The organism is Caballeronia cordobensis (assembly GCF_001544575.2).
In the GTDB taxonomy this organism is placed as follows: Bacteria; Pseudomonadota; Gammaproteobacteria; order Burkholderiales; family Burkholderiaceae; genus Caballeronia; species Caballeronia cordobensis.
The window spans coordinates 111,108-341,793 of record NZ_FCNY02000010.1 but is presented as its reverse complement, the minus strand read 5'-3'; the positions used below and the strand labels follow the sequence as shown (position 1 = coordinate 341,793).

Below are 230,686 nucleotides of genomic sequence, written 5' to 3'. Positions count from 1 at the left end.
CTCTCAAACGCGGATGATATTCCTCTTCGTCGGGTCTTGTCGCCCAGCCCTCGACGAGCGCATCGCATTTCCCGGTTCCGCGTGAGGGCAACGGCGTTGGCAGAGGGGCGGACGACACCGTGCTAGTGCCTTACTTCGCCTTGCAACTCGATGGCCAATTCCGCAGCCAACGCAGCTTGCACGTTTCCATGCTTTTCGCGGATTGCTTCGGCACCGGCTAGAAGTTCCGGATGGTCATTGAGGAACGAAGCCAGTTCCGCATCTCTCGCCGAACTGAGCGCGGCCACGTTCGCGGGTTCTAGCGCGCGCTCCAACGTTTCGGCGTCGATGCCGAAATGCTCGCTGATAGCAGCGACCGCGTGCAAAATCGGGAACGCCACATCCTCGTGTGCGTCTTTGCCGCCCTCGACGAAGAAGTAGCCTGCGCAGAGCAGGTCGCCCTTGACCTCCGCTGCGACGCGCGAGGCAAGATCGTCCTCAATTGCTCGCCTGTCGTTGCTCGCGGATTCGAACATGCGCAGCGCCTCTTCCTTCGTCGCTTCGCGCGAGTAAATTTCAACGCGGCCAGTTCCGGCGCGTTCCAGTTCGACGTAAACAATTGCCCCATCGAGTTTCGACATATGTTCCTCTGTATTAAGAAATCAGTAGATCGTCGCCCCCCGACGTCAGCTTGTACGTTCGCAATTGGGGCAGACTTCGAGATCGTTAGTTGGCGCCCGGGCGGACGCGCGTGTGTTAGATCGCTTTTCGTGACGTCAGTACCGAAGTGCCCCGTCAAGCTGCTGGGCGGGTCTTCAGTAGCTGTTTGATCCCGTCCCGAGTAAGACTGAGGTTTGCTGCCTTCGCCGACACGATCTCCGTCAGTTCGTCGTCCGAGTAGGCAGCGAGAACCGCGAGCTCCCCCGCATTGAAAAGTGCCTCCATCTCGGACCGATGCCGGGAGTCGACGAAGCGCTGGTAGACGCGCAGGTATTGGGCTGTGGTGGCCTCAGAGAACCCGTAGCACGTTTTGGCGAAGGCAAAAAACAGCCCCGCCCCCTTTTTCTCGGCCCCGGTCAAGCTCGAGCCTTCAGACTTAGCGTTCTCAACGCACTGGTCGACCACTTTCTTCTTGGCCGCCAATAAGGCTTCGCCAGCGATAAAAACATCTACTTTTCGCTTCAACACGGCTTTCGTTTTCCTCTCTTGTTGCCGTTGTGGGACGGGTGTGGGCTTTCATATAAAAGGCAGCCCTCACCAACTCTATCGATGTTTAACGGCACGCAAGGCGGTTTCTTATATTGTCCGGGGGGTAAAGATCTGGGCGACGCAAAGGACCCGAAAGGATGTGGCCGACGACGCGTCGAAACCGTAACCGCTGCACGCGAGCCTGCAAAGGCGAATGCTGTTGCAACTCGCTTTTCCTGCTAATCGTGTTCACAGAAGCGCTAATGTGACCATTAATTCTGCTAGCGTAGCCTGGGAGGGTTGGCGACGCTTGTCGGGGTTTCGATAACGGCCAATCGCGCGACGAGCGTCGGCGAAGTTGCCGGCCTTGCGGAAAATGCTTACTGGTACGGTCTCCAGCAGACTTGATGCACGCGGCAACGATCCGCAGTGGGGTCGAGCCATTCACGTTTCCAACGGGGCGCGGACACGTCGGCGCCGTTCAGTACGCGGCACGGTGGCAGGCGCATTAGCAAAATTAGCGTGCATCAATTCGCTCGACTGCCGCGCTGACGCAACACAGAAAGGGATTCTCCAAACTCGCTCCCAGCCTTTCCTCGCGCGGGTCTCGGGCAGGTTGGCCATTAGCGGTATCTCTGGACATCATTAGCAAGAACAAAGAACACCAACAGCATTCGTCGGTGCAGCGCGCGCAAGTGAACCACTGCAACGTAGGCCTTCGTGGCTGCTAACGGTGTCAAACCGACCTGGGTCTCAATAAGTGGCGTTTAAGGGGGCTTTAAGTGTTTACCCTCGACAATCCCTCCCATCCGGCGAATGCTGGTTTTCTGGAGGAAGTCAGCCGTGAAGCCCGACACTCTGCTACCCGATCCGGCCGTTTTTAGCTCGCCAGGTGAACGTCTCGCCCACTCGCCGGAAGAAGTCTCGAGGCAGGGCAGTAGCCTTCCACCCACGGGGACTCAAGCGACGGCGCCAAAACTCGATGACCTGCTGAACGACTTGTATCGCTGGCTGGTTCGCGCGCTTGGACAGAAGGCTGCACGACGCTTGATGCTGGGAGCACTGCTGCTCGTCGCAGCAACTTCGCTTGGTTTTAATAACCGCGATTTTGTGATCACGTTGCCTGGCGTTTCGACGGTTGTAACGACGATCCGAGAGCCAAGGTTGCCGGTTCTGAACGCTAACGATCGAGCAGTCCTTGTGGCGGATCTTGATGGCGATCCGAACAAGGAAGTGCGTGACTCGTACATTTCGTGGCTGAGGCAGCATGGCATTCGCAGCGTGCCGCTTGGTCGCGCTATCCACGTGCCGATCACGATGACCGATGAGGAGAAGAAGGCAAATACGCTTGCGGCCATTCGGTTCCTTAAGCAGACGAACGCGAAACTCATCATCTGGGGCCGCATGCATCACGTTGGAAATCGTCTCGTTCCCGAGCTTTACTTCGTCATGGTTGGCTCGACCGAGTCTGCAGCGGCCTACGACCTTAAGGACTGGGACTCGGACGGTATGCAAGTCATCAGCCCGCGATTGCGACAGCAAATCGCCCGCGCCTTGAAATTGATCCTTGACGCGGAACTGGCGCAGTTGGCGCGGCAAGAACAGGCCATTCAACAGTTTAGCGGGCGTCTGGCGGAAATGGCGCCGGGGCCGGCCGTAACCTCATCTCTGCCCATCGGAACGGCCACGCGTTGACTGGCAGTTCAAGTTCATCCGGATAGGTTCCGGAGACTGCGAACGGAACGTCCGACGAAGTGAAATTACGCGCGCTTTGCAAGTGAATGTCTGGACAGCGGCAGCGTTCCGCGCATTCGGCGATCCCCATCGATTTCCGTTGCGCTTCAGCGATCGCGAATCCATGCCGTAATGAAGACATGGACACCTGTGAGACTAACCGCCTGTCAAATATATTGTGTAATCCGAATTACGGCGTTTGATCGTAAGCGACGCGCTCGGCAGCGTCTTCGGCGCGGACGGCGTGCGATCGAGCATCGAGCCCGCCACCGAGGCGAACAGCAACCTGCTTCCGGCTATCGACGGAATACAGCCGAACGAAATCGCGCCCATCACCAGTCTGCATTACATCTACGGCCTCATGCTCTGAGACGTTGCGTCACCGCGCCGCGCGCGCCACGTGCCCGAGCCGACCCGTCAGCTTGTCCGAGGCTGACGGGTTTTTCTTTTGGTGGATCGCGGACGCGAGAGGAAAGGTGCACTGGGCAGTCCGTGGCAACGCCCGGATCACCCCAACTTTCGTTCAGACAAATGGCGTGACCGAAGGCCCGAAGCGCATTCGTCAATATTTTCACGCTCTGATTTTTCATCTCCTATGCTTTGAAAACAGGTTGCGACTGCCAAGGCGTCCTCAAACGGCGGCCGGCATCAGCAAGGAGACTTCGGATGCGATTCGTATCGATTCTCGCGCTGGTATTTTTGATGGGAGTTGCCTTCGGCGGATACGACACATGGGAGAAAACTCGATCGAGATGGGCGATACTTAACTACGCGATGGAGCACATGGACGTCTCTTGCAAAGAAGGCGACCACTGCGTTCTTTATTACCCGATCGACGCGACAAAAGGCTTTACTTACGGGCTTGAGAAAGGCGATCTGGCTGTGAGCCCCTTGACCGACGAGCTTCTTCATCATCTGGACGAAACACGAGAAAGCCGTGAATTCTGGACCACGAAAAGCGCCCTGGCACTGACGTTCACAGGCGGCGGGTTGGTGACGAAGGTTGTGAGCGCAGTTTTCGACGTCGGCGCGGGGTGGGCGGCGTTAAAAAGTGAAGGCGCCCTGGCAATTGCTTACGCCGCCAAGAATCCGGTCTCGGCCGCGTTGAAAGCGGTCGCGACGATCGTAGGGTCCGCGTGCGGCTACTACGTCGGTCAAAGCGTGACCGCTCATTTCCTTCGCTTAAGCCCTGACTCCCCAGTGGTGCTCACCTTATTGCGCGACCCGAAAGAGTGGAAGGATTTGCGCCAAATTTTCTTCAGTCGCCGGGTCACGGCTTTAGCCGAATGGAACGCGCATGAGCGAGTCGCCGTCATTTTCGAAGATAGGAAGATCGATTTCTCCGCAGTCGCCAAAGACAATTCGATGATCTCGACACTTCAAGCCCGAACCTCCAATCCCACGGAGCTAACGGTGGCGGACTATGCGCTGCTAGATCGTGCCGAAACAGCGCTAACACACGATTTTGCAGTATCTCGCAACCAGCTAAAAGTAGCACCTCGCAAAAACGCTTTCCCTGCATGGGTGGGCCTGAGCTTTTTCATCGGCCTAGTTTTGCTGATGCTTTGCGCATCAACCGGTGCCGCTATATGGCTTTATCGCGCCTTCCGACGGAAGCCGCCGCAAACGGTGGACGTTTGATGCTTCGGCTTGCAAATAGTGCCGGCCACCCGGCATCCTCAGCTACGTCACGAAGCAGTCGCTATCTCCACACGTAGCTCGGGCCGACCATCACGAGATTCTGCTTCGTCGTCGACGCCGGCTCGTACCACTCGCCCTGCATGCCCTGGTACTTGCCAGTCGTGAGTGCGGACTTGCCGTATTTGAAGCTCGCATACTGGTACGTCGCGTTGATGTGCCAGCGATCCGAGTAAGCGTTGTTTGATCTTCGTACGTCTTTTATGGTTCGCAGCTACGCGAATGCGCGGAACTGCGCGAAATGACTTGCCGAATTCACTTTGGAACCGGCGCCACCTTCAAGAAATGGATGCCTCCGCTTCGGTCGCCCGTTACGAGAGCCCCTGCACGAGGCGCGAACGCGAGCGCCTTTCAAGGCGCGGGCGATTTGCTGTCGCAATCGCGGGCTGATGACTTGCATACCCACCAACAAATGCCGAACAAAGCGCCGGGGCTCCCGGCGCTTTCTTTCGGACCGGGGTGGGTCGACAGCCAAATGCGGGCCAGTTGAACTGCGCGCGTCGCGACTCACGCGGCCCGCAGCGCGACCGCTTGTCGGTTCATTAGCGCTGCACCGAGAAAGTCGGCGCCCTCGCCGCATCTTTCAATGGTGATAATTCGTATTATCACCATTGCAACCATTGCGATGCAGAATATTCGACGAAATTGGGCAAACGTCGCCTCTAGTTGCGCAAAAAGAGTTGGTCCTCGGCCAGGATTACCATCGGGCAACTGTCGAAGGCGGACCTCAACCGTGGCCCGTAGCGGCGGCTACCACGTGGTAGATATAAGATGATTGCCAAACCGCTGCAGGCAACGAGAAGGGCGCGCCTGTCGATAGAACAGAGAAGGTTCGGACATTTCTCAGGATGAAGCGGTGGCTTGACTGCGCGCACGACTGGAAGTCGAGCAAAATGTAAAATCGGGGCGGACCCTTAATAGTTTCACGGGAAACCGGGTTATAAGCGGTTGAAACGACAAGCTAGCTAGCCGCTTACATAAAAATGATAAATAGATTTATGTCAAATTGTTGTGCCATCGCAGAGTGCTCCGCCGGTCAACGCGGTTGACCGTGACGGTTCCTCGCTATCGTCACCCGAGAAATCAAGCGGCCACCGAAGCGTCCGCGCACGTCCGCTAACGCAGCGGTGCGCGCAGTGACGGCGCTGCAACGACTTCCCGCGCGCCTTTCCGCGCAGTCCCGCACCGAAGGTGCCTCTCAAGCTTGGGATTCTTAAGGACGTGCTTGCCCGAGCGGCGTCGCTCGAACTGAGCGAGCGAGACGCTCGTAATGGCATCAAGCTCTGGTGCCGCGGCCAACGCTACTGGACCTGTCTCATTGAAGGCAATGTGCGCGTAGACCTTACCGGTGCGAATGCTAGCGCCGTTACCGCGGTCGAAGCCGTTTCCTGACTGGTCCCGATACTCTGCGTCCAACTTGTGATGACGTCGAGTATGAAGCAACCGTTTTGCTGCGTTCGCCCCGGTTCAGCTGCCCTTTGAGCAGCGAGCTGTGCGAATCCCATCGTGCGTGCCATGTTACCAGTCGCCTTTATCACCGTCGCCAAGCCCAATGTGCAATCGGTTCGCTGCGTGACCGGGAAGCCCAACCAAAGGCGACAAAGTTGACAAACGCGACAAATGCGTTCAATGTGTTGGTATTGTGTCTCGCACGAGGCCGAACCATGTCCAAACCAATGCCCGCCATGGATTTCCCTGAAATCACCGCTGAAGACGCTCATCGTTTCGAACGCGCCGTACGCATCGATGACGAGGATGCCTTCATCGCCGAGCTGAACGCGTTGATTCGAGAGAAATTTGCTGAGGCTGCACCCTCGCCGCTCCAGACCACCGCGGACTTGAGAGCGAAAGCGCGCGCGCTTCGTGCAGAGTCCCCTTGGCAGCCGTCGGCGACCGATGTGCAGCGCGGACGCGCAGCGCTGTTGCGCGCATACGATGCACCCGGGAACATTCCGCTGACGGAGTTTGCCCGGTTCGCACACAAGTCGCGCCAACAGATTTATAAAGATCTGTCAGCACAGCCTCGGCGCCTTCTCTCATTAGACGTGGGTCGTCGGGGTCAGCGATTGCCCGACTGGCAGCTTGATCCGCTGAAGCTTAAATTCACGCGCGAGGCGCTCACCCGAGCGGCGTCAGTTGACTCATGGACGCTCTATCGTGCGCTGTCGTCTCGAAATGACGCGCTCGGTGGTCACTCACCTATCGAAGCCGTGACGCCGGGCAACTTCGACCAACTTGTCGAAGTTGTGCTGAACGCGGTCGGTGTTCACGGCGAGGAAGCGGTTTGACTTTGTCGATTCCAAGCCGAGTCGTTGCGGCCGGAGAACTGCTCCAACACATCAGCCGAGTCGAATACGCCGCCACGCCGCTCTATTTTGGTACACGCTCCACAAATCGATACGACGATCCGACGGGTAGCTATGGGGTTCTGTACCTGGGCTTCGACCTTCCGACAGCATTGATGGAGTCGGTTTTTCATCAGCACCAGTGGCACCGAAGCCGTTCGCGGACCATTACGCTAAGCGAGATACGTGGACGCATTGTGCGTGCTGTCGGTGTAGTCGATCGACTGAACTTGGCCGACATGACCGCACCAGGCGTAATGGCGCGGGAGTTCGGCCTCAATCTCGGCCAACTCGCGAGCCGACGTTACATCCACACGCAGCGTCTCTCTCGGCAGATTCACGAGGCGCTCGACAACACCGGCACCCCAGCCTTCGACGGCCTGCTCTATCCCTCGCGGAACAATTTTCCCGCGACATGCATCGCTCTCTTCCACCGGGCACAAGCGAAAGTCGTGGTGGTCGACGATCTCCCGCTGGCGCAGCACGTCGACTGGCCCGCTTTCGTAGGTCAGTATCGCATTGGGGTGGCCAAAGTTTGAAGCCGTTGACCGCCCCGAGCTCGCAGACGTCCATTTTCCAGTCTATCATCAAATAAAGGTAGAATTCCTAAATAAACATCGATCACTTTCCTTATGTCAAATGGTCTCGATCATAGTCGCGAAAGGCCCTAACGCAGATGCCGCAAGCAGATGATGCAACATGCGATTTTCAGGAAGGCGCCGCGGACCGCGAGCCGCTCGACTCGCGTGCGCAGGCGGCGAAAGTCGTTCGAAGAGGGAATCCGCGCCTCGCGGCGGGTGCACACACCGGCTAGACGCCCTGCTCGCCAATCTTGAAGGACCGATCGCGACTCTCGGACGAGTTAGCGCATGATTCTACGCGCTGCTCGCATCTACTCGCGAGATGCGGCTAGAGGGGATCGCGGCGAAAGCGCGCTGACGCGCCGGACAGGTCTGGCCGCGTAATGATTGGCTTAAACTTAAGTGCAATGTTCGCCAAGAGTTCGACAAGCCGCTGTGCACTGCGTGGTCTGCGCGCGTCGGTGTTTGGGTGCGCGTCAGGCAGCTGTGCCCGCGCTATCGATCGCTTCGTTGAGCTGGGCGACATCAACTGGCTTCGTAAAATGGAAGTCAAATCCGGCTTCGGCGGTCCGCGCACGGTCGTCGGGCTGCCCCCATCCAGTGATGGCAATCATCGTCACTTCCCTTGTTGCAGGCATCGTTCGTATGCGACGCGCGACATCAAGTCCGCTCATCCCCGGCAAACCGAGGTCGAGCAGAACTACTTCGGGGTCGTAGTGACGGAGAATATCGATTGCTTCCTCACCCGAATAGACCGTGCGCACCTCGTGTCTCTCAAGCTCAAGGAGCGCCGTGAGCGCATCCGCTGCATCCACATTGTCGTCAACGACCAGTATGCGACGCCTCACAAGCGCCGACACAACGGCTGGCGCGTCACGCGCTGGTGCCGGCGAGGCCACCACCCGAATTTCGGCCGGGAGATGAATCGAGAAACAACTTCCTCGATCTTTCCCGGCGCTCGACGCCGTCAGACGGCCCCCATGCAGCTCAACCAGCGACTTCGAAAGCGCAAGGCCGATCCCAAGGCCTCCTTCGCGATGGTGATCGCGATTCACCTGCGAAAACATCCGGAAAATCGCCGACAGCTTGTCGGGCTCGATCCCGATCCCATTGTCGGCGACCGACAGCACGATCTCTGCGTCTTCTGCCGTCGTTGCCAGTTCGATGTGCCCACCCGGTGGGGTGTACTTCGCGGCGTTCGTCAGCAGGTTGCCCAGCACCTGAGCGAGTCGGAGGCGGTCTGCTTCGACGTGCAATGGCCGCGGGGGCGGTTTCACAACGAGCTCGTGCGCTTTAGCTCCGAGAATCGGCCTTGCGATCTCGACTGCCTCGTCGACAACTTCCCGGAGGGACACGACCTCCTTGCGCAATGTCAGCGCTCCGCGCGTAATCCGTGACACGTCAAGCAAGTCGTCCAATAAGAGCGCCATCGCTGCAGACTGGCGACGCAGCACTGTGACGCACCACTTCCTGCCCTCATCCGTCAGTCGTGGTTGCGCAAGTATCTCCGCCACCTGTCTGATCGGCGCAAGGGGGTTGCGCAGCTCGTGGGCGAGCGTGGCGAGGAACTCGTCCTTGCGCCGGTCTGCTTCCTCGAGCGCCCATTCCGCCCGTACCCGGGCCGTCACGTCACCAAACCAAGCGACCACCGACCCGCTCAGTGACGCGGCAACGACGTGGAACCATTGATCACCCTCTGCTTTATCCACGCGCACGTCAAAGGCGTCGCGCCCGTCGCGTTCCGCAAGTGGCGCAAGGCGGCTAAGCAGCAGGTCCGCATCCCACCCAGCTGGACTTACATACAACGTCGAACTGCCGACTATAACCCCTGCGGCGGGGTTGAAGAGCCGTGCGGCAGCCTCGTTGAGGTAGTCCCACCGAAGCTCCGCGATGTGGCCGTCCCGCAGCACGGGAGTAACGATGAAAAACGGCACCCCGGCAGTGTTCAACGCAACGTCGAACCGATGGCGCGAATCGCGCTCGACCTGCAACACGCGCGCCGCCGCATCACGGGTCGCTGCTTCGGCTCGCCCGGCACGTTGTGCCATCTTGGCGAGTTGCTGACCCGCAACGACGAGGAATGTGCCCACAACCGTGTACGCCAGCATCACAATCTGGTCGGCATGACCCGGAACAACCAATTGGCCAATCGGGTCCATCCACAGCGCACCAAACAAGATCCCAGTTAGCAAAAGCAGCGCTCCGGAGGATGCGCCGAATAACACGGTGATGAAAGGTAGCGAGGCACTAATGAGGAGGAACGTCAGCCTTCCGTGCGCAAACATGGTCAACGATTGCTGCGCGAGCAAGATAGCGATTGTTGAACCAACGCCGAAAACGAGTCGCTTCCTGAGAGAATATTGTGCGATTCGGACGATCATCGAGCCTTCTCCCTCTGTGAAGGATCTGTTCTTACGCATTAAGCATTCCCCATACGGAAACGTATTGGGTGCATCGAAAAAAATGCCGGGCTTTCAGGCCCGGAGAGTCGAAAGTAGATGAGCAGCTAGGCCGCTGTACGGACCTGGAGCAGCATACCCGGATCGAACTAGTCAATCCGGCCGTCATGCAGATGGATGAGGTGACGCAGCAAGATGCGGCGCTCGTTGAAGAAGCGTCCGCAGCGTCGCAGTCTATAGCCTTGCAGTCAAGCACGCTTCGTGAGCTGGTTTCGACTTTCCGCCTGCCCGATCCTCTAGCTGGATCTGTAAGTATTTCGGCTCGTCCTGCCGTCGGAAACCAGCGTCCGGTCGCGAAGCGAAAGTTCGTTATTCCGCGCAAAGCGCCTGTCACAACAGCCAGCAATGCAGGCAATGCAAACCGGCAGAGCATTTAGCTCGTGGCATTCCAACCCGGGATAAGAGGCCCGATGCCTTAAGCGGCAGTTGCTCGCAGCGAGTCGAACTATCTGTCGATAATTTCGCAAAACTCGCGCCCTCGACCGACACCAGATCGCCTGCCGTGAGAAGATCGACGGCGACTTAACCGGCCTTGCTGTTCATGACGCAGTCACTGGAGCCCAAGGATCTCGCACAAGGTTCAACGTTCCGCTGCATCCGATCGAATTTCATCGGCGGGGGCTTAGGAAAGTCGCTCCAGTGCCGATAAGATGAAGCATGGAACAACACCATCTGTCGCCCTCAGCCGCTTATGAACTGTTGCTGATCGACGCGGATCTTGAGCATCTGCACCGCGCCGTCGCATTGGAAGTCGCGGCCGCATGACCGGTTCTGCCACTTACTTACTGGCGGCGTCGTGTCACGCGAATTCTCGAAGCGCGGCACCTCTTACCGGCACAGTTGGCCGTCGCGTGCGCATTGATGGACTTAATCGAGTCAACCGACACGCGTAATCAGACAATCGCCAAGGCCTGCTGATTGACGGCCTCAGTACGGCTGGAAAGGCGATACTCGAGCTTTCATGCTTCAGGAATGCAGCTGTGCACCGATGAATACGACTGCCTGTGCGGGCCCGTCCGCCGCCGCGACGGTGACGCCCTCCTCTTTCCGCGGTCCACGAACTACGGGAATCGCGGGTCCTTCGGCGGCGAAGCGCCGACCAAGACAAGCGATTGCGCCGCTGATCACCAAGACGAACAACGTCTGACCGGTTGCGGTAGTCAAAAGTGGAATGCGGATCTCAGCCCCTGCCGCGAGCGAAACGTCGAGGACCGTCACTGGCGTTGGCGGACTTATCGGCGAACGAACTCCGTCGAAGTTGCCGACGGGAATCCTGATGATCGCTCCCCCTCGCTGGACGACCGGAACGTCCTCGGGCTCGACGATCAACGCGAACGGATCGAGGCTCTTTTTCCCATCCGACAGGTCGACGAAAATCTGCAGTGAGTGAACGGTCTTTCCCGACTCGGCCGGCACTTCCTCATGAACGATCCCTGAACCGGCAGTCATCCAGTGCAGCCCGCCGGGCCTGATTAGGTTGCGTGTGCCGATCGAATCGCGGTTAAGCACACCGGTTTCGGAATCGGCAAAGAGATAGGAGACCGCGCACATCCCGGCGTGACGATGAGGCGGGAACGTCGGGCCACCCATCCACGCATGATCAACACCGAGAAACGGATTTAGGATGCGTTCCGAATCGCGCACCGAGAGCGCTCGGAAGTCATCGCCGTGCGTGAACGCTTCCAGTGGTGTAAGCGAGAACATAATATTCCTTACGCAACCAACGTTTCGTTATGCGAAGGGTAGTCCGTGTACCCTACATCCGTTCCGCCGTAGTACGTGGCCGGGTCCGGCTTGTTCATCGGCACATTGAGCTTGAGCCGCTCGGGAAAGTCGGGGTTCGCCAGCACGAGTTGCCCGAAGGACTCGAGATCGGCCAGGCCCGATGCGACATCGCTTCCTGCCTCGGCCGCTGTGCGACCGGGCCGGTTCAGCATCAGTAGGTTCGACCACCGCTGTCGAAGCTCCGCCAGCAAGGCGTCGTTGTCCTTGATCGTAATGTGCAAATACGCTAGCCCGATCTTATCGAGTTCGGAGACGAGATAGCGATACAAATCCGGTCCCTCGTCACCCTCGTCGATACCCCAGATCGACAGGCCCGGCGACAATCGCATAGCCGTTCTGTCAGCTCCAATCTCTTGGGCAACCGCGCGAGCGACTTCGAGTGCGAACCTGCTGCGGTTCTGGATCGACCCGCCATACTGATCCGTGCGTGTATTGGCGCTCTGCGCCAGAAATTGGTGGACGAGATAGGCATTCGCACCGTGGATTTCGACGCCGTCCGCACCGGCCTCGATGGCGCGACGGGCCGCGATACGAAATTCCTCTACCACTCCGGCGATCTCATCCGTCTGCAACGCTCGCGGCACCGGAATATCCTGCATACCGGTGGCGGTGAACATTCCGGTTGCCGGAGCAATGGCGGACGGGGCTACGCCTTGACGATGGTGGGGCGTATTATCAGGATGCGACATGCGACCGACGTGCATCAGTTGAATGAACATGCGGCTGCCTTTTGCATGTACAGCTTCGATGACAGTTCGCCAGCCTGCTACATGCCGATCGGTATAGATGCCGGGTGTCGCCAGATAGCCCTGACCGTCGTCGGACGGCTGAGTGCCCTCCGCCACGATCAGACCGACGCCCGCGCGCTGTGCGTAGTATTGCGCTGCAAGCGGGCCGGGCGTTCCATCGCCAAGTGCTCGCGAGCGCGTCATCGGTGCCATGACCATTCGATTCGACAGTTGATTCCGGCCGATGCGCACCGGGCAAAACAATTGATTCATGATGGGTACTCCAGGATTGCTTTAAGCGTCCGCGGACGATGCAGTGAGGCGTGCCGGTAAGACGGTTGTTTAGTGGTAGTTCAGAATGGCGACAAGTTGCTGGCCGACAGGAGTAGTCCAATCGACAGCAAGTTCAGCGATGATCTGGTCGACCGTCGTAATGACAGCGCCGGCCCTTTCCATGCGGCGCAGCGCGATCTCATTACCAAATTTGGTGTTCGATGCCGATGCGTCCGCCGACACCTGGACTTCATAGCCTTCATCGAGCATCTGAAGGACCGGAAAGTTGACACAGATGTCCGTCGTGACACCTGCGACAATTAGGTTCGTACGTCCAGTAGCGGCAACCGCTTCATTGAACCCGTCGTGGTGCATAGCGTTCACAATGCCCGGCCGCTTAATACGGGCAGCGAAGGCTTCCGGGAGTATCTCCTGTAGCTCAGGGAGCAAAGGCCCCTGAGCACGGTCCTCCATGCTTGATGTGAGCACCACAGGGATCTTGGCCGCTTTTGCGATCCGCGCCAGCTTGAAGGTATTTTCCCGCACCAGATTCAAGTCGTGCGAATGCGTCCAGGCAAGAGTCCCAACTTGGTGATCGATCAACAGAATTGCGGCATTTTCCGGGGTAAAGGCTTTCTTATGCATGGCTAACTCCTATCTTTTGAGATTTTTGCCAAGGCGCTTCTCGCCTGGGCACGCTTCAAATTTAACCTTGATCGCGTTTTCGAAATAGCCGTAAAATGCCGTTCTTGTTGTTCAAAAATTTTGAATACGATGATCGTAGGCACGCCCACGTTTGACCAGCTTCGCGTCTTCATAACCGTGGTGGACGAGGGTAGTTTCGCTGCCGCGGGGCGGCGACTGAGACGCGCTACCTCGGCAATTAGCTACTCGGTAGCGGCACTTGAAGAGCAACTTGGGATCGAACTGTTTGATCGAAGCAATTCAAGACGACTGACTCTGAGCCATAATGGGAAAATCGTGCTTGCACAGGCGCGCAATCTTGCGGGGGGACTCAACGACTTAAAAGCACGCGTCGCCGGCATTCTTGAAGGCTTAGAGCCCGAATTAACGCTGGTCGTTGATGTCATGCTCCCGGTTGAAAGGCTGATTGACGCCATCCGGGCCTTTGAAGAAGAATTCCCCACCGTCACGATAAGGCTCAATGTCGAAGCCCTAAGCGCGGTGTCGCGGCTAGTTCAGCAAGGGGTGGCGCGGTTAGGTATTGGAGGACTGCTGCATAGCGACGAAACTGATCTTGAGCGCGTGGCGATTGGCGCCGTCGAGATGATGCCGGTCGCCGTTCCATCTCATCCTTTAGCCGGGCCCGAACGAGGTGTTGTGGGCGCATCGAAGCATCATCGGCAAATACTACTTACCGTGCGGAGCGCCTTTGAAGACAAGACGACAATGGCTGTGTTCGCTCCGGAGACGTGGTCGCTTTCCGATCTCGGAGCGAAGCGAGCATTGTTGAACGCCGGCCTGGGGTGGGGTTATATGCCCGAACATTCGGTGCGCGACGACCTTGCATCAGGTCGTTTGGTTCGCCTCAACATTCCCGAGCTTCCCGGCGGCATGTATCCATTACAGATCATGTACCGCACGGATGCGCCGCCGGGGCCGGCCGGTTCGTGGCTGATTAAGCGGCTCACCGCGCAACAGTGATTTGCTCAGATCGACCGAGCCTACTAAGAAGTGACGCTTTGGCTGTCGTCTGAGTTCGACATCTCTTTAACACGAGCGCTGCTGCTATCATCCTCACGACTTGCACGTCGGCATTGCGGGGGGAAATGTATATTCCGGCTACGCTTCAATAACCTTACTCCGCTGTTCGGAAGAGCGCCGTTGCTTATCGGGGAGTCACCAAGGTAGGGCGAGCCGGGGCGCAGCTCGTCGCTGTCTCGAAGAGATGCGTCTTGAGTAATGCCCGAGCGTCGCTAGGAATGCCACGAAATTCAACGGCGATTGTACTAGTTGAGAACGACCCCTCATTCGCCGGTTACTTCTAAAACTGATATGTGGCGTCGTGTTTTTCGGGGTGGCGCGCGCCGGTTCCACACGAAGATGCCCCGTGCGTTGCGTCTGCGAGCAGAGGCTCATTGCTTTGACGTCGGTGCTGGCTGGTGTGTCTGGAGCCACGTACGCATGAAATTGAGCTGCGCCTGCTGCGAATACACCATGCTCTGAGCCAGCTTGCGTAGCTCAGGATCCTTTCCATACTGGAGCTCCACTTTTGCTACATCTACGGCTCCTTGGTAAAGCGGCGTCATTTGAGCCACGAAATCGTAGTCGGCATCTCCGGTGTATGGCAAATTCGTCTTGCCTTGAATCATGGCTTGGTTGGCAGTTCTGTAAGCGTCGGTCGACGGAACGTCCGATGCTCGCGCAGCAGGTCCTGGGTTGATCGGAGGCTGCTGCGCCCAACCATTTCCGGTTACTGCAGAGGCGAGAACTACTGCTGACAAGAGAAGCGCTCTGAAATTGGGCATTGTGTCCTCAAAAAGTCTGCGCTGAGTGCCGGCGTGGGCTCGTGAACGAGGAACCGGCATTCCGCGATGCATAGATCTTGGGTAAGAGCAAGAGATACCTGCTCGCCTGGACCCACTTGGCGCAGACCAGGAGGTGCGTTCAACGCAGCTTCAACGTCCCTATGCGATTAGCAGCTGAACCGGTCACCGAATCGGCTCCCTTGTCACATTGAATTGCTCGTTGTGGGTCTGCGCCCCTTTTCCGGTTGCTTCAATCTTCGCGCGGGCACTCTGAAGGTTCTCTGAAAAATGCATCCAGTCGGCTGGGTTATACCCAGCTTTTTCGTACTGAGCGAGCTCTGCGCGCACTTCAGCGCGGGTCCGTTCCCCCGCAGCTTGAGCCGAAGCACCGAGCGCGAAAGAGAAAAAAGAAACAGCTATAACGATTCGGGCGAGCGCCTTCATGAAACCTCCGTGATTCGAGTGGCAGCAATTCATCTTCTAAGTGCTGCCCCCGAATTCTATGAGCTAGTCTCATGAGGGTAAATACCGATTTGCGAGACAGTTTGTCGCTAGAAATGGGAAAATCGCTCGCCATGCCACGAGCGCTTCGGCACGGCGGGAGGGTGTAACCCGGCGCTCGCACCGCCTTACTCAAGCTTCGCTACGTATGCGCGACGGCCGCCCCATCCAACTCGGCCGTCACCGGCGCGCCGGTCAGTGCTGCTCAATCGCGAGGCTAGCGCACCCTGCACGCAACTTCTGATTGCGCTGCAACCTGAGCCTGCGGTGCGCGAACCGGTAGCCAAGGTAACGATCGCCCAAATCATCGAGTAAGCAATCAGCGTCGTTCGGTTCCATCGTTCGAGCGATGCGATTCGAGCGGCACTTCGTGATGGTCCATCCAGTCCCACTGAAACGTGGCGGGGGACCAAGACCAGCGAAAGCGGTTCCAGCGCTCCGCACGTTCGTTCAACGTCGAGGCCCGTGAAGCCGCAGTTTGAGAGCTGACATTCATTATGTATCTCCAAGTCTGGGGGGATTTCAACGATGGCGCTTGTCCGGTCTGAAAGCTCCGTCCTCGGAAGTCCGGCTCTCCCTTGCCCTCAGACTCGTGAGCGCCGGACGCCTGATCTTCAAAAGAGCTGTCGAAGCCCCATCATGACGCCGGTCTGATTCGCCCCCGGCGGCGGCGTCGTTCCCGGGCCACCGGCGCTCAGCGTATATCTCGCCCTCGCGCTATTGCCAAGAAAGCCAACCTGCGCGTAGACGGCCGTTCGTTTCGATAGGGAATAGATGCCGCGAATCGTACTGAGCGTCGCTCTAGTGTCGTGATCGTGATTGAGAATCCGGTAGACCGCTCCATCGACATAGAGAGAAGGCGTGATGACGTAGCTGGCGCCCAGATAGAAAATGTTCGACTTGACGCTCGCGGCTGCTTGCGCCGCCGGATCGACCCAGCGTCCAAGCCATCCGCCCGAGATCGTCGCGCCGAAGAATTTGACGTACGCATTGGCCTGAGCCCGTGTGTCCTTGTCGCCGCTGCTGGGAATCGGTGTCGTCGCCACGCCATCAAAGAAGTTGGCGGCTGCGTTCGTACCACCCCGTTGCTGGTCATAGCTGACCACCGCGCCAAAATTGCGCGTGTCGTACTTGGCCATCACGGACCACTGGTGACATTGCTGGAAGTCGCCTGGCACCGATCCGGCGCACGTGCCCTGTCCGGGCGAATTGCCGGTTCCTGCCGCGTCGCGCCCGAATGAATAGGTTGCGCCGAGCGTGAATCCCGCGAATGTTCCCTTGTAGGCGATGGTGTTGTCGCTTCGGGCATTCGGAATGTAGCTGTCCAGCGATCCGAGACTGTAGATGGCCGGACCCATCACGTCGTTCTCGAGCAGCGCGTAGAACGTCATCGTGTACTGACGGCCGAACGTCAGCGTGCCGTATTCCGAACCGAGGCCTACCCAGGCTTGCCGTCCGAAAAGACGGCCGCCTTGACCCGCATCGCCCGCGCGCACGTTGAAGCCGTTTTCGAGAACAAATAGCGCGCGATATCCCCCGCCAAGATCCTCGCTGCCGCGAAGGCCCCATCGCGAAGGCAGTGAGCCGGTGATGGCGGGCATGCGAATAACGCGGTCGCCCGACGCATTCGCATGGGAAACATATTCGAGCCCTGTGTCGATGATGCCGTAAAGCGTGACGGAGCTTTGCGCGTGTGCGGCTCCCGCAAGCAAGCAGACGGCTCCCGCCGCAACCAGGCAAGTCCTTTTCATGTGATTTCCAAACAAAGTGGTGAATCGATAAGCGGATTGCGCCGTTCTCGTATGGGAATTAGACGGCTTCGACTGCATCGGAATGACGCCAGTGCTTCTGTCGCTTCATGAAGAAGAAGATGGCCGCTACAGGGATAACTGCCAGCAGAAATGGCGCTGCGAACAGGTAGTAAAGGTTATGGACCTGCCAGCCGTGGTCGATCAGCATGCCGACGAGGAGCGGTGCCGCGATCGCGCCGAGTCTGCCCATGCCGACTGCCCAACCCACGCCGGTGGCGCGAGTTTTCGGCGGATAGAGAAGCGGCGTCAGCGAATAAAGGCCGCCGACGCATGCGGTAATCGCGGCGCCCAGTGCGATCGCTGCCGGCATGGCGAACTGGAGTTGCGAAGCGTTCGCACCGAACATCAAGAGCAGCACGCCGCTGACCACCAGAGCCGTGGTCAGCAGCGTTCTAAGTTTCCCGCGGCCCGAGACCAGGCTGAACAACGTGCACCCGATAATGCCGCCCGCATTCAGCAGGACACCGCCGGTCACGCCTTGCGAAGCGGACATGCCCGCCTGGACCAGAAGCCTCGGCGTCCAGCTCATGACGAAATAGAATCCGGCCATCACAAGCGCGAAGGCAAGCCAGATCAGGAGCGTCCGCAACACGATCAGCGACGGCGCCATGGTCAGTTCGTCCGACCCAGCGCTTGCTTCCCGAGAGTCCTCGATGCGCGGCAGTTCATCGATCGTGTCCTGCTTCATGCGCCGCAAGATGGCGTTCACCTTGTCCAGCGCACGTTGTGGTCGCCGTGCAATCAGGTCCAGGGACTCGGGAAGGCCGTACCATGCAAGCGGAATCACCAGCGCCGTGCTGATGCCGCCAAACAGGAAGGCGCTTCGCCAGCCATAGCGTGCCAACAGCAGTGCGCTCACAGCGCCGCCCAGCGTCGCGCCGAGCGTATAGCCGGCCGACTGCATGCTGATCGCTGCGCTTCTCCACTTGTCGGACGCGTACTCCGAGGCGATGACCGCGACGCTCACCATCATGCCGCCGATGCCGAGTCCCGTCATGACGCGCAATGCCACAAGTTGTTCCAACGTCTGAGCACATGCGGAAGCCAGCATGCCCGCGACGATCGCAAGCAGGCACAGCAGCACGAGCGGCCGGCGCCCGATGCGATCGGCGCACGGTGCAACGATGAAGCCTCCGGCCGCCATGCCGAACAGGCCGGCGCTGAGCAACGCGCCGAGCTGGCTACCATTGAGATGCCAGTCCGATGCCAAGTGCGATGCCGAAAACGCGACGGCCAGCACATCGAAGCCATCCAGCATGCTCAGCGCGACGCATACGACGAGCACCATCTTCTGGAACGAGCTCATTCGGCCCTCGTTCGTGGCCTTCGTCAGCTTGTGTTTCATTTGTCTTCCTCCAGTATTGCTGCCCCGACGGACTCCGTGGAGCAGTCGTCCTCTTGTGGGATGCCTGTTTTTGAGCCGGGTCGGTCTCTTCAATGGTGTTGTTCGGTACACGCTAGTTGCTGTCGAAGATGCAGGGCTCGAGCGCCCGCCACCACGGTCATGCTGGGCAGCGTCGCGCCCTACGCCGGACCGGTCACATGAATGGCGCCTTGCCGCGCATCAGCAACGCCGGAGCCGTAATCCGGTCCACGCACGACGTGACGACGCCGGAGCGTCTCGACCAGGATCGTTCCGCCGCCGGCACCCACCTGTGAGATGTCTCCGGGCTCATGACCGCGCCATCCGGATCGTCAAGTCGCCAAGGCCTTCGACGCGCGCCTTGACGACGTCGCCGGGCGTCACGGGGCCGACGCCCGCCGGCGTGCCGGTCATGATGACGTCGCCCGGATGCAGCGTGTACATCGCCGATGCGTATTCGATGAGCCGCTGAACGTTGTAGATCAGGTACTGCGTATTGGACTTCTGGCGCGGCGCGTCATTGACCGTAAGTTCCAGGTCGAGCGTGTTGGGATCCTCGATCTCGTCGACGGTCGTGATCCACGGACCGATAACCGCGAACGTATCCGCCGACTTGCGGAAGCCCGCGAATTCGGGACCGCGCACCGTCATGTCCAGCGCCACGCAGTAACCGAACACGTAATCGAGCGCCTTCTCTCTCGAGACTTTCTTGGCCCGCCTGCCGATGACCACGCCGAGTTCCACCTCGTGATCGGTGCGGCGGTCCGGAAACGGAAACTCGACGATACCTTCGGGTCCGTTCAGCGACGTCGGTGCCTTGATGAACAAACCAAACTGTTCGAGCGTGGTGAAGGTCTTACCGTGTGCGATCTGCTGATCCGCATTGGCCTCGTCGATATGATCGCGGTAATTGATCGGCGCCCCGATGATCTTGCCCGGATTGGCGACCGGCGCGAGCAGCTTGGCCGCCGACAGCCGCACCGTATCCGCGTGGCGAAGAAACGTTTCGATCTGGTCCTCGATACGAGGAAAGTTTCCGATGATCCAGTCGTAAGGCGGATATGGCCAGCCCGGCTCACCCAGAGCGTGGAACAGCGGCGTGATGTCGTGAATCCTGTCCCCACGGACAACGCCAATACGGTTATCGTTGAAGCGGCAAATCTTCATGGCTTATCCTGCGTCAGGGTGAGTCAACCGCGCGTTTCGCGGTAAAGGCCGAGCTTCTCGTACACGGGACGATCGGAGTAAGTGAACATCACGGCGTCGCTGATGTCGCCGGCACTCATGCGCCAGCGGCTCCATCCCGGCACGATGAAGACGTCGTTCTCGGCGATATCTAAGCGCCCGGCACCTTCTATCTCGACGGCAGGCGAACCCTCGACGCCGACGATGACCGTACCCTCCACCGATCGGAAGAACTCCGTGGTAAGGCCACGCGGAATCAGGCGCATCGACGCGGCAATGGTCGGGATGGCCCAGCCGCCGGTGAGCGGGTTGGCGTAGCGAACGTTGACGCCGTGACAGGCATCGACGTCCGAGTAGCGCGCGAGCCGGTCGAGCACCTCGCGCGTGCGCGCATAGGGATAGTTGAAGATCGGCGATGTCGGCCCAGCGTGGCTGCTATCGATCGGCAGCAATGCGTCGGAGTAACGTGTCAGCACCTGATCGGATTCGCCAGTGCGGGGAAACTGATTCGATTCCTCGTATTCCTCGCGAAATCCGGCCCGCAGGAAACTGACGAGCGGAACGTCGAGTCCGTCCAGCCAGACGACAGGTCCATCGCCGTCGTTGCCGTGGTCGTGCCACGTCCACGCGGGCGTCACGATGAAATCGCCGCGCAGCATTTCAGTGCGAACGCCGTCAACCGACGTATAGCCGCCCGTGCCTTCGAGCACGAAGCGCAACGCAGACTGGCTATGACGATGTGCCCGCGCTATCTCACCCGGAAGAATCAGTTGGAGGCCGGCATAGATCGTATCGGTCGCATTAGGCAAACCTTCCAACCCGGGATTCATCAGCATCAGAACGCGCCGCTCCGCTTCTTCCGCGCTCACCACAGCGCCGGATTCGATTAGCCGGTCGCGCATCACGGCCCACTTCCACGCATGCGGCCTGGCCTTCGGTCGCGGCTCATTGGGGACAAGCCCTTTCAGGACGTCCCACAGCGGTGCGACGTTGAGTGCTGCGAGTCGTTCCCGATATGAAACCGAACGGTCTGATTCCTGCGCTCTTACGGCGCTGTCTGCGTGCGCGCTCATGGCGAACTCCCTCTGTAACGTGGGGCGGCGATAGGTGAAAGGGCTTTCACTGTGACGATGGATGAAGCGCCGTGCCCTATCTATCGCGATATATTGGATAGGCATCCGAAAAAATAAATGGAATGTCCTGACACACTGTTCTTCCATTTTTCCCAAGCAAGGATCAGGCGTCTTCCAGTTCGATGTAGACCTGGCCCTCCTCTATCCGCACGGGGTAGGTCCGGATATCCACGGAGAGCGGCGCGCACATGGCCTTACCGTTGCGCACATCGAACCTTCCCTGATGCAGCGGACATTCGATCTCGTGGCCATCGAGAAAGCCGTCGCATAACCGCGCGTGGCCGTGCGTGCAGATATTGTCGGTCGCGTAGACCGAGCCGTCGACGCTATAGAGTGCAATCTCCCGGCCCTCTGAGGTAACCGCGGTCACGTCATCGGCGGGCACCGCAGCAAGCTCGATCACTTTCGCCCAGGTCTTTGTCATCGAGCACCTCAAATCGGATAGATGAGCGAGTTCGCGACCATTTCGCTGTCGAACACGCAGGTTCGGCTTTTCAACCTGAGGCCTTGCGGCGTGCGCTGAATGACATCGATATAGCGGCCGACGTTGAATACGGTGGTCAACTCGTCCTGCTTCGTACGAAACACGGCGTAGTTCGCTTCCGACCGGATATGACGGCTGTCGACTTCCCGGACGATGGGTGCGCCGACGACATGCCTCTGGTAGTACGGGTCATGGAAGATCGTTTCTGTCATGCCATACACCCGGTCTTTCAACATGCCCTTGCTTTCGAAGGACATCGTTGCGAGCGGAAGGCCTCGATCGAAGTTCTCGCGAGGCTGAACGCGGTACAGGCACTCGTCGGTAAAGAATTCAGGCCAGCGATCCCAGTCGGCGCTGTCCAGCACGGCCGCATACTCGGCGTAAAGCCCGATAAGTTCCTGATAGGTCTCGAAATCGAGCATGTCAAATCTCCATCACCTTGCGCCAGTACTCGAACATGCCCCGAATCAGGGTCTCGCTGACGTTGTGATCGGCATCGGCGATATCCCGTCCGCCGAGTTGTGCGAGCGCCCGATAGAACGGCTTTTGTTCGACGCCTTCCTGCGAGAACTCGATGACCTCACCGTCGTCGGCCGACACGAATCCCGCCGGGCCGAAGAGATTCGCCTGGCGCAAACGCCGGCGCGTCATCTCCTCGCTGTCGTCCTCGAAGCCGAAGTGCGTCCAGACGAAATCGAACGATCCGACGCCGTTCGGCACGATCTGGCGCGTCGACACCGAATTGATCTGCTGCTGGATGATGAGGCTCGGGAAGATCGTCAGCATGGCGACGGTCAGATCGCCCCACCACGGTTCGTGAACGATGTCGAGAAAGCGGTCGTCGTTCAGTTTCATTTCTTCCTTGAAGCTCGACACGCCCTTGGTCACTTCGCTCTTTCCCTGTGCACCGCGCACGCCGATCATTGCAGCGTGGCGAAACTTCTCGTCCATCTTTAGCGCTGCCTTGCTGTCAGCGCGCCACAGTCCGAACGTGAGGAACCAGGTATGCAGCAAGCCCGCGTGATACGGATCCTTGATGTTCTCCTGCATGAACTTCCAATTTGCCGGAATTCGCTGCCGGTTGTAGCCTAGAATCTTCAGCTTCCGTCCGTCGAATACGCGGTCAAATAGCGCAAGGATCGACGGTCCGAGGAATGCTTCGAGCGGCTCGACATCGTGGTCGAAGGAAGCGAAGATCACACCGTTGCGGGTCGCCACTTTCAGTTGCGTCAGACCATGCTGTTTCGGATCAAAGTCCGCAGGCATGCCGCCGTTGACCCTGCCGTCCGCCTTCACGCCTCGCCGGAACGGCACACCGATCAGATTGCCCTTAAGGTCATAGTTCCACTGGTGATATGGACACGTCAGGTCTTTTCGATTGCCGAACTTGTCCCGGCAGAAGCGCACGCCGCGATGCGCGCACACGTTTTCCACCACAGCTACTTCGCCATCCTGAGAGCGCGTCACGATCACCGAGCGCTCGCCGATGGACGTGCGCTTGAAGTCACCGGCGTTGGGAATCTCCGCTTCCAGACCCACGTAGCACCAGTGACCGGAATAGAAGAAACGATCGAGCTCCTTCCGGTAGATCGCTTCCTGGCTATACGCCCAGAACGGAATATGGCTGGTATCGTCCCCCTTCCAGACAGGCCGGATAAAGTCGATCGGGCTCTCATTCATGATGACGTCTCCTCTGGTGCGGCAACTGGGAACTGCTTGATCGAGACTCGCTTGCATGAAAAGCATCGGCGTAAATCCGGCCGGGGTCGACGCCCTTCCTGCGCAGCAGCGCGGACGAAGCGTCGACCATCGCCGGCGCGCCCGCCACATACGCGCGCCATCCGTCGAGCGTGTCCCAGTCGCCGTCGACAGCATCGGTCACCATGCCCGTGCGATACGGAACGCGCTGTTCGCCGGAAGCCAGCACGACATGGACACGCAGGCCGGGCAGGCATTCGCGCAACGCGTCGAGCCAGTGGGTGCCATAGACGTCCGCTTTGGAACGCACGCCGAAATACAGATGGATCGGCCGGCTTGTCTGCGACTCGGCCATGCCGCGAACAATTGACAGGATCGGCGCAAGCCCGGTACCACCGGCAATGCACAGAACCGGGTCATCCGACTTTCTGCGAAGGTAGGCGGTACCCAGAGGTCCGCTAATGCGAACTGCGTCGCCCGGCTTGAGATCGGCCGCAACGAAGGACGTCACGCGCCCATTGGGCACCAGCCGTATATGAAACTCCACTTCCTGGCCGTTCGCCGTGCCCGCCATCGAGTAAGGACGGACGTGTTCCGGCGTGAACTGCACGTTCGCGTACTGACCGGGAGAGAAGTTGAATGGTTTGGACAATGCCAGCCGCACCCGTTTGATATCGTGCGTCAGGTCTTCTATGTCGATGACCGTCGCCTTGAGTATCTTCGGCGGATGAACCACGATCTCGTCGACCTCAGGAATCTCGATCACGCAATCCTCGATGAGCGTCGTGCAGCATGCGAGCACGGACTGGCCGCCCGTGACGCGCGAACCGCCTGCTTCGGTGCCGAGCGTCACGGCTGAGCCGGCGACCACGGTGCAACGACATGTGCCGCAACGGCCTGCCATGCAGCTGTACGAAATCGGGATCGCATGAGCGCGCAGTGCGTCAAGCAGATTGGCGCCGCTCGTCGCCTCGATATCGCGCTCTAGCGGCAGGACAGAAACCTTCATGACTTCCGTGTCTCCATGCTTGCGTTTGATGCATGATGCACGGAGCCGAGAAATCGATAAATAGAATCTCCTTGATACGCAAAATCACTCAGATTGATAATGCTTTTGCCAAATGGGGCAGCCGATGGAACTTCACGATATCGATCTCAACCTGCTTGTCGTCTTTCAGGAGCTATTGCAGCAGCGACGTGTTTCGGCCGTCGCCACCGCGCTCGGCACGTCTCAGCCGGCCATCAGCAATGCGCTGGCGAGGCTGAGAAAGGTGCTTGGCGACGAACTGTTTCTGCGAACCTCGAAAGGCATGGTTCCGACGCCGTTCGCTGAGGCGCTGGCCGAGCCGATCGCCAATGCACTGGGCGCGATTCACCATACGTTGAATCAGATGTCGGTTTTCGATCCGGCATCGAGCACGCGAGCATTCACAGTCGCGATGACAGACATCGGCGAGATCTCGTTCCTGCCGGTCCTGATGCGCAAGCTCGCGTTGATCGCACCGGGTGTGACGATTAGCACGGTGCGCAACCAGTCCGACACACTCCGCGCGGACATGGAGCATGGCCAGGTAGACCTTGCCATCGGCTTTCTACCAGATCTGAAGGGGGGATTTTTTCAGCGCCGCTTGTTCCGTCAGCGTTACGTCTGTCTGTTTCGCGCCGATCATCCGCTGGCCGGCGCGGGCATGACGAGCAAGACGTTCTCGGACGCCGAGCATGTGTCGATCGTGGCCGAGGGGACCGGACACGGCATGGTCGATACCGTCATTCAGCGGGCCGGCATACGCCGTAACGTCCGCTTGCGCGTGCCGCATTTCGTTGCAGTTGGGCATATTCTGCAAACGACCGATCTGATCGCCGTGGTGCCGCACGCCTATGCGATGAGTACGCTCGCGCCTTTCGGACTCATCAGCGCCCCGTGCCCGATCAAGATTCCCGACATCACCATCACCGTGCTATGGCACGCGCGAAACCATCGTGATCCGGGCAATCAATGGCTCAGGCAGACGATGTTTGAAACCTTCGCGCCCTGATGTCGTCGCCACGCGTACTGCACGTGGTCCGCGAGTTCAGCGCGAACCTGAACACGCGTCTCTCATGAGACAGAATCGAGGGCCCAGCTTCAAGACGTTGAACTGCGGCCGTGCGCTCCGGTATCGGCCCGGAGCGTCTGCCTGACGCGCGCAGCGGCCTACCTGAGCCCCGCTACGTATTGGGCGACGGCCTGAACATCCGACTCGCTCAGAACTTCCGGGAAAAGCTTTGGCATGGCACCTGACGGATTGCGCACGAATGACTCGATGCCCGGAACACCACGACGTTTCGCGACATCGACGAGCGACGGCCCGACCGCACCGCCTCCCGATGCGCCATGACAGGACGCGCATCGTGCGACATATACCTGCTGTCCGCGTTCGGAGTCGTCTTTAGACGACGATGCCGTAGAGGCTCCGCCGAGCAGTGCAATACTGTCCGCGTCCGGGGACGCCGGAACCGCCGCGAGATACGCTTGAATCTGCGCCAGATCGCGATCAGGCAGGATTTTGCTGCTGTAGAGAGGCATTTGCCCCTTCGGCGAGCGGACGTAGTCCGTCATCGCCTCTACCGGCAACGGGGACGGTGCGAGGGCGGGCCCGGACATGATGCTGCCCTGCCCCACGGGCCCATGGCATTCGTAACAGCCCTTTTTCATGTACAGCGCCTGTCCGGCTTGAACGTCCGCCTGTCCAGCCATCGCAGGCGGCGAGGTCATATCGATCCAGCAGGCAAGCGCACTCACGGCCAGCGCGATCATGCGTATCGGCTTCATGTGCGCTCCTAGCGAGGTTGCGTGAGGACGTCGAGAAAGGCCGGTTCGCCCGCCTTCACTCGCTGCATCGCGCGCGCGAGAGCCGGTCCGAGATCGGCCGGGTTCGAGATCGGTCCCTCGGCCCACATGCCCATGCTTCTGGCGAGCCCGGCATAGTCGATCGGCGGATCGTTGATGAGCGTGCCCGCCGTGCCGTTTTCAGGTTTTCGGTCGCGCCAGTTGGCCATGCGCTGAATGTGCATCGATTCCTGGTGGTAGGCGCGGTTGTTATGCATCACGGTGAGCAAGGGAATCTTGTGATGCGCAGCGGTCCACAACACACCGGGCAGCACCATTAGATCGCCGTCGGTCTGGATATTGACCGGAATGCGTCCCGCATCCCGATGCGCGATCGCCGCGCCAACGGCGGCCGGCGCGCCGTAACCGACGCCGTAGCCGCCTTCGCCGCCGATGTACTGCCAGGTCTTGTCGAAATCCCACAACCGCTGCGGCCACTGGCTGATGAACAACGACGACGACACCAGTGCCCAATTTTCATGTCGGATCACGTTCCAGACTTCTTGCGAGAGTCTTGCCGTGCTGATCGGACTCGCATCCCAGGCGCGCGTCGCGTCGTGTCGCGCGGTCTCGCGCATCAGCGTATGAGCCTGACGTAGTGCGGGTGCACGCTTTCTCATCGTCTCGCGCTGGGGATCCGTACACACCGCGTTCACCGCTTCGAGCAACGGCGCGAGCGAGGCCTGCGCATCTCCGCCGATTGCAAGCGTGGGCGCGATGAACCGCTCCGCGTCCTGCATGTTCGACTTCGAATAGAGATAGGACGTCGACACACTCACGAGATCGACATCGGGTTTCGTAAACTTTTTGGTCGGTCGCCCGATGACGTCCGCTACCGTTCCCGTCAACCCCCAAAGATCCGATACTTCGAGGGCAAGAATGACATCGGCGCGCGATATCAATTCGGTCTTGAGATAGGTTTGATTTAGGAAATGCCCGGTCGGGAAATTCAGCCGTCCGAGCAGGTCGACGACCGGCGCGTTCACCGCTTCCGCAAGCGCCACCAACGCATCCATGCCAGCCTGCGAACGGATCGCGCGGTCCGCGACGATGACCGGATTCGTCGCGCCGCAAAGCATGCGTGCGGTCTCTTCCAGCGCAGCCCGGCCCGCAACGGGCGGCGAGACCGGACGAAACGGCGGCACCGAAATCTCCCTCGGGTTCTCGATCGGGCGCTCCTGCAGCTCGCCGTCCGCGACAAGAAGCACCGGCTCCATCGGCGGCGTAATAGAAAGCGTGTAAGCGCGGACGAACGACTCCGCATAGTGCTGAAGCGAAACAGGCGCGTCGTCGTACTTGGTGAAGTCGCGCACCAGCGCGCCAAGATCCAGCGCGGTGTGATACCACTCGACGCCGGGACGGCGCTTCGTCGCATCCGCGATGTTTCCCGCGATGACGATCATCGGCACGCGGTCGCACCAGGCGTTGAAGATCGCCATCGAGGCGTGTTGAAGCCCCACGGTGCTGTGGACGAGACAGGCCATCGGCTTGCCTGCGACCTTCGCATAGCCATGCGCGATCGCCGCCGACGCCTCTTCGTGCGTGCAGACGACGAGCGCCGGGTGCTGGTCTCCCGCATAACTCACGATCGACTCATGGATGCCGCGAAACGTGGAGCCTGGCATGGCGGCGACATAGTCGATGCCTGCCATGCGCAGCAGATCCACCATGAAGTCGGAGCCCGGATTGCCGATGTGTGCCGCGTCTGCTGAAGGCGCTTCCTGAAGCGACGGCACCTGCGTCTCGGCGGCAATCAGACGCGCGCCGGGCTTAGCGACCGACTGCGCCTTGTTGACAGGCTGCGCCACGCCTGCATTCGGCTTCAAGAGCGCGGTAGATGCTCCGGCGGCGATCGCTTCCTTGAGGAAGGTTCTTCGAGCCGTCATGGTGTCTCCTCCTGGTCAGTCTCTGTTGTTGTGGCCGACGCCAAGGATGGATCGCGGGCCCCATGCGGAGCCAAAGGTAAGGTTTTCAGTTCCATTGATCAAGATTGATTGTTAGATCAACGCGCGATGCGCAATCCCACCGAACTGATGGACACGACGACGGCTTCGCCGTAGAGTTCTATTGATCAATATCGACAGCCAATCAACATGTCCGACGTCATCACGAACGGTCCCGCACGGCGGGCAACTAAAGACGAACACGCGGCGGCGAAGTCCGACCACACGGACTACGTGACCGCTGCCGAAGCAATGAAGATCCTGAACGTCCGGCAACAGACGCTGTATGCCTACGTGAGCCGCGGTTTGATCCGCAGCATCGGACAAGCGGGACACAAGGGCCGCCTCTACTGGCGCGATGACCTCAGGCGTCTCGAATCGCGTTCGCTCGCGCGGCATGGGCACGGCGCGGTCGCTGCATCCGCTATGAATTTTGGCGAGCCGATCATCCCAACCTCGGTGACCGAGATCACGCCTGACGGACCACGCTATCGAGGCAGGCTCGCGACCGACCTTGCGCGTGCACGCCTTCCATTCGAGGCCGTCGCGCAGTTGCTATGGACCGGAATGCTCAACGACACTAACGTCGAACTCGAATGGCCGAAGCGCAAACCATGGCATGAACTCAACACGCTCATTGAAGCATCGTGGCGCATGCAGCCCGGCAATTTGCTCGACGTTTTCTCCATCGTTACGCTGCACCTCGGCATGCAGCCGTCACAGCGCCGTGGAAGGACGGCGACGGCCGAGCCGGCCGACCTCGACATGGCGTCCGCCGGGATCGATATCATCCAGATGCTGGTCGGATGTTGCGGACTGATGTCGCCACGCAGCCACTTCAAGTCGATGGAGACTGGTCAGTCGGTGGCACAGGGCATCCTGTCCTCGCTTGCCGTCGAATCAACCGAAATTAATCGCGAGTCGATGGAAGCTTTGCTGATCCTGCTCGCCGATCACGAACTCTCGCCCGCGACGGTCGCCGCCCGCGTGTCGGCATCGACGGGCTGCACGCTGCATCGTTGTGTCGTATCCGGTATCGCTGCGAGCACGGGTTCGCTGACCGGCCAGTTGTACGACCGCGTCGAGGAATTCTTTGACAGCGCTAGCACGATGCAGGCATTGATGCGCCGCGCCAATACACTGCTTGAACGCGGCGTCGCGGTTCCCGGTTTCGGGCATCCAATCTATCCGAGGGGCGATCCGCGAGCCCGCTACATGCTCGATCTCGCCCGCCGACGGAGCGACAACAGCCGCCAGATGAACGCGATCTATCAGTTCGTCGATCAAATAGCGAAGGAGCACGGCTTACTTCCGCGTCAGGAGCTCGGAACCGTGGTGCTTACGCGCGCCATAGGTCTGCCGCGACGCACGAGCGGCGCGATTTCCGCGCTCGCGCGCGTGGCCGGATGGCTCGCCCATGTGCAGGAACAGCGCATGTATGGAAGCGTTCTCCGTCCGCGTGCGCAGTTCATCGGCTCATCTGCTTCCAAAGGCAAGTGAGCCGGCCGTGAACGTCTTGGTCAGAACAGGTGTCGAATACCGAACGACACTTCCACCTGGGACTTCGTGCTCGACGGCTGCATGAAGAAGATGGCAGCGTTGCTGGCCGAACCGACCGCACGTTGATAGATCGCGAAGGCATACAGGTCAGTGCGCTTCGATAGCAGATAGTCGATGCCCAGATCGACCTGATGCCACTTCGGTGACTGATTCAATTCCTCATAGCGACCGAAAGTGAACATGTAGCCCAGGCCGGTGTAAAAATCCGGCGTGATGTGCCAGGTACCGTTCAATTCAGCATTGTCGAGCCGTAGATGGCTACCGTCGAAATAGCGGTATTTGGCGTGCGAGTACACGAGATTGTCCTGCGTCGGCCCGATGGCATACGACGCCGTCGCGGCGATCACCTGCTGCTCATCCACCAGCGCGGTTCGCGGGCCCAGTGCGCTGGTCTTGAACAGACTGAACGGTGCGGGATAATCGCTGCCGGCGGCGCCGTTGGGATTGTCAGCCGCATTCGGATGGTTCATCTGCAGATAGCCGACCGCGAGCTTCAGACTGCCGTTGCGGTATGCCGCCGTCGCGCTGTAGGCGCGATTATTTGCGAAGTCGCCGGCAGCGTTGCTCATCGCGTACATGGCAGCGAAGCTAAAGCCGCCCCAGCTCGGGCTCGTGTACTTGACTGAGTTCTGGAAGCGCACGGTGCCGAACAGGTTGTCATTATCTGATACATGCGCGCCATTGCCGCCGAAGAGTTTGGCCGCGCCCGTATCGGCCATGAAATCGTAATTGGTGTCGTACTGGCGACCCAGGGTCAGTGTCCCGTATCGTCTGGTCGCAAGACCCACGAACGCCTGCCGTCCGAACATGCGCCCGCCTTGCCCCAGCGCGCCGGTGTTGCCGTCGAAGCCATTCTCCAAGGTGAAGATGGCCGACATGCCTCCGCCGAGATCTTCGCGCCCCTTCAGACCGAAACGATTACCCTGAATGAGGCCGCTTGCGGATTCGAACAAATGACTGCCCTTTACGTTGTTCACATACGCGGGGCCTGTACCGATGAGGCCGTAGAGCGTCACGCTGCTGTCCGCGTGTGCGGCGCCGGCGCCGAGCGCGAGCATGCCGAGGAGAAGCCTGTTCTTCTTCATGATGTGTTGTTCGAGATGTTGGAGACGAACGAAAGCAGCGTCCGGTGCGCCTCCAGCGAGGCGCACGACGCTCGTCCAATGGATACGTGAGAACTGAGGGGTTGCTAGACGGTGATGTCGTCGTGCCGCGTTTCGCGCACGCGCAGCACCACACACAGCGCGACGAAGGCGAGGCACAGATAGTAGAGACCGATACCGGAGGGGTCGCCGTGATTGCGCGCCGCGAGCGAGGCCGCGATCATAGGCGCGACTCCGCCGCCGAGCACCGTGCCGAACGCCTTGCCCATCGAGAAGCCGGTGAAGCGCACTCGCGTGGGAAACAGTTCGCCGTAGAAGCTGCCGAACATGGCGTACATCGGTGCATGAATCACGCCGACGGCGGCCACGACCGCCAGCACTACGACCATTGGCGAGCGGCCGTCGAGCATCGTAAAGAAGAAGTTCAGGTAGATCGCCGACGCCACGATGCCCAGCAAATACACGCCCTTGCGCCCGAGGCGGTCCGACAGCGCGCCGTAGAGCGGCACCGATACCAAGGCGAAAGCGTTCGCGCAGGCGATCGCGCCGATCGCGACGGAGCCGGGCATATGGAGCGTCTTCGTTACGTACGAGATAGAATAGACACCCGTCAAATAGTAGAACGTGCTCTCCATGATGCTGACCACGAGCACGACGAAAACAGGCCACTTGTAGCTGCGCAAGGTCTCCCACGCCGGGATGCGGGTGAGGTCGTGCTGACTCTGCTGCTTGCGGAACGCGACTGTTTCCTCGACTCGCAGACGAATATACAGGCCGATTACCACCAGTACGGCGCTCACCAGGAACGGCACCCGCCAGCCCCAGGCAAGCAAGGCTTCGTGCGGCAGACGCGATACGACGAATACCGCGAGCGAGGCCAGCAGCACGCCCAGCGGTCCTGCCGCCTGAAGCGCTGCCCCAAGCAGGCCCCGGCGACGCTGTTGCGCGCTCTCCAGCACCATCAGGCTGGCAGCCGCCGACTCACCCCCGAGTGCAAAGCCCTGGACGAAACGCAGCGCGACGAGCAGACAGGTCGCGGTCATGCCGATTTGCGCGACGCTTGGCAAGAGCCCGATGGCCGCCGTACCGATACCCATCATCAGCAGGGTTACCAGCATCATCGACTTGCGGCCGATCTTGTCGCCGAAGTGACCGAACACAAGTCCGCCGAGAGGCCGACTTGCATAGCCGACGGCGAACGTCGCGTACACGGCGATAGTGCCGCTGAGCGCGTTCAACTTTGGGAAGAACAACTCTTCGAAGACGAGCGGCGCGATGAAGCCGTAGAGAAAAAAGTCGTACCACTCGACCATCGTGCCGAGAAAGCTGGCAAAGAATAGTCGTCGTGATCCCGATTCCGTTGCGCTCGCGCCGGGAGCTGATCCCGTGCTCGCGACTGCGTCGTGCCACTCCTGCGAGCTTTCAAAAGCTTTCACGCCTGTCTCCTTTTTCGGCATGGACGGTCAGCCGGACCCCGGTACCACCACGCTCTGATGTGCTCTGTCGATGTAAATGCAAAAGCCCGATGCCTGAGGCGCCTCTAATTATTCGCACCTCCATTCTTTGCCCCGCCGACCGTCCGCTGCAGAAGGCTTTTGAGACTTACGTCCTTCGCGGCGAGCGTCTCTCGATCGACACGCACGCCCTTCTGCCATATGCGGCGCAGTACCGGCATGTCTGCCGCAGCGTTGATGCAGACCGCCGCGACAATTCGCGCGGGTTCGTCGGTTGCGCACTCCTCCAGCCAGACCAGCGTCACCTTGCCGTCGCCTTCTCTTACGACCGGTGTGGCGGTCGCATTCGGGAACCCGAGGATCTGCACATTCACGTCGCCCTGATCGGACCAGAACCAGGGCAGCGAATGCGCCACCGCCTGCTTGCCGAGGATGGCCCTGGCACATGCCGCGCCCTGTTGCTCCGCGTTGTCCCACGATTCCAGGCGCCGCATTCCGACCGGTCCGAACGGATGCTCGAACGACGCCACATCCCCGCACGCGAAGACATATGGATCGACCGTGCGGCCTTCGACGTCGCACAGCACGCCGCCCGCGCAAGGGAGGCCTGCTTCAGCCGCGAGTTCGTCGTTCGCTACCATGCCCACGCCCGCGACAACGAGGTCGAATTCCTCGCGAACGCCCGATAGCGAAGCGGCATAACGTTCGCCGGGCAGCTTCGACAGTCGCTCGATGCCGGCACCCAGGCGCACGTCGACGCCAAGCGAGCGGTGAATCTTGAGCAGATGCTGACCCACGATCGCCGGCACGGTCCGTTCGCATAACCGCTCGGCCGCTTCGACCAGGACCACGTCGACGCCGAGCTTTCGGGCGCTACATGCGGTTTCGAGTCCGATCCATCCACCTCCGATCACCAGCAGCCGCTTGCCTGCTATCAACCCGCGGCGGATATGCAAAGCGTCGTCGATGGTGCGCAGATAGGCGATATCGGCACTCGCGTCGCCAGGCACCGCGAGCCGCCGCGCGCGGCCCCCGGTTGCGATCACGAGGCGATCGAAGTGAATCTGCGTTCCATCGTCGACGTGCACGGTACGCGACGGACGGTCGATGCGGGTCACGTGCGTACCGGTGCGTAAATCGACGTCAAACTGCTCCGGTTGCGACCGATCAAGCAGAGCCGCAACTTCCGGCGCGTTCTCGGCGCTCAGCCATGCTTTTGACAAGGGTGGCCGCTCGTACGGCCCTACGCGCTCCTCGCCTAGCATGATGATCCCGCCCTGATGTCCTTCCGCACGCAGTGTCCTAGCGACCGCGGCAGCGGCTTGCCCCGCTCCGACGATCACCACGCGCGAGTACAGCGGATCGGTTTGGTGGTTCGTCATATCGGCGACTCGTCATTGTTCGTTGAGGAAGCCACGCTTAGCGGCAAGCGCCGCCGCGGTCCTCAATGCCGCGGCCATGCTGCGATGCTGCGCCAGATTCTTTCCCGCGATATCCATGGCGGTCCCATGAGGGACGGTCGCGCGCACATAAGGAACCCCCAGATAAAGCGTGCACGCCCCTTCGAAAGCCGCCGATTTGAGCGCGATCTGCCCTTGATCGTGATACATGCTGACAACCACGTCATAGCGCCCGTCCAGTCCGTGGCGAAATACGGAGTCGGGCGAAACAGGACCCCGCACATCGATGCCCTGCGCTCTGGCCTGCTCGACCGCAGGGCCGATGATCCGCTCCTCCTCCTCAAACATGGCGTGCGGATTGAGTCCCGCAACCGCGATGCGCGGCATCTCGATTCCCCAGTTCTTCAGACGCTCATTCACCAGCGTGACCAGGTTCAATACCGCATCGAAAGTTACCGTGGCAGGCACGTCGCGCAGCGGGATGTGCTCCGTCAGTGGCACCACGCGCAGTTTGCCGCTCATGCGAAACATGAAGGTATGGTCTGGCTGGAGATCGTCGATGCTCGCAACTTCGCCCGCGAGCTTGAGCGACATCGAATCGACTGGCCCCATGATCCATCCGCCGATGAGTCCGTTATGCGCGATCCGGTCGGCGAGCGTCATCCAGCGGACGACGGCTCGGCCCGCCGCGGCGGAAGGCTGGCCCGTTGCATACTCATGCGGCGCAAGATCGAGCGGATCCAGCACGACGATGCGCCCCGACGCGAAGGCGCGCTCCTCGAACGACTGAATTACTTCCGTTTCGTCGCCAAGAGGCACCGCTCGCGCGGCAGCCGTGATCGACCCGATATCGCCGATCAGCATCGGCCGACACACCGCGCGCACCGACGCGTCCACCGCTGCCTTGACCGCCACCTCCGGACCGATACCTGCCGGGTCGCCGACCATCACCGCGATGATCGGCAGCGAAGTCCCAGGCGTTGTCGTCTCGTTCATTTCTGCGCCCTTTCAGTCATCGTCATTCGGCGAGTCGCGCGAGCACAACGCCCTCGCGCACCGTGGCCGCATAACTGCGTATCGGTTTGCTGCACGGTGCCGCGCGGACTTCGCCCGTGCGAATATCGAACTCGCCTTGATGCAGGCCGCAAACGATCGAGAAACCGTCGAGCATGCCGGTCAGTACGAGTGATGCATCGCCGTGCGTGCAGGTGTCGTCCGTCACGAAGGCGAGATCGTCCACACGCCATACCGCGAGCATCCTCTCGCCGATCTTTATTTGAAGACCGTCGCCATCTGTCACGTCGTCGAGCTGGCAGAGCGGCGTCCATTCGCTTGCGTCGGTCGATGTTCCACTTTCCATCGCGTGTGCGTCCATGTCGGCTTCAAATCAGGAACGTGAGGTTGCTCATCGGCGTGTCGTTGTTCAGCAGAAAGACCTTTTTCTCGCGAATCAGCATCGCGCCTTCGTCGAGTGCCAACACATGGCGGCAGCGTCCGAACAGGGTCTCCTGACGATCGCTGCGTACCTCGCCAAGCACGAAGTTTGAATGCACGATCAACGCCTCCTTGTTCGCGCTTTCGATGGTCACGTTCGACACGACGCGCAGCAACCTCGAACGCGGACTCTGCGCGTGAGCATGACGGCCCTTGAGCCGATAGACGCGATCGTCGAGCTGCCGTCGGCTTTCGTAGATGAGCGAGATCGATTTGTCCGGTTCGAGGTCTTCGGTATTGCACGGGACCCAATAGAATCCGTCCGCGTGCCACAGTGCGAGCCACTCATCAAAGCGGTGCGCGTCCATCAAGGCGGCCTCGTGATAGAGGAACTGCGAAGCCTGCTCGATCGGCGAAACACCCGCCTCCGATGACAGCCATTGAGGATGAACGGCGTTATTCAAGTTCGGCTCCCTCGGTCATGAGTTCCAGCCAGTAGCGCATCTGGCCGCGTTGCGGTACTTCATCTGAGATGTGCCCGGTGATGGTTCCGTCGGGATGGGCCTGCTCGCGAGTCATGCCGCGGGAAATGTCGATCCACGGATTGACCTGCGCGTTCATCCCGCGCTGCGCCCGCTCGAAGATTTCAGCGTCGTCAGGCGAGCCTGCGCCCGCCGGGCCGTAGAAGGACTCGTGCTGCCGCAGGCGCATTGTGTTGATGGCGTCGTCCACGCCGTCGAACAGCACGGGGAACATCAGCACCTCGGTGCGTCCCGGTTCCAACGGCACCATGATGCGGACCTGGTTATTGATGATCTGCATGTTCGGAAACACGCCGATATGCGGATCGCCGGCGATCGCAACAAGCAGCTTCGATTGCTCGGCACCGTCGCGCGCTGCAAGCGCCTCGATATATTCCGCACCGCCCTGTACGCCCTTGAGGTACGTTTCATAGTCGGCGTAGTGCTCGACGCGGTGTTCGCGCATGTCGAGCATGGCGTGGCCGTGCCCCAGATCGCGCGTGTAGGTTTTCGCCTTTCCGTCGAACGGGTCGGCACGATGCGTGGCGCCGATGCCGCTGTCCGCCTGACGCTGCCACATCGACACGACCGACGCGTGCACGTAATGCGGGTGATACCCGTCCATGCCGACCATCTTCCAGTTGCCGTTGTAGACAGTCTTGTGGACGCCCGCCGACAGCTTGATACGGCGCGTCGGCGACGCGTCGACCAACAGGTCGATCATCTGCGCAGCAGGGCCGAGATACTCCGCAAGCGAGCCGACCTTAGGCGACAGCGACGCGAACACGAAGTCCCGATAAATCTCGACGCGCGGCGCGCTGGTAAGCGAATACTCTTCCATCCGGAAGTCGTCGCCGTAGCCGGCCGGGTCCGTCACATTGATGAGCTTGCCGGTATTGTCGTAGGTCCAGCCGTGGAACCAGCAGCGAAAAAACTTTTCGCGTCCCGCTTCCTGCTCACACACTGCCGCGCCGCGATGCCGACAGCGGTTCATCAGCACACGTACGACGTCGTCATGACCGCGCACCATGATGACCGGCTGGCGTCCGAGACGGCGTACCCGATAGTCGCCTTTCTGCGGCACTTCGCTGGCGTGACCCACGTAGAGCCACGAACCATGAAAGATGCGCTCGATTTCCGCCTCGAAGATATCGGGCGAGGTATAGACGGCCGAGTGAACGCGACCGGGCTGCACCAGTTGGCGCAGCGTCGCGGCAACGACCGATTGCGCGTTACGCACGAAACGCACGGGGCTTCCGGCACTGCCGCCCTCGAAATGCGTACATCCTTGTTCCATGTTGCCTCCGGCTGATTCTTTAATCGGCGTTAATGGGTGCTCGCGTCGACGGCGGACTTCGACAGCAGATCGAGCGCTGCATCGACGATCATGTCCTCCTGACCACCGACCATTCGGCGCCGGCCCAACTCGACGAGAATGTCCACCGTCTTCAGGCCGTAGTGCTGCGCCGCGCGTTCCGCGTGCCGCAGGAAGCTCGAATAGACGCCTGCGTAACCGAGCGCTAGGGTTTCTCGATCCACGCGCACCGGCCGCTCCTGCAAGGGCCGCACGATGTCGTCGGCGGCATCCATCAGTCGATACAGGTCACAGTCATGCAGCCAGCCCAGCCGGTTCGCCGCTGCGATGAAGACTTCGAGCGGCGCGTTGCCCGCGCCAGCACCCATTCCCGCGAGACTGGCATCGACCCGGTTGCATCCCTCCTCGACGGCCACGATCGAGTTCGCGACACCGAGGCTCAGGTTGTGATGCGCGTGGATGCCGGTTTCGGTATTGGCGTGCAGCGCGTCCTTGAGCGCGCGAACGCGATCGCGCGTGTCGTTCATCGTCAGTGCGCCGCCAGAATCCACGACGTAGACGCAGGTTGCCCCGTAGCCTTCCATCAGGCGCGCCTGCTCCGCGAGTACCTGCGGCGACGCCATGTGGCTCATCATCAGAAAACCGACCGTATCCATGCCGAGGTTGCGAGCCGCCTCGATATGCTGTTTCGACACGTCCGCCTCCGTGCAATGCGTGGCGACGCGCACCACGCGCGCACCCGCATCGTAGGCCTCGCGTAAATCATGCACAGTGCCGATCCCTGGAAGCAGCAGGGTCGCCACACGCGCATGTTGGACGACTTCGGCGACAGCGGCGATCCATTCGGCATCGGTGTGCGCGCCGAAGCCATAGTTGAAGGAGGAGCCTTGCAGGCCGTCGCCGTGAGCCACCTCAATCGAATCGACGCGTGCTTCGTCGAGCGCGCGCGCGATGCGCCGCACCTGATCCAGGCTGTAGCGATGTCTAATCGCGTGCGCGCCGTCGCGCAATGTGACATCCGAGATATAGAGCTTCTGCTTCATTGGATCCCCGCGAAGGTGTCGTCGAACGCGCCTTGCCCCGAAGCGGTCTGCCGCGCCGCGATGGCCTCGGCCGCCGCGAGCGCCGCCGACGTCATAATGTCCAGATTGCCCGCGTAGGCGGGGAGATAGTGGGCCGCGCCTTCCACCTCCAGAAATACCGAGGTCTTGAGCCCGCTGCGCAGACCGAGCCCCGGCACTTCGACCGGACGGCTAGAAGGAATCCGCTCGAACTGCACGCGTTGCTTGAGCCTGTAGCCGGGCACGTATGCACGAACGGACTCGACCATGTCCACGATCGCCGTTTCGACGGCGCTTTCGTCAGCGTCTTCGGAAAGCGTGAAGACCGTATCGCGCATGAGCAAGGGTGGCTCGGCTGGGTTGAGCACGATGATCGCCTTGCCGCGTGCAGCGCCGCCCACCGTTTCCAGCGCACGCGACGTGGTTTCGGTGAACTCGTCGATGTTAGCGCGCGTTCCAGGTCCCGCCGAACGGCTCGAAATCGACGCGACGATCTCGGCGTAGTGAACATGCGCGACGCTCGACACCGCTGCGACGACCGGAATGGTCGCCTGACCGCCGCACGTCACCATGTTGAGGTTGTGGACGTCGCGATGCATGTCCAGGTTCACCACGGGCACACAATACGGTCCAATGGCGGCGGGCGTGAGATCGATCAAGCGAATGCTAGGTTTTGCAGCGCGCAGTAACGCGTCGTTGCGTACGTGCGCCGCCGCGGACGTGGCATCGAACACCATGTCGATATGGGCAAACTCCGGCATCGACAACAAGCCGTCCACGCCACTGTCGCAAGTTTGCAGGCCAAGCCGCCGTGCTCTCGCAAGGCCATCAGAAGCTGCATCGATTCCGACCATGATCGCGGCTTCCACATTGCGCCCATGACGCAATATCTTCACCAGCAGATCGGTACCGATGTTCCCGGAACCGATGATCGCCGCCTTGAGTGGCCTATTTGCCTCTTTCGAATCCATTGTCGTTTCCTCTGGTCCTGTTTGATTCGAACGCGTGAAGAGCACGCGTCATGCGAAAGCGACGTCGGCGTGACCCAGACCGTCGAACTCGACACGCATGTGGTCTCCCACGCGCGCCGGCACCATCGCCGAAAGCGCACCGGACAAGATGATCTCGCCCGCCCGCAACGGCATCCCGAACTCGCCGAGCTGATTGGCGAGCCAGACGACCGCATTGATCGGATGCCCCAAGGCGGCAGAACCTTGGCCGGTGCCGACGGTTTCGCCGTTGCGCGAGAATCTCATCGTGATTCCCGCGAGGTCGAGAGCGCGCGGATCGGCCCGCCCCTCGCCGATCACGAAGGCACCCGACGAGGCGTTGTCGGCGACCGTGTCCTGAATGCGGATCTTCCAGTCGCGGATGCGCGAGTCGACGATCTCGAAGCAAGGCATGACCCACTCGGTTGCGTCCAGCACGTCATGCGCGGTGAGCCCCGGCCCACTCAAATCCTTTGCCAGCAGAAACGCAATTTCCCCTTCGGCGCGCGGCGCAATGAATTGCGACAGCGGAATCGTCGCGCCGTTGGCGAACTGCATCCCCGAGGTGAGCTGCCCGAAATCCGGCTGCCGTACATCGAGCATGTTCATTACGGCTTCGCTCGTGATTCCGATCTTCTTGCCGACGATGCGCTCGCCTCGCTTCGCGAGTCGCGTGGCGATCATGCGGCGTTGAATCTCGTAGGCATCGGCTATGGTCATGCCAGGCTCTGTCATCGTGAGCGGCGCGATCGGCTCACAACCCTCAAGGGCATCGAACAGCGCGTGCGCAACCGTGCCGATCTGCATCGACTCCATGTCTTCTCCTGATCTTGATTGTCGGTTAGGCATGCGAACTGTTGAGCTCGAGGTCACCGGCGCTGAGGTAGTCCCACATTCGCTCGATGACGCGTCCCGCTGTCGTCGCACGTCGCGCCGCGTCTTCCGCACTCATCGCGGACGCGTTTTCAAGGCGCATTGCACGAATAGCGCATTCGACCCGCGCAGCATCTTCGAGGAACCAAGTAAAGGCAACCGCCTCTTCCAGGGTGGCGCCCACGACGACTGCACCGTTGCCGCGCATAACGACTGCCCGCGCGTGGCCAAGGGTTTCGGCCACGCCTTCGGCCTGCGGCGTGGAGCGGACCAGCTGCACGTCGTCCCAAAGCGGCGCAGACGGCGCGAAATAGGTGCCCGGCCCATGACGCGGAACCGGCGTGATGCCGGCGGTCGAGAGACTCATAACTGAAGGAGGCATGCTGCGCGCGACGGCGCCCACGTCATTCCTTCTCGCATAGATTTGTTGATGGATCCGGACTTCGCCCAGCACGCCATCGGGCAATTCGCCGCGGATCGGCACGACCACGCCGGCCTCGCGTTGGATTAATCCCGGCGGCATCGGCGCGCACACCAGCAGATAGTCGTGATTCAGACGTAGACTGCAGTGCCCGTAGGCATGGACCAGTCCCGCGCGCCCTAATGCGCGTGCCGCCATTCGCACGGTCGCCTGCTGCGCAGGAGACGCTTCGATCGCGCTCATGAGCCGAACTCCAGCACTTCGGGCTTCGAACCCCACATGCAGAAGGAACTTGGCTCGAACGGGAACTGTCGCGGAAGATGCGTGAGATGCTCTTCCTCGCTGAACACGCGAACGCCGCTCGAATACTCGTAGACCATGCCGTCGGGTCCCTCGAAGTACAGGAACATCGCGCCGGAGGTCGGATGTCGCCCCGGCCCGAAGCGAATTCGAATGTTCTTCTCCTTCAGGATGTACCAGGCCCGCATGATGTCGTCGATGCTCTCCACCTGGTGATTAATGTGCTGCACGCCTGCGTGCGGCGATGGCAACAGCGCGACCTTGTGATGCACAGGATCGATGCGCAGCAGGGCTGCATCGCCGATTCGATCGCTCACGCGGGCGCCGAGTACCTCGGTCCAGAACTTCTCGTCGCGCTTCGCGTCCGTGGTGCACAGGCCGATATGGCTGAAACCGGTGATACCCGCGTCGCGCGTACCGTAGTAGCGCTGTCCACGTTGATGCGGCGACACCACCAGATCAATATGGTTGCCACTGGGATCCGCAAAGCTGATGAAGTCACGCACGCAACGCTGCTCCGCCTCGTCCGCGCTGCCGCGCTTGAACGCGATACGCGCGTCGTCGAGCACTTTAGCCGCATGATCGAGCGCTTCAGGTGTTGGGACCTCGAAGCCACTGACCTGTCGAGCCGGATCCCCTTCCGAGAACACCAGTGTGTGGTCCCGGTCATCCGAGCGCAGATAGACGTTCCTCTCTCCACGCCGTGCAATCTGAAGACCCAAGACCTCGGTTGCGTAACGGGTCGCGCCTTCAAGATCGCGCGTGCCAAGACGCACGTATGACACATCCTTCAATTCGATCACGATGTCTCCTTTCGTCGGCTTGCTCATGTCCCGGCCGCGATCGCGGCGCGGAGCCGGTCATTTATAAGGGGTCACGAATCTTTCGATTCGTTGAAGAGAAACTCGACGACAAGCCGGTTGAAGCGCTCCGCCTGCTCGATCTGGGTCCAGTGACCGCAGCGGCCGAACATGTGCAGTTGCGAGTTTTCAATGTGCTCGTGTAACGCGAGGGAGGTGGCGGGCGGGATGACCTGATCGTCGCGGCCATGCACGATAAGCGTTTCATGTGGAAGCGCCTGGATGTCCGCAACGGGCGTCGCCATCGCTTCGACCCAGCGCTGGCGAGGGGCCGGGAACATCTGGGCGAAGGCTTCGCTGCAGCCGGGGCGAATGCTCGCCTCGTATCGCATGCTGGCGAGCGCCGGGGTGAGGCGGGACTGATCGAACGCGAAATACCGCATGATGCGTTGCATATTTTCGAGCGAGGGCGTGTAGCCCCAGACGGCGTCGAGACCTTCGGTGATCGGAAACGAGACACCAACGCTTCCCATGAGTACGAGCCGTTCGACCTGATCTGGCCGGCGCGCGGCCATGGCGAGCGCCAGCGCGCCGCCGAACGAATTGCCGATGACGCTGACCGACACTATGTCGAGTGCATCGAGGAAACCGAATACATGGTCGATCCATCGATCGAGTCCGTAAATGCCGTCATCGAACCGATCGGTGTAGCCGAAGCCGGCCATGTCAGGCGCAAGCACCCGGCCATACTGGGCGAGCGCCGGGATGGTGCCTCGCCAGTTGGCCCACGCGGTTACGCCGGGTCCGGAGCCATGGATCAGTAGAACCGGTTTGCCGCTTCCAATGTCATGATAATTCGTCCGGATTCCTCGCGCGAGGATGGACTGTCCGATTTCAGGGTTGTCGCTCACGTTCTCGTCTCCACTGGCTCAGTCTTTTATAGTGCTGTTGAGACGACTATATGGCGCTTCTCGGCGTTGATCAATCTTGAATGTCTGATCAACATGCGGCGCTGGGAGTGCGATATCTTGATGGTGAAGGACGCGCACGGATGACTATTAACGGTGGGAATGGACAGCATATGCTCGTGATGCGTGCGTTCCACGCGGTCGTGCCGCGATTGACGGCGAGTTCGGCGGGGGTCACTCATCGGCTCCATCGTTTGCGAGGTACATAGTGCCGAACGCATATCGCCAGACGTTGCGAAGCGACTGCTCGCCGTGCCTGCGACCTACAGGTCGTCCTTTCTGTTCTGTAGTTCGATCGGGACCTGCTGCGCTGCCGGGATCATCGGGACAACGGCCCACAGCAACGCGTCGGCACGAGTACGCGACTACATGTTCCGATAAGCCTTGCGCGCTCGTCGCGCCGTCAACGGCGTCCCGACACGTGCCTTCACGACCGAGCTCGTCGACGACCACGCTTTCAAGCGACGATCGCACGCCTCACGCTTAAAACTCTGAAACTGATGGCGGCGTTAAGGCTTTGAATTGACCTTTCGACGCCTCTTTTTCAGCGGCGGGCGCGTTCGGTTTGCGTCGGCATATTCGCGGATCATGTCCGTCAATGCGCGCAAGCCCGCCGGCACATGACGACGGCCCGGATAGTAGAGGCATAGTCCGTCGAGCGGCGGCGTCCAGTCTTCGAGCACGCGCACGAGGGCGCCTGCTTCGAGATCCGCGGCGACATTCCATTCGGTCAGGTAAGCGAGACCGATCCCCGCGCGCGCGGCGGTCAGCATCACGCCCGGTTCGTCGAGCGTCAGCGCGCCGTCGCCATCGATGCGTATGGATTCGCCATGCCGCTCGAATTCCCATTGATAGATCGACCCGCTCGGCATGCGGCTGCGAATGCAGCGATGCGTCGCGAGGTCGGCAGGCGTGCGTGGCGGCTTGTGCTGTTCGAAGTACGCGGGACTGCCGACGACGGCGAAGCGCTGGCGATCGCCGAACGGCACCGCGATCATGTCTTGCGGTACGGTTTCCAGCAGACGAATGCCCGCATCGAGACCTTCGACGACGATATCGATGAACCGGCCTTCGGTGACGATATCGAGCTTCATGTCCGGATAGCGCTTCAGGAACGCGATGAAAAGCGGCATCGCCTGATGCGCCGCGCCCACCGATGTATTGATACGCAACGTACCCGATGGCGTGTCGCGAAAGCTGCCGGCCTGTTCGAGCGCGTCGCGAATCGTCGAAAGCGCGGGCGCGATGTTCTGCACGAATTGCGCGCCGGCCTCGGAAAGCGACACGCTTCGGGTCGTGCGATTGAAGAGCCGCACGCCGATGCGAGCCTCCAACGCGGCGATCGCATGACTCAGCGCGGACGTCGATACGCTCAGTTCATTCGCCGCCGCGCGAAAACTGCGATGCCGCGCGACGGAAAGAACCGCTTCGAGTTCGGTAAGCCCCGATGTTTTCATTATGCTAAATCGCTCAATAGGTCATGCCGAATTGTACGGCTAGTCGAATCAATGCAAACGCCTTATCTTTGTGCTCAATACATCGACCGAACGAATTCATCATGCATGACATCGACCAGATTTACATCGACGGCGCGTTTGTCACGCCGCACGGCAACGAGCTTTTCGAACTCTTTAATCCCGCGACGGAAAAAGTTATCGGCCGCGTGCGCCTCGCTGACAAGGAGGATGCGCGCAGTGCAATTGCGGCGGCGAAGCGCGCATTTCCCGCATTCTCGCGGACGGACAAGCGCGAACGTATCGACATGCTGAAGCGCATGCACGCCGCCGTCATCGCGAAAGAGGATGAGCTTTTCGAGGCCATCGTCGAAGAATACGGCGCACCGGTTTCGCGCGGCCGCTGGATGGCGCGACATGCGAGCAACGTGCTGCTGGAAGCGGCAAAGGTGCTCGAAGACTATGCGTTCGTGCGTGACGCGGGTACGGCAAAAGTGGTGATGCAACCGCTCGGCGTTGCCGGGCTGATCACGCCGTGGAATAGCGACGCCGGCTTTATCTGCGGCAAGCTGGCGGCGGCGCTCGCGTCTGGTTGCACGGCGGTCATCAAACCGAGCGAAATGAGCGCGATGCAAACGCGCGTCGTCACCGAAGCGCTGCATGAGGCGGGACTTCCGGCAGGCGTGTTCAACATCGTCACGGGCCGAGGCGATATTGTGGGCGCGGAGATCAGCGCGCATCCCGATATCGCGAAGCTGTCGTTCACGGGATCGACGGTCGTCGGCAAGACGATCCTGCGCACAGCCGCCGATACGCTCAAGCGCGTGACGCTCGAACTCGGCGGCAAGTCGCCGACGATCGTGCTCGACGATGCGAACTTCGACGAAGCCGTGCCGCTCGCACTCGATGCGGGCTTCATGAACAGCGGTCAGGCATGCATCGCGGGCACGCGCATTCTGGTGCCGCGTGCACGGCTCGCGGAGTTCGAAGAGAAAATCGTGAGCGCCATCGAAAAGATTCGCTCGGGCGATCCGCGCGATCCGCATACGAGCATCGGCCCGATGGTGAGCCGCAAGCAATGGGAGCGCGTGCAGCGTTATATTCGTATTGGCATCGATGAGGGCGCGCGACTGATCGCGGGCGGCGAGGGGCGTCCGGATCACGTCGGCGCGGGCTGGTTCGTGCGTCCGACGCTCTTCAGCGACGTGACTAACGACATGACCATTGCGCGAGAGGAAATCTTCGGGCCTGTGCTGTCGATCATCGCGTACGGAGATATCGAAGATGCCATCGCGATCGCCAACGATACGCCTTATGGTTTGCAGGCGTACATCGCTTCATCGGACGACGCGCGCGCGAACGCAGTGGCGTCGCGCATCGACGCGGGGCGCGTGCTCGTCAACACGCTCGCGCATGAACCTGCTGCGCCGTTCGGTGGATTCAAGCAATCGGGCATCGGCCGCGAATACGGCACGTTCGGCATCGAAGCGTTCCTCGAACCGAAGTCACTGCTGGGCGTCCGTTAAGCCCGCGATTCAAGCCCACCCACTTCTCCGTGCGATTTCGCCGGGCTGCGGTGGCCGGCCTGTTAGCGCGACGCAGACGAATATGTGATCAGCGTCGAAATGTATGCACTCAATGCAGCATAGAATCAAATTGTTTGCATTATTCTGCGAACGCAAGTAATGTAAGTATCAACCGGACGTTGATCGCCGCCGGTCTTCGGCCGCGGCTTGTCTGGACGATGCGTTCGCTGCAATCATCGAGCGAGCCAGGCGGCATTGATTCGCTGAAAGCTTGGCTCCTCGGACTTCGGGTGGCACTTCCAGTCCTGGCCATCGTCGCCGACTGACGTTGTGGTTCGCAGGGAATCAATCCGGCTCTCGCCGGAATAGTCCGCAAGTGCCGATTGAAACATTGCTTCAGCTACTACGCGCTCGATGGTGACTACGACTGATCCTGTGTTGGTTGACCGTGCTGCCGCTTATGATTTTCTTTCGCCCCACTTCGAATTGCCCGTCCTGATCAAGGAGGTTTCGTGGAGATCCATCGCAGCGTCGATGGATAACCGCGGCGATCGAATAAACATTGCTTACTGGAAAGACGAGGCGCACGTCGAACGTCGGTATTCCGCCCCGACTCAGAGCTCGCACTACATCATTGAAGTGCTGCTGCGGGCAACCACCATTACGTGTTCCAAAAACGGAAGAAACCTGCGTAATGGCCCCGTTGCCTTTGGCGCCACGCAAGTAACCGCGCCGGAGGATCAGCTAGAGGCAAGCTTCACCCGGAGTGCCGAAGCTATTCACGTGTTTGTGCCTCGGTCGGTGGTTGCTTCGGTGCATCTCCAGTTGCACGGAAAGGCAGCTGCGCCGGATTATCGGCTTGTGGATCCGGGTTTTGCGGCCGATACGATGATGGGCAAGCTCGCGTGCATGCTGCTTGAGACCGAGGCTCTCAGGAACCCGTACGCACACGCTTTTTCTAACAGTCTCGCGATGGCCATTCTCACCCGCGCGATGGAGAATGGGTCGCAGCTTGACGAGAAGCCGAGGCAAGCGCTGCCTCCGTGGTGGCTCGAACGGACGATCGCGTATATGGAGAGCCGATTAGGCGAGCGGGTGACGCTCAGTGACATCGCTGACCTCGCCGGCCTCAGCCGAATGCATTTTGCGTCGCAGTTCAAGCGCTTGACAGGACTAAGCCCTCACACATACCTCACTGTCATGCGACTGGAAACCGCCAAGGGCCTGCTGGCGGAAAATCGTATGCCCATCGCTCAAATCGCGATATCTGTCGGCTTCAATTCGCAAGCACACTTCACGACCGTGTTTCGGAAAGTGACGGGCATGACGCCGCAACGATGGCGACTGAGCGCCGCTTCCACTGCCCAAGTCGAAGCTCCGTGACCAGCCGGTCGGTCCCCTCGACTGATGTTCGGTTTGCCCACGATGTGGAAACGACGCTTGTAGATCTCCGCGGCCGTTCTTCTTTTTTTGAAATTCATGCCCCACGCAGCGCGCGGGATTGAAAGACCGACAGCTTTTGTGTGTGAAAACATGCGAGGAGCGGCTCTTTCCAAACGCTGACCAGTCGCCACAGAGGGATGTCAGGAATGAATGATCGAGAAAACGACTTTCTTGTCTGGCAGGACACGCTCGAGCGGTTAAGACGGCTTCCCGAATGCGCGGGATTGAACGTGGTGACACCGCGCTATAAGTCACGGACCACTCAAGCGACAAGACGGTGGAAAGAGGCGGTCGCGCCAACGGCCGAGGGTCAGGCGAGGAATGACTGCGTTCGAATCCGCATCGCCGAGCTCAGCGCCCGAACGGCGACCCTGTCGTGGCATGACTCTACCGCTTGTCATTACGAGGATCAGAAATGGCGCAGAGGCAAAGCGCGGCGCGCCGGAATATGCTCTCTGTCGGGCAAGTCCGTCACGCGCGGCGCGGATGTCTTCCGCCCATCTCGGAGGGGCGTTGGCGGCCCGGTCAACTCCGACGCGATGATCTTGGCGAGCGCCCTCGCCGACCACGTTGAAGCAGGCGCATACAATGTCTTCGATTGGGCCGCCGCACCACGTGCCGGTCGGTGACTGCACAGACCAGCATGGATTGCGCACTTGTTGCCCCGAGCTGGCACTTGGCCACATGGCATCGCTGTACTTGCTTTAGCGCCGAATGACTCTGTGACAGTGAAGCCTGCCCTATCCGCCTTTCGTCGGCCGTCCGCCGTTCTGAACGTTCGGCTCACAGGACGGATTAACGACTTCCGGATCAAGGAAGCGATCGGAATTTTTCTGACCGTACGGACGCATCCGGACAACCACCGCCAGTCTCGGCGAACTTGGGCTCTGACAAGATACGGCCAGAAAGTCCAAGCCACTTCATCGTTAATAGGAGCCTACGCACACAGATCAAAAAGCATGGCGCATGAACGGACTGAAGCTCGGCGCGTCGGGCTTCAGTTGACCCAGCGCATCCCAGTCTTGCCAGCCGTTGAACCGAAGCGGCGTCATATGGTCGATCTTCGCAATATGCGCCCGCAAATCCGCCTTGTAGCGCTCGAGACGCGGCGCATCGGCTGTTATACCCGCGTAGCGTATAGACGCTGAGATCCCGAAGGTCGCAAAATATGGCAGCACTGTGTACCCCATGTAGTGCAATGTGAAGTGCAGCGGCCAGAGAATAAGATCGAGGTCGCCGTTGCGTCCGTTGTGGCTGAAGGTCGACTCCGGGCCGCCCGCGGTCACGGATACCAGCGCGCGGCGTCCGACAAAGAAGCCCTCGTCGTAGCGTCGCCTGCTCGTGAAAAGCCCATACACGAATACGCGATCCAGCCATCCCTTAAGCATCGCTGGCATCGAGAACCACCAGATCGGAAACTGGAAGACGACGAGGTCCGCTTCCAGCAGCTTGGCGATTTCCGCGCGTATGTCCTCACTCATCAGTTGCTCGTCGAAGGCATGGCGCTGTTCTGTCTGCACATCGAAGACATCCGGCCGCGCGCGATGCTCGAAATGTGTGGGTCCTTCGACCGGATCGAAGCCCATCGCGTACAGATCGGAAACATGAACGTCGGCTCCTTGTTCGCGAAGCGCCGCGACGATAGTTTCCTTAAGTTGCCCGTTGAACGATTGTGCTTCCGGGTGGGCGAAAACGACCAGGGCTTTCATCTGTTCCCCTCGATATCAATTCTTTTATGACGCTCGGCTGTCGCCCCGACGCCGCCGCGATTTGCCGGAACGTCTGCCGCGGTAATCAGCGCGCGGCGCGATGAGGAAGCAGTTGCGATTCGATATCATCGTCCGCTTCGGGCGTCGTCAGGTGCGCGCCGTGCGTCAGATCGAGCGGCATTGTCGGCGGAGCATTCTGCCGGTCATGCGCTAGTGCAACTCGATACACTCTCGAGCCATAGGTCGACAGATCGCGTGCCAGCGCTTGCGCGATGTCCACCTTGCTGTGGGTTCTCGGCGATACAAGGAAGATCCGCGTCGTGCAGACCATCAAAGACGCGGCCTCGAGACCTGCATCCTCCAGCCAGGGAAGATCAATGCGCTCAGCGGTCGACAGAAGCAAGCGTTCGTAACGTTGCACCGCCTTGTCGAGATTGAGCACCTGAACCGAAACGCTGCGAATTCCTAGCGTGCCATTCGAATGAATACGACAGTCTCCCTCAGGGACGCGAAGGTGTCTCGCAGTCACATCGGCGCAGAGGAATGGAAGCGCCTCGTCTGTCGGCCAGCCAAGTAGCCAGTGCATCTCCGCGCCGTCCGCCTGAACGCGCGAGCCTGCAGAAGCGTTCTTGTAGAAGTCGTAGCGCCTGTCCGACCGTTGCGTTTCGATCGAGAAATCCGCAGGGCAGAGCGCGAAGTCGATGACGCCTTCGCCTCGTCTCGTCAGACGCTCGTACCATTTCTCGCCGTGCGCGGGGTTGACCCATTCGATCAACTCGATATAAGCGCCGTCGTGAAAATAAATGAGCGCATTGCGCGTCGGCGCATGGGTGTGCCGTCCACCGGCAGAAACGTTGAAGCCCAGTCGCCGATAGTCCAACACAGCCGCCTCTAAGGAATGCACTGCCACGACGAGGTGGTCAAACCGGAATGGCGTCTTCATTTACCTAACGATCCCTGGTCAAAAGAACTCACCATTGGATTAGTCCGTCCACGGTCTTATCGACGATCCCCGTACCCGACGAAAGCACCGAATTACGCCAGACATAGGACGTGGGAACAAATGAGTCGAGAAGGTCTGCGCGCACTTGTACGACCGCCTCTCGCGGATAGCGATCGCCGAACCGGCGTAGCCATAGGTCCTGCCGGATGGCCAGCTCGCCCGACTCGCGGCCGCGCGTGCCCCACTCGATGACGCCGCCTGCCACTTCCGCATGCGGCAGAAGCTTCCGGATGCCGTCAAAAACCAGACCCTGGTAGCGGGGGCAGCTGCGTCCATGCGGACGCGCAGCAGGCAAGCCATCCTTCTCCCACCATTGCGTGGTTTGCCGGTATGCATCGGATTCGGCGTCAGCGAACGGCAGGAAAAATGCCTCGCCGTAATCGCCGATGCCGGTGTGCCAGTCGATTACCGCCACCTTCTCCGCCGGTAGAAGATGCGCCTGCACAATTCTTTGCAGCGTATGGTTTTCCCATGTCCGCCGCGTGCCTCCGAAGAACACGCCGTCCGGGTGCGCGTACTGGCCGCGTGCGATCGCGTCAAAAAGCGCGTCCTCTCCGAGACGGTTGCGCGCGGCGCTGAGCCCTGCTTCGGCGTGGGAACACCGATCCGCGTCGGCAATGTCCGCGTTCAGGAAGCGATGCACTTCGTCGTAGATCCGGTTTTCCGGCCTGCCCCTCGAGAAGTCCACGAAATTACGATTGAGGTCGATGCCGTCTTCGTTGGTCCGAACGCCATACGAGAAGCCATAGGGATTAAGTGCGTGGACGAGAATCACGCCAATGTGGTCGAGCTCTCGCCTCGAGGCACAGAGCCGAAGCCACGCGGTCTGGAGCGCGGAGCCGGCGTAGCCTTCAGCTCCATGCGTTCCGCTGATGACCACAAGTTTGTGCCGGCTCGTTGCGCTTCCTAAACACGCGACGTCGATGCTCAGACGCTCCTCCTCGATCCCGGGCGAGCGATCGTAATCGTAGACGTGTAGATCCGCCCCCGCGCCGCTTGCCGCGGCGCGAAACTTATCGCGTGCGACAGCATATGTCGGAGAAAAGTAATCGGTGTTTGCGAAGAACATGAGTGCGCCCCGTCCGCCTTAATGAACCGCGTCGATCAGCGGTGGGCTACTGATTTCGCGAAGGTGCGTAACTGCCGTCATCTCGATGCGTTTCATCACCGACGAGAGGCGGATTGAAAACGCAGACCAAACGAAGATCGCCTTTGACTGCGCGCACTTTATGACGGTCGTGCTTATCGAGGACGTAGATGGATCCGGCCTGAATGGTGTGCGTGTCGCCGGTGGCGAGGTTGACGACTTCTCCTTCTCCTGCGAAGCAGTAGTTAGCCTCGATGTGATGCTTGTACTCCAGTTCCAGCTCAGTTCCTTCGAGGACCGTGGTGTCATGAACCGAAAATCCCACGTCATCGCTCGCGACGATGAGCCGCTTGCTCTCCCACCCTTTTCCGGAGGCGTGCCGTGCCGTTCCAACGATCGATGCAACGTCTCTGACGATCATTTCTGTTTCCTCTTCGATGGATCTCGCATTAAGGTTTCGACAGCGCCGCCTCGACTCGGCGCGCCACGGAGAGCAGATCGATGTCGCGATGGCGGCGTCCAGTGAGCATCAGCCCGAACGGTCGCGGCCTGGCCGGATCGAACTGCATGGCGATGCTCGGCGCGTCAAGGCGATTCGCCAGCTCGGTGAGACTGAAAGATAGCGCGTTCACACGCAGATACTCGATCTCGTCCGCGGTCACGTCTGCGATCCGAGGCGGAACAATGGGCACTGTCGGGGTCAACAGAGCATCGTAGCGCGCCATTTCTGCGTCAAACACATTGGCTTCGTGCTTGAGCGCTGCCGCGCCCTTCAGGTATCGATAAGCCGGAATCGATTCACCGCGCAATATCCTGGGCCCGACGAGCGGGTCGTAACGCGCCAGTCGCGTACGAATCCACGGTTCGTGCCATGCGAAGGCGTCCGCCACAATGATCCCGCTTTCGGCGGCAATACGCGACGGCGCTCTAAGGTCCATGAAGTCGGTCTCGACGATCGAAGCACCAAGGCTGGCAAGGCGATTGACACACGCTTCAAACGCTGCGACGACAGTCGGATCGCAACCAGTCAGTGCGAAATCCACGGGCAGAGCCAGCCGGATCCCTTCAAGCTGCCTCGTCGGCCGAACCCGCACGACGGGTGTCCTGTAAAGTTTCAACGCCTCTACCACCCTGACAATGGTGCTTACATCGCGGGCAATGAAGCCTGGCGCATCGAAGGTGGTCGACAGCGGAATGCACCCTTGCGTTGAGATAACATTCGTCGAAGGCTTGAAGCCTACGATCCCGCAAAACGCCGCCGGAATCCTGATCGAACCGCTCGTGTCGGTACCGAGCGCAATGTCCGCAAAACCTCTTGCAACTGCAACGGCGCCGCCGGAAGTCGATCCGCCGGCAACACGTTCTCCATGCGCATCGAGCGGAGTAACCGGCGTGCCCGTGGTGTTGTTGATGCCAAGAGCGCCGAAGGCGAATTCGGTCATGTTAGTGTGCGCCACCAGTGTTGCACCGGCGGCGCGCAGCCCAGCAACGACCGGAGCATCGCGCGTCGCTTCGGGCTGGTCCGATAGAACGGCCGAAGCCGCGTCGGTGACCCATCCGGCGACATCGAAGCACGCCTTCACGGCCAGAATCAGTCCGTTCAGCGGGAGGCTTGCGCCGGATGCGACTGCCTGGTCAGTCGCGATGGCATCGGCTGCAGCGGCATCGAATCGCGTGCGCAGGAACACTTTGTCCAGCCCACTGAATGCCAACGAAACCGCTCGGCTTTGCTCGACCCTCGATTCGCCCGACATCTGTCTCAGCCCTCCCGCGTGCGAGACCTTACTTCGCTTGCCAACGCATTAAGCCTGCATGTCATTGCTTCGCCCGGATCACGTCGATGTCGCGCCAGTCTTTTCCTTCTAGCTTGTAGAGCGTGTATGGAGCGCTGGCCAGATCGCCGCGTGCATCGAATGCGATAGGTCCGGTGGCGCCTTTGATGCTGCTGTCGGCGACAGCAGCCAGCACTTTGGCCGGATCCTTCGACTGAGCCTTAAGCACCGCTTCGATGATCACCGACGCGGCGTCGTAGGCATACGGCCCCTGGAAGCCTTTCAGACTCGTACCGAAGCGCGTGCGATAACGATTGACGAAGTCCAGTCCGGGCATCTGCGAAAACGGTATACCGGGCTGAACGGCCAGCGAACCCTCTCCCTCGCCTTTGGCAAGGTCAAGAAAGATCTCGTTGTTGAACCCCTCGCCGACGAGCGTCGCCGTCAGACCCAAACTGCGCATCCGTCTTACCACCTGAGCCGCCTGCGCGTCGAAGCCGCCGAAGACAATGACATCGGGGTTCTTGGCGCGCAGCTTAGTGAGCACGGCGCTAAAGTCGATGGTCTTATCGGTCACATATTCATGCGCCACAACGTTCGCGTGGCGCTCGCGCAGGGTCGCCTCGACCCGGTCGGCGAGGCCTCGCCCGAAGTCAGTCTGATCGTCGATGATCGCGATTCGCTTGGCCTTCAGCTGATCGACCAGATAGTTGCCGAGCGTCGCGCCGGCTACGGCATCGTGACCCACCACCCTGAAGGTCGTCTTGTAGCCCTGCTGCGTATAAGACGCGCTAGTCGAACTTGGACTGACCTGGGCAATGTTGGCTGCCGAGTACGTTCTCGCAGCGGCGATGCTACAGGTGGAATTGAAGTGCCCTACAACGCCCGACACTCCGATGTCGGCGAATCGCTGGGCAATCTGCGAAGCGATGCGAGGATCGCCTTGATCGTCTTGCGGTTCGAGTTCGAATCGAACCGCCTTTCCCTTGAGCGTCGGATGGCGTGAATTCGCATCTTCGACCGCCAGCCGCGCGGCGTTTTCCATTTCCTTGCCGTCGGCCGCGGACGGCCCGGTAAGCGGCGCCGCAAAGCCGATCTTGACGATCGCATCGTCGGCCCGCCCCGCAATCGGCGCGAGCGCCAGCGTCAGCGACAACGCACCGCCAATAAAACCCGTTATAGCCCTCATTGCTCGCTCCCATCCATCCAGCGTCGGTTGTTTGGTTAACTGGCACTTGTACGCATACAAAGATACATACAATGGCATGACGTGATGATGCTGGCAAAGCTTCGGCTAGGCAACCATTTTCATAATAGTTAGAAAGCACACCCGGCGATATGGACAAGAGGACGCCTGTCTCTTGCAGATTGCGAGATGCAGACATTGAAACGATTGTATGCAGCCACGCTGGGAACGAACGCTATGAGAAACGTGTTCGCAGAATCTAGGGATCGGTGTACCGGGCGCTCCTCCGGATATGCGTCTTAGATTCTTAGGTCGCATCGCCCATGATGAGTGCAATCCGCTGAGGGATAGCAATCCTTCAAAGGGTGCGGGCCAGTGGTTACAAACACTGAGGGCGGTCGGCTTCAAACTAACGTGAGAAGACGTCCATTGCCGTGCCAGCATGCAACGGGTCGGAACTGAATCGGGGGGCGATACGGCGGCAGTGTCGGCCGTATCGCAGCGGGTCGAACGGTCGAACAAAGGCGTATCGGTCTCGCTTCGACCGCTCGGCATCTTCGTCTCAAAAGGACGACTGCAGCCGAACTGCTTCGGTAACGACTGGCGCATCCGGCGAGGCCGGCGAGGCCGGCGTACTCGCAGCACGCAGAGCTCACACGATCACGCTGGGCTCAGATAGGTCAGAGCGGAGCAGCGATGCGATCTTTTCGAGCCCGAACTTCAGGTCGCCGATGGTGGGCGGCCCACCCAATGAGAGGCGCACGGCCTCCTCTGCTACGCCGACGCAAAAAGCATCGCTCAAGGCGATGTTGATGCCGTCAGCTCGAAGCCGCTCGGCGAAAGCCGCTCGGGTCCAGATTTTCGGCAGTACCAACCAGGTGTGGAATGCTCGCAAGTCCGTGTGTTTCGTCTGTTCGGGCAAAATGTCCCGCGCCAACGACTGCCGCGCTGCGACCTCTTGGCATATTGCGGCAAGTAAGGTTGACGCGGTGCCATCTTCGATCCATCGGGTTGCTAACGCAGCGCTCAGAGGTGACGCCATCGACGCGGTCGCGCGCAAAATGACAGCAGCACGCTCGGCGAAAGACTTTTCCGGCGTCGCCAGATAGGCAATTCGCAGCGCCGGCGTGAGACATTTGGAGAGCCCCGAAAGATAGAAAGACTGGTCGGGCAAGAAACTCGAAAGCGGCGGCAACTCGTTGCCGCTCTCAGCGAGAAGCGGCCAATAGTTGTCATCCTCGATCAGCGAAACGCGATGGCGTGACAGCACGCTCGCAATCGCCATCCTGCGTTTCAGCGACATGCTCCGCGTGGTGGGATTGTGCAAGGTCGGCATACAATAGAACGCCTTCACCCGATGTTCCTTGCACACCTTGTCCACAGATTCCGGAATAGCGCCCTGATCGTCCATTTCGACACCTACCAGGCGGATCCCAAGATAGCGCGCGATGAGAATGATGCCAGGATAAGTGAGGTTTTCGACGCACAGGACGTCGTCCTTTGCAGCAAGCATCATGATGACCACGAGCAATGCGGATTGCGTTCCTGGACAGACGAGTACCTGCTCCGCCGAGACCGCGCTCAGGCGCTGGCGCAGCCATTGCGCGCCCACGTCGCGGTCGTGGATCGTTCCCGCCGGTGGCTGATACCGCATGAATGCCTTGGCATCGAGTGCGACCGTTGCCCTTGACACCTCGTTCCAGAGAGTATTGCCCGCCTCGCCCTCGAACACATTGGGCGGCGAGTTCACCATGAAATCCGTCGATGCACTGGACGACGGCGTGGGCGCTCGGTCGCGCAAATGACGGACAAATGTGCCCCTGCCGACTCGCGCATCGATAAGGCCGCGCCGCTGCGCCTCTGCATAGGCGCGGCTGATGGTCGAAAAGTCGACCCCGATCGCCGCGGCCAGAGCTCGTTGAGGTGGAAGCCGGTCGCCCCGATTTAGCGTTCCATGCGAGATGTCGGCGGCCATCGCATCAGCAATGCGCTGATAGATTGGACCCTTACGCGCTTTGATATCCGGAACCCACCGCTTGATCATCATCGCTCTCAATACATACATTCGGAAGATTGTATGCGAAAAGCAGTTTGCTTAAAGCATTTGTTAATCGTCGGCGTTCGAATCCGCCTGACACCTTCGTCGCATTGTCGCCAAACGTCGAACCAACCGCCAGAAGATGCAAGACCTCACTCGGTGGTAGGACGTTTGCTCCGCTTGACCCGCTTCCCAGCGGCACGCTCGGCATCGCTTTGCAGCAGCGATAAAGCCACGAAAGCCCGTGTCGCCGCGCTCCTGTACCCACTCTTGCGAAGCAGCTGCGCGGCCGTCCGCTGCGGCAGTGCCGGCTCAAGCTGGACGCTGCACAGCCCTCGATGCTCACGCGTGATTGCGGCTGGACGCGGCGTCGCAAGCGCACTGCGGCTGACGACTTCAATCGCGGCGCTGATCGAATTGACTTCCATTGCAAGCCGCGGTGCCACCCCGTTCTCGTGGAAATAACGGTCGATGTATCGGCGCGTCGCGAATTCTCCGTTCAACAAGATCAGCGGCTCCTCCTTGAGTTCGTTGAGCGTCATGCGAAGCTGCCGTCTTGCTCGGGGATGCGCCTTGCCGATCATCAGCGCAAGTTCCTCGACGAAAAGTACCTGCGGCTCGATTTCCTCATTCGAGACCGTGTCGAATGCGATTCCGACGTCGAGCGGGTCGTCGGAAAGCAGGGCCTCCATCCGATCTTGTGGCATCTCCGTGAAGCTCAACATGATTTTCGGATGCAGACGGTTGAATGCCTCAATCAACGGTCCGACGAAGTAAGCGGTGAAGGTTGGGGTTGCCGCGATGCGCAGAACGCCGCGGCTGAGGTCCTGAACATCGGAAATGGCGCGCTTGCCGAACTCAAGTTGCTGCAGCGCACGCCGCGCATGGCTGACATAGGCCTCCCCTGCGTCGGTCAGGCGAATAGGACGCACAGTCCGATCCAGCAAGAGAGCGCCGAGGGCTTCTTCGAGTTGTCGGATCTGCTGCGAGAGCGTGGGCTGAGATACGTGCAGGGCCTGCGCGGCGCGCGTGAAATTGCGATGCTCCGCTACGGCTAGCAGATACCGGATATGTCGTAGCAGCATGGTTGCGACTCCTTCGGTATTTCTTCCCAATAGATCGGATAAGAAGCCGGTCTTGGACACTACAGCCGAAACCGTCGAGCATTCGCCTCATCGAGCCACCGTTCACAATCGCAGAGTGAAGATGAAACATCATCGACGGATTTCTCAGATTTCAGCGGGAAGCCTTCTCGCAGCGCACCAACCTCTTTAGGAGGCTTGCAACGAGCCAAAATCCCCGCGCGCTGTTTATCTCGTGTTCAAACAGCCGGCTCGTGCCCGAACTCGTGACGCAGCGTGAACCGGGCGACCTGTTCGTCATCCGTGATGCCGGCAACATCGTTCCTTCTTGGTCCGGAACCGGGCGGCTTGACCGCGACCGTCGAATATGCCGTCGCGGGACTCGGCGTGACCGACATCGTCATTTGCGGCCATTCGGACTGCGGCGCCATGAATGTAATCGCGACATGCGCCTGCATGGATCACATTCCGTCGGTCCGGAGCTGGCTCAAGTATGCGGATTCAGCGCGTGTGGTGAACGAAGCACGCAAGCATTCAAGCGAACGCGACCGCATCGACTCGATGATTCGCGAAAACCGTTTCGTCTCACTTTCGAAGCATCCGAACGCGTGTGCAGAACCGGCCCGTGCGAGCTTGCCGCCTGACCGGCACCTTAACTTCCCATCCGGAGATTCATCATGAGTCAGTCCCAGTATCGTCAGAACGCGCGTGCAACGCTGTCCGACGCAATCATCGACGCCAAGATCGCGAAGAACCTAACCTTCAGGCAACTCACGGAAGGCACCGGACTCAGCATTGCCTTCGTGACCGCCGCGCTTTTCGGACAGCATCCCCTGCCGGCGGATGCGGCAAGAGTCGTGGCCGACAGGCTCGGTCTCGACTCGGACGCGGCGCGCGCCCTGCAGACGATTCCGATGCGTGGCAGCATTCCGGGCGGCGCACCCACCGACCCGACGATCTACCGCTTCTACGAAATGGTGCAGGTCTATGGCTCGACGCTAAAGGCTCTGGTACATGAAGAATTCGGCGACGGCATCATCAGTGCGATCAACTTCAAGCTCGACATCAAGAAGGTTGACGATTCGGAAGGCGGCCACCGGGCGGTGATCACACTGGACGGGAAATATCTTACGAAGCCGTTCCGAGCTCACGAATACTTGGCCACGAAGCGCGAGCTAGCCGCACGCCGTTTGCGATATCGGGTTCGACCTAATGCGGCACGAGAACGTGAGGCTTTTAGGAATGCGTTGGCTCTCTCGACTATGACATCGAAACGGGATCCCCCGTCGAGACCCAGCCATGGATCGCGAGGCCGCCTTGCTCTGTCCCGAGCCGCACGGAGGGATGAGTCTTGACGTTGGCAATCTGGGCGATGACGTCGATGGCTGGCACCATCGAGCGCGTCGTGCTGATGGTCATACTCAGACTGCCGACGATTGTGCCTCCGTTGGTTAAGCCTTCGCTCACCGTCCAGCGCGCCTGCCGCATCGGGGCGAGTGGTGGGCACGTCGACGATCGTGCTGCCGAGGCAAGCGCTCAAGACGTCTTGTCGTGTTAGGCACAAAGGCGCGGGACGGCGCGCGGCAGCATGTGAACCAAGATGATCCGCTTATAGGGATAGTTGATCGCATACGTGACACGGTCCGTGCCACTCATGCCGTGGGTGGCTTTGATGGCCGCTTGATCTGCCACACGGTCGACGAACTCAGCAAGCTCGACGGCGTGTCAATCACGGCGGGTAACAAGAAGCGCTTCTATCAGACCACCGCCACGGCCCGCTGGATGAAGTCGACGGCCGCCCGCAGCGAATGCGGGCGGATTGCCGACAGATGACACGAGACTGCGCCGTCCAGCAAGACGCCCGCTCGCTGCGCGTCCAGAGCAGCTCATCAGCGCGGCGCCGCCGCCGCATGACTCTTCTCAAGCGACCGGCACATTCAGCGGATCGTTCCGTTACAGCCGCTTGAATGCGGACGCGGCGACGTCCCGTTCGTTAAAGGCGTCGCGAATCGTGTCCCGATAGAAGATGTGATACCGCGAGTCAGCACCGCGGCGATTTTCGATCTTCGATCGCGATCGCCGCTTCGGACCGCACACCGGATCGCAGGGCGACAACCGTAAGAAGGATGCGACGGGCGGCACATCACCATGCAGTAGTACCGCCGTCGATAGCGAAGTCGGCGCCCGTGACCCAGCCGGCTTCGTCGCTGGCGAGGTACAGCGCGCAATACGCGACGTCCTCCGGCGTTCCGACACGTCCATTCAACATCAGCTTGCGTTTCATGGGCTCGAACCATGCAGGGTTTTCCATGAGTGCAGCGGTAGCCGCGGTTCTCACGAGCCCAGGTGAAATACTGTTTACCCGAATGCCATGTTTGCCGCCTTCCATGGCCAGGTGACGCGTCATTGCAATGACCCCGCCCTTGCCCGCGGAGTGTGCAAGGGCGGGAAGCACCTCATAGGCCATTTTCCCGGATACCGATCCACAATTGATGATCGACCCGCCCCGCTCCTTGAGGTGTCCCCACGCGGCCTTGCACACGTTGAACACTATATCGAGTTCGCCCTTCATCGTGCCACGCCACATCTCGATAGTCATCTCTTCGATGGGCGCGAAGTGCACCTTTGCAGCGTTGTTGTAGACGATGTCGATGGCACCATAACTTGCCACGGCGGAGTCAATCAGCGCCTGAGCCTGATCCGCTTCGGATGGGTCGCAGGGAGCAAGCGCCACAGCGATCCCTCCAGCTTCGCGAATCGAATCGATCGTCGCACTGCCGCTCTCCTCGTCGATGTCGCATCCCACCACTTTCGCCCCTTCTGCAGCGAATAGAATCGCCGCAGCGCGTCCCATGCCGCTGCCAATTCCGGTTATGACAGCCACCTTCCCTTCGAGTCGTCCCGCCATCTCAATCTCCTCCGTGTGTATCTGCTATGACACGGCGTGTGCCGCCGCGTGAACTGAAAACGCAGCACCGATCACTCTTCAAGCACAAGGAACGGTGTCCTAAGAAATGAAAAAGCTCAAGGGCATGCGCCTTCCGACATGGTTTCGAACCTCCGGAAACTATCTCGGACCGCCATAATCCTGTTGACGGCAGCCCCATCAAAAATTTAGCATACGTCTGTCATTCTAGGAAGACAAACATGAGATTGATTAGCTTTGAACACCAGGGTACGGCGTCTTGGGGCTTGCTCGATGGCGCGCGCGTCATCGACGCCGGACCGCTCGCATCGCGATTCGGCGCAACTTTGAAAGAAGCGCTGCAGAAGGACACGTTGTCCGACCTCGGTGGTTGGGCTGCAACCGCCGACGCTGCGCTTCAGCTTGCAAATGTCAACCTCCTGCCGGTGATTCCGGACCCGCAAAAGATCCTATGCGTAGGGATCAACTATCTGTCGCACGTGCAGGAGACAGGGCGCGAAGTGCCAAAGCATCCTATGATCTTCACGCGGTGGGCCGACTCCCAAACCGGTCACGAGGGGCACATCGTGCGCCCTAACGTCTCGGAGAAGCTCGACTTCGAAGGCGAGCTGGCCGTCGTCATCGGGAAGCGGGCGCGGCATGTAAAGCAGGCCGACGCCCTGCAACACGTTGCAGGATATGCGTGCTACAACGACGGCACCGTGCGCGACTGGCAGAAACATACGATCCAGTTCACGCCGGGCAAGAACTTCCCCGCCACGGGCGGCTTCGGGCCTTGCCTTGTCACGCCCGACGAAGTGGGCGACCCTTCGTCCCTCAAGCTCATCACCCGCCTGAACGGCGCGATCGTCCAAGAAGCGTTCACGAATGACCTAATTTTCGACGTCGCACGGCTGATCGAGTACTGCTCCGTATTCACCGAGCTCTTGCCGGGCGACGTGATCATCACAGGCACGACCGGCGGCGTCGGAGCGTTTCGCGATCCGCCGCTGTGGATGAAGCCGGGCGATGTTGTGGAGGTCGAGATCTCGCGCGTCGGCACGCTGAGAAACATCGTCGTCGACGAACTGCTATGACCGACAGATCGGCTTGGAACGCTTCAGGGACATAAACAGGAGGGTCATTTGACTTTTTCGCTTCAGCAAAGCACGCCCGCGCGCCTGCATCACCTCCACGTCGTGTCGGACAACCCCGGGCGGCTCGCCGAGTTCTATACATCGCAGATGCAGATGACCTCTGTGGGTGGAACAGACCATGATCGGGTTGTCCTGGTCGGTCGGGACCGCGCGGTGGAGATCACCGCGCGTTCGAGCGGGCGCGGGCCGCATTTCGGCTACGCGATGCGAAATCAGGAGGAACTCAACGCGCTGCGTAAGCGACTGCAGAATCATGGGCTAGCCTGCCAGGCTCTGACCGCCTCGCTGTTTCAACCCGGCGCATTCGTGATTGGCGATCCGCAAGGTCGCCGGATGGCTTTCGGACTTGAGATGTCCGACGCGGCATCGGTCGCTAGTCGCGACGGTCTTCCGGCCCGCCTGCAGCACACCGTTTTTCAAACGACCGAACTCGAACGCGTTGTGAACTTCTACACCGATATCGTCGGTTTCTCCATTTCCGACGAAGTAGTGGATGATAACGGCCGTGTCGCAGTGGTATTCCTCCGCTCGGACGACGAGCATCACAGCCTCGCGTTCTTCCAGGGCTCGCGAAACGAATGGGATCACCATTGCTACGAAACCGATAAATGGAACGACATCCGCGATTGGGGCGACCGGTTCGCGGCAATTGATGTGCCGATCTTCTTCGGGCCGGGACGTCATGGACCGGGTAACAACCTCTTCTTCATGGTCACCGACCCCGATGGAAATCGACTCGAATTTTCGGCGGAACTCGCACGCGTCGCGGTCGGCGCCAAGCCCGGTGTTTGGCCTCACGGCGAACGCACGCTAAATAGCTGGGGCCGCGCTTGGATGAGAAGTTGAGGCTACAGTTGGCAACTCCCTCGCACGCGCCGACGACTCAGTGTCGTCGGCGCCGCAGGCCACCGTTCCCTCCGTCGGGGAATAACTGGATGCCACAATTTAGCGTATGGCGGGGTCCCGCACTTCTGCGACGAAACGAAAAGTTGCTCAGCCCCCGCATGGGAGTTTGCGAACAGGCGTCGAGCTGACCTTTGGTGCCCCGGGCTCAATAGACTTCCTGTCCGAATCGTAAATTCCATTCAAGCCACACAAAAAAAGCCGACGCCAGAGCGTCTGCAAAAAGGCTCCGAGCGGAGCCCCTGAGAGAGGCTTACGACGGTCGACTATTTCGTCCGGCTCGCTACGTACAATTGGCTTGCGCACGACCCTTGTAAGTCGGTTACTCTTGAACGAACTAGAGTCACGGCTTCACGTTATGGCGGAATTGCTCGCTTGCGCCCTCACCCCACTGCGTGACCATGCCTTCCTTGGCCTCCCATACTCCGGTGGTTGCAGTCGCCGAAAGACGGTCCGAGTCGGCCCAATGCTCGTGTGCATAGCCTAGCGGGTCGTTCCAGTAATCGAAGAGTTGGCTGCCAAGCAAGTGGCGACCAATACCCCACAGGTGCTCATAGCCCATCGACTTCAGATAATGGTGGTCGGCCATCACGGCATCGATATCCTGCGATTCGAACGAAACGTGCTGGAAGCCGGCGGTATCCGAACGCATCGGCAGAAACGCGTGATGATCGACATGCTCGGCGCCTTTATCGACGCGCAGGAACGACGCAATCTGTTCACCGCCGGCCGTGCGAAAGACTTCGTCCGAGGGCAGCATGCCGAGCGTTTCGCGAAACCATGCAGCAGTTTCTTCGACGAGCGGCGTCCCCAGGACCACATGCGCGATCCGCTTGACCGGCGTTGCCTGGCCGCGAGGCAAGCGCAGCGGTTCGTCGGCACGAAGCGTCGGCTCGCGGCCGGTGTTGACGGCCTGACGCTCCACGTTGATCGGCTCGGGCACGGCGATGCCGTAGACGATATCCACGTCATAGCCGTTCGGCTCTTTCAGGCGCACTCGCAGACCGCCGCCCGGCTCGGTGATCTCTTCCACGTCACGGCCGGTGCCCGCCGCCAGCGTTCTTAGATCCGCCTCGCATTTGGCCAAGAAGGCGAATCCCAACAGGCGGGCCGGACCCTGTTCTAGGATATAGCAGTGGTGAACGGGATCGGTGGCGCGCAAGTACACGGATTCGCCCTGCTTTGCGCAGGTGATTAGACCGAAGCGATTGAGGAATGTCTCGACTTGCGTGACGTCCGGCACGCTGCGCCGGATGTAGAGCAGCTCGTTACATTTGATGATACTCATGCTATTGGATCCATGAAAAAATGATGCCGTTAGAGCGACAGCCTTCCACCGTTCACGTGCAGGGTCTGTCCAGTGACGAACCGAGAACCCGTCCCCAGGAGAAAGAGCATCGGCGCGACAACGTCGTCCGGAACGGCAATCCGCTTCAGCGGAATGGTCTCCAAGATCGCGCGAGCCCGCTCGGGTCCGAACCAGTCCTCGACGGTTCCATCGACAGCCTTGCCTTGCCCGCTCCCACCGCCCAGGAAGGCGGTACTGACGAGGCCTGGAGCGACGGAATTTACACGTACCGGCGCCCACTCTTTTGCAAGCGTTTTCGCAAGCGCAAGCAGGCCCGCCTTGGACGCGCTGTAGGCGGCGAAACCGGGATCCGCCTGAACCGCGAGACCCGACGAGACGAAAACAACCGAAGCGTCAGGCTTCAGCAATGGCCGTGCGCTTACCGCAGTCAGAAATGCGCCGCGGAGGTTCACCTCCATCGTCTTGTCCCACTGCCCGATCTGATGATCCACCGCAGGCGTAGGCGGAATGCCGATCCCGGTGACATAGGCAAGCCCATCGATCCGACCATGCAACTCGCCGACCTGTTTAAAGGCCGCCGCGATCGACACTTCGTCGCGCACGTCCACGGCGATGGCTGGTCCAGCCAACGCGGCCGGCTTGTCGCGGATCGCCTGTTCCGTATCCAGTCCCACGACCTGCATGCCGTTTGCCTCGGCGGCTCGGCACAGCGCCGAACCGATGCCGCCGTGACTGCCCACGACAACGAGCCTGTACCCGTCGGCCGGGGTGAGCGCAGGAAATTCGAGGTTCGCGAGGCCGTGTTCCTTTTCCAATGACATCAGCGGTTCTCCGTGAAGTTGACGATACCCGCCGGCTGACGATAGCGCTTCATCGTCCTTAGGGCGATGACGGACGAAGCAAGCGCGGCAACGGCACTGACGAGCGCAATTGAATGACCGATCGCATTGGGGCCGCCCCCGAATACGTGACCGGCAACCCAGGCGACGATGACCGAGGCACCACCCAGGCCAACCAGATTCATGACGAGGAACAGAATGCCCGAGTTGATCGCGCGAATTCGGTTCGGCGTGACGGACTGGGCCGACGCGGTTATTGCGCCAAAGTACGAGTTCTGCACGAGGTAGTACAAGAAGGCTGCGAACAGGGCTGCATAACGGTTGTCCAAAAGCGGCCCCATCACAGGCACGATGATGACGAGCGAAGCGATGAGCACCGTGCGCATATGTGCGTCCTGATGACCGCGGCGCAGCAGCATGCCAGTAAGCGACGGGCCGAAATATGCGCCGATCACGCATCCGGCCATGAGTGCGATCCCCAGGCCCATTCCGGTCTGGCTGGCCGTCATGTGGAAGACGCGGATGAAGTGCGTCGGCAGCCAGCCGAGATTCGCGAACATGACGATCGACAACAAGGTCGCGCATGTGTAGAGCGGCACCAGATGACCGCGCAGGGCCCACAGTTGACCGCAAGCTTCACGGATGGAGGGAACCGGCGTGTCGTCCAGACGCTTGGGCTCCTTCACGAGCGCGAGCAACACGCCTGTGAGCAGGATCCCGGGCAGACCAACCGCGATGAACACCAGTTGCCATGCTTGGAACTGCCCGCCGAACAATACTCCCGCGAACTTCGCCGCGTAGTCGAGCGCCGTACCCCCGACCACGAGCGCAAGGCCGCCACCCAGCATCGCGCCCATCGAGAAAAGCGCGTTGGCGCGGATCAGCCGCTTCGGCGGGAACAGATCGGCGAGTAGGGAATAGGCGGCCGGCGCGAGCGCAGCTTCTCCGATGCCGACGCACATGCGCGCGACGAACAATTCCGTGAAGCTGTGGGCGAAGGCGCAAGCGATCGTTGCGGCACTCCAAAACGCCATCCCTGCGGCGATCAGAATGCGCCGGCTGCTGCGATCTGCAATCCGCCCGAGTGGCAGACCCAGGATGCAGTAAAAAAGCGCAAACGAAAATCCCTGGAGAAGACCGATCTCAACATCGTTGATATGAAGCGTCTGCTTGATCGGCGCGACCATCAACGACATGACTTGGCGGTCGACCAGCGAAATGATGTACGCGACGATGAGAACCGCGAGCGTGGTGTAACCCCTGGACAGCGGCGGCATCGATGCCGCGGCTTTCGATTCCGTCGACGCCGCGCGATGTGCCATGCCGTTCTCTTCGTTCGAAGCCGCCGCTTCTAAACCTTCCCTGGATGCGTCCTGACCGCTGATCGGCCTGACTTGCTGCCCCCACCGCGGGCTGTCGCTCGTTGCCATGCTGTCTTCCTCCGGTTCGTTATGAAATTATTTTGTGCACAAAGGCTGTTTTGTGCAAGTAGAGATGTTCCCTATAACAAACGGAGACCGGAAGGCAGAGAGCTGAGCCAGCGTTGTCGACTAGTCTACCGACAACTTTGTGCACAAAAATGGGAAGAGCGAGCCGCTTGCGGGAGCGCTCGGTCTAAAAGCGAAAGAATAGAATTGATGGAGCGCGAGTGGCTCGATGGCGAGGGCGGCCGTGATGCCGCGGCGTTCGTGATGAACGCAGGGAGTCAAACGCGTGCATCCTAGACGCTTACGCGTCCTGGACGCTTTTGATCAGCATGACATTTCGGGCGGTTTGCGCGATATGGTCCCGAAGGATCGCGCAGGCAAGCTCCGACTTCCGGTCAAGAACCGCTTCCATCATACGGCGATGCTCTTCGTCCGTATTGCGCGGCTCTTTCCGGTTCATAACAGAAAAACGCCGATAGCGTTCCGACTGATCGAATAGGCTCGAACACAGCGCGAGCAGGCGCGGCGACTCCGCAGCTGAGAGCATGGCCATATGGAAGAGCTTGTGACGCTCGGTCCATTCTTCGTCGGGCCAGTCGCCTCCTGAAGCCACACGCTTTCGCAGGCGCTCGAGCTGATGGAACTCTGCGACGATGCGCCCCTCCCACTCGCCGTCTCCGTTGGCGATGGATTGCGCCAGCGCGGCTGGCTCAACCAGCAGCCTGAAATTGGTGATGTCCTTGAGGTCTTCGGCGGACACGGCGGCCGCGCGGAATCCCTTGTTGTCGTCCGCCGTCACAAGTCCTTCCGCTACGAGCCGGTTCAGGGCTTCGCGAAGCGGGCTGCTCGACAGCGAATGCTCCTGTTGCAAAACCTCGATGCGCAACTTGGTACCCGGCGCGATTTCGCCGCGCAGGATGCGGCGCCGCAGCGTGTTGAATGCCTGCTCTGAAAGCGGCCGGCTCTTGCCGCCAGCATGCGGCAAGGCTGACTGAATGGTGATGGGCTCGTCGCGTTTCATGATGTCGATATTATGGCGCACTAGCTCGATAGAGGAACTTCTATATGCTGCGGCAGCAGTACGATTTTTCCAGTGATTCGCCCTTCTTCCAAGTCCTCATGCGCCCGGGCGGCGCTCGACAGCGGAAACGTGTCGGCGATCTCGGCTTGAAGAAGACCATCCGCTGCCAGCGCGAGGGCCCGGTCGAGGTCGCCGCTCGTCTGTCCTGTCGATCCATACAGCGTGAGTTGCTTCTGATACAACTCCGTCACGTTGAGCGTGACCTTTCCGCCGCCATGAGACCCTGCGGTGACCAGACGCCCGCCCCGCGCAAGACTCGACACCGCTTGCGGAAAGAGATCCGGATCGCCGATGTTCTCGAACACGACATCCACGCCGCGTCCGCCCGTCAGCACCATGACCTCCTGCACAAGGTCGGAGCGCCGGTAGTCGATGCCATAATCCGCACCTGCGGCGACCGCACGTGCGACGCGCTCGGGTGCACCGGCCCCCGCGATGACCGTTGCCCCCAGTGATTTCGCCACCTGCACGCCTACAGAACCCAGTCCTCCGCTCGCACCCATCACTAAAACCGTCTCGCCAGGGCATACTCTCGCTTTTGTCTCCAGCAGATGCAGCGCAAGCGGAGCGTGACGCGCGACGACGGCTGCATCTGCAAAATCCAGTTTCGCAGGAACGAGATGCGTGATGCGCGCCGGAACCGCGACGAATTCGGCATAGCCGCCCCATGCTGAAACGCCGAGCAGCACCGGAGGCGCGGATCCGGTCGCGGCCTTGACGAACGGCAAGGTCGCCACACGATCGCCGATCTTACGATCGACCACGTCATCGCCGATTTCGACGATCTCGCCGACCGGGTCGGCGCCGAGCACATGCGGGAGCGTTACTGGCCGGCCGTACCGCCCGGCTCTCACAGCGAGATCGAGCGTTCGATTCACTGTGACCGCGTGCACCCGAATCAAGACTTCGTCCGCTTGCGGCACGGGGCGCGGCACCTCGGCCAGTTCCAACGTTTCCGGACCGCCGAAACGGCGCATCACGATGGCTTTCATGGTGCTTTTCATGGTGCAATCGCGTGGGTCAAGCAGAAATTTTCACGCGCAGGACGCCGAGTCCGGAGACCGCTGCATCCACCACATCGCCATTACGCAAGAATTCCCCGCGGCTGCTGCCCACGCCTGCCGGCGTGCCGGTCAGTACGAGGTCGCCCGGCCAAAGCGTGATGCGCGTCGACAAATCGCGGATCTGTTCGGCAAGCGAGAAGATCATTTTGCCGGTGTTCGAGTTCTGCTTTACGACCTCGTTGACCGACAACTGCAGCCCGAGGTCCTGAGGATCTGGCACGCGGAAGGCGGGAACGAGCCAAGGCCCGATCGGACAAGCGCCGTCAAAACTCTTGTGCGAGAGCCAGTCCATACGGAAGGGGGAACGCTCCGACAGATCGGTGCGGCGGCTCCAGTCTCGCGCCGAAAAGTCGATAGCGACGGTGTACGCGGCGACGTGATTCAGCGCATCTTCCAATGCGATGTTCTTGCCTTGACGTCCGATTACCGCCGCCAGCTCCACTTCCCAATCGATTGATGTTGCGCCCTCCGGCAGTCTCACGGTCGCTTCCGGGCCGACGATCGAATGCGAACTCTTAAGAAAGTGCCACGAGCGATCGCCGCGGGCCGCCGGCGTGGCCGAGCCCGTGATTTTGGCCATCTCTTCGGCATGGTCGGTGTAGTTCGCACCGGCGCCGTAGATGCCGCCGGGGTTTGCAATCGGCGGCAGCAACCGGACAGAACTTTGGGCCAGCGACTCGCCTGCCCGCGCGGCGTCGAAGCTGGCAAGCCACGGCTCAACGTCGGCCCAGCTCTCGAGCACCGCCTTCATCTCGGCGTATTCTTCTTTGCCGGACACGCCCGCAAGGTCGTGAACCCGGTCGTTCACCAGCACACCGGTTCGCGCGCCACGGCTCGACTCATACGAGACGAGCACCGGATACGCAGGAACGTTTGCGAAAGTATCTCTGTTCATCGTCGGGTCTTGTGATCAGATCTCACCGGCCTGCACGCGGCGGCGCGTCTCCGCGATGGTTGCCGAAATCGCTTCAACATAACTCTCGCGCACTTCTTCACCCTTGCGCTTTTCGTCCTCCGACCCGGCCGCGATGCCGTCGAACACCAGCGCGAATGTGAACGTCAGCGTGAGACCGCGCTCAGAATCGCTCAGCACATTCGTGATCCAGCCGTTGTCTGCCGATTCGATGCGCTGAAAGTGCACCTGCACCTCGGGCGTGAACGTGATGCGCTCGCGGACCGTCTTGCCGCGCAGCGAAATCTGGCGAATGAACCCGTCCTCGAACCTCTCGATGACCTCGCACTCTTTCATCGCGGGCACGAACGGAACCGCGTATTCAGCCTTCTGAACCAGGCCCTTCCACATCTGGGCGCGTGTTAGTTGAACGGGCTCGTTGGCCGGATTTACTTGGAAAGCTGCAGAAATGGCGTACATCGGCTGATTCTCCTTAACGATTGAAGATGGCGGGACTCAAGATTTATCGGACGACGCGGCACGGGCAGCCCGGCGCCGCTCGACTTCCTTCATAGTCAGACTCTGACCGCCTACTGACCAAAGTCCGTCCGCAACTTCGGTAATCGTGACGATCGTTGCGGGGCGGATGCCCTCGCCGCCCTGTCGCACGACGGCCGCAACGATGTCTTCCATGATTGCCAGTTGTTGCTCTCGGGTGAACGCACCCGCCAGATGCTGGACGTTTACGAACGGCACGGTTGTCTCCTCGGATGACTCGCCCCAAGTATGCATGTTTTCATGCATTCTGCAAACAAAGGGTTTGTCCCTAGCCGGGTATCAAACTGCTCGTGCGCCCGGCCTACATTGCCGCTCCGCGCGTTTTATTGAAGCGCCGCCACTGGTCGGGGATTAGCCTTACTTGCACAAAAATTCTTTTATGCACAAACTCGTCGGGTGACGATCGGCGACCGGTGCGGGTGCTGCGTCTGCCATACCTCCTCGCGAAGTGTTGCGACCGTCACATAAAAACCCGTTCGACGTCATGAAACCATCGCGCCGTCGTTTCCTGCCAAGCGCGCATAAAAAAATAGGAATACGGAATGGAGACGAAGCACTTGTTTTGCGCCGCCCTGATCGCTTGCGCCTCGCAAGCCCATGCACAGAGCGTCACGCTTTATGGTTTGCTGGATAACAGCATAGAAGTAGCGAACACTGGTGGTGGGACGACTGCGCGCATGGATCCGGGCATGTATCTAGGATCGCGATTCGGCATGCTTGGCAAGGAAGATATTGGCGGCGGCTACTCCATTAATTTCGTCTTGGAGCAAGGCATCCTCACCACAACAGGGGCGGCAAGTATTCCGAACTCGGCCTTCGGCCGCCAAGCTTGGGTCGGACTCGCTAGTCCCTATGGCGAGTTTCGCTTCGGCAGACAGAACTCGCCTGTATATATTCCGGTCTCCGGCGCGCTCGACGCGTTCAACGGCCTGACAATCGGTTCCGGTCTAATCAGTTTTCTTGCAATCGTCCCCCGCGTGAGCAATGCCATCTCCTACCAGTCGCCCGAGATAGCTGGTACCAAGGCGCAGTTGATGATCAGTCTTCGCGATGCGAGCAATTCGTCGCAGAACGGGATCGCGAGTTATCACATCGGCATCCAATACGCGAAAGGGCCGGTAGGTGCGGTAGTCGGCTATCAGCGCGTCGAAGACCCGGTGGGAGTTGTGTGGCCAGGTTCAAGTGCCGGCACAGTCTTGAAAGCGCTTTATGCCGGCGCCTCGTACAATTTTGGCAATATCACCTTCTATCTCGGCTACAACAACAACCGGCAATCGGACACGCCGCTAAACCGTGACGTGTTCACGGCATCGGTGCGCTACATGTTCGATCCGGCGACGTTCTTCTCCTTCGGAGCGGCACATTTGCACGACAAGTCGAACCTAGACAGTAACGCTGATCAGGTCGGCGTGATGCTTAACTATTTCCTTTCCAAGCGGACCAACGTGTACGCTGCCGCATCTTGGATCGAGAACCACAACCGCGCTACCTTCGCCATGAACGGCGCGACGACCGCGGGCATTCCCGTCGCCTATCCGGGCGCCCCCGCACGCGGCGTGCAACTCGGGATGGTGCATACGTTCTGACCTGCCGATTCATGAATCGAGGTTGGGGCCACCGCGTCAATCAGGGAGAATCCCTCTGCTGACCGACCAACGAAAAAAGGCAGATCCAGTCATGGATCTGCCCTGAACCATTCATCCACGAGCTTCTGTCAGGCCACGAAATCCGGCTGGCGCGCCGGCGCCGCGCGTACGAACGCCGGATGATCCGCGGCAAATTCATACACCGCTAGGCTCCGCGCGTAGGGACGGAGATCGCAGCCCATCCGCAAGGCGTTCGAGATTTGCGGCACGAGGCACACATCCGCGAGCGTCGGCTGGTTGCCGAAGCACCACGGTCCGGAATTCTCGCGAGCGAGCATTCGCTCCACACTTTCCATGCCCTCCGCGATCCAGTGACGGTACCAGTCGCTCTTTTGCTGCGCCGTCACGCCCAGTTCCGTCTCCAGGTACCGCAGCACTCGGAGGTTGTTCACCGGATGAATGTCGCAGGCGATCAGCGAAGCGAACTCGAGCACGCGCGCGCGGCTGTGCGTTTGTAACGGAATCAACCGTGGCTCAGGATGAACCTGGTCGAGATAGTCGATGATCGCGATGGACTGACCCAGTGTGAAGCCGTCGTCGACAATAGCCGGCACCGCGGCGGATGGATTTACGTTCGCGATGTAGTCGACGGCGCGGTGCTCGCCCTTGCGTATGTTGACCGGCAGGGTATCGAAAGCGACACCCTTGAGCGCCAGCGCGATGCGCACGCGATATGACGTCGAGCTGTTGAAGAAGCTATGTAATTGCACGGCGGATCCCATGGTCGATGATGACGGATGTCGCGCTACACGACGCGTACGGTCAGTTCGCCGAGGCGTTCCACGCCGACTTTCATCGTGTTGCCCGGCTTGACGGCGCCGACACCTTCCGGCGTGCCAGTGAAGATCACGTCGCCCGGTTCCAGTCGGAAGAATTTCGACAGATATGCGACCGTCTCCGCGACCGACCAGATCAAATGCGACACATCGCTCTTCTGCTTTGTGACGCCGTCGACATCGAGCCAGAGCCCGGCTTGTTCAAAGTGGCCGACGTCGCTCACCGGATGAATCGGGCCGAGCGGCGCAGAACGGTCAAACGCCTTGCCAATTTCCCAGGGACGGCCCATCTCGCGCATCTTCATTTGTAGGTCGCGGCGGGTCATGTCGAGACCGACCGCGTAGCCCCATACGTGACTCAACGAGTTCTCGAGCGTGATGTCTGAGCCGCCCTTGCCGATCACTGCAACCAGTTCGGCTTCGTAGTGATAGTTCCGGGTTTCCGACGGGTACGCAAGTTCGAGGGTCTCGTCATAGCCAACGGGCACGATGGCGTCGGCGGGCTTGCAGAAGAAGAACGGCGGCTCGCGATCGGGATCGAAACCCATTTCGCGCGCATGCGCGGCATAGTTGCGGCCCACGCAATAAACGCGGCGTACGGCAAATTGGGCATCGCGGCCCGCGACAGGAACCGCGACCGGTGCTTCGGGAGGGAAAACGAATGCCATGATGGTATCGACTCGAATGGAAAGAATGGAAGCGCAGTACGCTCGTTGATATGAAGTTCAGTGACGCTCTTCGCGAAGGAGATTGAGTGCGGACAGCACCGGGCGATCCGAGTAGCTGAACAACACGCTCTCCGCGGAGGCATTCAGCCGAACCGGTGCCCACGACGGTGCCACGAACACATCATGCGGTGCGAAGCTGAACACGCGCTCGCCGATGGCCACCTCGCCGTTACCTTCGACGACGCAATACACCGTAGCGTCGGTACTGCGGTAGGTGCGTCCGTTGAAGCCCGCCGGCAGGTACTGCATAAAGGTGGCGATCGTCGGCATCGGCCAACCGCCGGTCGTCGGGTTGACGTAGCGCAGCTTCACGCCATCCCACTCGTCGACTGCTCCGTTGCGATACAGAGTGTCGAGCGCTTCGCGGCTGCGTGCGTAGGGGTAACTAAAGATCGGCGAGGTCGGATCGCTTACGCGATGCCGCACCGGAGCCATGTTGTGCCCGAAGCGCGCAAAGCTCTCGCCTTCCGCGCGTGACACAGGCTGCGTCTTCTCCGGATAGTTCTCGGCGAAGCCTGCGTCAATCTGCGCGAGCAAGGGAATGTCCAGACCGTCGAGCCAAACGACTGGCTCGCCGCCTTCGTCGACCGAGGGATTGCCGTGGTCGTGCCAGGTCCATGACGGCGTGATGATGAAGTCGCCTGGATGCATCGTGGTGCGCTCACCATCAACCGCCGTCCACGCCCCCTTGCCCTCGACGATGAATCGCAGCGCCGACTGCGTGTGGCGATGACTCGGTGCAATCTCGCCGGGTAAAATCAGTTGCAGCCCGGCGTATAGGTTCGGCGTCATGCTCGACTTTCCCGGCAGCCCCGGGTTTTCGAGCACCAGCACGCGCCGCACGGCTTCCTCGGCGCTGATGACGTCGCCCGCCTGCATGACCAGCTCGCGCACTTCGGAATACTTCCAGATGGCGGGCTCGGCCTTCGGCTGCGGCGTCTTCGGCACCAAGTTGTGCAGTGATTCCCACAACGGTGCCATGCGTTGCTGTGCAATCTTTGTGTAGTACGCCGCGCGCGACGCGCGGATCTGTTCCGTGGACATTGCATGTCTCCTTCTGACGTTGGTCGATCGAATGCGACGCGTAGGAACGCCCTGTTCTGCGTCGTGCTCCGCGAAGAATCAGCGACAGTTTCAGTTGTTTAGCCGGCATCAGGCACCGCCCTGCTCCAGCGCCGTGACCGCGTTGCCCTCGACCCGGCGCGCGTGAAGTGCCCATGCGGCGCCAGCGGACACGAGCGCGGGAACGCAGCCGAGCATGAACAGATGCGCGGGATCCCATCGCATTTCGAGCAAAGCGCCGCCAATGAGCGGTCCCATGATGGAGCCGATGCGCCCGACGCCGAACGCCCAGCCGACGCCGGTCGCGCGAATCGCAGTCGGATAGCTGCGCGCCACCAGCGCGTTCGCAGCAATCTGACCACCGACGATGCAGAAACCCGCCGCGAGAATGGCGCAGACCATCACAGAAAAAGCGCCGTGCACATTTAAGCCGAGCAGCAGCACGGCGGCCGACGCCCCCGCATAGACGAGCGACAGCAGCGCGAACGGCCAGCGACGGTCAATAAAGCGCCCGAGCAGCAAGGTGCCCGCCACGCCTCCAACTTGGAATAGGCTGCTGGTCGTCACCGCGCGATCGACAGACAGCCCGCTTTCGCTGAGCAAAATAGGCAGCCAACTCGAAAACAGATACACCTCGAGCAGACTCATGAAGAAGATCAGCCAAAACAGCACTGTCGTGCGCGCACGATCCTTCGAGAACAACTCGGCCACCGATGACCGGGCCGCATCACGCGCATGGCGGATGAACCGGTCGTCGGGATCGATGTCGACGGTTGGCGCGATGCGCGCCAACGCCGCTACGATCCGCTCCCGCGCCATGCCCTTCGCCACCATGTAGTCGAGCGATTCCGGCAGATAGCGCATTAGCACAGGTGTAAGCAACAACGGTGCGATTCCCCCGGCTATCAGCACGCTGCGCCATCCGAAATGGCCGATCAGCGATGCCGCCACCACTCCACCCAGCGCCGCGCCGAGCGAGAACCCGCAGAACATGACCATCACGACCGTGCTGCGAATTCGTGCTGGGGCGTATTCGGACGTCAGCGCGATCGCGTTCGGCATCACGCCGCCAAGACCGAGGCCGGTCAGGAATCGCATGACGAGAAGCGCGCCGACCGAATCGACGCTTGCGGTCAGAAGTGAAAACGCGCCGAACACGACCACGCTCAGGATTAGCCCGATTTTGCGACCACGCCTGTCGGACAGCGAACCGAACAATAGAGCGCCGACCATCAGACCGGCGAGGCTCGCGGCGAACACAGGGCCGAAGGCCGATTTGCTCACATGCCATTCCGCGGCGAGCGCCGGCGCGATGTACGCGATGGCTTGGGTGTCGAAGCCATCGCAGAACACAGCTAGACAGCACAGCAGTGCCACGAGAAAGCGTGTCTTGCCGAATGGGCCTTCGTCGACGAGCCGGGTGATATCGATATGTTGCATACAGTCTCCTGCTCCGCCACGAGCATTGTTTTGACGAGGTGTCGCGACGGCCCGCATCGACTCTTCGACAGCACGCTCTCTCGCAATCACGAACCGATAGTCACATTTCGGCAGACGTCTGTCAATATGGGAATGCGACGATGCATGACTGCATGCATCGTCGCAGACCGATTGAGCCGGGGCTTTAGACTGAGTGAGTTATGCGTCGATGGATCCGACGATACTCACGCGCGTATTCTCGTTATGGTGCGTTACAAACTTCGCGAGTAATCGGAGAAAAGTGGACGCTTCCTCCGCGCTGAACGGCGCAAGCAGCGACTTACGCTCCCGTTCGGCAAACTTTGCGGCCTGGCGCAACGCGTGTTTGCCGTCCGCCGTGATCAGTATTTCGACCTTGCGCGCGTCGAGCGGACTGGGCGATTTCATCGTTAAGCCGCGTTCGGTGAGCAGCTTGATGACGAGCGCAGTGGTCGACCGGTCAAGACCGATCAGGCGCGCGACGCCGATCTGACTCATCGGCCCAGCTACGTTGAGAATATAGAGCACGCCATACTGACTTGGCGTCAGATCGATCGGCGCGCACGCCTCGATGAACATGTCCATCGCAATCTGGTGCGCCCGGCGAATCAAAAAGCCCGGGCGCCGATAGAGTTCATCGAGCGCCGGGTCGGAAGTGGTGGGCGATTGGGCGGTTCTCTTTGTCATTCCGCGTAACGGTTATAAGCTCTGTGCGGAGCAAGTTTAACCTAGCGCTTGCAGCAAGCTCGTCAAGTCTTTCGAACGTTGTTGACACGGCGCCCGGCTCTCACTAATATTCGGCAGACGTCTGTCAATTATCGCCGATGCCAAGAACTGGTGTCGTTCGTGAATCGCACGATTGTGCACGGAGGAGATATGTCAAAGGAATGTGAAGTCGCGGTGATCGGTGCGGGCATTGGCGGATTGACGCTCGCGCTTGCGCTGCACGATGCGGGAATCAGTTGCCGCGTGTATGAAGCGGTGCCAGAGCTTCGTCCGCTCGGCGTAGGCATTAACGTGTTGCCGCATGCCACGAAGGTGCTGGGGCGTCTCGGCCTTAACGAACGGCTGGCTCAAGTCGCAGTGGCAACGAAGGAAGCTGCCTTTTTTAACAGACACGGCCAACTGATTTATCGTGAGCCGTCGGGCGTTGCTGCCGGCTATGCGACACCACAGTTCTCGATTCATCGCGGAGATCTGCAAACCACGCTCTTGGAAGCGGTACGCGAACGCCTCGGTGACGATGCCGTCGTGCTCGATCGCAAGTGCGTTGGTGCATCGAGTTCGGATGACGAAGCCATCGTCAACTTCGTGGATTCGAACGATCGCGCTTACGCCATTAGAGCTTCGGTTGCCGTCGCATGTGACGGCCTGCATTCGGCGCTGCGCAAGCAGTTCTATCCAGATGAAGGGGCACCGCGTTACTCGGGCGTGAACATGTGGCGCGGCGCGGTTCACTGGAAGCCCTTTCTCAGTGGCGCTACGATGGTGCGCGCCGGCGCGCTGGTGCCAGGCGTCGGCAAGATGGTCATTTACCCGATTCGCGACAATGTCGACGAACAGGGCCGTCAGCTCGTGAACTGGGTGGCGGAGATCAATGCGCCACAGCCTGCGCGTCGCGACTGGAATGGTGCGGGCCGCCTCGAGGATTTCTTCCCAGCGTTCGCCGACTGGCACTTCGACTGGCTCGACGTGGCGGCCATGATCGAATCAACGGAAGGCATTTTGCAGTTCCCGATGGTGGATCAAGACCCGCTGCCGCGGTGGACGTTCGGTCGTCTCACGCTGCTTGGCGACGCGGCTCATCCGATGGTGCCGCGTGGTTCCAACGGCGCGGGTCAAGCGATCGTCGATGCGGACGTGCTCAGCGCATATCTCGTTGACATCGGCGTCGGTCCGGAGGCACTTATGGCTTACGACAGGGAACGCGTGAAGGCGACGGGCGAGGTGGTGCTTACCAATCGCAAGGCGCCGCCTGACAAGATCCTGCAAGTGGTGCATGAAAGGACGAATGGGCAGCCGTTCACGTCGCTTGCAGGAATTATCGACGAGGCCGAACTTCAGAGCATTACTGCGAGCTACAAGCAAGTTGCCGGTTATACAGTGAAAGGACTGGAGGCTTCGTCCGGCGCCTAAGGTAAAGCACGACAGGTCCCTCGCTATACGCGAGGGACGCTGCCTTCACTGCCCAGCTGCCTTTACTCGCAGTGCGTTATTGACCGCCTCCACGCCGGGTGTATCACGCGCGGCAGCGACCACGAGCTCTATCTGACCGGCCTCCGGTACCGAACCCCCAAGCGTGATCGTACCGTTTTTCGCGACCACAACGATATTGAGCACGTCGATGCCCTTCACCTTCGCAAGTCGGCTTCGCACGGTTTTCGCGAGCCGTCGATTGGCAAGTCTTGCTTCTCTTGCCGACGGGACCGCGCTGGACGGGGCAACATCCGACGCAACCGCTTCATTACCCTGAGCGCTCACGCCCCCGGTTCCCGCCAGCGAAAGCAGGACAGCCAAGCCGGCGCTCATGTGCTTTCTGTTCATGCGTTATCTCCGACCAAATTAAAACATGTGCCGTACGCCGATTGCGCCGCCCACCGAGGTACCGGCTCCCTCTTTCAGCGCGCCATTGACGGACAGCCCGGTAGTCATCGCGCCGTGATTGTTGACGACGGCTACCTGACCGTACAAGGTGGTGGCCTTTGACAAGTAGTAGTTAATCCCCGCGGATCCGAGCAATGAATGGTTGGCCGTGTTATTGCGGTCGCTAGCGTACCAGACGCCAGCGTTCACATCGATTTCAGGAGTAGCCAGAAAATCGGCGCCTCCGCCCCAGACGTTATTGCTCATTGCGCCAGCGACCTTGTAGCTTGTGTAGGAAGCTTTGACCGTAAGTTTCCCGAAGCGATAGCCTGCGCCGATCATCCGGCCGGCGAATTCAACGGTCGTAGGCACCGGAGTCGAGGCCGCAGTGCCGCCTGCATTACCGTTGTAAATCGAAGCGGCGAGCAGCAGGCTTCCGTTGTCGTATTTCACGCTGGCTGAGTACTGCTGGCCGGCTTGGAAATCGCCTGGCGAGCCACCAAATGCATACATGACGCTCGCCTGCAGACCAGCTATGACTGGGCTGGTGTAAGAGATCGCGTTGGCGTTGGCCAAGCCTGTCCCCACCACGTTGTCAATGTAATGGACGACGCTGGTGCCGAACGGTGCGAGGCCACGTGGATCAAGATCATAGAGAGTCAGAAAGAAGGGGGAGAATTGCAGGCCCATCTTCAAGTTGCCTATATCGCTGCGCAACTGCATCCAGGCTTGCCGACCGAAAAAATTGCCATTGGAGCTGTTGTACCCCCCGTTGGTCATGTTAATGCCGCTTTCCAGATCGAAATCGAGCTTTAATCCCCCGCCAAGATCCTCGGTGCCCTTCAAGCCGAATTGCGAAGGGGAAAGACCGCTATCAATCAACGCAAATTTCTTTCCTGTACTATTCCCCGATGAATCAATCGATTTACTAGAGTAGAAAAATCCGCTATCCACAATCCCATACAGCGTGACATTGCTTTGTGCTTCAGCATGCGTACTGCACACGCAAACACCTAAGGCGGTCGCCACGTGCGCCGCCGATTTCCTCTTTAACATCGACCGTCTCCTCCTGTATATGCGTTACAAGATTGGTCTTATCTTTTTCACTTGATTAAGGCAGGCTTGGTTGATTTCCGAAGTGGATGGATGGCTTGCTCCACCTGTCCAGCGAGACAGACGGCGATTCGATTCTATGGGTGCGCGCGTTGATAAACCATTCGCTACGCTCTAAGGTTCGATACAAATCCGGTCTATATCGCGAGCCTTCGAAGGCCAAAAAACGCTTCCGGGACTCACGTTGCAACGTGAGCCAGGAAGCGTCGAATGGTGACCGGATGAATGTCTATTGGCTACAGCGCGAGATATCCGCCGTCGACGGCGATTTCCGCCCCAGTAACGAATGAAGACTGATTGGAGAGCAACCAAACCACGGCGTCTCCGACCTCGTGGGGCGACCCGAGACGGCCGATCGGATGTCGCGATTCGAGCTGCGGCAACAGGTCCGAGAACTGCGGCTGACTAATGAGCGACTCAATCATCGGCGTGCGGATAATTCCCGGTAAGACCGCATTCACACGAATCCCGCGAGCACCGTATTCGACCGCCGCGCTTTTCGTCACGCCGAGAACCGCAGCCTTAGATGCGCAGTATTCCGCCGCGTTCGGAATCGCCACACGGCCGAGACCCGACGACGTATTGACAATTGCGCCGCCGCCGGACTTCAGCATCGCCGCGATCTCATGCTTGAGGCAGAGGAAGACGCCCTTCAGGTTAACGTCCATCACGACGTCCCACTGCTCCTCGGTCATCTCATGCAGCGCCGCATTGCGCTGTTCGACGCCCGCGTTGTTGAACGCCCCGTGAATGCGTCCGAACTTGGTCACGGCACGCTCGACCAGCGCCGCAACGTCGGTTTCCCGCGCCACGTTCGTCTTGACGGCCATTACCTGCACGCCAGAGCGCTTCAGGTACTCCGCGGTTTCCTGCAGGCCCTCTTCATCGAGATCGGCCAGCGCGAGTGAAGCGCCCGCCTCGCCCAATGCGTACGCCGCCGCACGCCCGATCCCACGCGCGGCGCCCGTGACGATGATGGCCTTGCCATCCAATGGATGTTGCATTTCATCCTCCGGGTTAACGGGCTAGTGCATCTGAGGAGCAAAGACAGGGGAGAGGTCGGTATAAATGCGGTAATCGTCGATGCGGCCGTCCTCGGCATGATGCAAGATCACGGAGCACGGCACTTCGATAGCACCGCCATCGTGCCGGGTGTAGACCGTTCTGAAGCGCAATACGGTCGTTTCTTCGATTTCCCATTTGCCCGTCATTTCGTGGTTCAGTCCGGCAATGCTCGCGTAGAAGCCGCTGACACCCTCCTCCACCTCACGCTTTCCCTTCAACGGCGTGGCATTGGCGAACTGGAATACCACGTCATCTGCGAGATTCGAGAGGAAGCCTTGCACGTTCTTCGCGTCGATATCGGTGAACATTGCTTCGATATTGCAGCGCATATCTGTCTCCTTTCTTGTAATTGCTTGCCGCGGTCGGGCGATCGTTCAAACCTGCGTTGTAGCATCCTCGCGAATGCGTCGCAGCGTGGTGCGAACGGCGTCTAGGTAGGCTTGCTCCATGCCTGCTGCGAATTCCGCTTCCTTCTTACTACCCGGCTCCTCGCCCTCGAGCACAATATCGAACGTGAAGCGCAGCGATAGCGTGCCGTCAGCATCTTCCTCAATGATGTTCTTGATCTGTCCTTTCGCATGTCCCGAGAGGCGCACGAACTCGACGCGCTCCTGCGGGAAGAACAGGATCAGCTCGCGCAGGGTTTCCCCATGGAGCACGACTTCACGAATTAAACGGTCCGGCTTCTGTTCGACGATGTCGCACTTCTCGATGGCTTCAACGTACGGCACGGCGTTCTCCGCCTTGCGGACCAGACCTTCCCACACTTGCTGACGATTGAGACGAACCTTTTCGGAACCGTCTGCAGGATTGACTTCCAGCTTGCGGCTGACGCTGATCATTACTGTCTCCTTTGAGTGAAATATGGTTCTGCAGCGATGGACACGTTCCATGCACTGGATTTGATTCTAGGTGGGCCATGCTGGAACAACCATTGGCATGGCCAATATTCAGCTATCGATCTCATTTATTCGCGACTTGTGTGGTTATTCGGCTCCGCGGCACCATCCCGGCTTGCATCTTCGGCTCGTATAAATGGCATCGAACGTGCGCTATCAACCTCGTTATATGGACTCGTCAATCAAGCGCTTCGACAATCATTACATCGCCGCATCGCAAGACTGCTACTTCGAGTGCGACCGGCCGATACGGACATAGAACGAAATAGATCAGAGACACATCATCAAAGCGAAGCTGGAAAAGAAAGCTCAGCCACTTCGCTTCTGAAACAGGAGAAACACATGTCAGCGTCCCAATCCGGGCAGCTGAAGACGGTTGCGATCACCGGCGCCGCGTCCGGTATCGGTGCGCACACCGCTCGCCTGCTTATCGCACAGGATATCGAGGTCATTGCACTCGATCGTCACGCACCCGACTTCGACGTCACCCGTTTCATCCAGATCGATCTTGCCGACCCTCTATCGATCGACGCCGCCGCCGCTCAATTGCCCGGCACGCTCGACGGGTTGTGTAATGTCGCGGGCGTTCCCGGCAACGCGGGAGGCGACATCGTTGCCCGTGTGAACTATCTCGGCCTGCGCCGGCTCACTGAAGCCGTATTGCCAAAGCTCCGCGCAGACGGCTCCATCGTCAATGTGGCTTCTACGGCCGGCCAAAACTGGCAGGCGCGGCGCGCGCTTCACGTCGAGCTCGCGGCCACCCGCGACTTCACCGAAGGTCTGCAGTGGCTCGAACAGCATCCGGTCCCGGACGCGGGTGCCTATGCGTACTTCAAGGAAGCGCTGATCGTCTGGACCATGGCGCGCGCCACGACCCTGCGCAGTGCCACTGGCATCCGCATGAACTGCATCAGCCCGGGGCCGACCGACACGCCGATCCTGAAGGACTTCCGTGCATCACTCGGTGCTGCGAACGTCGACGACGCGATTCGCCGTGCAGGCGGGGTCGGCACGCCGGAAGCGATGGCGCCCGCAATTGTCTTCCTGCTGCAGGCGCAAAGCGCCTGGATCAATGGCGTGAATCTGCCGGTCGACGGGGGCTTGGTCGCCTCCCGCATTCTCGACCCCGTCTGAGCTTGCTCGCTCCTGTCGCCTAATCACTCTAATCAAGGTTGAAAAGAATGTTCCTCAAGAATTCATGGTATGTGGCTGGCTGGAGCAACGAGATCCAGCGCTCTCTGACGCAACGCTGGATTATCGGCGAGCCGCTTGTGCTGTATCGCACTCAGGCAGGCAAGGTTGTCGCGTTGACGGACCGCTGTCCGCACCGGCGCGCGGCGCTCTCCAAGGGCAATCTGATTGGCGATACCGTGCAATGCGGCTATCACGGCGTCACGCTCGATTGCAGCGGCGCGTGCGTGGCCATTCCGGGCCAGCAGCAGATTCCTCCTTCCATGAAGGTCCGCACTTATCCGGTGGTCGAAAAGTGGCAATGGATCTGGGTCTGGATGGGCGACCCCGAGGCCGCAGATGAATCGCTGATTCCTGATTTCCGCTACAACAGCGAGCCGGGCTGGGTCTCAACCGGCGGTTGCATCGACGTGAAGGCGAACTATCAGCTTCTCACCGACAACCTGCTGGACCTCACCCACGAGACGTATGTGCATACGCGAACCATCGGTACCAACGAGATCGTCGAAACGCCGATGACACAGCGTGTCGAGGGCAACGAAGTGCATGTGCAACGAATCATCAAGAACGCCCCGCCGCCGCCCCTGTTCTCGCGCGTTCGCAAGCTCGAGGGCAACATCGACCGCTGGCAGGTCATTCGCTTCCAGCCGCCGGCCAGCGTGACCATCGATGCGCGCGCCTATCCGGCAGGCACCGACGATCTCGAACGCGGCTTGCGCTGGTTCTCCGTCAACACGATCACGCCCGTCGACGCGCGCACGAGCAAGTACTACTGGACCATTACGCGCTGCTTCGCCCAGGACGACGCGGAGGTCACGAAGACGATTCATGACTCGATCTACACCACGTTCATGGAAGACGTCGAGGTTCTGGAAGCTCAGCAGATCATGATCGACACCGACGATTCGATGAAGGCCGAAGTTGGCGTGCGCGCGGACGGCGGCTCGGTTGCGGCACGCCGGATCGTCGAAAAGCTGGTTAAGCAACAATCGACCGCGCTGGCGTCGTGAGTGGGCCGCGTCAGTCAGGCGGCGGTTAGGTGATACCCGGGAGTAAAGCGTATGAAAGACAGTCAACAGCTAGTCGTCTCCGAAGTGCTGCAGGCGACGGCTCGCATCCGCCGCTTTGTTCTGCGCCATCCGCAGGGCGATGCGTTGCCCGCCTTCGAGGCAGGCGCGCATCTCGATGTATCGATTCCCCTCGCGACCGGCGACCTGGCGGTGCGATCGTATTCCATCGCGAGTTCGCCCGCGGACTGCAGCCACTATCTGCTTGGCGTCTTACGCGAGGACGCGGGAAAGGGCGGGTCCGCTGCAATGCACGGACGCGTGCAGGCCGGGCAGCTGTTGACATGCAGCCTTCCGAAGAATCACTTTCCGCTCGTGCCGGAATCGCCCCATTACCTTTTGGTAGCAGGGGGCATAGGCATTACGCCGATCCTTTCAATGGTACGTGTCCTTGCCGCTCAGGCGCGCACGTTCAGCATCCACTATTGCGTGCGCAGCGCAGATGACGCGGCGTTTGTCGACGAATTGAAGGCCCTTGCCGGCGACAAGCTGACACTCCATTGCGACGGCGGTGACCCCACCCGTGGCGTGGACCTTGACCTCCTGCTGCGCAATGCGCCTGCGGGCGCGGACGTCTATGTATGCGGTCCCCGAGGACTGAACGAAGCCGTAATCGGCGCGGCACGGCGTGCGCATTGGCCGGACGAACGAATCCACTTCGAGTTCTTCGGCGCAGCGGCCCCCGCCGACGGTGACGCCGCCTTTCGAGTCGTCCTTCAGCAAAGCGGGCAGACGGTCGAGGTAGCAAGCGACGAGTCGATTCTCGATGCGCTAATCCGCCAGGGGGTCGAACCGATTTACGACTGCAAGCGCGGCGAGTGCGGCCTATGCGCGACTACGGTCATCGAAGGCGAGGTCGACCATCGCGATTACGTGCTTTCTCCCGATGACAAAACCAGCCGCAAGCAAATGTGCGTGTGCGTGTCCCGGGCACGGTGCGGCGACCTGACACTGGACTTGTAATCAAGGAAACAATGAAATCGAACCATCAAACCCTGTTGCGCGACCGCGCTTATGTTGGTGGCGAATGGGTCGCCTCCCTGAGCGGCGAGACCTTCGAGGTCCGCAACCCAGCCACCGGCGAACTCGTCGGCACCGTGCCACACATGTCGGCCGAGGATGTCGAGCACGCCATCACGAGCGCGCAACGTGCATTCGACGAGTGGAGCGAGCGCACGGCCACAGAGCGTGCCGGGCCGCTTAGAAAGTGGGCGCGTCTCATTGTTGACCATGCGGACGAACTCGCAGCGATCCTGACGAGCGAACAGGGCAAGCCGTTGTCGGATGCGAAGAACGAGGTGATTTTCGCAGCGTCCTTCGTCGAATGGTTCGCGGAAGAAGCGCGTCGGACCTACGGCGACACTATTCCTGCTGCGCGCCGCAACATGAGTTTTACGACGGTGAAGGAGCCGATCGGCGTGACCGCGGGCATCACGCCGTGGAACCTGCCCTCTGCGATGGTTACCCGCAAGGCCGCGCCCGCGCTCGCCGCTGGCTGCACGATGGTGCTCAAACCCGCCGAGCACACGCCGCTGTCCGCACTCGCGCTGTGCGCACTCGCTGAACGCGCGGGGATTCCGCCAGGCGTGCTCAACGTCGTCACTGCTGACCGCAGCGCGGCCGAGGCGATCGGACGGACGCTGACCTCCAGCGAGGCAGTTGGCAAATTGAGCTTCACGGGATCGACCTCAGTTGGCAAGATCCTCTCCGCGCAATGCGCGGCGACGATGAAACGGGTATCGCTCGAACTCGGCGGCAATTCGCCGTTCATCGTTTTTGCCGATGCCGACCTCGACGTCGCCGTGTCCAGCGCACTGTTCGCCAAGTTCCGCAATGCTGGCCAGACGTGCATCGCGCCGAATCGCTTTCTGGTCGAAGCTTCTGTGCACGACGAGTTCGTCGCGCGCATGCTCAAGGCGATGGAATCGCTCAAACTTGGCGACGGCACAGAGGCTGGCGTTACGCTCGGCCCGGTCATCAGCGAGGAGGCGCTTCGCAAGATCGAGCGGCATGTCGAAAACGCGCTGGAACTCGGTGCATCTCTTCTTGCCGGCGGCAAGCGTGCGCAGCGCAAGGGAAACTTTTTCGAGCCCACCCTGATGAGCGGCATCACCGAGTCCATGGCGATGTCGTGCGAGGAGACCTTCGGGCCAGTGCTGGCACTCGCCACTTTCAGCGACGAGCGCGAATTGATCGCACGCGCCAACGCCACGCGCATGGGCCTCGCATCCTACCTGTTCAGCCGTGACGCTTCGCGCATCTACCGCGTGTCGCGTGCATTGCACGCGGGCATCGTCGGCATCAATACTGGCATGATCGCAACCGAAGTCGCACCGTTCGGCGGTTACAAGGAATCAGGGGTTGGCCGGGAAGGTGCGCGTGAAGGCATCGACGAGTTCATGGAGACAAAGTTCCTCTGCCAGGCATTCTCCGCCTGACGTCATTCGATAACCCGCAGCAAGACGCATCGCTAAGCACTTCTAGCTCGTTGAACATTCATGCCATGGGTGCACTGCACCCATTGGCTTAGGCCTGGTAGCGAGGTTCGTCACCCATGTCTGACGGCTGGAAGGGCTTGGCAAGAACTTCGAGGTCGCGGTCGCCTGACATCTCTCGGCCACCTGACATCGGTTTTGAGATTTCCTTGCGAAAGAGGTCGACAATCAACGACCGGAACCAACGATTTGCTGGGTCGTGATGGTAACGGTCGTGCCAGTACAGCGCGATCTCAAACGCTTCGAGTCCGAGAGGCTCGGGCCGGTACGTCAATGGAAAATGACGGCTCAACGTGGCGGCGAGGATTTCGGGCGCTACCCAAATGAGATCCGAACTCAGTAGGCAATGTGGCGCGGCAAGGTACTGCGGGATGCGCACTTTTATGCGGTTCTTGGCCCCTGCTTCAAACAATGCCCGTTCGAGCAACAGATGCCCGCTGCCGCCGTATTCGACCAGCAAATGATCAAGCTGACCGAATGCATGCGCGTCCAGCGTTCCGTGTGCGAGCGGATGACCCTTTCGCATCACGCAGACATAACGTTGCTTGAAAAGCGGCTTACGGTGAATGTCCTGCTCTAGCGTTGGCAGATAACCCACCGCCACATCAATCCGCCCGTTACCGAGCGCTGGAATCGTGTCTTCGATGCGCGTGAACATCGTATGCAGTTTGATGTCGGGCGCTGTGCGTTGGAGCTCTCGATAGAGCATCGGCAACAGGACGACCTCGCCGATGTCACGTGTCCTAATGGTGAACGTTCGCTCTGATTTCTCGGGCCGAAAGGGCTGTGGCACGCCTGTCGTGCCGCGCACAAGGTTGAGCGATTCGATCAATGGCCCGGCTAGCTCCAGCGCCACTGCGGTCGGCTCCATCCGCCTTCCGACAAGCACAAAAAGCTTGTCTCCGTACGTTTCCCGTAACCGTTTGAGCGACGCACTGACGGCAGCCTGCGTCAGCCCGAGATTCTCGGCCGCTGCCGTGACGGACCGATCACGCCACATGGCCTCGAAAACGTAAAGCAAATTGAGGTCTTTCATTTCTGCCAGCCGTCTCTCACTTGAAATGCTCGACTCGTTGCAGCTATTAATCCAGTTTATAGACGACCGGCGGCAGGCATGCACTGGGGTTTACACGTCTGCGCCGAAGTTTCCGCTCAGACCGGCCTTCGGCGGACTATAAATCACATTTATCCAATTGAATAAGCGCCGCTTCCTCGACGGCGTTCAACCTCACGATCAGAATTTCGTCAAACGCATCAGATCGATAAAGAAGGAGACAACGGCATGAAGACAGTGGGAATGATCGGCCTAGGGCAACTCGGCCTCCCCGTAGCGTCCAATCTTGTCCAGGCCGGAGCGCGTGTATTGGGCGTTGCACGGGGCAGCATGCAGGAATTCCGCAATATAGGCGGCTTTGCCATTGCCGATCCGGCGACCCTTCTGCGCGAGGCAGACATCGTGCTGCTCTGTCTGCCTGGTGAGAAGGCACAGCTCGAGGTACTCGACGGCGAGCACGGACTCCTGCAAGCGGGCGTGCGAGGCAAGATTGTCGTTGAACTCGGCACGTACGGCCTTGCATTCAAGCTCGAGATGGAACAGCGCCTGCGGGACGCCGGCCTTGATTTGCTCGAATGCGAAGTGAGCGGCTCACCGCCGATGGTGCTGCAGAAGAAGGCGGCACTCTTCGTCGGCGGATCAAAGGATCTCTACGCTCGCTGCAAGGACGTGCTCGATCTGATCGCGCCGACCCAGTTCCACCTCGGACCGATCGGCGCCGCGCTGAGCATGAAGCTGATCGCGAATGCGCTCCTCGCAGTGCATACCCTCGCGGCGGCTGAAGCGATGAATCTCGGCGTGCGCGCGGGCATCGATCCGCATGTGCTGGTGGAGGCGATCGGCAAAAGCGCGGGCGCCTCGACCATGTTCAACATCCGCGCTCCGATGATGGCGGACCGGCGCTTTGAGCCCGCGCCAGGCCCCTTCACGGCGTTGGAGAAGTATTTACATCTTGCCTCTGAAATGGCGGGCGAGACCGGCAGCGCCATGCCGCTCTTTTCAGCCGCTGCACCGTACTTTCGCCGTGCCGTCGACCAGGGCATCGGGCAGAAGGACATCTCAGCGGTCATCACATTACTCGAGCAAGAGTCCAGAAACGCGTGAGGATATTTCATGATCATCGAGCAACGAACCTACACCCTTAAGCCCGGAACCGTGCAACCGTTCCTCGCGCTCTATCAGTCCGACGGACTTGACGTGCAAGCCGAAGCGCTCGGCAACTTGGTCGGGTATTTCGTCACAGAAACCGGCGAGCTTAACCGTGTCGTACAGCTGTGGGGCTTCGAGACCTTCGAGGACCGCCTTCAACGCCGCCGGGCGCTGTCGCAGTCCGAGGCGTGGCGGGCTTTTCTCACAAAAGCCGGGTCATATGTAATCGAACAGCGCAGCGAACTGCTGATGCCTGCGCCCTTCTCTCCTATCCGCTGAGGCCGACATGATCCACAGCCTGAACCACATAGGACTGATCGTCCCTTCGCTCGAAATCGGTCGAGCTTTCTATGAATGCGCCGGCCTCGAGACCCACATGTCCGAAGGCCATCTGGTTTGTCGTTGCGAAGGTCGCGACCAGGACCAAGTCCGTCTCATTCAAGGTCCGAAGAAGCGCCTCGCTTATGTATCGTTCGGCACGCCAAAGGGTGGCCTTGCGGAACTCCGCGCGCGGCTCGAAGCGGCTGACGTTCAACTGCACGATGCGCCTTTTGCCGTGCCCTTCGACGGCATCTGGTTCAAGGATCCGGACGGCGACTGGATCAACGTGCAGGAGGCCGACGATGTGCCCTCGACGTTGCCCGCCCCGGTAGAAGTGAATTCACCGCAGCGCTACCGTCGCCTCGGCGTGCGGGCATGTGATGCAACGTCGTCGCAAAAGCGCACGCGTCCGCGCCGTCTCGGGCACCTCATCAAGTTCTCGCCGGACGTCGACCGTGCCGTACGTTTCTATACCGACGTGCTCGGCCTGCTGATTTCCGACCGTGCTTTGGACATCATCGCGTTCATGCGCTCGCCATTCGGTGGGGATCATCATATGCTCGGCATCGCCAAATCGTCGCATACCGGCTTACATCACATGAGCTTCGAGGTGAGCGACATCGACGAGATCGAAATGGGCGCTCAGCACTTGCTCGCCTCCGGATACCGCGACGGATATGGCCTCGGACGGCACGGCGCCGGATCGAACTACTTTCACTACATTCGCGACCCGTGGAACAGCATGATCGAATACTTTTGGGATATCGACGTGATTCCCGAAGGCGCGGACTGGACACCGATGGGTTCGACGGAGAATGAAGTACGGGCCGTACTCGAAGCAGTCTGGTCGGGCATGCCGGCGCCCAAGGAATTCATCATGAACTTTGAAGAACCCGATTGATCGCGCTGTCTTGCGTCCCCCACGACTGTCACCTGAATCTTCGAAGCGACCATGAGCGACCTTCAGACCGTTCTGCGAAACATGCTCAACAAGACGTTCTACGTTGCGTTGCGCAAGCCACTCGATCTTAAGCGCGTGGCCGATGTGCTACCGCGCCATATCGAGTGGATGCTTGAGGCCGAGCGTACCGGCGAAGTCTTCCTCTCGGGGCCGTTCACCGGCGACGGCCCGCCCGGTTCGCAAGGGGGCATGAGCATACTGCGCGCGCCCTCGATCGAGGAAGCGCAGCGCCTTATTGCACAAGATCCCTTCATCGCCGAAGGCGTGTTCGAAGCGGAGTTGAGGCCGTGGCTTTTGATGGAAGGAAGCCTCAACTGCACGATCACCCTGTCAAACCAGAGAGCCAGCATCGACTGAGAGCATGTGATGACTTATCAGCTTTTCACCTACATCGACTCGTCAGGCGCCACCTGTCCGGGTCTCCTGCATCGCGGACAACACTTCAGCCTCCGGGCCCTCAACTCTGCATGGGCGGGTCCTGCGCTTTTCGATCGCTCGGACGCCGGTATCGATGAACTGATCGGAAACTGGGCGGGCGCTCGCGCGCAACTGGAGGCCCTGGTCCAGGCGTTGGACAACGCCGCCTTTGACAGTGCGCCCGCGCGGCTTCAGGCGGACGCCCTCTCGTTCGACGCACCGGTCACCCGCCCCGGTGTCATTTACGCATGCGGCGCAAACTATCGGGACCACGTGGAGGCCATGGCGCGCGCATTCAACATGCGCATCACGCTCGACCCACGCGGGGACGGCATTCCGCCCTGGCATTTCATCAAAGCCGGACGCGGCACGCTAGCGGGTCACCGCCAGAAAGTCAGGTATCCGGGCCACACGCAGTTGCTGGACTGGGAAGCGGAGCTCGCAGTGATCATCGGCAAGCGCGCGGACAACGTCGCGGTCGAAAACGCCCTAGACTACGTGGCGGGCTACAGCATCGCGAACGATCTATCGGCGCGGGATAACCTTAAGCGCGACAAGGTGGACGAATCGTCGCCGTTCCGTTTCGACTGGATCGGCCACAAGTGCTTTACCGGCGCATGTCCTCTCGGACCTTACTTCACGCCAGCCCAGTTCGTGGCATCGCCGGAAAAGCTCGGCATCAAGCTCTGGCTCAACGATGCGATCAAGCAGGACTCGAATACATCAAATCATCTCTACTCCGTGGCCGACCAGATTGCTTACCTGAGCCAGCGGATGACGTTGTTTCCCGGCGATATTCTGTTGACCGGCACCCCGGCCGGCGTTGGCATGGAAACTGGGACGTTCCTCAAGCGCGGCGACGTCATGAAGGTATGGATCGAGGCGCTCGGCGAACTCGAGACGACAATCGTCTGATAATACTACGCGGACTGCGTCAATCTGGCGCCTCCGCATTTATGTGGCCGACATTTCGTGCCTGCGCCGTAAATCGAACATCCGATCCGTGCGGCGAACCTCGCATCACGAGCGGCAGCTGCCGCGATATGGAGAGATCGATGAACGACTGGAAACATTCCCTGCGAAAGACGGTTGAGTATTGGCTTTCGCCGTCCCCTGCTGCGCTCGTGCGCATACTGCGGTTTAAGAATCGTGGACGCACGAACGAGTGCTTCGTGAAGGTCATAACCTCGGAAAGCGGCAGGGCTGCGGAAATGTACTTCTTTCGGCACGATGACGGCACCTGGCGCGTCTTCCCACCGCGCCGCTCATTCCCATCTCTGACCTATCCCAGATTCGCGTAGCGCCGGATCCGCGGACGCCTCGCCCGGTACAGCATGCTCGTTTTACAGGGATTCCATATGGATTTCCTGGTCAAGCCGACCACAGTCGATTTGGCCGCTTCATGTTGTACCCCGCTTTTCTTTGAGGTCTGGTGTGTAGAGCGCTATAACCGCCTGCGACTCTTGGTCTGAAGGAGCCGGAGCGTCGATGTGAGCGCGGTCGAATCAATACTGTATCGTCGCGGGTCGTTACGGGCTTCCATCCGGGCGCCGATATTTGGGTGCGCAATCGGAAGTCGATAACTCATCGAGGCCTTTCCGCCGTAGCAGCCTTTCCACGGCTTGCGTCTGTTCGCCTTTCAGAGTTGAACAGGCTCAATGAGACCGCTGCGGCGACGAGTTCACAGGCGGCGAAGAGGCCCAAGGCCATCTCAAATCCATGGGCGAGGATCACGCCGAAGAGCAGACTACCGAGGCCGAATCCGACGAACAACGTGAAGACGTTGAGCCCCATTGCTTGTCCCGGGCGTTGACCGCCAAGAGAAGTAACAATGCCGCCGAAAAGCGGCTGCGTCATGTCATATCCGAGCGAAAGGATCATCGCGACGAGCGGAATGGCCTGCACTGGCACGCTCATGCAAAGGGCAGCCGCTCCCAGCGCGCTCAGGGCCAGACCGAGCGGAACGATTCGCGCGCGGCCATACCGGTCCGCCAGCCGTCCGATAAACGGCCCCAGCAGGAAACCGGGAACCCCGTATCCGAGCAAGGCGAGGCCGACATGCACGGCATCAAGCCGATAGCGCTGTTCCAGATATACCGCGAGCCAAGTAAAGACGCCGGAGTGAAACATCGAGTTCACCAGCACATAGCCGTAGGTGCGTCGAGCGCGAGCATTGCGGAGCAGCTGCCTGTATCCAGAAAAAACGTCGGGAAGCTTTATGGTTTGTGGTGGTGTCGCCGCTGCAAGGAATCTGCGATAAGGAAGCAGCACAAGCAGAAGCATGGCACCGACAAGTCCCACCATGACGAACAGTCCGCGCCAGCCAATGAGCGGCATGAGCAAGGCACCGCAGGGGGAACCGAACGCCATGCCACCTGCCATCGCGCCAAAAAGCCAGCCTAGCGGCCGCCCACGCTGTTCGTAGGGAAAGGCGCGGCCGACTAGGACGAGTGCAAGAGGCACGACGCCGCCTGCGCCGAGGCCCGTCGCGATTCGCCAGGCCGCAAGCTGATCGACACTCGTTGCGCTCGCGCTCAGGAGCGTGAGTCCTGCGAATGCGGCGAGCGACCCGTACAACACGCGATGGATGCCGGCCCAATCCGCAACCAATCCGTAGATCAACGTCGCGACACCGTACGGAATAAGATAGGCCGGCACGATGTGAGCGACAGCTGTTTGTGGTGCCGCGAAGATGTGCGAAAGCGCTGGCACGATAGGGGCAACCATGTAAGCCTGGAAGAAGATCACGAACGTGACACCGGCCAGCCTTCGTAGCAAAGCTTCACGTTCGACGGGAGATCCTACATAGGAGGCAGTGTTCATGACGATGAGACTCCTGCATGGTTGCGGCGGGGGCAGGCTCTTACAGACCCAGATCGCTCAGTCCGGGGTGGTCGTCGGGTCTGCGCCCTAGCGGCCAGAAGAACTTCCGTTCACTCTCCTTGATGGGCAGGTCGTTAATGCAGGCATAGCGGTGATGCATAAGCCCGTCGGCGCCGAATTCCCAGTTTTCGTTGCCGTAAGAGCGATACCAGTTCTGCGCGTCGTCGTGCCACTCGTATGCAAAGCGAACGGCAATGCGTGCGCCCTCATATGCCCACAATTCCTTGATAAGACGGTAGTCGAACTCGCGTTGCCATTTGCGCGTAAGCAGTGCCACGATCGCAGTGCGACCCGTAGCGAACTCTGCTCGATTGCGCCACACGCTGTCCGCGCTGTACGCAAGCGATACCTTCTCAGGATTGCGCGAATTCCATCCGTCCTCTGCAAGACGCACCTTCTCAATGGCGGTTTCCAGCGAAAAGGGCGGAAACGGCGGCCGCGCTGCGTCGACATCTTTCATGATCGATTCCTTTCTAAGGGTGAGGACTTGAGCCTAGTCGCTAAGGGACGAGCAGTATTGTCAAACGTCGAGCAGCAGACGATCCCCACCGCCCGAGCTGGGATGTGCAGGCACGGCGCAGCAGATCAACGCCTCGTCCTCCGGCACCTTGAATTCTGGACTTGCAGTGTAGGCCACTGCGCCTTCAACAATGCGCGTCCGGCAGCTTCCGCAACTGCCGCTCCGGCAACCATAGTCTGGTGCCAAGCCACGTGCTTCGGCCAGTTCAAGCAGAGATCCGGAGTCCGGCTGCCAGCGCGCTTCCTTTCCGGTCCTCACGAACGCGACGGGCGTCGGCTTATCTGCCGGCGCGCGCAAGGATACGCTCAACGTCGCATCGGTGCGCCGTTTAACGCCGGACGGACCGAAGGCTTCCACGTGGATGCGGGCGTCTGCGACGTTGAGGTCGCGCAGCCCGTCATAAATCGACCGCATGAAACCCGCTGGCCCGCACAGATAAAAGTCGTAGTCGTCAAAGGGAAGCGTCGCACGCAGCAAATTCATATCAACACGTCCCGCAACGTCAAAGTCTTCGCCCTCGCGCGCGTCGCTCGGGTCTGACAGCGCGCGTACGACCTTCACTGCACCATCGGCGGAAGCCACTAGACGGCTGATCTCCTCGCTGAACGCACGGTCCTTGATTGAACGCGCCGAGTGTATGAACCACGTCTTGCGAATTCCGCGCTTGCGTAGGCCTTCGTAGACGATGTGACGTAACATGGCGAGCATCGGCGTTACACCAACACCGGCGGCAAGCAACACTGCGGGCCGGCGTTCGAGTGCATCGACCGTGAATTGGCCCGCCGGGGCACGCGCCTCAATCACGTCGCCATTGCGCAAGGTGTCGTGCAGATATGATGAGACGCTTCCTTCTCGCTTCACGCTTATTCGGTAAAAGCCGTCCGACGGCGCACTCGACAATGTGTAATTGCGCGGAATCGGCGTGCCATCGCTCACGATACTGACACGAATCGGCAGATGCTGACCCGCTAGGTGCGGAATCAGCCCAGCACCGTCGATCGGTTCCAAATGAAAGGACCGGATCACTGCGCTTTCGTCGACGATCTTCGCAACCCTGAAAGGGCGCCATGAACGCGCGAGGTCTGAGGCCCTTAGTCGGCTCGCTGCATCATCCCAACTCCCTGTCATAAGCGAGTTGGGCGACCAACCGCTCGTCTGGAACTTCCAGCGCAACGGCAACGCGCCGCGGCGGTGAATCACTCTGCGCGGCTTGAATCGCCACAGCCTTTCGGCGCCCTGAAAAGCAGCGATCTCTGGCGACTCGAGATCGACCTCTGCGTCACCTGCCATTTGCAGGACATCGCCGGTTTCGAAGTCGGTGAATAGCAAGCCGGCGCGGGGATTGACCAGAAAATTGCCAAGCGTCGCGAAGAACAGATTGCCAGCGAAGTCGGGAATAGTCAGCACACCGTCATCGCCGATGCGCACAAACCCCGCCTTCCCGCCTCGATGCGAAACATCGACCTGGCGCGCGTCGCCATCGCCTTGATACGAGGCGACAAACAACGTGTCGGCGCTTGATATCATCTCGTGGGCGCGGTCGTCGATGCGATCGTATTCTATCGGCGCCGTCTCCGAGAAGACATCCGGATCCCGCACGAACTCAAAGTCGCGCAACTGGATGTATTGCGGACAATTGCCGAAACTTTGCACGACTTCAAGATCGAATGCGCGCGCGGCCCGCTGGCGGATCACGCCATTCAGCCGATTGCGTCGGCGAGTGTGCAGCTCGATACCGAGCAGCCCGAGCGCCGCGCCGTCACCGATGCCACCGGCGGCTGGATCATTAGGATCGAACGCGGCATCGATAGAAAGGATCCGATCGGTAGGCGAACGCATGAAGCCCGGTCGCCCGCACCCGTAGGACGCCCACACGTCACCATCGTTTGCTACTGCGCCGACGACGATGAAGGGAAGTTGGGAAAAGAAGCTTCGGTGCTGTTCGGGCATGTGATCCCGGACGAAACGCCGGCCCACGCTGTCCATCTTCTGCATTACACCGACCTTCTCTTGTAGTTGTAGTTCGCCCGGATGCCAGGGCGAGCCGATTCGGCTCGATACAGAACTCACGATCTATCTCCTCGATCGAAAATGCGCGTTCGATGTTGCAAGAACCCGTCTCCGCGGCGGGAGCAGTCATGCAGCGGCGGCAAGTCCGACCGGCGTCTTGGCAAATTCGACGAAGCCCGGCAGTGCTTCGATGCGTCGAAGCCACGCATTGACGTTTGGATAGCTGGACAGGTCCACGTTGCCCTCGGGCGCACGCGCGATGTACCCATACAACGCGACGTCAGCGATAGTCGGTTTGGACGTGACGAGGAAGTCACGACCGCTGAGTTCTTCATCGATCAGTTTGAGGATACGATGCGCGCGCGCGATGACCTCGTCGGCATTGAATTTGGCACCAAACACGGTGATGAGCCGCGCGGCCGCCGGCCCAAAAGCGATTTCGCCCGCTGCTACCGACAGCCAGCGCTGTACGGCGGCTTCTTCGACCGGATTCTGCGGAAGGAAATCAGTCCTGCCGGACTTGCGCGCGAGATACACCAGGATCGCGTTCGAATCGGCGATCGCCACGTCTCCGTCGACGAGCACCGGAACTTGACCGAAACGGTTCAACTTCAGGAAGTCCGGGGACTTGTGTGCGCCGGCGGCAAGATCGACTTCGACGAGTTCATGGGTAATAGCAAGGAGCGAAATCAGCAGTCGGGCACGGTGAGAATGACCAGACAGCGGATGAACGTACAGTTTCATGGTCGTTTCCTTGAGTTGGCCGCAGTGGGCAGGTGAGCACCGTATCGCGCGTAGTAAAAGCCCCGCGTGTGATAGGCAGAGTGAATCTTTGCCGGTCGCACGGAGCGCCCGGGTCCAAGGGGTGTTGCTTGGTAGCCGCCGAGGCATAGAACCGCTTTACACGCGGACCTGTACGCAGATGCGACACGTCGAGTGCTCTGACTTAGTGCCTCGACTCTCTCTTCCCTTTTTGCATCGGAAACCGCTTGGGTGAAAGGAGGCTATGCTCAATCACCATGTGCTTTTCGGCCGCCTGTTCGCGTCCAGATCCTCAATCGTTGGGGTGAAAGAAGCCAGTCTTTTGCTTCTTTCGGTAGGCGCGCGTCGCGCCATGACATAAACACGATCGCTTGATCTCAGAGCATCGAGAAGTCGACAACATTTGAATTCATGCACGTCAACGACGGCGCCGGCGGCCGATCCATTTTGTGCAGGAGCACCCCGCCCGCGCTCGGTGACCGCGAAACCGACATTGGGATAACACATCCCCCCGCTCTTCGGATGAAAAAACGCGGATTATTTAGGCTCGTGAGTCTGATGAATTTTGTGCCCAACCATCAGCGATAGTCTTTCAAGAACGCACGCTAAACGAGGGGTCGGATTTCAGAATCCCTCTGGACTACGCCGCGCTTGTGAGCGGAGCGCGTCGAGGTAGACCCCTCCCCGTGCGGAATCTCAAGTCGCGGAGTGACGTAAGCTCGATCTCGCGATGCGCAAGCCCCTCGCACGTCGCCACCTTGAGGGGGACGATCTCAGCACCGCTCGCATCCGAGTATCAAGGTGCGGACGCTTCATTCGTTCCTTGATCGTCAGGTACATCGACAACATCAAAAGTACGTGCCAGGTGTCGTTCCTCCTTTGCAGACGTCGGTGTTAGGCACCGGAATGCAAGTGACGGCGCAACGCCAGTGCAGTCAGCCGACCCTGCCATCGTCGTGCCGGAGCTTCAGCACGTTTCTGCATCGCTCTCGGCTCGGCAAGACACTCGCTGATTCCAGGCGAAGCCAGCGACCTGTTCCCCGACCGCCCGAAGCAGTTTTTCCTGCTCCGTCAAGGGGTCGCGTACTTCACTGCCCGGCGGAATGATCGTGTTGATTCCTACGCCGAGCGGCGTCGGCCATCCGCGCAACGCATGCACGATCGATCGCAGAGAAGTAAGAGTCAATCCGACTCCTTGCCAACCGCCCGCGCAAACGATGCATCCAACTGGCCGCGCGTCGAGATAGGGACGGCTGTCGTCTCGCAAGTCTTCGAGATAGTCCAGCGCATTCTTCACCAGTCCAGAAAGTCCGCCATGATAAGACGGTGTCGAGACGATGATTCCGTCGCATCGACGGATGAGTTCGACGAGGCGGCGCGCACCGGGATGTGTGGCCGTTACGCCGGGCGCATACATTGGTAATACGAGGTCGTCGCCTGACACCACCTCGACTTCACAGTCTCTGGACCGGGCTTCGTCGACGCTGATTCGCAAGGCTCTCTCCGAGGTCGAGCCGTCACGCAGGGTTCCACCAATACCCAAAATAAAAGGACGTGCCATTTTGAACTCCGTTTTTTCACTGTCTACAGGTTTCGATTTCAATTACAGCCGTCAAACTCCAAGACATGCCTGTGCTCGTTTGCCCTTCTGTGCGGTTCTTTAGCGCACGATTCGATCTTCTGAAAGGTTCGTCGCGGAGACCATCAGGGGTATGGAAAGCACGTCAGAATCTGTGGGCGATCATCGCTCTGATGGCTAGCTGCGTAGCGTTGCTGGAAGCCGTCAGACCAGTAATGTTCGCCACTGCTTTCTGTCCCGTCGAATCGATCCCTTCAGCGCGTTGCCACACGCCGACCAAAGTGAGATCGGTTCTCTTCGACAGCGAATAGATCGCGCCGAGATCGACCTGGTGATATCGCGCCGTGTCCGCATCGGTAAAATCGTACGATCCGGCCAACGCCAGCGATGGAGTCAGTCGATACAACGAGTTGATTTCGTAGCTGTCGAACCGTACCTGCGGTTCCCGATACGGGATACCGGCGATCGGACGGATATCGACGAAGCGTGTGTTCGTGTAGACAAGTCCGACCTTTCCGTCACCTATCTTGTATGTGAATGCAGCGCCGAAGATCTGCAAGGATGCAGCTGACGCATAGCCTCGGTAAACCGGACTCGTTACCGGTGAGCTGTAACCAGGCGAGCCGGGAGACACGCTGCCGTCGAACGCGGTGACCGACGGATTGTTCAAATTGGCGAAGGCAACCGCCGCTTTAACCGGGCCTGTTTGATAGTCAACTCCGAAGCTGTACACGCGGTTGTTGCCAAAGTTTCCTGGCGTTCCGCCGGGAGCAAACACGCCTTCGACCGCGACGCCGCCCAACCGGGGACTTGCGTACTTTATTGCGTTGTTTATCCGGGCCGTGGCGTTCATGTTGTCGAAGTCGCCGGGATGCGATCCAAAGAATCCCCACTGCGCCGTCGCACTCGATAGCCCGATATACTCGAACACCGGCTCATACTGACGGCCGAGCGTCAATCCACCAAAGGGCCCAGTCAAGCCAACATAAGCCTGACGACCGAACATTCGCCCCCCTTGAGAGAGCTTCCCGTTGTTCGGGTCAAATCCATTCTCCAGCGTGAAGACAGCCTTGATTCCTGCACCGAGCTCTTCCTCACCGCGCAAGCCCCATCGGCTGGGATTCGTCAACGCCGTAGCGGTTTGAAATACCGACGATCCCTTCTGATTACTCGTATAGACAAAGCCCTCGAAGACCAGACCGTACAAAGTTACGGCGCTTTGCGCATGTGCCGAGCTTGCCAACAAGGAACACGTTATCAGGGTTAGGGCTTTCCTCACCGACTGTCTCCATATTTTCTGTAGCGAGTCGCTCGTAAGGGACTTGTCTTGAGTACCCTTCGATGCCCAGCTGTTTGAATTCACGATAGAAGGAACGTCAGCACCCTTTCGTTGAACACGTCGGGCACGTCGATTTGCGGGCAATGTCCGCCGTCGAGCATCAGGAGCTCGGAACCGCCGATTTGCTTCTGCAACTGCCGCGCGTAGCCGGGCTCACGAAGCGTGTCCTGATGTCCCGCCACGATCAGCGTCGGAATATCGATGCGAGAATAGTCTGGATGCTTGTCCACCAGAGGCCGCGCCGCGCGCACTGGCGCCTTGAATCGAGCGGCCGCCACGCACTCCCAGGCGCCCTTCTCGATTGACAAGGCGTGACGCCGCTTGATATATCCGAGGTCGTTGCGCAGCGAAGGACGCTTGATGAGCACGTCGACCATGCGGTGCATTGCTTCCTCCGAACCGTCATAGTCGGTCAGCACTTTGCGATCGTCGTTCTCCGGGACGTGCCCTCCGCCGCTGACCAGGATCATGCGATCGATCGGCCAACGCTTGTCATCGCTCGCGGCAACATTGACGAGGACAGTGCCGCCCATGGAATTGCCCATGAAATGAGCGCGCTCTACCCCGATCTGCCGCAGAAAGGCGCTCATGTGGTTCACCCTGGCGTTCCACATGTCTTCGAAGAAAAATACCTTTTCGCTTTGACCAAAGCCGAGCCAATCGGGCGCGATCACGCGGAAATGTTCTGCCAGCCTGTCGAAGTTCCATTCCCAGCTCAACGCGCCACAGGCACCGAACTCCCCGCTATGAAGAAGAACCAAGGCCGGTCCCTTGCCCCCTTCGAGGTAGTGCGTCTTGAGCCCATTGACCGTCTCGAAGCGGCTTTGGGCACTTTGCATTGGAGACATGTATTGCAAATCCGTAGATTGGTAAGAAGCGACCATGAACAGCTCTAGACGAGCGGCGGCGAACCATTGAGCAGGCACTCGGACCCAACAGGTTCACCACCAACACCGTTGCTGCTTACGTGCCTGCCTGTTCGAGCTCACGAGAGACAGTGATGCGCGACGCCGAGCGCTGCTTGAGGCGAGGCAATACTTCCTTGCCAAACAGAGTCAGGTTGTCCACCGTGTCGGCATGCGAGAGCGACGCGGCATGGCCCATCATGAGAAGGTTGCCGAGGCCGCCTACGTCGTCATCGAAAGCGGCGATCTGCTCATACACCTCATCCGGTGTGCCGACGAACATCGCACCGGCATCGATGAGTTCTTCGATCGAGCCGCTATGAACATCGACCGCTTTGCCGGATGCTGACTTCGCGGTGCGCTTTCCATTCGCCCGCATCATGCGCGCACTGTCGGCCGCTGACATATAGCCGGGCGGATTGTCGAATGGCTCGGCAACCAGCGCCGAGGTTCGCAGGTAATTCACGAGGATCCGTGCGCGCTGCATGGCTTTCTCATGCGTATCAGCGACGGCGACGATCCCGAGGTAGGCGAAGCGATCCGCAGAAGGCGTGGCATGTCCGAGCTCGGCCGCAACCTCGCGGTAGTAGTCGAACATGCCTGCCGTCTGCTTTCCGCTCAGGAACGTCGCGAAGACGTGTCCGCGCGACGCAATATCGCGGATATTGCTTCGGCTTCGTCCGGAGATCCAGACCGGCGGGTGCGGATCCTGGTAAGGTCGAGGCCAGACGTTGACATTGCGCGCCTGGAAATGCTTTCCCTGCCAGTTGAAGGGGCCGTCCCGCGTGCTCAGCGCCTTCAAGATCAAGTCGTGCGCTTCCCAGAAACGGTCGGTCATGCCGACAGCGGATTTCTGCGTGACGCCGAGTTCGTAAGGGACACCTCTGACGAAGCCCATTTCCAGCCGGCCGTGGGAGATCACGTCGATCATCGCGAGTTCCTCCGCGATTCGTACCGGATCCAGCCGATTGGCGATCGGATAACCGAGCGTGAGCAGGCGGGCGCGTTTCGTTTGTCTTGCTAGAATCGATAACGTGACGCCAGCGACGGATGACAAGCAGGTGGCCGTGGCGTGATGCTCGTTGACCATAAGGTCGAAGCCGAGTTCATCCGCGAGCATCCATTCGTCGAAGTAGCGAGCATATAAGTCGGCCATCACCGAAGGATCGCACTCGCTATTCGGCAGCGTCACACGCAGCGACGTTGCCTCGGGATTCCAAGCATCGGGGTAAGGCTGCTCGGTGAAATAGAAGACATTCATTATTAACCTCCTTGACGTTTCACTGCTCGATCGACACGGCTGCTTCTTGTTGCGACGCGACTCGCTGGACGAAGCTGACGATCTCCCGCGCAACCACGGCAGGCTGTTCGATATGTGGAAAGTGGCCCGCGTCGACGATCTCGCGGTACTCGGCGCACGGCAGCGCTGCAGCAAGCTCACGACCATATGAAGGCGCGGTTATTGCATCATTCGCACCTTGGATAACCAACGTAGGTCTGTCCGCGCGACCCAGTCGCTGCCTGAGCTTAGGGCTGTAAAGGCACGGTAGCCATGCGAATCGCGCGGAAGCCTCGCGGTTCGTGGCAACGGTCAACAGCTCCTCGTCAGTGAGCCGATCCCTCGGCGGAGGCGCGAAGCGACGATCGAAATAGGCATGTTCGGCGAAGGCCGCTTCCGACATTGAAAAAACGTCGGCGATCTCGTTATCTGTCGGGTGTCCGAACTTGACGCCTACTGAGTCGATCAGAACGACCTGACCGATGCGCTCGACGGACTTCACCGCCATCTCCAACGCGACCCAGCCTCCGAATGAGCTTCCGACCAAAACGACATCTTTTAGATCGAGCTCCTCCAACAGATCGAGATAGAAGTACGCGAGGTCGTCGACCGAATCGAAATCGTCATTGATGGACGACTGATCAAAGCCTGGATGGGACGGTGCGATTACATCGAATGACTCGCTTAGAGCAGTCAGCACGTCCACTGAACTGGCGCGCCCGAGATGCGGATGCAGAAAGAGCAGCGCACGGCCATGACCGGCGCGAAGGACATCGATATCAAGTTTGTTGACGGTAAGCCTGCTATTAGCCATATCTCTCCCTGACAGTATGTGAAATGCCTTTCACTTTATTCAGAATATGAGCTGCCTGGGATCGACGTCAATGCTCCAAATCCTTAGATTTTGGTTACCAAGAGTTCAATCGCAGGCATCGCCAGGGCCCTGTCCAATGAGGCGGAATAGATTAGTTGACAACGGACGCCACCACACCCTAGGATGAATATATGTGAAATGCCATTTCACATAGTGTTTGTTCGCAACGTAGATCTCACCTCGCACTGCGAACCCGCCAGCGGCATGACACGCCCCCATGCCACTTCAAGCGCGGTGATCGATGAGGGTTCCTATATGAAAACAAGGAGACGATTGTGACGGGACGCACCTTATGTATCGAAGATTTAATCGATGAAGGGAAGATGGGAAAGCGGCATTACCTCATCATTCTTCTCTGCGGTCTTGTCCTCTTCGTCGATGGTTTCGACACGCAGTGCATCAGTTATGCGGTTCCTCACATGGCCGCCCAATGGCAGCTCAAGCGCGCGGAACTCGGTCCGTTATTTTCCGCCGCGCTGATCGGACTGATGGTGGGATTTCTCGTCGTATCGCCACTTTCCCCGCGCATCGGTCATAAGCGACTGATGATCGGCTCTTGGGTCGTGTTCTCGCTGTTCACGCTTGCGACAGCCCTCGCCACCAACGTGTCGGAGGTCATCGCGTTCCGGTTTCTGGCAGGCATCGGCCTCGGTGGTGCCATTCCGAGCGCGATCGCATTAACTTCGGAATACAGTCCGAAAAGGTTTCGTGCTACGGCGGTGATGTTGATTTACTGCTGCTATTCGCTCGGTTTTGTCGCGTCAGGATTCGTTGCTGGCGCCTTGCTGTCGCGATACCACTGGGGGTCGGTGTTTCTCGTTGGCGGAGTAACACCGCTCGCCCTGACGTATCTTCTTTGGAAATTTCTGCCGGAATCGATCTACTTTGCACTGCGCAAAGGGCGAACCGACACAGTCGAGAAACTTCTGCGCCGCCACTACCCCACCCTGCCCAATATTCGAGGCGCGCGCTTCGTCAACTCGACGACCGAATCTGATCGTATCGGCGTGCTGGGCTTGCTTGGATCGGCCGAGCGCAGAGGCACCATCTGTCTCTGGATACTCGTTTTCCTGAATCTGGGCGTGTTCTACTTCATTCAAAGTTGGCTGCCGACTATGCTTCACTCTTTGAAGTACGCGACAGATTCCATCGTATGGGTAACGACCTTGACTACGATAGGCGGCTTCTGCGCCGCGTTTGTCATCGGGCCGTTGATGGATCGGACTGGGCCCTACCTGACACTCGCCGCGCTTTATCTCGGCGGCGCTGCGTCAATGTTATGGATGGCATCGTCTATCTCGGCAGAACCAAAGGTACTGATGTGCGCAGCGTTTGCAGTTGGCTTTTGCGTAAGCGGCGGACAAAAGGGAACAATCGCGCTTGCGATCCACTTTTATCCCACGGGCTTAAGAGCGACCGGAACAGGCTGGGCCCTTGGCATGGGGCGGCTGGGCGGAATTCTCGGGCCCTTGCTCGCTGGCGTGCTATACAGCGCCCAACTGTCAATCGACGAGATCTTTCGAATCGCGGCGGCTCCAGTGCTCCTCGGCGCCGCGGTGACGTTCGTGATGCGTTGGATTTACAGCGAGAGCAAGCGTACAGAGGCCGCGGTAATGTAATCGCAGTCTATCGACACAGACGATGAATAATCCTGCGCCTTTCGAGGCGCAACCCACTCAAGGTGATAAGCGAATGCCGGTCAGTCATCTGGATCGATCGGCACGCGACTACAGCACTGGCTACCGGACTTGCGTAACCGGCAAGCTGATAGTGTCGGGATCGATGTGAGCATACGGATTCTCGAACAATGCCGGCTGGTCCGCGATTCTGGTCTCAATCGACGTCACGATCTGACGCCAGTCGCGGATCTTCTTATCGTCGGCACGCTGATTCTGAGAATCAAGCACAGGGCCTTCGATGGCGAGGACGCCTAGCGTGCGGCTACTCAAGCGGATTGGCAGCGCAATCGACGCTCGTCCTTCCGCAAACTTGAATGCCTCGCATCCATATCCGTTGGAGCGTATGGCGTCCAGTTCGCGAGGCAGATCGTTCTTGAGCGTTACTCCTTCCTTCCTAGCCCATGCGACAAAGCGCTGATATTCTTGTCCGTCCAACGAAGCCAAGAGCACTTTCGATGGAAGGTCGCGCGATAATTCGCCGATGGAACCCACCGCAGAGGCCGTCCTAATTGGATTGGTCCCTGCAACGGTCGCAACCGTGACACCATACCAACCGACAGGCATAGTCAGCGTCACCGACTCTCCAGTCGCAAACGCAATCTGTCTCATGTACGGCAGAGCGACATCGCGAAGAAAAAAACGCGCGAATCCCGTCTGACGCAATCGTTTTGTCGTATCACCGGCAACGAAGTCAGTGGAAGACTGGAACCGAGCGACATAACCTAGGCGCTCAAGCGCATCTAGACTGCGAAATACTGTCGCAACAGAAAGGCCAAGCTGATTGGCGAGAGCCGTGACGCCGATGGGTGCTTCAGCGGTGCATATGATCTCAAGGAGCGTCAGAGCTCGAAGCGCGGAACTGCTCATGAGTGTTCACGTGTCACAAAGATCGGCGATGCCGGTATCAATCGGGCTCGCTCTTGAAGCGGGCGCAGGATCGTCCGTATTTGCGGAAGTAATTCTTCTGCCCGCGCTTGACTGAACCTTTCACGCGGACCGCCAATGGTGATAGCCGCGTGAGGACGGTTAGCCCGGTCAAGTAATGGGAATGCGAGGTAAAGCGCCCCAAACTGTTCTGCGCCGTGCCACATGATTGATCCGTCTCTTCGAACGGTTTGGATGTCTTTCCAGACGTCATCCACGGTTTCGTACTTGGACGCGGTGGAGAAATCGACATATTCATCGATTGGCGCAGCAGCGCGCAAGAAGTCTTCAATGTCTTGGTCATCGAGAAATGCAAGCAGCGTCCTGGACGTCTTGCCGACATGCAAAGGCACGGAAAGCCCTCGCTGACTATGCGCGACGCGCGGCCCCTTCGCTTCGATCACCTCGACCGGCACTCGGTTGTCCCCGGCAATAATCGAGAGAAAGACGCTCTCGCCGGTAAGTTCGTGCAAGGCAATGAGATACGGATGGCAAAGTGCCCGTATGTCGAAGTCGTCGACCTTGCCGTTGCTCAGTCCAAGAACGCGGTAACCCAACGAAACCGTTTTCTTGTCACCGGAAGAGATCACGAAGCCCGCTGACTCTAGCGTATCCAAGGCCCTGGAAATGGTAATGCGGCTGAGAGACAGCTCGGCTTCCAACCGCGAGACACTCGTGCTGCCCTCTTCGTCGATCAGAAAGCTCAGAACCGACAGGACTCGTTGCGCCGCTTGATTGCGATACGCGACTTCTTCTGTCGACTTCTCTGAATTCATCGCGGACGCCCCCCGTAAGTACGCTCAGTTTACCATTTCACCAAGCTCGCTCAGCCTGTCGGACGAAGGCAGCACCGGGCCATCGGACTTTGACGTTGGATCGCTCGATAAACCGTCACGCCTCGATGCAACCTAAACCCCCGGGCCGATCATAGCCATCCCATGAAGGCTAGCTCCCGACTTTCACAAGAATCTTCCCTACCACCGTCCCGCTCTCCTGCGCGAGATGCGCATCCACGACTTTTTCGAGCGGGAACTGCTGCCCTATGGTCGGCGAGTATGCCCTGGCGCTGATGCACGCTGATATATCCCGCACTGCGTCTTGAATCGACCTCTCGGACATCGAATAAAGGTACACGAATCGAAAAACATGACCGCCAAACATCGCTGGACGGAAGGGTATTTCAAGCGTCGCATCGGAACGACTACTGGAATAAGCAGTCACGACGCCGTCCGTTGCAAGACAGGCAAGATCGATGTGCACATTCGCGACTATGTCGACGTCAACGATACGGTCGACGCCTACACCCCCTGTGGCCGTCAGGACACGCTGCGCAACATCCTCTGAATGGCGAAAAATTACGACATCGGCACCTGCGTTTCTGGCCGCATCGGCCTGGGTCTCGTTACTCACCGTCGCGGCGACCCATGCGCCTGCCCACTTCGCAAGGAGAATCGCGGCCGTACCTACTCCGCCGCCGCCGCCATGCACTAGCACACGCCCTCCACGCAAACCGCCATCGGCGAACAGGCAGCGGTGAGCGGTAATCGCGGGAATCCCAATAGACGCCCCCGTCTCGAGCGATGCATCGTTGCCGAGCGGGACCGCCAGGCGGGACGGGAGGACTACATATTCTGCCGCAGTGCCGAAAGGCCGTTCTGTTTGTGCCTTGAACACCCATACCCTTTCTCCGATCCGTTCCTCTGATACACCGGAGCCGACCGCGTCTATGGTTCCACTGCCATCCTGGTGGGGAATCACCCGTGGGAAACGCATCGGAGCACCTGTGAAGCCGGTACGGGCCTTGATGTCGGACGGATTCAGACCGGAGACCGCGACCTTGACCCGTACTTCGCCACGCGCCGGTAATGGGTCAGGGAAGTCGCCGATCCTGAGGACATCGACGGCATCACCTTGTCTTTCGTAGAACGCGGCTTTCATGAATGATCTTTTCGAAAAATCGTGGGAGGCCCGCTTTCTTCGGGTCGAAGTCAGCATTATAAAATGACATCAGAATGCATGGCAGACGTCTTTGATTTAAACGATTTTCAGAGACGAATGCCATGTCGATCGTAGTTAAGCCGCTTCGAGTCCAAGGGTTTAGCAAGGTACGATTCCAGAGCAACAAGGTCGCATCGAGCCGCGCACACCGAACCTATAGTGCGAAGAAACACAGCGGTATTCGATTGATCTTCTCCTCGCTTGGGCGTAGCCACAAGTATCCACGGCCAATCGAACCTCACGATGCTTCAGTTTCGAGCATGTCCGTTTGGACGAAAGCATCGCAGAAAAACTCCTCTTCCGGCAAACCAGCGCGCATGAGCTCCTCCCGTGCAGCACGCGTCATTGCCGGATTGCCGCATGCGTAGACCTGATACGCAGCAAGCGAGGAATGGTCTGCGACTACCGCGCGGTGAACAAATCCTGTGCGGCCAGCCCATGTCGCGCCAGGATTTGACAACACAGGTACGAACTCGACGTGACCTTCGTCTTGCCACTTACGCGCCAGATCTAAGAAATATAGGTCACGCTCGCTGCGAGCGCCGCCATAAAGCTTCAGTGGACGGGCAAGCTTGCGCTTGAGCGCATCTTCGATGATGGACTTCACCGGCGCGAAGCCCGTTCCCGTGGCAACGAGAATCACCGGCTTTGTAGACTCGTCGCGGAAAAAGAACTCGCCGAAAGGCAGCTCTATTCGCACCTTGCTTCCCACCCCGAGCTCCTTCAGCACCCCGTCTGAGAAACGGCCACCTGGCACATGGCGCACGTGGAGATGTACGCTATCATTCAAGCACGTCCCGCCATCTCTCTGGCTGACTGACCGTCGTACGCTGTTATGACTTCGTGACCCTCGATGCGAAGCACTTCGCTCAGAGCGTCGGCGGCGTCCATATTGTCATCAGCAACGAGAATCAATGCGCGGCGTGTCGCCACTGAAGACGTCGGCTGTTTGTCCGCATCGATCGCCGCGTCGGGATTAATCGGCAGCTCGATAGTAATTCGGGTACCGCGCCCAGGACCGTCGCTGTATGCGCTCACTGCTCCACCGTGCCGGCTAACGAAATCGCGCACAACTGCAAGACCGATTCCGAGGCCGCTCACTCCGCCGCCCGTCTTGGGTTCGCCTTGGTAAAACATCTCGAATATACGCTCCAGCTTTTCCGTCTCGATTCCTATCCCGTTATCCGAAATCTCGACGATCGCCGAATTTGCGCTTTTCCGTGACTGATGGGCAGGTTGAGTTAGGCCGGCGATCTTTTCCTAAGGAGAGAAAGAGAACCACTGCCGACATCCTCGGCCTTTCGAACATCCAAGATCTTCTCAACGGGGCACAAGCTGAGAAGGAGCCTTGGATTGCGGCACGTAACCCGAAAGCGGCTGACGCGGAGTGGGTCAAGCTCGCTAAGTGGGAGCGTCCACAGGAAGGCTTCCCATGTTTGTTGGTCGACAAGCGTGAGGTTAGATGTCACGATCGGGAGTCACTCGAAGAAGCGATTGCGGAATTGTTATCGAACGCCTGGATCGGGGAGCAGCTTCGAGAATTACTAGCTCGCCCGCTCAATCAAGGAGATGTGGAAAGCGATAGCAAGTCGGACTCTCGTTGAACCTTTCGATGAGGCTGCATGAACCGCACTGGGAATTGCGTTTAGCAGGCTGTTGAAATATCCCTTTGTGAACGCGCGCTCGATTATTCGGAAGAGCTAGCGCGATGCAGTGTTCCAAATGAATTGACGCCGACTTTCCTTGATTCAGGTGCTGCGATGCCGCTTTCCTTCTCGCTTACTCTTTCAAGCTGTCCGAGCGGCAAGAGTTCGCATGCGGGTCAAGTTGTACGCTGCCTGAGTCAGCACAAAGAGCTGGTCGATTCGCTTCAGACCTCGATACATCGCCTGCCGAATCCTGCCGACGGTCTTGCCCCACCCAAACACCTGCTCGATGCGTTTGCGTTTGCACTGACTGATTGCGTAGCCGGGCCATCGCGTCGTTCGAGCGTCAATCGCGGAACCGCCCGCGCGTGCATCGTTTTGCGCTACATGCGGTGTCACATTGTTCGCGCGGCACGTGGCCACGAAGCCGGCCGTGTCGTAGTTCTTGTCAGCACCGACCGTAATGGACGCACCAGCAAATCGCGCAGCATCTGCAAGCATCTCTGCGGCCGCATCCCGCTCGGCGGTGCCGTTGGCCTGTGTGACCTGTGCATTCACTACGAGGCCATGCCGGTTATCGGTCAGCACGTGACCCATGTAGCAAAGCACCGCGCCGGTGCCACGACTCTTGCGGAACAGTCGCGCCTGATTGTCCGTGCTGGATTCATGGGTGTCGTTGCTGCGCTTCTCGCCGCGCCAGTTTTCCTGAGAGCCGGCGCCGCCGTCAGGCGGCGAGTCGTCATCCGGCTTCGTCTTAGGCACAAAGCTCTTGTGTCCCGCCCAAGCCTGAATGAGCGTGCCGTCGACGCTGAAATGCTCGCCCGACAAGTGCCCGCGCACGCGCGCCGTCTCGACAGTCTCGTTGAACAGACTGACAATGACATCATGGACTATCAGCCGGTCGCGGTTCTTGCTGAAGGTGGAGTGGTCCCAAACCGCGTCGTCCATTGCCAGTCCGACGAACCATCGAAACAACATGTTGTAGGAGATTTGCTCCATCAACATGCGTTCGCTTCGAATCGAATACAGCACTTGCAACAGCAAGGCGCGAATCAGCTTCTCTGGCGCAATGCTCGGACGACCGCCCCTCGCATCGCTCTCGTACATGCGCGAAAAGACCGTATCCATGCGGGCGAGCGCCTCGTTCAGCCACAGGCGAATCGGTCGCAGCGGATGATTGGCCGGAACGAAGTCGTCCAGCTTGGACATCGTAAACATCGATTCGGTGTAGCCGTCCGCTCCGCGCATCGTTTCGGTCTCAGTGTCGTTCGATTCCTTAAATCAACGTTTCTCCCTTCTGCGCGGATGACCCGCGCAGAAGGTATTTCAACAGCCTGTTAGGGCGCGGCTTTTCGAGGGGCAGCATTCAGTACAACGAACGGTTGGCCGAGGCTGGCATGTGGCCTTCCTTCAGCAGCTGTTGCAACTCGCTTTTCCTGCTAATCGTGTTCACAGAAGCGCTAATGTGACCATTAATTCTGCTAGCGTAGCCGCGGGAGGGATGGCGACGCTTGTCCATTTCGATAACGGCCAATCGCGCGACGAGCGTCGGCGAAGTTGCCGGCCTTGGGAAAAATGCTTGCTGGTACGGTCTCTAGCAGACTGTGATGCTCGCGGCAACGATCCGCACTGGGGCGGAGCCATTCACGTTTCCAACGGGGCGCGGACACGTCGGCGTCGTTCAGTACGCGGCACGGTGGCAGGCGCATTAGCAAAATTAACGTGCATCAATTCGCTCGGCTGTCGCGCTGATGCAACACAGAAAAGGGACTCTGCAAACTCCCTCCCAGCCTTTCCTCGCCGGGTCTCGGGCAGGCTGGCCATTAGCGGTATCTCTGGACATCATTAGCAAGAACAAAGAACACCAACAGCTGGTGATCATCAACGTTTGCACCCGGATGGTTTTAGGCCAGAGCTAACGTCAAGAGTGGTGTATGAGCAGCATCGTGACGGTCGATTTCAAGCGGCGAGTTTCTGCTGAACCGGTCGATCGTCTTGCACCGGTTCGCCGTCCCTGAAGGGGACGCCTTCGAGCAACAGCTTGATCTTTTCCGGTCCGTTGATGCGGCGCCAGGTTTTCTCCGCCTCCTCGATCAGCTTGAATGCCAGACCGAGGAAGGTAGGCCGCGACACGCAGTTACGCGTACGTGTCGTTCGATGACGTACCGTCGCGAACGTCGACTCGATCGCGTTGGTCGTCCGCAAATGCTGCCAGTGCTCAGCGGGGAAGTCGTAGAACGCCAACAGGCTCTCGCGATCCTTTTTCAGCGTCTCGGTTGCCTTCGGATATTTCGCCGAATGGATCGACACGAAACGGTCGAAAGCGGCGTACGCGTCGGCTCGTGTGGCAGCCATCCAGATCGCCTGCATGTCCGCCTTTGCGCGTGCTTGTTGCGACTTGGGTAGCGCATTGAGCACATTGCCCATCTTGTGAAACCAGCAGCGCTGGCCGCGCGTCGCTGGAAACACCTCTTGCAGAGCCGCCCAGAAGCCCATTGCACCATCGCCGACGGCCAGCCGTGGACCCGCTTGCAAGCCCCGCGCTTTCAGATCAAGCAGCAGCTCAAGCCACGATGCCTTTGTTTCCCGATACCCGTCACCGATTGCCACGCGCTCTTTGCTCCCATCCGGCTTCACGCCGATGATCACCAGCAGGCATTGGCCATCGGAGTTCTCGCTGCGCAGCCCGGTGTGTATGCCGTCGACCCACCAATAGACGTAGTACGACTTCGACAGGTCACGCCGGCTCCACGCGGCATGCTCTTCGGCCCACTGCGCCTTCAACCGACTCACGACATTCGCCGACAAGCCCTTCGCGTCTTCGCCGAGCAGCACACGCAGCGCTTCGCCCATATCGCCCGTCGAGATGCCCTTCAGATACAGCCACGGCAGCGCCGCGCTAACACGGGGCGATTTCCTGACGTACGGCGGGACGATCGATGAATTGAACTTCACCCCTGATCCTGATCGATCGCGTACCTTCGGCACCCTCACGGGGACCGGCCCGGCCGCGGTCAATACCTCGCGTTCGGGCAAGTAGCCGTTGCGCACCACCGCACGTTGCCCTTGCAGTGTCTTCACGTTCGTGAAGCGTTCAAGCAGCTCTGCCAGCTCCGCTTCAATCGCTTGCTGAACTACTTGCCGCGCCCCTTGACGGATCAGGTCGTCCAGCCCGAGGCCGGCTTCCAATAGACCAATGACCGCTTTTTTCGTATCCTTGCTCATGGTGGATGGTTTTGTTGTTCGCTGGTTTCCGACTTCGACAATCAGATTCTCAGCTGAAACCACCACCGCCTTCAATTTCCCGCCTCAACTCCCCCGTACACCACTTCCGACTTTAGCTCTTTAGGCCACCACATCGGCCTCGCGCGCGAATACAGCCGTTATGTTGTGATCAAGACAGTACAGAATGCACTTGAACCAACAGGTGAGCGGCGCGGTAACGCCGCGAAGGCCCTAGTGGCCAGTTTGCACCCTGCTGCAAGGTCCTAATCGCGATGTCCGCAGGAAAGGATTCGAATGGCAGATGTGCGAAGAGATATCCTGCGGCTTTCTGGCCAGCGCGACCGCAGATTTGCCGGAAGTCTTCTACAAGCGGCCCGCAACGCCGTTGGTGGGAATTGAGGAGTCACCGGTTCCCGGAGTGACAACCAAGAATGTCCGCACCGGCAACGCTGGATCAAAATCTCCTCCCGGATTTTTCATCGCATCAGTCTTCAGATAGCCGCGCTCGTGCCGATAACCCGGATTTGCACGAATGGACCGTCAGATATGAAAATCGATTTCCTTCCGGGTAATTGGCTCGGCCGCGGCCTCAGGTGCTGCATTTCACACAAGCATTACGGATGCTGGTTCACCGCAGAGCAGACTGAGCGGTGCTCCGTGACCCCTCATTTCCCCACGTTCTTATCCGGCCGAGGGTGAACGAGTTGAGATCAACAATTAGATTGTTCGCCTTTGCTCCTCAGAACGATAGGCGAAGAATACGAATCACGTTGCTTTCGATCTTGGCTATCAGTGCTTGGTGCGCCCTCGCTTGGCTGTGGCTTTGGCCGCAGCTTGAAGGGCACTACGTGGCAGACCATGGAAAGATCACCGTAGACGTAACCCGTCATCGCGGAGAGACACAGGTGAGTCTGTCGCGCGAGCGTGGAGACGGAGACTTCAAGATCACCCATTTCCATTCCAACGCTGAATTTTCGAAAGTCCAGTTTGGCGATGGTTTAGAAACACAAGATCTTGTGTTCCGGCCTCTCGAGACAAGTCACTACACGCTGACCAGCGGATGCGGCTCGATTCCACTTGACAAACAAACAACGATCAGCGCTCTGGTACGTGCGCATCCATACACGGCAGTCGTGTTCGCGGCGCTCTGTATGATCGCGTTCATGCTCCACGTCGTGAACGAAAAGGCGAAAGCAGAGCCTGAAGTGATCTACCCAATGTGGGCGGCATATTTCGGCGCATTGTTTGGAAGTTCGTTTGTTCTCTTCGCTGCCGGCGAGTCCGGCATATTCGGTTTCGACGGCGAACCGCGAAACGCACTTGCGCGCGGGATATTGGCCGCCATCGAATATAGCTTGGATTTGCAGCAGGAAGTTTTTCTTCTCCTCGGCCTTCTAGCCTTCGTCTCGCTAACGCAATGGTGTGCGTATTTGATGGCAGGGTTAAGTGGCGCCGCGCGACGACCACACTTCATCTGGACTACTTGGAAATGGGTTGCGCTTCTAACTGCCAAAGCGTTAATCAGCGCATCTGCCGTTGCATTGAGCGTTGTTCTCGTCGGCGGTCACTTTGGCTGGCTGAGCGCTGAGCCGCTTAGCATCGTCGGGAATGCCTTGACCTCCCTGCTTCTACTAATCCCAGGGCTCGTAGTCTTCTGCATGGTCCCGCTCAATAGGAAGAAGGGGCGGCCGGTACCGAAAGGCACCCGGAGTGTTCATCGTTGGATGATTCGTCGGATGCGCAAACAACCGGGTGAGCTCGCGCCGAAGCCGGAATAAGAGCCACTTTGTCGCTACGCGAGCGCGGTGTGGAGTATCCCGCCGTGCCAGTTGGGGACGGCGATCTTATCGCATCGTTCGATAATGGTCTTGATCTTAGGCTCCCGAGACGGCCCCTCGCTTGCGTTTCAGCAGTTTGGATCACCCGTGGGGTCATTACGTGGTCACCATTGCCGACGTCCAGTTCCGGTTTCTAATGGGACCGCGCCGCAATCGCCGGGCGCGTCGGAAGCACATCGTTCGCCTACCGAAGAACCAAGGATCCAAGCGCGCTTTCGAGGCAGATTCCGCTGGCACGAGTCCGGATCGTCCCGGTCGGGCACCAAGCATCCGGCAGTCAAACTTGAGGCGCGGGTGCTTAGCCGCACTCTCGAGCAAAAAACACGCCGACGGCTCACACACTGGTGCAGCCATAAACTTGCGGCGAAATTCGGCGACGTGTCGGTCTCGGCCGTACAGCGTGTTTGCCGCAAACAGGGCATCAAACTGCCACAGCTTGAGCGGCATATGGTCTCTAACGATCCGGACTTCGAGGCTAAAGCAGTCGACGTGATCGGGCTTTACCTAACCCCGCCAGCACGACTTGCTACAGCCACGACGAGTTAGAAAACTGGTTACCGCGCATCCAGCATGATGTGAGTGCACGCGGCATCTGTTGCAACTCGCTTTTCCTGCTAAAGGTGTTCACAGAAGCGCTAATGTGACCATTAATTCTGCTAGCGTAGCCGGGAGGGATGGCGACGCTTGTCCGGGTTTCGATAACGGCCAATCGCGCGACGAGCGTCGGCGAAGTTGCCGGCCTTGGGAAAAATGCTTGCTGGTACGGTCTCTCGCAGACTGTTGCACGCGGCAACGATCCGCAGTGGGGTCGAGCCATTCACGTTTCCAACGGGGCACGGACGCGTCGGCGTCGTTCAGTACGCGGCACGGTGGCAGGCGCATTAGCAAAATTAGCGTGCATCAATTCGCTAGACTGTCGCGCTGACGCAACACAGAAAAGGGACTCTGCAAACTCCCTCCCAGCCTTTCCTCGCGCGGGTCTCGGGCAGGTTGGCCATTAGCGGTATCTCTGGACATCATTAGCAAGAACAAAGAACACCAACAACATCAAGCAAGGACCCAAAGGCAAGCAGGCGGCAAATATTCAGCCGCAGTGAGCTATTGGCGGGTCGGACGACGGCGCGGATACGGTGTCCGCGTTTTGGCCGGCGGCACGACCGGATGTTGTTCGGGGCACCGTCGCAAGATGAACCTGAGAGATCTAATAAAAATATGACTCTGGCAATAGGCCAACTTATAAACTCAACGCCAAGAAGCCTCGATGTTGAAATCGAGCACCTCGAGCGCGTCCTCGCGGGAGACGCGGCTGATTCGATCTTTGGTCGAACCTATTGGCGCGCTCGCGTCGTCAAGGCAAGGGCGACAGCTGGACTGGTGCCGCTACAGCAAAAGCGACTGGAGCGACTAATGTCGCGTTTGACGAATATCGCCGGTCTCGCCGAATAGAGACGAAAGCCTGCTTGGCTTTTGTGCGGACAACCGGTCCAATCAGCTCAGTTCCCTGCCTTCGCAACGGCGCTCATATCGCCTACCCGGCTCCGCTGATAGGCCGATGCTTGGGATTGAGCATAATCTCAAAAGGCCGTCGATCTGCCTGCCGTCGGCACGCAGCAACTCGCCGGTGATGCTGGTCCTGAGGCCGTCGAACGGGCCGGGCTCGACCATCATGACCTTCCCCGGATAAAAAGGGCCGGTCATGATCGGCGCAGAAGGATTGGGCTTGTGGTCCGAATCGGCGAGATGGCGGTTGAGCGACGTGCTGCCGCGCTAAAACGCCGGATCTTCTCCGCGCCCGGCGTCGCGATTGTAGCCCGAGACCGTCTTCTCGAGCGCGTCTGGAGGAATCTCGCAATTGCGCGCTAGGGGCCAGCGTCTCCCCCTTGACGAAATAGCCTTTGTGCAGCAACGTCGACAGGCTTCGTGAAGTGGAAGTCGGGTCCAGCATCTGCCGTGTGCGCCCGGTCTTGAGGCTGTTCCCATCTTGTGTTCGCGAGAAGGATGATATTCCTGGTGGATCGCGTCGCGTAGACGGTTATGTCTCGCGCTGCCGTCGAGAGGGCGAGAGAGAGCACCGAGTTGCGGTCCAACAGCATGAAACCTTCAGCCATCGTATCGAAAATGTCGCCGAAGGCATCTACAGCGCCTTCTCATACATATAGCGACGCGACCACGGCAGCGTTCGCGCACTGCGGCCCGCCTTGCGGCAGATCACCTGATAGATCGACACATCGTCGTTTTCGAACGCGTACGCGCAGCCCGCCAGGTACACGCGCCAGATGCGGAAGTGTTCGTCGTCGACGAGCTTCTTCGCTTCCTCCGCGTTCGCTTCGAAGCGGTCAGCCCAGATATCGAGCGTATGCGCGTAGTGACGGCGCAGGCTTTCGACATCGATCGCTTCCAGCCCGCCCTCCTGCATGCACTGCAAGGCCAGGCTGATATGCGATAGCTCGCCGTCGGGGAACACGTAGCGGTCGATAAATTCCCCACCACCGAAAGAGGTCTCGCCGCTGTCGGCGTCCGATGAGGTGATGCCGTGATTCATCGCGACGCCGTCATCGACAAGCAAGTCGCGAATCTTCGCGAAGTAGCGCGGCAGATTTGTGCGCCCGACATGCTCGAACATGCCGACGCTCGTGATGCGGTCGAACTGCCCCGGAATGTCGCGATAGTCCTGCAGGCGAATCTCGATCCTGTCTTCGAGGCCGGCGGCCTTCACGCGCTCGGTCGCGAGCTTGAACTGGTTCTCGGAGAGCGTGACGCCCACGCACTTCGCGCCGAACTTCTGCGCGGCGCGAATCACGAGCGCGCCCCAGCCGCAGCCGATATCGAGCAGCGTGTGCCCCGGCTGAACCTGGATCTTCGTGAGAATGTGGTCGATCTTCTTGAGCTGCGCGGTGTCGATGTCTTCATCGCCGTTTTCGAAGTACGCGCACGAGTAGACCATGTTCTTGTCGAGCCAGAGCTGGTAGAACTCGTTCGACACATCGTAATGGTACTGGATGGCTTTCTTGTCCGACGCCTTCGAGTGGTTAAAGTAGTGTCGCACGCGGGTGAGCTTGCTCGCGCTCGTGACTGTGCTTTTCGCGAGCGAATTGCCGATGTTGATGATGTCGGCGAGCTTGCCTTCGATATCGATCTTGCCCTTGACGTATGCTTCGCCGAGATTGTCGAGAGTCGGTTCGAGCAGATAGGGCAGCGCGGTCGCGCTCTTCACGTGCAGTGTGACCTGAGGCGTGGCGAAGTGGCCGAAGTCGTGTTGCTGGCCATCCCACAATACCAGGCGCGCGGACAGATTCGCCCGGTCACGCACCTTCTCGACCCACTGCGTCAGCTTCTTCTCCCAGAACATGCTTGCTTCTCCGCGTTAAGAAATCAGATTGAAGGCGCGTGGTTCGTTAATTGTCTATTGCTATGCTGCGTCTTTACCTTACAAGGCGGTCGCGTTTGAAGCTCGCTCCAGCGGGCCGAGCAGCTAACGCTTACCGTCCGATTTTCCGCACTACCCGTTCGTGATGGTCAAGTTTTTATGGAGGTACGAGCGTGCGGCGCGCGGTGCGTCCTCGTCGCCGTCAGACCATCAAAGAATCCGCACCGGAATCGACTTGGCCCCAGGGACCTTGCTTTCCTTCGCGTAGTGCCAAAGCGGAAGAAGCACGTTGCACTCGGGGTAGTAGCCGCCAATGCAACCCTCGGGCACTTCGTAAGCCTTGATCTCAAGACCTTCGAGGCGGCGGTCGATGCCGTCGTCAGCGATCGTCTGCAACGTTACTTTCTGACCCTCGCGAAGGTGACGTTTCTCGATGTCTGCCTTGTTCATCAAGATGACCATGCGCGTTCCCTTGACGCCCCGGAACCGATCGTCGATGTTATAGATGGTGGTATTGAACTGACTGTCGCTGCGCAGAGTCATCAGGCGCAGCGCATCGGGTGTCGTTCCCGGCATGTCGGGATCTTCACCGAGTGAATACGGGACCATGAACTCAGCCTTCCCCGACTTCGTCTTCCATTGTCGATGCCGTGCCGGAAGCGGCCGATGAAAGCCGCCAGGCTCCCACATGCGGGCATTGAAGTCGTGAAATATGTCAGGATAGGTCTTGGCGATCTCGTCGCGCACCAGCGAGAAGTCATTGCGCCAGGCATCCCAGTCGACGGTGGATCGTCCACCAAGCGTAGCGGCTGCGATGCCGCTCACAATGAATTGCTCGGAGCGTGCCTTGTCGCTTGCAGGCTCCGTAACGCCCTTTGAGCCGTGCATACAGCCGGTGCTGTCTTCCATCGATACGGCCTGTTCGCCCATCGCTGTGCGGTGAAATTCGATGCGGCTGAGACAAGGCAATACGAACGACACTTCTCCGTGTACTAGGTGACTGCGATTCAACTTTGTTGCGACGTTGACGGTCAGCCGCAGCCGCGCCCATGCAGGCTCCGTCTGAAGGCGGTCCGGCACCGAGCGTACGAGATTGCCGCCCAAATTGATCACGGCTTTGACCTCACCCTTGACGATGGCTTCGAATGCCTCGATGGTATTAAAGCCCTTTTTTCGTGGTGGCTCGAATGAAAACTGCTTTGCGAGTTGGTCGAGCGGTGCGAGCTCCGGCTTCTCGGTGATGCCCACGGTACGCTGGCCCTGAACGTTGGAATGCCCACGTATTGGCGAGGGACCCGCTCCAGGTTTGCCGACATTTCCTCGCAGCAGCAGCAAGTTACAAAGCATGCGAACGTTCTGCACGCCCAGCCGATGCTGCGTCAACCCCATGCCGTAGTGGGCCATGACAGCGTTCGCGCGCATGTATTCGTCCGCGGCATCGCACAGGGCGGCGCGACCCAGCCCGCTGACACGCTCTATCTCGCTCCACTGCGTCTGGCGGGCACATGCGGCGAACTCGTCAAAGCCGGTTGTATGTTCTTCGACGAAGGCCACGTCGACTACGCGCGGCAGGCCATGCGCCTTCGCATGATCGTCCGCCTCGATGACGGCCTTGCAGATCCCAAGGATGGCGGCCGTATCGCCGCCGGTCTTGACTTGGTGATACTGCGTGCTGATTTGCGTCTCGGCAGGCGTCAGCATCTGTACCGGCGACTGCGGGTTCGCGAAGGAAACCAGTCCCGGCTCGCGCAGCGGGTTGAACGTGATGATGGGCATGCCGCGTTTGCGCGCGTCCTGGAGATGGTGAAGCATGCGTGGGCTGTTTGTCCCGACGTTCTGACCGAAGAAGAACATCAGATCGGTCTTCTCGAAGTCGTCCAGCGTGATTGTGCCCACGCCGACGCCGATGGCTTCCTTCAGTCCCACGCTCGAACTCTCGTGGCACATGTTTGAACTGTCGGGCAAATTATTGCAGCCGTACATTCGGGCGAATAGCTGGTACATATATGCCGTCTCGAGTGATGCGCGCCCCGATGTGTAGAAGACGACGTTCTGGGGGTCCATCGCATTGAGCTCGCGACCGATCTCCGCAAACGCGTCCTCCCAACTGACCTCCACATACTTGTCGGAAGCTCGTTCATATCGCATCGGCGCGGTGACTCTGCCAGCTTCCTCGAGATCATGATCGTGCCAGTTCAGGAGTGATTTGACCGTGTTGAGCTCGAAGAACGCCGGCGTCATCCGCTTCGAAGTGGTGTCCCATGCCGTAGCCTTGGCACCGCTTTCGCAGAATTCAAACGTGTGCGGATCCGCTGGCTTGGCCCATGAGCAGCTCACGCACATGAAACCATCGGGCTTGTTCTGTTTCAGCAGGATCGCGCTGTCCTTGAGCGGGACTTTTTCCTGCATCAAGATTGTGGCCACGGACTTCAAGGATCCCCAGCCGCCAGAGGCGAAGGGATACGAAGGGCTCTTACTGTCCTTGCTCATGGTCGACGCCTCCGAAAAATGTCACAACGTGATATATAGCAAACGCTATTCCGGGATTGCCGACATCTCCGCCTTCGCAATGGCCGGCTGCAGATCTCCGCGTTGAAGAATCAGAACGCCGCGACGTTGCTCAGACTCGCCAGGCGCTTTTATTCGGCGTTTCACGCGGCGGACGCGCCGACGTCCATCGACCAGGCGCGCCTATGACACACCATTCAGCAGCAGCGCTGGATACGCTGCGGCACCGAGCAGGAATGGAGCAAACAGGCTTTCGGGTTTCTCGGGAAGCGTCTCTTCGCGCAGATGCCATCGACATGCTTCCCTCTTTCGCATCTCAATTCGGCCTCCCGTTCAGCCTTTTGTTGGCGCTATAACGTGTGCAGAATGCCGAACGAGCAATGGCTGCTTATTGGTGTATTGCAGACCGCAGGCTCTCGACTTCGTGATCGGAAACGGGCGAGGCATGATTGCCCCATGCGCCGCGAACAAAGCTCACGACCTGGGCGATCTCAGCGGACGTCAGCTTGCCGTGAAAGCCGGGCATCTTCTGAGGCGCGGGCCCCGTGTCCGTTTTAGGGCTCTTGCTGCCTTCGATCACGATGCGCATTACCGAGGTCGGGTCTTCGGCCAGCACCAGCGGATTGCCCGCTAGTGCCGCGACTTTTCCTGGCTGACCTCGTCCGTCCGCCTGGTGGCACCGCGCGCAGAAGGAGAGATAGACACCGGCGCCAGGGCGCTCCACTTCACCGGTCCGGATGCTTCGTGCGGTTTGCACTCGGGCGTGCGCGTTGTTCGCGAAACTGCCGTAAGTCTGTTGTGCGGGAAGTGATTTCAGATATACGGCGATCGCCTGAAGATCCGCATCGGACAGATGCTGCGTGCTTTCCTCAACCACGGGGGCCATGGCGCCAAACGCGATCGCACCCGCGCCGTGGCCGGTTTGCAAGAATTTGACAATGTCGTCGGCAGACCAGCGCCCGAGCCCGCTGCCTGGGTCGCCGGTCAAGTTAGGCGCGAGCCAGTGATCGTTGACCCCACCGGACAGATACCATGGTGACGCTTCGCTATAGCCGAGTTCGTTGTAAGCGGGGCCTCGCGGGGTGTGACACGCACCGCAGTGTCCAAGTCCCTGTACGAGATACGCGCCTCGGTTCCACTGCGCGGTTTGTTTGGAATTTTCTTGGTACCGGTCGTGATTGCCAAACGCGAGACTCCAGAACAGCATGCCCCAACGTTGATTGAACGGAAACGGCAAGTGCGTTTCGGGCGCACGCTTGGCGGCCGGAGCGACGCCGTGCATCAGATAAGCGTACAGCGCGGTCACGTCATCGTCCGTCATGTTCGCGAGCGACGGATATGGCATTGCCGGATAAAGCCGCTTGCCGTCGCGGCGCTTACCCACGCGCAAGGCGTCGGCGAAATCTCGCAAGCTATAGCGGCCAATACCGAACACCGGGTCCGGCGTGATGTTGCTTGCATAGATCGGACCAAACGGCGAGTTGACCGGCATGCCACCGCCCAGCGGCGTGTGATCCGCGGCGTCGTGGCATGCACTACAGTCGCCGGCTTTTGCAAGATACTCGCCCCGGGCAATCAGCTTCGGGTCGTTCGTCAACGGGGACTGGCCGGTGATGCCATCCGATAAGCGATCCGTCGACCGTTCGCCGCATGCGCTCAACGCCACAATCATGAGCGCATTGACAAGCCAATCTCGAGTTCTGATCGCGTTCATGTCAATGCCACTGGCTGCAAGATTGGAAAAACATTTCGGCAAGAACCGTGAAAACCAGCCCGACGACAAATCCGCAGCCGATCAGCGCGCTGCACAGTGCAAGGAAGCGCTTACGACTCACCTCCTCATCAGCGCGCGACGGCTTCTCGGACGACTCTATGTTCGAACGCTCCTCATTGAGCTGCTTTTGCTTGCGCGTTAGGAATACGAAGCCGTACACGGCGAGTGCCGCGCATATGGCCGCGACGGCGAAGGCAGCGATCGACGTTCCATACAACCATCCATCGAGATTCGGATAGACAGGTTTGACGCGCGGGATCGATCCAGCCGAGCAGGCTTGGGCGGAGATCGTCTCGGAGACCATCACTTGAAGCAACCATGCGCCGGGCGCGAAGAAAAAGCCCGCACCCGCGCATAGGCCAAGCCGGCGCTTCTCGCTTTGGGTGAGCGCAGACTTCTCCTCGGGAACGAGCGTTTGCATCAGTGGCCTCGCATCCAGAACGGCGTCACATACAACGACGTGAAGATGAATAGCCACACGACGTCGACGAAGTGCCAATAGAGCCCGCCGATGCGCATCGGTGCGTTGCGTTCTGCGTCGAAATACCCTAACGCAATCCAGACCGCGAGCAAAATAAGGATGACCAGTCCGACTGCGACGTGGGCCATATGAAAGCCCGTGATGGTGAAGTAGAGGGAGCCGTAGAGATGAGCGGTAATGCCGTACGGATGGTCGTGCCACTCCTTCCACTGCATGCCAGCGAACGTCACGCCCAGCGCAATAGCGACCAACATCCAGCCGAAAGCCGGCCATCGCTTACTTCGCTTGAGCGTTCGCTCGGACAGCCACGCGAACACGCTGCTCAAGATGAGTGTGCCGGTGCTCAGCGCGCCTGTGCCGATTTTCGGCATGCCCTCCGGCGGCCATGGGAGAGTCGTCTGTGACTGTGAGTAGAAGTAGCAGAAGATCAAGTAACCGAAAAGACTCGCTTCCGTTGCGACGAGTGCCAGCACGCCCCACCATCCACCCGAGTGCTCGCCTGCACTTCCGACCGGCAGGGCATCCTTGCTTCTGCCGGTGTTCGCGGGAACGGTCTGCGCTGGTCCGGGAGGCTCGCGCTGCGCGAGCGCGCGCCGCGGCCACATCCACGCGATGAGCGTTGCGCCTGCCGCCGCGAGAGCCACCACGGTGAAAGACGGCGAGCGCAGCAACACGCCGACGAAAACAAGCGCGCCAAAGAGTCCGAGAAAGAATGGCGACCAGGCATCCTCGGGCATCTTGAGAATGACATCGGGGCTGCCGCTGAAAGGGTGTACTCCAAGCGCCTCGCGCCCTCGGTGAAGCAAGTATCCTGATGAAAGACTCGAGTGCCGCCCCTTCGGCTGCAGGCGATCCTCCCACATCGGATGCCGCGATTCGATCACCGGCAATACCGCAAAGTTGTAGGGCGCCGGAGGCGACTCGGTCGACCATTCGAGCCCAGGCGCGTCCCACGGGTTCTTGGGCGCTTCACGTCCGCGGCGTGCCGAGACGAGCGCGTTCACCACAAAGAGAAGAACGCCTAACGCAAAAATAAAGGAACCGATCGTCGTAATCAGGTTCGACGTATCCCACCCCATGCCTTCAGGATAGGTGTAGATGCGCCGAGGCATGCCGAGCAAACCCGAGATGTGCATCGGGAAAAAGCCAAGATTGAACCCCACGAGGATGATCCAGAACGCGATCTTGCCCCACCGTTCATTCATCATCCGTCCGGTGAATTTTGGAAACCAGTAGGTGATTCCGCCGAAGACGGGAAAAACGTTGATACCGAGCAGCACATAATGCAGATGCGCGACGACAAAGTAGGTATCGGTAAGTTGCCAGTCGAGCGGCACTGCGGCCGTCATCACGCCGGAGACGCCGCCGATGACGAACATCAGCACAAAACTCGCGAAATAGAGGAACGGTACGGCGAAGACAGGACGTCCAGTCCAGATCGTCGCGACCCATGCAAACACGGCGACCGCGCTCGGAATCGAAATGAGCAAGCTTGCTGCGCCAAAGAAGGCCAGTGCCAGGGGCGTGATCCCGGTTGCGAACATGTGATGGATCCACACTTCGAAACCAACGATCATCGTACCGACAGTCGCCATTGCCACCGCCGCATAAGCGACGAGGGGACGACGGCAAAACGTCGGCAGGGCATCCGAGACGATGCCCATAGCTGGCAGCACGACGACGTAGACCCACGGATGCGCGAACATCCAGAACAAGTGCTGCCAGAGCAGTGGCCGGCCGTCGCTCGCCACGTCGAAGAAATGTGTACCGATATTGCGGTCCATCCACAGCAGCAGGAACGCGAGACTCACCGACGGCACTGCAAAAAGATTCGCGAACGAAATAGTCAGCGTGCCCCAGACGATAATCGGCAGCCGGTCAACCGACATGCCGACCGCGCGCATGCGGAAAAGGGTGACCACGAAATTCACTGCTCCAACGGTCGTCGATATACCGAGCAGCACCATACCGAGCGAATAGACGTCGATATTTATTCCACGGCTGTACTCCAGTGATGAAAGTGGCACATAGTTGAACCAGCCGGCGTTGGGCGCCTCCCCGAACGGAAAACTGCCGTAGAGGAAGATCCCGGCAAAGAGAAAGACCCAATACGAAAGCGCGTTCAGACGGGGAAACGCCATGTCGCGGGAGCCCAACATGAGCGGCCAAAGGAAATTCGAGAAGCCGCTGAGCACCGGAAGCGCATAGAGGAAAATCATCGTGACGCCGTGCATCGTGAAAAGCTCGGCGAACTGGCCAGGCGTCACCAGTGATTGGTTCGGCTGCGCAAGCTGCAAACGCATAACAAGCGCTTCAAGTCCGCCCAGCAAAAGAAACAGGAACGCTGTCACTATGTAGCGCAAGCCGATCTTTTTATGATCGACCGTTGTAATGAAACCGCGCCAACCCGAATCGCCTTCCCAGATTTCACGCAGGCGCTTCTCGGCCTCCGACCCCTGTGGGACGCTGCCAAACTCAGGCTCACGTCGGAACGCGACCCGATGGGCCTGCGCAGCGCTTCGATCACCGATGGCGGCCATCGTCTATTCCTTACTTGAGAGTGGCGACGTAGGCCGACAAATCGCCGGCTTCAACGGGCGAGAGCTTCATGTCGGGCATTAGCGTGCCGGGCTTGATTTCCTGAGCGTGCTGAATCCAATCGATCAGGTTCTCTGGTGTATTGACGACGCTTCCTGCCGCTATCAGCCGACGCGACAACACGTGGGTGAGATCCGGCGCCTGAACCCCGGTCGCCTTGCTTCCGCGTACCGTGTGGCATCCCGCGCAGCGTTCTTCGAAGAGCTTCCTTCCTCGGATCGCCTGGGCTGTCGACGGTGCAGGTGCTGCGGCCATCTGCGCGGCGTACCACCGGTCGTAATCAGCCTGCGTCTGTGCGTACACCTCGAACGCCATATGCGCATGCTGTACGCCGCAGTACTGCGTGCATTGGCCGCGGAAGATGCCCGGGTGGTCCGCCTGGATCCACTGGCGGTTCGTCGTTCCAGGAATCGTCTGCGTTTTACCCGCCAGTTCCGGCACCCAGAAAGCGTGAATCACGTCGGCGCTTTTCAGCAACACGAGCACGGGCACGCCTGACGGGATGTGCAACTCGTTGGCGGTTGAGAAGTGGCTCTCCCCGTCCCCATAGTCGACTTTCCACCACCAGTCGTACGCGGTGACCGTCACAGTCAAACCCGGCGTCTTCGAAGGGTCGGCGACCGCCGCGAGCACAGAAAGCATATACACAGCGATGCCAAAGAGCGCGATGGTGGAGAGCACCGAGCCAACGTAGACCAAACGCAGCCCTCCTTCCGAGACGAGCGCTCGCGCGTCCTGCGGCTTCCTGCGTCGAAACATGCCGATGAGAAGCATTCCGGCGATGATGACGCACACGAGCAGGCATATGATCGTAAGCGTCCAACCGAGATAAACGACTGGTTGTGCGGCGGGCCCCTTGCTGCGCAGAAAATACGCGAGCGGCGTGGACGCAGCCGTCAGCGATTCAGCCTCACGCGGCGACGCGCCGGCGGCTAGAGCACCTAGATGAAAGAGCGCAGTGGCGAGGAAGGCTCCAACCTGCACAACCGACGCGAGAACACGGCGCACTGACACCACGCTATCTCCCAAGAACGCCCGGATCAAAAAAGCCGAAATGCTTGAGCACTCTCGCTGCGCTACGTTGGCTTGAATGATGTTGCTTCGGCGTGCGCTGCCTAGAGCAACGCTTATTCCTATCCTCGACAGCCGCAGCAAACCACCGCGCGCCTCCACGAAAGCCATTGCAAGGATATGTATCACATTGTGATATTTTTTCAAACGTTTGAAAAGTTTTCTACGGTCTGCTCGAGCTGATCGTCGGACTGGAACTGGCGGCAGTTCAGACAGATCCTGAACGAGCACGATGGAACGCCGGTGATGAACGATCGACGTGAAGGTACACGGCCTGTCATGTCGATGAAAAAAGATGTGGAGCGACTCTCGCGCTTTCACTATTTATTTTGAACGCTGCTGCGTTACTCGGAAGGGATAACGCAGTTCGTCCGGATCACGCCGCTTCAATACTCCCGGCTCGTTCATGTGCACGGCATGTCGGGACGCTCCTGGGCGACGGACGGGAGCTCGCTGAGCGTCTGCAGGGCCGCCTCTAATGGCACCGGTGCATGGGTCTCTCGCTGCGAGCGCGCGCAACCCGTCGTGCGTAAGGTCGGCAACAAAGATCGCCGGCATGCGCAGGTGCATCTCACCCGTAAGGGCGAGCGGTGCCTGTATAAGCTCGCCGCCCTACATCTGGACCACGTCAGCGAGTTCGAGCGGATTCGCAGAGACCTAACCGTAAACCTCATGCAGACGAACCGTTAGCCAGTCCCACAGCGCGGCACGGTCATTGCATCACGTTGTGATATATCGACTATAACCATAGTCACCACCCCCCTCGCTGCAACCCTTGGAGCAAACCATGTCCACCACTGTCGGCGATTTCTTGGTCGACCGCTTGCACGCATGGGGCGTGCGCCGCGTCTTTGGCTATCCGGGAGATGGCATCAACGGCATCCTCGGGGCGTTGAACCGCGCAGAAGGCAAGATCGAATTCATTCAGACGCGGCATGAGGAAATGGCTGCCTTCATGGCTTCAGCGCACGCGAAGTTCACTGGCGAGCTCGGCGTGTGTCTGGCGACATCAGGACCGGGTGCAGCCCACCTCCTCGCAGGCCTTTACGATGCGCGACTGGATCATATGCCTGTGCTTGCCATCGCCGGTCAACAAGCTCGGGCGTCACTCGGTGGCCATTATCAACAGGAAGTCGACCTTCAGTCGATGTTCAAGGACGTTGCGGGCGCTTTCATCCAACAAGCAAGTGTGCCCGCGCAGGTTCGTCATCTTGTTGATCGGGCTATCCGCACTGCGCTAGGCGAGCGAAAAGTCGCGGCACTCGTGTTCCCGAATGATTTGCAGGAACTCAAATACGAGCCACCGCCGCGAAAGCACGGAACCCTGCATTCGGGGGTAGGTTATCGCGCGCCCAAGACGATCCCCTACGCAGATGATCTGCAACGCGCCGCAGAAGTCCTCAACGCTGGCAAGAAGGTGGCAATCCTGGTCGGCGCGGGCGCATTGCGGGCGACCGATGAAGTGATCGCGGTCGCGGAGAAACTTGGCGCAGGCGTCGCAAAAGCGCTACTGGGCAAAGCCGCGCTGCCCGACGATCTGCCTTACGTGACCGGCTCAATTGGTCTGCTCGGGACGGAGCCGAGCTATAAGCTGATGACCGAATGTGACACGTTGCTGATGATTGGCTCGGGCTTTCCCTACTCGGAGTTCCTCCCGAAGGAAGGCGCGGCGCGCGGGGTACAGATCGACATCAAGGCGGACATGCTGTCAATACGCTATCCGATGGAGGTCAATCTTGTCGGCGATAGCGCGGAGACGTTGCGCGCGCTGTTGCCGTTGCTCGAACAGAAGACGGACCGAGCATGGCGGGAGGGTATCGAAGGATGGATGACTGAGTGGTGGAAGAAACTTAAGAAGCGTGCGCTGGCGTCGGGAACGACCGGCGTCAACCCGCAGCGCACGGTTTGGGAGCTATCGCCGCGCGTGCCGCCCAACGCCATCGTAACCAGTGACTCTGGATCATGCGCAAACTGGTACGCACGCGATCTCAAAGTCAAGCGCGGCATGATGTGTTCGCTCTCCGGGGGGCTCGCGTCCATGGGCGCGGCCGTCCCCTATGCGATCTCGGCAAAATTCGCACACCCTGAGCGGCCGGTCATCGCACTGGTCGGTGACGGCGCGATGCAAATGAACAATATGGCGGAACTCATCACGGTCGCGAAGTACTGGAAGCGATGGTCCGATCCGCGCTGGATATGCATGGTGCTTCACAATGATGACCTGAATCAGGTTACATGGGAACAACGCGTGATGAACGGCGACCCGAAGTTCGAGGCGTCGCAAGACATTCCGTCGGTGCCATACCACCGCTTTGCTGAATTGATCGGGCTGCGGGGTCTCTATGTCGACAACGCCGAGCGCATGGGCGCAGCGTGGGATGAAGCGTTGGGTTCAGACCGCCCCGTTGTGATCGAGGTGAAATCGGATCCCAACATTCCACCGCTGCCACCGCACATTACCCTGCAGCAGGCCAAAGCGTTCGCCACGACGCTCTTCGAAGGGGATCCGGACGAAGGCAACATCATCGTTGATACCGCGAAACAGGTGCTGGGTGCGGTGCTTCCCGGGCATAAGGACAAGTAACCGGGGCTTCGCCATGCACCTCACAAAACGGGAGGCGCCGGTCGAAGCGATTCGGGCCCGCGCCTACACCATCCCGACAGACCAGCCGGAAGCCGATGGTACTTTCGCCTGGCAATCCACGACGCTTGTCGTCGTGGAAGTCACCGCGGCCGGCAAGATCGGCATCGGCTACACGTATAACGACGCGACCACGGCCGCCTTCATCGAATCGACGCTCGCCTCGACGCTCGTCGGCGAAGACGCATGGAACGTCGACGCCCTTTGGATACGCATGCAGCAGCGCGTGCGCAACATCGGCCGCTCAGGTATTGCGGCATGCGCGATTTCGGCGCTCGACTGCGCACTGTGGGACGTGAAGGCCCGGCTGCTCGACATGCCACTCGCCCGTCTGTTAGGCGCCGTTCGCAGCGAAGTGCCACTTTACGGCAGCGGCGGCTTCACGACCTATACCGACGACCAGATTCGCGATCAGCTCGCTGACTGGGTGCACGAAGCCGGCTGCCGCTGGGTCAAAATCAAGGTTGGCACGCAGCCATCGCGTGATCCGCACCGCGTATCCGTCGCGCGCGAAGCCATTGGGGACGGCGCCGGGCTCTTCATCGACGCAAACGGGGCTCTGGATCGGAAGCAAGCGCTTTTCTATGCCGAGCGGTTCGCGCAATACGGCGTCGAGTGGTTCGAAGAACCGGTGTCATCGGACGATACTGGCGGGCTTGCATCATTGCGCGACGCGCTGCCCGTGCATATGGAGCTAGCCGCAGGCGAATACAGCTACACGCTCGATGACTCGCTCCGATTGCTTGCCAGTAATGCCGTGGATGTGCTTCAGGTCGATGTCACGCGATGCGGTGGCATCACCGGCTTTCTACGGGCGGCGACGCTTTGCGATGCGTTCCATGTGCCGCTCTCAGCGCACTGTGCGCCCGCGTTGCATTTACACGTGGCCTGCGCCGCGCCGCGTCTTCGGCATCAGGAATGGTTCCACGACCACGTGCGCATCGAATCGATACTTTTTGATGGTGCACCGCGCGCGCGCGACGGCGCCATCTCGCCGGACTGGTCAAGGCCCGGTTGCGGTCTTGACTTCAAGCATGCGGACGCACATCGGTATGCGGCGTGAGATAAGGGAAACATCGAACCGAACGAATCGAGACATGACGCAAACCAGAACATTCGATATCGCCATCGGCTGCGGGATCGCTGCGGCGGGACTTGCGCTCGCGCGGCTTGGCGGACAGAAGGCGCAGCGCTCGCCGGTACAGACACACATCAGTACGGCGCGCACGTTCCACCGCAGCTCGGCGCTACTCGCGCTTTCCGTGCTCACGGACAGCGCAATGGAGCACTATCGCGGCTCCTTCGACAATCCCGCGATGTACACGCCGCTCATCGTCTCCACACTATCGCTCTTCGCCGGCCTCCACGGTGGCTCCGATCGTGAGCCGGCGCGTCATCCGGTGCGCAATGCGGTCTATGTCGGCGCGGCGCTCGCCGGTATCGCCGGGACGGGGTTTCATCTGTACAACATTACGAAGCGCCCCGGTGGATGGAGCTGGCACAACCTCTTCTATGCGGCGCCGATCGGCGCGCCGATGGCGTTGCTGCTCTCCGGCGCGCTCGGCGCGGTATCCGAACGGCTGCGCGACGAACCCGCACATGAGCCGCGTCTTTTCGGCATGCCGGCGGGACAGGCGCTCGCGCTCGTCACGAGCGCCGGACTACTCGGCACGCTCGGCGAAGTCGCGCTGCTGCACTTCCGCGGCGCGTTCCAGAACCCGGCCATGTACGCGCCGATCGTCATCCCGCCGGTCGCATCGGCGCTGCTCGTCGATGCCGCGCTCGCCCGTCCGCGCGAACACGGGTTCACGCGGCTCTGGCTGCGCGTGACGACGGCGCTCGGGTTCATCGGTGTCGGCTTTCATGCACGCGGCGTGGCGCGCGCGCGTGGCGGATGGCGCAACTGGAGCCAGAATCTGTTCAACGGACCGCCGCTGCCCGCACCGCCGAGTTTTTCAGCGCTCGCACTCGCGGGACTCGCGGCGCTGCGTCTTCGGGAGACCGAGAAGAAATGAAGCACCTGCCCCGCTATCCCGGCTATGACGTGATGACCAAGCGCGACACCCCGTCATGGGACGAGGTCACGCGAAATGTCATCGACGAACGGCTTGCGACGCCGAAGGATCCCCGCTTCTTCGATGCAGGCGAGTGGCGAGCACTCTGCGCACTGTGCGCGTGCATCGTGCCACAGGATCAGCAAAGGCCCGCCGTGCCCGTCGCCGCCCTCGTCGACGCACGTCTCGAGAAGAACACCGGCGACGGCTATCGCGATGCGCGTCTGCCGCCCATGCGCGATGCGTGGCGCATCGGCCTTCGCGCGATGGATGCGGAGAGCCGTGCGCGTCATGAACTGCCGTTCGGGAGCATAGACGATGATGCGCGCCATGCGCTTCTCCTCGATATGCAGCAAGGCAAGCTCGACCACGCCGAATGGAAAGGCATGCCGCCTTCGCTCTTCTTCGCGGAGCGCGTGCTGCACGACATCTGCGGGTTGTACTACGCGCATCCGCATGTGTGGAGCGAGATCGGCTTCGCCGGGCCGGCCAATCCGCGCGGCTACGTGCGCATGGTTGCGAACAGGCGCGACCCTTGGGAAGCCGCCGAAGCGAAACCCGGCCATGAGGAAGCCGCGCAGAAGGAGAATCGCCGTGTCCGCTGATTCGCCGAACGACGCCCAACATGTCCCGCGCGGCAAGAACGGACGCGCGCCCGACGTAATCCATCCCGGCGCATGGATTCCGATGCGCGAGTATCCACAAGACGAAGCGGTGGACTTTGCGATTGTCGGCACGGGCGCGGGCGGCGGCACGCTTGCCTGCCGTCTCGCGGAAAAAGGCTTCAAGGTCGTCGCGTTCGATGCCGGCGCGTGGTGGCGTCCGCTCGAGGAGTTCGCATCCGACGAGACGCATCAGGGCAAGCTCTTCTGGACTGACGAGCGCATTTGCGACGGCGACAATCCGCTCAAGCTCGGCAACAACAACAGCGGCAAGGCAGTCGGCGGGAGCACCGTGCACTTCGCGATGGTCTCGCTGCGCTTTCGGCCGGAATGGCTCAAGTCGCGCACGCTGCTCGGCTACGGCGCGGACTGGCCGATCGACTGGCGCGAGATGTGGCGCTACTACGGCGAAGTCGAAGAAGCGCTCAAGATCGCCGGGCCGGTCAACTATCCGTGGGGGCCAAAGCGGCCGCGCTATCCGTATCGCGCGCATGAGCTGAACGCGGCGGCGCTCGTGCTGGCGCGAGGCTGCGAAGCGCTCGGCATCGACTGGTCTCCAACGCCGCTCGCAACCGTCTCCGCGCCGCGCGGCGAGGCGCATCCGTGCGTCTATCGCGGCTTCTGCGTCTCCGGCTGTGCCACCAACGCGAAGCAAAGCGCGCTCGTCACCTGGATACCGCGCGCGGTTCGCGCCGGCGCGGAGATTCGCGACCTCGCGATGGTGGGCCGCATCGTCATGGGCGACGATGGGCGCACGACCGGCGTCGAATACTTCCGCGAAGGACGCTGGCAGTTCCAGCGCGCGCGCAACGTCGTGGTCGCGGGATATGCGATCGAAACGCCGCGCCTGTTGCTCAACTCGGCGACAGACCGCTTTCCCGATGGCCTCGCCAATCGCTCCGGTCTCGTCGGCAAGAATCTGATGGTGCAGACCAATCAGGCCGCGTGGGGCACGATGGACGAAGAAGTGCGCTGGTACAAGGGGCCGCCGTCGCTTGCGCTGACCGAGCACTGGAATTACGAGGACAAGGGCAAGGACTTCTTCGGCGGCTATTGCTACATGAGCCAGGGACCGCTGCCGGTGGCGTGGGCATCGACGCAAAACGGGCGAGGTCTGTGGGGGCAGCAGCTACTCGATGAGATGCGGAAGTACAACCATCAGGCGGGGCTGAAGATCGTGGGCGAGACCATGCCGCAAGAGCGCAACCGCGTGACGCTCGCCGACGAGAAAGATCAGTACGGTCTGCCCGTCGCGCGCGTGACTTATTCGCTGTGCGATAACGACAAGCGGCTCGTCGCGCATTCGCTCGACTTCATGAGCCTCGCGCTCGAAGCAGCCGGCGCGCGCGATGTCTGGCGCGAAACCGACGACACGTGTCACCTCAACGGCACCGCGCGCATGGGCGACGACCCCGTGACGAGCGTCGTCAACGCCGATTGCCGAAGCTGGGACATCGACAACTTGTGGATTTGCGACGGCTCCGTCTTTCCAACGGTCGGCGGCGTGAATCCTTCGCTGACCATACAGGCGATCGCGCTGCGCACCGCCGACCGCATCGAGGCGCTCGCCGCGCGCGGAGATCTCCGATGAGCGAGACACGAAAAATTGCGGTCATCACCGGCGCGGGCGCGGGTGTCGGGCGCGCGGCTGCCGATGAATTCGCGCGCCACGGCTATGACGTCGCGCTGTTGTCGCGCGATGCTGAACGGCTCACGCGCGCCGCTGCCCAAATCGAGTCGGGCTTCGCCGTGCGCGCGCTCGCCATTCCGACCGATGTCGCCGATGCGCGCGCCATCGACGCGGCGGCATCGCAAGTGGAAGACACGCTTGGGCCCATCGATGTCTGGGTCAACGTCGCGATGGCCACCGCGTTCGCGCCCGTCTCCGCGCTCACCGCCGAGGAGATCGAGCGCGGCACGCGCGTCACGTATCTCGGTCAGGTCCACGGCATGATGTCGGCGCTCTCGCGCATGCGTACGCGCAATCGCGGGACCATCGTCAATGTGGGCTCGGCGCTGGCGTATCGCTCAGTGCCGCTGCAATCCGTGTATTGCGGCGCGAAGTTCGCCATTCGCGGCTTCACGGACTCGCTGCGCTCCGAACTGATCCACGACAAGCTGAATGTCCATCTCCCGATGGTCGAGCTTCCCGCGATGAACACGCCGCAGTTCGACTGGGCGATGAACAAGATGGGCAAGCGCGCCCGGCCCGTCGCGCCGATTTTTCAGCCGGAAGTCGCCGCCCGCGCGATCTTTTTCGCGGCGACCCATCGCAGGCGCGAGGTGTGGCTCGGCTTCTCGACCGTGAAGGCGATTCTCGCGAATCGCATCGCGCCCGCGCTCATCGACCGATATCTGGCGCATGCGGGCTATGCAGGCCAGCTCACCGACGAGCCGCTCGAACGCAATGCCGCCGGCAACCTGTTCGATCCCGTGCCCGGCGACTTCGGCGCGCACGGCCGGTTCGACGACGAAGCGCGAGAGCATAGCTGGGAGCTGTTCACCGACCGCCATCGCTCGATTTTTTGGGCACTCGCGGGCATCGGCGCAGTGGGCTTGCTGCGCCTTGCCGCCAAACGGCGGAGCTGAGCGCAATGAGCCGCCCCATAGAGGACTATGCGCTCATTGGCGACGGCAATACAGCTGCACTCGTCAGCCGCGACGGTTCCATCGACTGGCTATGCTGGCCGCGCTTCGACGGCGACGCGTGCTTCGCGGCGCTTCTCGGCACTTCCGATAACGGCTGCTGGACGATCGCACCGGCCGCGCGCATCGTGCGCAAGACGCGTTCTTATCGGCATGACACCCTGGTCCTCGAATCCGACTTCGAAGTCGATGGCGGCGCAGCACGCGTGACCGACTTCATGCCCATCGGCGACGGCCCGAGTGCGGTCGTGCGGATCGTGACGGGCTTGCGCGGCGTTGTCGAGATGCGCTCGGAGCTGCGACTGCGCTTCAACTACGGCGAGATTGAGCCGCTGATCGAACGCATCGATGGCGCGATGCACGCGCGCACCGGGCCGGATCGCGTGGTGTTGCGAGCAAACGTCGAAATAAAGGTATGCGACGGAGCGATGCTCGCTGCGTTCAACGTCGCGCCGGCCGAATCGGTGGCGTTCACAATGAGCTACGGCCACACGCATGACCCGGAGCCGAAGGCATTCGACGCCCTGGCCGCGCTGCGCTCGACGCAACGCTTCTGGCGGGACTGGATCGCCAGATTCGACGACAGCCGCACTGCGTGGCCAGCGGCGGTCCGCCGGTCGCTGCTGACGCTCAAGGCGCTCATCCATCGCCGCACCGGCGCGATCGTCGCCGCGTCGACGACATCGCTGCCCGAAGCGCCGGGCGGGCGGCTCAACTGGGACTATCGCTATGCGTGGCTGCGCGATACCAGCTTTGCGATGGTCGCGCTGCTCAACGCCGGGTATCACGAAGAAGCGGGAGCCTGGCGCGACTGGCTATTGCGCACCATCGGGTCCGCGCCGGAGCGCAGCCGGATCATGTATCGGGTGGACGGCGGGCGTCACTTGCGCGAGTGGAGCGTCGACTGGCTGCCGGGGCATCGGTATGCGAAGCCCGTGCGAGTCGGCAATGCAGCGGCGCATCAGCATCAACTCGACGTGCTAGGGGAAGTGATCGACTGCCTCGACGTCGCGCGGCGCGGCGGACTGACACGCGCCGATCAGGAGGACCTGATTGAAACCCGCATCGTCGAGCATCTCGAGAAAGTGTGGCGTTTGCCGGGCGCGGGCATTTGGGAATCGCGTGGTGAGCCGCGGCACTACACTTATTCGCGCGTGATGGTCTGGGTGGCGCTGGACCGATTCCTAAAGCATCACGGCGCGCCAAGCGCCCTTTCGCCGGTCGTCGAACGGACGGCTTGGCTACGCGATTGCATCCGTGAGGAAGTGTTTCGCGAAGGCTGGAACGAGGGGCTCGGCAGTTTCACGCAGTACTACGGCGGCGAAGAAATCGATGCGAGCCTCCTGCTGATGCCGCTCGTCGGCTTCCTCCCATCCGACCACCCGCGCATGGCATCGACCATCGAGCGCATCCGCCGGGAACTGAGCGAAAACGGACTCATTCGACGCAGCAAGAAGAACCCATGTGGGCCTAGCGAGGGGACGTTCCTCGCCTGTTCTTGCTGGATGGCCGACTGTCTGAACCTGCAGGGGCGCACCGAGGAGGCGCGGCAACAGTTTGAACGCGTGCTCGCCACCGCCAACGACGTTGGGCTGCTCTCCGAACAGTACAACGCGCAGCGACGCGAACTAGCCGGCAATTTCCCCCAGGCGCTCAGCCATCTCGCTATTGTCAACACGGCGCTCGGCCTGAGTGGACCGACATTGCAACGTGGCGGCGGGTAACCTACCTTGCCTTATGGCGAGCCACATGGTTTAGGGGGCCAATCATGGATATGCATGCGCCGACCGTCAGCTACGTCGTGCGCTTCACGGCCGCGGTCGGCAGTCTAAAGAGCGGGGCCGATGTCGAACTGCGCGGGTTTCACGCTCGCCTCGCGGGCCTTCGACCCGCGTCTGCTGTGGGACGCGGCCGGGAGCGCTCCATGAGAAACACGCGGCTGCAGCGCACCAGAGCGGCCGTGCGCCGCAGCGCATGGCCGGGGTGGATCTGGGCCGTGCCGATCGCGGCTATCGGCGTAACGGGATGGCTCGGCATCCGCGCGCTGGTGCCGTTGGGCTGCGCCGCTCGCGCAACTCATGCGGGCCACGCTCGCGCGCGATTTGCAAACGCGGCTTCCCGATGGCGCGCTGATCTTTCCTGACACGCCGGCGCCAAAAGGAACGCGTGCGCTCGTCGTCACGGTGATCGATGTCGACATCCCTGCGCAGGGAGAACTGACGCTGCAGGCGACGTGGGCCGTGGCGCAGCGTACGTCGGATGTCGTTGGAACTACCGGGCACGCGTCACTGCACGCGTCCCATGCAGGCGATGACGCCGCGGGCATAGCCGCCGCTCTGAGTCGCGCGTTGGGCGATCTGGCCGACCAAATCGTGTCGTCTCTCGCGCGACGCTAGCGGTCAGAACGAATGCCGCATACGAGGGCCTGAACGGATCGATAGCCCACGAGCCAAGAACTAGAGCGTTCTCCAATGCGATCAGGACACACGCGCCCAAGCGGCAAGAATCTGCATCTGGCATTCGCCGTGACCTTGTGCGCAAAGGCGGCTTTCGCGCTTCCCGAACTGATCGCTGGCGCAGCCACCCTTTTCATGTCTCGACAATCGCTCGTGGCGTTTGTCGTCTGGTTGACTTGTGATGAATTCGCCGACGATCCTCACGATGTCATCGCCGGCTTCCTCCTTCGCAGCGCGCAGCATCTGTCAGTCGGAACACAGAGTTTTGCGGCGGCCTACCTTCTCGGACATGGCGTCATCAAGCTGTGGCTCATAGCCGGCTTGCTGCAGAGCAAGCTCTGGTATTTCCCGGTGGCTCTCGCTCTCTTTGCCTCGTTCGTCGCATTTCAGGTCTATCGATTCACGATCACTCACTCCATCTGGCTGCTGATCCTGTCGGCAGTGGATATCGTCGTCATCGCACTGACGTGGTTCGAATATCGGACGCTACGAATGAGCAGTAAGCGGAGCCGACGACACTGACCATGCGACGCCCGCGCAGTTCGACGGGAACGCGCCGCCACTACGCGCGAACGTAGCTTTTCCAGCGGGACGCCGGCTGAGTACTGCCACTCGCCGAGTGGCGAGGGGGTCTGGGCGCGCACTCCCAGCGGCGTGCTTTTCTTTGCGTCGACCGGCGAGGGCATCGGAGCGAATCTTCTGCAAGGGCGGAACTGGCGCAAAAGCGCGGCGCTTGTCTACGCTCTCGGCCGGCGCGCTCAGAACGATCCTTCGCGGTTAAACGGGCTTGGCAACATCAACCCTGCTCCCGAGATGAAGCTTGCCGCCGATTACGTCGTATCGAAGGAATTCCCGCTTGTTTTTCGCGCCGCTTTCACGAGAAGCTTCGGTGGCGCTAACCGCTGGATCGCGGATGTCGGCGCCTACATGGCGATGCCGGGCAGCACCGAGTCTTTCTTCTGGTTTGCAGGCCCTTCCGTCTCTCTCGCGGACTTCAGCTACATGAACGGTTGGTTCGGTGTCAATGCGGCACAAGCCGCGGCATCCGCCTATCGCAAGTATGAAGCGAGCGCCGGACTGAAATCTGCCGGTTTCGGCATCACTCTCGTTTGGTACTTGAACAGGCACTGGTTCATGACCGCCGACGGAACGTTCAAACGTCTGCTTGGCACGGCTGCAAGCAGTCCCATCACACAGAGCAAGATAGAGGGGGGATGCAATATGTCGATCAGTTACGAGTTTTGAAGCCTTGCTCCAACGTTGCTCTTAAGATTATGTGCGTCACTCGACTCATTGGTCGACGCGGTCGACAAGATTCGCACCGCTGTTCGACGAACGTAAATCGCTCCGAGCTTCTTGCGCAAGCCTCTCGTAATGCTTCCGAAAATGGGCGAGTTCCTTCTGATCGAGTTGCTCCAGGTCGAGCAACGCGTTGTGCGCAGTGTCGATCGCCCGGATGATCTCGTCGAGCTTGATTTGCATGGCCGCCGTGTCCCGGTTCTGGGTATTCTGGATCAGGAATACCATGAGGAAGGTAACGATCGTCGTGGACGTGTTGATCACCAGTTGCCAGGTATCACTAAAGTGAAACAAAGGCCCCGACGCGCCCCAGATGACCACGAGGCCTGCAGCCGTCACAAACGTCCACGAGCGCCCGGCCAGTCTAGCGAGCGAATTAGAGAAGGCAAGAAACCAAGATGTTTTCATCTCTAGTCTCCGCGAGCCGACCGCCCAGAAGGTTCCTTTACCATGCGTGGCGATCGGATCGGACGCACAGTAAAGGATCAGTCACTGCCGAATGCAACCGTGGTCAACAACGCCAGCTCTGATTGCCGAGAATCGAGGCGCGTATGCTGAATAACCACGGGTACATCCGACTCGAAGTAGCTCGCATATTCGGTCCCAGTCGGTATTCTCTCCGGTTCCTGAAGATCGTTGAAGCGCATATGCAACGTCCGCTTGGCAGGCACCGTGATGTGGTAGGGGCCGGCTGGAGCACGATCCTTGAAGAACACGGTGAACTCGATATGCGCGTCTTCCTCGCCCGCGTTAAGGATGCACGCGGCCTCGTGGCTCTGCAGGTCAGGTCCGTCGCCGTTGCTGTAAGGCGGTAGATAGCCTTCGGCGATCGCCCAACGGTTCTTCCCTATCGTACTCATGCGTCCTCCGGAGTTTCATCGCGCGCGTCGCCAAGACGGCTTGCTGCCGGCCTGCACTTTTACACGCCATCGATCGTCTTGTGCATCAACATGTTCAAGCAAAAACCGCTCCTTCTTTCACCCTTCGCATACATCACACTATGATGAATCTTTAGGTAAAGCATGAAGTGGGGAGGGGTCATGTTGATCAACAACCAGTTCGAGATGGGATATCTCGTCGTCATGTTCTCGCTGCTAGGAATCATCTTTATCGGGGCGCTATTCGCCACGCTGCACCTTGAACGATGGCATCCGCGGCTGGTGGGGGCAGTGCTGGGCGCGTTGATTGGTGTTGCGCTGATTGAAGCGGTGCCAATTGTCTCGTAAGAGCGTGCTTCGTCGAAGAGCGCTGATTGAGAGCGATTCGATGGCAGAAACGAAAGCGCTAACTCCTGGTTAACCGCCGAGCCGTTAGGAATTTCGGTTTATTGAGCGCGTTCCTCGATGCGTTTTTCGACCTCTTTCGGTCGCTAGCGGCGCCATGAGGCTTCTGTACTCAAACGTCGGCATTTTTAACCAGGTCGACAAGCTTCCGATCGCCAGGCTTGTTGCGCCCGCGTGACGCAAGTGTTGCAACTCGCTTTTTCCTGCTTGGTTGTCGCGCCAGCCGAGCGATACTTTCAAGAGTGTGGCGGACCTGGAATCTGCTCGCATTGCACGTCAGCAGCCTGGCGGACTGCTAATCTTCACGGCGTCGCCGCCAGGATTGCTACTGCCCGCACTAGTAAAGTCGCTCTCAGGCCTGAGCTGTGGTTCAGGCTTATGTAACGCGAACAGCCGGTCTTTGCTTTCGCGCCGCGTCGCGCACGAGGCGCAGTCCTGCGCTCGCCCTCTCAGTCAAGAATGGAAAGGTGCCAGACGGATGGGTCCGACGACTGTGCGCAAAGGCCGACGCCTGCGATGAATCGATGCAACGTCGCTTGCTCGGTCTGCAGCCGCACAGGTGATCTTTAATTAGTGATCCTAATTAGAATGCTCTAATTAGGTTTATGTAAAATGCACTTTGCTTGACGGCGTTATGTCAAGCCTCGTGTCGCCGATACATGCTTGTTTGCGCTCAACCAGCCTGACACCGCGGCGCGCATCTCAGTCGCGCTGACGCTCTTACATTTCAATCCGGACTGTTCACGAACACTGGTGACGAGAGTTCCATTCAAAAGCTAAAAAATATTGGATACCTTTTCAGGGCTGAGAAATCGAAACTCGTAACCGCTACCGCCGTTGCGGTGGATTGAGCCCGCACAGGGGTAAGGAAAGTGCGCAGGTATTATCGTAGTCTCTGTGTCAGCGTGTTCTTCGAAGAACGCTCGTCTGGATTGACGAGACTGCTGAGGATCAACGCAAAACCTAGTGCTCCAGTCGGGGTTCTCACATTGAAGCAGGGTGTGGAATAGATCGCCAGAAATGACCGCGCGTCGGCCCTCGCTTTCAATGCAAACTCCGACGTGACCTGGAGTGTGTCCTGGCAGGGGAATCAAGCGGATCGATGAATTGATGACGTGTCCATGTTCAATGATATCGGCCTGTCCCGCCTCGAAGATCGGAAAAATGCTATCTCCGATGTAGTCTCCCGTCCGTTCCAGCGGGGACTTTGCCGAATCACTTGTCCAGAAATCCAACTCCTCTTTAACGAAGAGGTAGCGCGCCCCAGGAAACGTGGGCCGCCACCTCCCGTCTTCGAAGTACGTATTGCACCCGACATGGTCAACGTGCAGATGAGTGGCCAGCACGAAATCAACATCGTGGACGCTGACGCCAGCTGCGTGAAGTCTATCAAGCCAGCCGAATCCGGCGTGATTGAACTCGGGTCGCGCTCTTTGCTTGCAGTCGCCAACACACGTGTCCACCAGTAGCCTTATACCGTCGCTTTCTATGAGGAAAGCCTGTATGGCGATGACAAGCCGACCGCTGTGGGCGTCGTATAGGTTGCGATGAGCCGACGTATTGGATGACGCCATCGATTGCTCTGTGGCGTCGGGATAGAGTTCCTGCCATCGCAACAGGGGTCCCACTGACTCGGCGATTATAGTGATCTTGACAGTGCCGATTTGCAATTGGTACGCGAGGGGCTGATGCTGATGGCAGGCCAGTAGTCTTTGCATGATCACGCAGCGGAAAAGTGTTGAAGTAGGTCAAGGCCACGGTGTGACGGTGCGATAAAGACCGTGGGCGGCAATGACGCCGCCACGACGATCACCCTGCTTTACTTATGCCGACGCTTGACCCACGGCTTGCTCGGACCTGCTCTTAAGCAGATCCAAAGCGACATCGACAATCATGTCTTCCTGACCGCCCACCATTTTTCGCCTGCCTAGCTCAACTAAAATATCGACGGTCTTCAGACCGTATTTGTTGGCCGCAAATTCCGCATGACGCAAGAAGCTGGAGTAAACGCCAGCATAGCCGAGCGCAAGCGTTTCGCGGTCGACACGTACCGGCCGGTCCTGCAGCGGACGGACGAGATCGTCGGCAGCGTCCATGAGTCGGTACAAGTCGCATCCATGATTCCAGCCTTGCCGCTGAGCCGCCGCAATGAAAACTTCAAGCGGCGCATTGCCCGCACCCGCACCCATGCCTGCCAGGCTTGCATCGACGCGGTCGCACCCCTCTTCCACTGCAACCAGCGAATTCGCCACGCCGAGGCTCAGATTGTGATGAGCATGCATGCCAGTTTGAGTATCTGCGCTCAGAGCGTCCTTGAATGCGCGAAACCGATCTCGTACATCGTTCATGCCCAGCGCACCGCCAGAATCAACAACGTACACACACGTCGCGCCGAAACTTTCCATCAGCTTCGCCTGTTCGGCAAGCTTCTCGGGCGTAGTCATATGGCTCATCATGAGAAAGCCGACTGCGTCCATCCCAAGCTTCCGCGCAAATTCGAGGTGCTGGCGGGATACATCGGCTTCCGTGCAATGGGTCGCCACGCGTACCACCCGTGCACCTGCATCGAAGGCATGGCGCAGATCGTGCGTAGTGCCGATGCCTGGGATCAGCAGCGTGGCAATTTTCGCGGTCTTGACGCTTTCGGCTGCGGCGGCGATCCATTCGACGTCGCTGTGAGCGCCGAATCCATAGTTGAAACTTGATCCTTCCATACCGTCGCCGTGGGCAACCTCGATGCTGTCGACCCCAGCAGCATCGAGCGCCGCAGCGATCGCTTTTACGTGGGCAACGCTGTATTGGTGACGGATCGCATGACTGCCATCGCGCAGCGTAACGTCGGAAATGTAGAGTCTTTTGTCAGTTGAGGTCATTGCGTCGTCTCCTTGTAAGCCCGCGCGATGCCGGCGGCGATCCGGCGCTGTGCCATCATGTCACCGCAGGCGAGTGCCGCTGACGTCATGATGTCGAGATTGCCTGCATACGAAGGAAGATAGTGAGCAGCGCCTTCCACCTCGAGAAACACTGATGTCCTCAGGCCGTGCCTTAATCCAAGGCCCGGCACGTTGAGCGGCATGTCAGGCGAGATCACGTCAAACTGCACCGACTGCTTAAGGCGGTATCCCGGAACGTACTCCTGTACTTTTTGGACCATCTCGGTGATGCTTGCCTCAATAGCTTCCGGATCCGCCTTTTCCGACAGTACAAAAACGGTGTCGCGCATCACCAATGGCGGCTCCGCCGGATTGAGTACGATGATCGCTTTACCGCGTGCGGCACCGCCCAACTTTTCGATTGCGGCGCGCGTCGTCTCGGTAAATTCGTCAATATTTGCGCGTGTGCCTGGCCCCGCAGATTGGCTGGAAATCGAAGCTACGATCTCCGCGTAGTGGATCTTCGCAACACGAGAGACCGCGGCGACGATCGGAATGGTGGCCTGGCCGCCGCACGTGACCATATTCATATTCGTCGCGTTCTCGTCCTCAAGATTGATCGCCGGAATCACATACGGGCCAATCGCGGCAGGAGTCAGGTCGATTACCTGAATGCCATGATCCTGCAGGATGTCATTGTGGTGCCTGTGCGCGCTTGCTGACGTCGCATCAAATACGATGTCAATTTCCTTGAACACATCGAGTCTCAGCAGACCCTCGATGCCCTCTGCGGTCGTCGCCACCTCCATTCGTGCAGCACGAGCCAGGCCTTCTGACCTGGGATCGACGCCGACCATAGCACCCATCTGCAAGTGTTTGCTGTTGCGCATTACCTTTATCATGAGGTCCGTTCCGATATTGCCCGGCCCAATGATGGCGACTTTCACCTTGTCGTTCATGTGTGACTCCAAATGTAACTTCCGGACAGCGTCGATCACCGTCCATCCTCAGTGCCGCCCTCGAAGACGCTACCGCTGCGCCGCCCGGTCATCGAGTAACTTCAGTTGTCGAGCACTTGCGCCCCCGCTTGCGGAATCAGGCGTCCCGGTTCGGCTGCCGCAGATCTAATTAGCGCTTTGGTCGGCGCTCGGCGGGTTCTAGAATTCGCATAACCAGAATGGGGGCGTCGCCTCACTCCTTGGTTTCGAAACTTGCGCCGCCCAGCTGTTCCATGTCGACCGATACATGCTGTCCGGGTTTGATCCATTCCGCGGGAGTCGCACCGCCGGCCATCACAACCCATCCTGCCTGCAGCGGCTCGCCCGCTTGAGCGGAAACACGCGCCGCGGCTACCAGTGAGCGCAGGGGATGGCCCAGCAAAGCAGCGGTTGATCCGACTTGTACGACGCGTCCATCGATGTTTAGGGTGAGCCCAAGGTTGGAAAAGTCGATGTGTGGGTCGCGCCAGGCACCGATTACGAAGCCGCTAGATGATGCGTTGTCCGCAATCACTTCGGGTAGCGAAAACTTGAAGTCTTTGTATCGCGAGTCGATGATCTCCAGCGCAGGAGCGATAGCCTCCACTGCGGCCAACGCTTGCGGGCCCGTGACATCGCCCGGAAGCGATTGCTTCAGAATAAACGCGATTTCCGGCTCAACGCGCGGATGCACAAACCGCGAGAGATCGATTTCCGTGCCCTCTTCGATCTGCATATCAGCCGTCAATCGCCCCCAGATTACATCGGACAAGCCCATCTGAACCATTTTGGCACGGCTGGTGAAGCCCATCTTTACACCTACGCGCCGATGGCCGCGTTCGACGCGCCGTTGAATCGAGGCGGCCTGGATGGAATACGCCATATCGAGCGACAGACGTCCTCCCGGGTCGAACTGCGAGACTTCTGTCGCATTCAGTGCCGCCTCATCGAGCAGCATCGCATATTCAATAGCATTGCTCATTGATGTGCCTTCTTCAGGTCATGATCGAAAACTGCGCGCACAGAGCCGAGGCCGTTTATGCGTGCCTCGAAGACGTCGCCGGGCGTGACGCCGACCATGGGCCCCAGCGCGCCTGACAGGACCAGATCGCCCGCCTTTAGCGGCGTGCCAAGCGCGGCCATCGTTCGGGCAAGCCAAACAACCCCATTAAGAGGGTTGCCCAGGCATGCGGCTCCTGCACCTACCGAAACGAGACTGCCCCGCCGTTCCATCGACATCCCGCAAAGACGCAAATCGAAACTTGAGAGTTTGCGCGGAGTGCTGCCCAGCACGTACGCGCAAGACGATGCGTTGTCAGCGATCGTGTCGGTGATGCGGATGTTCCAGTCGGCGATGCGGCTACCGACGATTTCGAGTGCGGGCAGGGCGTACTCGATTGCATTCAGAACCTCGTGGTGGCCCGGATTCGGCATTGCAATATCGTGACCCATGACGAAAGCGATCTCCGCCTCGATCCTCGGTTGGTGGAGAATCGCAGCGGGAATCGGTTCCCCATCGCCATAACCCATGTGGTCAAACAACATGCCAAAGTCCGGCTGGTCGACCCCGAGCTGCTTTTGCACAGTCAACGAAGTCAAGCCAATCTTGCACCCGACGAGCCGTCGACCATCGGCAAGTTGATGATCCGTATTGATACGCTGAATCGCGTAAGCGTCCTCGATGCCCAATTGCTCATATGTCTCACGCAATGGGGCGATATATCTACCTCTCGCTGCTGCATCGCGCAGCGCGGCCGCAGCCTGTTGAGTGTCCATAAGCTCTCTCATCTCTTTAATAGTCGACCACGGATGTGATATCGGTGACGCAGTACACCGCTAGAAGAACATGCGTTCAAGCGCCGCACCAGGATCCTCGGCTCGAATCAATGCTTCACCGACGAGAAAATTGTCGACTCCGATCGAACGAAGCTTTTCCACATCGTTCCGAGTCCGAATGCCCGACTCAGAAATCACAGTTCGGTCGTCGGGAATCAAGTGCCGAATCGCGGTGGTTGTGGCAATCGAAGTCTCGAATGTTGCAAGGTTGCGGTTATTCACACCGATGAGAGGTCTCTTCAGCACAAGGCCCTTCTCTAACTCCGCAGCGTTGTGGACCTCCACGATCACCGCCATTCCAAGTTCGGACGCAACAGCTTCGAACTCCCTCATCGCCCGGACATCGAGCATCGCCGCGATGAGCAGGATGCAGTCCGCACCCATCGCACGCGCCTCCCAAACCTGGTAAGCGTCCACGATGAAGTCCTTCCTGAGCACTGGAAGGCGAGTGACCGAGCGCGCGGCGCGAAGATCTGATGCGCTTCCACAGAAGAATGATCGATCCGTGAGCACCGACAAGCATGCCGCTCCCGCTCGCTCGTATGAGCGTGCAATACTCTCGGGATCGAAATCCGGCCGCAAAATGCCTTGCGCCGGGCTGGCCTTTTTCACTTCTGCGATCACCCCAGGCAGACCATCGCTGTTTTTTGCGTGCAGCGCAGCAGTGAAATCTCTGGCATCTTGCGTCGTCGCGACTTTCTTCAGTTCGGCCAACGGCATGCGCTCCGCAGCCAGCCAGACCTCTCGGGTCTTGAGTCGAACAATCCTTTCCAGAATGGTGCTCATACCGTCATCCAAAGCGTTGTTTCTTTCAATTCCACATCCTGCACGGTGCTAAACCAAGCGGAGAGGTAGAGGTGGTTCGTAATCAACCTGACTGGTTCAGCCATCAACACCTGTGCGGTTTGAATGGCGCCGATCGGCGCCGAGTCTGCGCCAAGGCCCCTTTCGCCCCCGTTAAAACTTGTGGCGAATCCCTGCCACTACAGCCGTTTGTTGTTTCGTACTCGACGGAGCCGACAAGAACAGGACGGCCTGCGCGTTGGAACCAGACGCGCGAATATAGTTGGCGTAGGCGAAAACATCCGTTCTCTTTGAAAGGAAGTACTCCAAACTTACCTGCGCTTGATTCCAGTGCGGGTTCGATGAGATGCCCCCGTAACTGCCGTGGGTATAAAGATAGGCTGCCGACACGAAAAAGGCCGGGGCCACCTTGTAAACACCGACCAAGCTGAGGTTGTCAAGATGCAAACTTGTGTTGTCGAGATAGTTGTACCGGACGTCCGAAACGAGGCCTCCCAAGTTGAGTTTTTCAAAGTCATACTCCGCCCCACCGGCGATCACGCGCTGATTGCGCACGCCCACCGAGGCGCTCAGAGGACTGGTATGAAATAACACGAAGGGCGCGCCCGCATAGTCGTCCGTAACCGCGCCGTTGGGATTCGCAGTCCCGGGATGGTCAATATCGAGATAGACGAGCGAGTATCGTTGATTCGTGAGGGCATAATTGATCCCCGCGCTGAAGGCGCGGTTTTGCTGAAAGCTCCCTGCTTTGTTGCTGAACGCATATAGCGACTCAAACCCGAATCCACCCCATACCGGGCTTGCGTACTTCACGGAGTTGCTGTATCGAAAGTTGCCTTCGATGTTGTCGTTGCTGCCGACGCTGACGCCGAGGCCTGGTCCCATGGCTTGGGGTTCGATACGGTCCAGATAGTCCCACAGCATGTCGTACTGTCGACCGACCGTGAGCGTCCCGTAGGTCGAACTCGACAAGCCGACGAATGCCTGGCGGCCAAACATTCGCCCGCCTTGCCCAAGCTTGCCACTATTGCTGTCAAAGCCGTTCTCCAGAGTCGCCACCGCGGTAAGGCCACCGCCGAGATCCTCTCCTATCTTGAACCCTAGGCGATTGTTCTGGTTGGCGCCGCTGATCATCGCCCAATTGCTGTGCCCCGCCTGATTGCTAAAGTAACCCAGGCCGTTCGAAATAATCCCGTACAAGGTTACGGAACTCTGAGCGAACGCGGTCGCAGATGCAAGCAAGGAAACGCAAAGTACACCTAATTTCAGCCTCATGGCGATGCCTGTTGGTTGATGTGGTTGATGCTCTGCACACGAAAAGGAACTTCGCGGTTGAAGAAAGCGTTACCGTTCCAAGCGCGACGTCCGAGATACCACCCGCTGCACTTGCGTTCAGATCGGCTTTCCTGCGCTCGACTCCCAGTTCCTCATCAACTCGTTGCTTGGCAGGGTCTCATCGATCATCTTCTTCGCAGTCTGAATTCCGGCGATCGGGAGTCCCGTGGGATCCAGAACACCGATCTGTACCAGGACCGAGGCTTGATCCCAGTAGATATGTTCGTTATACAACTTGTCGCCCCGGAAGCAGATCACGGCGAGCATCGGAATCTCGATGTACTTGCCGGTTGGCGCCAGCCCTGGAAGCATCCAGTCAATCTCACGATCGTGGGTTGCACAGAAAATGAATTCGTCGACAATGCGGTCCGCACCGATGGTGCGCGAGACCGGAATAAAGTGAGTGTCGACTGGATTGGCGTGAACGAAGTGATACTTATAGAACCGTTTGAGATCCTTGTAGCCGACCCCGCCCGTCATGGTCGGCACGTGATTAACGTAGGGCGCCGAAACCATGGTCGGCAAGATCGAATCGACATCGCGCGAGTCGAACTCGTGGTAGCAGTGCAGTTCCCACAGCGAATTCAGGTCATAGATCGGTCCGAGCACTTTACGCAACAGCGCGATGGTTCGCGAATAAGCCATCATTGCTGCCGGCTTGTCGAAGTGCTCACGTTGCGGAGTCGCGAAAGCGTGGTCACACCCTGGATACACGTATTGCTCGACCGCAGGTAGTGCAGAAAGTGCTGACTGGATCGTCTCGCGTGTTGCCTCAGGGCACAGAGCGTCATCACCAGCAAAATGAAACACCATCGGGCATCGGATCGACGGTACATCTTTTAAGTATGCGTCGAGCCCCACACCGTAGTAACTCACGGCGCAGTCGATTTCCGTGCGAGCAGCGGCCAGCATCGCGAGTTTGCCGCCCAGGCAATAGCCTACCGCGCCGACTTTCCCAACGTGTTGGTCGAGCGAGCGGAGAGTCTTGATCGTCGACGCGATATCGGTTACAGCCAGATCAACGTCGAACTCGTCATTATATCGCAGCGCCGTGGCAAAGTCCTCGCCGGTGTACCCCAGATTGACGCCGCGCTTCATGCGCCAGAACAGGTCGGGCACCAGCACCACATAACCTTCCTCGGCGAATCGATCGGCCATGTCCTTCATATAGGCGTTGATGCCGAAGATTTCCTGCAACAGGATCAAGCCCGGCCCGGACCCTTGCCGGGGCCGCGCGAGGTACGCGGAAAAGGCTTGGGCGTTGCCCGCGTCAATGTCAATGTATTCACCGTTCATGATCTTCGTCCTTTACTCAATGCAACGTTATTGCGGGTTCGGGTGCGTTCAAAGCGTCAAGAGGCGCGCATGCAGAGCCTGACGATCCGCGGCGAGTCCACGAGCGATCTCTTGTGCCATCGCGCCCATATAGACCTCGTCCGATCCGCCTTCCAATGCTGACAGCACGGCGTCGACTGCTTCTCCGACCGGGATCTTCGGGGGCGGAATGCTCCGGCTCATTTCCGTGTCGATCGGTCCGGGAAGAACAGAAATGACCCGAACGCCATGCGGCGCGAGTTCGGCCCGTGCGCCCTCCGTCATTCGAAGCGCCGCAGCCTTCGATGCACTTAGCGACGCCATGGACGGTAACGCGACGCGTGCGAGGATCGAAAGAATGTTGATGATGGCGCCGCCGTTCGATTTGAGCGCCGGCGAGAATGCGCGCATCATGTTTAATGTGCCGAAGTAATTCACCTCCATCTCGGCACGCGCCGCTTCCGCGTCATTGGTCTCCAGTACCGGCTGCGTTCGGTTCAGTCCTGCGTTGTTGATCAGTAGCGTGATATCTTTGGCGTTCGACGCCGCGCTCGCCACCTGTTCGATGTTCGTGATGTCCACTTCAACCGGTACGACGCGCGGATCACCGTCCGCGACGCCTTCCATCTTTTTGACGCCGGCATAGACCTTGCCCGCGCCCCGCTCCAGCAACGCGTTGAGCAGACCCGCACCGAGCCCGCGGTCGGCGCCCGTCACGAATGCCACGCAGCCTTCAATTTGCATTACGACCTCCTGAACTGGACTGAGGCGCCAGGTTGAAAAAACGTTGTGAATTGACACCGAGGATTTTCTTCTTCGCTGCGTCGCTCAGTTGCGGGTGATTGGTGACCAGGTCGCCAACCACCTTCTCGCCGAGTGGAAACGGATAGTCGGAGCCGAGCAGCACACGGTCTTCGCCCATCGTCTCCACGAGCAACCGCAAGGCGCCATCGCTGAAGACGGCACTATCGACATGGAAGCGATCGACATAAGAAGCGGGCGGATTGGGGCAATTTTCGCGAACGATGTCTCGTTGCTCCCACGCGTTCTGCACACGCCCCAGCAAGAACGCGAAGCTGCCGCCGCCGTGGGCAAAGCAAAGTTTCAGTGTCGTGGGAATGCGTTCGAACGCCCCTGAGAGAATCAGCGACAGGATGCTCAACTGTGTTTCGGCCGGCATCGCGACGAGCCAGGGCAACATCCACTTTTTCATGCGACCGTCCGTCATCATGTCCCAGGGATGCACAAGCACCGGTATTTCGTCGTTCGCGCAATGGGTGAGAAACGTCACCAGGTGATCGTCGTCGAGATCTCGCGGGCCCAGGTGATTGCCGATCTGCACCCCCCGATGACCGGCACGGTGTGCACGCGTGGCTTCCCGGCACGCCAGTTCGACGTCTTGCAGCGGCACTTGAGCCAGCGGCATCAGGCGCTGAGGCGCGTGCGAGCAGAATTCCAGCGCGCGATCGTTCATGCGCATGGCCCATTCATGCGCCGCCGTTGCGTCGTACCGATAGCCGAACATCACGGGTGTCGCGCACATCAGCTGGATGTCCACGCCGCACCTGTCCATCTCCGCAATCCGCGTGGCGGCATCCCACAAAGCGCGATAGACGGGTCGGAATTTACGCTCGCCTGTCATGATCATCCCGGTCTCGCCGTCTGCCTCAACCTGGAGCCACGGCGCATGCTCAGGATCGAGCGATCTTGCTTCGTTCTGCGAAATTCGCGGAAAGAAGTGGGAATGCATGTCAATTCGTACTGTCATGGTGATTCGCTTTAAACGGGTTCGGTTATTCGGTTCGACCTTGCTTGCCCGGATGAACGACGCCGCAGCGTGGACAGCGACGCTTCTCTTCGGATGCGTAGAATGCGTCGAAGAGCGGCGGCAGGTCGGTGACGATGCTCTTGAGCTGTACTTCAACGCGATATACAAGCTCTCCGCATGCATCGCAATACCACTCGAATCCGTCCATGGTGCCTTCCGGACGTTGACGCTCGATCACGAGGCACGCGCTACCCGCCTCCGGTCGCTGCGGCGAGTGACGGACGTGCGGCGGCAACAGGAACACATCGCCTTCTTTCAGTTCGATGCGCTCGCGCTTGCCGTCGAGCAACACGTTGAGGTATGCGTTGCCGCGCACCTGATAAAAAAACTCCTCGAGGGGATCGTCGTGGTAGTCGGTACGATAGTTCGGTCCCCCCACCACGGTCACGATGAAGTCGCTGTCTTGCCAGACCTGCTGGTTGCCGACCGGCGGCTTCAATAGGTGCGCGTGCTCGTCGATCCAACGTTCGAAATTGAACGGCTTTCCATACGCAAGCATGTTTGTCTCTCTGAAAGAATCGGTATGTCGAGAATACGGGTCGCGAACCTCCTCAGACGCTCGGCATGTACGCAACTGCCTTCATCTCCACGAGCAAATGCGGATGCGGCAGCTGATGGACGGCGACAGTCGTTCGGGCCGGGCCCGTCTCATCGAAATATTCGCCGTACACTTCGTTATAGCCGCCGAAGTCGCTCATATTGACGAGGAACGCTGAGATTTCTACAAGATTCGAGAGATCCGCACCCTCGCTTTTAAGTATGTCTCGCATATTTTCGATGACAGCGCGCGTCTGGCGACGAATATCCAGTGAGGCAGTACCGAATTGGTCAGCTGATGCGCCATCGATTGTGTTGTCCGGCCGCCGTGAACTGGTACCTGAGACGAAGAGGAAATTGCCGGCCCGTGTGATATGGGGAAAACGGCCTCGTGGCGTGGCCTTACCCGGCACAACGCGCCCTTCATTGATCAGGTTCATGCGATCCTCACGCAGATGTTGGTCAGTTCCGAATAAAAGTCGAGCGAATGACGGCCGCCCTCGCGTCCGAGTCCTGACAGCTTGGTGCCGCCGAATGGTGTTCGTAGATCGCGCACGAACCAGGCGTTGATCCACACGATCCCGGTTTCGATTTGCTTGGCGACCCGATGACCTCGCGCGAGGTGCGTCGTCCAAACGCTCGCGGCAAGACCATATGCGCTGTCGTTGACGCGCTCCACCACCTCCTCTTCGCTGTCAAACGGAGCGATGTGGCAGACCGGGCCGAAAATCTCTTCTCGCACGCATCTTGCGCCGTCGGGCAGTCCGGTCCAGATGGTTGGCATGACGAATGCGCCGTCATCGCGTGCGTCACCGAACGTCGGTACGTCGCCACCGGTCACGACTGTCGCGCCTTCGTCGACCGCGAGACGGAAGTACGACAGCACCTTGTCGCGATGGCCGCGCGAAATGAGCGGTCCCATCGTCGTGGCAGGATCGTCCGGCGCGCCGACGCGCAGTGCTTCCGCCTGTTCCTTGAGCGCCGCGACGAAGCGCTCGAAGATTGGCCGCTCCACATACACCCGCTCGCTACAGAGGCAAACCTGGCCCGCATTCGTGAAGCTGGATTTGAGAACACCCGCGACCGCCGCATCGAAGTCCGCGTCCGCGAATACGACGGCCGCGTTCTTGCCGCCCAGCTCGAACGACACTTCCTTCACGCCGTCCGCAACGGCCTTCATGATCGTGCTGCCGGTACGCGACTCGCCTGTGAAGGTGATTGCGCTGATATCCGTATGACGCGTCAGAAATTCGCCAGCCGCGTCTTGACCGTGCCCATGAATCAGATTGAAGACGCCGGGCGGCAAGCCGACATCGTGCATGACCTCGGCGAGCAACGTTGCAGAACTCGGCGTCTCCTCGCTAGGCTTAGCGACCACGCAGTTGCCCATGGCCAGCGCCGGCGCCACTTTCCAGGTGAACAAGAGGAGAGGCAAATTCCACGGCGAGATGATGCCAATCACGCCGAGCGGCTTGCGCGTCACATAGTTGATCAACTCGCTGCCGTCCGCGGCATATGTCTCGAAAAAATCACTGTGCGCTGTACGGATCAGGTCGCCAAAAGTGCGGAAATTTGCAATGCCGCGCGCGATGTCGAGGGCGCGGGCCTGAGCAATTGGTCGGCCGGTATCGGCGACTTCAGCGGCGACGAACTCATCGAAGCGAGCCTCGATGCCGTCCGCGATCTTGTGTAGCCATTCCGCCCGTTGCGCCGGCGTGGTGTCCCGCCAGCCAGCCTTCTGCGCCGCGTGAGCCGCACGGACGGCGCTATCGACCAGCGCGGCGTCCGCTTCGCAAACATCGGCAAGCTTGCGACCATCGACCGGACTCACGTTCGGAAAGGTCGTACCGCTCGCCACGAACTCACCGTTGATGTAATGGCGCAACAGCTGCCGGTCGCGCGAGGTGGAAGCCAATTGAGATGTCACACCCTTCTCCTGCTTGATTGAATTTGCCTTTCCGTGCACGCGTTTAGCTGCATGGATCCTGACGCTTATCTCCGCTCTGTGGGCATCGTTCAACGAACGGTCGCCGCCTTGGTCACGCGATTGGCAGCGCAAGAACGCGGTTCTGTTCGTCGATTGCAAGGCGGACGGCGTCGCCAGCCCGCATGGCGCGCTCGAGTCGCGCGATGACGATCGGGCCAGCATCCGTTGTAACGCTCGCAAGAAGCACGTCGGAGCCGTCTTGTGCACCGATGCGACGGCGCACGGTCGTCAGTTCGTCGATAGTGCCGCGTTCGGCCACTCGCTCACGCCACTCGGCGCCGCCGCATCCGAAGCAGACATAGCGCGCAGGAAATACGGTCGAACCGCACTCTTTGCACTGGAATACTTTAAGTGTCATTGCACACCTCGCTCGACCGCTTCGAGCACCACGGCATTCGCACACATGCCATAGCGATACTCGACCATTCCATAGCCACTCACGACTGCTAGCCGGGCATCCGGCACCTGCCGCTCCCCCGCACGTCCGCACAACTGTGTCAACGCCTCCACGAGACCATGCATGCCGCCTGCGGCGCCTGCTTGCCCTGCGGACAGCTGACCACCAGAGGTGTTCACCGGCAGGTCACGCGACTCGATGCGCGCTATCATCGTGTGCAGGTCGCCGTCGGGTGCGAAGCCGAGATCGGCCAGTTGTGCAATCGCCATCACGGGGTAGTCGTCGTAGACCGAGACCATGTCGATATCGTCCGGTGTAACACTCGCCTGCCGCCACAAATCGCCGGCGATCGAGGCCAATGAAGTCTGCGTGCCATCCCCTGTCTGGTGATCGCCGTTGTAGCGGCATTGCAGCGCGCGCACACGAACATTCCGTGCGCGGCGCACGAGATCGGCGCGTGCGATGATCACGGCGTTTGCGCCGCTCACCACGGGCACGCAATCGAATCGGCCCAACGGATCAGCGATGATCGGCGCTTCGAGATACTCGTCGATCGTCAGCGGCGTTCTATACACTGCATTAGGGTTCAGTCCCGCCCACGCGCGTTGCGCGACGCAAAGCGCTCCATAGTCGCGGCGAGTCAAGTTGTGATGCTTCGCATGACGCTGCGTGAGCATCGCGAAGAGTCCGTTCGGCCCGCCCAGGTCCAGCGGCCGCAGCCAGTTGCGCGTCGTCACGTTGTAGTGATCGACCAGGCGTTTGAAATCAGCCGGCTCAAACCGGTCGCCGGACACCAGCGCTATGACGTTCGCGTCGCCATGTTGAATGGCGCGTATCGCGTGCTGCAGCATATTGATGGCGCTTGCTCCACCATGACAATCGTCCATGCACCAGCGCGGACTCAGCCCGAGCCGCCAAGCTAGATCGATGGCATGGTCAGGAGCCAGCGTGAAAGACGCTACGCCGAGCCCGTCAATGTCTTTCGCCGTGAACCCGGATTCGTCGAGGGCGGCGGCGAACGCTCGCGCAAGCAGATCGCCCGTGGACTCCGACGTCGCCTGTCGCCGGTACGGCACTTCCACACCGGCTGCCAGCAGTGCTTGTTCGCATTGATCGAGTGTCATGTTCGATTTCCTTGAGCGTGACGATTAACGCTCGCGACGGGCAACCGTCTCGTGTGTGAAGAACAGTGAGATCACGGTGATCATGCCGAGGGCCGCCATGAGCAAGGCCACCGGCCAGGCAGCGTGGTAGTGAGCGAGCAGCGCGGTCGCCAGCATCGGTGATAAGCCACCCGCAAAGACCGCCGATACCTCGTGGCCCAGCGCCATGCCCGAGTAGCGGACTTCCGTGCTGAATAATTCGCCCATCAGGGCGGGTTGCGTGCCGAGCATGGCGCCGTGGCAGAAAGCATTACCGAGGAGAAAGGCAACCCAGATAAGTGCCGGGATCTTGGTACCGAGAAGCCAGAAAAACGGAAGCGCGAATATGACGACGCCCACCGCACCAATCATGTACACGGGCTTGCGACCTATACGGTCGGACAAGCGGCCCCACAGCATCAGCGTGACCAGTTCGACGGCCATCGACACAATCACACCGGCGAGCATGATTTGATTGGGAACGCCAATGAATTTCCCGTACACCAGAGAAAAGGCGATGACAATGTATGACGTGCCGTTCTCCGCAACGCGCAGCCCCATCGCCATCAGGATTTCCTTGGGGTATTTGCGAATCACGTCGAACACCGGCATGCGCGCTTTTCTTCCGTCGGCTTCAGCCTTGGCGAACTCCGCGCTTTCGGGCAGCCTTGACCGAATGTAGACACCTACACCGAAGATGGCGATCGAAAGCAGGAAAGGAATACGCCACCCCCACGTCAAGAACGCGTCTTTTGGGAGCATCTGGACGAGAAAGAACACACTCGCTGACAGCACGAAGCCGCCGCCGACGCCGATTTGGCTCATTGATGCGTAAAAGCCGCGCTTCTCCGGAGGTGCCGACTCACTGATCATCAGTACGGCGCCGCCCCATTCGCCACCGGCCGCGATGCCTTGCACAATGCGCAGAAGCATCAGCAACGCGGGCGCCCACAGTCCGACTTGCGAGTAAGTCGGCAAGAAGCCAATAAGAAATGTCGCACCGCCCATCATCGAAAGCGTCCATACCAAAGCGCTCTTTCGACCGTAGCGATCTCCGATATGGCCAAAGATGGCGCCGCCGAATGGACGTGCGGCAAATCCGACGGCAAAGCCCGCGAATGCCGCGAGCGTGCCGATAAGCGGGTCGCCGCCTTTTGGAAAGAAGAGATCGCCAAATACGAGTGCAGCCGCAGTGCTGTACAGGAAGAAGTCGTACCATTCGAGGGCGTTGCCCGCGACGGACGCGAATACGATTCGCCGCAGGGATCGTTCATCAACGAGGGCCGCCAGGGGCTCGCTTGCCTCTTGGCGCGGCGTGATTGCTGCAGAAAGTGTTCGCGTGCTGGTCATCAGAGTCTCCATCTGTACATCCGTCGGATGTACTCTATGTTGCTTTCTCGTTTGGCATGCGTTGCACAGGTCGTCCTGTTCCGGAGCTTCTCAAAGGCTCCGGGAACAGGTCCGCAGTCAGTTCAGCGACGCTTGAGCCGATATCCGGAGGTTTCGAGATCCCATGTTGTAGCGGTGACGCCGGTCTCGCGCAATTTGAACTTCTGGATTTTGCCGTTTTCCGTTTTGGGCAGTTCTTGCTCAAAGTCAAGATAACGGGGCACCGCGAAGTAAGGCAGTCGCGGTTCGCAGTAGCGAACCAAATCGAGCGGCTCTAACGCCTCGCCATCGCGCAGGCCGATTACAGCCATCACTTCATCTTCAGCAAGCGTTGATTTCACTGCGAATACCGCTGCGGTTTCGACAGAAGGATGGCTCAGCAAGACCTGTTCGACCTCATATGAGGAGATGTTTTCGCCGCGGCGGCGAATGGCGTCCTTCTGGCGATCGACGAATCGGTAATAGCCGTCCGCTTCCCGTATGACACGGTCGCCCGAGTGAAACCAAAGATTGCGCCAGGCCTTGACCGTTTCACCCGCCATGCCCAGGTACCCGCTTGCAAAGGAAAACGGCTCATCGGCACGTAAGATCAGTTCGCCAGGTTCGCCATCTGGCACCGGTTGGTCATGTTCATCTACGACACGCGCATCGAAGCCCTGATTCAGCTTACCCATGTATCCGGGGCGGTGAGCGCTAAGGTCGCCGCCCATCACAGAGTTGGTTTCCGTTGAGCCGTACCCGTCGATCAATGCGATGCCGCAGCGGTCCGTAAATTCTTTCTGAAAATGCCCCGGCACGCCCGGCGCAAGCGCGACGCGCACCCGGTGGCGTCGCTCGTTCTCCGCTACCGGCCGGCCTAGCAGAATGGGCACCATTGCACCGAGAACGAAGGTAACGGTCGCTTGCGAATCCACCAGCGCGTCGAAGAATCCACTCGCCGAAAAACGTCGGCCAACAACCAACTGCGCATCGTTCACCAATGCTTGGAAAAAGCTGTTGAGCGCGTTGGTATGGAACAGCGGCAAGCAGGTGTACAGCACGTCCCCCGTGACAACGCCAAGACCACCCCCGGTGTTACGTCCCCACCAGTAGAACTGGGCGTGTGGGCAGATCACCCCTTTGGACAAACCCGAAGTGCCAGACGTATAAAGCACCGCAAACGGGTCTCCGTCCCCGATCTCGGCAGCTGCGATGGGATCCGCCGCCGGTGGCATTGCAATCGTGTCGTAAGCAGGGGAAAGAGAATCCGCCGTCGGTTCATCAATGATCCAGATGCGCTGCAGCGGGAGGTCTTTCGTTGAGAGGGCATGCACGACATCGACAAGTTGCGCTTCGGCTACCAGCAGGCGCGCGCCGCTGTTACGAAGGATATGTTCGAGCTGCGGGCCGCGTGAGGCCGTGTTGATGGGCACAACAACAGCTCCAAGCCATCCGCAGCCAAGGACGATCTCCATAAACTCGATCCGGTTTCCGCAAAGCAGCGCGACATGATCGCCACGCTTGACGCCATGAGCGGCCAGTGTGCCTGCGCGGCGGGATGCGATCTCGACGGCATCAGCGCCACTCCATACGGTCGATCCATCGGAGAAAAGAGGTTCATTGCCATTCCGTGCGGCGCGCGCTGTCAGCAAGGCCGGCAATGTGCGGGACGGAACGAACTTCTGATTGGCTGTGCGCTGTTCAACGACCGGTTCTATCAATTCCATGAGCTCGTGACCTCTTTCGATGTGGAGGCCAGTCTAGAATCGGCTAGCATATCGGTCAAATCAATCAATTTTTGGTGCCGCATAGACATGGTCAATTTCCACCAGGTCGATTTGAACCTGCTGCGGGTGTTCCAGGCGATTCTTGAAGAGCGCAGCCTCACGCGCGCTGGGCAACGGCTCGAGTTGTCACAGCCGACGATCAGCTATTCGCTGGGACGGCTGCGGTCGTTGTTCGATGATCCGCTGTTTGTCCGGACGCCAGACGGCATGCTTCCGACACCGACCGCGGAGAGACTAGCAGTGCCTCTGGGCAGTGCGATTGCCTCAATCCGCGAAGCACTGCGTGAGAGCGAACAGTTCGATCCCGCAACCACCACGCGCGAGTTTCGGTTGTCCATGTCCGATATTGGCGAGCATGTGTTTCTGCCGCCTATCTGTGAAAGACTGCAGCGCGTCGCACCTCGGGTACGTTTATCGGCCGAGCAAGTGCCGGTGCGCGAAGTCGAGGAAAAGCTGCGACTCGGACAAATTGACCTCGCCATCGGTAATCTTCCGTCGCTGATGCCAGTCACGAACCACGCGCTGCTTTTTCGCGATCAGTTCGTCTGCATGACGCGCAAGCGCCCTGGGTTACCGGTTCGGACGTTATCAAGACAGAAATTCTTGGAGTTTCTTCATGTAACCGTGACGACGAGCGACAGCAGCCACCTGGCCATCGATGAGGTCTTGCGCACTCAAGGCTTGCATCGCCGAATCGCATTGCGAGTGCCGCATTTCACGGTTGTTCCGCAGATTCTGCGGCGCACGAACTGGATGGTGACGCTTCACAGAGGGGCAGCCCTCATGTTCAATGAAACGGGCCAGTTCTCCATATATCCAATGCCGGCGGAAATCCCAGACATCGAATCCACCGTCCATTGGCATCGCAACTTTGACAATGACGAAGGGATCCGGTGGTTTCGCGAACTGGTCATCGATACGCTGCATCGCGACTAAAGCCCGCATCCAATTTTCTCTTTCTTGTATTTTCGGGCGTTGCGTTGCCGGCCGCCGAACATGTCACGGCATTTCGACGTCGTGTCCTCACTCACCATGTGCAGCGGCTTCCGAGCGCAACCGCAACAACCACCCCGAAGCCAAGGACATGCGAAAAGGATAAGCAGAGGGTGTTGTTCGCCGCTTGCCTTAATACGCTGAAGCAGCGGCGGTGCCGAACGAGAATGAACGCTTGCTTCAGACTGGAACACAACGCGCGCGCGGCGCTGTCCACGCTTAACCTCGCTTAACCTCCGGGGACAAGTGACTGGTACTTGAGGAAGAGTCCAGTCTGGGCAATGGGGGGTGCGCCGGCAAGCCTGCGCAAGCGCTCGGACCCGACGTCAGTCGGGCCTTCGGTTCCGCCGCTGTTCTTTTGCGCAAGTCGTTATCCAAGGGAAAGCCGTTCTCAGGTGCGAACAGCTCAATCTGCCACCAAACGCTTCCCTCCCCTCCGCCGCCATCGGCCCCTAATGATACCGCTCGAAGGTTTTATGAGCACGGGATTCGAGGTCACTTGAAGCCATCGTAACGATGTCGAGCAGGATATCCCGCCGTGTCGTGCGCCGTGTCTGCAACGCAAGCGGCCCGTGAGAGTTCGCCAGACGAGGCCCATGTGTGCGTATTCGATGCTCGCGATGAAGGGTCACGGCGGTGCAGAACAAAATGCCGACGCGCTGTGCGTCTGCCAATTCCACGCGGCAAAGAGCGAATGCATGATGGGACATAAGCGCAATGGTATGTCATTCCAAGCACGGGTTAATACTTACCGCACGCAGGGACATATGCACCGAATTCATGTCGTGTATTTTTGGCTCGAATTTGACCGCGTCTGTCGGGGCTCATATCGTGGGTCCATCGCATCGATACGACCCGCGCCGCTTCTTTAGCATCAGGGAAGCGGGAACCATCACCTCATGTTTCCCTCCACCATGAACCCTGAAGCTCTAAATACAGATCTAGGCACGCTCGCACAAACCCGATCCGCCCGTCCGGCAAGCAACGTGCGCCGGGCCGTCACCACAGCGGTGCTCGGTCAAATCCTTGAGTGGTATGACTTCTTCTTGTACGGCACCGCCGCTGCACTTGTCTTTGGCAAGCTGTTCTTTCCGGTCGGCACTGACCCATTGACGGGCACCATCGCTGCATTCGGTGGCTTCACGGTTGGCTTCATCGCGCGACCCATCGGCGGAGTGCTATGCGGGCATATCGGCGACCGATACGGCCGCAAGGTCGTGATGATGCTTACATTGCTCACAATGGGCACCGCAACTTTTCTAATGGGCGTTTTGCCAACGTATCAGCAGGTCGGTATTGCGGCGCCCGTAATGCTGGTTCTTTTGCGCACCCTTCAGGGACTCGCGGCCGGCGGTGAATGGAGCGGCAGTATCTTGTTGATTCACGAGAACGCACCTCAATCGAAGCGCGGAGCGCTATCGGCATGGAGCCCCTGTGGTGCGGCGCTTGGCTTCGTCTTGTCCACCGGTGCGTTCCTTCTGGTGCAGAACCTTCCGGCTGACGACTTTCAGACGTGGGGATGGCGCCTTCCGTTTCTAGCTAGCGCTGCACTCGTTCTCCTCGGCTTGTGGATGCGCCGCTCTGTCGGCGAAAGCGCCGCATTCGTCGAAGCTAAGGCGACACGCCACGAAAGCCGGATGCCTGTCATCGAAGTTCTGCGCCAATGTCCGCGCGAAGTGCTCACTGTATTCGGTCTACGCTTCGGCGAGGGCGCGGCGTCCTACCTCTTCTTCGCTTTCTCAATCGCCTACGGGCAGTTCCTCGGCATCAAGTCGAGCTGGATTCTAAGCGGACTATGCGTTTCGATGCTGTTGATGATCCCCGTTTCGCTCTTCTTCGGCTGGGTGACCGACAAGGTTGGGCGCAAGCCGGTTTACCTCGCCGGCGCGCTAGCCATCGTGCTTGTCGGATGGCCATACTTCGCGCTGCTCGGCTCAGGCGAGTACTGGAAGGTGGTTGCGGCGCTCGTCCTCACGAACAGCATCACGCTTGGCATCCTGCAAGGCGCGCAGCCCGCGTTTATCAGTGAAATGTTGCCGGTGCACCTGCGCTTCTCGGGACTCGGTATCGGCCGGGAAGTCTCTTCCGTACTCGGTGGCGGCCTTTCGCCGATGATCGCCACCGTCCTGCTCGCCCGCTATCACAGTGCGGTGCCGGTCGCCATCTATCTGGGCGTATTGGGGCTGACCACCGTCGTCGCCACGTTGCTGGCACGCGAGACGTTTCCCAAAGCAATGCGCGCCGATGGACGTCGGCAACCCGAATAACTCGACAAACACTGACCGAGAGGTTAACGTATGCATGCCCTTCAAAGCGAAGCCATCGTCGATGCACAAGACGACTATCCTGAGTACGCCGGACCGTTGCCGCTTGATGCGCTGATCGAAGAGATCGAGCGCCGCCGCGACGAGTTCGATGCCCTGTCTCATGTGCCGCGAGATATGGTCGGCAAGATGAAGCGTGCGGGCATCTTCCGCTCAAGCACGCCTAAACGTTTCGGCGGCCACCCGCTGCCGCCTGCGCACTTCCTCGAGATTCTCGAACGCATTGCGATCGCGGACGGCTCGGCTGCCTGGGTCGCAGCGTTTGGCTCCGCCAGCACGTACCTTGCCTCACTGCCGGTCGACACACAGGCGCAAATCTATGCGACCGGTCCGGATCAAGTCTTCGCGGGCGGCTTATATCCGCTGCAAAAAGCCAGTCGCGCGCCCGGCGGCTTCCGCGTGTCTGGACAATGGCGCTTCGCCAGCGGCTGCAAAGGTGCGGACTGGATCGGCGTAGGGATCGGCGGGGCGCCTGCTGGCAGCGACGACAAGAACGCCGGCAAGCCTTTTACTGCCGTCTTCCGGGCAAGCGAAGTCGAGATTGTCGATAACTGGAACGTGGTCGGCATGCAGGGTACCGGCAGCCACGATCTGCGTCTGAAAGACAAGTACGTTGAGGAACAGTGGACTTTCGTGCGCGGAGGCACGCCGCTGATCGATGAACCGTTGTATCGGTATCCCGCCATCGCCTATCAGGCACAGGTGCATGCGGCGGTGAATATCGGGCTGGCGCGCGCTGCGCTCAACCTGCTGGCTGGGATGTCCGGCGTGACGCAGACCACGACTGGTGCGCCGCGGCTCGCCGATCGTGCCTACTATCGTTCCGGACTCGCGCAAGCGGAAGCACAGCTGCGCAGCGCGCGGGCATTCTTCTTCGAGTCCGCGGAAGCATCGTGGCGCACGGTGCTCGCGGGTGACCCGGTGCTGCCTGCAGAAGCTAATTTGTTGCGTCTTTCGGCGACGCACGCGGCGCACGCCTGCGCCGATATCGTGATGCAGGCGTACAAGATGGCGGGCATTGGCGCGATTTATCGCGAAAACCGGATGCAGCGTCTGGTACGCGACTCGATCGTCGTCACGCAACACGCCTTCCTCGGCGAAGGCAGTTTCGACGCATCGGGCGCGCTCTTCGTCGGCATTCCGCCCATCACGCCGTATCCCTGAAGTCGCCAACCAGCGGACACCAGCCATGACCCACGATCAAGCGCGTACTCAGTTTCGCAACGCCATGGCCTCGCTCGGCGCGGCCGTCAACGTCATTACCACGGACGGCCCGCACGGACGCTGCGGTATCACGGCAAGCGCAGTGTGCTCCGTGACCGATACGCCGCCGACGATGTTAGTCTGCATCAATCAATCGAGCTATATTCACGATGTGTTGCTCAGTAACGGCCACGCGTGCATCAACGTTCTGGGCGCGCACGCGCAGGAACTGGCACGTGTGTTTGCAGGCATGGATGGATGCTCGATGGAGGAACGCTTTGCGCGCTGCAGCTCGCGGCCGGGCGCACTGCGCCTTCCCGTGCTCGACGATGCAATCGCGAGCCTTGAAGGCCGCATCGTCGACAGCAAGCAAGTCGGCTCGCATTCGGTGCTTTTCGTGCAAGTCGAGCACATTGGCTCGCGCGAAGACGGCGACGGTCTCGTGTACTTCGGCCGACAGTTTCATCGGCTCGCGCGCGCGGCCGCTTCCTGTGAGGCGGCGTGACTATGCAAGTCTGCCTCTTTTTGATCAGTGCGAGCGGACAGCAATTGCTGCCCGAAATCGCGCCGTTACAGTGCATCGACGGCTTGCGTAGCCTGGTCGTGCACGAGCCGATAGCACAACGCGTCGATCCGCGCATTGCGCCGGCGGCCGATGCGCCATCGTGCGTGATTCAACTGTATTTCGATGAACTTGCCGCGCTCGAAGCTGGCGCCAGGCTGAATGGCCCGATCCATCGCACGCTTCGGGAGCCGTTGATCGCCGGGCGCTTCACCCAGCAAGTTATGGCCGTACGCGCCCTGGCGCCGCATGCGCCACCCAACCAAGCGCGCTTGGAGCGTTGCACTTATCTCGTCGCGTACGAAGGGCCAGCGGAAGATTTCGACGCATGGCTCGCCCATTATCTGCAGCATCACGCGCCGCTGATGTCCACCTTGCCGGCATTGCGGGAACTGGAGATCTACACGCGCATCGATTGCACCAGCGGCCTGCCATGCGCGCGCGCGGATGCGATGCAGCGTAACAAGGTCGTCTTCGACGATGCGTCCGCCCTCGCCGACGCGCTCGCCTCGCCGGTGCGCGAATCGATGCGGCGCGATTTCCATACCTTGCCTCCGTATCAGGGAGCCACGCCGCATTTTGCAATGCGCAGCATGTACGGTAATCTCGCCACACATTGATGGCCGCATGGCGCGACCAGCGCTTGTTCGTGAGTCAACCGTGTATGACGAAGCTCAACTCCGGTATCGCCGATCTGAATTTGCTGCGCGTGTTCCTCGCCATCTGGGATCTGCGCAGCCTGACCGCTGCAGGCGACCGCCTGGAATTGACGCAGCCCGCGGTCAGTCATGCGCTACGGCGCTTACGCACAATCTTCGATGATCCACTTTTCGTCCGCGCGCCCACCGGCATGGTCCCGACCGACGCCGCGCATCGGCTGTATCCGCCGCTCGCGCAGGCGTTGTCGATCATCAACGAGGCGGTCCAGCAACTCGCCAAGTTCGATCCCGCGACGGCCCGGCGCGTGTTCCGCATTTCGATGTCGGACATGTCGGAGTTCTTTTTTTTGCCGCCGCTGGTCGCGCTGCTCGACCGCGAGGCGCGCGGCATCCGCATCGAAGCGGTCAACGTTCCGGTGGATTCCGTCAGCGCGGCCATGCGCTCCGGCGAAGTTGATTTGGCTCTGGGCTACGTGCCGGGCCTCGATGCCGGTTGCGTGAGCCAGACGTTATTCGTCGACGAGCATGTCTGCGTGGTGCGCGCAAACCATCCGTTAGGTAAGTCACGGCCAACCGGCGAAGACTTGGCCGCCTTGCGCTACGTCTACGCGAGCACCAACGCGACGGGCCATCGCATGGTCGAACAATGGCTCGACGAGCTTAATCTTAAGCGCGATGTCGTGGTCCGACTGCCGCATTTTGTCGTGGCGCCAGAGATCGTAACGAACACGGACCTCGCCGTCATCTTCCCAAAAAGCATTGCGCGGCGCTTGAATCGCGGTAAAGCCTTTCGCATGCTGCCCTTGCCTTTCGCCCTGCCGCCCATCGAGATCCAGGTGCACTCGCATTCACAATTCACGAGCGATCCGGGCGTTGCGTGGTTGCGCGACACGATTTATTCGATGTTTCATCAGCAAGATGCGTGATAGGCATTTGCTGCCTGGATAGACGACTCATCTGCGGCGAGTCGTCGGCTCAGTCCTCGTAGCGACCGGTGCAGCCAGGCTCGACGCACTCAAAAGCGCGATGCTACGTCCCGATCGATCTTGACGAGCGCCATGTCCTCGTACAAAGCGCACAGCTTAAATAGCGATGCGACCGTGTGATGTACGCTTATCGAGGTGGCTTACCGCGTTGCCGGCCGCGAATGGTGAGCTGTTGTCAGCTGATAGGGCCGGCGCGGCGCTGTCGCCCGACTCGGCTGGTTTTCCGTGAAGAGAAAAAGCCCGCTCAATTGAGCGGGCTGAATCCATATCGGTGGACATGGAGGAGACGAGATCAGTATAAACCCTTAGCATTCAATTGCAAGCCCGACGTTGAATTGGCAACGATTCGCCTGCCCCAGTCTTACTTGGCGCCGGGCGCGAGGCTTGCACGTCTTCTGATGGGAGATGCCACCATGAAAGCGACCGCATTCTTGGAGCAAGCCAAACGGGAAGCGCAGCTCGTCGATGCGCTTCTCGTTGCGCGCTATGGGCTCGTCATTCATAACGGCATGACCCTATTGGGCGACGACGAGCCACCGGCGCGGTGGCGAGTGAGTTTCAAGGCCGAGCTTCAGCGCATCTACGCGGCGCTCCAGATGGCGGGCATCGACACGCAGCAACCGCTTCATCCGCCAATGGTCGACCGGGGCGACGGCGATGGTGACCATGAACGCGATGGCGAGGGCGTGTCGCCGGACGCGGGCGACGAGCGACATGGGAAGGTGGAACGGTTCGCGTGCGACGCGCGTACGCGCGCCCGACACTACGCCCGGCGAAATGCCAGCGCTCATCGAGCCTCAATTGGCGACGCTGGTCGAACGTCATCCCGTCAAAGGGGAATGGTCCTACGAGATCAAGTTCAAGTAGACACCTCGCCGTGTGTTGCCGTTCAACGGCTTGTCCTGCAAGGCTGTGTCAAGCGGCCGTTGCTTTTGAAATTTCTGAGCTGTTGCCTTTCAACGATGCGCTTCGATGCCTCATGCCGACCCGGAGCCGACTTCCGCGTTTGCGCGGAGACGACGGCCGCTTCCCACACGCAGCGGTCATCCATGCGTGCGACGAACTCTTGCGCTCCACACATGATGCGAGCAGCTGACACCTCGCGTCAAACGGCCCGTTTCTGATCGCCAACTCATGAATCACTGGACTCGATCGTGAACTTCGCCATCGCGGACCAGTCCCGATCGCCCATGCCCGCATCAATCGTTTCAGCCATGCGCGCATATACCGCCGCCAGCAGCGGCAACGCACGGCCAGCCTCCTCGGCCGCTTGGGCCGCGAGCCGCAGATCCTTGATGCCAAGCGTGGCCTTGAAGCCCGGCTCGTAGTCTCCCTTTGCGATGTTCGCGGAATAAACCTGATACGAGCGACTGCCAAACAGCGTGTTCAGGATCAGGTCGAAGAATCGCTCGCGCGGCAAACCGTTTGCCTCCGTCAGAACGACGGCTTCGGCCATTGCCTCGATCGCCATCGTAATCATCATGTTGCAGGCGATTTTCGCGGCGTTGGCGGTCGGCGCCTGGACGCCCATATCCCAGACCCGACCGCCGATCACGTCGAGCAGCGGCCGCACCTTCGCCACGGCATCGGGCGGACCGCCCGCCAGTACGTTGAGTGCTCCCTTCGCCGCGACGTCGGGGCGTCCGAGCACCGGCGCGGAAACGTAACCAACGCGTGCCGATTCGTGGGCCGCAACGAGCTCGCGCGCGAACGCAACCGAGATCGTCGACGTGACCACATGAACGAGCCCGGGCTTCGCCTGCGCGAGCACGCCGGAGTCGATGAGCGTCGAGCGGATTGCATCGTCGTCGGACAGCATGGTGAGCACGGCGTCGCCCCGAAACGCCTCGACCGGCGAGGCGACCGTCGTCACACCGTCCACCGTTCCGCCCGAGCGGTTCCACGCCTTCACGTCATGTCCCGCGTGCGCCAGATTGCGCGCCATCGCGCGTCCCATCGCACCAAGACCGATGATGCCGATTTTCCATGAATGTGCCTCCTTGATTCGAATCGATGCCGATACGGAGCCTCTTTTCAGAGCGGCAGCGCCCGCACGCGGCGCGGCGCGATCTCGGTGAAACGCGGCAGATCGGCCATCACCTCCGAGGCTTCCGGCGACGCGAACGCCGCATCGACCGATGCCTCGTCGCGAAACCGGCATTCGCAAATCGCGAGCGTGCCGGCCTGCTCCGCCGCCGGAAAAAACGCGGCAACGCCGGTCGAGCCATAACGCGACCAGTGACGCATGACGAGCGGGAGGTGATGCTCGACGTAGTAAGCCCTGTCGAAACGCACGCCAGGTTCGCCTTCATACGTCACGTAAACCGTGACGGCGGAATCATTCGTCATCGCGTCCTCCAGACAAGCAGCCGCCATGCGCCGCACGATAGACTGCATTGACGATGGCTTCGTAGCCGGTGCATCGGCACAGGTTGCCGCTGATGGCGCGCCGTATCTCTTCGTGACTCGGCAACGGATTGTGCTTCAACAGATCCGCGGCCGCGACGATCATGCCGCTCGTGCAAAAGCCGCACTGGAATCCGTTCTCCGCGATAAACGCCTCCTTCAGCGTCTCGATTCCCTCGATGCCTTCGATCGTTCGCACATCGTTGCCCGAAATCGACGCCGCCAGGACGAGGCAGGACTTTTTTACCTCGCCATCGACCAGCACCGTGCACGCCCCGCAATCGCCGGTCAGACAGCCGACGCGGGTCCCTTTTGCATCCAGCGCATCGCGGATCAGTTCGACGAGCAACAGCCGCGAGTCCACATCCGCGACACGCGGCTCGCCATTGAGCGCGAGCCGCACCTGAATCGTTTCTTTCATGTCTTCGCTCCCGCTAGTAGCGCGCGCAAATGCCGCCTCACGACACCCGGCACGATGGCGCGACGGTAGTGGCCGTCCGCAAGTTCATCGGACCAGCCCTCGCCGACCAGATCGAGCGCCCTGCCCGCCGCCTGCTCGATAATGGCATCGGGCGCGAACAACGATCTCTCGTCGACCACGAAGCGGTGATACGCCGGTCGGCGCCCTGCCGCTCCGACCGCAAGCCGCACGCTCGTCTGCGCGCCACGATGCAACGAGCACGCGACAGTAACGATGGGCCATGAACTCGCGCTCGCCTTGTACTTCTGGTACTGGCAGGCGATGAGCGTCGCGTCGCGCGGAACGAGAATGCCCGTGAGGAATTCGCCCGCGCGCCGCGCGGTACGAAACGCGTCGGCGAAAAAATCGCGGGCCTCGACGCAACGCTTGCCCTGCGACGAGCGCAACTCGAACACCGCCTCCAGCGCCGCAAGACAGCCCGGCGCATCGGACGATGGGTTCGCAAAGCTCGCGGCGCCGCCGAGCGTTCCCTGATTGAGGATCGATGCGCCGCCCGTGACTTGCGCGGCCATCGCGGCGAGAAGCGGCGCATGGTTTGCGACGATCGGCGAGGCAAGCAGCTGCGCGTAGGTCGTCATCGCGCCGATACGCATATGCGTGCCGTCCAGCACGATCGAATCCAGACCGAGCGCGCTCAGACTGATGAGATGCGCGGGCCGCACGAGATTCGCCGACATCGACGGCACCAGCATCGTGCCGCCGCCGAGCACGGACGCGTCCTCGCCGAACCGAGCCAGCAAGCCCGCCGCTTCGTCGAGTTCCCTTGGCTGGTGAAAATCGAAGCGATGCCCTATCACGCGCGTCGCTCCTTCAGGGAAGCGATCACGCGCGCGGGCGTTGCTGGCACGTGCGCGAGACACGCGTCGTTACCTAGCGCATTCGCCACGGCATTGCTGACGGCCGCAAGCGCGCCGCCGAGCCCCGATTCGCCCGCGCCCTTCATGCCGAGCGGATGAAAGGGATTGAGCGTCACGCGATGCCCCACGCGAATCGGCGGCAGATCGTTTGCACGCGGTAGCAGGTAGCTCTTGAAGCGATCGGTGATCATGCGATTCTGCTCGTCCATCTTGATGAGTTCCCACAGCGCCACGCCGATGCCCATCACGATCGCCCCCCTGAGTTGCGCTTCCACGAGCGCGGGGTTGATCATCGCGCCGCAGTCGTGCACCACGGCATAGTCGAGGAGCTTGCTGTTGCCGGTCGTCATGTCGAGTTCGAGCGCGACGGCATGCACGGAATACGAGAACGTCGGGTAGGTGGCAATGCGGCCTTGCGCGTCCGGTTCCACGCGGACGTTCTTCGGCGCGAAGCTTCGCGTCACTTCGAGCGGAAGGGTCACGCCCGCAGCCACGGTGAATGGACGCAAGTGTGCGCCGAGTGCGAGTTCGGCCACGGCGATCTGCGCGCCGTTCGACTGGCGGCGCGCATGGCTGTCGCGCAGCACGATGTCGTCGGCCGTTCCGCCGAGCAGGTTGGCGGCGCACTGCGCAAGCCTGTCACGCAATTCCCGCGCGGCGAGGTACGCAGCCGTGCCGCCATACATGAGCGCACGGCTGCTGGCGTTGCCGGTGCCGAGCGGCGTCACGTCGGTATCGCCTTCAATGATGCTCACCTGGTTGGCGCGCAAGCCGAGTTCGCCCGCGACCATCTGTGCGATGCCGGTGTCGCTGCCGCTGCCGGGGGACGTCACGCCTGTCAGCACCTGCACGTCGCCCGAAGGCATCATGCGTACCGTGGACGTCTCGTAGCCGTTGGGGAAGTTTCCTGGCCGCGCGCCGCCCTCCGGCGTGAGTTCGAACGCAACGCCGATCCCGATGCGGCACTCCGTATGGCGCGCGGCGCGCGCCTGCGCCTGCCATCGCGGGTAGTCGAACATCGTGAGCAACTGGTCGAGGCCGCCCGGATAGTCACCGCTGTCCACATTCAGGCCGGATGGCAGGAGGCGCGGCAAGGCTTCGCGCGCCACGAGGTTGCGACGGCGTAGTTCGACCGGATCCATGCCGGTCTGTTGCGCGAGCAGATCGATCGCGCGTTCGAGCACGAGATTGCCGATCTCCTTGCCGTAACCGCGTATGGCCTGCCACGGCGGCTGATTGGTCATGGCCAGCGAGCACTCGACGTCGCAATGCTCGATCGTATAGACGGTCGGAAACACCGCCGGTGTAACGAGCGCCATCGCCCAGCTATGACCGGCTCCGACGATCCCGACATCGACCAGGATGCGATCGCGCCAGCCGATCAGCCTGCCGTCCTCATCCGCGGCAATCTCGAAGCTGTGATGCTGCGAACGCGCGCCCGCTAGCAGGGTTTCTCGCCGTTCCTCAATCCATGCCACCGGGCGCTTCGTGAGCCGGCTGAAGAGCGCGACCAGCACTTCTTCCGGATGCCCCGCCATCTTGAGCCCGAACGTGCCGCCGATACGCGGCGCGATCACGCGCACCTGCGACTCCTTCACGCGCAGCGCGGCAGCGATCAGCCAGCGGCTCGTATGGGGATTCTGGAACGTGCCAGTGAGCGCGTAACGCTCGCCGCGCGCATCCCATTCGGCGACATAGCAGAGCGTTTCCATCGGCGCGCTCGTCGACGAGCCGATTGTCAGTTCGCCTCGCGTGACGTGTGCCGCCCGCTCGAACGCGGCATCCGCGTCACCTGAGCGGATGCGGTCGTGCACGAGCAGATTCGTGTCCCAGCCGGGCTGGACGATCGACGCACCGTCGCGCAATGCGTCACGCGCGCTTACGGTCGGCGCGCGCACTTCGTATTCGATGCGAATCTTCGCGAGCGCCGCCTGAGCATCGTGAACCGAAGTCGCCACGAGCGCCGCCACGGGTTGACCGAAGTAGGTCGCCTCTTCGAGCGCAAGGCAGCGGCTCTGCAGGGGACCGCGCGCGCCTTTCGCGGGCAGGTCCATCGCCGGCGGCATCGCGTCGCTGGAGAGGGCCGCTTCCTCGCCCGTCAGGCCGGCGACAACGCCGGGCATCGCCAGCGCCTCGGACAGGTCGATCGACACGATCCTCGCGCACGCGTGCGCGCTGCGCAGTATGGCGAGATGGAGGGCATCTCGAGGAATGAGGTCAGCGCTGTAGTCGACACGTCCCGAGACGAAGCGCGCGCCATCCAGTCGCGCCACGCTTTCCCCGAGCAGGCTCCCCGGCGATGCATCCTTGAAGGTCTGTTCCATGTTTGCCGCGTGCGGGCCCGATTGCGCAGCCTCGACGTTCGTTGGTTGATTATGCATTCGACTGACGGCCGGTACGCATGCACAGCATCGCGCATGCACCCAGTGCAAGCAGCGTGGTCATCAGATAAAGCCCACTGCTCAGCGTGCCGCTCAATGTCTTGAGCCAGCCCATTGCGAACGGACTGGCGAAGCCGCCTAGCAGGCCGAGGCTGTTGACGAAAGCGATTGCGGCAGCAGCCACCGACGAGCCCGCGAAATAGTCGGATGCGAGCGACCACAGCAGCGGAAGTGTGACGAACACCGTGGTCGATGCGATCGTCAGCAGCACGATGGTCGCAGTCAGATCATGCGCCATAAGCGGCAGCAGCGAAAGCGCAATCGCCCCTGCGAAGGCTGCCAGCGCGCCATGCCAGCGACGCTCGAGCAGCCGGTCCGAGTTGCGGCAGATCAGCACCATGCCCACGGCCGCGATACCGTAGGGAATCGCCGACAGCCAGCCGACACGCTCCACGCTCGTCGCGCCCGCGCTCCTGAGCACCGTCGGCAACCAGAAGCTCAGCGCATACGTGCCGCAGATGAACGTGAAATACGCGAAGCTTATAAGGTACACCTTGGGATCGGCTATCACCTGCCGCAACTGTCCGGTATGCTTCGGCTCCGCGTCGCTGCCTTCGGCACGCAATGCATGGCGCAAAGCGTCGCGCTCCGATTCGGTCAGCCATTTTGCACGCCCGATGTCGTCGGACAGCGTGAACCACGTCACGATGCCGAGCAGCACCGCAGGAGCAGCTTCAACGATATAGAGCCACTGCCAGCCCGCGAGACCCGCGACGCCACCGAGCCGCGACATCGCCCAGCCCGACACCGGTCCGCCGATCGCCCCTGCGATCGGAAAGCCCGTCATGAAGAGTCCTAGAATCTGGCCGCGGCGATGACGCGGAAACCACTGGCTCAAGTAGTACACGACGCCCGGAAAGAAGCCGGCCTCGAACACGCCGAGCAGAAAACGCAGCCCGTAGAAGGCCGTCGGGCTCGATACCGTCGCCATCGCGCAGCCGGTGATGCCCCACAGAACCATGATGCGCGTGATGGTCTTGCGTGCGCCGATGCGTTGCAAGAGCAGATTGCTCGGCACCTCGAACAAAAAATAGCCGATGAAGAAAATGCCGGCGCCCAGACCGTACACCGCATCGCTGAAGCCGAGCGCGTCCTGCATCTGAAGCTTGGCGAAGCCGACGTTGATGCGGTCCAGATACGCGACCACGTAGCACACGATCAGCAGCGGCACGAGGCGCAGCGCGACCTTGAAATACAGCGCACGTTGCGTGTCCATTTGGGGCGTCGCCGGGGCGGACGAGTTGGTATCGAGAGCGATTTTGCGCGACATGATGACCCTCTCAATGTTGGTGGACGGAACGGCATACGAACGACGGAAAGCGTCTCATGAAGCTGTCTCCTTGAACCTCGGACATGCTGATGGTCCGGCGGCATCTGTTCTTTGTCAGGGCGTACCCAAAGGCGGCGGATCGCTCGGATCAAAAACTGATCGATCGAACAGTCAGCACAGTAACGGATGGGCAAACACCCGGTCAACCGGTAGCGGGACCGGAATTTCCCTTGTTGACTGATCGATCAGTCAGGACTAGTATCGGCGCTTGATTACCTTGCGCGGATGCATGCCAACGCCATCGGCGGCGTGCGCCGGCGCGATTTCCAACGTTGAGCAGAGGACAGAGCCGTGAGCAACTTCGACGAATACGCAGACAAGTTCGAGACCATCCGCATGACGCGCACCGACGGCGTACTGGAGATGCACTTTCACACACACGGCGGGCCGCTCGTGTGGAATCTGACGGCACACCGCGAGTTCGAGCAGGCGTTTCTCGACGTCGGCCGAGACCGGGAAAACGACGTCGTAATCATGACCGGCACGGGCGATGCGTTCAGCGGGCCGTCCATCGCGCCGGGCATGCACCAGAACCGCAATTCGATGACACCCACGATCTACGATCCGATCTACTGGGAAGCGAAGCATCTGCTCATCAACCTGCTCAATATCGAAGCGCCGGTGATCAGCATCATCAACGGGCCGGCCGTGCGGCACGCGGAGATTCCACTGCTGGGCGACATCGTGCTGGCATCGGACACTGCGACGATCCAGGACACCGCGCACTTCCAGGGCGGCATGGTGCCGGGCGATGGCATGCATCTGATCATGCCACTGCTGATGGGCCGCGCGCGCGGCCACTACTTCCTGCTGACGGGCCAAAGCATTTCGGCCAGCGAGGCGTTGGAGATGGGCCTCGTGAACGAAGTGCTGCCGCAGGCCGGGCTTCTGCCGCGGGCCCGCGAACTCGCGCAGTTGATGCTCAAACAGCCGCGTCTCGTGAGACGCTACACGCGCACCTGCCTGAACCAGGAGCTGAAAGCCCGCCTGCACGACGTCCTGGGTTACGGACTCGCGCTCGAAGGCATCGCCCGCATGAAGGAGCTGGCCGTCTGAGCGGACGGGTCGGATTCGTCGATATGGATATCAACGTCAGGATCAAGGAGGCAACATGACTGTCACCAGCATCACGAGACCTATCGATATGGTGGGTTCGGTCATCGACGTGATCGATTCCACACCCGATGTGCTGGGCGAATCGATCATCTGGGATGAGAAAACGCAACTGCTCTGGTGGGTAGATGGCATCGGGCAGGCGATCCATCGCCTCGACATTTCAAGCGGCGCCAAGAAAAGCTGGCCGATGCAGGAAGAAATTGGCAGCATCGGTCTGCGCGCGAAGGGCGGCCTGATCGTGGGGATGCGCTCGGGCTTCTACTTTTTCTCGCCCGAAACCGGCGAGCTGACTGAGATCGCGCGGCCCGACGCCCAGCGGCCGAAGAACCGCTTCAACGACGGCAAATGCGATCGTCACGGCCGTTACTGGTCCGGCACCGTGGAAGCAGCCGCCTACACGCCGCGCGGACGTCTGTTCCGTCTCGATCCCGATCTGAAGCCGCATCTGATCATGGAGGGCATCACCTGCATCAACGGCATCAGCTTCAGTCCCGATAACCGGCTCATGTACATGACCGATTCGTTCAGCTGCCAGATCGACGTGTTCGACTACGATTCGGTCGATGGCGCCATCTACAACCGCCGCAAATTCGCGGAAGTGCCGCTCGGGCGCGGCATCTGCGACGGCTCGACCGTCGATGCCGACGGCTGCTTCTGGAGCGCGAACATGGATGGCTGGTGCGTCACGCGCTATGACCCGCGCGGGAGAATCGACATGGTCGTCAATCTGCCGGTGCGACGCGTGAGCAGCTTGTGCTTCGGCGGTCCGGACCTCGATACCCTCTTCATTACCACGGCACGCCGGCGGATGAGCGACAAGGAACTCGCGCAGCAGCCGCTCGCGGGCAACGTGCTCGCGGTGCGGCCCGGCGTCAAGGGTCTGCCGGAGCCGGAGTTTCTCGGATAAGGGCGTGCGCGGTCCGGTCATCGCGTTGCAGGTGGCGACGCGGCCCGGATCGTCTGGCCCGCGTCGCGCGAGGATCACGATATACTGACTGATCGATCGAATAGTAAGGCCATGGAGCTTGCGGAGATGAGATCACAACGCGAAAAGAAGGCGTCCGCACACGCCGGCAACGGTGCTCAGGAACCCGACCGCGCGCCGGGTACTCGCTTATCCGCGATCCTGAATGCGGCTGAGCGCGTGTTCGGCGAGCATGGCTACGCCGGAGCGAGCATGCGAAACATCGCGGACGAAGCGGGCGTCGCGCAGGCGCTCGTGCACTACCACTACGCGACCAAGGACAAGCTCTACGAGGCCGTATTCGAGCGGCGATCGTCAGCGATCAATCAACATCGTGGCAAGTTGCTCGACGACCTGTTTGCGAGCGAACGCAAGGCCACCATCGAAGACGTGCTGACGATCGCCTTCACGCCGCTGTCGGAGATTTTTCATGGGGAGGATGCCGTTAATCTGGCGCTTTACGTGCAGCTGGTGGCGTCCGTGAGTCTAGGCAGCGACGAGCGCTCCCGGCGCATTCGTGAAACCTACTATGACCCGATTGCGGAGCGAATCATCGACGCCCTACATACGGTCGTGCCTGGCATCGCACGCGAGCAGGCGGTGTGGGCGTATCTTTTCTCTGTCGGAGCGCGGCAGCAGGCCCATGCACTCAATGGCCGGGCGATGCGACTAGGCGCACAGGACCGCGAAAAAAAGTCGACAGCGCATTATGCGGACCTCGTTCGCTTCGCGGCTGCGGGCATTCGTGCGCTGGTGCGCAACGAGACGGATCTCGCAGCGTTATTGAAGGGTCGCGACGGCCGTGTCGCCAAACCTCCAAGCAACCGAAAGCCTTCGCCATCGCGTACCCACTGAGTTGAAGAATGCGCCGTTCAAGCGATGCGGATTGATCACGCGGCCGCCGCACGTTGACTCGGATGAGAAGAGTCAATCAATCCGCGGATTGGTACGGACGCCTCTTCCGACTTCGTCGAGGTTACTCGACGTACATCGAGCCACTCCGGCCGGTGGCCGCCCGGTCTTGCTGTTGGGCCAGTGCGGCTCGACGATCTGCGCCAGTGCCTAGCACGGCACCAAGCGCTTCATCTCGTCGAGGGAACTCGCGCTTGCCCGTCTTTTTCGTCGACAGGCAATGCTAAGCTGATCTGCTTCCGGACTAAGTCTTGCCGACCTTCTTAGGCATCGGCTGGTCCACTGCTGCATCCCACATCCCCATCGCGTCAGTCACGGCCTTCTCGATGACGGCATGCCGGACACGATCGCGGGCGAGCACAGACAGTCCCTGGAAAAAGCAGTCGAACGCGATGGACAGCGATGCCGGATCCGTGCTGCTACGCAGTTCCCCACTCTCGATGCCCCGCGCTACGCAGGCGCGAAACCCGGCACGCGTCCGAGTGCGAACTTCTCGAAGCAACTGGGTGACGGCTTCGCTGCCGATGGAACTGGCCCCGACAACGCCCAGCGCGACCATACAGCCCTTAGGATGGCCGCTCTCAGTCTGCATCCGTGCCGAACAGAGCAGCGCCAGGAACACACCTTCCCGTGGCGGAAGCGACGTGTCATGGAGACTACGGGTCACCTTGCCGTAAATCTCCATGTATCGCTCCAACGCCTCCTTGTACAGCGCCTCCTTGGACTCAAAGGCCGCATAGAAGCTAGGCGCGGAGATGCCCCCGCCGATCGCCGCCTTTAACTGCGACAAAGACGTCGACTCATAGCCATGTTCCCAGAACAGGTGCATCGCCGAAATGATCGCCGCATCACGGTCGAACGCACGTGGCCGACCCCGCTGAACCATGAACATCTCCGTCAGTCAAAATATATATACTAATCGATACACAATCTGTGAACAAGTCGCGACGTACAACCTCCCGCGCATGGCAGCGGGCCGTTCAGGCAGACAGTTGACGCGGCCTTCCAGGTTCCCTTATATTTATACCACTCGGTACGTAAATCATGAGCAGCGCGGGGTCATCACACGCACGCCGCATTTTTTTCACTATTTATGTACCGCTCGGTACTGAAATAACCCATGTCCAAAGAACTTGAAGCACGCCTTGACGCCATCGAAAGCCGCTTCGCCATCGATGCGCTGATCGCCAACTACGCCGAGGCGTTCGACACCATGAACATCGAGCTGCTAGCCACGCTCTGGCATCCCGAATCGCGACTGCTTTTGGGTGCAAACGGCAACTCCGACGGCCTGGAGGCCATCCTGGCGCAGGCACGCATCAACATGAAGCGCATGCCCCACATGCATCATTGGATGGCGAATGCCCTGATCACGGTGGACGGTGACAACGGCCACGGCCTGGTGGCGGCGGACTGTCTTTTCTACGACGTCGATCAGGGCCCGCTCCAGGTAAGCGGCCAATACCGCGACGTCTATCAGCGACGCGAAGGCCGCTGGGGATTCCTGGAGCGCACCTTCACCATGCACTACGCTACGCCGCTCCAAAACTGGCACCCCATCACTGGAACAGAACGCTTCGGCCTCCCGGCCTGACGCGGCTCCCGACCGCCGAACCTTATGCATACGACAACCTCTTCCACGCGTCGATGGTCGGCGTTCGCGGTGTTGCTGGTGGGAGCATTTCTGCCTCCGCTGGACTTCTTCATCGTGAACGTCGCCCTGCCGTCCATCCAAAGCACCCTCCACACAAGCGCTGCAGAGTTGCAACTCGTTATTTCCGGATACGCCGCGGCTTACGCGGTCTTCCTTATCACAGGAGGACGGCTAGGCGACCTCTTCGGCCGGCGGAGGATTTTCCTGATCGGCGTCACGGGCTTCGGACTGACATCGGTGATCTGCGGCCTCGCCTCGTCACCCGCCATACTGATCCTCGGGCGTGTGCTGCAGGGTCTGAGCGCCGCCGCCATGGCGCCGCAAGGACTGGCCTCCATTCACGCCCTGTTCCCAGAGAAGGAGCGCGCGCGCGCTTTGGGCCTCTATGGCGCCGCAGTGGGACTGGCCGCCGTTGCCGCGCAGGCGCTCGGGGGCGCATTGATCTCTGCGGACATCTTTCACCTTGCGTGGCGCGTCGTCTTTCTCATCAACTTGCCCGTGGTCGCCGCCGTGCTGATCTTCGGGCTGCCGTTGCTACCTGACGTTCGCGGTGACAGTCCGGCATCTGTAGACCGGATCGGGGTGCTGCTCTGCGCGCTCACGCTGGGCTTGCTCATCGTGCCCTTGGTTGAAGGGCGGGAGCTGGATTGGCCCTGGTGGGCCGTTGCAATGCTGATCGCGTGCCCCGCCGCTGGGGTAGGCTTCTGCCGATATGAGATGGCCTACGCTCGCAGAGGCGGCGTACCCCTGATCAGCGTGGAGCTGATCCGGAGGCCTGGTCTGATGAGCGGGCTTACAGGAGTCCTCTTCTTCTACGTCGTCTCTGCTTTCTTCCTGACGTTCTCCGTCTACCTCCAGGCGGGCCTTGGCATGAGCCCATTCGAGACAGGGCTGGTTTTCCTGCCGTTCGGAGTCGGCGCCTTCATCGGGCCGCTGACGACGCCGCTCGCCATCCGCCTCTTCGGCGACCGCGTCCCCGCCATCGGCATGATGCTCGAGGTCGTCGGCTGCATACTCCTCGCCGCCCTCGTGGCCGGCGCGCCCGGACAGATGCCGGCTCAGTTTCCGCTGATCGGGGCGGTAGCACTCCTGGGATTCGGTCAGGGCTGGGCGCTGCCGACGCTGGTGCGCTCGGTTATCAATCGAGCACCGGCGACCGGTTCCGGGATGATCGCGGGCATCACGAATTCAGCGTTGCAAATCAGCGCAGCACTGGGTGTCGCGGTCATCGGCGGCGTCTTCTTCAGTGTCGCAGGGACTTCACCGGATCCGGAAACCCTCGCCAGAGCACTTGTCGTCGCAATGATGTGTGTCGGCGGCAGTCTGACCGTTTCCGCCGTGCTGTCTATCGTCGCTTCAAGATCGAGCATTCAGGCCGCTGCAAGGACCGCGCCTGGTTGAGTCCAGCCCGCCATAACTCGCGGCAAGGAGAACATCGATGCTCGTTCCCCCGGCATGCACGGCAGCCCGATTGCGAGCCGCACCAGCCGAGCGCCGCGGGGCGTGCTCCGCGTCGATCCTGCCGGATGCAGGGCCTTGGACATGAGGGCGGAGATTGAACAGTTGGGGATCGTCGACTTGAGATGGATGCCCGCCTGCTGACACGCTTGCGCGATTAACGTTCCAAACGGGGATGTCTTGTTTGAAAAGCGCGGTGGGTCGCGAAAATAGAGCGGCTAGATACAGCTGTTGTTTCCCCCGGCCCGATTGAAGGGAGTCAGTTAAGCGGCCGTTATCAGGAGTGAACGAGCTGTTCAAATGACGGCTTTGCGAGAGGGCTGACCGGCAGAAAATGGCCGCGCTGGGTCCTTGATGCACGTGTTGTTGCACGCGGTCAAATTTGACCACCAGAGCATCGGCGTCGATCGAAAACTTCTACCCGAAAATACGGCTGTAAAGATAACTCTCAACCTCTTAACGTCTCGAATTCCGCCAACAACTTCGCGACCACGACAGCGAGCGCCCTGCTCCCGATGTAATCGATCTCGTTGCCTGACAGGGGGCGGTCGTCCTTTTCGTGCAGGAAATGGCGATAAGCTCTGAAAAATGGCGAAAGTTCAATAACTTGCGACTACAGCGCTTACGCGAAATCCGGAGAGTGTCGAAGCCTTGCTGCAGGAGGCTCAGCGCCTTTGAACCGCCATTTTTTGCACGGAAAGTACACTTACCCCATTTTGCACGGATCGAGAATAGGAGTCGCAGGATCTGCCATTTTCGCGCATCGGGCTTTTCAATATCGCAGCAACCGCCCCGGAGACCCGGATGCCCGTTTATGCAGTTCAAATATTTGATGCATGTCGGTCGCAATTTGGTCATCACCAAAGCGACCAAAGAGACGTTCGCTGCTTGATTGCAGCTTTAAGAGCTTTGCTCCAACGCCGCTCCGCGCCCGAAACGCGATCGAGAGAATCCTCGAGGCATCTCAACAAATCGAGAGCGTCGCTGCGTGACTCGATTTCCCTGATCACACCGCCGATAGTAAGAGCGGTTAAATCGAGCGACAGCATCTCAACCTCCCAACCTTCGCCCGTGATCACGCGCCGAACGAGTGCCCGCGCAAGGCGCCTGCAGTAATCCCAAGTCGAAACTCCGTCTCGCGGCAAGCCCCTTTCGAGGACCTCTTGCTCAATTGGTACAAGTTGGCCATTCCAAGCGACGTTGTACAGTAAATCGAAGCTGGCATTGATCAACAGCGTGGAGGTAGCTGGCGCGCTGCTTAAAGACCAAATAAAAAAGACACATGCAAGAGCACTTTCGTCGCGCCCCAATCTCTGAACATTGGACCTGGCTAAAATCATAGCCCACACCGCATCATCCTCTGGACCGCAAATGGCACTGGCTAATTGAATTCCAATTTGCTTCCAGAGTACACGCGGTAACCAGCCAGCGACTCTTACTGCTCTAGAAAGGAGTCCATCGTAAGCCGCTAAGCTCCTGATCGCCCGCGTAGACACTTCTGTCGCGGGATCGTCGGCACGCCACCGCTCACCGATCGCGCTAACGGTTACCTCGTGGTCCTTTACCAGACACAGACGGAAATCCTCTTCGTTAAGTTCCTCCCAGAACGCGTCGATGAAGCAAGATACCGCTTGTGAGTCTAATCCAGATGCATCGAGAAGTTGCCTTCGCACATCGCGATGACTTAACCAAAAATTGCGCTCGTGTAGGACACTAGGCCATAACCTCGCAACCGCCAATGCTTCGTCATCTTCGAATCCTAAAAAAGACACTGTGCTGGCAGGAACTTGAGACGCCGCGTCAGCCAAGGAAAGCCTTACCAAATCGCCGACTACATCGGAACGATAGAACTTCAAAACTGACGGCAGTGCTTGTGGCGTACGTGCTAACAGATTAGATAGTTCGCTAACTTCGCTGCCTTCGGGAACGACCATAGGCAGCTCGGCCCTGTCGACCGCTTGCAGTGTTCCGAAAACGCAATTCATTCGAAGCATCAGTGCATCGCTCCGATCAAAGAATCGTCCCAGCAGTAGGTCCTGTTTGAAGGACCGCGCGTCGATAAGTGTTGGAAAAGCCTCTCCGACTGCAGCGGCAATTGCACGAAACTCCTGGGGATAGCGTGCGAGGCGAAGTGAATCGAAGAACTCTGCCAACGGTCGGATCGCTGCAAGGGGATCCTTCACATCAACAGAATAGCGGCGCAAAAACTGACGCAGAGGTGTCATCAACCGACGGGTTAAATCCTTTGCGAGTAGACGCATACCACCGGAGCGAGCATCCGAACAGTATTGCAAGTCGCAGGGCGCATGTTCCGTCGGCATAGACGAAAACCCGATAGCGATGTCAGAATCAGAAGGTACCGTGCTCGCTGAGTCGCCTGTGCAGAAAGCTGCCGCTCGGCGCAGTCGCGGAGGCATTTGAGACCAAATGGAAAGTGCTATGGATGTGTTATCTACTGTCGACCGATTCGCAAAAATCACACGCGATTTTTGCGGCCTCACCGCTGCATACAGGCAATGTACGACCTCAAGTGCTATCTCCTCTGAAATCGCTTGCTCAAGCGTCGATTGCTTCTCCGAAAAATTTATGGGGGAACCGTAGTCCGACAACGTAGCGATAGTCGGTCGCTTGAACATCGACAAAATGGCTAGGGCGTCGTCGATTTTCGAAACAGTCAGATAGTCAATGATGAGCGAATGAGTCCAGACACATCCAGGCCGAGACATTTCGGGCGCAGGCCACGTCCGCGCAAACACATATTTATGTGCTCCCTTTAGCGGATATCCGGTGAGATAGCTTTCGTTGTTCTTCAGGCTCCGTGAGATCAAAAGATCACTCGCTAGGGTCATAGTGTCGGCACTCTCCAGATCCAACATGGTGGACCCATAGAGCTGGCGGTGCCCGTCCTTATAGCCGTGCACTGCTTGGTCAAACTCGAGCAACTCCTTTGGCATACTCATTTTTGCGTACTACTCGGTGTTCGCCATCAGCCAATCGATCGGATCTGTCAGATCGTGCGGCTGCGCTTGGTGGCCAACGATCTGGACGCGTTGACCAGGAATCGTACATTGCAGAGCGACCTTATCCTGCGGTAGCCGGCCTCCTTGGGCACTAACTCCGTAAACGCGACTTTCCCATAAGGTTGTGTTGCTGCGAAGGTATTGCCAGAGCATTGGACGGTGCTGACGGAGCCACTCCTCCGGTTCCGCGCGGTTATCCTGCACTTCATCCCACGCTGACACAATGATCGCGAGCATCCTCTTTCTTGGCGCGCGGGGCGGTCTGTTTAGAATCTGGAGTATCTCCACGAGGAGCGGCTCTTCGGGCATATTCAGCGGCTCAAACGGGACGACGTCCTCATTGACAGACTCTTTCACTCCGACTGGCTCACCTTCCACAAGGTCTTTCGAGGCTTCAATAGCCTCGTCAAGTAGCTCCCCGAATTGCTCTAGTCGAATGTCGTCCGCGCCGCGGTCGGCGTTCGTGAACAGCAGCATCCCATCAATCTCTTGAAGCATTGAAGCGACCGCCTCAGAACAATGTCCGGTCGCAGCGGGGCGTCGGAACGCTTCTCCAGAGAAATCTGGAACCATCAATACTGCTTCTTGGCTGCCGTCAACTTGTTTAACGAACAATGACACCCATTCCTCGACGGTCTGCTTTGTCCGCTCGACCATCTCGCAAGCGATCCATTCCTGTTCAAGGCGATTGAGATGACCTTCCGCATCAGATAGGCGAGTCGCAACCAGCTTCGTCCGAACATCTTGGTGGACGAGTAAATGCCGCAGCGCTGCGATGAAAGTACTTTTGCCGGACTCGGGCATGCCGGCGATGACGAGTTTCCGTTTCATTCGTTCCCCGTCTGGACGTTCATCAGGCGTTCGAACGCGTTGCACCCCAAAGGTACAGGTACGGCTTCGCGTTGCGCGGCAGGATAGATTTGGAGCCATTGCTCCAGCAATCCATTCAGACCGCTTGCTGGTTCCCCGAGCATTCTCGAGGCGATATAGTGCACCGAGAGGCGAACGTCAGACTTGAGGGTTTGGCTGATTCGCTTGAATAGCGAGTCGATCCTGCTGCGGATAAACGCTTCATCGGTATGACCTTCCAATCGGTCGTTCTTGGTCACAACCAGCTGGATCGCACATGTATCCGAGAGTTTGTCTCTCAATGCAATCGCAAGCCGCTGGACTTTCGCGATTGCGGCCTCCCGCTTACCACCATCGATCAGATGGTCTCCATCAACGAGAAATGCGACGTGACTTCCGCGTTGTACCTCAATGAAGCTGTCATTCAGCGCTGGGCGATCGAGCAGATCCTGAAACTGTTCGCCGCGGCGGTCAGCGAAAAACAATTCGATCCGTTTGCCGGTATCCTCCAATGCCACACTAAGATGAAGCAGTCTCAACTCCGCGGCAGTGCGCGGTGTGTCCGGCGACGACCGCAACGAAGCAAGTCTCGAATAGTGGCACCGTTCCTCAAAACCGCGGATCGTTTCGCTCCCTGCGAAAAGTGCTCCATGAACGAGGCCTCGACGCACTATCTCATAGAGGCTTGCGAGGAGCGTCGTCTTGCCGGAATCCGGCACGCCTACGAGCGACACAACTCCGACAGTCGAGCGTAGCGGCATGCTTAAGATGCATGAGTCGGCCTCCGCTGCAGAAAATGCTGCGCCCCCCCGACCGATCACTGCGGTAGCTTCGATGTGTCCATGCCCGCGGGCTTCAACCGGTCTCTGCTCAGTAGAATCGTCTGGCTCGATTTCCCCAAACGTGAAGTTCGGGCATTCCTCTAAAGTCAGACCTTCAATACAGCGCTCGTCTGGGGCGAAGCATCCGGAAGTGCGGCACTTACCTCTGGGCGTTACGACGTTGACAGCATCTTCCATAGCAGGAACTCACGAAGAAGTTGCTTGGCGAACTCGACCGGAGTGAGCTCGTGCGTTGCGTCAACATGGGATGTACGTGTGAACCGAGGCTTCCAGTCCGGCTCGTCGTTGCTTTCAAGAGAAAATTCCGCTGCGAGCATGATCGGAAATGCGGCCGGTGCAGCGGATGCAGACGGCCTAGCAACAAACAACGCTGCGCGCACCTCCTTGGCGAGTCCGCTCATTGCCTTCTCAAGTGTCTGTGCGGCAGACCTCGATTTTTGGCTCGACTCCAGAACGCGCTCTAACAGCGACGGTGCTGCGAATGGCCCTGACGGCCGATGCGGCGAAAACATCCCAACGAGTTCCTTCGCGGCGCGAGCGGCAGCTTCATAGGCCGGAAGATCGGCAAACGGTTTCAGCAACTCGTGACTCGCCTTACCGACTACCCACCACAGCATTTGCACTTCTGCTTCTAGCAGATTTTGTCTGGTGATAATCGCTGAAACTGCCTCAGATGCTGCTTTGCCCTGTGCAGCGTCTGCCTTCAAGAGCCCATCAACTACCACCTTCAACGGCTCAACCGCCGCTGGGGCATTGTTTTGCGTCAACGGGGTGCTTAGCGCCACGATCTGCTCCGCCACAACCGACGCCGATGGTTGACTATATTTAATCTGCGGCCCCCCGATCTGCTGGATTGCCCACAAACGTCGTTGGGCCGCGGCCGAAAGCCGATCGTCGACGATGGTAACTCGCGCGGCAGACAGGCCCGCTGACAACACAACGAGCGCCGCAGCCGAGCTGCGCTTGTCCGAACCCGCGAGCACCGCGTTCGTGAACGCAGACGCGGCGATAGCTGCGGCTTTGTCAATTCCTACAGGTGCGTAGGTAGGGTCAGCGGCGGAAATCGGCGTGGTCAACCACTGCAGCTTCGAAAAATCGCTCGCGACGCCAGCCGCGACCGACGCACCGATGACGGCCTGTTCGATTGTGCACTTTCCAGCTACCGACTCGATCGCCTTTGCCCTGCGCTCCACTACATCCGCATCCGATACCAGACCAGTTGAGAGGTGCAAGCGCGATAGATACTGTGCGGTCGTCTCCGACATCGTTTAACTTCCCCGTTCCATTGTCATTTTCCAAAGCGTCTCAAGCTTACCCTGCTGTTTCGCGCGTTCGATTGCACGCTTGAAGCGCTCGACTTCCGGTAGCCGTGTCTCGCTGTCATCGAGCAGGCCAAGCTTCCCGACAATTTCGCTTTTCCGAGAGATTGGTAGCCGAAAGAATGCGTGGAGAATCGATCGCATTGCAGGCGGACGCGGAGATTCCTCCTTCACGGCCGGCGCTTCGGCCGTCGGACCACCATTCTCGCTTGGGGTTACCATTGCCGGAGCCTCCGACGCGTGCGGTGCAATCCAAGGCTCAAGCTCAAAATGGTGAACGTGAGTTGGCCTGTTCCTACGATCCTCGTGATTACGGAACTGCACCGGACGGTCCTGCCACTCTCTTGCTACCACCTCCACATGGAGCTGGCGGACATCTCCGGCGCGTTCCACCCAGATTTCTATGATGTTGTATCCCGGCTTCCAGCCCTTTTCGTCCCGAGCTGGATTGGTAGCGCCAGCGTACAAAACGACATTGTCGCGACCGAACGCAATACGCTGATCATGTTCGTGACCAAATAACAAAATACGTGCGCGGTCTTCCAGAGATCGGTGCGCCTCGGCACCATCGATCAACCATGACGGTGGATGGTGGCACATTGTCAAGTATTCAACGCCGGCGCGCCTTGTGATCGTGTAAGCTTTCGCGCCCAGAAACAAGGAGCCGGGTGCATCGCGGGGACCCGAGAGGAGCGCTGAATTCAGCCCTCGTATCCTCAAGGCAGACCCGTCGTTGAGAACAAAGTCGTCGCTGTCCCAAGCGTAACGCTCATCAGCAAAAAAAGCACAATCGTACCGGGCAGCAAACTTGTTGTACTCCGTTAGGGGTGAGTACACCAACTCGCGGGCAACGTCTTGTTCCAGGCGCCTCATGAGGTGCTGTTCCCGCTCGAAGTGTGACGGTCGACCGCGCACGCTATCGTGCAAGTCTTCAACCAGCCCGTTCTTGCGGATGAACTCTCTGTCAATATCGTGGTTGCCAGGACATACGTACACCATCTCGCGCCCACAACCGCCGGTGTCGGCCATCGCATCGAGCCACTCGGAAGCATTTTCGTACTCAACCTTAGCCCCCGAAAACGCGATATCTCCAGTTACTAAAATCGCGTCGAGAGGACCTCGCGCCGCAACCATTGCCGCGAGATCCAAACGTAGATCCTCCCGAAGCGCATAGTCGGGATCGTGTCCGATGGCGCCCGGAGGGTGGAAATGGATATCTGAAAGATGCAACAGCCGAACTCTTTTCATCTCTTGATTGGCGACTGCAGGATTGACGTATACATATTGTATCGTCGTCTCGCCGGCTGCCGACACCGTTCGACGGGCACCAACACCCTAGGAAAGCGATTGAGCCGAACTCTTCCCCTCTCGAAGTGCATGGCGACTCCAAGGGATCTCCGTGGGCAGACCCGACAGGCCATGTCTCATCGAGAGAGGCCTGCAGCGAACAAACCTCATGCGGTCCCTTACCAGCGATCGTCAAGTCCCCTGAATTCGCGCCGTGCAATCAATCGCTGCCCAGCGTATCGGCGTCGGACGACGGTTCTCTCTGCGGCTCGACCCTCGGCGATGAACGTCGATCCGCCCTCGTTCAAACTCGCCGGCTCCTCGCCAACCTAATTGCAACCAGTTCGCCCCCCCTCAGCCGCTTTGTCGCCCGGTGCATGTGCTTCAGGCAGGCGAGAAAAATTCGGAGCCAAGTCGGCAAGGGTGTGAACCCGGGCTGTCCGAAGCTAAGAGTTGCCATGGAGCGGACGGCGGGTCACAAATCCCATGGTGCCCCGGAGGCCCGCTCCCGCTCACGGCCGTCGCAATGGTACGGCGGATGTACGTGTCCGTTACCGACCGCGTGGCGCGAGCATCGCCCCTTGGACAGACAAGTGTTCCGCAGTGACATCCATAGAGTCGCTTGAGGGCGGCCTGAGCGGCCAAGCGCTCGTACCGGCGCTGCGCTTCCTTCCAAGGGAGAAGCTCGCCTTCGCACTCAGACAGCACCTCACCAGAGCTGATGCGCGTGAGCACGAACAAGCCTCGGCCATGAACGGGCGACGGACGGTCAGCGGTGCGGCGCATGGGCATTCAGCATTCAGTGTTAGTAGCGACAAAATCTGCCGCAGTGAATCCTGCGACGTTGGATAATCGGTCAAGCTTGTACTGCGAGACGCCTATGCCCCGCCCCACTGACCGCCTTATCAAGCGTAAGCCGCCTCGCGGCACACTGGCTCGCTACCGCGACCGGATCGTCGAGGTGCTGGGCGAAGCCCGCGGGCAACGCGTCATGATCCGGTCCGTCCATGGGGACGGAACCGAGCGACGCACGGCGGTAAAACTCGTGAATCTGTTGCCGTTGGACAACCAGCTTTTCTGACGCGCAGGCGAGCCCCCTCGCCCGTCTGCCTTACGCGCCGTTGACTGGGCGTCCTTGAACGCCTTTCCTCTCTTGAAATGAACCGTCATCTTTCCGGACGCCGGCGAGCGCGGTTCCGCGCCTGTAACGATTGATACATGCTTGTCGCGCCGAGCGACGCGGCGGGCTACCCGCGAAAGGGTGCCACGGCTATGGTCTTGCGTTCACAGATAGGTAGAAGGGGCGGCGTACCGGCCATTGGGGAAGCGGCGCTCAACTCAAGCGAGCAACCGTCGTCAAGGCAGCGGCCGATCCTGCGTTTCGCTGATCCGGCTGCTTGACGGACGTGTCCGACTCATGCCTCAACCACCATGGGCGACGCTCCCTCGAATGGGCCCCCGCGGCTACGCCTCGACCTTCGTGTGTCGCCCGGGGGCCCACGACGTGCGGACGTGCGTGCGTCGCCTACAACCTCGGCGCTCCTGCGGTCAAACGAGTGGTGGCCGCACGTCATCCAGGCGCAGCGGGCGCTTTCGTCGACGCTTCACGAATCTTCTAATCCTGATAACTCGTATTATCAGGATTACGTTTAATGGGTAAAATTAGGGGGTAGGGCATCTACGTCCCGTCCAGACGGGCCTTCCAGCGAACCAAGAGCCATCCATGGCCAACAAACCGCAGACCGTCACCAAAAGCCGCGCGGCGTACACGCGCAATCACTTCGCCGCGCTGCGGGCATACGTGCAGCGCGTGCCCGCCGCGACGATCACGCGGCTGTATTTCTCCGAGGACGACGATGGCAATGAAGCGACGCCCGGCTGGGTCGAGTCGTTCCTGCGGCGCATGCAGGCCGAGTTGGTCGAACTCGCGCTCGAGCATGGCTCGTCGGTGCTAGCCGACCACCTGAAGTCGTCGGCCAAAGCGCACGGCAGCGCGAAGCTGACGGCCGTGACGCTCAAGATGGTCGAACAGGCGGCGCTGTTGGCCGTTGCCAAGCCCGAACCGACGCACGGCGTCGGCATGTGGTTCCGGCCGCTGGTGGCACGGCGGCTGAAAGAAGCGGGTATCGGCACGCTGGCCGAACTGGTGGACTTCTGTAACCGCCGGGGCGGCAGTTGGTGGCGGGCGGTGCCGCGCATCGGACCGGGCCGCGCGCAGCGGGTCGTTTCGTGGCTGCGGCGGCATGAGGCCGAACTCCGACTGCATGTCGAGCCGGACGTCGTGCTGGACGATCCCCTGCGCGCGTCCGAGGCGGAGATTGTCACGCTCGATACGGATTCGCGCACCCTCGTACCCCTTGAACGCCTGAGCTTGGCGCACGAACTCGCGGGCGCGAACGGCGTGAACCGCCACAGCAGCTTTCCGTACATCCGGGCGAGCCACGATCTTGATGCCGTGCGGGCGTACCTCCATCATTACCGCGATCAACCGAAGACGCTCCGCGCCTATACCAAGGAAATCGAGCGCTTCCTGCTCTGGTCGGTCACCGTCAGGCGCAAACCGCTGAGTTCGCTGCTGGCCGACGACTGCGAGGCCTACAAAGACTTTTTGCGCGCGCCCGCTCCTGAGTTCGTGGGTCCTCGTGTGTCGCGAGCGAGCGGCCGATGGAAGCCGTTCGCGACCACGGAACTGAGCTTGGAGAGCCAGCGGTATGCAGTGCGGGCGTTGCGCGCGGCTTTCGCGTGGCTCGTCAACGTACGGTACCTCGCCGGCAATCCGTGGACGGCCGTCTCCGACCCCATCGTCGTCCAGCGCGAGGACCTGATCAAGGTTGAGCGCGCCCTGCCTCCCACGCTCTGGCAGCGCATCCGCGCGCACATCGACGCGCAGTGCGGCCGGGAAGACGGCGCTTATTGGCGCTCGATTCGGGTTGCGCTGCTCCTGAGCGGCGACTCGGGCCTGCGTCGAGAAGAGCTGGTCAACGCGAGGCGCGAGGCGATGTCCCCGACGCATCACGGCGACGACGAAGAAACAGTCTGGCAACTGTCCGTCGTGGGCAAGCGCAACAAACAACGGACAGTTCCGGTCAGCCCCGCGACGATTGCGGCGCTAACGGCGCATTGGCGCGATCGCGGACTTGAGTTCGAAACGGCGAGAGACGGCCCGCTGTTATCGACGCTATTCATTCCTCGAACAACCCGAGGCCAAAAGAAGTACGCCGACGGCACCGCCCTCGCCTACCACGTCGACGGCATCAATAAAATGATCGAGTGGGCGATGAGGCGGCTGATTGCCGACATGAGCAAGGACTTGTCGGTGGACGAAATCAAGCTGCTGGCGGGCACATCGCCTCACGCTTTTCGCCATACGTTCGGCACGCACGCCGCTGCGGAGGAGGTTCCCCTTGATGTTGTCCAGAGAATCCTGGGACACGCATCCCTGCAAACAACATCGGTCTATGTGCAAGCTGAAAAGCTCCGCATGCTCCGCGAGGCGGCGGCATTTTATCGCCGACCCAAGGTTAACGATCAGGCAGGGTGAGAACCCCCTAACGCTACTTGACCTCGGCGCAGACGTCTTCTCCGATCCTCGGGGCTGGCAGGATTCTCGCTGCGCGAACGTCAGACGTTGTGAGTCTTCGTGCTTCCCCGCGGAGCTTGCGCCGACAGACTTCATCAATCAAGTTTCCATCACGGGAGATTGACGGCCAATAGGCATCCCAGACGCGCGCCGTCTTGTCCCCCGATGCCGTGACCACGCGCTTGCCGTCCGGGCTGAAACTGGCGGAGCGGACCCAACCATCATGCTTCATGGACGCACCGACCGGCTTGCCGGTGTCCGCGTCCCAGACGCGCGCCGTCTTGTCCCCCGATGCCGTGACCACGCGCTTGCCGTCCGAGCTGAAACTGGCGGAGTAGACCGTATCGCGATGCGTCATCGGCGCGCCGATCGGCTTCCCGGTGTCGGCGGCCCAGACGCACGCCGTCGTGTCCCTCGATGCCGTGACCAGGCGCTTGCCGTCCGGGCTGAAACTGGCGGAGTAGACCGTAGCGTCATGCATCATCGGCGCGCCGACCGACTTACCGGTGTCCGCGTCCCAGACGCGCGCTGTGTGGTCCGCTGATGCCGTGACCACGCGCTTGCCGTCCGGGCTGAAACTGGCGGAGTAGACCGTATCGCGATGCGTCATCGGCGCGCCGATCGGCTTCCCGGTGTCCGCGTCCCAGACGCGCGCCGTCTTGTCCCCCGATGCCGTGACCACGCGCTTGCCGTCCGGGCTGAAACTGGCGGAGTAGACCTTAGCGTCATGCGTCATCGGCGCGCCGACCAGCTTCCCGGTGTCCGCGTCCCAGACGCGCGCCGTCTTGTCGTCCGATGCCGTGATCACGCGCTTGCCGTCCGATCTGAAACTGGCGGAGGTGACGTCAGCGCCATGCGTCATGGGCGCACCGACCGGCTCACCGGTGTCCGCGTCCCAGACGCGCGCCGTCGTGTCCTCCGATGCCGTGACCACGCGCTTGCCGTCCGGGCTAAAACTGGCGGAGAAGACCTTAGCATCATGCGTCATGGGCGCACCGACCGGCTTCCCGGTGTCCGCGTCCCAGACGCGCGCCGTCTCGTCCCCCGATGCCGTGACCACGCGCTTGCCGTCGGCGCTGAAACTGGCGGAGTAGACCGTATCGCGATGCGTCATGGGTGCGCCGACCGGCTTGCCGGTGTCCGCATCCCAGACGCGCGTCCCGTCGGCTGACGCCGTGACTACGCGCTTGCCGTCCGGGCTGAAACTGGCGGAGACTGTAGCGCCATGCGTCATCGGCGCGCCGACCGGCTTCCGGGTGTCCGCATCCCAGACGCGCGCCGTGTTGTCATACGATGCCGTTAGCACGCGCTTGCCGTCCGAGCTGAAACTGGCGGAGGTGACGTCAGCGCCATGCGTCATGGGCGCACCGACCGGCTCGCCGGTGTCCGCGTCCCAGACGCGCGCCGTCGTGTCCCTCGATGCCGTGACCACGCGCTTGCCGTCCGGGCTGAAACTGGCGGAGTAGACCTTAGCGCCATGCTTCATGGGCGCACCGACCGGCTTACCGGTGTCCGTGTCCCAGACGCGCGCCGTCGTGTCCCTCGATGCCGTGACCACGCGCTTGCCGTCCGGGCTGAAACTGGCGGAGTAGACCGTGTCGCGATGCGTCATGGGCGCGCCGACCGGCTTACCGGTGTCCGCGTCCCAGACGCGCGCCGTCTTGTCGTCCGATGCCGTGACCACGCGCTTGCCGTCCGGGCTGAAACTGGCGGAGTAGACCGTATCGCGATGCGTCATCGGCGCGCCGATCGGCTTCCCGGTGTCCGCGTCCCAGACGCGCGCCGTCTTGTCCCCCGATGCCGTGACCACGCGCTTGCCGTCCGGGCTGAAACTGGCGGAGTAGACGTCAGCGTCATGCGTCATCGGCGCGCCGACCAGATTCCCGGTGTCCGCGTGCCAGAGGCGCGCCGCCCCGTCGGCTGACGCCGTGACCACGCGCTTGCCGTCCGGGCTGAAACGGGCGGAGTAGACCGTAGCGACATGAATAATGGGCGCGCCGACCGGCTTGCCGGTGTCCGCGTCCCAGACGCGCGCTGTGTGGTCCGCTGATGCCGTGACCACGCGCTTGCCGTCCGGGCTAAAAACCGCAGAAGCTACCAAATCTGGGTGCGGGCTAAAAACAGTTACCAAATCTGTGTCACGGTCCATCAGCGTTCGCAGAGCGCTTTCGTCGGCTGCCCGTGACAGCGAGGGGCCGGCCGTCGAATGCGCGGGGTGAAGCCAAGACGATCTCGTCGCCAGTACACCCAACCGAAGGCCTTGGTCGAATAGGTTTCCATCTGCTGCAGCCTCGCCTGCAGCTGCCAATACGAGCGACGACTGGCGTGCTACCTCCTGCGTTTGGTGGATGATCCACCCCCCTGTCGCGATCAGAATGACGGCAGTGACGGCCATCATTGCCATCACGCGGCGTTGCGCGCGTCCGGTCCGCGCTTGTTCTTCCCTGACGCGGCCTTGTTCCTCGGCAATTCGTGTCAACTGCGCCTCGCGCTCAGCACGAGCGGCCTTATCCCGCTCACGACAAGCCCGTAGATAGGAAAGGCCCTCGGTTCCCAGCCGTCGTTCGAAATCTGCACGCTGACGCAGCGCTTCCGCGCTCGTCAATCGTTCATCGGTATGGGTCAACCATGCCTGTCCGTGATTATTCTTTTGCCACTCGTGAGCGGCTCGTTGCACCGTCTCGACTGTTTTGAGTGCGTCGGCGTCTGCATCAAGCCAGGCGGTGAGGGTCGGCCACTGTCGCAGCAACGCCTCGTGCGCCACCTCAACGACAGTGACCTCCTCGTTGCTACTCTCGACTTTGCGCCGGTCTCGCAACAGCAGCCGATGCCGAATGATGCGTTCCAAGACGGCATGGGAGGCAGCGGGAAGCTCATCCCACCGGGCTACGCGTCGCTTGCGCTCGTCGGTCTGCGGGTCGATGCGTGCAAGCCAGGGGATGAAGCCCTCATGCAGCAAACGCTCGCGCTCAGCCTTATCTGATGGAACGACGGGCTCGCGATTCGGATCAACAAATGCCAATTCCACCGCCGCCTCGATGGAACCGCGCACGCCCCCAAGCGCCTCATAGTCTTCCACGCGGAGGTTTCCGGCACCTCCATAGTCGGTAAATAAGCGCTCGAGCGTGAAGGCAAGCAACGGCAGCGCATCCGCTCCCTCAGCGTCTTCCAAAAGCCGTTCGGTCAGTGCTGGCTGGATGGCCAGCTTGTTCCCAGCGGCGGTCGCCCGCGCTGCAGGTCCCTCGATCACCGCTTTGAATTCGGCGCGCTCGATAGGGGGAAGACTGAAAAGCAGTGACGGTAGGCCCTTCAGTGTCGTCTCGTTTTGCAAGTACGCGTAGGACTCGGTCCGAATCGCGACAACTGCCAACGCGCGTTGCCGTTTATCAATCGCCTCGATTCCTTCTCTTGCCGGGGGACCAAGCGTCTCAGCAAGCAAGGCGGTGAACTCCAGGGTTTCTTCCCGCCCCTCCGCGCTGAACAGTTCCTCGCCCTGGTCGATGGCGATGAGAATGGTGGGTGCGACCGAATTCGGCCCAAGTCGGGAACAATGCAGCCGTTGCAGTTGATCGAGCAATTCCTCGAATCCCCCAGAGGTCCGAACGGTCTGACGGATCTCGGCGCGTGTCTTGGCCGCCCCGTATTCACGGAAAGCCTGCTCAAGACTGGTGACGAGTCCGATGGCGCCGCTGAGGACAGCCCGTTCCGGCCGAATAACTGGAAGTGGCAAAAACATTCGATCGTCGCGCTTCAAGCGCGGCCAAAGACCCGCCCGCAGGAACGACGACTTTCCGGCACCCGAGGCGCCGAGGATGACGAACATGCGTTCGATCCCCTGCTCCCGCACACTGCGCAGCTTATCGAGGCTGCGCACTATGGCAGCCTCACGACCAAAAAATACAGCCGCGTCTTCCGATTCAAGCGCTCGTAGGCCTGGATAAGGTGGCCGCTCAGGTTTGTCCGGAGGTGGCCAGGGAAAGCTTGAAGGATCGAGCCCGGCTCGTCGTAGTCCATGCCTGAGCTGGGAAAGTCCTGCTTTGGCGAAAGAGACTTCCGTCTCAGGGACGAGCGGGTCATGGGAAACACGGAAGCTCTGGCATTGAGACCCGGCGACGAGATCACAGAGCTGCCATTCCGCCGTCATTTCTTTGGGTAGAGCGTCGCGCGATACCGCCTCGACGAGCACCCCGAAGATTGTCTTGCCCAAGAACTTGGCAAGCTGGAATTCTGAACGGCACCAACTTGAGCTTAGCCACGCCGGCGAAATCAGAAATAGCACGGCCTCGCAGCGACCAGCGGCGGCCTTCAGTTCTTCCTGCCAGCGCTCTCCCGGGGCGAGTCCTTTGAGTGGCTCAACGTCCAAAAAATATTCATCCCAGCCGTTATCGGTGAGCCAGCGTCCGATCGCAAGCGCGAGCGCATTATTCGCGCTGGAGTGGCTGATAAAGATCTTGGACATCGCAACACACTCAGTTCCCGGGCTTTTTCATCCACTTCGCGATCCAGCTTTCGTTCTCGACGGAGATTGCGTCCTCGCAGGATTTGACGAAACTGGACCACGATCGGCGTTTGTTCTTTGGCGGCGATTGCCATTCATCGATCAGTGCGTCGAGCCTGCTTGCCGTCGCGTGATAGCTCATGACCACGAAGTCGTAGCGGTCGGCGGCCACATGGGCCGCCAATGCCGCGCTGACCGTCGTTACGACCGCGACCCATGCCGCAAGACCCGATTGAGTTGCACTGTGAGCCAGGTCGTGGTGACTCGTGAATGCTGCAGCGGCGCTTAACACGGTGCCGATCAGCCCGAGGGCTAATTCAACGCGGCGGAACGCAGCCAACCGCTTTGCGTACAGCCTTGCCTTTGGCCGATAGTAGCCGTCGATCTGTTGCTTTACTCGCTTCTCGATATATTCGTTCTCGTCCATCATCGCTGGCGCGCTCCGCACTGATCCAGTAACGGCGGCCAAATGCGGCGTCAGATCGCCGGCTGACTTCTCAACCGCGCGAGTTCGCTCATTGAGGAGCGAAACAGCATCCTCACCGTCATAGGGTCGCGCCCGCGCGCAGAACAGGTAGATCTCGGTTTTAAGCCCTTCTGACACGGAACGCGCTCGGGTCCAGGCCCGGATCGCGTCCACGGAGATCACGTGTGCTTTCACATATGTGCCGACGGCGAGCGCGATGGCGCTCAGTACCGCGCAACCTGCACGCGCTTGTGGCATGTGCGACGGCATGGTCGCAGACAAGGTTGCGGCGATCGCACCGATGACATTCAGAATCAGCACGGCCAGACGTCCGTACACCACCCGGGCCTTGAGCTTGTCGGCGGCTCTTGACCATTCGATCCGTCGGTGCCAAATTTTCGCAATGACTTCGTCGTTCATGGCTGCGGTTCCACGTTCTCGCCGATTTGACTAGGACGCACCAATTGGCACGTGCATCGGTACTGAAAGTCAAACGTGCTCTACCCTTCTACGAGGCGTCAACGCACACGTCCTCCCCAATCCTGTCGGCTGACAGAATTCTGGCTGCGCGAACGTCCGCCTCGGTGAGTTTTCGCGCCTCCCCGTGCAGCTTGCGTTGACACACCTCGTCAATGAGGTTTGTCGCGCGAGAGATGGACGGCCAGTAGGCGTCCCAAACGCGCGCCGTCTCGTCATGTGATGCGGTGACCACGCGCTTGCCGTCGGGGCTAAAACTGGCGGAGGTGACAGCATCGCCATGCGTCATGGGCTTGCCGAGCGGCTTGCCGGTGTCCGCGTCCCAGACGCGCGCCGTCTTGTCCTCCGATGCCGTGACCACGCGCTTGCCGTCGGGGCTGAAACTCGCGGAGTAGACCGCAGCGCCATGCGTCATGGGCTCGCCGATCGGCTTGCCGGTTTCAACGTCCCAGACGCGCGCCGTCTTGTCCTCTGATGCGGTGACCACGCGCTTGCCGTCGGGGCTGAAACCGGCGGATAAGACCACAGCGCCGTGGGTCATGGGCGCGCCGAGCGGCCTGCCGGTGTCCGCGTCCCAGACGCGCGCCGTCTTGTCCCAGGATACCGTGAGCACTCGCTTGCCGTCGTCGCTGAAACTGGCGGAGATGATCCGAGCGCCGTGCATCATGAGCGCGCCGAGCGGCTTGCCGGTGTCCGCGTCCCAGACGCGCGCCGTCTTGTCCGCTGATGCCGTAACCACGCGCTTGCCGTCGGGGCTGAATCTGGCAGAGCTGACCCCATTGCCATGCGTCATGGCCGCGCCGAGCGGCTTGCCGGTGTCCGCGTCCCAGACGCGCGCCGTCTCGTCCCACGATGCCGTAACCACGCGCTTGCCGTCGGGGCTGAAACTGGCGGAGCGAACCGGACCATCATGCGTCATGGGCGCACCGACCGGCTTGCCGGTGTCCGCGTCCCAGACGCGCGCCGTCTTGTCCCCCGATGCCGTGACCACGCGCTTGCCGTCGGGGCTGAAACTGGCGGAGATGACCCTATCGTCATGCGCCATCGGCGCGCCGAGCGGCTTGCCGTCCGTGTCCCAGACGACCGCCGTAAAGTCGTCCGATGCGGTGACCACGCGCTTGCCGTCGGGGCTGAAATTGGCGGAGGTAACCACACCGCCATGCGTCATCGGCGCACCGAGCGACTCGCCGATGTCCGCGTCCCAGACGCGCGCCGTCTTGTCCGCCGATGCCGTGACCACGCGCTTACCGTCGGGGCTGAAACTGGCGGATAAGACCACGGCGCCGTGGGTCATGGGCGCGCCGAGCGGCCTGCCGGTGTCCGCGTCCCAAACCCGCGCCGTCATGTCCCACGAAGCTGTGATCACTCGCTTGCCGTCGGGGCTGAAACTAGCGAAGCTGACCCGAGCGTCGTGCGTCATGGGCGCGCCGAGCGGCTTGCCGGTGTCCGCGTCCCAGACGCGCGCTGTCATGTCCCACGATGCGGTGACCACGCGCTTGCCGTCGGGGCTGAAACTGGCGGAGCTGACCCCATCGCCATGCGCCATGGGCGCCCTGAGCGGCTTGCCGGTGTCCGCGTCCCAGACGCCCGCTGTCATGTCCAACGATGCGGTGACCACACGCCTGCCGTCGGGGCTGAAACTGGCAGAGACGACCCGGTTGCCATGCGTCATGGGCGCGCCGAGCGGCTTGCCGGTGTCCGCGTCCCAGACGCGCGCCGTATTGTCGGTCGATGCGGTGACCACGCGCGTGCCGTCGGGGCTGAAATTGGCGGAGATGACCCCACTGCCATGCGTCATGGGCGCTCCGAGCGGCTCGCCGGTGTCCGCGTCCCACACACGCGCCGTCATGTCCAACGATGCCGTGACCACACGCTTGCCGTCGGGGCTGAAGCTGGCGGAGAGGACTGCGTAGCCATGCGTCATGGGCGCGCCGAGCGGCTTGCCGGTGTCCGCGTCCCAAACGCGCGTCGTTCTGTACGATACCGTGACCACGCGCTTGCCGTCGGGGCTGAAGCTGGCGGAGAGGACTGCGTTGCCATGCGTCATGGGCGTGCTGAGCGGCTTGCCCGTTTCCGCGTCCCAGATGCGCGCCGTCCCGTCCTCTGATGCCGTGACCACGCGCTTGCCGTCGGGGTTGAAACCGGCAGAATACACACGGTCGGTGTGACGGTTAATCAGAATACGGAGCGTGCTTGTATCGGCCGCGCGCGACAGAGAAGGGCCGGCGGCGGGATGGGACGGGTGAAGCCAGGATGATCGCGCTGCCAGTACAGCCAACCGCAGAGCTTGGTCGAATACGTTGCCATCTGCAGCAGCCTCAGCTGCAACTGCCAACAACAGCGACGATTGGCCCCCTACCTCCCGGGTCTGGCGGATAATCCACCCCCCGGTCAGGACCAAAATGACAGCGATCACGCCCATCATTGCCTGAACGCGACGTTGCGCGCGGCCGGTCCGTGCCTGTTCTTTCCTGACGCGTGCTTGTTCCTCGGCGATTTGTTTTAACTGCTTCTCGCGCTCCGCGCGCGCCGCTACCTGCTCGTCGGCACGCTTTTGCTGAACCTCTGCCAGCTTCTTTGCTTGTTCGGCTAACTCCTTGGCCTGTTCCAACTCTCGTTTTTGCCGAGCCCGCTCGGCCTCGAATTCCCTGTCCCTGAGGGCGACGCTCTCGCCAATGTATTCGCGTTCTTCATCATTGAGTGACTCAGCGCGTTCGCTCAACCAGCGTTGCGCTTCCGATAGGAACGCGTCACGCAACAACCTTCCCTCCTGCTTACCAGAGCGCCACGCAGCAAGCATCTCGCTGAAGCGCTTGCGCCAGAGCAGGAACTCGCGGTCTTCATCGAGCCAGTCCTTGAGTTGTCCCCAACTGTGGATCAGCGCTTCGTGCGAAACCTCAACGGTCGCCTCACTGCGCTCTTTGCCCGGGGACGTCACAAGCAGGCGCTCATCTGCCAGCCGCTTTGCAATCGGGAGCGAAGCCGATCCGATTGCCGCCAGCGTCACGCGGCGACGCGTGTACTCGTCTCCTTCTCCCGGTTGCGCCAATTGAAGGAAAATGCGTCGCACTGCCTGCTGTTCGACTAGCGACAGCGAACTCACAATCTCGTCCGCCTTCTGTGCTACCGCTCCCTGCAATTGGCCGATGGCGTCATAAGCGTCATGCAGCAACATTCCGCCTTGGCGCCTTTCCCATAGCCCTTGCAGCACAAATTCCATGAGCGGAAGATTGCCGGGCTCGTCACCGGCGTCGTCGAGAACGCGCTGAACCAGCCCGGGCTGAAAACGAAGCCCAGCTTTCGCGGCAGGCTTTTCCATCGCCTGGCGCAACTCGTCCTGAATCATCGGCCCGAGATTGACCTGGCCTCCCTGCAGGCGGTCTGAGAGCGCGCGTTGGCCGGTGATAGCGCGGCCGAAGAAGTCCCCGCGCACGGTGAGCACCACTGAGAGCTGAGCTCTCAGTGTCGCTTCCAATACCTCGTCAATGAAGCGCTGACGCGCGCCCTCGTCGGTCGTCAGGGTAAAGAGTTCCTCCCACTGATCGACCACCAGCATCAGCCGCCCGGTGCCGGGCTGCTTTTCGAGAATCCGACTGATGACGTCGCGCAGCGCGATGGATTTATTTCCCAGTCGGTCGGCCAACCGCGTGATCTCGCCCAAGCGGGTGACTTCGCTCATCTCGGGCTCCAGCAACGGCAGCAGCGCGGTGGACAGCGCATGCAACGGCCGATCGGTCGGCATGAGCGTGGCGATCTCCCAGACCGGCGAGCGGCCCGCGCGCAGGCGCGGTAGCAGCCCCGCTCGCACCACCGAAGACTTGCCGCTGCCCGACGCGCCGACCACCGCCACCAGCGGGTGGTGGGCGATCATCGCTGCCAACTGATCAATCGCCGCCTCACGGCCGTAGTAGAAAGCGGCATCCTGTTCGCGGAAATACAGCAGGCCGCGATATGGACACACCTGCGAGAGCGCTTGCTGTACGACCGACTCGACTTCCGGTCCGGGCGGAAGGTCCTGAATGGCGTGGATGAGCGCCCTGAAGCGTACTGGATCGTCCACACTGGGACGAAAGTCGACCCAGGTGTTCTGTTTGAGGAAGCCTAGGGGCGCGTCGGCGCCGGGCAGCAGCACGGGGATAACGGGAAAGGACGCACCGCGGCGCTCTTCGGCGACCTGGCGCTCCAGTGCACTGTACTGCTCGCGCTGCTGCCACGGGCCCATCTCGGCGCCCAGGCAAACAGCGACCGACTTGCAGTGTGCGAGGGTGTTTTCTAACGCGCTGAGCCAGTTAGTACCGGGCACCAGATACCAGCGGTCGAGAAAAGGGCGAACACCGGCCTCATACAGGCGTCGCGCGAGCGCTTCGACCTGTGCATGATCGCGCCAGTGGTAACTCAGGAAGACATCAAACTCGAATGTGTCAGACACGGCCGTCCCCTGCCCCACACAGCCACGTTCTTGCTTTTTACCGACAGACCGGCAGACGCCCGCACGATCAAGATTCAGCGGTAAGCAGGCTGGCCTTCCAAGTTATAGGTTTATTTAGGGGTCACAGGCAAGGCCTTCGGCACGCACGCCGCAGCCGAGGAGAGGCCGCTCGATGGCGTGCAGAAGATCCTCGGCCATGCGTCGCTGCAGACGACGTCGATCTATGTTCAAGCCGAGAAACAGCGGATGCTTCGAGAGGCCGCTTCTTTCTATCGGCGTCCTCGTCCGGACAGCCCAACAGAATGACGCGAAAGGCGTCATTCGTTCCGAATCGGCGGTCAATTTCGCTGGTTCACTTCGTAATGAGATTGCACTCTGGCAATGCGGCGTGCCACAGAAAACTGGCCCCCAGGGACGGGTTAGCGCGGTGGGAAAAGTCGGAAGACAGCCGGCATTCGTTGTCAAAACCCCATGTACTTGCCGGGGACGTGAATCCTCTGTAGATTCGTATCAAATATTGGAGAAAGAATGCGACGCTTTCGGAAGTGGTTCGCGTCAAGACCAAGGAAGACGCTCGAAGAACTTAGCACCTGGCGATAGCCGTGCTCGGTGCCTCGTCGTACCTCGAGGCGGTCTTCTACGGCTGGGTCATTGAAGAATGCGGCCCGTCGTATTGGGAGATCGCGCGCACCACGCCTCTTTCGCAGTGGGGATTTCAGGGCGTTGGTTGCACCGTTGTTCTACTGGCAGTTCTTACTCAATGGTGGTTTTTCAAAGCGATCGGCAATCGATGCAGCAGCCTGCTTAAGCAACGCCTTTTCGCATAACGACGTCTTCGCACATAGAGGAATTCTCGAGGCGCATTTTCGTTCTAGCCGCGCTGGCAATAAGCGCAACCGCATACGCGTCAGCGGACGAACATTGGTGTGATCCCAACAAGGACCGACCGAACGATCCGCTTGTTCCGCACTTCGCCTGCCCGAAGCAGCGCGTCATCACGACCAAGTGCCACAAGGATAAAAATGGCGATCAAGTCTGCCGCTCGGTGGAAACTTATGAATGACGTGCCGGCGGCAAGCACGCAAGGAGAAACGGTGATCCCAACAAGAGCAAACGAAAAGCTGCGAAAGATCCTCGAAGCGGAAGCCGAGTTCGAGAAGCTTCCGAACGTGCGGTCGTTCCTCGAGGGAGAGCACGTCGAGAACGGATTGGCGGCCCATTGGGACCCGGAGGTAGCTCGTGAAGACATTCGAGTGCTCTCTCAGCGGCTTGCTGAGATCGACGCGCTGACTGGCGACGATCACGACGATCGGATCGCTGCGGAAGCTGAGCGCGCGAAGATCCACGCCCTTATTGCCGCCCGCTTCGGCGACTTGATGGACTGATAGATTCCATGCGTTCAGCCATCAAAGCTGATCCGCAACTCTCAAAGCGGCCGCGATTGTCTTGAGCGAGATCACCATCGGTATCGGTAGGCCGTCCGGTACGCCCACTAGACGCATTGCGCCCCTGGCCGCGTACCACTCGGCCACACTTTCGCTCTTTGCGTCGATAAACAGTGCGACACCGCCGACTTCGCCGGCGACCCTGATGCAGCGACGCCCGGCCGCTAGTATCAACTGCGTACCGAGGCCCCGCCCGCCAGCGCTTTTATCAACGGCGAGACGCGCCAAGCGGAAGCCAGGCACTGGATGGCGAGGCAAGCCCTTTCGAGCCGATTCCGGAGTTTCCTCGTACAGTGCCGAACAGGGTGCCAGGGTGTAATAGCCAAGGATGCGGCCCGTTGAGTCCTCAACGGCGAGAAACGTCTTTGCGCCGCCGTTCTCATGGTTCTGTCGCGCGTATTTTTTCAGGTAGCCATTAAGCTCTTCTTCGGCGCAGTCGAAAGCGCCACGATCGTGTTGCTTCCCTATCGCTTCCTCATGCCACGTCTGAAAAGTCATACCGATTTCGGCATCGCCTTCGCAGCGGCAAGCAGCTTCTCATTTGGTTCGGGCGGATTTTCCAAGAGAGACAGGACCCGTAGATAGCTGTCCTCGGAGAGCTTGATCTTTTCCGCCGCCGCGATCACCGCATCCGCCTCGCGCAGCGCGGCTTGGGTCACGAAGCTCGTCAGGTCGAGATGATTAAGGCTCGCCGCTCGTGCGAGGCGCGACTTCACCTCGGGAGGCACCCGCAGATTCATTCGCTGATTATCTTCAACCGCAGCGCGCGGCATGGCAGACTCCTTAAGTATCTGTACACCTTCAAAGTGTACAGCCGCCGGATCAGTGAGTCAATCGTGCGCATTGAAGGCGTACGGGACAGGCCAACTTGTTAAGACGTTGGGACGTCATTCGTCCGTCTGCGCGAACTGTCGTTTTCAAGCGAGCGTTTTCCAGCGACGCACGATCATCATGCGTTCACGACTATTTTCCGTAGCACAAAAAAGCCCAGGACCGTTGGTGCTGGGCAAGCCATCGGCTACGCCGGTGGCGGAGGTGCTAAAACGGAAACTGGCCTCTGCGGTATCCCGGCAGCGGCCAGTTCTCTAGTACCTGGCGCGAGCTCCTCGGCTCGCTCGGTCGATTAGTGACCGAAATAGACCGGAGCGATGCTATTGCCGGTGTGAGCCGGGCCGCCCGCTGCCGATCCAGTGTCGGCGACGCCGCCGTAGCTGTTCTGGCCGTTCTGTGCAGCGACCTTGGCTTCGGCAGCTTGGATCTGCGCCGGATACGTCGTGCGATCCATGCTCGGGTTGTAACCAGCGCGTTCAAGCTGCACCAGTTCCGCCTTAACGTAAGCGGCCAGCGAACCCGTCTTGACGAACGATGGATTACTCGACGGGCGCGAGAGGCTGCCAGTTATGCGGCAGCAATGTTGCGATGTCGCTTGCTTTGTGGGCCGGCAGGCGGGTCAGGATGTCCTTGAGATATGTATGGGGTTCGTGCCCGTTGAGTTGCGCCGATCGGATGAGGCTCATGATCGCAGCGGCGCGTTGGCCAGCGCGCAGCGACCCTGCGAACAACCAGTTGGACCTGCCGATGGCCCATGGACGTATCTGATTTTCGACCCAATTGTTGTCGATTGGTACATGCCCGTCTTCGAGATAACGCGTCAGCGCTTGCCAGCGCTTCAGGCTGTAATCCAAAGCCTTAGCAATGGCGGAGCCGTCGGAAACGAGTTTGCGCTGCGTAACCAACCACTCGTAAAGCGCGTCGCTTACTGGCTTGGCCCGGCTCTGTCGAAGCCGGTGGCGGGCATCGGCATCGAGATTCGCGGCATCCCGCTCGATGGCATAGAGCTCAGTGAAGAATGGTAGCGCTTGCCCAGCGAGCTGGCTGCTGTGATTGGCGTGCAGCTCGAAGAATTTGCGCCTCGCGTGAGCTGCGCAGCCGATCTCGGTGACGCCCTGAAGGAAGGAGGCCTTGTAACCGCCGTAGTCGTCACATACCAGCTTGCCGTGCCAGCGGGTCAAGAAGGTGCGGGCATGCTCGCCGGCTCGGCTGCCGGCGAAGTCGTATACCACCGCGCGAAGGTTGCTGAACTGCGTAGGCGTATACGCCCACAGATAAGCCCGATGCGTCTTCCCCTTACCGGGGCTGAGCATTTGCACCGGGGTCTCGTCCGCGTGCAACACGCTTTCCTTCAAGATCTCTCGATGGAGGGCATCGACCAATGGCTGCAACTGCGCGCCGCAGGTGCCCACCCACGCGCCTAGCGTAGATCTCGGTATCGCCAGGCCCGCACGCGCAAAGATCTGCTCTTGGCGATATAGGGGCAGGTGATCTGCGAATTTGTTGACTAGGACCGATGCCAGAAGTCCGGTGGTTGGGATGCCCTTATCGATGACGTGCGAGGGTACGGGTGCCTGGATCAGCGTCTCACAGTTACGACATACCCATTTACCGCGAACGTGCCGCTCCACCGTAAACACGCCCGGTGCGTAATCCAACTTCTCGCTAATGTCTTCGCCGATACGAACACGTTCGCATCCGCATTGGCACACCGTGTTGTCCGGTTCATGACGGACGTCGACACGCGGCAACTGCGGCGGCAAGGGTGCGCGTTTTGGCTGCTCGGGTCGGCGCTTGCGTGCAGGCTCGAGCTCTTCGAGCTCTATCTCGATGGCGGCCAGGTCGCCATCAATCGCCTCGTCAAGCAGGCTCATTTGCTCGTTGTTGAGCTGCTCGCTGCGACGGCCAAACTGCTGGCGCCTGAGCACGGAGATCTCGTGAGTCAGTTGGTCGATGCGGGTTTGCCGGTAATGCAGCTCCCGTTCCAACGCATCGACTTCTCTGCGTTTCTCCGTCACCTCTTGGTCCTTCGCGCGGACCTCAGCGAGCAGTTGCGTGGCAAGGGCACGCAACTGCTCTGGACTGAGGTCGTCGAGGTCGGCCGGCGGGTTCATGCAGACCAGTCTGCCAGAACCCCGCACGCGCGAGAAGGAGAACTGTATACGTCACCGCCGACGCGTCAGATGATGCGGATCACGCCATCCTGGCCGATGCGTTGCCACGGCAGCCCCAGCACCAAGCCCGCCAATTGTTCGTGCGTGAGCACCTGCTGCTTGGGTTCGCTGCCAGCGTGGGGCCAGACGAACTGCCCCTGATTCTGCCGCCGCGCTGCCAACCAGATACCGATGCCATCGTGGACCAGGACCTTGAGTCGGTTGGCGCGGCGGTTGGTGAACAGGTACGCGTGGTGCGGATGCGCGGCGCCGAAGACCTTCACCACGCGCCCCAACGCCGTGTCGAAGCCGGCCCGCATGTCCAGCGGATCAACTGCTAGCCAGATCTCATCGACACGAATCACCGCAGCCACTCGCGCAGCCATGTCGCGCATTGCGCGGCTTCGGAGACCGGCCAGCTCACCGTTATCGACTGATTGCCCCGGCGAACTTCGACCCTGATCTCCGTCGAAGCTACCTGCTTCGCCCCCATAGCAACAGGAACGAACGCTGGTAGTGGTGTCGATTGAGCTTCTACCGGGCGTTCAGACAACCGCTTCGGAAGTCTGCCTTCTGCCTGATCAAGCCAGCGTCGCAGTAGGTTCGCGTTGAGCCGATGTTCCAGCGCGACCGCCGCCACCGACACGCCGGTACCCTGGCAAGCGGCAACAACGCGTGCCTTAAAGTCTTCGGTGTAGCGCCGACGACGGCGACGGGTCGGCAACGCCTCTTCTTCGATAGTGTTCACGTGTCCGCTTATTCGCTTTAGTGGACACGATACCGTCGGGATCCCGCGCCCTGTCTCTGGACCAGAGCACTCTGAGTTCGTGGTAGCTGACCGGCAAAAAACTGGGAAGCGGCATGAGGATCGCGATACTGTATATATATACAGTACTCTACCGCCTTTTTGCGGCTTGCTTCAATGCTCTCGGACGCGTCGCCAGGCAATTATGAGGCGGTTGCTAAAATTCAGTATATCGACTTTTATCGCGGCACCGCGTTACCTTCATTGCGTCTGTTCAGAAGTCCAACGAGCAACCGTCGTTTTTGAAACCGCTAAGTCAGCGGCGATTTCCCGGAGCGACCTTCCAGCAGCGACCATGCGCTTGGCTATTGCGCGCTTGTCTTTGCTGTCAGCCCAGCGTGCCTTGGTGCGATTATGATCAGCGTCGGCGTTGCGCTTGAACCGTACGTTCATCAGCGCCACCTGGACCAGTGCTGCGATCTCGCTGGTACCGGTCATCAACTCTTCGGACTCGTCTAGCGCGACTTTAAACTCAAAGACGATTGACGCCTTTTCTCGGCGTACTGCTAGTTCCACTCCCTGTTCCGAACGAACCTGCAGCAAGCTCGCCACAATCTCATCAATCGTTCTACGGCGAGGCGCGCTCAAGATCTTTTTCGCACGCTCAGTCATCTCGCTCTCGCCGATAGCGTTTCGGATTTTTACGAGCCTAGCGCCGAGGTCATATGTGATCTGTTTGAGCTCAAAGAGCTCTAACACCTCGGCTGGCAGCTCTGAGATCGCTACCGCTTTTTGCAGAACCGTCCGATTCCACGACGGGGACGCGGCGACGGCGGTGGTCGTCGAGGTCCACCGACCCTCCTCGATTCCTCGCTTGTACTCGGCGGCCAATTTCAACGGCGCGATGGCGCGCACGATTCGTTGCGGCGGCCGCGCATCCCTACCGTCAAGGAGATCGATGATTTCCGTCCAGTGCCGTCCTAGCGGATCAATTTCGGACGCACGCTGACAGAGGACGTCGGGGCCGTGCTTTCGGACCAGGTCGGTTAGTTGTCTAGCCGTTTCATGCCATATTCCGGCCGTTTCAAACAATGCAAGTACCGCCGGCGGCAGCTTCGAGACAGTAATGGCGCGGCATAGTGCGTCGTAAGTCACCTTAGGAGTGAACCGGGCGAATGCATCGACCGCTCCCCGTTGAGTTGTCCATGAAGTGCCGAGGCCTGAATGGTAGAGCTCAGCCAGTGCGAGAGGATCGCGAGATATCGGTGTGCCAGCGAGTGCGGTCATTTGTGTCCTTGTCCCTTTGCCCGCGGCGATTATCCGATCTAGCAGCGCTGCGCAAAGCGGCGAAAGGCGACAAATAAGGTGTTCTTTTCGGCCTATGTATAAACCGAACGGGGTCCGTCCTACCGGCCAGAATCTTGCGTTTCTTCAATCACGCATCGGCCGCGTCGGCTTTGCTGCCGCCCCCGTCGTCGCACTCCGCGTTTAGTTGGCGAGCGGACTGTTTGGATGTCTACCTCTGCTGGCGGTGAGGGAGAAGACGCCTCATCGTCGGGCGGCTTCCACGCCTTTGCGCACCTCAAATCATTACACCGAGGCCTCGCCGTCAAGTTCGCGGGTCCAACTTTCGATAAGCTGTTTCATGCGCTCAGCTAGGATCTGTTGAGATTCGCCATCGACGCCTTGGAGACTAAGTTCTGTCCTTCCGTCGGCGAACAACTTCAATTCGCCAAGAGGACCACCATCACGCCGCTTGAACTGAACTCGCGATTGGTAATGAACACGCCTCGAACCTGCCCGGCGCGTCGGTGCTTCTGCGGAAGCAGCTTGTTCAAGCCGTCTCACGCTCGCTCGGCCTTCCAGAATCTCTTGAAGCCAATGTTCGGCTACGGCCTGCCCTCCTCGCTCGAGAATGAGCTTGAGGTTGTACGCATGGGCAAGACCGACAGTCTCCGAAGATTGAGCCATCCGGCTTAAGAACGAGGACGGTAGGCTGTTAAGAAGTATCACCTTGTTCACGTGTGTCGGCGCTTCATTCACGGCCGCGGCAAGCTCTGAGTAATCTCGGTAAATGCCTTGTTCGAGAAGGCGGCTCCACGCAATTGCGTCGTCGAAAACCGTTTGCGCGTCGCGCTCTTTGTTTGCCTTGTATGCTCGAAGGTAAAGTGCCTTGTTTTCCAGGCGCTCTTCGTGCAACTCCGCGTCGATGTATTCTGCGCCGCGTGATTTTGCTGCGCGTACCCGCCGTTCGCCGTCGATGATCACCCATTTTCCGGGATACTCCGAAAGCCGAGTTACCTTAATGGGCTCAAGTTGTCCGTCTACTTCTAGGCTGCGAGCCAAGCCATCAATCGTCTCGGCGCTATAAAAAGTTCGAGGGTTGTAGGGGTTCGAAACCGTATCTGCAATTTTGATTTTTTGCCTCGGGACTCTTGTCGCCACGTCAGCGCCGTGAAACGGCGGCACACCGACAACCGTTGCTGCCTCCCTCAGCGCAGTCTCGGCGACTGCATTCTTCTGCAGGCGCGCCTCTGCAGATTGACGTTCCAAAGCCATGCCGGCTCTGACCCGGCTAGTTAGGTTTAACTTAGCCATGCGACACCTCTGCAGCCTCTTCCTCGCTATTCAACAACTCAACCAGTTCGTCGAAGAGAGCGTTGATTTCCTCTTTGGCCGGCTTCACGCCGCGAATCCCGCGGACATCAAAAACCGTTCGTCCTAGTGCCGCTGCCTGCGGATAGACCTCTCGCTGCCGTACAGCGGTTCGTAGGAGCAACACATTGCTTTCCCGTAACACCTCGCTCATCTGCTTATGTAGAACAGTTTTCGCATTTGTTTTACTCACCAAAATTGCAAACTTACCGGCTTTGTTATGGAGCCGTGTCCGCTCAATCAGTGCCATCATCCCTTCACTGCTCCAAAGGTCGAGAGGCGATGCATTGGTCGGAACTATGGTTGCATCGGCAACTGCTAGGACGCGACCGGTTGTTAAGTCGTCAATGTTCGGGGGACAGTCGACAAGAACGACGTCGTAGTCGTCCGCCAATCGCCCGATCTCGTTGCCGATATTTTTTTCAAGTTTGCGGACCGCCCCCACGCGGAAAGGGAGCGGCTTTTCAGGATCTGCAGTTGCAGCCCAACTCATGCACGACTGCTGTCCATCCGCGTCGGCAACGAATACCCGATAGCCCGAGGCGGAAAACGCTCCAGCTAGGTTCATCGTTGTTGTCGTTTTTCCTACCCCGCCCTTCTGATTCGCGACTGCGATTACGAGTCCCATCATCGGCTCCGGAATATGTTTAGAAAATTTTCTTGCGATTCTACAAGCAAGCGCGGTCAGAATCTAGAAATTACTTTAGGTTCGAGACCCGTCTCGTGGGTTTGTGCGGAATTGGCACTACCACGTGGTAGAGCTCTACCAAACCGAATCATTCGCAACATGCCGGTGCCGTATCGCTAGTTCATAGCTATCCATTACGCCGCCGGCGACAAGGGCGGTGGACACTTAGTCGCCTTACCGTCTGCCAAGTGGCGCGCGCCAGTGTCACCGTCGACACAAAACTGATCCAGTATTCATCGTATGAATTCTTACGACACGGTGTCCTCGCCGACTACGCGTGCGAGATATGGAATCGCACTGCGTTGCAGCGCTCATCGCGCACTACCACGTGGTTAGCCACGCAGTCGCCCAACTGCGGCGTTCGGGTTTCGCACTGCCGGGAGGTAAGCAACCCGGCGCCCACGGCGACGATGTTCGTGCCGCACTACCACGTGGTAGCCACGCGAACTAAATGGGCGACGGTTCGCGTGCCCGCACTACCACGTGGTAGCCACGCAGTCGCCCAACTGCGGCGCTTCGGGTTCGCACTGCCGGGAGGTAAGCAACCGGGCGCCCACGGCGACGGTGCTCGTGCCGCACTACCACGTGGTAGCCACGCGAACTAAATGGGCGACGGTTCGCGTGCCCGCACTACCACGTGGTAGCCACGCAGTCGCCCAATCGCGGCGTTCGGGTTCGCACTGCCGGAAGGAAAGCAACCCGGCGCCTACGGCGACGATGTTCGTGCCGCACTACCACGTGGTAGCCACGCAGTCGCCCAATCGCGGCGTTCGGGTTTCGCACTGCCGGGAGGTAAGCAACCCGGTGCCCACGGCGACGATGTTCGTGCCGCACTACCACGTGGTAGCCACGCGAACTACATGGGCGACGGTTCGCGTGCCTACCACGTGGTAGGCACGCAGACTCCCATGGCGACTGCTCGCGCCGCAGTCGCTGGTGGCTACGTCACCGCCATTGCCCCATGAACAGCAAAGGCTTCGAGACTGTAGGGATCTCAGAAGTTGCTACCGCGAGGTTTGGGGCGAGGGCGCTCCCAGACGAAGAAATGAAGCGGTCCCGCTCTCGTCGATACACACGTGCGGCCACGAGAACTTTGGGAAAGTCACGAACGAATATTGGCTGAGCGGCGGAGCCGTGATCGTGAGAGAGACGTTGTGCGGAGCTTGACGCGTCTCCGCTTGTCCCGAGCAAACAGACACGGATCCCGGGCTTGGAATGTCTGAGAAATTATAGTATTAGCGAGAAACGTTCAAATTACCGCTAACCGATTAAGATAATCGGCAAAGCTCGCCCTTGCAAGCGGGTGGGTGACGTCAGGCCTGCTTCCGGGCGACAGTTTTCGAGCTTGTCGGAAATGCTTTCCTTCCGGAGAGCTCAGGAAGCCGTCCCACAGTTCCTGGCGGCTGCCTTCCGGAAGTTGGGCCCAATACTCGTCCATCCTATTGCTTTTATCCTTCCGGGCCGCGGTCCGACGCCGCTCCAGCTCCCGCTCACGGCGTTGATTATCTTCTAACAGCGCCGCCTGCTGCCGCTTTTCTCGGAACAGTGAGAGTTCGGCCTTCTCCGAATTCGTTAGTAGATAACGGTCCTCTTCGTCTCGCAGGGCACTTCTAAACAAAGAGAACCAATTTTTAACGGGGTTTTTCTGTCTGTTTAGAACGTAGCGATACAACAAGACATCAGATATCGCTTCGATTCGTTCTATAGGGAAAGCTTCTGCGATCTCTTTGATCTGCTTCTGATTGAGACCGAATTCTTCCCGAAGTTCTTTGTACCGGCCCGGGTCAAGGTAGGCACTCTCAGACAATAGTTTGCTGTTGGGATTTTGAACTATCACGAAGTTGAGCGAAGTGACGAATCGCTTCTCCCGCCCATATCGCACCGAGGCGAAAATGTCGCCCAGCGACTCAAGCTCCACTAGTGCCGGTTGTATCACTCTCATACTCAGACGTTTGAACTCCGTATATTCCTCTGGGCCAACGCCCATTCGCTCTCTGAATTCGTCGAGCGTCATGTAACCCGTCTCTCCTCGCCACAGGTTTTCTCGCAACAACTCATATAGGTTCAGGGTGTATTTGCTTTTGAATCGCGCGTTCATCCTCATCGAGACGTGATGGTACCGATCCGGCGCGGCGTAGAGCCTGCATAGGAACGCCGGAATCTTGTAGTGTAGGGTCGTCCCTTCGATGAGAACATCCTGAATCATCTGCGTTGAGAACCATCGATTCCCATCCGGAATCTGCATTAGCGCTTGCTGCATCTCTGACAGTGACGCTTTCAAGTAGGCGTAGTCGTTCACGTTGTGGTCCACTAACCACGATAGGTAATCAAGCGAGACCGAGAAGACCTGCTGCGTCGACATTGTCGGACGCGCGACGAAAATGAGAGCGTTATGCAACTTGCTCTGCAGAAGCTTTAGCGGGTTTATAAACCGTACTCGCTGGCTGACTTTTTTCAGAAGGAGTTCTTCTTTTACTTGGGTAACCGGAACCCCTTCCCTGAAAAGATCGAGACTCTGCTGGTAGTTCCTCTTGCCCTCTGATTCGTTGCTCAAATAAAGCCGCGCCATGTCCGTAGAAGATAGCCTCTCAAGAAGCGCAGCCTCGTCTTCTTCAGTGAGAACCTCCACGGCATCGCTGCCGAGCTCGGCGATTGACGCCGTTGTCGACTCCTCTCGTGTAGCAAGGCTGGAAGAGGCTAACGTCGCTGCAGCGACCGGGAGCAAGAGTTGGTTTTCGATTTTTCTGTTCCTGACGCCCATACTCCCTCCAACGATGTAGGCGCTACTATGACCGGCTACAAGCCCCATGTCAAAAAAGGTATGTAGTCTTGTTGCTCCAGTCACCAATAAATGTAGTCCTGAGGGCGAGGTTGTGCGGGGGTCGACGGTCCCCACGACCGGGCAGGCGCCCATAAAAGTAGTCTTTAGGATGTTGCGGTACCACAACGCGCGACGGCCAAGGCAGAAACACCGCCAGTGAGCGGGGGAACCCTCGGTTCCTTGACAGTGCAAGGCATTGATGCCCACATTTATTGTGAGCAAGACGGAACATGGTCCTGTTTGGCACTCAAGGCCGTATCGGGACCACCGTGAAGACTACGTTTATTTGGCGCATTACGTGACTACGCTTTCGAAATCGGGGCTTGCAACTCGGCGGAACAGCCCGTATGCGTGCGCAAGGGCGCTAACCACGAGTCAAGACTACTTCTATAGGGGTCTCCTGAGGAAAGGCCCGATAAATGTAGTCTTTTTGGGCGAATTTTGCGGACAGGCAGTGGTAGCACCCCGAGACATGTAGTCCTGGAAGCATTGGCCAGGTGGGTTTGCTTGAGCGCCAGCAGGTTTTGAAGCCTCGACCTGTGCCTTCAATGGGCTGGTGCCGATCTTTCTCGGGTCGATCTGATCTCTAAGTATCAATCCAATCTCATCTGTTAACGTCACCTAACCCCTTGATCCTTAAGCGGATTTAGGCTCATAGGACTACATTTTTAGTGGGGATAACCCCGAGAATTGTAGTCTTTGCGGGTCAGGACTACTTTTGTCGGGAGCCGCAAGACTACCTTTGTGGTGGCTTAGGGCTACGTATGTCGGTGAAAGACTACGCCTATAGGTGTAGTCCTCAGCAACGCTAGGCGTTGGTTCGTAGTTGTGATCTCCGCATCGATTGACGACATGTATGCGTCGGCGTTGGACCCCGCGAGCCTTTATCCCTGAGCAAGTGTTACGGTTTGGTCGCCCGCAATGGGTCAAAGTTGCGTTGATCGGCGCGATCGGGTCCACATGCGATGGGTACTCTCGAGGGTCTCACCGGCACGCAACCGCCGGACGCACCCCGATCAACAACAACTCCAAAGCGAGTTAGCAACCAGTCACGGAAGTGACTGCTCGATGCCTTGCTGCGCAGATAGATATTGATGTCGCCTTCGCCGGCCCAGAAGAGGGGTGACCTTCAAAAAAGAAAGATGAAACGGAACGGGTGCGAGCCTTGGCAGGGCAGTCCTTTTGCAGAGCCGAACGGTTACATCTGGACGATTGAGGAGCACGCGTGCTACGTACCGGCGCCGCCGGGCAAAGAAGTTCCAGCCCGTTTAGTCAGGTGCGTGCGGTGGTTTCAGCAATACTGGAACAACGGATGCCTAGCTCCAGGCCCGGCGAGGCCAGGGACGTTGGCCTCCGCGCTGGTGTTTCGACTCAACCGCCTTCGACGCACGCCTTGGCACGCGAGGTTCTTGGCTCACTAAGACACGGGCTTAAATGGGTCCGAGCGCGATTAGAGACGCTATCCGGATAGCGTCCCACGGCGGCTGGGCATCTGGCTAGCGCTCTGAATCTAGAGAACAAAAGGCTTGTTACAAAATTAGCCGGATATGCACATCCCCCTTAGTCGGCGGACTTTTCGTATTATGAAACGTCGCGTCGAAAGGCTATTTGGCTATTGGCCCCTCGCTTTGTTCAGGTCGAGTGTGCGCCACACCATGGAAAAGGCGCGCGAAATTGGGCGTCTTTCGAAAAAACAGAGGACGGTCGTGCTGTTCCAATGGTGACCATTAATAAAGGGTTGCCATGCGTCTTTTCAAAAACAAGCGTCGGGCCGCGCTGTCTACAGCTCCTGGCATGTACGCGGAGGAAGATCCGAGCCAAGTCATCTTCGAGACAAGCACGAGGCTAAAGCTCGAAGCTAACCGGTGGATGCTGATCTCGTTCGGTCTTGCCGTGATTGCTGTTGGCGCGGTATGGACGCGGCAACCTCCGCCATCGGTTACGCGCGTTGTGGGCGTCTCAGCCGATACCGGCGGTCACCCGATCGTGACCGAACTCGTCGCCTACAAGCCCGACTCGCAAGCTGTGCGCACGACCGTCAAAGATATGGCCGTTCGCTGGTTCACGATCGAGCCGGTGCTGTCGGACCGTCTCGAGACTTCGCGCATGACCGCCAACATCAACTCGGTCAAGGCGCAAATGATCGGCGCAGCGGCCGGTCAGTTCCGCGACTGGTTGAAAGCCGACACACCGTTCCAGCAAATCACGGCAAACCCGAAACTGATCCGCGAAGTCGACGTGCGCAACATCGCGTTGCTCGAAGATTCGACGGTACTCGTCGAATTCACGACGACCACCTCGCAGGCTGGCGCGACCGGCAAGCCGGACGTGAAGTCATACGCACTCACGTTGCGCTATCAGATCGTCGCACCGACTGCTGAGCAGGCGCTGACGACGAACCCCTTCGGCATCTTCATTCCGTTCTTCCGCCTTGAGCGGACCGCATAAGTATGACCGCAACCATTCTCCATAAACGGCCGGTCATCGGCATGTGCGTCCTCGCCGCGTGCGCAGCGTTCCTTGCTCAACCGGCTGCGGCGAAAAAAGCCGCCAGCGATTCGTCGTTTAATGCCGCGATGGTCGCAGGCGACCCGATGAGCCCGATCAATCCATTTAACGGCGGCGCTGATCCTTTGACGATGCCGGGCGATGCGCGCATCGGCGTCTTCCCGTACAGCCGCGACCAGATCTACCGCGTGCTGACCGCACCGCTCAAGCTGACGACGATCGAACTGGAAAAGGGCGAGAAGCTGATTGCAGACCCGGCGATGGGCGACAGCGTCCAGTGGGAGATCGACGACGACAAGATGAACCACGTGTTCGTCAAGCCGCACAAGGCAGATCTAGTCAACACGCTGCATCTGACGACGAATCTGCGCGAGTACGACTTCACGCTGATCGCGTCGCCGGCCGGCGGCATGTTCTATCAGACGGTGCGCTTCCAATATCCGCGTGCGCCAATGGCCCGCGTCAGCGCACGCGATGACGCGACGGCGACTGGCGGGCGCGGTGGTAGCGATTCAGGAAGCATCGGTGTTGCGCCGGACAAGCTGAACTGGGACTACAGCGTCGATGGCCGCGCCGAGTTCACGCCGGAGACCGTCTTCGACGACGGTCATGCGGTGTGGATGCGCATGCCTGCCAAAGCGCAGGAGTGGCCGGTTCCGTTCATTCTCGACCACGGCGACCGTGTCGTCGCGAACTTCATCCGCCGCGGAGATTTCCTCGTCCTGCAGCGTCTGGCCGACGAGATTGTCCTGCGTTCCGGAAAGGATGAGGTCACAGTGACACGCGGCCGCCGTCGCCTGTTCGGGGTGTTTTGATCGTGGCGAAAAAACCGGACTCGGCTACGCCCAGCGCGGAGCAAGAAGCACTCGTCAAAGGCAAGACGCCGCGCAATGCGATCATGAGCATCGGCATTCTGGCTGCTGTCGTCATCGGTGGCCTTGGCTTCTACTATCAGTTACAGGCGACAAATAAGGCAGACGAAGAGGCGCGCATTAAGAGGGCGACCGCACTCAAGTCGAGTACGGAGACGCCCACTGCCGCGAACAACAACGACATCGACCAGTTGATCCGTCAGCAGCGCGAAGCAGCGGCGTCGGAGGCAGCCGCTCGCGCAGCGTCTGAAGCAGCGGCTCCGAAGCCCGCCATCAAACCGATGCTGACCGGTGCGGACTTCAAGGAAGAGGTCGCAGGCTCGGGCACGGACACGCGCGAGCTTTCCCGCCAAGCGGCGCAAGACGCGATCTATACGTCTTCCATCTTCAAGCAGGCGGGCGCGTCGCGTTCGGCGAACTCGTCGACCGGCGTACTCCCCGCTGGCGTCCCTTCGTTGGACGAGGTGCGAGCTGCTCGGAACGCTGCGGGAGCCAACACTCCCGATGCGATGGCGATCGCCTTGGCGAAGCAGGGGCAGGCACCGGAAGATCGCGACCGAGCCTTCCTGCGCGATGCGGGTTCGCGCGGCGGCATCGAACGGACAACCTTCAATGGCCGGTCGACAGGTTGCACGTTGACGCCGCCCCACGTCATCCACGTCAAGACGGTGGAGGGGCTGAACTCGGACAAGCCGGGCCGCGTGGCGTTGATGGTGGACGAGGATGTGTATGACAGCCTGCGCGGCGACTGCTTGATGATTCCGAAGGGCGCGTTCATCAATGGCATGTACAGCGCGGACGTCGCAGTCGGCCAGGAGCGCCTGCTGGTCGCTTCGACGAGTCTGCGTCTGCCCAACGGCAAGAGCGTGCCGCTCAACGGCATGCAGGGTGCGGACCAGAACGGCTACGCCGGATTCTCGGGCGACGTGAACAACCACTTCCTGAAAATCTTCGGCGCGGGATTCATTACGGCGATTTTGCTCAAGGCGTTCGACAGCAGCTCGCAGACGGCGACGACCGCGACGCCGAACGGCGTCACCACTTATGGTGACACGGCGGGGCAGGTCGCGGCGGCGACGGCCCAGACCGTCATGCAGCGCAACCAGAATATCCCGCCGACCATCACCGTTGAGCCGGGCCAGAAGTTCCTGGTGCAGGTCACGCAGGACATCGTCATGGAGCCGTACCATGACTAAGGCGTTGGCGGCTGCGTGCCTTTCGATGATCGCGTTCGGCGCAAATGCGGCGACCATCGATTCAATCATCAGCCCCACGCGCATCGTGATCGATGACGGCGTGAAGCGCGCGATCGTCGAGTTGCCCGGCGAGCCGGTGTATGCGTGTGGGCTGAAGCGGTTTCTGGCGTGGGCTAACCGATTTGAAGGCCAATCGGTTGAGTCTACGGCTAGCGGTGTTGCGCTGAGCATCGACGGATCACCTGTCAGCGTCGAAAGCCTGTTCGTGAAGGCGGGCTGGCTGCGCCCCGCGACCCTTACCGACGACGCTCAAGCGAGCATCACGGAGCGGCGGGGCGGCTGGTCGTGCGCATCCGCTCAGGCGCCGTTCGACGCAATGCACACGTCCGTCGATCCGAAGATTCTCGCTGGTATCGCACTTAATGAGTCCGCATACAACGGTCGTGCATGGCCGTGGACGTTGAATGTTGCGGGTCGCGGGTTCTTCTTTCGCACCCGCGAAGACGCGTATCGCGCGGTCCGCTATTTGATCAGCAACGGCCGGTCGAACTTCGACGTCGGCATCATGCAAGTGAACTGGGGATACCACGGCAAGCGTTTCGCGAGTGCCTGGGATGCCCTTGCGCCGGCGACCAACATCCGCGTCGCCGAAGACATCCTCAACGAGAACTACCGCCTCACGCACTCCGCCGTAAAGGCCGTTGCGTACTACCACAGCGCCAATCCCGCACCGGGCCGCGAATACCTCGCGCGCTTCGTGAAGCACCTCTCTCAAATCGAACGCGGTCTATGAAGCACACGCTCTCTCTTCTCACTCTCGCGCTTGCGGCAGTCACGCTCAATGCGGTGGCCGCTGGCACAGACCCGCTCGACTTTGACTATGAGATCGCGGGCAATGTGCTCGAGCGACCGGCGCTCGTGTTCAACGATGGCAGCGACACCTATTTCCAGCCGCGTGCCGGTCAGTCGCTGCGCGTTGACGGTGGGCACAACCAGGGACCGTATATTGTCGTGCCGGGCACGCCCGAGGTGATCCGCTACTCGGCGGGCGGCTCGAGCGCCACCGCATACTGGAAGAAGGCAAACCGCTTCATTGGCGACAAGGCACGCAGCGACACGCCGTCCGGTTTCTCTGGCTTCTCCGGCCGCCTTGCGCTGATCGGACCGCGCAGCAGCCTCGAAAGTACCCGGTCTTTAAACGCCACGCTGCCGCTCGCGCAACTGGTCAAAGCGCTGGTGCCGCAAGGTTGGACGGGATCGGCACAGAAGGACATTGACCTGACGGCCGCGACGAGCTTCGGCACGCGCGATGGCGAGAACTGGATGCAGTCGCTCGATCGGCTGGTGGCCGCGTCCGACCTGTACGCCGACGTCGACTTCAACTCTCACCATGTAACACTTCGCCGCTCGGCTCCGCAGTCAGTGGCGGTGAACTACGTTGCGCCGGTGTCGCAGGTCGCTGCTGCTCCGGCGGCCGCGTCGAGCGCAGCTTCTGGGACAGACCCCATCGCAGACATCGCGAAGAGGGTCGCCGCTGACGCGCCGGCAGCATCTGGGTCCGTGCTTGCTACCAAGTTCGGAGCACTGGCGATCCGCGATCGCGACGACAGCCACATTCAGATCAAGTTCTTGGCGAAGCCCGCAGCGGAGCTGAAGGTAACGGGTCAAGACGGCAAATCGCTGCGGCCGAAGTGGGATGAGGCGACGGCCGTGGTGACGTTCAATCGCGCGGAGCGCTTCACGATCTCCAACGACACCGACAAGGTCGAAGTTGCCCGAGTCGCGGGAACCGTCTATGAGTTCGACGCCGCGAACAAGGCTGCGCTTCAAAGCGTGTTCGACGAAAACGGCTCGACGTTCTTCAAGTTTGCCGACACCGTCGGCAAGGTGACGGTCGCCGACGTGGGGCACATGGGGTCGGGCGAGCAGAAGGGCCGCTACTACAAGTTCAACGGCACCGCCGAGCAGTTCATCGTCAACGCGGACGGCAACGTCGTCAACGTGCTGCGCAAACATGATGTGCGGTTCTTTGATCGGCCCGCGTCATGAACCGACTATCCCTCTTGTTGCCGCTTCTCTGCGCGATCCTCCCCCTGCATGTGCGTGCCGATTGTCTTGACGATGCCGCGCGTTACCACCGCGTCAGCGTTCAAGTGGTCCGTGCGATCGCACAGCAGGAGTCCGGAATGCGCCCATATGTGACGAATCGCAATACCGATGGAAGCGAGGACATTGGCTTGATGCAAATCAACTCGTCCTGGCTTCCTAAACTGGGTCGCTTCGGCATCACTCGGCAACACCTTTTCGACGCCTGCGTGAACGCATACGTGGGGACATGGATCCTGGCTTCGAACATCAAGCAGTTCGGTCCGACATGGAAAGCGGTCGGTGCCTACAACGCGGTTTCCTCGAACAAGCAGCTCATCTACGCCAACAACATTTACCGCCGCCTGCAACGCGCGAACTGACCAACATGACGCTTATCTTTTCTCTTCAAACGCATCGCACCGCGCGCATGGTGGCTCACTTGTTCGCGTGTCTCGCACTCACGACCGTATCGGGCTTTGCGGCGGCCGAGCCTGATCAATCGCGCCTCGCACCGCCGCCGGGTGACGGCTGGCAACTCCTTTCGGCACCCGCCGCGAAAGCCCCTGTGGCTCAACTTGCGATGGCGTCGCCGGTTGCTCCTGACGTTCGTTCTGCTTCGGTCGCTCCATCTGCGCCAGCCTCTCCGGCCGCGGTCAACGCCGTTGTCGGTGGTCCCGCGCCCGTCGCGCTTCCCGGTGTTGGCGCGCCGTCGCCGGTTGGCTCGATGGACGTCGCCCCGGTCGTCGTGCCGTCGCAAGGCGGTGCAACGGCGCCCGGTGGACTTTTGACCTTTTCCATCACGCCGCAGGACATCAACCTGCGCAATGCGCTCGATCGCTGGCTGCAGCAGCAGGGCTGGCAGCTTGCCTGGAAGATCGACGACGACTTGCCGCTCGAGTTCAACGCGACGTTCTCGGGCGACTTCAAGTCGGTGCTCACGCAAGTGATGCAGGCGACCAATCACATGCGCACGCCCACGCGGGTTTGCAAGCACACCAATAACGTAATCCGCGTCGTCGCACGCGCAGCCAACTGCCAAGAGTAATCGCCATGCGCCTCACGAAAATCAAATCTGCCATAGCCATTCTTGTGGCTGCATCGTTGACCGGCTGCGCGGTCTCGCAATCCGACGTGAACCACGCCTATGACGCGACCAACGCGGAAGCCACGCGCGCGATGGGCAACGGCCCCGAGTCGATGTCGCTCGTTGAGGAAGTGCCGACCGCGTTCCTCGGCGACCGGTTGGTGCCAGTCGCTTATGAAGCGACATTGCCCGCAATCTTCCGCGAGAAATCGGTTGTATTCCCCGGCAATCTCCCGCTGTCGAAGATCGCCACGCTTGTCTCCACCGCTACCGGTTATCCGGTACATCTGAGCCCGGACGTGTTCATTCCCCGCGACGCGCTGATTCCGAAGACCAACGGCGGAAGCGGGCAAAGCGCTCCGATGCAGCAGCAAGCGATCGCGAAGTCGAATGTCGAGCCGGTCTATGCACAGGCGTGCAACTGCAAGGTCGGTGAGTATCTGCGCGGCGTGACCGAGAACCTGGGCCTCGACTGGACGTTCGATGGCAGCACGATTTCCATCAGCCGGTTTGTAACGAAGACGTTCACGATCGCGGCGATTCCGGGCAAAGTCTCGATCAAGTCGACGATGTCGAAGGGTACGGATACGTCCACGGGCAACCAATCGTCCGGTGGAACGACAGGCGGCACGTCGGGCAACACGGGGTCCTTCTCGTCGGTCACCTCGACGGGCCGCGACGGCACCTTCGACCAGATTGCAATCATTCAGTCCGAGCTGGAAAAGCTGAAGTCGCCGCTTGGTGAGGTGGTGGTCAATCCGCACAGCCGCTTGGTGATGGTTCGCGACACGAAAGAAGCCGTCGATCGCATGGGTGCATTGCTCGCCCGCGAGAACGCGATCTCGACGCGTCAGGTCGCCCTGCGGGTCCGTACGTTGCAAGTCGATCTGAGCAATTCGTCGCAGGCAGGCGTTAGCGCTGACATCGTGTTCAACCGTATCTCGGATGGGCTCAAGCGCTATTCGGTCACGGTTGCCTCGCCCACGTCGTTGGCAACTGCGATTGGCGGCACCGTTGGCCTCTCCGTTTTGAAGCCGGGTTCGCCCATGGAAGGCACCAACGCAATCATCAGCGGCCTCAACACCTTCGGCAAGACGGTTCAGGACAACACGCAGACGAAGCTGACGCTAAACGGTCTGCCGGTTTCCATCGGCTCATTTGAGACGAAGGGCTATCTTGCGGCAACGACGCCAAGTATTGGCTCGCTCACCGGCGGAACCGCCGGCGTGCCCGGTCTGCAGCCGGGATCTGTCACGGTCGGTGACTTCGTGAACATCCTGCCGTCGGTCAACGACCACAACCAAATCATTCTCTCGTACTGGAGCGATAGCTCGAAGCTGAACGGTCCGTTCACGACCATCAGCACCGGTTCTGGCGACACGCTGCAGCAGATCCAGTTGCCCGACATTCTCGGCAACAAGGATGACCAGACCATTGCACTCTCGGATGGACAGACCGTTGTGCTCTACGGCGCGGTGAGCAATCGGTATGACGGAAGCAATAACAACGGCATTGGTGGTCTGTCAGGTGCTTGGAACAAGGGCCGCACGTTCCAGGTGATCATGCTGACGGCAACCGTCGTCCCGTCGATGTGAGCGCGAGGTAAGCATCCGTATGCACTTCGAATCCATACCGGGAGAAAAGGGCGCGAAGCTCGTATTCGGGCTGGATTGGCGCGCTTATTCCGCCAAGGGCGCTCGCGCCGAACGCCGACACTACGTCGAGGAGTCCGGTGCGACGCACTACATTGAATACAAGGCGAATGACGAAACCATCGTCGGGTTCTGCGAACCGGAACCTTCGCTTCGCAAGGGCGGCAAACTGTACTCGGCCGCTGCTCGTATTGCGTCGCTTGACCGCGTCCGACGGCGCCCGGCGGTACTCGTTCTCATCCAGAACGATGAGCGCGTGCATTTGGTGCTCGTGCAGCGCGGCGCTGTCTCGCTCGATCAGGAAATAGCACTTAACGCGCTTGCCGGCAAGCGAGACGAGATCGAGGACGGGTGCGCCAAGGCAGGGCTCGAACTGGCGACCCTGGGTTACGGCGCGCAACTCCACGCGGTCGACGAGTCGTTTGACCTTCGCGAGATGCTTGTTGCGCGCAAGGTCGGGCTAATCAAGAAGGTCCCGGTGGCGGTGCCCACGACGGTGCCGTTGCTCGTCATTCTTGCTGCCGTGTTCTTCGGTGGCAAGCAGTTGATTGACGTGCTCAACCCGCCGCCTCCGCCGCCGGCGCCGCCGCCAACGTTCATGCAGGAGTACCAGTCGGCTGTGATGCGCACACTCGCCGCGCCCGCTCCACTCGCAAGCCAGCTTGCCCCGAAGCTGCTCGCGAGTTTCGGCGCGCAGGAAACGAACGTCGCAGGGTGGCAATTTCAGAAAGCGTCTTGCTCGATCGCCGGGCCGTGCGTGGTCACGTACAAGCGACAGGGCGGCACGTTCAAGGAGTTCGACGCGCGTGCACCAGAGTCGCTGCATCCGGTCGTCTTCAATCCTGACGGTTGGCATTTGAGCGCGCGTGGGCCCGAAGTGGCGGTCGCCGAACGCGTGGCGCTTGGTGAACAGAAGACATGGCCGACTCAACAGGCGCTGATCAAGACTCTGCAGACCGACCCGCAAAAGCTTTCGACCAAGCTCGACACACTCGATAGCCACGGTTACGTGGTGGATATCAAGCCGGCCGAGCGCCTTATCCAGCGCCAACCGACGGCAGGTGAAGTGCAGGGGCCGCTCGTACAGCGCGGCACGTGGCAGATAGACGGATACAAATGGCAAAGCGCCTTACTCGCGCGCCTGCCGGACAACATGGCACTGGAAACCCTCGACGTTGAGCTGAAAGAGGACGGTACGGGGGTGCATTTCACTGCGAAGGGTAAATACTATGTTCTCAACTAAGTGGCCGGTTCGTGCCGCATGCTTCGGCGCGCTCATGCTTGTCGCAAGCGCAGCTCTTTCGCAGGAAAGTCATCTCACGCTGGATGACATTGACAAACTCGCCCGCGAAAAGCTGGTTGATTCGATGCGCAAGGGGCAGGGTGGCGAAAGCAACGCAGCGCCAGCGCCGGGTGGTGTCGCACTGTCATCGGCGTTTGGCAATCCCGGTCCCACGCCCGGTCCCGCGCCAGCTCCGGCCGCTTCCAAGGCCGAACGAAAGGCCAGCTCGCCGTCCAAACACGTTATTCCCGCCTCGTTCGTTGGCGCGTATTCCGACATGTCTGGCTCATACGTGCTCTACGACTATCAAGGCACGACCTATACCGCACGACGCGGTAGCCGCTTGCTCAACGGCTGGACCGTAGCCTCCATCGACGGCTTTACGGTCGGTCTTGTCGACGGCAAGCGTCACTGGACAGAGACTATCGCGGCACCGGCTGATGTTCCGGCCGTCGTCCCGGACGGACCGGCCGTCAGGGCGATCACGGATCTGTCGTCGCCGCTTCCACCTGGTGGCGTTTCATCAACTGCTTCTACCTTCGTTCCATTCGGGAAATAAGACATGGGTCTCTTTGCACAAGAAGAGCAGGGCACGCCAGACTCGCCCCGTGGGGGATTCCTCAAGCGTTTTCGCACACCGCGCTCGAGCTTTGTTGAGCCAGGGACGGGCGCTGAGCCGAAATTCTCATCTGCTGAGCCGGTTGCGGGAAAGCGGAAACGGCGAGAAAGACAGTCAGAAATGGAGACGGAGCATACGTCGCCCGGGGGCACGCGCGCCGTGAATCCCCAAGTAACGTTTCTCGGTCGCGCACTATCGGGCGGTGACGTCGAGGACGTCGAGAGCACAGAGATTGCCGATGACTGGCACTCGCCCGCCCAGACTGTGCCTACAAGGTCAGAAGCGCCGGTAGAAGTGGTCACCGACGACGTGGCCTTTCGGCCTTTCGTGCCGCCCAGCTTCGAACGACCCAGCTACGCGAGCATGTCGGCGGCGATGGCTGCTAGGGAGCGTGGCGAACCGACGAATGTCGGAGCGACGAAGGCCGAGCCGTTGAATAAAGAAGCCCTGACCGTCGGAACCGCGACTGCTGCTGCTCAAACGCAACCCGAACCGCAGCCGGTGGCCGCGCCGTCGCAACCCGATGCCGGCGCGAGCACAGCCACGGACGATGCTGATCTTCGGACGCGCGCCGAGTCGGTCGAGAACGCCGATCCGCTGCCGCTCGACCCGAAGCACCCGGACGTCGAGCCCCCACGACCGGCAGGCTCGAACGCTCAAAGGATCGTGCATCCGCCGGTGGCAGCGGACGATCAGCCGTCCGACGACGAAGAACAGACCGAGGGCGGCGGGTTGTCTCCCGGGCGGCCGGAACTTGTATCGCCAGATTCGCTTCCCGACTTCAAGCGCGTTCTGACGGTAGCGGATGACGACGCGGCGCTGCGCATTCCGGCGGCCGCGCGCAAGGAGTTCGTTGCCGTTGAACTGCAACCGGGCGTGGCGATCACGGTGGCCACTGCACGGTTCGCCGAGAAGGCTCAGTACGCAACGTTCATCAAGGACCTTGGCGCAAACGACATTATCGTGCGCGAGGAGATGGTCGCAACCGATGCCGTAATCGCAGCGATCTACTCGGGTAAGGCCGCGGCGTCCGCGAACTCCACAGTGCGCGAAGCGAGCCGCGCGATCGGCAATTTCCGGGACATCGTTGAGGCCGCGCATGCATACGGCGCGAGTGACATTCACTTTGAGCCACGCGAGTTTCACAACGAGGTCGAAGTTCGTTTTCGCGTGAACGGCGACATGTACACGTTCAGCCGCATGCCCAAGGCGATCGTGCGTCGTGCCCTGTTCGCGGCGTACAGCGATCTCGTTCAGCGCAACACTAACTCGGGCAACAGCTTCCAGCCGACCGCGCCCCAGTCCGCAATGATTCCGTTGGTGGTCAAGACAGACACGGTGAATCTGCGGTGGCAGTCGTCTCCGCTGGTGGGCGGGTATGACGTCACGCTGCGTCTGCTCGACGGAAACTTCAAGAACTATTCGGTGCTGCTGCCCAAAGACATGGGCCTGGAAAAGAGCCAGCTTGATCTCATCGAAACGCTCAACTATGTGAGCGGCGGCATTACGGCGCTCACTGGCGAGACAGGTTCGGGCAAGACAACGACGCTGCGCGCTCTCTCGTACATGCTGCCGGATCGGGAACTCAAGAAACAGTTCGCAGTGAACGAGCCGTCCGAGTATCCAATGCCGTGGCTGTCGGACTACTCGATCATCCGCCGCCCGGACGAAACCGATGATGAAGCCAACCGCAAGTATGCGGAGGTGATTCGAACGCTGATGCGGCAGGACCCTGACGATTTGACGATCGGGGAAGTTCGTGACCGCGTCGTGATGGGATTGGTCGCCGAACTCGCCTTGACCGGCCATCCGGTGCGTTTCTCGCTGCACGCGGGCGACATCATCGCTGCCGTGATGCGTATGGCGGGAGGGCGACTGCAACTGCCGATCGACGAGCTCGCCTCGGAAGGTTTCATCAACGCAGTCGGCAACCAGAAGCTGATTCCGACGCTTTGCGAGCACTGCAAGCTGCCGGCCGAAGACGTCATGCCCAAAGCTGACCTCGAACTGCTGCGCACGAAGTTCAGCCTCGATACCTCGGCGATGGCGTGCCGCAACTACGACGGCTGCGAACACTGCCGACTCAAGGGGCTTTTTACGCGCAACGGGAAGGTGGCGGGTGGCACGAAGCGCCCCTCGTTGGCGGCCGAGTTGTATCGCCCGACGCCGGAATTTCTGGAGCGTGTTGCCGAGCGCGATTGGGCCGGCGCGCGCGCAGTTTGGCGCGGCGAGCGTCGTACCGGGTTCGATAACGCTGATATGACTGGAAAGACGCTATATGAACATGCTCTTTTCAAGGCTTCGCGCGGTTTGATTGACCCACAATTCATCAATCGCTCGATGCAATCGTTCGCGCAGTACCGCGTGATGCCCGGCGTCGATGGCTTGATGGTCTAAACCTAGTCCTCCATGATCACCACGTTCGCAAAGATGCTGCCCGTGCGGCAGCAGTTGGTCGTCGCGCGCTGGCGGTTTCAGAAAGTCCGCGAGGACTTCTACCGCGAGACGCGTCTCGATATCGCAGCCAAGGGTTTGCGCAACACCGAGACGCTGTTCGACCGGCTTGAAACGTACGAGAAGCGTAGCCGCTCGCGAGGCAAGATCGAGTGGCGTGTGTTCGCGCGCATCCGCGAGACCATGCAGCGCGGGGAAAGCTTCTCGCTAGCTATCAAGCCATTCATCCCGGGCGACGAATACGCGCTGCTGGACATCGCGGATGAGTCTTCGCGCGAAGACGCCGTCGTTCGCGGCTTCGAACTTGCGGAGATGGCGGCAAAGGCGAAGCGCGTACTGTCGTCGACGACCTCCGTGCAGATGGCCTATCCGGCGTTGCTGTTGGTCTATATGTACGCGTACTGCATGTTGTTCGGTGGCGTCATCTTCCCGCAAGTGCTCGACGTCCGGCCGCTCGCGGAGTGGCCCGATCTTGGGCGGTTCCTGTATCACGTTGACACATTCTGCTACGAGTACTGGTGGCTCACGCTCACGGCGGTCATCGGCCTCGTGCTCGCTTACTTCTCAAGCCTGAAGCGCTGGACCGGGCCTCTGCGGGACAAGTTCGACCGCATGCCGCTGCTCTGGCGCAATCGTCGCGACCTTCGCGCGGCACTGCTCATTGTTTCGCTTGCGGGCCTGTTCGACTCAAACCTCACGCTCCGTGCGGCGCTGGACAGGCTTCTCAAGACAGCCGATCCGTGGCTGCGCTGGCATCTGAAGATCATGAATCGACGCCTGACGGCTCGATCTGATGAGCCGATGCGCGCGCTCGATACCGGCATCTTCTCGGTCACGATCGTCGACACGATCACCGACGCCGCGGGTCGCGATCAATTCGAAGCGGCTATTAAGAGTCTAGGCCGCGAGTCGCTCGATCGCGTGGTTGAAGCAGTCAAGCGCAACGCCCGCATGACGCACTTCCTGTTACTCGGTTTTGCCGCTGCACTGTTTCTAACCCTCGGCATTGGCTCATACGTCGTGACGGGTGCCGTCAACCTCACATCGGGAAATCCCGCCGCTTCAAGCTATTAAGGAAAAGCAAAGTGACCAACGAAAACACGCAAGCAGTTCAAGTCGACCCGATTAAGGAACGCCGAGCGCGCATCCTGAAGATTGCGCGCGCAAAGAAGCAGTCGGGCGAGTTGTCCATGATTGAGGCAGGCGCGGTGATGGCCGGTGCCGCACTGCTCGCGCTGGCCGTCTATGCAGGCGGTAAGTACGTGCTCGACCTGATTCATTCGTCGCAGTTCAAGAGCGAAGCACAGATGTTCCACACCGGGATCCTGAACGCGACGCAGAACGATGCCGACTTTTCCTCTGAAACGCTCACGGTGCTCGCGCAGAATCACGCGTTCGATTCGGCGGGCTCGCGCGTCGCATCGGACAAGTCGGCGGTCAAAGGCATGTTCAATGGCACAGTGACGGCGGCCGTCGGCACGCTCGTTACCTCAAATGATTCGCTGATCCTCACGTACCCGGTCACATCGACGGTTTGTTCGCTGAGTGCGGCTGCGCTGATCACCGTCTACACGCAGGTAACTGTCAACGGCACAACGATCTTCTCGCCGACGGTCACATTCAACCCGCAGACAGTAGCTACCGCTTGCGCCTCGAACGGTGCTATGGCGTCGATGGGACTGTGGACCACCCGTACCTGAGCGCGGATCGCCGACATGGGAAGCATTCTTGAGATGTTGATTGTCCTCGTCGGCGCGGCCTTGCTGACGGTACAGGGTATCAAGGAAGACATCGCTGCCAAACGCCAGAATCTGCTGCAGATCGAAGGGCAGAACATCGCGTCGATCAATTCGGCGCTTGGCAGCTACATCACCAACAACTACGCCTCGCTTATTCCAGTGGGGTATTCGCAGACGACTTCCACGCCCATCGCTGCGCCGACGCTGGCGCAACTGAGCGCGCAGTCGAATAACAAGGTCGCGTTCAAGAATGGGCCGTTCTGGGGCGGCACTTACCAGATCGCGTTGGCCGTTGTGCCCGACGACTGTTCGACCGCAGCGGGCAATTGCCATATCGCGTCGCAAATCTATCCAAGCCTGCCGCTTATCAGCATGACAGACAAGACGGCCGACATCGCTGGCGCCGGTATCCTGGCTGCGGCCGGGGGAGCGCAGTTCGGCTACTCGACAAACCGGGCGCCTGCGACGGTCACCGGCATCCACGGCGGGTGGACATTGCCTAATCCAGTAGGCAGCAAGGCTGGGATGGTCCTCGCGATCAATGGATTCGGTGCGGACGGCAATTCGCCGTATTACCGCCGTGATGGCGCGCTCCCGCTGACAGGCACGATGAACGCGAATAATCAGGACATGCAGAACGTCGGCAATGTCACGCTCGGCGCGAACAAGGTCTTGAAGTTGCAGGCGGGAAACAGCCTGCAGATCGACAACGGCGCGATGTACTACGGTGACAGCGTGAATGCAGCCGTGCGTACCAAGGGCAACCTCTATGTGCAGAACTATCAGGGAACGGGACCGGCCGGGCTCAACGTCGGGGACGTCAGTTCGTCGGGGACAGTCTCTGGCAACACGATCAATGGCAATGTTGCGAACATCAACTACACCGCCAGCAAGTGCAGCTGGAACGGAGTGACGATCCGCAACAACCTCATGTACGTGTGCAATAAGTGGGGCAACTGGGTCGGTGCGAGCACCTTGGTGAGCAATCAGTCGGCGGATGCCCAGTACAGCGGTTGGTATAACGGATGGGGCGTAACGCCTCCTTCATGCGGCCCCGGCGGCACGGCGTGGTATCGCATCACTCCGCAATCGCTGACGACCGATTATTCGAATCACAATCCACCGATCTCGGGCGCGCGCTACGCGATGGGCTGGAACGGCTCCCAGTGGGTGCTCCAAATCTATAACGTGCTCGCTGACGGCGCAAATACGCTTGTGCAAGATCAGCTTGGTCTGCAAGCGCAAATCGACGTTGGCTGTAACTACTCAAACCAATAAGAACATGAAGCGAATTAGGACGGCAATCTCGTTTGCGCTGATGGGGACGCTTAGCGGTGTGCTGACGGCTCCAGTCACCTCCAACGCGGAATGGGTCCAGAATCCCATCGGCGTTCCGCGTGCTCCCGGTTGCGATCCGGGGTATTCCTGGCAGAAGCTCGGTGTGCGATATCAATGCGCCACGCCACAACCTAATTGCGCATACGGCTTTGCAAGTGGACCAGTGTGGACAGGAACAGCTTGGAGCTACTCCTGCAATGTACCGCCACCGCCAGCGTGCCCGAGCGGTACTAACCAGACGGCTGCTCCATCGTGGAACGGGACGGCGTGGGTCGGACAGAATTGCCAACCAGCTAACCCGCAAACAGGGAATCCCGAGCAAGCCTGCCGGACCTATGTAACTCAGCAACTCGGATTTTGGCCTGGGTGGGGCCAACAAAATTCAGTCTTCAATGACGGCACCAACACTGAATATATTACGAACACCTACAACACATCTCCGAACACTTACCAGTATGCGATGTGCAGGGCGAGCAATAGTACCGGTGAAGTAAATGGCTACGATGTCCAGGGTTATGGGGACACCGCAGGCTCGGGCGGCTGAGGCAACGGCCCCCAACAGAACGCTTCGGAGCTTTACCTCAGGGCGTGTATTTCAACGTTGAACCAAGAAAAAAGCCGCCAGATCGACTGGCGGCATTGGTTTTTCTGCGAAGCAGCCTTTGTTAGCCTACGATGTTGCCGGTCGTGAAGCTGAAGGTACGCGAGAACGCGACACCGTTAATCGTACCCGTGAGCGAGACCGTGTATTGCGAGTTCGGGGACAACGGTGTGGTCGGGTATGCAACGCCCATCCACGACGGAAGAACCTTGTTCGGGTCTTTGGCCGAATCGAGAACCTGCAAAGCGATCACGTGCGACGACGAATCCGTCATGGTGCCCGTTTGCATGATGATGATGTCAGTTGGGTTGCCCGCGACAGCAACCGGCGTACCCCAATTGCCGGACGTTGCCGGCGGGACCGGGGTTTCTCCGCCAGCCGAGTATGCAACACCTGTCGTTCCTTGGCAGGGGAAAGTCAATGGCGCGTTGGTCGTGACCTGCTGATAGTTCGTCAGATTCAGCGCGTAGTATTCCTCCGGGAAACCGTTATAGGTCGTAGCGACCTTGCCGATGCCGACCGTGTTCGTAGGCGACGCCGCGATCATGATGTGATATACGCCCGAAATCAGGCCATATACGGCTTGCTGACCATACTGTGTTTCCGTCCACGTCGCGGGCGTATAGAAGCCACCTGACACCCCGATCGATCCGTTGATGGCCGTATATCCGAAATGGGCTGCGCGATCAGTGAAATTTACGCCTGTGAAGCCGGGATTACCCGCCACTTCGGTATCCGTAAACACGTTGTTCGTTGCAAGGTACTGCGCGTGTGCCGCCGTCGCCTGATCAAGCGCGGTGTTTTCCTGAAGGGCCGGGAAACCGCACTGCTGGCGCTGCTGGTTGAGCAAGTTGAACGCGGCCAGATGGAAGCTGTCGGCCGGATACTGAGGCGTAGTCAGATTCGCCGGAGTTGTAGTTGCAGGCGTGCTGGCACCGCTTGCCGGGGCCGCGGGCGATGCATCGCTGCTGCCGCCACCGCCACCGCCACCGCCGCAAGCAGCGACCAAAAGCGATGCAGCGATCGCGGCCATCGAAAGTTTGAAGTTCTTCTGAATTGTCATTTGTTGTTTCCGATCTAGTTATTGCAGTCGCCCCCGCGATCTGCTTACTTTCATCTTATCGAGCGGTGTTCGAAGTCAAGGCGACTCGGAAGTCCGCCGCGAAACCGCTTTCCTCGTTGGCAAATTGCCGTTGGCCAAACGGCGGCGCAGGCATTGTAATACCCGGTAAGGCTTCGAAATTCCTCACCGTTGTTTGATCGCAACCGTTTGCTATCGCTTCTGCCCGCGAGCGCGAAAGCTCTTCACCCTCAAGGCGACGAAAACGACGCCTAGCACCGCAGCGACGGCGACGGGCTGTGTCGCGCCGACTGAAGAGAGGAGTGCGGTGCCGCCCCAAAGGAGAATGAGAAAAGTCGCGAGCGCGCCAAAAGCTTTGCTTTTCGACACAGCCGCCAACTGCCGCCGGCCTGAACCGAATTGCTGGGCGAAACGAACATTGCTTCGCTCAAGGTCGAACGCTTCGTTTGGTTGTGCCGTCGCCCGATCGGCGCGGTAGTGCCTCTCGTACCGTTGGAATCGCGCGTCGCCGCGGCCTTCGAGCCACGCGGCGACGCTGTCTGGAAAGAGGTAAGCGAAGTCCTGCATGAGTCAGTGCATCACGTCTGATTGGAACTCGATCGCACCTATTGCATCGGTGATGCAGCGTCCGTCGGACTCGGCGTGGTACTCGCCGGTCACTAAGTCGAGCCAGCCGAACTGAGGGCGGCCGTCGCGGGAGAAGACCACTAGACCGGCCTCGACGTTGAATTCATGCGGCATCAACAACTCCTTTTTCTGTGACTATTTTTTGGCCTTGCGACCTTTGCTCTTCGGCTCGGTCAAGCGCGGCTTCAGATCTCCAGTGCAACCGGGACAAACGAAGTCCTTCGCCAATTCGATCTTCCCTTCGTCGTTCGCCAAGATGTATTCCGTCGCGCAAGTTCTGCACGGTGCGACATTCAACCTCGAATCGATCGCCATGGAGCGGGTGAGATGGTTCGCGCGGTCAGCAGAAACGGCGAGCCGACTACCGAACATCTTGTCGAGAACGTCGTTGGAGGCAATTAGCGCTTCCGGAATGTTCGCTCCGTTTTTGAGAGCACATCGATAGAGCCATACGAGAATGGTTGCTTGGAGTCGATGCGTGGGACGCTCGACGTACCACGTCAACGAGCTTGCACTATTTCCGCATGGCGAGCTGACGCCGTGGATCTCTCGATAAGTATTTCGAGTGATCGCCGAAGTCACGCCAAACAGGTTCGTGGCGGTCGAAGCGCGACAACCCTGGGTCATCAACAATCTTGCGTAGATCTCGCGTCTAGCGCGGTCGAGCCGCAGGTCGGACCAGAGATTCTTGAAAGGAAGTCCGCTCGGCTTAAGGTTCGAGGTGCGCATGACATAGTGAGCGACGGCCTCTTCGGTAAGCGAGTCTGCGCCGTATTGTCGCCAGAAGCGCTCGTCGTCGAACCGCCATCTATACAGCGGGAAACGGATTCCGCCGATCGCTGCTTCCAGCCGTCCGATCGGCAAGCCCATCAGGTATTCCGCTAACTCGAACGAGATACCTAGGAGCGGCGCTGCGAGCACACTCTGGTGCAGCACGTCTTTGAGCAGCGAGACGTAGGCGCAGTTGTAATGGAAAATATCGCGCGCGGTCACGTCGTCGACGAAAGGCATCGATGAAGAAAGCTTCGACACTGCTGTCGAAAACATAATCCCGTCGACAAAGGTCGCCCAATCGCGAGGATCCTGCAGCGCCGGCGACAGCGCCAGGAACGGCATGTTCATAAGCTTGGCCATCGGTACGGCGTGCGCCTTGAACGTTTCCATGTTGTCAAACGAGACGCCAAAAAATGCTTCGGCGCTGCTGTACCGCGCGAGTACCTTATGGATAACCGCGGTCAGCGAAAAGTTGGTCCTTTGTATCTTCTCAGCGAGATACTGCCGAAGGGCAATGTTGGTCTCAACGGCATCAAGCGTGGTGATCGACATATTATTTGTATTTTTGCTGGCGGATGCGACCCCGTCGCGTCCGCCTTATCGTTATGGCAGGTACGTCTTACAGCTTTCGCAAACCTGTCTCGATCTCGCTGAGATGCTTGCGCATCATTGCGGCCAGCGTCTGGACCAACGGTTCGTGCTGCCCAAGCCCATCGGAAGCTTGAACCGCCACCTGAGCCAGCGTGAGCTTGCCCGCGAATTCTTCGAATGCAGATAGCGCTTCTTGCATCGCTGCTTGAACGCGGTTAGCGGCTTCAAGGGCGCCGGCCTCTTTCTTCCTGTCGGCTTCAAGTCGTGCCAACTCGGCGCGCCTCTCGACCAACTGCTCTTCTAGCTGTTTGAGTTCAGCGTTGCGCTTTTCCAGTGATTCGGAAATGCTCTTATATCCAGCGGGAGTCGTCTCAACTTCCTTGATCTGGACTTCCGGCTTCCGGTTAAGCAAAGCGTTTCTTTCGTCGTTCAGCCTCGCAATCTCCTTGTCCTTGTCCGCGAGGTCCTTTTCAAGGTTGGCGAGGCCCGCCTGCCGACCGGTGTAATAGCTGTCCATGCGCTGAAGCTGGGCCTCTTTTTCGGCGATCAGTTTTGCGGTGGCGTCAAGCTGTTGCTGAAGGCGGTTGGCTTCGTCCTCGGCGACTCGCTGAGCGGTTTTGCTGTCCTCGAGCAGGGTCTTATAGTTGTCTACCTGAACTTGGCGATCCGCGAGGGCCTCTTCCTGCTTCTGCAGCGTTGCCAACATTTTGCGAATGTCTTCGCGAGTCATATGCTCGTTGGCCTTTTTCGCCGCAAGAATCGCTGCAACCTGCTCGTCGGTCACGTGGTCGGCAGCGAGAATGTCCAGTTCGCCCACGTTGAATACGCGGATAGCCTCAGTGTTGTCGAGGAATGCCTCGTAGCAGCGCATGTACTGGCGCGCTGCGGGCTTCTTCACGCCGAGAGCCAAGTCGAAGAAAGAAAATCCCAACGTCGCCGCCCGCCGCAGCGTATGTGTCTTGTTGCCGGACTCTGCGACCATCACGTTCTTGATCAGGTGCATGGAGTTGATAAGCAGGCCGCCGATCGTTTTAAGGTCGGTCGAGATCCGCGCTCTAGCCTCAGCGATCGTCACCATGTTCTCGACGAGCTGGGCGATGAGATCAGCGAATTGCTCGCCTTCTCCGAAAAGCTGCCGAGCAACCTTTTCGATCTTAGCGCGTTCGGCGCCGCTTGCCGAAACGCCGCCAAAGATGTCGTCCAACGGATCGTGGAGTTCCGTTTTTCGCAATTGCAGGTTCTTATTAGAATCGTCACTACTTGATGACATAACTTCTCTCCAGATGTTGCAGCGCCCCCGCGCGCTGCGTTCAAACCCCCGCGAGGACTTCGCTCGCGGATAAGAAAATGGTGCCAGTACGCAACGAGCCGCATCTGCCGACATTCATTCGCGAGCGGCACCTCTCATTTCGTGCAACGTTTCCCGCCGGAGGACGTTCTTTCTCACAGATGTAAGCGATCGTAACGGCGCTCCCCAGCACGTCTGACATCAAAAGACGCCGTTTTTACCCCGTCTTTCCCCTTCCTGGAGCGAAAGGTAGCGTTTTTGTCCACCCCCGCAAACGATTAACGGTTCATTCACGAAACACTTAAGCAGTTTCTGAGTTCTGATGTGGAAGTGATTACCTAGCGGAAAAACTTGAAACGTTCCCGAATTACCGGTATCCGGCGCGTCGCGCGGTCCTTGTGCGCCATGAAACCTTCGGTCGAGGTGTCCGCATACATGAGGACCGCTTCGCGGGCCTTGGCGACGTCCACCGTCGACCTGCCGGTGCACTCCGCACGCTTGGAACGCAACCAGTGGGGGAGGTCGTCTAGTGCCAATAGATCTGTCGGTAGTTCCGGATGCAGGACGACTCCTGGCGACACGACGAGACCCGCGCCAGCGACCGGCCACATTGCAGGAAGCTGCTCTCGGAGGAAGCGGATCTTGCTGCGGTTCTGCTCGATCGGCGAGCGTCGGTCTTCCGCCTTACCGTTGGGCGCAGTCCGTGTCAGGGTCCCGGGACGATTCGACGGCGCGATGCGGCCGGACCAATTCTTCGTCTCGAAAACGAAGACGCCGAACGGCGTAATCGCGAGGTGATCGATCTCTGCGGTAGGGAACGCAGTCCCGGGAGCATGTTCTATAAGCAACGTCCCTTCGTGCAGGTAGAAGTTATCGCCGCACAGCCACCTGAGGGTCGTTCGAAGCTTTGCTTGAGCCAGAGCCTCGCCGGCCGCACCGATATCGTCCGACGAGCGTTTTGCGCGATGGGCGCTGCGCGGACCGGATCGGCTCCGCCGCTTGATGGCTTTGAATACGTGATAGCCGCCGACTGCGACAAGCATTTCGAAGAACATTCGCTGCCTCCTGTTGAGCATGTAACTAGCATGCC

The 230,686-nt window shown here is 60.0% G+C and carries 198 protein-coding genes and 8 pseudogenes; 71 read left to right on the top strand and 135 right to left on the bottom strand.

The window, feature by feature from the left end:
- Positions 1 to 122: 122 nt before the first annotated feature.
- Both AWB70_RS21575 and AWB70_RS21570 read right to left on the bottom strand, forming a co-directional pair.
- Complete coding sequence (locus AWB70_RS21575) at positions 123 to 620, bottom strand: hypothetical protein (protein ID WP_053572563.1); 498 nt, start codon at positions 618 to 620, stop codon at positions 123 to 125.
- 154 nt (positions 621 to 774) lie between these two features.
- Complete coding sequence (locus AWB70_RS21570; RefSeq protein WP_053572562.1) at positions 775 to 1,167, bottom strand: hypothetical protein; 393 nt, start codon at positions 1,165 to 1,167, stop codon at positions 775 to 777.
- An 843-nt stretch (positions 1,168 to 2,010) separates the two neighbouring features.
- Here AWB70_RS21570 and AWB70_RS21560 point away from each other — a divergent pair.
- The 6 genes and pseudogenes from AWB70_RS21560 to AWB70_RS21540 all read left to right on the top strand — a co-directional run bounded on the left by AWB70_RS21560 (position 2,011) and on the right by AWB70_RS21540 (position 7,483).
- Positions 2,011 to 2,862, top strand: coding sequence for a hypothetical protein (locus AWB70_RS21560; RefSeq protein WP_143281677.1), 852 nt, complete (start codon positions 2,011 to 2,013; stop codon positions 2,860 to 2,862).
- 238 nt (positions 2,863 to 3,100) lie between these two features.
- Positions 3,101 to 3,271: a hypothetical protein gene (locus tag AWB70_RS38810; protein WP_159680280.1), complete on the top strand. Its 171-nt coding sequence runs from the start codon at positions 3,101 to 3,103 to the stop codon at positions 3,269 to 3,271.
- A 296-nt stretch (positions 3,272 to 3,567) separates the two neighbouring features.
- Positions 3,568 to 4,542: a hypothetical protein gene (locus AWB70_RS21555; protein WP_053572560.1), complete on the top strand. Its 975-nt coding sequence runs from the start codon at positions 3,568 to 3,570 to the stop codon at positions 4,540 to 4,542.
- A gap of 1,218 nt (positions 4,543 to 5,760) precedes the next feature.
- Positions 5,761 to 5,991 (top strand): annotated as a pseudogene (locus AWB70_RS21550) (ProQ/FinO family protein); the annotation flags it as partial.
- A gap of 272 nt (positions 5,992 to 6,263) precedes the next feature.
- Positions 6,264 to 6,887: a hypothetical protein gene (locus AWB70_RS21545; protein WP_060854184.1), complete on the top strand. Its 624-nt coding sequence runs from the start codon at positions 6,264 to 6,266 to the stop codon at positions 6,885 to 6,887.
- Positions 6,884 to 7,483 carry an RES family NAD+ phosphorylase gene (locus tag AWB70_RS21540; protein ID WP_053572559.1) on the top strand — a complete coding sequence of 200 codons (600 nt, stop codon included), beginning with the start codon at positions 6,884 to 6,886 and terminating at the stop codon, positions 7,481 to 7,483. Before AWB70_RS21545 ends, AWB70_RS21540 begins: the two co-directional genes overlap by 4 nt.
- Before the next feature lie 128 nt (positions 7,484 to 7,611).
- Here AWB70_RS21540 and AWB70_RS39335 read toward each other — a convergent pair.
- Both AWB70_RS39335 and AWB70_RS21535 read right to left on the bottom strand, forming a co-directional pair.
- Positions 7,612 to 7,710 (bottom strand): annotated as a pseudogene (locus tag AWB70_RS39335) (IS5/IS1182 family transposase); the annotation flags it as partial.
- A gap of 291 nt (positions 7,711 to 8,001) precedes the next feature.
- Positions 8,002 to 9,906, bottom strand: coding sequence for a hybrid sensor histidine kinase/response regulator (locus AWB70_RS21535; RefSeq protein ID WP_053572558.1), 1,905 nt, complete (start codon positions 9,904 to 9,906; stop codon positions 8,002 to 8,004).
- Positions 9,907 to 10,049: 143 nt separating this feature from the next.
- On the opposite strand from AWB70_RS21535, the pseudogene AWB70_RS39330 reads away from it, so the two are divergent.
- Positions 10,050 to 10,361, top strand: a pseudogene (locus AWB70_RS39330) (methyl-accepting chemotaxis protein); the annotation flags it as partial.
- Between the two features lie 589 nt (positions 10,362 to 10,950).
- On the opposite strand, the gene AWB70_RS21525 reads toward AWB70_RS39330, so the two are convergent.
- The 3 genes from AWB70_RS21525 to AWB70_RS21515 all read right to left on the bottom strand — a co-directional run bounded on the left by AWB70_RS21525 (position 10,951) and on the right by AWB70_RS21515 (position 13,415).
- Positions 10,951 to 11,688 carry a pirin family protein gene (locus AWB70_RS21525; RefSeq protein WP_053572557.1) on the bottom strand — a complete coding sequence of 246 codons (738 nt, stop codon included), beginning with the start codon at positions 11,686 to 11,688 and terminating at the stop codon, positions 10,951 to 10,953.
- Positions 11,689 to 11,696: 8 nt separating this feature from the next.
- On the bottom strand, positions 11,697 to 12,770 hold the full coding sequence (locus AWB70_RS21520) for an alkene reductase (RefSeq protein ID WP_053572556.1): 1,074 nt from the start codon (positions 12,768 to 12,770) through the stop codon (positions 11,697 to 11,699).
- A gap of 69 nt (positions 12,771 to 12,839) precedes the next feature.
- On the bottom strand, positions 12,840 to 13,415 hold the full coding sequence (locus AWB70_RS21515) for an isochorismatase family protein (protein ID WP_053572555.1): 576 nt from the start codon (positions 13,413 to 13,415) through the stop codon (positions 12,840 to 12,842).
- A 129-nt stretch (positions 13,416 to 13,544) separates the two neighbouring features.
- On the opposite strand from AWB70_RS21515, the gene AWB70_RS21510 reads away from it, so the two are divergent.
- Entirely contained in the window at positions 13,545 to 14,435 is an 891-nt protein-coding gene (locus AWB70_RS21510) for a LysR family transcriptional regulator (RefSeq protein WP_053572554.1), read from the top strand.
- Positions 14,436 to 14,866: 431 nt separating this feature from the next.
- Here the strand turns inward: AWB70_RS21510 and AWB70_RS21505 are convergent, their stop codons facing one another.
- The 10 genes from AWB70_RS21505 to AWB70_RS21460 all read right to left on the bottom strand — a co-directional run bounded on the left by AWB70_RS21505 (position 14,867) and on the right by AWB70_RS21460 (position 24,443).
- Complete coding sequence (locus AWB70_RS21505) at positions 14,867 to 15,259, bottom strand: DUF305 domain-containing protein (protein WP_063786790.1); 393 nt, start codon at positions 15,257 to 15,259, stop codon at positions 14,867 to 14,869.
- 183 nt (positions 15,260 to 15,442) lie between these two features.
- Positions 15,443 to 15,703, bottom strand: coding sequence for a DUF4148 domain-containing protein (locus AWB70_RS21500; RefSeq protein WP_053572552.1), 261 nt, complete (start codon positions 15,701 to 15,703; stop codon positions 15,443 to 15,445).
- Between the two features lie 671 nt (positions 15,704 to 16,374).
- On the bottom strand, positions 16,375 to 17,511 hold the full coding sequence (locus AWB70_RS21495; RefSeq protein WP_053572551.1) for a porin: 1,137 nt from the start codon (positions 17,509 to 17,511) through the stop codon (positions 16,375 to 16,377).
- 58 nt (positions 17,512 to 17,569) lie between these two features.
- On the bottom strand, positions 17,570 to 18,916 hold the full coding sequence (locus tag AWB70_RS21490) for an MFS transporter (RefSeq protein WP_053572550.1): 1,347 nt from the start codon (positions 18,914 to 18,916) through the stop codon (positions 17,570 to 17,572).
- 327 nt (positions 18,917 to 19,243) lie between these two features.
- A complete protein-coding gene (locus tag AWB70_RS21485) occupies positions 19,244 to 20,101 on the bottom strand; it encodes a fumarylacetoacetate hydrolase family protein (RefSeq protein ID WP_053572549.1) in 858 nt (285 codons plus the stop codon).
- A gap of 23 nt (positions 20,102 to 20,124) precedes the next feature.
- Positions 20,125 to 21,192: a cupin domain-containing protein gene (locus tag AWB70_RS21480; protein ID WP_053572548.1), complete on the bottom strand. Its 1,068-nt coding sequence runs from the start codon at positions 21,190 to 21,192 to the stop codon at positions 20,125 to 20,127.
- 163 nt (positions 21,193 to 21,355) lie between these two features.
- Entirely contained in the window at positions 21,356 to 21,676 is a 321-nt protein-coding gene (locus tag AWB70_RS21475) for a non-heme iron oxygenase ferredoxin subunit (RefSeq protein ID WP_053572547.1), read from the bottom strand.
- An 8-nt stretch (positions 21,677 to 21,684) separates the two neighbouring features.
- Positions 21,685 to 22,158 carry an aromatic-ring-hydroxylating dioxygenase subunit beta gene (locus AWB70_RS21470; protein ID WP_053572546.1) on the bottom strand — a complete coding sequence of 158 codons (474 nt, stop codon included), beginning with the start codon at positions 22,156 to 22,158 and terminating at the stop codon, positions 21,685 to 21,687.
- A 1-nt stretch (position 22,159) separates the two neighbouring features.
- Entirely contained in the window at positions 22,160 to 23,416 is a 1,257-nt protein-coding gene (locus AWB70_RS21465; RefSeq protein WP_053572545.1) for an aromatic ring-hydroxylating dioxygenase subunit alpha, read from the bottom strand.
- Complete coding sequence (locus AWB70_RS21460) at positions 23,409 to 24,443, bottom strand: FAD-binding oxidoreductase (RefSeq protein ID WP_053572544.1); 1,035 nt, start codon at positions 24,441 to 24,443, stop codon at positions 23,409 to 23,411. The genes AWB70_RS21465 and AWB70_RS21460 overlap by 8 nt, the downstream gene beginning before the upstream one ends.
- Before the next feature lie 124 nt (positions 24,444 to 24,567).
- On the opposite strand from AWB70_RS21460, the gene AWB70_RS21455 reads away from it, so the two are divergent.
- The gene (locus tag AWB70_RS21455) at positions 24,568 to 25,470 is read left to right on the top strand and encodes a LysR family transcriptional regulator (RefSeq protein WP_053572611.1); all 903 of its coding nucleotides are present in this window, start codon (positions 24,568 to 24,570) and stop codon (positions 25,468 to 25,470) included.
- Positions 25,471 to 25,628: 158 nt separating this feature from the next.
- On the opposite strand, the gene AWB70_RS21450 is transcribed toward AWB70_RS21455, so the two are convergent.
- Together AWB70_RS21450 and AWB70_RS21445 are read right to left on the bottom strand one after the other, a co-directional pair.
- Positions 25,629 to 26,246: a c-type cytochrome gene (locus tag AWB70_RS21450; protein WP_053572543.1), complete on the bottom strand. Its 618-nt coding sequence runs from the start codon at positions 26,244 to 26,246 to the stop codon at positions 25,629 to 25,631.
- 8 nt (positions 26,247 to 26,254) lie between these two features.
- Positions 26,255 to 28,189, bottom strand: a complete 1,935-nt coding sequence (locus AWB70_RS21445) for a thiamine pyrophosphate-binding protein (protein ID WP_053572542.1) — start codon at positions 28,187 to 28,189, stop codon at positions 26,255 to 26,257.
- A 207-nt stretch (positions 28,190 to 28,396) separates the two neighbouring features.
- Here AWB70_RS21445 and AWB70_RS21440 point away from each other — a divergent pair, with 207 nt between their 5' ends.
- Positions 28,397 to 29,746 (top strand): citrate synthase, encoded by a 1,350-nt coding sequence (locus AWB70_RS21440; protein ID WP_053572541.1) that lies wholly within the window; start codon positions 28,397 to 28,399, stop codon positions 29,744 to 29,746.
- Between the two features lie 20 nt (positions 29,747 to 29,766).
- On the opposite strand, the gene AWB70_RS21435 is transcribed toward AWB70_RS21440, so the two are convergent.
- The 14 genes from AWB70_RS21435 to AWB70_RS21370 form a co-directional block, all read right to left on the bottom strand.
- Entirely contained in the window at positions 29,767 to 30,891 is a 1,125-nt protein-coding gene (locus AWB70_RS21435; RefSeq protein WP_053572540.1) for a porin, read from the bottom strand.
- 104 nt (positions 30,892 to 30,995) lie between these two features.
- Positions 30,996 to 32,366, bottom strand: a complete 1,371-nt coding sequence (locus AWB70_RS21430; protein WP_053572539.1) for an MHS family MFS transporter — start codon at positions 32,364 to 32,366, stop codon at positions 30,996 to 30,998.
- Positions 32,367 to 32,449: 83 nt separating this feature from the next.
- The gene (locus tag AWB70_RS21425) at positions 32,450 to 33,745 is read right to left on the bottom strand and encodes an NAD(P)/FAD-dependent oxidoreductase (RefSeq protein ID WP_053572538.1); all 1,296 of its coding nucleotides are present in this window, start codon (positions 33,743 to 33,745) and stop codon (positions 32,450 to 32,452) included.
- A 12-nt stretch (positions 33,746 to 33,757) separates the two neighbouring features.
- Complete coding sequence (locus tag AWB70_RS21420; protein ID WP_053572537.1) at positions 33,758 to 34,759, bottom strand: PdxA family dehydrogenase; 1,002 nt, start codon at positions 34,757 to 34,759, stop codon at positions 33,758 to 33,760.
- A gap of 22 nt (positions 34,760 to 34,781) precedes the next feature.
- On the bottom strand, positions 34,782 to 35,123 hold the full coding sequence (locus AWB70_RS21415) for a non-heme iron oxygenase ferredoxin subunit (RefSeq protein ID WP_053572610.1): 342 nt from the start codon (positions 35,121 to 35,123) through the stop codon (positions 34,782 to 34,784).
- 22 nt (positions 35,124 to 35,145) lie between these two features.
- Positions 35,146 to 35,661 (bottom strand): aromatic-ring-hydroxylating dioxygenase subunit beta, encoded by a 516-nt coding sequence (locus tag AWB70_RS21410; RefSeq protein ID WP_053572536.1) that lies wholly within the window; start codon positions 35,659 to 35,661, stop codon positions 35,146 to 35,148.
- Positions 35,654 to 37,015: an aromatic ring-hydroxylating oxygenase subunit alpha gene (locus AWB70_RS21405; protein ID WP_053572535.1), complete on the bottom strand. Its 1,362-nt coding sequence runs from the start codon at positions 37,013 to 37,015 to the stop codon at positions 35,654 to 35,656. The genes AWB70_RS21410 and AWB70_RS21405 overlap by 8 nt, the downstream gene beginning before the upstream one ends.
- Positions 37,016 to 37,044: 29 nt before the next feature.
- Positions 37,045 to 38,076, bottom strand: coding sequence for a 4-hydroxy-2-oxovalerate aldolase (dmpG, locus tag AWB70_RS21400; RefSeq protein ID WP_053572534.1), 1,032 nt, complete (start codon positions 38,074 to 38,076; stop codon positions 37,045 to 37,047).
- A complete protein-coding gene (locus AWB70_RS21395) occupies positions 38,073 to 39,065 on the bottom strand; it encodes an acetaldehyde dehydrogenase (acetylating) (RefSeq protein WP_053572533.1) in 993 nt (330 codons plus the stop codon). The genes dmpG (AWB70_RS21400) and AWB70_RS21395 overlap by 4 nt, the downstream gene beginning before the upstream one ends.
- 48 nt (positions 39,066 to 39,113) lie before the next feature.
- Positions 39,114 to 39,899 (bottom strand): fumarylacetoacetate hydrolase family protein, encoded by a 786-nt coding sequence (locus tag AWB70_RS21390; RefSeq protein WP_053572532.1) that lies wholly within the window; start codon positions 39,897 to 39,899, stop codon positions 39,114 to 39,116.
- Positions 39,900 to 39,924: 25 nt separating this feature from the next.
- Positions 39,925 to 40,620 carry a class II aldolase/adducin family protein gene (locus tag AWB70_RS21385; RefSeq protein WP_053572531.1) on the bottom strand — a complete coding sequence of 232 codons (696 nt, stop codon included), beginning with the start codon at positions 40,618 to 40,620 and terminating at the stop codon, positions 39,925 to 39,927.
- The gene (locus tag AWB70_RS21380; protein WP_200826428.1) at positions 40,617 to 41,507 is read right to left on the bottom strand and encodes a VOC family protein; all 891 of its coding nucleotides are present in this window, start codon (positions 41,505 to 41,507) and stop codon (positions 40,617 to 40,619) included. Before AWB70_RS21380 ends, AWB70_RS21385 begins: the two co-directional genes overlap by 4 nt.
- Before the next feature lie 44 nt (positions 41,508 to 41,551).
- Positions 41,552 to 42,388, bottom strand: a complete 837-nt coding sequence (locus tag AWB70_RS21375) for an alpha/beta fold hydrolase (protein WP_053572530.1) — start codon at positions 42,386 to 42,388, stop codon at positions 41,552 to 41,554.
- Positions 42,389 to 42,954: 566 nt separating this feature from the next.
- Positions 42,955 to 43,902, bottom strand: a complete 948-nt coding sequence (locus tag AWB70_RS21370) for a LysR family transcriptional regulator (protein WP_053572529.1) — start codon at positions 43,900 to 43,902, stop codon at positions 42,955 to 42,957.
- A 101-nt stretch (positions 43,903 to 44,003) separates the two neighbouring features.
- Here AWB70_RS21370 and AWB70_RS21365 point away from each other — a divergent pair, with 101 nt between their 5' ends.
- The 3 genes from AWB70_RS21365 to AWB70_RS21355 all read left to right on the top strand — a co-directional run bounded on the left by AWB70_RS21365 (position 44,004) and on the right by AWB70_RS21355 (position 47,497).
- On the top strand, positions 44,004 to 45,425 hold the full coding sequence (locus AWB70_RS21365; RefSeq protein ID WP_053572528.1) for an aldehyde dehydrogenase family protein: 1,422 nt from the start codon (positions 44,004 to 44,006) through the stop codon (positions 45,423 to 45,425).
- A gap of 414 nt (positions 45,426 to 45,839) precedes the next feature.
- A complete protein-coding gene (locus AWB70_RS21360; RefSeq protein ID WP_063177203.1) occupies positions 45,840 to 46,808 on the top strand; it encodes a helix-turn-helix domain-containing protein in 969 nt (322 codons plus the stop codon).
- Positions 46,809 to 47,005: 197 nt separating this feature from the next.
- Entirely contained in the window at positions 47,006 to 47,497 is a 492-nt protein-coding gene (locus tag AWB70_RS21355) for a DUF3331 domain-containing protein (RefSeq protein ID WP_321167030.1), read from the top strand.
- 321 nt (positions 47,498 to 47,818) lie between these two features.
- On the opposite strand, the gene AWB70_RS21350 is transcribed toward AWB70_RS21355, so the two are convergent.
- From AWB70_RS21350 to cynR, 8 genes are all read right to left on the bottom strand, one after another.
- The gene (locus AWB70_RS21350) at positions 47,819 to 48,577 is read right to left on the bottom strand and encodes an NAD(P)H-dependent oxidoreductase (RefSeq protein WP_053572527.1); all 759 of its coding nucleotides are present in this window, start codon (positions 48,575 to 48,577) and stop codon (positions 47,819 to 47,821) included.
- An 85-nt stretch (positions 48,578 to 48,662) separates the two neighbouring features.
- Positions 48,663 to 49,520, bottom strand: a complete 858-nt coding sequence (locus AWB70_RS21345; RefSeq protein ID WP_082378259.1) for a VOC family protein — start codon at positions 49,518 to 49,520, stop codon at positions 48,663 to 48,665.
- 28 nt (positions 49,521 to 49,548) lie between these two features.
- Positions 49,549 to 50,649: a DUF2817 domain-containing protein gene (locus AWB70_RS21340; RefSeq protein ID WP_053572525.1), complete on the bottom strand. Its 1,101-nt coding sequence runs from the start codon at positions 50,647 to 50,649 to the stop codon at positions 49,549 to 49,551.
- Between the two features lie 46 nt (positions 50,650 to 50,695).
- Positions 50,696 to 51,088: an ectoine synthase gene (locus AWB70_RS21335; RefSeq protein ID WP_053572524.1), complete on the bottom strand. Its 393-nt coding sequence runs from the start codon at positions 51,086 to 51,088 to the stop codon at positions 50,696 to 50,698.
- Positions 51,089 to 51,116: 28 nt separating this feature from the next.
- Complete coding sequence (locus AWB70_RS21330; protein ID WP_053572523.1) at positions 51,117 to 52,421, bottom strand: amidase family protein; 1,305 nt, start codon at positions 52,419 to 52,421, stop codon at positions 51,117 to 51,119.
- A 61-nt stretch (positions 52,422 to 52,482) separates the two neighbouring features.
- Entirely contained in the window at positions 52,483 to 53,706 is a 1,224-nt protein-coding gene (locus AWB70_RS21325) for a branched-chain amino acid ABC transporter substrate-binding protein (RefSeq protein WP_235024310.1), read from the bottom strand.
- 571 nt (positions 53,707 to 54,277) lie between these two features.
- Positions 54,278 to 55,672, bottom strand: coding sequence for an aminotransferase-like domain-containing protein (locus AWB70_RS21320; RefSeq protein ID WP_053572521.1), 1,395 nt, complete (start codon positions 55,670 to 55,672; stop codon positions 54,278 to 54,280).
- Positions 55,673 to 55,815: 143 nt separating this feature from the next.
- Positions 55,816 to 56,748 (bottom strand): transcriptional regulator CynR, encoded by a 933-nt coding sequence (gene cynR / locus AWB70_RS21315; RefSeq protein ID WP_053572520.1) that lies wholly within the window; start codon positions 56,746 to 56,748, stop codon positions 55,816 to 55,818.
- Positions 56,749 to 56,876: 128 nt separating this feature from the next.
- Between cynR and AWB70_RS21310 the strand changes: the two are divergent.
- The 3 genes and pseudogenes from AWB70_RS21310 to AWB70_RS38375 all read left to right on the top strand — a co-directional run.
- Positions 56,877 to 57,351 (top strand): annotated as a pseudogene (locus tag AWB70_RS21310) (carbonic anhydrase); the annotation flags it as partial.
- Positions 57,352 to 57,422: 71 nt separating this feature from the next.
- Positions 57,423 to 57,887 (top strand): annotated as a pseudogene (gene cynS / locus AWB70_RS21305) (cyanase); the annotation flags it as partial.
- Positions 57,888 to 58,335: 448 nt separating this feature from the next.
- On the top strand, positions 58,336 to 58,578 hold the full coding sequence (locus tag AWB70_RS38375; RefSeq protein WP_143281676.1) for a hypothetical protein: 243 nt from the start codon (positions 58,336 to 58,338) through the stop codon (positions 58,576 to 58,578).
- A 310-nt stretch (positions 58,579 to 58,888) separates the two neighbouring features.
- Here AWB70_RS38375 and AWB70_RS21290 read toward each other — a convergent pair whose 3' ends face one another.
- Entirely contained in the window at positions 58,889 to 59,653 is a 765-nt protein-coding gene (locus tag AWB70_RS21290; protein ID WP_053572517.1) for an SDR family NAD(P)-dependent oxidoreductase, read from the bottom strand.
- Between the two features lie 239 nt (positions 59,654 to 59,892).
- On the opposite strand from AWB70_RS21290, the gene AWB70_RS21285 reads away from it, so the two are divergent.
- Both AWB70_RS21285 and AWB70_RS21280 read left to right on the top strand, forming a co-directional pair.
- Positions 59,893 to 60,747, top strand: a complete 855-nt coding sequence (locus AWB70_RS21285) for a fumarylacetoacetate hydrolase family protein (RefSeq protein ID WP_053572516.1) — start codon at positions 59,893 to 59,895, stop codon at positions 60,745 to 60,747.
- Between the two features lie 48 nt (positions 60,748 to 60,795).
- Positions 60,796 to 61,653: a VOC family protein gene (locus tag AWB70_RS21280; protein ID WP_053572515.1), complete on the top strand. Its 858-nt coding sequence runs from the start codon at positions 60,796 to 60,798 to the stop codon at positions 61,651 to 61,653.
- A 400-nt stretch (positions 61,654 to 62,053) separates the two neighbouring features.
- On the opposite strand, the gene AWB70_RS21275 is transcribed toward AWB70_RS21280, so the two are convergent.
- The 8 genes from AWB70_RS21275 to AWB70_RS21240 form a co-directional block, all read right to left on the bottom strand.
- Positions 62,054 to 62,998, bottom strand: coding sequence for a VOC family protein (locus AWB70_RS21275; protein ID WP_053572514.1), 945 nt, complete (start codon positions 62,996 to 62,998; stop codon positions 62,054 to 62,056).
- A 29-nt stretch (positions 62,999 to 63,027) separates the two neighbouring features.
- Positions 63,028 to 63,840 carry an SDR family NAD(P)-dependent oxidoreductase gene (locus tag AWB70_RS21270; protein WP_053572513.1) on the bottom strand — a complete coding sequence of 271 codons (813 nt, stop codon included), beginning with the start codon at positions 63,838 to 63,840 and terminating at the stop codon, positions 63,028 to 63,030.
- The gene (locus AWB70_RS21265) at positions 63,840 to 65,288 is read right to left on the bottom strand and encodes an MFS transporter (protein ID WP_082378257.1); all 1,449 of its coding nucleotides are present in this window, start codon (positions 65,286 to 65,288) and stop codon (positions 63,840 to 63,842) included. The genes AWB70_RS21270 and AWB70_RS21265 overlap by 1 nt, the downstream gene beginning before the upstream one ends.
- A 298-nt stretch (positions 65,289 to 65,586) precedes the next feature.
- Positions 65,587 to 66,306 carry a GntR family transcriptional regulator gene (locus AWB70_RS21260; protein WP_082378269.1) on the bottom strand — a complete coding sequence of 240 codons (720 nt, stop codon included), beginning with the start codon at positions 66,304 to 66,306 and terminating at the stop codon, positions 65,587 to 65,589.
- A 20-nt stretch (positions 66,307 to 66,326) separates the two neighbouring features.
- A complete protein-coding gene (locus AWB70_RS21255; protein ID WP_060854177.1) occupies positions 66,327 to 67,370 on the bottom strand; it encodes a quinone oxidoreductase family protein in 1,044 nt (347 codons plus the stop codon).
- 16 nt (positions 67,371 to 67,386) lie between these two features.
- Positions 67,387 to 68,325: a fumarylacetoacetate hydrolase family protein gene (locus tag AWB70_RS21250; protein ID WP_053572510.1), complete on the bottom strand. Its 939-nt coding sequence runs from the start codon at positions 68,323 to 68,325 to the stop codon at positions 67,387 to 67,389.
- Positions 68,326 to 68,340: 15 nt separating this feature from the next.
- On the bottom strand, positions 68,341 to 68,802 hold the full coding sequence (locus AWB70_RS21245; RefSeq protein WP_063786789.1) for an SRPBCC family protein: 462 nt from the start codon (positions 68,800 to 68,802) through the stop codon (positions 68,341 to 68,343).
- 36 nt (positions 68,803 to 68,838) lie between these two features.
- Positions 68,839 to 69,078 (bottom strand): tautomerase family protein, encoded by a 240-nt coding sequence (locus AWB70_RS21240; RefSeq protein WP_061119765.1) that lies wholly within the window; start codon positions 69,076 to 69,078, stop codon positions 68,839 to 68,841.
- A 344-nt stretch (positions 69,079 to 69,422) separates the two neighbouring features.
- Between AWB70_RS21240 and AWB70_RS21235 the strand changes: the two genes are divergently transcribed.
- On the top strand, positions 69,423 to 70,466 hold the full coding sequence (locus AWB70_RS21235; protein ID WP_053572507.1) for a porin: 1,044 nt from the start codon (positions 69,423 to 69,425) through the stop codon (positions 70,464 to 70,466).
- A gap of 128 nt (positions 70,467 to 70,594) precedes the next feature.
- On the opposite strand, the gene maiA is transcribed toward AWB70_RS21235, so the two are convergent.
- The 5 genes from maiA to AWB70_RS21210 all read right to left on the bottom strand — a co-directional run bounded on the left by maiA (position 70,595) and on the right by AWB70_RS21210 (position 75,237).
- Positions 70,595 to 71,236 (bottom strand): maleylacetoacetate isomerase, encoded by a 642-nt coding sequence (gene maiA, locus AWB70_RS21230; protein WP_053572606.1) that lies wholly within the window; start codon positions 71,234 to 71,236, stop codon positions 70,595 to 70,597.
- Positions 71,237 to 71,271: 35 nt separating this feature from the next.
- A complete protein-coding gene (locus AWB70_RS21225) occupies positions 71,272 to 71,970 on the bottom strand; it encodes a fumarylacetoacetate hydrolase family protein (protein WP_053572506.1) in 699 nt (232 codons plus the stop codon).
- A gap of 57 nt (positions 71,971 to 72,027) precedes the next feature.
- Positions 72,028 to 73,074: a gentisate 1,2-dioxygenase gene (gene gtdA, locus AWB70_RS21220; RefSeq protein WP_053572505.1), complete on the bottom strand. Its 1,047-nt coding sequence runs from the start codon at positions 73,072 to 73,074 to the stop codon at positions 72,028 to 72,030.
- Positions 73,075 to 73,182: 108 nt separating this feature from the next.
- Entirely contained in the window at positions 73,183 to 74,532 is a 1,350-nt protein-coding gene (locus AWB70_RS21215) for an MFS transporter (protein WP_053572504.1), read from the bottom strand.
- 198 nt (positions 74,533 to 74,730) lie between these two features.
- The gene (locus AWB70_RS21210; protein ID WP_053572503.1) at positions 74,731 to 75,237 is read right to left on the bottom strand and encodes a MarR family winged helix-turn-helix transcriptional regulator; all 507 of its coding nucleotides are present in this window, start codon (positions 75,235 to 75,237) and stop codon (positions 74,731 to 74,733) included.
- Between the two features lie 189 nt (positions 75,238 to 75,426).
- Here AWB70_RS21210 and AWB70_RS21205 point away from each other — a divergent pair, with 189 nt between their 5' ends.
- Positions 75,427 to 76,686, top strand: coding sequence for a flavin-dependent oxidoreductase (locus AWB70_RS21205; RefSeq protein WP_053572502.1), 1,260 nt, complete (start codon positions 75,427 to 75,429; stop codon positions 76,684 to 76,686).
- Between the two features lie 45 nt (positions 76,687 to 76,731).
- Here AWB70_RS21205 and AWB70_RS21200 read toward each other — a convergent pair whose 3' ends face one another.
- The 5 genes from AWB70_RS21200 to AWB70_RS21180 all read right to left on the bottom strand — a co-directional run bounded on the left by AWB70_RS21200 (position 76,732) and on the right by AWB70_RS21180 (position 80,153).
- Positions 76,732 to 77,094 (bottom strand): BON domain-containing protein, encoded by a 363-nt coding sequence (locus AWB70_RS21200; RefSeq protein ID WP_053572501.1) that lies wholly within the window; start codon positions 77,092 to 77,094, stop codon positions 76,732 to 76,734.
- A gap of 18 nt (positions 77,095 to 77,112) precedes the next feature.
- Positions 77,113 to 78,189: a porin gene (locus AWB70_RS21195; protein WP_053572500.1), complete on the bottom strand. Its 1,077-nt coding sequence runs from the start codon at positions 78,187 to 78,189 to the stop codon at positions 77,113 to 77,115.
- Positions 78,190 to 78,482: 293 nt separating this feature from the next.
- Positions 78,483 to 79,250: an SDR family NAD(P)-dependent oxidoreductase gene (locus tag AWB70_RS21190; RefSeq protein ID WP_053572499.1), complete on the bottom strand. Its 768-nt coding sequence runs from the start codon at positions 79,248 to 79,250 to the stop codon at positions 78,483 to 78,485.
- Between the two features lie 21 nt (positions 79,251 to 79,271).
- Entirely contained in the window at positions 79,272 to 79,640 is a 369-nt protein-coding gene (locus tag AWB70_RS21185) for a nuclear transport factor 2 family protein (RefSeq protein ID WP_053572498.1), read from the bottom strand.
- Positions 79,641 to 79,685: 45 nt separating this feature from the next.
- On the bottom strand, positions 79,686 to 80,153 hold the full coding sequence (locus tag AWB70_RS21180; protein WP_053572497.1) for an SRPBCC family protein: 468 nt from the start codon (positions 80,151 to 80,153) through the stop codon (positions 79,686 to 79,688).
- Between the two features lie 399 nt (positions 80,154 to 80,552).
- On the opposite strand from AWB70_RS21180, the gene AWB70_RS21175 reads away from it, so the two are divergent.
- From AWB70_RS21175 to AWB70_RS21160, 4 genes are read left to right on the top strand one after another with little or no spacing between them, the layout of a single operon-like run.
- A complete protein-coding gene (locus AWB70_RS21175) occupies positions 80,553 to 81,344 on the top strand; it encodes a coniferyl-alcohol dehydrogenase (RefSeq protein ID WP_053572496.1) in 792 nt (263 codons plus the stop codon).
- A gap of 47 nt (positions 81,345 to 81,391) precedes the next feature.
- Entirely contained in the window at positions 81,392 to 82,411 is a 1,020-nt protein-coding gene (locus AWB70_RS21170) for an aromatic ring-hydroxylating dioxygenase subunit alpha (RefSeq protein ID WP_053572495.1), read from the top strand.
- 51 nt (positions 82,412 to 82,462) lie between these two features.
- Complete coding sequence (locus tag AWB70_RS21165) at positions 82,463 to 83,431, top strand: PDR/VanB family oxidoreductase (RefSeq protein WP_053572494.1); 969 nt, start codon at positions 82,463 to 82,465, stop codon at positions 83,429 to 83,431.
- Positions 83,432 to 83,442: 11 nt separating this feature from the next.
- Positions 83,443 to 84,906: an NAD-dependent succinate-semialdehyde dehydrogenase gene (locus AWB70_RS21160; RefSeq protein WP_053572493.1), complete on the top strand. Its 1,464-nt coding sequence runs from the start codon at positions 83,443 to 83,445 to the stop codon at positions 84,904 to 84,906.
- Between the two features lie 88 nt (positions 84,907 to 84,994).
- On the opposite strand, the gene AWB70_RS21155 is transcribed toward AWB70_RS21160, so the two are convergent.
- Positions 84,995 to 85,999: a LysR family transcriptional regulator gene (locus AWB70_RS21155; RefSeq protein ID WP_053572492.1), complete on the bottom strand. Its 1,005-nt coding sequence runs from the start codon at positions 85,997 to 85,999 to the stop codon at positions 84,995 to 84,997.
- 222 nt (positions 86,000 to 86,221) lie between these two features.
- Here AWB70_RS21155 and AWB70_RS21150 point away from each other — a divergent pair, with 222 nt between their 5' ends.
- Genes AWB70_RS21150 through AWB70_RS21130 form a run of 5 tightly spaced genes read left to right on the top strand, consistent with a single transcriptional unit; the run spans position 86,222 to position 89,780 of the window.
- Positions 86,222 to 87,121, top strand: coding sequence for an NAD(P)-dependent oxidoreductase (locus AWB70_RS21150; protein WP_327349837.1), 900 nt, complete (start codon positions 86,222 to 86,224; stop codon positions 87,119 to 87,121).
- Positions 87,122 to 87,130: 9 nt separating this feature from the next.
- A complete protein-coding gene (locus AWB70_RS21145) occupies positions 87,131 to 87,445 on the top strand; it encodes an NIPSNAP family protein (RefSeq protein ID WP_053572490.1) in 315 nt (104 codons plus the stop codon).
- 7 nt (positions 87,446 to 87,452) lie between these two features.
- On the top strand, positions 87,453 to 88,388 hold the full coding sequence (locus AWB70_RS21140) for a VOC family protein (protein ID WP_053572489.1): 936 nt from the start codon (positions 87,453 to 87,455) through the stop codon (positions 88,386 to 88,388).
- A 51-nt stretch (positions 88,389 to 88,439) separates the two neighbouring features.
- Positions 88,440 to 88,805, top strand: coding sequence for a YciI family protein (locus AWB70_RS21135; RefSeq protein WP_053572488.1), 366 nt, complete (start codon positions 88,440 to 88,442; stop codon positions 88,803 to 88,805).
- 9 nt (positions 88,806 to 88,814) lie between these two features.
- Positions 88,815 to 89,780, top strand: a complete 966-nt coding sequence (locus tag AWB70_RS21130; protein WP_053572487.1) for a fumarylacetoacetate hydrolase family protein — start codon at positions 88,815 to 88,817, stop codon at positions 89,778 to 89,780.
- Between the two features lie 669 nt (positions 89,781 to 90,449).
- Here AWB70_RS21130 and AWB70_RS21120 read toward each other — a convergent pair.
- The 9 genes from AWB70_RS21120 to AWB70_RS21080 all read right to left on the bottom strand — a co-directional run bounded on the left by AWB70_RS21120 (position 90,450) and on the right by AWB70_RS21080 (position 100,956).
- The gene (locus tag AWB70_RS21120; RefSeq protein WP_053572485.1) at positions 90,450 to 91,688 is read right to left on the bottom strand and encodes an MFS transporter; all 1,239 of its coding nucleotides are present in this window, start codon (positions 91,686 to 91,688) and stop codon (positions 90,450 to 90,452) included.
- Positions 91,689 to 91,728: 40 nt separating this feature from the next.
- Positions 91,729 to 92,208: a nuclear transport factor 2 family protein gene (locus AWB70_RS21115; protein ID WP_053572484.1), complete on the bottom strand. Its 480-nt coding sequence runs from the start codon at positions 92,206 to 92,208 to the stop codon at positions 91,729 to 91,731.
- Positions 92,209 to 92,268: 60 nt separating this feature from the next.
- Positions 92,269 to 94,338 (bottom strand): 2Fe-2S iron-sulfur cluster-binding protein, encoded by a 2,070-nt coding sequence (locus AWB70_RS21110; protein ID WP_053572483.1) that lies wholly within the window; start codon positions 94,336 to 94,338, stop codon positions 92,269 to 92,271.
- A 66-nt stretch (positions 94,339 to 94,404) separates the two neighbouring features.
- Positions 94,405 to 95,022: a glutathione S-transferase family protein gene (locus AWB70_RS21105; RefSeq protein ID WP_053572482.1), complete on the bottom strand. Its 618-nt coding sequence runs from the start codon at positions 95,020 to 95,022 to the stop codon at positions 94,405 to 94,407.
- 985 nt (positions 95,023 to 96,007) lie between these two features.
- Positions 96,008 to 96,643, bottom strand: a complete 636-nt coding sequence (locus AWB70_RS21100; protein WP_235024309.1) for an NADPH-dependent FMN reductase — start codon at positions 96,641 to 96,643, stop codon at positions 96,008 to 96,010.
- Positions 96,644 to 96,764: 121 nt separating this feature from the next.
- Positions 96,765 to 97,898, bottom strand: a complete 1,134-nt coding sequence (locus AWB70_RS21095) for a porin (protein WP_053572481.1) — start codon at positions 97,896 to 97,898, stop codon at positions 96,765 to 96,767.
- 80 nt (positions 97,899 to 97,978) lie between these two features.
- Entirely contained in the window at positions 97,979 to 98,806 is an 828-nt protein-coding gene (locus AWB70_RS21090; protein WP_159680277.1) for an alpha/beta fold hydrolase, read from the bottom strand.
- A gap of 115 nt (positions 98,807 to 98,921) precedes the next feature.
- Positions 98,922 to 100,124 carry an LLM class flavin-dependent oxidoreductase gene (locus tag AWB70_RS21085; protein WP_053572479.1) on the bottom strand — a complete coding sequence of 401 codons (1,203 nt, stop codon included), beginning with the start codon at positions 100,122 to 100,124 and terminating at the stop codon, positions 98,922 to 98,924.
- Positions 100,125 to 100,143: 19 nt separating this feature from the next.
- A complete protein-coding gene (locus AWB70_RS21080) occupies positions 100,144 to 100,956 on the bottom strand; it encodes an alpha/beta fold hydrolase (RefSeq protein WP_053572478.1) in 813 nt (270 codons plus the stop codon).
- Positions 100,957 to 101,291: 335 nt separating this feature from the next.
- Here AWB70_RS21080 and AWB70_RS21075 point away from each other — a divergent pair, with 335 nt between their 5' ends.
- Positions 101,292 to 102,635: an MFS transporter gene (locus AWB70_RS21075; RefSeq protein ID WP_143281675.1), complete on the top strand. Its 1,344-nt coding sequence runs from the start codon at positions 101,292 to 101,294 to the stop codon at positions 102,633 to 102,635.
- 120 nt (positions 102,636 to 102,755) lie between these two features.
- On the opposite strand, the gene AWB70_RS21070 is transcribed toward AWB70_RS21075, so the two are convergent.
- From AWB70_RS21070 to AWB70_RS21030, 7 genes are all read right to left on the bottom strand, one after another.
- Positions 102,756 to 103,562, bottom strand: a complete 807-nt coding sequence (locus tag AWB70_RS21070) for an IclR family transcriptional regulator (RefSeq protein WP_053572477.1) — start codon at positions 103,560 to 103,562, stop codon at positions 102,756 to 102,758.
- Positions 103,559 to 104,395 carry an IclR family transcriptional regulator gene (locus tag AWB70_RS21065; protein WP_053572476.1) on the bottom strand — a complete coding sequence of 279 codons (837 nt, stop codon included), beginning with the start codon at positions 104,393 to 104,395 and terminating at the stop codon, positions 103,559 to 103,561. Before AWB70_RS21065 ends, AWB70_RS21070 begins: the two co-directional genes overlap by 4 nt.
- Positions 104,396 to 104,564: 169 nt before the next feature.
- Entirely contained in the window at positions 104,565 to 105,557 is a 993-nt protein-coding gene (locus tag AWB70_RS21060; protein WP_053572475.1) for an NADPH:quinone reductase, read from the bottom strand.
- A gap of 298 nt (positions 105,558 to 105,855) precedes the next feature.
- Positions 105,856 to 106,329: a ferredoxin reductase domain-containing protein gene (locus tag AWB70_RS21055; protein ID WP_235024308.1), complete on the bottom strand. Its 474-nt coding sequence runs from the start codon at positions 106,327 to 106,329 to the stop codon at positions 105,856 to 105,858.
- A gap of 74 nt (positions 106,330 to 106,403) precedes the next feature.
- Positions 106,404 to 106,817 (bottom strand): ATP-binding response regulator, encoded by a 414-nt coding sequence (locus AWB70_RS21050; protein WP_268760642.1) that lies wholly within the window; start codon positions 106,815 to 106,817, stop codon positions 106,404 to 106,406.
- Positions 106,818 to 107,404: 587 nt separating this feature from the next.
- Positions 107,405 to 108,511 (bottom strand): IS5 family transposase, encoded by a 1,107-nt coding sequence (locus AWB70_RS21040; protein WP_053572472.1) that lies wholly within the window; start codon positions 108,509 to 108,511, stop codon positions 107,405 to 107,407.
- Between the two features lie 711 nt (positions 108,512 to 109,222).
- Positions 109,223 to 110,488, bottom strand: a complete 1,266-nt coding sequence (locus AWB70_RS21030; RefSeq protein ID WP_053572471.1) for an IS256 family transposase — start codon at positions 110,486 to 110,488, stop codon at positions 109,223 to 109,225.
- Positions 110,489 to 111,393: 905 nt separating this feature from the next.
- Between AWB70_RS21030 and AWB70_RS21025 the strand changes: the two genes are divergently transcribed.
- Positions 111,394 to 112,266 (top strand): hypothetical protein, encoded by an 873-nt coding sequence (locus tag AWB70_RS21025; RefSeq protein WP_143281674.1) that lies wholly within the window; start codon positions 111,394 to 111,396, stop codon positions 112,264 to 112,266.
- Positions 112,267 to 114,460: 2,194 nt separating this feature from the next.
- On the opposite strand, the gene AWB70_RS21005 is transcribed toward AWB70_RS21025, so the two are convergent.
- The 6 genes from AWB70_RS21005 to coxB form a co-directional block, all read right to left on the bottom strand.
- The gene (locus AWB70_RS21005) at positions 114,461 to 115,675 is read right to left on the bottom strand and encodes a class I SAM-dependent methyltransferase (RefSeq protein ID WP_053572467.1); all 1,215 of its coding nucleotides are present in this window, start codon (positions 115,673 to 115,675) and stop codon (positions 114,461 to 114,463) included.
- Between the two features lie 228 nt (positions 115,676 to 115,903).
- The gene (locus AWB70_RS21000) at positions 115,904 to 118,183 is read right to left on the bottom strand and encodes an FdhF/YdeP family oxidoreductase (protein ID WP_053572466.1); all 2,280 of its coding nucleotides are present in this window, start codon (positions 118,181 to 118,183) and stop codon (positions 115,904 to 115,906) included.
- Positions 118,184 to 118,589: 406 nt separating this feature from the next.
- Positions 118,590 to 119,915, bottom strand: a complete 1,326-nt coding sequence (locus AWB70_RS20995) for a c-type cytochrome (protein WP_053572465.1) — start codon at positions 119,913 to 119,915, stop codon at positions 118,590 to 118,592.
- A gap of 1 nt (position 119,916) precedes the next feature.
- Positions 119,917 to 120,396, bottom strand: coding sequence for a hypothetical protein (locus AWB70_RS20990; protein ID WP_053572464.1), 480 nt, complete (start codon positions 120,394 to 120,396; stop codon positions 119,917 to 119,919).
- Positions 120,396 to 122,996 (bottom strand): cytochrome c oxidase subunit I, encoded by a 2,601-nt coding sequence (gene ctaD, locus AWB70_RS20985; RefSeq protein WP_053572463.1) that lies wholly within the window; start codon positions 122,994 to 122,996, stop codon positions 120,396 to 120,398. The genes AWB70_RS20990 and ctaD overlap by 1 nt, the downstream gene beginning before the upstream one ends.
- Positions 122,997 to 123,006: 10 nt before the next feature.
- Positions 123,007 to 124,062 carry a cytochrome c oxidase subunit II gene (gene coxB, locus AWB70_RS20980; protein WP_053572604.1) on the bottom strand — a complete coding sequence of 352 codons (1,056 nt, stop codon included), beginning with the start codon at positions 124,060 to 124,062 and terminating at the stop codon, positions 123,007 to 123,009.
- 850 nt (positions 124,063 to 124,912) lie between these two features.
- Here coxB and AWB70_RS20970 point away from each other — a divergent pair.
- From AWB70_RS20970 to AWB70_RS20925, 9 genes are all read left to right on the top strand, one after another.
- A complete protein-coding gene (locus AWB70_RS20970; protein WP_053572462.1) occupies positions 124,913 to 126,709 on the top strand; it encodes a thiamine pyrophosphate-requiring protein in 1,797 nt (598 codons plus the stop codon).
- A 13-nt stretch (positions 126,710 to 126,722) separates the two neighbouring features.
- Positions 126,723 to 127,829 carry an enolase C-terminal domain-like protein gene (locus AWB70_RS20965; protein ID WP_053572461.1) on the top strand — a complete coding sequence of 369 codons (1,107 nt, stop codon included), beginning with the start codon at positions 126,723 to 126,725 and terminating at the stop codon, positions 127,827 to 127,829.
- A 34-nt stretch (positions 127,830 to 127,863) separates the two neighbouring features.
- Positions 127,864 to 128,781: a hypothetical protein gene (locus tag AWB70_RS20960; protein ID WP_053572460.1), complete on the top strand. Its 918-nt coding sequence runs from the start codon at positions 127,864 to 127,866 to the stop codon at positions 128,779 to 128,781.
- Positions 128,778 to 129,425: a gluconate 2-dehydrogenase subunit 3 family protein gene (locus tag AWB70_RS20955; RefSeq protein WP_053572459.1), complete on the top strand. Its 648-nt coding sequence runs from the start codon at positions 128,778 to 128,780 to the stop codon at positions 129,423 to 129,425. Before AWB70_RS20960 ends, AWB70_RS20955 begins: the two co-directional genes overlap by 4 nt.
- Positions 129,415 to 131,073 (top strand): GMC family oxidoreductase, encoded by a 1,659-nt coding sequence (locus AWB70_RS20950; protein ID WP_374730248.1) that lies wholly within the window; start codon positions 129,415 to 129,417, stop codon positions 131,071 to 131,073. Before AWB70_RS20955 ends, AWB70_RS20950 begins: the two co-directional genes overlap by 11 nt.
- The gene (locus AWB70_RS20945; RefSeq protein WP_053572457.1) at positions 131,070 to 132,071 is read left to right on the top strand and encodes an SDR family oxidoreductase; all 1,002 of its coding nucleotides are present in this window, start codon (positions 131,070 to 131,072) and stop codon (positions 132,069 to 132,071) included. Before AWB70_RS20950 ends, AWB70_RS20945 begins: the two co-directional genes overlap by 4 nt.
- Positions 132,072 to 132,076: 5 nt before the next feature.
- Positions 132,077 to 133,852 carry a glycoside hydrolase family 15 protein gene (locus AWB70_RS20940; protein WP_053572456.1) on the top strand — a complete coding sequence of 592 codons (1,776 nt, stop codon included), beginning with the start codon at positions 132,077 to 132,079 and terminating at the stop codon, positions 133,850 to 133,852.
- Positions 133,853 to 134,206: 354 nt separating this feature from the next.
- Positions 134,207 to 134,524 (top strand): ABC-type transport auxiliary lipoprotein family protein, encoded by a 318-nt coding sequence (locus AWB70_RS20930; RefSeq protein ID WP_053572455.1) that lies wholly within the window; start codon positions 134,207 to 134,209, stop codon positions 134,522 to 134,524.
- A gap of 75 nt (positions 134,525 to 134,599) precedes the next feature.
- The gene (locus AWB70_RS20925; RefSeq protein ID WP_053572454.1) at positions 134,600 to 135,106 is read left to right on the top strand and encodes a DUF2127 domain-containing protein; all 507 of its coding nucleotides are present in this window, start codon (positions 134,600 to 134,602) and stop codon (positions 135,104 to 135,106) included.
- 53 nt (positions 135,107 to 135,159) lie between these two features.
- Here the strand turns inward: AWB70_RS20925 and AWB70_RS38370 are convergent.
- Positions 135,160 to 135,270 (bottom strand): annotated as a pseudogene (locus tag AWB70_RS38370) (MipA/OmpV family protein); the annotation flags it as partial.
- On the opposite strand from AWB70_RS38370, the pseudogene AWB70_RS20920 reads away from it, so the two are divergent.
- Positions 135,242 to 135,829 (top strand): annotated as a pseudogene (locus AWB70_RS20920) (MipA/OmpV family protein); the annotation flags it as partial. The pseudogenes AWB70_RS38370 and AWB70_RS20920 overlap by 29 nt on opposite strands.
- A 45-nt stretch (positions 135,830 to 135,874) precedes the next feature.
- Here the strand turns inward: AWB70_RS20920 and AWB70_RS20915 are convergent.
- Both AWB70_RS20915 and AWB70_RS20910 read right to left on the bottom strand, forming a co-directional pair.
- A complete protein-coding gene (locus tag AWB70_RS20915; protein WP_053572453.1) occupies positions 135,875 to 136,291 on the bottom strand; it encodes a low affinity iron permease family protein in 417 nt (138 codons plus the stop codon).
- Between the two features lie 77 nt (positions 136,292 to 136,368).
- Positions 136,369 to 136,743, bottom strand: coding sequence for a sensory rhodopsin transducer (locus AWB70_RS20910; protein WP_053572452.1), 375 nt, complete (start codon positions 136,741 to 136,743; stop codon positions 136,369 to 136,371).
- A gap of 180 nt (positions 136,744 to 136,923) precedes the next feature.
- Between AWB70_RS20910 and AWB70_RS20905 the strand changes: the two genes are divergently transcribed.
- Entirely contained in the window at positions 136,924 to 137,109 is a 186-nt protein-coding gene (locus AWB70_RS20905) for a hypothetical protein (protein WP_053572451.1), read from the top strand.
- A gap of 833 nt (positions 137,110 to 137,942) precedes the next feature.
- Here AWB70_RS20905 and AWB70_RS20900 read toward each other — a convergent pair.
- The 17 genes from AWB70_RS20900 to AWB70_RS20820 form a co-directional block, all read right to left on the bottom strand.
- Entirely contained in the window at positions 137,943 to 138,740 is a 798-nt protein-coding gene (locus AWB70_RS20900) for an MBL fold metallo-hydrolase (protein ID WP_235024307.1), read from the bottom strand.
- Between the two features lie 249 nt (positions 138,741 to 138,989).
- On the bottom strand, positions 138,990 to 140,039 hold the full coding sequence (dmpG, locus tag AWB70_RS20895; protein WP_053572449.1) for a 4-hydroxy-2-oxovalerate aldolase: 1,050 nt from the start codon (positions 140,037 to 140,039) through the stop codon (positions 138,990 to 138,992).
- The gene (locus AWB70_RS20890; RefSeq protein ID WP_053572448.1) at positions 140,036 to 140,998 is read right to left on the bottom strand and encodes an acetaldehyde dehydrogenase (acetylating); all 963 of its coding nucleotides are present in this window, start codon (positions 140,996 to 140,998) and stop codon (positions 140,036 to 140,038) included. Before AWB70_RS20890 ends, dmpG (AWB70_RS20895) begins: the two co-directional genes overlap by 4 nt.
- 232 nt (positions 140,999 to 141,230) lie before the next feature.
- Entirely contained in the window at positions 141,231 to 141,998 is a 768-nt protein-coding gene (locus tag AWB70_RS20885) for a 2-keto-4-pentenoate hydratase (protein WP_053572447.1), read from the bottom strand.
- Positions 141,995 to 142,792: a 2-keto-4-pentenoate hydratase gene (gene mhpD / locus AWB70_RS20880; RefSeq protein ID WP_053572446.1), complete on the bottom strand. Its 798-nt coding sequence runs from the start codon at positions 142,790 to 142,792 to the stop codon at positions 141,995 to 141,997. Before mhpD ends, AWB70_RS20885 begins: the two co-directional genes overlap by 4 nt.
- 60 nt (positions 142,793 to 142,852) lie before the next feature.
- Positions 142,853 to 143,638 carry an indole-3-glycerol phosphate synthase TrpC gene (gene trpC, locus AWB70_RS20875; protein WP_053572445.1) on the bottom strand — a complete coding sequence of 262 codons (786 nt, stop codon included), beginning with the start codon at positions 143,636 to 143,638 and terminating at the stop codon, positions 142,853 to 142,855.
- 171 nt (positions 143,639 to 143,809) lie between these two features.
- Positions 143,810 to 144,931, bottom strand: a complete 1,122-nt coding sequence (locus AWB70_RS20870) for a porin (protein ID WP_053572444.1) — start codon at positions 144,929 to 144,931, stop codon at positions 143,810 to 143,812.
- Between the two features lie 117 nt (positions 144,932 to 145,048).
- The gene (locus AWB70_RS20865) at positions 145,049 to 146,287 is read right to left on the bottom strand and encodes a dienelactone hydrolase family protein (RefSeq protein ID WP_053572443.1); all 1,239 of its coding nucleotides are present in this window, start codon (positions 146,285 to 146,287) and stop codon (positions 145,049 to 145,051) included.
- A gap of 48 nt (positions 146,288 to 146,335) precedes the next feature.
- Positions 146,336 to 147,049 (bottom strand): SDR family NAD(P)-dependent oxidoreductase, encoded by a 714-nt coding sequence (locus tag AWB70_RS20860; protein WP_053572442.1) that lies wholly within the window; start codon positions 147,047 to 147,049, stop codon positions 146,336 to 146,338.
- Positions 147,039 to 148,073: an amidohydrolase family protein gene (locus AWB70_RS20855; RefSeq protein ID WP_053572441.1), complete on the bottom strand. Its 1,035-nt coding sequence runs from the start codon at positions 148,071 to 148,073 to the stop codon at positions 147,039 to 147,041. The genes AWB70_RS20860 and AWB70_RS20855 overlap by 11 nt, the downstream gene beginning before the upstream one ends.
- A gap of 25 nt (positions 148,074 to 148,098) precedes the next feature.
- The gene (locus AWB70_RS20850) at positions 148,099 to 148,632 is read right to left on the bottom strand and encodes a 3-hydroxyanthranilate 3,4-dioxygenase (protein ID WP_053572440.1); all 534 of its coding nucleotides are present in this window, start codon (positions 148,630 to 148,632) and stop codon (positions 148,099 to 148,101) included.
- 52 nt (positions 148,633 to 148,684) lie between these two features.
- Positions 148,685 to 149,110 (bottom strand): RidA family protein, encoded by a 426-nt coding sequence (locus AWB70_RS20845; RefSeq protein WP_075644357.1) that lies wholly within the window; start codon positions 149,108 to 149,110, stop codon positions 148,685 to 148,687.
- Positions 149,107 to 150,597: a 2-hydroxymuconic semialdehyde dehydrogenase gene (locus tag AWB70_RS20840; protein ID WP_053572439.1), complete on the bottom strand. Its 1,491-nt coding sequence runs from the start codon at positions 150,595 to 150,597 to the stop codon at positions 149,107 to 149,109. The genes AWB70_RS20845 and AWB70_RS20840 overlap by 4 nt, the downstream gene beginning before the upstream one ends.
- Before the next feature lie 112 nt (positions 150,598 to 150,709).
- Positions 150,710 to 151,015 carry a Zn-ribbon domain-containing OB-fold protein gene (locus AWB70_RS20835; protein WP_053572438.1) on the bottom strand — a complete coding sequence of 102 codons (306 nt, stop codon included), beginning with the start codon at positions 151,013 to 151,015 and terminating at the stop codon, positions 150,710 to 150,712.
- Entirely contained in the window at positions 151,012 to 152,178 is a 1,167-nt protein-coding gene (locus tag AWB70_RS20830; protein ID WP_053572437.1) for a thiolase family protein, read from the bottom strand. The genes AWB70_RS20835 and AWB70_RS20830 overlap by 4 nt, the downstream gene beginning before the upstream one ends.
- A 24-nt stretch (positions 152,179 to 152,202) precedes the next feature.
- Positions 152,203 to 153,558: an MFS transporter gene (locus AWB70_RS20825; protein ID WP_082378250.1), complete on the bottom strand. Its 1,356-nt coding sequence runs from the start codon at positions 153,556 to 153,558 to the stop codon at positions 152,203 to 152,205.
- A gap of 110 nt (positions 153,559 to 153,668) precedes the next feature.
- Entirely contained in the window at positions 153,669 to 155,291 is a 1,623-nt protein-coding gene (locus tag AWB70_RS20820; RefSeq protein WP_053572436.1) for an ATP-dependent acyl-CoA ligase, read from the bottom strand.
- Between the two features lie 87 nt (positions 155,292 to 155,378).
- Between AWB70_RS20820 and AWB70_RS20815 the strand changes: the two genes are divergently transcribed.
- The 6 genes from AWB70_RS20815 to AWB70_RS20790 all read left to right on the top strand — a co-directional run bounded on the left by AWB70_RS20815 (position 155,379) and on the right by AWB70_RS20790 (position 162,018).
- Positions 155,379 to 156,287, top strand: coding sequence for a LysR family transcriptional regulator (locus AWB70_RS20815; RefSeq protein WP_053572435.1), 909 nt, complete (start codon positions 155,379 to 155,381; stop codon positions 156,285 to 156,287).
- A gap of 971 nt (positions 156,288 to 157,258) precedes the next feature.
- The gene (locus AWB70_RS20810) at positions 157,259 to 158,611 is read left to right on the top strand and encodes an MFS transporter (RefSeq protein WP_053572601.1); all 1,353 of its coding nucleotides are present in this window, start codon (positions 157,259 to 157,261) and stop codon (positions 158,609 to 158,611) included.
- A 30-nt stretch (positions 158,612 to 158,641) separates the two neighbouring features.
- The gene (locus tag AWB70_RS20805; protein WP_053572434.1) at positions 158,642 to 159,832 is read left to right on the top strand and encodes an acyl-CoA dehydrogenase family protein; all 1,191 of its coding nucleotides are present in this window, start codon (positions 158,642 to 158,644) and stop codon (positions 159,830 to 159,832) included.
- 25 nt (positions 159,833 to 159,857) lie between these two features.
- Positions 159,858 to 160,376 (top strand): flavin reductase, encoded by a 519-nt coding sequence (locus AWB70_RS20800; RefSeq protein WP_053572433.1) that lies wholly within the window; start codon positions 159,858 to 159,860, stop codon positions 160,374 to 160,376.
- Positions 160,377 to 160,378: 2 nt separating this feature from the next.
- Positions 160,379 to 161,053: an EthD family reductase gene (locus AWB70_RS20795; RefSeq protein WP_053572432.1), complete on the top strand. Its 675-nt coding sequence runs from the start codon at positions 160,379 to 160,381 to the stop codon at positions 161,051 to 161,053.
- A gap of 44 nt (positions 161,054 to 161,097) precedes the next feature.
- Complete coding sequence (locus AWB70_RS20790; protein WP_053572600.1) at positions 161,098 to 162,018, top strand: LysR family transcriptional regulator; 921 nt, start codon at positions 161,098 to 161,100, stop codon at positions 162,016 to 162,018.
- A 575-nt stretch (positions 162,019 to 162,593) separates the two neighbouring features.
- On the opposite strand, the gene AWB70_RS38805 is transcribed toward AWB70_RS20790, so the two are convergent.
- From AWB70_RS38805 to AWB70_RS20755, 7 genes are all read right to left on the bottom strand, one after another.
- Entirely contained in the window at positions 162,594 to 162,869 is a 276-nt protein-coding gene (locus AWB70_RS38805) for a hypothetical protein (protein ID WP_159680272.1), read from the bottom strand.
- A 341-nt stretch (positions 162,870 to 163,210) separates the two neighbouring features.
- Positions 163,211 to 164,083: an NAD(P)-dependent oxidoreductase gene (locus tag AWB70_RS20780; protein WP_235024318.1), complete on the bottom strand. Its 873-nt coding sequence runs from the start codon at positions 164,081 to 164,083 to the stop codon at positions 163,211 to 163,213.
- Between the two features lie 29 nt (positions 164,084 to 164,112).
- A complete protein-coding gene (locus AWB70_RS20775) occupies positions 164,113 to 164,427 on the bottom strand; it encodes an EthD family reductase (protein WP_053572429.1) in 315 nt (104 codons plus the stop codon).
- A complete protein-coding gene (locus tag AWB70_RS20770) occupies positions 164,417 to 164,905 on the bottom strand; it encodes a (2Fe-2S)-binding protein (RefSeq protein ID WP_053572428.1) in 489 nt (162 codons plus the stop codon). The genes AWB70_RS20775 and AWB70_RS20770 overlap by 11 nt, the downstream gene beginning before the upstream one ends.
- Positions 164,902 to 165,762, bottom strand: a complete 861-nt coding sequence (locus AWB70_RS20765; protein WP_053572427.1) for an FAD binding domain-containing protein — start codon at positions 165,760 to 165,762, stop codon at positions 164,902 to 164,904. Before AWB70_RS20765 ends, AWB70_RS20770 begins: the two co-directional genes overlap by 4 nt.
- Positions 165,759 to 168,146 carry a xanthine dehydrogenase family protein molybdopterin-binding subunit gene (locus tag AWB70_RS20760; RefSeq protein WP_053572426.1) on the bottom strand — a complete coding sequence of 796 codons (2,388 nt, stop codon included), beginning with the start codon at positions 168,144 to 168,146 and terminating at the stop codon, positions 165,759 to 165,761. Before AWB70_RS20760 ends, AWB70_RS20765 begins: the two co-directional genes overlap by 4 nt.
- A gap of 49 nt (positions 168,147 to 168,195) precedes the next feature.
- Complete coding sequence (locus tag AWB70_RS20755) at positions 168,196 to 169,533, bottom strand: MFS transporter (RefSeq protein WP_053572425.1); 1,338 nt, start codon at positions 169,531 to 169,533, stop codon at positions 168,196 to 168,198.
- A gap of 351 nt (positions 169,534 to 169,884) precedes the next feature.
- Here AWB70_RS20755 and AWB70_RS20750 point away from each other — a divergent pair, with 351 nt between their 5' ends.
- From AWB70_RS20750 to AWB70_RS20740, 3 genes are all read left to right on the top strand, one after another.
- Positions 169,885 to 170,649, top strand: a complete 765-nt coding sequence (locus tag AWB70_RS20750; RefSeq protein WP_053572424.1) for an enoyl-CoA hydratase/isomerase family protein — start codon at positions 169,885 to 169,887, stop codon at positions 170,647 to 170,649.
- A 55-nt stretch (positions 170,650 to 170,704) separates the two neighbouring features.
- A complete protein-coding gene (locus AWB70_RS20745; protein ID WP_053572423.1) occupies positions 170,705 to 171,616 on the top strand; it encodes an SMP-30/gluconolactonase/LRE family protein in 912 nt (303 codons plus the stop codon).
- A 126-nt stretch (positions 171,617 to 171,742) separates the two neighbouring features.
- Positions 171,743 to 172,528, top strand: a complete 786-nt coding sequence (locus AWB70_RS20740) for a TetR/AcrR family transcriptional regulator (RefSeq protein ID WP_053572599.1) — start codon at positions 171,743 to 171,745, stop codon at positions 172,526 to 172,528.
- A gap of 301 nt (positions 172,529 to 172,829) precedes the next feature.
- Here the strand turns inward: AWB70_RS20740 and AWB70_RS20730 are convergent, their stop codons facing one another.
- Positions 172,830 to 173,471, bottom strand: a complete 642-nt coding sequence (locus AWB70_RS20730; RefSeq protein WP_053572422.1) for a TetR/AcrR family transcriptional regulator — start codon at positions 173,469 to 173,471, stop codon at positions 172,830 to 172,832.
- Between the two features lie 234 nt (positions 173,472 to 173,705).
- Here AWB70_RS20730 and AWB70_RS20725 point away from each other — a divergent pair, with 234 nt between their 5' ends.
- Positions 173,706 to 174,179, top strand: a complete 474-nt coding sequence (locus AWB70_RS20725; protein ID WP_053572421.1) for a nuclear transport factor 2 family protein — start codon at positions 173,706 to 173,708, stop codon at positions 174,177 to 174,179.
- 24 nt (positions 174,180 to 174,203) lie between these two features.
- The gene (locus AWB70_RS20720; protein ID WP_053572420.1) at positions 174,204 to 175,640 is read left to right on the top strand and encodes an MFS transporter; all 1,437 of its coding nucleotides are present in this window, start codon (positions 174,204 to 174,206) and stop codon (positions 175,638 to 175,640) included.
- A 914-nt stretch (positions 175,641 to 176,554) separates the two neighbouring features.
- Here the strand turns inward: AWB70_RS20720 and AWB70_RS20715 are convergent.
- The 5 genes from AWB70_RS20715 to AWB70_RS20695 are packed head-to-tail and all read right to left on the bottom strand — an operon-like array spanning position 176,555 to position 183,041.
- Positions 176,555 to 178,657 carry a GAP1-N1 domain-containing protein gene (locus tag AWB70_RS20715; protein WP_060854171.1) on the bottom strand — a complete coding sequence of 701 codons (2,103 nt, stop codon included), beginning with the start codon at positions 178,655 to 178,657 and terminating at the stop codon, positions 176,555 to 176,557.
- A 9-nt stretch (positions 178,658 to 178,666) separates the two neighbouring features.
- A complete protein-coding gene (locus AWB70_RS20710; RefSeq protein ID WP_053572418.1) occupies positions 178,667 to 179,548 on the bottom strand; it encodes a TRAFAC clade GTPase domain-containing protein in 882 nt (293 codons plus the stop codon).
- On the bottom strand, positions 179,545 to 180,585 hold the full coding sequence (locus tag AWB70_RS20705; protein ID WP_075644355.1) for a TRAFAC clade GTPase domain-containing protein: 1,041 nt from the start codon (positions 180,583 to 180,585) through the stop codon (positions 179,545 to 179,547). Before AWB70_RS20705 ends, AWB70_RS20710 begins: the two co-directional genes overlap by 4 nt.
- Positions 180,561 to 181,673, bottom strand: coding sequence for a GTPase-associated system all-helical protein GASH (locus AWB70_RS20700; protein WP_053572416.1), 1,113 nt, complete (start codon positions 181,671 to 181,673; stop codon positions 180,561 to 180,563). Before AWB70_RS20700 ends, AWB70_RS20705 begins: the two co-directional genes overlap by 25 nt.
- A gap of 3 nt (positions 181,674 to 181,676) precedes the next feature.
- Positions 181,677 to 183,041, bottom strand: coding sequence for a metallophosphoesterase (locus AWB70_RS20695; RefSeq protein WP_053572415.1), 1,365 nt, complete (start codon positions 183,039 to 183,041; stop codon positions 181,677 to 181,679).
- Between the two features lie 853 nt (positions 183,042 to 183,894).
- On the opposite strand from AWB70_RS20695, the gene AWB70_RS20690 reads away from it, so the two are divergent.
- Both AWB70_RS20690 and AWB70_RS20685 read left to right on the top strand, forming a co-directional pair.
- A complete protein-coding gene (locus AWB70_RS20690) occupies positions 183,895 to 184,095 on the top strand; it encodes a hypothetical protein (RefSeq protein ID WP_053572414.1) in 201 nt (66 codons plus the stop codon).
- Positions 184,096 to 184,737: 642 nt separating this feature from the next.
- Positions 184,738 to 186,555, top strand: a complete 1,818-nt coding sequence (locus tag AWB70_RS20685) for a site-specific integrase (protein WP_053572413.1) — start codon at positions 184,738 to 184,740, stop codon at positions 186,553 to 186,555.
- Between the two features lie 13 nt (positions 186,556 to 186,568).
- Here AWB70_RS20685 and AWB70_RS20680 read toward each other — a convergent pair whose 3' ends face one another.
- The 3 genes from AWB70_RS20680 to AWB70_RS20670 all read right to left on the bottom strand — a co-directional run bounded on the left by AWB70_RS20680 (position 186,569) and on the right by AWB70_RS20670 (position 196,464).
- Complete coding sequence (locus AWB70_RS20680) at positions 186,569 to 191,053, bottom strand: nSTAND1 domain-containing NTPase (RefSeq protein ID WP_053572412.1); 4,485 nt, start codon at positions 191,051 to 191,053, stop codon at positions 186,569 to 186,571.
- Between the two features lie 10 nt (positions 191,054 to 191,063).
- The gene (locus AWB70_RS20675; RefSeq protein ID WP_053572411.1) at positions 191,064 to 191,978 is read right to left on the bottom strand and encodes a DUF4231 domain-containing protein; all 915 of its coding nucleotides are present in this window, start codon (positions 191,976 to 191,978) and stop codon (positions 191,064 to 191,066) included.
- Positions 191,979 to 192,066: 88 nt separating this feature from the next.
- Positions 192,067 to 196,464, bottom strand: coding sequence for an nSTAND1 domain-containing NTPase (locus AWB70_RS20670; RefSeq protein ID WP_143281672.1), 4,398 nt, complete (start codon positions 196,462 to 196,464; stop codon positions 192,067 to 192,069).
- Positions 196,465 to 196,608: 144 nt separating this feature from the next.
- On the opposite strand from AWB70_RS20670, the pseudogene AWB70_RS39630 reads away from it, so the two are divergent.
- Together AWB70_RS39630 and AWB70_RS20660 are read left to right on the top strand one after the other, a co-directional pair.
- A pseudogene (locus tag AWB70_RS39630) lies at positions 196,609 to 196,770 on the top strand (hypothetical protein); the annotation flags it as partial.
- 749 nt (positions 196,771 to 197,519) lie between these two features.
- On the top strand, positions 197,520 to 197,849 hold the full coding sequence (locus AWB70_RS20660; RefSeq protein WP_235024304.1) for a hypothetical protein: 330 nt from the start codon (positions 197,520 to 197,522) through the stop codon (positions 197,847 to 197,849).
- A 21-nt stretch (positions 197,850 to 197,870) separates the two neighbouring features.
- On the opposite strand, the gene AWB70_RS20655 is transcribed toward AWB70_RS20660, so the two are convergent.
- The 10 genes from AWB70_RS20655 to AWB70_RS20610 form a co-directional block, all read right to left on the bottom strand.
- On the bottom strand, positions 197,871 to 198,407 hold the full coding sequence (locus tag AWB70_RS20655) for a GNAT family N-acetyltransferase (protein WP_053572408.1): 537 nt from the start codon (positions 198,405 to 198,407) through the stop codon (positions 197,871 to 197,873).
- Positions 198,404 to 198,682: a type II toxin-antitoxin system TacA family antitoxin gene (locus AWB70_RS20650; protein WP_053572407.1), complete on the bottom strand. Its 279-nt coding sequence runs from the start codon at positions 198,680 to 198,682 to the stop codon at positions 198,404 to 198,406. The genes AWB70_RS20655 and AWB70_RS20650 overlap by 4 nt, the downstream gene beginning before the upstream one ends.
- A 350-nt stretch (positions 198,683 to 199,032) precedes the next feature.
- Positions 199,033 to 199,227: a hypothetical protein gene (locus AWB70_RS20645; protein ID WP_374730247.1), complete on the bottom strand. Its 195-nt coding sequence runs from the start codon at positions 199,225 to 199,227 to the stop codon at positions 199,033 to 199,035.
- Between the two features lie 52 nt (positions 199,228 to 199,279).
- Positions 199,280 to 200,854: an IS66 family transposase gene (tnpC, locus tag AWB70_RS20640; RefSeq protein WP_053572406.1), complete on the bottom strand. Its 1,575-nt coding sequence runs from the start codon at positions 200,852 to 200,854 to the stop codon at positions 199,280 to 199,282.
- A 65-nt stretch (positions 200,855 to 200,919) separates the two neighbouring features.
- Positions 200,920 to 201,288, bottom strand: coding sequence for an IS66 family insertion sequence element accessory protein TnpB (gene tnpB / locus AWB70_RS20635; RefSeq protein WP_082378248.1), 369 nt, complete (start codon positions 201,286 to 201,288; stop codon positions 200,920 to 200,922).
- Positions 201,255 to 201,641: an IS66-like element accessory protein TnpA gene (gene tnpA, locus AWB70_RS20630; RefSeq protein ID WP_060854169.1), complete on the bottom strand. Its 387-nt coding sequence runs from the start codon at positions 201,639 to 201,641 to the stop codon at positions 201,255 to 201,257. The genes tnpB and tnpA overlap by 34 nt, the downstream gene beginning before the upstream one ends.
- A gap of 258 nt (positions 201,642 to 201,899) precedes the next feature.
- The gene (locus tag AWB70_RS20625) at positions 201,900 to 202,925 is read right to left on the bottom strand and encodes a helix-turn-helix domain-containing protein (protein WP_053572405.1); all 1,026 of its coding nucleotides are present in this window, start codon (positions 202,923 to 202,925) and stop codon (positions 201,900 to 201,902) included.
- A 303-nt stretch (positions 202,926 to 203,228) separates the two neighbouring features.
- Positions 203,229 to 204,236, bottom strand: a complete 1,008-nt coding sequence (locus AWB70_RS20620) for a ParB/RepB/Spo0J family partition protein (protein ID WP_053572404.1) — start codon at positions 204,234 to 204,236, stop codon at positions 203,229 to 203,231.
- Positions 204,229 to 204,921 (bottom strand): ParA family partition ATPase, encoded by a 693-nt coding sequence (gene parA, locus AWB70_RS20615; protein ID WP_053572597.1) that lies wholly within the window; start codon positions 204,919 to 204,921, stop codon positions 204,229 to 204,231. The genes AWB70_RS20620 and parA overlap by 8 nt, the downstream gene beginning before the upstream one ends.
- A gap of 1,309 nt (positions 204,922 to 206,230) precedes the next feature.
- Positions 206,231 to 207,742, bottom strand: a complete 1,512-nt coding sequence (locus tag AWB70_RS20610) for a replication initiation protein (RefSeq protein ID WP_053572403.1) — start codon at positions 207,740 to 207,742, stop codon at positions 206,231 to 206,233.
- Between the two features lie 1,803 nt (positions 207,743 to 209,545).
- Here AWB70_RS20610 and AWB70_RS20605 point away from each other — a divergent pair.
- The 14 genes from AWB70_RS20605 (at position 209,546) to AWB70_RS20545 (ending at position 224,574) form a co-directional block, all read left to right on the top strand.
- Entirely contained in the window at positions 209,546 to 210,250 is a 705-nt protein-coding gene (locus AWB70_RS20605; protein ID WP_053572402.1) for a VirB8 family type IV secretion system protein, read from the top strand.
- A gap of 2 nt (positions 210,251 to 210,252) precedes the next feature.
- Positions 210,253 to 211,125, top strand: coding sequence for a TrbG/VirB9 family P-type conjugative transfer protein (locus AWB70_RS20600; protein WP_060854166.1), 873 nt, complete (start codon positions 210,253 to 210,255; stop codon positions 211,123 to 211,125).
- 2 nt (positions 211,126 to 211,127) lie between these two features.
- Complete coding sequence (locus AWB70_RS20595; protein ID WP_053572596.1) at positions 211,128 to 212,378, top strand: TraB/TrbI/VirB10 family type IV secretion system protein; 1,251 nt, start codon at positions 211,128 to 211,130, stop codon at positions 212,376 to 212,378.
- Entirely contained in the window at positions 212,371 to 213,171 is an 801-nt protein-coding gene (locus tag AWB70_RS20590; RefSeq protein WP_053572399.1) for a transglycosylase SLT domain-containing protein, read from the top strand. The genes AWB70_RS20595 and AWB70_RS20590 overlap by 8 nt, the downstream gene beginning before the upstream one ends.
- Complete coding sequence (locus AWB70_RS20585; protein ID WP_053572398.1) at positions 213,168 to 214,427, top strand: TrbG/VirB9 family P-type conjugative transfer protein; 1,260 nt, start codon at positions 213,168 to 213,170, stop codon at positions 214,425 to 214,427. Before AWB70_RS20590 ends, AWB70_RS20585 begins: the two co-directional genes overlap by 4 nt.
- Complete coding sequence (locus AWB70_RS20580; protein ID WP_053572397.1) at positions 214,424 to 214,846, top strand: lytic transglycosylase domain-containing protein; 423 nt, start codon at positions 214,424 to 214,426, stop codon at positions 214,844 to 214,846. Before AWB70_RS20585 ends, AWB70_RS20580 begins: the two co-directional genes overlap by 4 nt.
- Positions 214,753 to 215,511: a toxin co-regulated pilus biosynthesis Q family protein gene (locus tag AWB70_RS20575; RefSeq protein ID WP_374730246.1), complete on the top strand. Its 759-nt coding sequence runs from the start codon at positions 214,753 to 214,755 to the stop codon at positions 215,509 to 215,511. The genes AWB70_RS20580 and AWB70_RS20575 overlap by 94 nt, the downstream gene beginning before the upstream one ends.
- A gap of 5 nt (positions 215,512 to 215,516) precedes the next feature.
- Positions 215,517 to 217,145: a type II secretory pathway protein gene (locus AWB70_RS20570; RefSeq protein WP_053572395.1), complete on the top strand. Its 1,629-nt coding sequence runs from the start codon at positions 215,517 to 215,519 to the stop codon at positions 217,143 to 217,145.
- Between the two features lie 19 nt (positions 217,146 to 217,164).
- Complete coding sequence (locus AWB70_RS20565; protein ID WP_053572394.1) at positions 217,165 to 218,445, top strand: type IV pilus inner membrane component PilO; 1,281 nt, start codon at positions 217,165 to 217,167, stop codon at positions 218,443 to 218,445.
- A 34-nt stretch (positions 218,446 to 218,479) separates the two neighbouring features.
- A complete protein-coding gene (locus AWB70_RS38360) occupies positions 218,480 to 219,043 on the top strand; it encodes a hypothetical protein (RefSeq protein WP_143281671.1) in 564 nt (187 codons plus the stop codon).
- A gap of 180 nt (positions 219,044 to 219,223) precedes the next feature.
- Entirely contained in the window at positions 219,224 to 221,500 is a 2,277-nt protein-coding gene (locus AWB70_RS20560) for an ATPase, T2SS/T4P/T4SS family (protein ID WP_235024303.1), read from the top strand.
- 12 nt (positions 221,501 to 221,512) lie between these two features.
- A complete protein-coding gene (locus AWB70_RS20555) occupies positions 221,513 to 222,631 on the top strand; it encodes a type II secretion system F family protein (RefSeq protein WP_053572393.1) in 1,119 nt (372 codons plus the stop codon).
- Positions 222,632 to 222,642: 11 nt separating this feature from the next.
- Positions 222,643 to 223,257 (top strand): type 4 pilus major pilin, encoded by a 615-nt coding sequence (locus AWB70_RS20550; RefSeq protein ID WP_082378246.1) that lies wholly within the window; start codon positions 222,643 to 222,645, stop codon positions 223,255 to 223,257.
- A 15-nt stretch (positions 223,258 to 223,272) separates the two neighbouring features.
- Positions 223,273 to 224,574: a hypothetical protein gene (locus tag AWB70_RS20545; protein ID WP_053572392.1), complete on the top strand. Its 1,302-nt coding sequence runs from the start codon at positions 223,273 to 223,275 to the stop codon at positions 224,572 to 224,574.
- A gap of 725 nt (positions 224,575 to 225,299) precedes the next feature.
- On the opposite strand, the gene AWB70_RS20540 is transcribed toward AWB70_RS20545, so the two are convergent.
- The 6 genes from AWB70_RS20540 to AWB70_RS20520 all read right to left on the bottom strand — a co-directional run bounded on the left by AWB70_RS20540 (position 225,300) and on the right by AWB70_RS20520 (position 230,651).
- Positions 225,300 to 226,298 carry a CAP domain-containing protein gene (locus AWB70_RS20540; protein ID WP_053572391.1) on the bottom strand — a complete coding sequence of 333 codons (999 nt, stop codon included), beginning with the start codon at positions 226,296 to 226,298 and terminating at the stop codon, positions 225,300 to 225,302.
- A 210-nt stretch (positions 226,299 to 226,508) separates the two neighbouring features.
- Positions 226,509 to 226,883 carry a hypothetical protein gene (locus AWB70_RS20535; protein WP_053572390.1) on the bottom strand — a complete coding sequence of 125 codons (375 nt, stop codon included), beginning with the start codon at positions 226,881 to 226,883 and terminating at the stop codon, positions 226,509 to 226,511.
- A 3-nt stretch (positions 226,884 to 226,886) separates the two neighbouring features.
- Positions 226,887 to 227,057 carry a hypothetical protein gene (locus AWB70_RS39060; protein WP_167351030.1) on the bottom strand — a complete coding sequence of 57 codons (171 nt, stop codon included), beginning with the start codon at positions 227,055 to 227,057 and terminating at the stop codon, positions 226,887 to 226,889.
- 21 nt (positions 227,058 to 227,078) lie between these two features.
- Entirely contained in the window at positions 227,079 to 228,269 is a 1,191-nt protein-coding gene (locus AWB70_RS20530; protein WP_053572389.1) for a FlhC family transcriptional regulator, read from the bottom strand.
- A gap of 67 nt (positions 228,270 to 228,336) precedes the next feature.
- Complete coding sequence (locus AWB70_RS20525; RefSeq protein ID WP_053572388.1) at positions 228,337 to 229,578, bottom strand: hypothetical protein; 1,242 nt, start codon at positions 229,576 to 229,578, stop codon at positions 228,337 to 228,339.
- Between the two features lie 356 nt (positions 229,579 to 229,934).
- On the bottom strand, positions 229,935 to 230,651 hold the full coding sequence (locus tag AWB70_RS20520; protein WP_053572387.1) for a nuclease-related domain-containing protein: 717 nt from the start codon (positions 230,649 to 230,651) through the stop codon (positions 229,935 to 229,937).
- Positions 230,652 to 230,686: the final 35 nt, after the last annotated feature.

What these genes read in the sequence shown, in the direction of transcription:
- AWB70_RS21575 (WP_053572563.1), bottom strand. Translation starts at nt 620, where the DNA reads ATGTCGAAACTCGATGGGGCAATTGTTTACGTCGAACTGGAACGCGCC.
- AWB70_RS21555 (WP_053572560.1), top strand. Translation starts at nt 3,568, where the DNA reads ATGCGATTCGTATCGATTCTCGCGCTGGTATTTTTGATGGGAGTTGCC.
- AWB70_RS21545 (WP_060854184.1), top strand. Translation starts at nt 6,264, where the DNA reads ATGTCCAAACCAATGCCCGCCATGGATTTCCCTGAAATCACCGCTGAA.
- AWB70_RS21535 (WP_053572558.1), bottom strand. Translation starts at nt 9,906, where the DNA reads ATGATCGTCCGAATCGCACAATATTCTCTCAGGAAGCGACTCGTTTTC.
- AWB70_RS21525 (WP_053572557.1), bottom strand. Translation starts at nt 11,688, where the DNA reads ATGTTCTCGCTTACACCACTGGAAGCGTTCACGCACGGCGATGACTTC.
- AWB70_RS21520 (WP_053572556.1), bottom strand. Translation starts at nt 12,770, where the DNA reads ATGAATCAATTGTTTTGCCCGGTGCGCATCGGCCGGAATCAACTGTCG.
- AWB70_RS21515 (WP_053572555.1), bottom strand. Translation starts at nt 13,415, where the DNA reads ATGCATAAGAAAGCCTTTACCCCGGAAAATGCCGCAATTCTGTTGATC.
- AWB70_RS21510 (WP_053572554.1), top strand. Translation starts at nt 13,545, where the DNA reads ATGATCGTAGGCACGCCCACGTTTGACCAGCTTCGCGTCTTCATAACC.
- AWB70_RS21505 (WP_063786790.1), bottom strand. Translation starts at nt 15,259, where the DNA reads ATGCCCAATTTCAGAGCGCTTCTCTTGTCAGCAGTAGTTCTCGCCTCT.
- AWB70_RS21500 (WP_053572552.1), bottom strand. Translation starts at nt 15,703, where the DNA reads ATGAAGGCGCTCGCCCGAATCGTTATAGCTGTTTCTTTTTTCTCTTTC.
- AWB70_RS21495 (WP_053572551.1), bottom strand. Translation starts at nt 17,511, where the DNA reads ATGAAAAGGACTTGCCTGGTTGCGGCGGGAGCCGTCTGCTTGCTTGCG.
- AWB70_RS21490 (WP_053572550.1), bottom strand. Translation starts at nt 18,916, where the DNA reads ATGAAACACAAGCTGACGAAGGCCACGAACGAGGGCCGAATGAGCTCG.
- AWB70_RS21485 (WP_053572549.1), bottom strand. Translation starts at nt 20,101, where the DNA reads ATGAAGATTTGCCGCTTCAACGATAACCGTATTGGCGTTGTCCGTGGG.
- AWB70_RS21480 (WP_053572548.1), bottom strand. Translation starts at nt 21,192, where the DNA reads ATGAGCGCGCACGCAGACAGCGCCGTAAGAGCGCAGGAATCAGACCGT.
- AWB70_RS21475 (WP_053572547.1), bottom strand. Translation starts at nt 21,676, where the DNA reads ATGACAAAGACCTGGGCGAAAGTGATCGAGCTTGCTGCGGTGCCCGCC.
- AWB70_RS21470 (WP_053572546.1), bottom strand. Translation starts at nt 22,158, where the DNA reads ATGCTCGATTTCGAGACCTATCAGGAACTTATCGGGCTTTACGCCGAG.
- AWB70_RS21465 (WP_053572545.1), bottom strand. Translation starts at nt 23,416, where the DNA reads ATGAATGAGAGCCCGATCGACTTTATCCGGCCTGTCTGGAAGGGGGAC.
- AWB70_RS21460 (WP_053572544.1), bottom strand. Translation starts at nt 24,443, where the DNA reads ATGAAGGTTTCTGTCCTGCCGCTAGAGCGCGATATCGAGGCGACGAGC.
- AWB70_RS21455 (WP_053572611.1), top strand. Translation starts at nt 24,568, where the DNA reads ATGGAACTTCACGATATCGATCTCAACCTGCTTGTCGTCTTTCAGGAG.
- AWB70_RS21450 (WP_053572543.1), bottom strand. Translation starts at nt 26,246, where the DNA reads ATGAAGCCGATACGCATGATCGCGCTGGCCGTGAGTGCGCTTGCCTGC.
- AWB70_RS21445 (WP_053572542.1), bottom strand. Translation starts at nt 28,189, where the DNA reads ATGACGGCTCGAAGAACCTTCCTCAAGGAAGCGATCGCCGCCGGAGCA.
- AWB70_RS21440 (WP_053572541.1), top strand. Translation starts at nt 28,397, where the DNA reads ATGTCCGACGTCATCACGAACGGTCCCGCACGGCGGGCAACTAAAGAC.
- AWB70_RS21435 (WP_053572540.1), bottom strand. Translation starts at nt 30,891, where the DNA reads ATGAAGAAGAACAGGCTTCTCCTCGGCATGCTCGCGCTCGGCGCCGGC.
- AWB70_RS21430 (WP_053572539.1), bottom strand. Translation starts at nt 32,366, where the DNA reads ATGCCGAAAAAGGAGACAGGCGTGAAAGCTTTTGAAAGCTCGCAGGAG.
- AWB70_RS21425 (WP_053572538.1), bottom strand. Translation starts at nt 33,745, where the DNA reads ATGACGAACCACCAAACCGATCCGCTGTACTCGCGCGTGGTGATCGTC.
- AWB70_RS21420 (WP_053572537.1), bottom strand. Translation starts at nt 34,759, where the DNA reads ATGAACGAGACGACAACGCCTGGGACTTCGCTGCCGATCATCGCGGTG.
- AWB70_RS21415 (WP_053572610.1), bottom strand. Translation starts at nt 35,123, where the DNA reads ATGGAAAGTGGAACATCGACCGACGCAAGCGAATGGACGCCGCTCTGC.
- AWB70_RS21405 (WP_053572535.1), bottom strand. Translation starts at nt 37,015, where the DNA reads ATGGAACAAGGATGTACGCATTTCGAGGGCGGCAGTGCCGGAAGCCCC.
- dmpG (WP_053572534.1), bottom strand. Translation starts at nt 38,076, where the DNA reads ATGAAGCAGAAGCTCTATATCTCGGATGTCACATTGCGCGACGGCGCG.
- AWB70_RS21395 (WP_053572533.1), bottom strand. Translation starts at nt 39,065, where the DNA reads ATGGATTCGAAAGAGGCAAATAGGCCACTCAAGGCGGCGATCATCGGT.
- AWB70_RS21390 (WP_053572532.1), bottom strand. Translation starts at nt 39,899, where the DNA reads ATGGAGTCGATGCAGATCGGCACGGTTGCGCACGCGCTGTTCGATGCC.
- AWB70_RS21385 (WP_053572531.1), bottom strand. Translation starts at nt 40,620, where the DNA reads ATGAGCGCGATCGAAGCGTCTCCTGCGCAGCAGGCGACCGTGCGAATG.
- AWB70_RS21380 (WP_200826428.1), bottom strand. Translation starts at nt 41,507, where the DNA reads ATGAGCAAGCCGACGAAAGGAGACATCGTGATCGAATTGAAGGATGTG.
- AWB70_RS21370 (WP_053572529.1), bottom strand. Translation starts at nt 43,902, where the DNA reads ATGAAAACATCGGGGCTTACCGAACTCGAAGCGGTTCTTTCCGTCGCG.
- AWB70_RS21365 (WP_053572528.1), top strand. Translation starts at nt 44,004, where the DNA reads ATGCATGACATCGACCAGATTTACATCGACGGCGCGTTTGTCACGCCG.
- AWB70_RS21360 (WP_063177203.1), top strand. Translation starts at nt 45,840, where the DNA reads ATGGTGACTACGACTGATCCTGTGTTGGTTGACCGTGCTGCCGCTTAT.
- AWB70_RS21355 (WP_321167030.1), top strand. Translation starts at nt 47,006, where the DNA reads ATGTCAGGAATGAATGATCGAGAAAACGACTTTCTTGTCTGGCAGGAC.
- AWB70_RS21350 (WP_053572527.1), bottom strand. Translation starts at nt 48,577, where the DNA reads ATGAAAGCCCTGGTCGTTTTCGCCCACCCGGAAGCACAATCGTTCAAC.
- AWB70_RS21345 (WP_082378259.1), bottom strand. Translation starts at nt 49,520, where the DNA reads ATGAAGACGCCATTCCGGTTTGACCACCTCGTCGTGGCAGTGCATTCC.
- AWB70_RS21340 (WP_053572525.1), bottom strand. Translation starts at nt 50,649, where the DNA reads ATGTTCTTCGCAAACACCGATTACTTTTCTCCGACATATGCTGTCGCA.
- AWB70_RS21335 (WP_053572524.1), bottom strand. Translation starts at nt 51,088, where the DNA reads ATGATCGTCAGAGACGTTGCATCGATCGTTGGAACGGCACGGCACGCC.
- AWB70_RS21330 (WP_053572523.1), bottom strand. Translation starts at nt 52,421, where the DNA reads ATGTCGGGCGAATCGAGGGTCGAGCAAAGCCGAGCGGTTTCGTTGGCA.
- AWB70_RS21325 (WP_235024310.1), bottom strand. Translation starts at nt 53,706, where the DNA reads ATGCCATTGTATGTATCTTTGTATGCGTACAAGTGCCAGTTAACCAAA.
- AWB70_RS21320 (WP_053572521.1), bottom strand. Translation starts at nt 55,672, where the DNA reads ATGATGATCAAGCGGTGGGTTCCGGATATCAAAGCGCGTAAGGGTCCA.
- cynR (WP_053572520.1), bottom strand. Translation starts at nt 56,748, where the DNA reads ATGCTGCTACGACATATCCGGTATCTGCTAGCCGTAGCGGAGCATCGC.
- AWB70_RS21290 (WP_053572517.1), bottom strand. Translation starts at nt 59,653, where the DNA reads ATGGCGGGACGACTCGAAGGGAAGGTGGCTGTCATAACCGGAATTGGC.
- AWB70_RS21285 (WP_053572516.1), top strand. Translation starts at nt 59,893, where the DNA reads ATGAGATTGATTAGCTTTGAACACCAGGGTACGGCGTCTTGGGGCTTG.
- AWB70_RS21275 (WP_053572514.1), bottom strand. Translation starts at nt 62,998, where the DNA reads ATGAGTATCATCAAATGTAACGAGCTGCTCTACATCCGGCGCAGCGTG.
- AWB70_RS21270 (WP_053572513.1), bottom strand. Translation starts at nt 63,840, where the DNA reads ATGTCATTGGAAAAGGAACACGGCCTCGCGAACCTCGAATTTCCTGCG.
- AWB70_RS21265 (WP_082378257.1), bottom strand. Translation starts at nt 65,288, where the DNA reads ATGGCAACGAGCGACAGCCCGCGGTGGGGGCAGCAAGTCAGGCCGATC.
- AWB70_RS21260 (WP_082378269.1), bottom strand. Translation starts at nt 66,306, where the DNA reads ATGAAACGCGACGAGCCCATCACCATTCAGTCAGCCTTGCCGCATGCT.
- AWB70_RS21255 (WP_060854177.1), bottom strand. Translation starts at nt 67,370, where the DNA reads ATGAAAAGCACCATGAAAGCCATCGTGATGCGCCGTTTCGGCGGTCCG.
- AWB70_RS21250 (WP_053572510.1), bottom strand. Translation starts at nt 68,325, where the DNA reads ATGAACAGAGATACTTTCGCAAACGTTCCTGCGTATCCGGTGCTCGTC.
- AWB70_RS21245 (WP_063786789.1), bottom strand. Translation starts at nt 68,802, where the DNA reads ATGTACGCCATTTCTGCAGCTTTCCAAGTAAATCCGGCCAACGAGCCC.
- AWB70_RS21235 (WP_053572507.1), top strand. Translation starts at nt 69,423, where the DNA reads ATGGAGACGAAGCACTTGTTTTGCGCCGCCCTGATCGCTTGCGCCTCG.
- AWB70_RS21225 (WP_053572506.1), bottom strand. Translation starts at nt 71,970, where the DNA reads ATGGCATTCGTTTTCCCTCCCGAAGCACCGGTCGCGGTTCCTGTCGCG.
- gtdA (WP_053572505.1), bottom strand. Translation starts at nt 73,074, where the DNA reads ATGTCCACGGAACAGATCCGCGCGTCGCGCGCGGCGTACTACACAAAG.
- AWB70_RS21215 (WP_053572504.1), bottom strand. Translation starts at nt 74,532, where the DNA reads ATGCAACATATCGATATCACCCGGCTCGTCGACGAAGGCCCATTCGGC.
- AWB70_RS21210 (WP_053572503.1), bottom strand. Translation starts at nt 75,237, where the DNA reads ATGACAAAGAGAACCGCCCAATCGCCCACCACTTCCGACCCGGCGCTC.
- AWB70_RS21205 (WP_053572502.1), top strand. Translation starts at nt 75,427, where the DNA reads ATGTCAAAGGAATGTGAAGTCGCGGTGATCGGTGCGGGCATTGGCGGA.
- AWB70_RS21200 (WP_053572501.1), bottom strand. Translation starts at nt 77,094, where the DNA reads ATGAACAGAAAGCACATGAGCGCCGGCTTGGCTGTCCTGCTTTCGCTG.
- AWB70_RS21195 (WP_053572500.1), bottom strand. Translation starts at nt 78,189, where the DNA reads ATGTTAAAGAGGAAATCGGCGGCGCACGTGGCGACCGCCTTAGGTGTT.
- AWB70_RS21190 (WP_053572499.1), bottom strand. Translation starts at nt 79,250, where the DNA reads ATGCAACATCCATTGGATGGCAAGGCCATCATCGTCACGGGCGCCGCG.
- AWB70_RS21185 (WP_053572498.1), bottom strand. Translation starts at nt 79,640, where the DNA reads ATGCGCTGCAATATCGAAGCAATGTTCACCGATATCGACGCGAAGAAC.
- AWB70_RS21180 (WP_053572497.1), bottom strand. Translation starts at nt 80,153, where the DNA reads ATGATCAGCGTCAGCCGCAAGCTGGAAGTCAATCCTGCAGACGGTTCC.
- AWB70_RS21175 (WP_053572496.1), top strand. Translation starts at nt 80,553, where the DNA reads ATGTCAGCGTCCCAATCCGGGCAGCTGAAGACGGTTGCGATCACCGGC.
- AWB70_RS21170 (WP_053572495.1), top strand. Translation starts at nt 81,392, where the DNA reads ATGTTCCTCAAGAATTCATGGTATGTGGCTGGCTGGAGCAACGAGATC.
- AWB70_RS21165 (WP_053572494.1), top strand. Translation starts at nt 82,463, where the DNA reads ATGAAAGACAGTCAACAGCTAGTCGTCTCCGAAGTGCTGCAGGCGACG.
- AWB70_RS21160 (WP_053572493.1), top strand. Translation starts at nt 83,443, where the DNA reads ATGAAATCGAACCATCAAACCCTGTTGCGCGACCGCGCTTATGTTGGT.
- AWB70_RS21155 (WP_053572492.1), bottom strand. Translation starts at nt 85,999, where the DNA reads ATGAAAGACCTCAATTTGCTTTACGTTTTCGAGGCCATGTGGCGTGAT.
- AWB70_RS21145 (WP_053572490.1), top strand. Translation starts at nt 87,131, where the DNA reads ATGATCATCGAGCAACGAACCTACACCCTTAAGCCCGGAACCGTGCAA.
- AWB70_RS21140 (WP_053572489.1), top strand. Translation starts at nt 87,453, where the DNA reads ATGATCCACAGCCTGAACCACATAGGACTGATCGTCCCTTCGCTCGAA.
- AWB70_RS21135 (WP_053572488.1), top strand. Translation starts at nt 88,440, where the DNA reads ATGAGCGACCTTCAGACCGTTCTGCGAAACATGCTCAACAAGACGTTC.
- AWB70_RS21130 (WP_053572487.1), top strand. Translation starts at nt 88,815, where the DNA reads ATGACTTATCAGCTTTTCACCTACATCGACTCGTCAGGCGCCACCTGT.
- AWB70_RS21120 (WP_053572485.1), bottom strand. Translation starts at nt 91,688, where the DNA reads ATGAACACTGCCTCCTATGTAGGATCTCCCGTCGAACGTGAAGCTTTG.
- AWB70_RS21115 (WP_053572484.1), bottom strand. Translation starts at nt 92,208, where the DNA reads ATGAAAGATGTCGACGCAGCGCGGCCGCCGTTTCCGCCCTTTTCGCTG.
- AWB70_RS21105 (WP_053572482.1), bottom strand. Translation starts at nt 95,022, where the DNA reads ATGAAACTGTACGTTCATCCGCTGTCTGGTCATTCTCACCGTGCCCGA.
- AWB70_RS21090 (WP_159680277.1), bottom strand. Translation starts at nt 98,806, where the DNA reads ATGTCTCCAATGCAAAGTGCCCAAAGCCGCTTCGAGACGGTCAATGGG.
- AWB70_RS21085 (WP_053572479.1), bottom strand. Translation starts at nt 100,124, where the DNA reads ATGAATGTCTTCTATTTCACCGAGCAGCCTTACCCCGATGCTTGGAAT.
- AWB70_RS21080 (WP_053572478.1), bottom strand. Translation starts at nt 100,956, where the DNA reads ATGGCTAATAGCAGGCTTACCGTCAACAAACTTGATATCGATGTCCTT.
- AWB70_RS21070 (WP_053572477.1), bottom strand. Translation starts at nt 103,562, where the DNA reads ATGAGCAGTTCCGCGCTTCGAGCTCTGACGCTCCTTGAGATCATATGC.
- AWB70_RS21065 (WP_053572476.1), bottom strand. Translation starts at nt 104,395, where the DNA reads ATGAATTCAGAGAAGTCGACAGAAGAAGTCGCGTATCGCAATCAAGCG.
- AWB70_RS21060 (WP_053572475.1), bottom strand. Translation starts at nt 105,557, where the DNA reads ATGAAAGCCGCGTTCTACGAAAGACAAGGTGATGCCGTCGATGTCCTC.
- AWB70_RS21040 (WP_053572472.1), bottom strand. Translation starts at nt 108,511, where the DNA reads ATGCGCGGAGCGGACGGCTACACCGAATCGATGTTTACGATGTCCAAG.
- AWB70_RS21030 (WP_053572471.1), bottom strand. Translation starts at nt 110,488, where the DNA reads ATGAGCAAGGATACGAAAAAAGCGGTCATTGGTCTATTGGAAGCCGGC.
- AWB70_RS21005 (WP_053572467.1), bottom strand. Translation starts at nt 115,675, where the DNA reads ATGTTCTGGGAGAAGAAGCTGACGCAGTGGGTCGAGAAGGTGCGTGAC.
- AWB70_RS21000 (WP_053572466.1), bottom strand. Translation starts at nt 118,183, where the DNA reads ATGAGCAAGGACAGTAAGAGCCCTTCGTATCCCTTCGCCTCTGGCGGC.
- AWB70_RS20995 (WP_053572465.1), bottom strand. Translation starts at nt 119,915, where the DNA reads ATGAACGCGATCAGAACTCGAGATTGGCTTGTCAATGCGCTCATGATT.
- AWB70_RS20990 (WP_053572464.1), bottom strand. Translation starts at nt 120,396, where the DNA reads ATGCAAACGCTCGTTCCCGAGGAGAAGTCTGCGCTCACCCAAAGCGAG.
- ctaD (WP_053572463.1), bottom strand. Translation starts at nt 122,996, where the DNA reads ATGGCCGCCATCGGTGATCGAAGCGCTGCGCAGGCCCATCGGGTCGCG.
- AWB70_RS20970 (WP_053572462.1), top strand. Translation starts at nt 124,913, where the DNA reads ATGTCCACCACTGTCGGCGATTTCTTGGTCGACCGCTTGCACGCATGG.
- AWB70_RS20965 (WP_053572461.1), top strand. Translation starts at nt 126,723, where the DNA reads ATGCACCTCACAAAACGGGAGGCGCCGGTCGAAGCGATTCGGGCCCGC.
- AWB70_RS20960 (WP_053572460.1), top strand. Translation starts at nt 127,864, where the DNA reads ATGACGCAAACCAGAACATTCGATATCGCCATCGGCTGCGGGATCGCT.
- AWB70_RS20955 (WP_053572459.1), top strand. Translation starts at nt 128,778, where the DNA reads ATGAAGCACCTGCCCCGCTATCCCGGCTATGACGTGATGACCAAGCGC.
- AWB70_RS20945 (WP_053572457.1), top strand. Translation starts at nt 131,070, where the DNA reads ATGAGCGAGACACGAAAAATTGCGGTCATCACCGGCGCGGGCGCGGGT.
- AWB70_RS20940 (WP_053572456.1), top strand. Translation starts at nt 132,077, where the DNA reads ATGAGCCGCCCCATAGAGGACTATGCGCTCATTGGCGACGGCAATACA.
- AWB70_RS20930 (WP_053572455.1), top strand. Translation starts at nt 134,207, where the DNA reads ATGCGGGCCACGCTCGCGCGCGATTTGCAAACGCGGCTTCCCGATGGC.
- AWB70_RS20925 (WP_053572454.1), top strand. Translation starts at nt 134,600, where the DNA reads ATGCGATCAGGACACACGCGCCCAAGCGGCAAGAATCTGCATCTGGCA.
- AWB70_RS20915 (WP_053572453.1), bottom strand. Translation starts at nt 136,291, where the DNA reads ATGAAAACATCTTGGTTTCTTGCCTTCTCTAATTCGCTCGCTAGACTG.
- AWB70_RS20910 (WP_053572452.1), bottom strand. Translation starts at nt 136,743, where the DNA reads ATGAGTACGATAGGGAAGAACCGTTGGGCGATCGCCGAAGGCTATCTA.
- AWB70_RS20905 (WP_053572451.1), top strand. Translation starts at nt 136,924, where the DNA reads ATGTTGATCAACAACCAGTTCGAGATGGGATATCTCGTCGTCATGTTC.
- AWB70_RS20900 (WP_235024307.1), bottom strand. Translation starts at nt 138,740, where the DNA reads ATGGCGTCATCCAATACGTCGGCTCATCGCAACCTATACGACGCCCAC.
- dmpG (WP_053572449.1), bottom strand. Translation starts at nt 140,039, where the DNA reads ATGACCTCAACTGACAAAAGACTCTACATTTCCGACGTTACGCTGCGC.
- AWB70_RS20890 (WP_053572448.1), bottom strand. Translation starts at nt 140,998, where the DNA reads ATGAACGACAAGGTGAAAGTCGCCATCATTGGGCCGGGCAATATCGGA.
- AWB70_RS20885 (WP_053572447.1), bottom strand. Translation starts at nt 141,998, where the DNA reads ATGAGCAATGCTATTGAATATGCGATGCTGCTCGATGAGGCGGCACTG.
- mhpD (WP_053572446.1), bottom strand. Translation starts at nt 142,792, where the DNA reads ATGGACACTCAACAGGCTGCGGCCGCGCTGCGCGATGCAGCAGCGAGA.
- trpC (WP_053572445.1), bottom strand. Translation starts at nt 143,638, where the DNA reads ATGAGCACCATTCTGGAAAGGATTGTTCGACTCAAGACCCGAGAGGTC.
- AWB70_RS20870 (WP_053572444.1), bottom strand. Translation starts at nt 144,931, where the DNA reads ATGAGGCTGAAATTAGGTGTACTTTGCGTTTCCTTGCTTGCATCTGCG.
- AWB70_RS20865 (WP_053572443.1), bottom strand. Translation starts at nt 146,287, where the DNA reads ATGAACGGTGAATACATTGACATTGACGCGGGCAACGCCCAAGCCTTT.
- AWB70_RS20860 (WP_053572442.1), bottom strand. Translation starts at nt 147,049, where the DNA reads ATGCAAATTGAAGGCTGCGTGGCATTCGTGACGGGCGCCGACCGCGGG.
- AWB70_RS20855 (WP_053572441.1), bottom strand. Translation starts at nt 148,073, where the DNA reads ATGACAGTACGAATTGACATGCATTCCCACTTCTTTCCGCGAATTTCG.
- AWB70_RS20850 (WP_053572440.1), bottom strand. Translation starts at nt 148,632, where the DNA reads ATGCTTGCGTATGGAAAGCCGTTCAATTTCGAACGTTGGATCGACGAG.
- AWB70_RS20845 (WP_075644357.1), bottom strand. Translation starts at nt 149,110, where the DNA reads ATGAACCTGATCAATGAAGGGCGCGTTGTGCCGGGTAAGGCCACGCCA.
- AWB70_RS20835 (WP_053572438.1), bottom strand. Translation starts at nt 151,015, where the DNA reads ATGACACTTAAAGTATTCCAGTGCAAAGAGTGCGGTTCGACCGTATTT.
- AWB70_RS20830 (WP_053572437.1), bottom strand. Translation starts at nt 152,178, where the DNA reads ATGACACTCGATCAATGCGAACAAGCACTGCTGGCAGCCGGTGTGGAA.
- AWB70_RS20825 (WP_082378250.1), bottom strand. Translation starts at nt 153,558, where the DNA reads ATGGAGACTCTGATGACCAGCACGCGAACACTTTCTGCAGCAATCACG.
- AWB70_RS20820 (WP_053572436.1), bottom strand. Translation starts at nt 155,291, where the DNA reads ATGGAATTGATAGAACCGGTCGTTGAACAGCGCACAGCCAATCAGAAG.
- AWB70_RS20815 (WP_053572435.1), top strand. Translation starts at nt 155,379, where the DNA reads ATGGTCAATTTCCACCAGGTCGATTTGAACCTGCTGCGGGTGTTCCAG.
- AWB70_RS20810 (WP_053572601.1), top strand. Translation starts at nt 157,259, where the DNA reads ATGAACCCTGAAGCTCTAAATACAGATCTAGGCACGCTCGCACAAACC.
- AWB70_RS20805 (WP_053572434.1), top strand. Translation starts at nt 158,642, where the DNA reads ATGCATGCCCTTCAAAGCGAAGCCATCGTCGATGCACAAGACGACTAT.
- AWB70_RS20800 (WP_053572433.1), top strand. Translation starts at nt 159,858, where the DNA reads ATGACCCACGATCAAGCGCGTACTCAGTTTCGCAACGCCATGGCCTCG.
- AWB70_RS20795 (WP_053572432.1), top strand. Translation starts at nt 160,379, where the DNA reads ATGCAAGTCTGCCTCTTTTTGATCAGTGCGAGCGGACAGCAATTGCTG.
- AWB70_RS20790 (WP_053572600.1), top strand. Translation starts at nt 161,098, where the DNA reads ATGACGAAGCTCAACTCCGGTATCGCCGATCTGAATTTGCTGCGCGTG.
- AWB70_RS38805 (WP_159680272.1), bottom strand. Translation starts at nt 162,869, where the DNA reads ATGAGCGCTGGCATTTCGCCGGGCGTAGTGTCGGGCGCGCGTACGCGC.
- AWB70_RS20775 (WP_053572429.1), bottom strand. Translation starts at nt 164,427, where the DNA reads ATGACGAATGATTCCGCCGTCACGGTTTACGTGACGTATGAAGGCGAA.
- AWB70_RS20770 (WP_053572428.1), bottom strand. Translation starts at nt 164,905, where the DNA reads ATGAAAGAAACGATTCAGGTGCGGCTCGCGCTCAATGGCGAGCCGCGT.
- AWB70_RS20760 (WP_053572426.1), bottom strand. Translation starts at nt 168,146, where the DNA reads ATGGAACAGACCTTCAAGGATGCATCGCCGGGGAGCCTGCTCGGGGAA.
- AWB70_RS20755 (WP_053572425.1), bottom strand. Translation starts at nt 169,533, where the DNA reads ATGTCGCGCAAAATCGCTCTCGATACCAACTCGTCCGCCCCGGCGACG.
- AWB70_RS20745 (WP_053572423.1), top strand. Translation starts at nt 170,705, where the DNA reads ATGACTGTCACCAGCATCACGAGACCTATCGATATGGTGGGTTCGGTC.
- AWB70_RS20740 (WP_053572599.1), top strand. Translation starts at nt 171,743, where the DNA reads ATGAGATCACAACGCGAAAAGAAGGCGTCCGCACACGCCGGCAACGGT.
- AWB70_RS20730 (WP_053572422.1), bottom strand. Translation starts at nt 173,471, where the DNA reads ATGGTTCAGCGGGGTCGGCCACGTGCGTTCGACCGTGATGCGGCGATC.
- AWB70_RS20725 (WP_053572421.1), top strand. Translation starts at nt 173,706, where the DNA reads ATGTCCAAAGAACTTGAAGCACGCCTTGACGCCATCGAAAGCCGCTTC.
- AWB70_RS20720 (WP_053572420.1), top strand. Translation starts at nt 174,204, where the DNA reads ATGCATACGACAACCTCTTCCACGCGTCGATGGTCGGCGTTCGCGGTG.
- AWB70_RS20715 (WP_060854171.1), bottom strand. Translation starts at nt 178,657, where the DNA reads ATGAGTATGCCAAAGGAGTTGCTCGAGTTTGACCAAGCAGTGCACGGC.
- AWB70_RS20710 (WP_053572418.1), bottom strand. Translation starts at nt 179,548, where the DNA reads ATGAAACGGAAACTCGTCATCGCCGGCATGCCCGAGTCCGGCAAAAGT.
- AWB70_RS20705 (WP_075644355.1), bottom strand. Translation starts at nt 180,585, where the DNA reads ATGGAAGATGCTGTCAACGTCGTAACGCCCAGAGGTAAGTGCCGCACT.
- AWB70_RS20700 (WP_053572416.1), bottom strand. Translation starts at nt 181,673, where the DNA reads ATGTCGGAGACGACCGCACAGTATCTATCGCGCTTGCACCTCTCAACT.
- AWB70_RS20690 (WP_053572414.1), top strand. Translation starts at nt 183,895, where the DNA reads ATGCCCCGCCCCACTGACCGCCTTATCAAGCGTAAGCCGCCTCGCGGC.
- AWB70_RS20685 (WP_053572413.1), top strand. Translation starts at nt 184,738, where the DNA reads ATGGCCAACAAACCGCAGACCGTCACCAAAAGCCGCGCGGCGTACACG.
- AWB70_RS20680 (WP_053572412.1), bottom strand. Translation starts at nt 191,053, where the DNA reads ATGTCCAAGATCTTTATCAGCCACTCCAGCGCGAATAATGCGCTCGCG.
- AWB70_RS20675 (WP_053572411.1), bottom strand. Translation starts at nt 191,978, where the DNA reads ATGAACGACGAAGTCATTGCGAAAATTTGGCACCGACGGATCGAATGG.
- AWB70_RS20660 (WP_235024304.1), top strand. Translation starts at nt 197,520, where the DNA reads ATGAATGACGTGCCGGCGGCAAGCACGCAAGGAGAAACGGTGATCCCA.
- AWB70_RS20655 (WP_053572408.1), bottom strand. Translation starts at nt 198,407, where the DNA reads ATGACTTTTCAGACGTGGCATGAGGAAGCGATAGGGAAGCAACACGAT.
- AWB70_RS20650 (WP_053572407.1), bottom strand. Translation starts at nt 198,682, where the DNA reads ATGCCGCGCGCTGCGGTTGAAGATAATCAGCGAATGAATCTGCGGGTG.
- tnpC (WP_053572406.1), bottom strand. Translation starts at nt 200,854, where the DNA reads ATGAACCCGCCGGCCGACCTCGACGACCTCAGTCCAGAGCAGTTGCGT.
- tnpB (WP_082378248.1), bottom strand. Translation starts at nt 201,288, where the DNA reads ATGCGCGACATGGCTGCGCGAGTGGCTGCGGTGATTCGTGTCGATGAG.
- AWB70_RS20625 (WP_053572405.1), bottom strand. Translation starts at nt 202,925, where the DNA reads ATGACCGCACTCGCTGGCACACCGATATCTCGCGATCCTCTCGCACTG.
- AWB70_RS20620 (WP_053572404.1), bottom strand. Translation starts at nt 204,236, where the DNA reads ATGGCTAAGTTAAACCTAACTAGCCGGGTCAGAGCCGGCATGGCTTTG.
- parA (WP_053572597.1), bottom strand. Translation starts at nt 204,921, where the DNA reads ATGGGACTCGTAATCGCAGTCGCGAATCAGAAGGGCGGGGTAGGAAAA.
- AWB70_RS20610 (WP_053572403.1), bottom strand. Translation starts at nt 207,742, where the DNA reads ATGGGCGTCAGGAACAGAAAAATCGAAAACCAACTCTTGCTCCCGGTC.
- AWB70_RS20605 (WP_053572402.1), top strand. Translation starts at nt 209,546, where the DNA reads ATGCGTCTTTTCAAAAACAAGCGTCGGGCCGCGCTGTCTACAGCTCCT.
- AWB70_RS20600 (WP_060854166.1), top strand. Translation starts at nt 210,253, where the DNA reads ATGACCGCAACCATTCTCCATAAACGGCCGGTCATCGGCATGTGCGTC.
- AWB70_RS20590 (WP_053572399.1), top strand. Translation starts at nt 212,371, where the DNA reads ATGACTAAGGCGTTGGCGGCTGCGTGCCTTTCGATGATCGCGTTCGGC.
- AWB70_RS20585 (WP_053572398.1), top strand. Translation starts at nt 213,168, where the DNA reads ATGAAGCACACGCTCTCTCTTCTCACTCTCGCGCTTGCGGCAGTCACG.
- AWB70_RS20580 (WP_053572397.1), top strand. Translation starts at nt 214,424, where the DNA reads ATGAACCGACTATCCCTCTTGTTGCCGCTTCTCTGCGCGATCCTCCCC.
- AWB70_RS20575 (WP_374730246.1), top strand. Translation starts at nt 214,753, where the DNA reads ATGGAAAGCGGTCGGTGCCTACAACGCGGTTTCCTCGAACAAGCAGCT.
- AWB70_RS20570 (WP_053572395.1), top strand. Translation starts at nt 215,517, where the DNA reads ATGCGCCTCACGAAAATCAAATCTGCCATAGCCATTCTTGTGGCTGCA.
- AWB70_RS20565 (WP_053572394.1), top strand. Translation starts at nt 217,165, where the DNA reads ATGCACTTCGAATCCATACCGGGAGAAAAGGGCGCGAAGCTCGTATTC.
- AWB70_RS38360 (WP_143281671.1), top strand. Translation starts at nt 218,480, where the DNA reads ATGCTTGTCGCAAGCGCAGCTCTTTCGCAGGAAAGTCATCTCACGCTG.
- AWB70_RS20560 (WP_235024303.1), top strand. Translation starts at nt 219,224, where the DNA reads ATGGAGACGGAGCATACGTCGCCCGGGGGCACGCGCGCCGTGAATCCC.
- AWB70_RS20555 (WP_053572393.1), top strand. Translation starts at nt 221,513, where the DNA reads ATGATCACCACGTTCGCAAAGATGCTGCCCGTGCGGCAGCAGTTGGTC.
- AWB70_RS20545 (WP_053572392.1), top strand. Translation starts at nt 223,273, where the DNA reads ATGGGAAGCATTCTTGAGATGTTGATTGTCCTCGTCGGCGCGGCCTTG.
- AWB70_RS20540 (WP_053572391.1), bottom strand. Translation starts at nt 226,298, where the DNA reads ATGACAATTCAGAAGAACTTCAAACTTTCGATGGCCGCGATCGCTGCA.
- AWB70_RS20535 (WP_053572390.1), bottom strand. Translation starts at nt 226,883, where the DNA reads ATGCAGGACTTCGCTTACCTCTTTCCAGACAGCGTCGCCGCGTGGCTC.
- AWB70_RS39060 (WP_167351030.1), bottom strand. Translation starts at nt 227,057, where the DNA reads ATGCCGCATGAATTCAACGTCGAGGCCGGTCTAGTGGTCTTCTCCCGC.
- AWB70_RS20530 (WP_053572389.1), bottom strand. Translation starts at nt 228,269, where the DNA reads ATGTCGATCACCACGCTTGATGCCGTTGAGACCAACATTGCCCTTCGG.
- AWB70_RS20525 (WP_053572388.1), bottom strand. Translation starts at nt 229,578, where the DNA reads ATGTCATCAAGTAGTGACGATTCTAATAAGAACCTGCAATTGCGAAAA.
- AWB70_RS20520 (WP_053572387.1), bottom strand. Translation starts at nt 230,651, where the DNA reads ATGTTCTTCGAAATGCTTGTCGCAGTCGGCGGCTATCACGTATTCAAA.